This is a genomic window from Hafnia sp. CBA7124, assembly GCF_002355555.1.
Classification (GTDB): Bacteria; Pseudomonadota; Gammaproteobacteria; order Enterobacterales; family Enterobacteriaceae; genus Hafnia; species Hafnia alvei.
In genome coordinates, this window is sequence record NZ_AP017469.1 from 862111 (window position 1) to 1092796 (window position 230686).

The window sequence follows — 230686 nt, forward strand, 5'->3', positions numbered from 1 at the left end:
TGCAACTTTTGCTGAGCGGTAGCATAAATTTCTGAAGGCGGATTATCAGGTACCGCATCTTTGGAACTGGAGCAACCTGCCAGCGCCAGGCTCAACGTGGCGGCAGCCACCAGATATTTCATACGCGTCATGACGTTTTGATTACCCTTTTTGTGTTGTTCCGGGAGACTCTCCGTTAAGCTCCCGACAAAGACCAGCTACAATAGCACATTATTTTAAACGGCAACGCCGAGAAAACCCAACGTTAACGAAAGAAACCCATATGGCACAACAAGTAGAACTAACCGCAACGGTGACGGAATCACAGCTTGGTCATCGTTTAGATCAGGCTTTGGCCGAATTGTTCCCTGATTATTCACGATCTCGTATAAAAGAGTGGATCCTTGACGATCGCGTCAAGGTTAACGGGAAAATTATCAACAAGCCAAAAGAAAAAGTGCTCGGTGGCGAAGAAATTGCCATTGATGCGCTAATTGAGGAAGAAGCTCGCTGGGAACCGCAGAATATTCCATTAGATATCGTTTATGAAGATAGCGATATTTTGGTGATCAATAAACCGCGTGACTTAGTTGTTCATCCAGGAGCCGGTAATCCTGATGGCACAATCCTAAACGCTTTACTGTATTACTACCCTGAAATTGTAGACGTACCGCGTGCGGGTATTGTTCATCGTTTGGATAAAGATACTACGGGTCTGATGGTGGTGGCTAAAACCGTTCCTGCTCAGACGCGTTTGGTTGAGGCACTACAGGCACGTGAAATTACGCGTGAATATGAAGCGGTGGCGATTGGTACGATGACGGCGGGCGGAACGGTGGAAGAGCCGATTTCACGTCATCCAACCAAACGTACTCACATGGCCGTTCACCCGATGGGGAAACCTGCGGTGACGCATTACCGCATTATGGAGCATTTCCGTGCTCATACACGTCTGCGTTTACGCTTGGAAACCGGCCGTACTCACCAGATCCGCGTGCATATGTCGCATATTAGCCATCCGCTGGTAGGCGATCCGTTATATGGTGGCCGTCCACGTCCACCAAAAGGTGCTTCGGAAGAGTTTATTACCATTTTGCGTGGCTTTGATCGTCAGGCACTGCACGCAACGATGCTGCGTTTATACCATCCTATCAGCGGTATTCAGATGGAATGGCACGCGCCATTGCCTCAGGATATGGTTGATTTGATTTCAGCATTGCAGGCCGATACTGAAGAGTTCAAAGACGAAATGGATTGGCTATGAGTGTGTTGATCACACCTTTGTGGCCAGCACCAAACAACGTTGTTGCATTTAACACCACCCGAAAGGGTGGGGTTAGCGTTCATCCCTATGATGCTTTAAATCTGGGGACGCACGTGGGTGATGATGTCACTGTTGTGGCAGAGAACCGCCGCCGGTTGAAGGAGATTATCGTTGCGCCAACGGAACCATTTTGGTTAGAGCAAGTACATGGCACTCGCGTTTTGCGTTTAGATAAGAATAGCGATCGCGCTGATAATCAGGCCGATGCCTCTTATACTAATATCGCTGGGCAGGTTTGTGCGGTAATGACCGCTGACTGCCTGCCTGTTCTCTTTTGTAATCGTCAGGGAACAGAAGTTGCCGCTGCGCATGCTGGCTGGCGCGGTTTATGCGACGGCGTATTGGAGCAAACGCTGGCATGCTTTGATTCGTCTCCAGAAGATATTCTTGCTTGGTTTGGTCCTGCGATTGGCCCGACTGCTTTTGAAGTTGGGGGCGAGGTTCGCGAAAAGTTCATTGAGCAAGACGCCGATGCGGAACAGGCTTTTACTCAGCATGGCGAAAAATATTTAGCTGATATTTATCAGTTGGCTCATTTACGCTTGCGTCGTGCTGGTGTTCAGACGATCACAGGTGGCGATCTCTGCACCGTCAGCGATAAATCGCGTTTCTTTTCTTATCGTCGCGAGCCCGTTACCGGGCGAATGGCTGCGTTGATTTGGTTTCGATAGCCTTATTTTTTAAGGCTTTTGTTATTCATTTAGTTTCCTTTCCAAAAACTGTACCTAATGTTTGCCACTTGACTCATAACAAAAAGTAGTCATTTTCGTGCTAATTGACCTTGAAAAGTGTTGAGTAGACCTTACTTATTCTTCAGTAGAAACTTTGATACGTCTTGGAGGAATTATGCGTCTGGATCGCTTAACAAGTAAGTTCCAGCTTGCCCTCGCTGACGCCCAGTCACTCGCACTTGGGCGTGATAACCAATTTATAGAGCCGGTACATCTGATGAGCGCGTTGCTCAATCAGGATGGGGGCACGGTTCGACCATTATTAACCTCTGCTGGTGTTAATACCGCGAGTTTACGTCAGGAGCTTGAACAAGCTATCTCTCGTTTACCGCAGGTTGAAGGCGCCGGTGGGGATGTTCAGCCATCGAACGAACTGATTCGTGTTCTGAACCTGTGCGATAAGCTGGCACAAAAACGTAATGACACTTTTATTTCGTCTGAGCTGTTTGTTCTTGCCGTGTTGGAAGATCGCGGCAATTTAGGCGATATCTTGAAAGCCGCAGGTGCCAACGTTCAGAAAGTCAGTACCGCCATTGAGCAAATGCGTGGAGGTGAGAAAGTGGATGATGCAAATGCCGAAGACCAACGTCAGGCATTGAAAAAATACACCGTCGATCTGACCGAGCGTGCCGAACAAGGCAAACTCGACCCAGTGATCGGCCGTGATGAAGAAATTCGCCGTACTATTCAGGTATTGCAGCGCCGTACCAAAAATAACCCTGTTCTCATCGGTGAGCCTGGGGTCGGTAAGACAGCTATCGTTGAAGGTTTAGCGCAGCGGATTATTAACGGTGAAGTCCCTGAAGGGCTGAAGAACAAACGCGTTCTCTCCTTAGATATGGGCTCATTGATCGCGGGTGCTAAATTCCGTGGTGAATTTGAAGAGCGACTGAAAGCCGTATTAAGCGATCTATCGAAACAGGAAGGCAACGTCATTCTGTTTATTGATGAATTGCACACCATGGTTGGCGCGGGCAAAGGCGACGGCGCAATGGATGCGGGCAACATGCTTAAACCTGCATTAGCCCGTGGTGAGTTGCATTGCGTTGGTGCGACTACGCTGGATGAATACCGCCAATATATAGAGAAAGATGCTGCGCTTGAGCGTCGTTTCCAAAAAGTATTCGTAGCAGAGCCAACGGTAGAAGACACCATTGCTATTTTGCGTGGACTGAAAGAGCGCTACGAGCTGCATCACCACGTGCAGATTACTGACCCTGCGATTGTTGCAGCCGCGAATTTGTCGCATCGCTATATTGCGGATCGTCAGCTGCCCGATAAAGCGATTGACCTTATCGATGAGGCCGCATCAAGCATTCGTATGCAGATGGACTCTAAGCCAGAATCGTTGGATCGCTTAGAACGCCGTATTATTCAGCTCAAGCTTGAACAGCAGGCGCTGAATAAAGAATCTGATGAAGCAAGTAAAAAGCGCTTGGAAATGCTCAACGAAGAGTTAGAGCATAAAGAGCGTGAATATTCTGAGCTGGAAGAAGAGTGGAAAGCTGAGAAGGCTTCGCTCAGCGGTACGCAGAATATCAAAGCTGAAATCGAGCAGGCTAAGATTGCGCTTGAGCAGGCTCGCCGTGTCGGTGATTTAGCCAAGATGTCTGAAATCCAATACGGCAAGTTGCCTGGTTTGGAAAAACAATTAGAAGCGGCGACGCAGTCTGAAGGTAAGACGATGAAGCTGCTGCGCAATAAAGTCACCGATGTTGAGATTGCAGAAGTGCTGGCGCGTTGGACCGGTATTCCAGTATCACGCATGTTAGAAAGCGAGCGTGCGAAATTGCTGCGTATGGAAGACGATCTGCATGAACGTGTTATCGGCCAGAATGAAGCGGTAGAAGCAGTGTCGAATGCGATTCGTCGTAGCCGTGCTGGGTTGTCTGATCCAAACCGCCCAATTGGTTCTTTCCTATTCTTAGGGCCAACCGGGGTAGGTAAAACAGAGCTGTGCAAAGCGTTAGCAAACTTCTTGTTCGACAGCGATGACGCAATGGTGCGTATCGACATGTCTGAGTTTATGGAAAAACACTCCGTGTCACGTTTAGTGGGTGCGCCTCCAGGATATGTCGGTTATGAAGAAGGTGGTTACCTAACTGAAGCCGTACGCCGCCGTCCTTATTCTGTCATCTTGCTAGATGAAGTGGAAAAAGCACATCCGGATGTATTCAACATCTTGCTGCAGGTATTAGATGATGGACGATTGACGGATGGACAGGGCAGAACGGTTGATTTCCGTAACACCGTGGTCATTATGACCTCAAACCTTGGCTCTGATTTGATTCAGGATCGTTTCGGTCAACTCGATTATGGTGAAATGAAAGAGTTGGTGATGAGCGTGGTATCACATCACTTCCGCCCTGAGTTTATTAACCGTATAGATGAAACCGTTGTGTTCCATCCATTAGATCAGAAAAACATCAAGGCGATTGCGCGGATTCAGTTGGAGCGTCTGTACCAACGTCTCGAAGAGAAAGGCTACAGCGTAACCATCACCGATGCGGCATTGGAACAGCTTTCAAAAGCGGGCTTCGACCCGGTCTATGGGGCTCGTCCATTGAAACGCGCTATCCAGCAGGAAATCGAAAACCCGCTGGCCCAGCAAATTTTGTCTGGAAAACTGATTCCGGGCAAAGACATCACGCTAGATGTTGCTGATGAACAAATCGTTGCCAAGCAATAATAGGTAATAGAAGCGTTCTAAAGGCTCTGATAGCGATATAGAAAGAAAGATAAAAAGGCAGCCAATTGGCTGCCTTTTTTATGCTTGATGAATATAAAAGCAGGTAATGAATGAAATTCATCCATTAATTGAATTTTTGATTAAAACTTGCGCGGTTGAAAAGTTTTTTTAAATTAGGGGTTGTCAGCCGTTCAGAAGTCCCTATAATGTGCCACCACTGACTGGGAACAACGACGCAAACGTCGCTCGGTGAGGAAGAGAAAAGCCTCGCAGTAATGCGAATTTCTGAAAAGAAAAAAGCTTGACTCTTCAGGAGGAAAGCGTAATATGCACCTCCCGAGTTGCTGGAACGAATGTTCGCAATTCGCTGCTCTTTAACAATTTATCAGACAATCTGTGTGGGCACTCACAAGACAATATCTAACGTCCTCGGACGATAAAATATTAAAGTCTTGAAGAGTGACCAAGCAGTAATTCATTTAGTGAATTATTACGAAAGTTAATTTTCGAGCATCGCTTCACTTGTTGAAGCAAATCAAGCTTTTAATTGAAGAGTTTGATCATGGCTCAGATTGAACGCTGGCGGCAGGCCTAACACATGCAAGTCGAGCGGTAGCACAAGAGAGCTTGCTCTCTGGGTGACGAGCGGCGGACGGGTGAGTAATGTCTGGGAAACTGCCTGATGGAGGGGGATAACTACTGGAAACGGTAGCTAATACCGCATGACGTCTTCGGACCAAAGTGGGGGACCTTCGGGCCTCACGCCATCAGATGTGCCCAGATGGGATTAGCTAGTAGGTGGGGTAATGGCTCACCTAGGCGACGATCTCTAGCTGGTCTGAGAGGATGACCAGCCACACTGGAACTGAGACACGGTCCAGACTCCTACGGGAGGCAGCAGTGGGGAATATTGCACAATGGGCGCAAGCCTGATGCAGCCATGCCGCGTGTATGAAGAAGGCCTTCGGGTTGTAAAGTACTTTCAGCGAGGAGGAAGGCATTGTGGTTAATAACCGCAGTGATTGACGTTACTCGCAGAAGAAGCACCGGCTAACTCCGTGCCAGCAGCCGCGGTAATACGGAGGGTGCAAGCGTTAATCGGAATTACTGGGCGTAAAGCGCACGCAGGCGGTTGATTAAGTCAGATGTGAAATCCCCGAGCTTAACTTGGGAACTGCATTTGAAACTGGTCAGCTAGAGTCTTGTAGAGGGGGGTAGAATTCCAGGTGTAGCGGTGAAATGCGTAGAGATCTGGAGGAATACCGGTGGCGAAGGCGGCCCCCTGGACAAAGACTGACGCTCAGGTGCGAAAGCGTGGGGAGCAAACAGGATTAGATACCCTGGTAGTCCACGCTGTAAACGATGTCGACTTGGAGGTTGTGCCCTTGAGGCGTGGCTTCCGGAGCTAACGCGTTAAGTCGACCGCCTGGGGAGTACGGCCGCAAGGTTAAAACTCAAATGAATTGACGGGGGCCCGCACAAGCGGTGGAGCATGTGGTTTAATTCGATGCAACGCGAAGAACCTTACCTACTCTTGACATCCAGAGAATTTGCTAGAGATAGCTTAGTGCCTTCGGGAACTCTGAGACAGGTGCTGCATGGCTGTCGTCAGCTCGTGTTGTGAAATGTTGGGTTAAGTCCCGCAACGAGCGCAACCCTTATCCTTTGTTGCCAGCACGTAATGGTGGGAACTCAAAGGAGACTGCCGGTGATAAACCGGAGGAAGGTGGGGATGACGTCAAGTCATCATGGCCCTTACGAGTAGGGCTACACACGTGCTACAATGGCATATACAAAGAGAAGCGAACTCGCGAGAGCAAGCGGACCTCATAAAGTATGTCGTAGTCCGGATTGGAGTCTGCAACTCGACTCCATGAAGTCGGAATCGCTAGTAATCGTAGATCAGAATGCTACGGTGAATACGTTCCCGGGCCTTGTACACACCGCCCGTCACACCATGGGAGTGGGTTGCAAAAGAAGTAGGTAGCTTAACCTTCGGGAGGGCGCTTACCACTTTGTGATTCATGACTGGGGTGAAGTCGTAACAAGGTAACCGTAGGGGAACCTGCGGTTGGATCACCTCCTTACCTAAAGATAGCGTTAAGTGCAGTGTCCACACAGATTGTCTGATGAAATTAATGAGCAAGAGCACCTGTTGATGTTGTGAGTTTTAAGACTCATGCTGATACGAAACGAGAAGGCGAAAGCTTTGTCGGTATTTTCGTGTCCCCATCGTCTAGAGGCCTAGGACACTGCCCTTTCACGGCTGTAACAGGGGTTCGAATCCCCTTGGGGACGCCATTCCGATAATGAGTGAAAGACATTATCACCCGTTCTAATGAACGAAAAATCTTAAAGATGATTCTAACGAGTCGTGTTTAAGATATTGCTCTTTAACAATCTGGAACAAGCTGAAATTTGAAAGCTTAAGCAACTGTGAGACACACTGACACAGTTTGTATTAAGCAGTCTCTCAATTTTTTGCAATCTTGAATGCTGTCTTGAACCGGTTCGTAACCGCGTTCACTAAAGAGACACCTTCGGGTTGTGAGGTTAAGTGACTAAGCGTACACGGTGGATGCCTAGGCAGTCAGAGGCGATGAAGGACGTGCTAATCTGCGATAAGCGTCGGTAAGCTGATATGAAGCGTTATAGCCGACGATTTCCGAATGGGGAAACCCAGTGCAATTCGTTGCACTATCGTTAAGTGAATACATAGCTTAACGAAGCGAACCAGGGGAACTGAAACATCTAAGTACCCTGAGGAAAAGAAATCAACCGAGATTCCCCTAGTAGCGGCGAGCGAACGGGGAGCAGCCCAGAACCTTAATCAGCGTATGTGTCAGAGGAACGGTCTGGAAAGTCCGGCGATACAGGGTGATAGCCCCGTACTTGAAAATGCATACGTTGTGAGTTCGATGAGTAGGGCGGGACACGTGACATCCTGTCTGAATATGGGGGGACCATCCTCCAAGGCTAAATACTCCTGACTGACCGATAGTGAACCAGTACCGTGAGGGAAAGGCGAAAAGAACCCCGGCGAGGGGAGTGAAATAGAACCTGAAACCGTGTACGTACAAGCAGTGGGAGCCTCTTTATGGGGTGACTGCGTACCTTTTGTATAATGGGTCAGCGACTTATATTTTGTAGCAAGGTTAACCGAATAGGGGAGCCGTAGGGAAACCGAGTCTTAACTGGGCGTCAAGTTGCAAGGTATAGACCCGAAACCCGGTGATCTAGCCATGGGCAGGTTGAAGGTTGGGTAACACTAACTGGAGGACCGAACCGACTAATGTTGAAAAATTAGCGGATGACTTGTGGCTGGGGGTGAAAGGCCAATCAAACCGGGAGATAGCTGGTTCTCCCCGAAAGCTATTTAGGTAGCGCCTCGTGAACTCATCTTCGGGGGTAGAGCACTGTTTCGACTAGGGGGTCATCCCGACTTACCAACTCGATGCAAACTACGAATACCGAAGAATGTTATCACGGGAGACACACGGCGGGTGCTAACGTCCGTCGTGAAGAGGGAAACAACCCAGACCGCCAGCTAAGGTCCCAAAGTCATAGTTAAGTGGGAAACGATGTGGGAAGGCATAGACAGCCAGGATGTTGGCTTAGAAGCAGCCATCATTTAAAGAAAGCGTAATAGCTCACTGGTCGAGTCGGCCTGCGCGGAAGATGTAACGGGGCTAAACTATGCACCGAAGCTGCGGCAGCGACACTTAGGTGTTGTTGGGTAGGGGAGCGTTCTGTAAGCCGTTGAAGGTGGCTCGTGAGGGTTGCTGGAGGTATCAGAAGTGCGAATGCTGACATAAGTAACGATAAAGCGGGTGAAAAACCCGCTCGCCGGAAGACCAAGGGTTCCTGTCCAACGTTAATCGGGGCAGGGTGAGTCGACCCCTAAGGCGAGGCCGAAAGGCGTAGTCGATGGGAAACAGGTTAATATTCCTGTACTCGGTGTTACTGCGAAGGGGGGACGGAGAAGGCTAGGCTATCCGGGCGACGGTTGTCCCGGTTTAAGCGTGTAGGGGGAAAGCGTTGGTAAATCCGCGCTTTTATTAACCCTGAGGCGTGATGACGAGTCACTACGGTGATGAAGTAGTTGATGCCAAGCTTCCAGGAAAAGCCTCTAAGCTCTAGGTAACATTGAATCGTACCCCAAACCGACACAGGTGGTCAGGTAGAGAATACCAAGGCGCTTGAGAGAACTCGGGTGAAGGAACTAGGCAAAATGGTGCCGTAACTTCGGGAGAAGGCACGCTGGCGCGTAGGTGAAGTCCCTTGCGGATGGAGCTGAAGCCAGTCGAAGATACCAGCTGGCTGCAACTGTTTAATAAAAACACAGCACTGTGCAAACACGAAAGTGGACGTATACGGTGTGACGCCTGCCCGGTGCTGGAAGGTTAATTGATGGGGTCAGCCGCAAGGCGAAGCTCTTGATCGAAGCCCCAGTAAACGGCGGCCGTAACTATAACGGTCCTAAGGTAGCGAAATTCCTTGTCGGGTAAGTTCCGACCTGCACGAATGGCGTAATGATGGCCAGGCTGTCTCCACCCGAGACTCAGTGAAATTGAACTCGCTGTGAAGATGCAGTGTACCCGCGGCAAGACGGAAAGACCCCGTGAACCTTTACTATAGCTTGACACTGAACATTGAGCCTTGATGTGTAGGATAGGTGGGAGGCTTTGAAGCGTGGACGCCAGTCTGCGTGGAGCCAACCTTGAAATACCACCCTTTAATGTTTGATGTTCTAACTCCGGTCCCTAATCGGGATTGAGGACAGTGTCTGGTGGGTAGTTTGACTGGGGCGGTCTCCTCCTAAAGAGTAACGGAGGAGCACGAAGGTTAGCTAATCACGGTCGGACATCGTGAGGTTAGTGCAATGGCATAAGCTAGCTTGACTGCGAGAGTGACGGCTCGAGCAGGTACGAAAGTAGGTCATAGTGATCCGGTGGTTCTGAATGGAAGGGCCATCGCTCAACGGATAAAAGGTACTCCGGGGATAACAGGCTGATACCGCCCAAGAGTTCATATCGACGGCGGTGTTTGGCACCTCGATGTCGGCTCATCACATCCTGGGGCTGAAGTAGGTCCCAAGGGTATGGCTGTTCGCCATTTAAAGTGGTACGCGAGCTGGGTTTAGAACGTCGTGAGACAGTTCGGTCCCTATCTGCCGTGGGCGTTGGAAGATTGAGAGGGGCTGCTCCTAGTACGAGAGGACCGGAGTGGACGCATCACTGGTGTTCGGGTTGTCATGCCAATGGCATTGCCCGGTAGCTAAATGCGGAAAAGATAAGCGCTGAAAGCATCTAAGCGCGAAACTTGCCTCGAGATGAGTCTTCCCTGAGACCTTGAGTCTCCTAAAGGAACGTTTAAGACTAAGACGTTGATAGGCTGGGTGTGTAAGCGTAGCGATACGTTGAGCTAACCAGTACTAATGATCCGTGAGGCTTAACCTTACAACACCGAAGGTGTTTTAAGACGCAGAGACGCGAAAACACAAAGAGTAGGCTTGTTGAACAGATTGGTTTGTATGGCTAGCTGTAGAAATACAGAAAGCGGTGCAAATAACAGAATATGCCTGGCGGCGATAGCGCGGTGGTCCCACCTGACCCCATGCCGAACTCAGAAGTGAAACGCCGTAGCGCCGATGGTAGTGTGGGGTCTCCCCATGCGAGAGTAGGGAACTGCCAGGCTTTAAATTCGTTCCTTTTCCCTGACACGGAAAATAGCAGGAACAAACTGACATCAGACGAATGCTGATGTGAGAGAAAGAATCGGTGGAGCGGTAGTTCAGTTGGTTAGAATACCTGCCTGTCACGCAGGGGGTCGCGGGTTCGAGCCCCGTCCGTTCCGCCACTTATTTGCAAAAAGCCTGCTAGCAATAGCAGGCTTTTTTGTATTTCCGTTTTGAAAACTTCAGATTAGCGCTAAAACTGCTGCTAATTCATGCCTAACTTACCTAGCTTTACTCGCCATTACCCCCACCACAGTTGTTTTTCCCAGCATTAGTCCCTATAACAAGTTAAGTGCTTTAGATTGTTTTTGATGTCGTTGTGGAAGGCGTATAATTCTCGAACGATTGTTGAAATGATTGAATGTGTTTTCACTAACAGGCGGCGAAAGTGCGGAAAAAAAATTATGCCATGAGGTATGTGGCGGGTCTTCCTGCTGAGCGAGTATTCCCCGGCGCAATGAATGAGCTGGGGCAAACGTTGCCCGTTACTCAATCTCTTCCAACAGATAATGTTCTACGCATTATGGTGTGGAATATCTTTAAGCAGCAGCGTTCAGACTGGCTGTCAGTGTTAAAAGAATATGGAAAAAGCTCGCAGCTTGTTCTCTTGCAAGAGGCGCAAACTACGCCTGAATTAGTCAAATTTGCGACAAGCAATTATCTTACCGCCGATCAGGTTCCTGCTTTTTCGTTTCCGCAGCACCCTTCTGGCGTGATGACTTTGGCCGCTGCACACCCGGTTTATTGCTGTCCACTGCGAGAAAAAGAACCGTTAATTCGATTGTCAAAATCTGCGCTAGTCACCGTTTATCCGTTGTTTGACGGACGGTTATTAATGGTTGTGAATATCCATGCGGTGAATTTTAGCTTGGGTGTGGACGTATATAGCAAGCAGCTCGATCCGATTGGCGAACAGATAGCGCTACATAAAGGCCCTGTGATCATGGCCGGAGATTTTAACGCTTGGAGCAAACAGCGCATCAACGCGCTGCAGAGGTTTGCGAGTGGGATGGAGCTACAGGAGGTCAACTTTACCAACGATCGTCGCCGGACAGCCTTTGGACGACCTCTAGATTTTGTTTTCTATCGTGGCCTGGGTGTTGTTGAGGCATCGGTGTTAGTTACACAGGCATCTGACCATAACCCGCTATTGGTCGATTTTAAACCTGACTAAATCGTAACTTAAAATCCAGCTATAAAAAAAGCGCCTTGCGGCGCTTTTTGCGTTTAACTGATTCTGCTTACGAGCATTAGCTATTGGAGTTAGCTGAGTCTCTTACATACAGCGTTAGCATATCGCCCGGCTGGATTTGACTCGCTTTCGTAATGACGCTGTTCCAACGCATTACATCATTGATGTTTACACCATGACGTTTTGCAATGCTGGCCAGTGAGTCGCCTTTACGTACCTTGTAAGTAATGCTGCTGTTATCAGCGATCGACGTGCTGGCGTTATTCGCCACCTGCAATGTCTGACCGGCTTTCAGTTTGCTGTTGCTGCGCAGATTATTCATGCTCAACAACTCTTTCTGACTGATATTTAAACGCTTAGCAATTGCAGATATCGTATCGCCCGAACGAACTTTATAGCCTGAAACTTTCGCTTTAGACGAGGTGTTCGTTGAGGCTAACTGCGCATTGGGCTGGATTGCTGCAATCTCGCCTTCGGCCAGTGAATCTTTAAACTGCTCAACATGTGCTTTTGGCACCATGATGTAGTGCGGGCCATTTGGTGCGGTTACATTCTTTTTGTAACCAGGATTAAATGCCTTAATCTTCGTCAGAGACATGCCCGCCATTTCTGCGGCCTGTGTCAACTGAATCTGTTGCCCTACATCAACTTTTGCCAGCGCACGTTGGTCGTTAGACTGCGGCAGTTTAATGCCATAACGTTTATTATTTTTGATCAGATCGCTCAGTGCTAGCATCTTGGGAACATAGATAGATGTTTCGCGTGGCAATGACAATGACCAAAAATCAGTCGGCAAACCTTTACGCTTATTCGCTTTGACTGCCTGCATCACACGGCCTTCACCGCTATTGAATGCAGCCACCGTCAATAACCAGTCACCGCCAAACATGCGGTTCATTCGCTGCATCATATCCAATGCGGCGGTGGTAGAGGCGGCAACATCACGTCGACCGTCATACCACTGGTTCTGTTTCAACCCGTAATTGCGCCCCGTCTGAGGAACTATCTGCCAAAGCCCTGCGGCGTTAGCGGATGACGTTGCGTGTGGGTTAAAAGCGCTCTCCACTATGGGTAGTAGTACCAGTTCCATCGGCATTTTACGTTGCTTAATCTGCTCGACTATCCAGTACATATACGGCTCTGCCCGTAATGTTACATCGTGGAGATAGCTCTTATTTCTTAAAAATTTATTTTTTTGTTCGCGGATCCGGCTATTGTCCGGAACCTTCATCTTCAGATCGTCACTAATGAAGCCCCACAAATCTTTCTGCGCAATGTCACTACTACTATCGTTGAGCCATCGCGCGGAGGTCGCTCGAGCGTCCCTTGAGGGCTGTCCTGCTTCACTTCGACTGACTGAAGACAAACTCTGTGCATACTGTTCGGGCTCATTAGCGTGATGGTTTACGCCTTGGCACCCGGCCAGCAACATAGAGGCAAAGATAATTGCTTTAGCCTTCATGTGTGTGTCTACTGGTGATTAAAAGACGAGCAATAATACTTTGCCTAGCCTCAAAACACAACAAAAAGCTTTAGAAGCTGTCTTTCATGTCGCGTAGGCGGGCAAAAACTTGCCAAGTCTTAATTGGTTGATTTTCGAATCCTAAATTTCGTTGTAAATCATTATCATAACAACGTAAAAAAGGATTAATTTCCTTCTCAATTTTGAGTAAAGAAGGCACGCTAGGTTGGTGTTTTAACCGTAACTCGTGAACTTGTTTCTGATATGTTTCAATCTCTTTGTTTTCTGGTAAAACGTATCTTGCAAACCTAAGATTTGACTCAGTATATTCATGAGCGCAACAAATTAAGGTGTTATCAGGAAGTTGCGCAATGAGCTGTAAAGAGGCATACATTTGCTCAGGCGTACCTTCAAAAATACGTCCGCAACCCGCTGAAAATAAGGTGTCTCCACAAAATAGATAGGGAGTGGCATAGTAAGCAATATGTCCGAGAGTATGCCCAGGAACATCCAACACGCTGAAAGTCATACCTAATACGGTAATTTCATCGTGTCCACGAACTTGCTGCGTGCAGCCTTTATTGGCCGTTTCGTGTGGCCCATATACGGGAATATCCGGATAGTGCAGCAAGATCTCGCCCACGCCGCCTACGTGGTCATTATGATGATGCGTGAGTAGGATGGCTTTAGGAGTAAGCTTATTTTCCGTCAGGTAGTGTAAAGCCGGTGCCGCAACGCCGGGATCGACGATCAAACATTCTTGTTGATCGTTGGCGAGCAGCCAAATGTAGTTATCTTGCATTGCAGGGATACTGATAAGATTCATAATCGATAGCTCTCCATTGGGGGATTCCCCCTATATAGGTGAACGGATGAAACCAGCACAGATAACACGAATGATTTCTCCTCCGTTGTCGTGGAGTGAGATCCCTTGGGGAGAGTATTACCGTGCCGCATTAGAGCAGCAGCTTGCGCCTTGGTGGCCGAAGCTATTTGGTTATCATCTTCTTAAAATCGGCACGCTGAGCTCTCAGCTCGCTACCGAAAAATGCGGTATATCTCATCAGGTCAGCGTAGGGATGAAAGGCGATAACCTACAGGTAATCGCCGACCCATGCTGTTTACCTTTTGCCGCTAAATCCGTTGATGCATGTCTGCTTGCGCATAGCTTAAGCTTTGCCAGCGATCCTCATCGAATTTTACGCGAAGTTGATCGTGTGCTCGTGGATGACGGCTGGCTTATTCTAACTGGGTTTAACCCCACCAGCCTGGTTGGCCTAGGTAAACTGGTTCCTAAACTGCGTAACCGACTGCCTTATAGCAGCCGAATGTTTAGCATGATGCGAATGAAAGACTGGCTGCAACTCCTAAACTATGAAGTTTTGTATGAGAATCGCAGCCAAATTTTACCGTGGAACCGTCGCGGTGGCTTATTCCTTGGCAAACATTTACCCGTATTGGGTTGCCTAAGCATTATCGTGGCGCGTAAAAGAACCGTTCCTCTCACGCCGACCGCCCTTCGAGAGAGAAGCCTACGTGCGAGCTGGCGTGGAACCGTTGGCGCGACGAAGAGCTTCAGCAAACGATCTGACTAACGGTTGCCCTACATCTGGCTTTATTTGTTGTCAGGCTGATAGCCGGTGTCATCTCTGTCGGGCGAGCCTGCGGCTGTACGCGCTAGTTCATCGCAGCGCTCATTCTCCACATGACCGGCATGGCCCTTGATCCACACCCATTCAATTTTATGCGATTGAATCGCGAGGTCGAGGCGTTGCCATAAATCGACATTTTTAACCGGCTTTTTATCCGCTGTTTTCCAGCCGCGCTTTTTCCAGTTATGGATCCACTGCGTGATGCCTTGGCGAACGTATTGACTATCGCTGCACAACACCACTTCGCAGGGATCCTTCAGCGTTTCCAGGGCCACAATGGCCGCCATCAACTCCATGCGGTTGTTGGTGGTTAGGTAATACCCTGCGCTTAGGGTCTTTTCGTGTTGCTTGTAACGCAATATGGCACCGTAGCCACCGGGGCCGGGGTTGCCTAGGCACGAACCATCGGTGAAAATCTCAACCTGTTTTAGCATCTCTGGTAGACTACTCCGCAGTCAAAACCGTAAGTCTGACATAAAGTGACATTATGAGCACAGGAATAACTCGACAGATCGTCCTCGATACAGAAACCACCGGTATGAATAAGCTGGGGGTTCACTACGAAGGACATAGAATCATTGAAATTGGTGCGGTTGAGGTCATCAACCGTCGTTTAACGGGGCGTAACTTCCATGTTTACATCAAGCCCGATCGCTTAGTCGATCCAGAGGCTTATGGTGTTCACGGTATCAGCGACGATTTCCTGTTGGATAAACCGACTTTCGCTGATATCGCCGATGAGTTTCTGGAGTTCATCCGCGGTGCTGAGCTGGTTATTCATAATGCACCGTTTGATATCGGGTTTATGGACTACGAGTTCCGTAAGCTCAATCGCGATATTCCGAAGACGGAAACCTTCTGTAAGATCACCGATAGCTTGGTGATGGCGCGCCGCTTGTTCCCCGGCAAGCGCAACAGTTTGGATGCCTTATGCAATCGCTACGAAATAGATAACACCAAGCGAACCCTGCACGGCGCACTGCTTGACTCCCAAATACTGGCCGACGTCTATTTAACGATGACGGGCGGGCAAACGTCGCTCACATTTTCCATGGAAAGCGAAGGCGAGAAGGCGAGGCCGACAGGCGAAGTTCAAAAGATAATCCGTAAAGCGCATGCGCTAAAAGTGGTGAGAGCCAATGCGGATGAATTAGCTGAGCATGAGCATCGGCTTGATTTGGTGCAAAAGAAGGGTGGCAGCTGTTTATGGCGTGCTGAAGCTGAGTAGTTTTTTACGCGGAATTTGTTGAAAAATAGCCAAAAAGATGAAAAAGCGCTCAGTTGAAATTCTTTGTTAGAAAAACAGTTGACGACTCAGAGCGGTATCCGTATTATCCGCATCGTTCCCACAAGGAACAACGCGGAGCGGTAGTTCAGTTGGTTAGAATACCTGCCTGTCACGCAGGGGGTCGCGGGTTCGAGCCCCGTCCGTTCCGCCACATTCAGAAGCCCTGAGTCAGCAATGACTCAGGGCTTTCGTCTATTTAGCGCTCCGCAATTTTAATATTTCCCGCTCACCGTATTTTCCCCGCCCAAGTAGAAATATGAATTCGGAAAATCCGAACGTCGTCATACTTTTGACATAAAACCGAACGAGATGTTTTTCCTGTCTACACTTTGATCATCAGCACAAACGGATGATCTCCCCATGATGACCTTACGCCAGCTTCGCCATTTTATTGCCGTTGCCGAAACCGGCTCGATTTCTGCGGCGGCGCAGACGGTTTTTGTTTCTCAGTCCTCGCTAACTCAGGCAATTCAGTTGCTGGAACAGGAGATTGGCGCCGTATTATTTAAGCGCCACGCGAAGGGAATGGAGCTCACCCACCAAGGACATCAATTTCTACGTCAGTCATATTTAATTCTCGCCACGGTTGAAAATGCCAAGCGCAGCCTGGAGCTGGGGTGTGAGAATCTCAGCGGGACGTTAAAAATTGGCGTGACCAGCCTTGTCGCCGGCTACTTTCTGGTGGATATGCTTACGCGCTTTCGTGCGGCTTATCCTAATGTCACCACCCAACTGGTTGAAGATGAACGCCCCTATATCGAACACTTATTGGTCAACGGCGAGATTGATATCGGGGTGCTTATTTTATCGAACCTCGAAGACCGAGATGCGCTGCAAACCGAAGTGCTGATGCACTCGCCGTATCGCTTATGGCTCCCGCCGCTGCATCCGTTGCTGGAAAACGACAGCATTCGTCTGGCCGACGTGGTGAAAGAACCGCTCATTCAGCTCAACACCGATGAGATGGGCAGCCATCTACGCCGTATCTGGGAGAAAGCCAAACTGACGCCAACTATTGCTATGCGCACCGCATCCACCGAAGCCGTTCGTAGCTTGGTTGCGGCAGGAATTGGTGTCGCTTTGCTTCCTGATATGGCCTATCGCCCGTGGTCGCTTGAGGGAAATATGATTGAAGCCCGCACGCTGGTCGATACGCCAGAACCGTTGGATGTGGGATTAGCGTGGCGGCGCGGCAGCGCAAGACCAGAACTCGTCACCCCGTTTCTGCAAATTGCTCGCGAGAATGGTGGGGCTCGCAAGCTATAACATCTCTATATCCCTATAAAGATTCAGGTATCTAAATAATCGAATGCAGCGTTCATAATTTCGTATTTGCCGCTGGCTAGCGGCTGCTCTAGGCTAAAATTAATTAATTTACATTTTAATTACAAATAAATGACATTTTAGTAATGTCGATTTTGCCCTAGAGGAACGCAGCATGAGCAGCGCGACGCAAGGACTTAACACACAGCAATTCATTGATGGTCTGCTGGTCGCAGGAGAAGGCCCAGAAGAGCAATTGCTCAATCCGGCCAGCGGTGAGGTTTTGTTGTTGCTCGCCGAAGCGTCTGCCCAGCAGGTTTCCGATGCCGTTGAGTCTGCACAACGCGCTTTTCCATCATGGTCTCGTACCATTCCGGCTCGACGCGCTGCCGTATTATTGGCGATTGCCGATGTGATTGAACGCCACGCCACTATGTTTGCCGAGCTTGAATCACTCAACTGTGGCAAACCCTACCATCAGGCTCTTTCAGACGATATTCCCGCCGCTATTGATACCTTTCGCTATTTCGCTGGAGCCATACGCTGCCAGCATGGGCAGCTAGGAGGGGAATATCTGGAAGGTCATACTTCGATGATCCGCCGTGATGCGATCGGCGTGGTGGCGTCCATTGCACCATGGAATTACCCCTTGATGATGGCAGCATGGAAAATGGCTCCTGCGTTAGCCGCGGGCAATACCGTAGTTTTCAAACCCTCCGAACACACACCACTTTCCACACTGGCGCTGATCCCTTTATTGCGCACCATCATTCCTACTGGCGTGATTAACGTCGTTTATGGGCGCGGCGAAACCGTGGGTAATTATCTGGTGAATCATCCGCTGGTACGCATGGTTTCCCTTACCGGCGACATTGTGACCGGGCAGAAAATCATGCAAGCGGCGGTTAAGAACGTAAAACGCACGCATTTGGAACTGGGCGGAAAAGCGCCGGTGATCGTATGCGATGACGCCGATTTAGATGAGGTGGTCGCGGGAGTACGCCGTTACGGCTTCTATAACGCCGGGCAGGATTGTACAGCGGCTTGCCGTGTTTACGCCGACCGCAAAATTTATGACGCGCTGGTGGAGTCTCTTGGCCATGCAGCCCGCTCTTTACGCTATGCGCGCAGCAACGATAGCGAAAATGAAATGGGGCCTCTTATTAGCGCCAGACAGCGCGACCGCGTGGCGAGTTTTGTTGAGCGGGCGCTGGGCCATCCGCACATCGAACGCATCACCGGTGCGCAGATGCATTCCGGCCCCGGTTTTTTCTACCCACCCACGATCCTCGCAGGCTGTCAGCAGCAGGATGAAATTGTGCAGCGTGAGGTTTTTGGCCCCGTCGTCAGTATTACGCCGGTTGACTCATTGGAACAGGCGTTGCAGTGGGCGAATGAATCTGAATACGGCCTCGCGTCTTCGGTTTGGACCAAAAATATCGATCGAGCCTGGCAGCTTGCGGCGCAGCTTCAGTACGGAACCACGTGGATCAATACCCACTTCACATTGGTGAGTGAAATGCCGCACGGAGGCCTCAAGCGCTCTGGCTATGGCAAGGATTTATCCGGTGATGCTTTGCAGGATTACAGCGTTGTGCGTCACATCATGGCGAAAGTAAAAACGCAGTTTTAAGCACGAATCAAATGATGACATAACAATGCAGGCAGTCCATCTGCCGCACTAAATAGCAACACGACACAGACAGGGGATAGCAATGAAAAATACAGTTATCACGGCGCTTTCGGCGCTCTGTATCAGCGGACTGGGTGGGATTGCAACCGCTCAGGCCGATGGACTACCGCAAAAGCTCGGCTCGGCTGAAGGGCAGCTCGATATCATTACATGGCCAGGTTATATCGAACGTGGTCAAAGCGATAAAAACTATGACTGGGTGACCCAGTTTGAAAAAGACACCGGCTGCAAAGTTAATATCAAAACGGCAGCCACCTCCGATGAAATGGTTAGCCTGATGGCCAAAGGCGGCTATGACTTGGTCACCGCGTCCGGCGATGCCTCATTGCGCCTGATTTATGGCAAACGCGTTCAGCCGATCAATCCTGCTTTAATTCCGAACTGGAAAAACCTCGATCCTCGAATGGTTAACGGCCCGTGGTACACCGTTAAAGGCGAAGTGTACGGCACCCCGTATCAGTGGGGGCCAAACCTGCTGATGTACAACACCAAAGTCTTCCCAAAAGCGCCTGACACGTGGGGCGTGATCTTCGAACCACAAAATCTGCCTGATGGTAAAAGCAACAAAGGGCGTGTACAGGCCTATGACGGCCCAATCTATATCGCCGATGCCGCGCTCTACTTAAAAACCGCCAAGCCTGAGCTAGGGATCAAAGATCCGTATGAGCTGAACGAAACCCAGTATCAGGCGGTGCTCGGTTTACTTCGCACTCAACATCCGTTGATTCACCGTTATTGGCACGATGCTTCCGTACAGATGAGCGACTTCAAAAACGAAGGTGTCGCTGCCGGTAGTTCATGGCCATTCCAAGCTAACGGCCTGAAAAACGAAGGCCAGCCAATCAATGCGGTATTCCCGAAAGAGGGCGCGACAGGCTGGGCGGACACCACCATGGTTCATGCACAGGCTAAGCATCTGACCTGCGCCTACAAGTGGATGAACTGGCAGCTCACACCAAAAGTTCAAGGTGACGTCGCCGCATGGTTTGGATCTCTGCCAGCCGTACCGGAAGGCTGTAAAGCCAGCACTTTATTAGGTGGCAACGGTTGCGAAGCGAACGGATATAAATTCTTCGACAAAATTGCCTTCTGGAAAACACCGCAGGCCAAGTGTGAAAGTCAAGGCCAGTGTGTGCCGTATAGCCGTTGGACGCAGGACTATATCGCCATCATGGGTGGCAGGTAATTCATTGTTATCTCTTCTGAAACCTTCTTAACGAAGGTCACCGAATCGCGCGGTATTTATATGCGCGTTCGATGTGCTCCTCCCCCTGTTAAGGGGGAGGCTGGGAGGGGGACGCTGTTAAAGTTTTGTCGGAGATCATAAAAATGAGCGGCTCTGTTGAATTAATTGATGTATCCAAACTCTACGGCGACGTTCATGCGGTCGATCGCGTTTCGTTGACGATTAAAGAGGGGGAGTTTTTCTCTCTGCTCGGGCCTTCAGGTTCGGGAAAAACCACCTGTTTGCGTTTGATTGCGGGCTTTGAGCAGCCAACCAGCGGTTCTATTCGTATCCAAGGTCAAGAGGCTGCTGGGCTGCCGCCTTACCAGCGTGATGTGAACACCGTATTTCAGGATTACGCGCTATTTCCCCATATGAGCGTGCTGGAGAATATTGCCTACGGGCTGATGGTGAAAGGCGTCGCTAAAAATGATCGCCTGAGCCGTGCTCGTGAAGCGCTTAATAGTGTTGCGCTGGCCGATTATGGTGAGCGTAAACCTTCCCAACTCTCCGGTGGTCAGCGTCAGCGTGTGGCTTTGGCGCGTGCGCTGGTGAACCGTCCACGCGTTTTGCTGCTGGATGAACCGCTTGGCGCGCTCGATCTCAAACTGCGTGAGCAGATGCAAACCGAGCTGAAAAAGCTCCAACGTCAACTGGGGATCACCTTCATTTTTGTCACCCACGATCAAAGCGAAGCGCTGTCGATGTCCGATCGCGTGGCGGTATTTAGTAAAGGACGGATTGAACAGGTCGATACGCCGCAGAAGCTTTATATGCAGCCGGAAACGGCCTTCGTTGCCGAATTCGTCGGCACTTCAAACGTTATTCGTGGCCCATCGGCAGAAACTCTGCTCGGGCAGCCGGGGATCTTCTCGATCCGCCCAGAACACATTCGTTTTGCGCGTGATGTGGCGAAGCCAGAAGAGATCCACGTTCAGGGCGTTTTACGCGACGTCCATTACCAAGGGGCTGCAACGCGCTACGAAGTGATGATCGACAACGGTGTGCGTTTGTTCGTGAGTCAGGGCAATACGCAAGAGCAGCTTTTACAGCCGGTGCGGAATACCGGTGAACCGGTTCGCCTGTGCTGGGAAAGGAATGCGATGGTGGCGCTGGCGGGAGATCGCTGAGATGGAGATGGGCATGGACTACACCGAAGTTCGTAACCGTCCGGCGCGCCGGTTCTCAACGTTTTTATACCGCCGCCCGACGCTCTATTTACTGCTGTTACTCACGCCGCCGCTGCTGTGGTTTGGAGTGATTTATCTAGGGTCATTGTTCACCTTGCTGTGGCAGGGGGCATATACCTTTGATGATTTCACCATGACGGTAACGCCGGATTTCACGCTCGACAACCTCAAGGCGCTGTTCAACCCATCGAATTACGACATCATTGTGCGCACGCTAACGATGGCGATTCTGGTTTCTCTGGCCTGTGGATTGCTGGCGTTTCCCATCGCGTACTACATGGCACGTTACACCAGCGGCCGTAGCAAAGCCTTCTTCTACATCGCCATTATGATGCCGATGTGGGCCAGCTATATCGTCAAAGTGTATGCGTGGACGCTGCTGTTAGCGAAAGACGGTGTTGCGCAATGGTTCCTGCACTACATGGGATTAGAGCCGGTGCTGGCGTGGGTGCTGGGGATCCCAGATATTGGCGGCAGTACGCTGTCAACGTCAGGCCTTGGGCGCTTCATGGTGTTTGTTTACATCTGGCTGCCGTTCATGATTTTGCCGATTCAGGCTGCGCTGGAGCGCTTGCCGCCAACGCTGTTACAAGCCTCAGCGGATCTCGGTGCGCGTCCGGTTCAAACCTTCCGTCATATCGTGCTGCCCTTGGCGATTCCTGGCATTGCCGCAGGATCGATTTTTACCTTCTCCCTCACGCTAGGTGATTTCATTGTGCCACAGCTGGTGGGGCCTCCCGGTTACTTCATCGGTAGCATGGTCTATGCCCAGCAAGGGGCGATTGGCAATATGCCGATGGCCGCGGCCTTTACGCTGGTGCCTATCGTGCTGATTGCTATCTATCTAACCATCGTGAAACGTTTGGGGGCTTTCGATGCGCTCTGATCTCAACGCTGCACCGTGGGGACTCAAAATCGCCGCGTGGGGTGGGTTAGTGTTTTTACACTTCCCGATTTTAATTATTGCCGCCTATGCCTTTAACACCGAGGACTCGGCGTTCAGCTTCCCGCCAAAAGGCTTCACTCTGCACTGGTTTGAGGTTGCAGCGGGGCGGCAGGATGTTTGGGATGCCCTATGGCTCTCGGTGCAAATCGCCGCAATGGCAACCACCATCGCGCTCATTCTTGGCACGTTGGCGGCGGCTGCGCTGTATCGCCGCGAGTTTTTTGGTAAGCAGACCATCAGCTTTCTGATCCTGTTACCGATTGCGTTACCCGGCATCGTCACAGGTATTGCGCTGCTCTCGGCGTTTAAAACGCTCAACATGGAACCGGGGGTGATGACGATTGTGATTGGTCACGCCACTTTCTGCGTGGTGATTGTATTCAATAACGTCATTGCCCGTTTCCGCCGCACGTCACACAGCTTGATTGAAGCCTCAATGGATCTGGGCGCGGATGGCTGGCAAACCTTCCGTCACGTGATGCTACCGAGTCTGGCATCCGCCATGCTGGCGGGCGGAATGCTGGCGTTCGCTCTGTCATTTGATGAAATTATCGTCACCACCTTCACCGCAGGCCATGAGCGCACCTTGCCGCTGTGGCTGCTAAATCAGCTTAACCGCCCGCGTGATGTACCTGTGACGAACGTGGTTGCGCTGTGCGTGATGTGCCTGACGGCGATCCCAATCTTAGGCGCGTATTACCTGACGAAAAGCTCAGAAGATGTCGAAGGGGCGGGTAAATAAAAGATGCATGCCCCCCCAACCCTCCCCTTGGCAGGGGAGTGAGCCGAGCTTTTCACGGTGATTATTACGAGCTAGGTCTGCTCCTCCCCCTGAGAAGGGGGAGGTTGGGTGGGGGAAAAGGGTGCTCAGATTGCTAAGTGATTCACTAACAACCGGCAGCACTGCGCTGCCACCTCTCTTAATGAAGGATAAAACAATGCATACACAACTGCTGATTAACGGGCGTTTGGTCGAAGGTCAAGGTTCTGCACTGCCTGTGTACAATCCCGCCACGGGGGAGGTTATTGCACATATTGCACAGGCAAGTGCCGCGCAGGTTGAGGAGGCGGTGAATGCGGCAGACAAAGCGTTCACCGAATGGGGACAAACGACGCCGAAGGAGCGTGCCGCGCTGCTGTTGCAGGTCGCGGATGTGATTGAGCAGCAGGGCGAAGTGCTGGCGAAGCTGGAATCACAAAACTGCGGTAAGCCCTATCAGCGCGTATTGGAAGATGAGATCCCTGCGATTGCCGACGTATTCCGCTTCTTTGCCGGTGCGACCCGCTGCTTAAGCGGCCCCGTTGCCGGTGAGTATCTGCCGGATCACACCTCGATGATCCGCCGCGATCCGGTTGGCGTGATCGCGTCGATCGCACCGTGGAACTACCCGTTGATGATGGCGGCGTGGAAATTAGCACCCGCGCTGGCGGCAGGCAATACCGTGGTGCTGAAACCATCGGAACAAACGCCGCTGACCGCTTTCCACCTGTGCCAAACGCTGGCCGATTTGTTCCCAGCGGGCGTCGTTAACGTTCTGTTCGGTTTGGGTAAAGACGTAGGTGACGTGCTAACAGGCCACCCAAAAGTGCGCATGGTTTCCCTCACCGGCTCTATCGGCACGGGCGCGCATATTATTGAGCACACGGCGTCTACCATTAAACGCACACACATGGAGTTGGGCGGCAAAGCGCCGGTTATCGTGTTTGATGATGCCGATGTGGAAAAAGTGGTCGAAGGCATTCGCATTTTTGGTTTCTATAACGCCGGTCAAGACTGTACAGCGGCTTGTCGCTTGTATGTGCAGAAATCAATCTATCAAAAAGTGGTGGATGCGCTAGCGCAGACGGTTTCTACGCTTGATATGGGGAACCCCGGCGATGAAAGCACCGAGCTGGGGCCATTAATCACCGAGCAGCACCTGCAACGCGTAGAAGGTTTTGTTGAACGCGCCAAAGCGCTGCCGCATATCACGGTGGCTACCGGTGGTTCGCGCGTCAATGGCCCTGGTTTCTATTTTCAGCCAACCATTTTAGCGGGCGCCAAACAAGACGACGAAATCGTGCAAAAAGAAGTATTTGGGCCGGTCATCACTATCACACCGTTTGACGATGAAGCGCAGGTCTTGGGTTGGGCGAATGACTCCAACTATGGCTTAGCCTCCTCCGTATGGACGCGTGATGTGGGCCGTGCTCACCGCATGAGCGCACGCTTGCAATACGGCTGCACATGGGTGAATACCCACTTTATGCTGGTGAGTGAAATGCCACACGGTGGGCAAAAACTCTCAGGCTACGGCAAGGATATGTCGATGTTTGGCCTAGAGGATTACACCGTGGTACGCCATGTGATGATTAATCACGGGTAATCAGTTTCCCCCTTCATGTCTTCCGCTTTTGGGGAGATATTGTTTAAGCGCTGAATTCATCCTAAACGTTACTCTGCGCCCTCTCCTACGAAGGGGAGGGCCGGGTGAGGTCATATCAATATTTAACCTGAGAATATTTGGTGGCTGACCTATACGTTGTCATCATGTAAAATAATTGTGATTTTCCTTCGATTTCAAATCTTAAAATAAAACTGGGAAGCATTATGAGCATCACAAGACGTGACTTTCTCAATGGGATGGCAATTACCATTGCAGCGGGATTAACACCGTGGCAGGCACTTCGAGCATCTCCTCAGGCTTTAACCCAAAGCCTTTACTATCCGCCGACCTTGACTGGTTTACGCGGCAACCATCCGGGATCGTTTGAAGCGGCTCATTTACTGGGGCGTGAAGGCAAACATTTCGATCCTAAAAGCGCGCCGATTGAAGATCGGTTTGATCTGGTGGTAGTCGGTGCGGGGATCAGCGGCTTAGCGGCGGCCTGTTTTTGGCAACAGCTGCATGGCAAAAAGCAGCGCATTCTGTTGCTCGATAACCATGATGATTTTGGCGGGCACGCCAAGCGCAACGAATTCAACGTTGAAGGCAAAACGATACTCGGCTACGGCGGCAGTGAATCTTTCCAATCGCCGCGCACTAACTTTAGCCCCGTCGCAATGGGGTTGCTGAAAACTCTCAACGTTGATATTGAACAGATGGCGAAAGATTTCGATCAGAATTTCTATCCTGATATGAAACTGAGCCGTGGCGTCTATTTCGATCGCAAAAACTTTGGCGTTGATAAAATTGTTAACGGCGATCCCGGACGAGCGGTTGCCGATGATATTGCCCCTGACCGCTTAAACGGCCGAGACATCACCGCGTTCATCAGTGATTTCCCGCTAGCCGAATCCGATCGTCAGGCGCTGATCGCGCTACACACGGAACAAAAAGATTATCTGCCTGAACTCAATACCGATGAAAAAGTGGCTTGGTTAGACAGCCATAGCTACAGCCAATTTTTACGAGAAAAAGTGGGCCTCAGCGAAATGGCGATCCGCTATTTCCAGCAGCGCACCAACGATTTCCAAGCGGTTGGCATTGACGCCACATCATGCAGCGATGCCCGTATTTGCGCATTGCCTGGGCTAGATGGCATGAATTTGCCTCCGCTAGACGCCGAGTCATTGGCCGATCTCGACGAGCCCTATATTTTCCACTTCCCAGATGGCAATGCGGGTTTAGCTCGCCTGATGGTACGTCATTTAATTCCAGCCGTTGCACCCGGAGACACGATGGAAAGTATCGTGTTAGCGAAGTTTGATTACAGCCAGTTAGATAAACCAGATTCTCCCGTTCGGCTGCGTTTAAACAGCACCGGTGTCCATGTCGCGAACGTGAATGAGCAGGGCAAACCTGCCGTGGACGTGACGTATCTGACGGGGGACAAACTGCATCGTGTTCGTGCCGGGCAGGTGGTGATGGCGGGATACAACATGATGATCCCATATCTCGTACCGGAAATGCCTGAAACGCAGGCCGCTGCGCTGAAAGAAAACGTGAAATCGCCGCTGGTGTATTCGAAAGTGGTGATCCGCAACTGGCAGCCATTCGTAAAACTTGGGGTGCATGAAATCTATTCTCCCGCCGCGCCTTATAGCCGCGTGAAGCTAGATTATCCGGTCAACATGGGCGGCTACCAGCATCCACGCGATCCTAACCAACCGATCGGGCTGCATATGGTGTATGTCCCCACGCTGCCGGGCAGCGGTCTAAGCCCGCGTGAACAGTCGCGTAAAGGACGTGCGTTGCTCTTAGGCACGCCGTTTGAAGTGCATGAAAAAATGATCCGCGAGCAGCTACAGGGCATGTTCGGCGAGGCAGGCTTCGACCATCAGCGTGATATTCAAGCCATTACGGTTAACCGCTGGTCGCACGGCTACTCTTATTTCTTGAACGGGTTGTTCGATGATGAAAAAGAAGCCGAGCAAATTATTCATACCGCACGCCAGCCGATAGGGCGCATCACCATCGCCAACTCGGATTCAGATTGGAGCCCATACGCCAACTCTGCGGTTGATCAGGCGTGGAGAGCGGTGAATGAGCTAACCGCGATGAACAAGGAGAGCGCATGAAACCGTTACTGATTTTAACGTTGTTAGCCACCAGCGCGGGCGCAAGTGCAATGTCGGCCGGTGAATACGTGGCCAAAGCGGGCGACTGCTCGGCCTGCCATACCTCTCCCGAAGGACAAGCGCTGGCGGGGGGGATGCGCTTCGCAACGCCGTTGGGCGATATTTATGCCACCAATATTACGCCAGACAAAAAATACGGCATTGGTAGCTACAGCTTTGATGATTTTGACAAAGCGATGCGTAAGGGCGTGGCAAAAGATGGTCATCATCTTTACCCCGCCATGCCGTACACCTCTTATGCCAAAATGACGCCTGAAGATATGCGGGCGCTGTATGACTACCTGATGACCGAAGTGAAGCCGCAGGCGGTTGAAAATAAAAAGAGCGATATTCCATGGCCGCTCTCTATGCGTTGGCCTTTAGGCATCTGGAATTCATTGTTCTTACAAGAGGGTATCTACCAGCCGCAGACGGAAAAAGGCGATGAATGGAATCGCGGTGCTTATTTGGTTCAAGGCGCTGGGCATTGTGGCGCCTGCCATACGCCGCGCGGTTGGGCGATGCAGGAACAGGGTATGGATCAGGCCGAGCTGCGTTTCTTGAACGGTGCAGAGCTGGATGGTTGGTATGCGCCTTCTTTGCGCGGTCTAAACGTCAGCAAAGATGATTTAGTGGCACTGCTCAAGACCGGCCGCAGCCGTCATGCCGCGCTCAGTGGCCCAATGGGTGAAGTGGTTACGCACAGCTCGCAATATCTGACAGACAGCGATTTAAACGGCATTGCCACTTATCTGCTCAGCTTGGAAGCGTTGCCGAGTGATACGAAACCAACTAAACCAGCGGCGGGTGCGATGCTATCTGGCGCTCAAACTTATGCCCGCTATTGTTCCACCTGCCATACCCCGAAAGGCGAGGGCGTTGATTTCACCATCCCGCGTCTGGCAGGGAATCTCACGGTGAATGCGGATAATCCGCAAACGCTTATCCGCGTGGTGTTGGACGGCGCACAAACGCCGGTCACACAACAGCATATGTCTTATGGAATGCCGGGCTATGGTTGGGCGCTGAATGACCAAGAGGCCGCTGATTTAATGAGTTACCTGCGTGGCAGTTGGGGAAATAAAGCGGCACCTGTGACGGCTGAACAGGTAGGTAAAGTGCGGGCTGAAATTAAGAAGTAGTATTGGCCTAATGCGCGATAACCCTCCCCTTTGAAGGGGAGGGAACCGATTTGGTAAAAAAAATTAAACTAGCGCAGACGCTCAAACTCCCTCCAGCGCCTTCTCCGCATACAAATAGCCAATTCCCATAATTTGCTGTGGCCGAGTCAGTTGACCAAAGCCAATACGCGTGGCGTTTGTCATATTCGGATCGGCGGGATCAAAAGGATTAAACCCCGTTTGGCGCATAATGGCACTGAGCCAACGATCGCCAAACCCACAGCTGCGACCGTAGAAATAGATCCGGTTGATATTCAAAATATTTAGGAAGTTATACAGGCTTAGGCCAATGGCGCTTGCCGCGCTATCCACCCATGATTGCACTTGAATATCGCCTTGATGGTAACGCTCGATAAGCTGTTTACTGCTGAGTGAATCCCAATCGGTTTGAATACTGCTGTGTGGCTGAGATTTTAGCCAAATGCGCGCACGTTTTTTTAGCGCAGAAAGTGAGGCGACGGTTTCTAAGCAGCCGTAGCGGCCACAGTCGCAGGCCACGCCGTCGGGATTCACGATGGTATGCCCAATTTGTCCGCTGCCGTATAGGCTGCCGCGATAAATCTGCTGGTTAATCACAAATGACGAACCGATCCCATAATCCACGTTGATGACGCAAAAATCCTGCTGATTGTCCGTATTTTGCCATTTCTCCGCCAACGCCAGCATTACGCAGTCATTGTCGAGTAAAACGCGCGTTTTCAGCTTTTCTTCCAACAGATACTTCATCTCAATATGCTCTTTCCACGGTGCCTGCGGCATATTTTGTGAAACGCCGGTGACAGGATCGACCTGACCGTGAATGGCCAGTGCTAACTGGATCGTGCGCTGTGGGTAAAGCTTTCTCTGCTGATAATAGACCTGCTCGATGGCTGTCAGCAGGTCTTGAGGATGAGGAGCTGAAACGACCGTAAATTGATATTCACCTAAGGGCAAAATTTGGCTGTTAACCAGCTGGCTCTCAATACAGTTTGGCGTTACGTTCATGCATAGAATAAGAGCATTACCGGCCGGGATTTGATAGCTCCCACCGCTTAATCCACGGTTGCTGAGCATGCGATCTGAATGCTCTATTTTTCCTTCATCAAGCAGTTCTTCCAGTATTTTGCCAATCGCCGGAATCGATAGCCCCGTGTGCTGTGCCAGCATTGATTTGCTGGCGTGCTTATAGCGATAGATCAACGCCAGCAGTATCCGCTTGTTGAGATGGCGCACCCGCTGATTATTCAATCCCAGATCAAACATTTCACTTAACTCCGTTAACTGTATTGCGTGAGCGTTGCTCACAACGGAAAAGAATCGCTCACATACACTGCAAACATACATCAGTTCACTGTCATTTTTTTACTGGAGATGCGGAAATGTACGGCGATGTCAAAGTTTGGCAAGAAAGAGTGACCTTACCGACCTATCGCACCGGAGCGGAAGATCCCAACCCGATGTTTTTAGAAAAGCGGGTTTACCAAGGATCGTCTGGCGCGGTTTATCCCTATGGCGTCATCGATACGTTAACCGGTGAGTGTGAAGATCGCGAATATCAGGCCGTATGGCTAGAAAACGATTTTATTCGCGTCATGTTGCTGCCCGAGCTGGGAGGGCGAATTCATCGTGCCTACGACAAAGTGATGCAACGTGATTTTGTCTACTACAACGAAGTGATTAAGCCCGCGCTGGTGGGATTGGTTGGGCCGTGGATCTCCGGCGGAATTGAATTTAACTGGCCGCAGCACCACCGCCCAACGACGTTTATGCCGGTGGATGTGACGATTAGCCAGCAGGATGACGGCAGCAAAACGGTTTGGCTGGGGGAAGTTGAGCCGATGCGCGGTTTGCAGGTCATGACCGGTTTTACGCTGTATCCACAAAAAGCGTTGATCGAAATTAAGGGCAAAGTTTTCAACGGCAACGCTACGCCGCGTCATTTCCTGTGGTGGGCCAATCCCGCGGTGAAAGGCGGCGACGATCATCAAAGCGTGTTCCCGCCCGATGTCACGGCGGTATATGATCACGGCAAGCGTGATGTTTCGGCTTTCCCTATTGCCACCGGCACCTACTACAAAGTGGATTACTCCGCTGGCGTTGATATTTCCCGCTACAAGAATATTCCCGTGCCAACGTCATATATGGCGGATAAGTCAGATTATGATTTTGTTGGCGCATACCATCATGGCGAGCAAGGCGGCCTGCTGCATATTGCCGATCACCACGTTTCTCCAGGCAAAAAACAGTGGACGTGGGGCAACTGTGATTTTGGGCTTGCGTGGGATCGCAACTTAACCGATCACAACGGCCCTTACATTGAGCTGATGACGGGCGTATTCACCGATAACCAGCCGGACTTCACCTGGCTTGCGCCTTACGAAGAGAAGGTGTTTGTGCAGAACTTTTTGCCATACAGCCAGCTCGGAACCCTACAGAATGCCAACACGCAGGCCGCGATTAAGCTAGAACGTACTAACGGAGCATTACAGCTTGGGCTATACGCCATTGCTCCGCTGAATGAGGTGTCGCTGGTGGTGAAAGGCGAAGGCGAAGAAATTTTCCGCCAGCCGATTTCTCTTCAACCGGCGCAAGCATGGCTGCACGCGTTGCCCGATCGTTCGCCACAGCGTTTAACGCTTTCGCTGGTGGATCGCGATGGCCGCGAAATTATCAGCTATCTCGAGCACATTCCTGCAGAAACCCCGCTGCCTCAAGCGGCGACCGCACCGCAAAAACCAGAGCAAATCACCAATACCGACGAGCTCTATTTTATCGGCCAACACCTTGAGCAATATCTCCACGCCAGCCGTTCTGCCTTTGATTATTACCGCCGTGCATTGGATATCGATCCTCTCGATTATCGCTGCAACGTTGCGCTGGCAACGCTGGAGTTTAACCGTGCTGATTTTGAGCAAGCGGCAAGCTATGCCAATACCGCTCTGCAACGCGCGCAGCGCTGGAATAAAAATCCGCAGTGCGGTCAAGCAAGCATGCTGCTGGGTTCTGCTCGTGAAAAACTAGGACAAGAAACCGAAGCCTATGATGACTATTTCAAAGCCACGTGGAGTGGAAATTGCCGTGATGCGGCGTTTTATGCTCTGGCACGCTTAGCGTTACGCAAAGGCGACGCGGAACAAGCCCTGACGTTTATCAATCAGAGCCTGAACTTCAACGCTGCAAACAATTTAGCCATGGGGCTGAAAGCGCTGGTTTTACAGCAGTTGGGAGAGCGCCAACAGGCGCTGGAATATGTCGCTTCCCAGCTGGCTCACTATCCGCTGAGCTATGTCCTGCTTTATGCGCAGTCTGTTTTAAACGGTGACGCGAGTGCATTGACTCAGGTTGCGGGAGCGCGAGGAGTGAACGCCTGCGTATTAGCAGGATGGTTGATGGGATTAGGCCGAGAAAAAGAGGCCTTAGTGCTCCTAAAGCTTCTGAACAATCAAGAATCGCTCCCGCTGCTGTATCGTGCGGCATTAACTCAGGACGCAAGCGAGCGAAGCCACTGTTTGCAGCTAGCGCGTGAAAACTTTGCGCTTAAAGTCCGCTTCCCTAACACCTTAGATGATATTGCGGTTCTGCAACGCCTCCCTCAATACGGGTTTGCTCAATATCTACTGGGCTGTTTCTTCTACAGCAAGCGTAGCTATGCCCGCGCCGAATCTTGTTGGCTGTTTGCGTTACGGCAGCTACCAGATTTTGCTGCGCTACACCGCGTGCTGGGGATTTATGCGTTTAACAAGCAGGGCAATTTGGATCAAGCCGCAGAGTATTTCCAGCGCGCGCTGGACCTTGAGCCTGAAAATCCACGTTTGCTGTTTGAATTCAGCTATCTGCAAAAACTAACGGCGGTTCCAACCGCACAGCGCCTGAAATTGTTGGACGATCGCCGTGATGTGGCGCTTAAACGCGACGATCTCACCGCCGAACTGCTCAGCCTCTATCACATTCATCACAAAGTAGATGCGGCCGCTGAAATTCTGTGGCGTCGACAATTCCACCCATGGGAAGGCGGTGAAGGCAAAGTCACGGGGCAATTTTTGATTAACCATCAGCGCCGTGCGCTGGCTTTGATGCAGGAGCGTCATTACGCCGAAGCCTATGACGTGCTACGTCAGTCGCTCAGCTATCCCTCCAATCTCGGTGAGGGGCGTTTGGTCGGACAAAGTGACAATGATATTTGGTTCTTAATGGCTATCTGCGCCGAGAAAATGGGCGAAAAAGAGCAGTCTCAATCTGCGTTACAACACGCACTTCAGGGCGGTTCTGCGCTGAGTGCCGGGCGCTACTACAACGATCAGCCGGTTGATTATCTGTTTTACCAAGCGATGGCAGCCGCGCGTTTAGGTGAAAGAGAGCAGGCTCAGCAGCAGTTCCAATCCATGATCGATTGGGCCAAGCAGCATAGGCATGATTTATCTGAACCTGATTTCTTTGCTGTTTCTCTGCCCGATCTGATTGTGCTGGATGCATCGGCGCAGGAGCAGCATAGCCAACACTGCTTGTGGGTTGAAGCATTGGGGCATTTAGGGCTGGGCGATGAAGTGAGCTTTATACACCTCACCGATGAGTTGTTAAAACGTAATCCTGCTCATGATAAAGCGCATTTGTTACGTCTAGCAGTACAACACGGCATTTTTAATCACTAAGCCACAACGGGCCACGGTTGTGGCCCACATTTTCATGACTGCGTAAGCCTCTATCCTACAAGGTTAAAATAAGGTGAAAAAATGAAAAACACGCAGAACCATCTCAATATGTCTTACGTCTGGATGATATGTCTGGTCGCTGCCTGTGGCGGATTACTTTTTGGCTATGACTGGGTAGTGATTGGCGGTGCCAAACCCTTCTATGAAGCCTATTTTGGGATCACCGATCCGGCTCAGTCAGGATGGGCGATGAGCTCCGCATTGGCGGGCTGTGTTTTTGGTGCCCTGATTTCTGGCTGGTGCGCCGATCGTTTTGGTCGCAAGCTGCCGCTGATCATATCAGCCATTCTATTCTCTGCCTCTGCGTGGGGAACGGCGGTAGCAACGCACTTTGACTGGTTCGTGTTTTACCGCATCGTTGGCGGCGTTGGCATTGGTCTTGCTTCAGCGCTGAGCCCAATGTATATCGCTGAGGTAAGTCCGGCTGAAAAACGGGGAAAATTTGTAGCCATTAACCAGCTGACCATCGTTATTGGCGTTTTGGCCGCTCAGTTGGTTAACCTGATGATCGCTGAACCCGTTGCCAGCTCGGCAACCATGCAGGACATCGTGCAAAGCTGGAATGGACAAGTTGGCTGGCGCTGGATGTTTGGCGCTGAGTTGCTTCCGGCGGTGCTGTTTTTACTCCTGATGTTCTTAGTACCCGATTCCCCGCGCTGGTTGGCGAAAGCAGGTAAACAAGACAAAGCGGAGCGCATGCTGCGACGTATTGGTAGTGCAGAATATGCGCGAGAAACGATGGCGGATATTCGTGCAACGCTCGGTGAAAATACGCAAAAAGTGGCGGCAAGTGAACTCCTGAATCCACGCGTCAGGCCCATTATCGTGATTGGGATCGTACTGGCGGTTTTCCAGCAATGGTGTGGGATCAACGTGATCTTTAACTATGCGCAGGAGATCTTTGCGTCGGCCGGTTTTGATATCAACAGCACGCTTAAATCGATAGTGGCGACGGGGCTGATTAACCTGATCTTCACCATCATCGCTTTACCGCTGGTGGATAAGCTGGGGCGTCGCAAATTAATGCTGCTGGGAGCGGCTGGCCTAACCATTATTTACGTGCTGATTGCCGGTGCCTATGCGCTGGGCATTATGGGGTTACCGGTTTTGTTGCTGGTGCTTGCCGCGATTGCGATTTACGCCCTGACCCTTGCACCGGTCACGTGGGTATTGCTGTCTGAAATCTTCCCTAACCGCGTGCGTGGTATGGCGATGTCAGTCGGGACTCTAGCGCTGTGGATTGCCTGTTTCTTACTGACTTACACTTTCCCGCTGTTAAATGCGAATTTAGGGGCATCGGGAAGCTTCCTACTTTACGGCATTATCTGTGCGCTCGGGTTTGTGTTTGTATTACGCAGCGTGCCTGAAACCAAAGGCGTTACCCTTGAAGCGCTAGAACATCAACTGGCGGGCAGCACCAAACCCGTTGAACCCAGCGTGAAACAAGCATGATGGATATTTATACCCTCTCAAACCCGCGGTTTCGGCTGCGGGTGACTCCACAGTCAGCGGCAATCTTAAGTTTTGACGACGTGGGGAGTGGTGCGGCCATTCTACGCCCTTATCAGCAGGATGCGGGATGGCATCCGGGCGAAAGCGCGTTGTTTCCCATGTTACCTTTGGCAAACCGAGTGCGGGATAATCGCTTTTGCTTAGCCGGACGTGAAATTTGGCTGCCAGACAGCGCCTTGGATAACCAATTCTTTTTACACGGAGATGGCTGGCTACAGCGCTGGCAGCTGCAAGATTTGAGCTGCACACATATATCCCTCGGGCTGCGTGTGCAGCATAGCTGTGGTTTTGATTATTCGGCGAGTTTGGTTTATCGGCTCACGGACGAGGGACTTAGCGCGCATCTCACGTTACGTCACTGTGGCGCAGAACCCATGCTGTATGGGGTAGGTTTTCATCCTTTTTTTGTGAAAACCCCGCGGACACAAATTCAGTTTTTCTCTTCCGGCTATTGGCCGGAGGGCGAACTGCATTTGCCTTTAGCATGGCAGGGCAATGTGCCAGCGGCGCTGGATTTCACCCGCACTAAAGTGCCGGATAATGCGTGGATGAATCACGGCTATTCGGGATGGAACGGTGTGGCACATTTAGCGACGCCGAATCAGCCGACGATATCGTTACGCAGCTCTGCGTCCTACCTGATGCTGTTTCAAATGCCTGATGAACCGTTTATCTGCCTTGAACCGCAAAGCCATCCTGTCGATGCCCACAATATGGATGGACAACCGGGGCTGGTGTTGTTGGGAAAAGGGGAGATGACGGAGATGGGGATGAGGGTGGAGGTGAAAGACTGATCGGTTACTGCTTTCTTTTTTATGTCAGAGCAGTGAAGGTTTTCGTCCGCCCGTTAGCAAATAGCTCTCTATGAAACCACTGGCGTAGGCGTCCGACGAGAGGTTGCCAGCGCGCAACCTCTCGACTCTCGCGCTTTTTACCGAGCCGTTTGGCCGACCGGTTTCGGAGCGTACATCCTGTACGCCCTCAACCTGCCACCAGCATCCCTGCTGGCGGCTCTAAAATGCATTCTTTCAACTTGAAAAGACAAAAGACAAAAGACAAAAGACTAAAGACAAAAGACATTTTTATTTTTTTAATTGTTTAAGTCTTGGCAGTTAGAGCAGTGGAAACAGGAAGTTTCCACTAGGGGAGGAGGCGCCATGGATGGCGCATGCCGACCCGGCGCGGAGATGGCATTGCGGATAAAAGAGCGCGGGTTAAGGGTGGGCGCTCTGGCCCACCCTTATCGGACGCCTTCGACTTAGTTTGTATGTGAATACCGGTGCTGATAGGCGGTCGAAACCTTACACCGTGATCACATAATCACATCATTACTCGATGATGCAAAAAACTCACACCACCTTATGTGGCCCAAAACACTCATAGTGCATACGGTCGGCATCGACGCCTAATGCTTGTAGCTGCTTGGCGACATGCTGCATAAATCCAACTGGGCCACAGAAGTAGTAGTGCATTTCTGGGTTATTCAATTTATCAGCGAGCGGGGTGATATCCATCAATCCCTGATAGTTGAAATCGATATCAATGCGATCGTCAGCGCTGGTTTCTTGCAGCCAAACGTGGCTTTGAGCCTGAGGCATTGCGGAGATAATAGTATTCACTTCATCAGCAAAGGCACGAACCTTGCTGTTTTCTGCTGCGTGTAGCCACTGAATCTCGCCCTGATGGCCGCGAGCCTGTAAGGTGCGCAGCATGCCGAGCATTGGCGTTTGGCCGACGCCGCCAGAAATCAATGCAACAGGCGTGTTTTCTTTTACTTCTAAGAAGAAATCACCGTGCGGAGGCGCGATTTGGATCACGTCGCCTTCTTGCGCGATATCATGCATAAAATTCGAGACTTGCCCCTGACCTTCACGTTTCACGGCAATACGATAGTATTCGCCGTTTGGCTCATTGGTCAGAGAATATTGACGAATTTCCTGATGCGGCAGGCTTGGGTGGCGAATATAAACAGCCAAATATTGACCCGGCTGGAAATCGGCTACGCGGCTGCCATCTTCAGGCACCAAAATGAAGCTGGTGATTAAGTCGCTTTGCTTCTCTTTCTTGAGGATTTTGAAAGGTCGAAGTTCACGCCAGCCGCCCTCAGTGGTTTCACTTTGCTGGTAAATCTGGGATTCACGCTGGATAAAGACATCGGCCAAAACCCCATAGGCTTTGCCCCACGCCTCTATAACTTCGTCACCCGGATTAAACATTTCTTCTAGAGTTTTCAGCAGGTGATGACCGACGATCTGATATTGTTCTGGCTTAATATTAAAGCTGGCGTGCTTCTGGGCAATGCGTTCAACGGCGGGCAGCAGCGCGGCTAGATTTTCAATATTAGTGGCGTAAGCACAAATCGCGTTAAACAGCGCTTCACGCTGATCGCCATTGCGCTGGTTACTCATATTAAAAATCTCTTTTAGCTCGGGATTGTGCTCAAACATCCGATCGTAAAAGTGCGCAGTGAGCTTTGGCCCCGTAGCCGCTAATAGTGGAATAGTGGATTTAACGGTGGCGATGGTTTGGCTATCCAACATAAAAATGTCCTCGTTGTTGCAGGTGTTTTAATTGATGTATTTTAAATGCAACTTACAGATTTTTCTTTGAGCTGTAAATCCCTATTTTTGTTGTGCTGATGTTATTTACATAGCGCTTTTATCGCTTTTGTTTCACCAAGGTGAAATTGTTGCATATCACATTTGAAGAAAACTCCTGCTGGCATACGTCTCCATGTGCAGTATTAAAGCCTTATGCAGCGCCAAGCCAAACGTTTGCGTAAAAACATGGTCTAGGGTCTATCGTAACAAGGTGAAAACATATTACACTGTGGGCAGTCGCCTTACGGGGTGTGTTTTTATTGAACAATAGCGAATAGACAATTCAGGTTAGCTGAGTCAGGAGAAGCGGATGTTAAAGCGTGAAATGAACATTGCCGATTACGATGCCGAGCTGTGGCAGGCAATGGAGCAGGAAGTCGTGCGTCAGGAAGAGCACATTGAGCTTATCGCATCAGAAAACTATACCAGCCCGCGTGTTATGCAGGCTCAGGGCTCTCAGCTGACCAACAAATATGCTGAAGGTTACCCAGGCAAGCGTTACTACGGCGGTTGCGAATACGTTGATGTTGTTGAACAGCTGGCCATCGATCGTGCAAAAGAGCTATTTGGCGCTGATTATGCCAACGTACAGCCGCACTCCGGTTCTCAGGCAAACTTTGCCGTATACACTGCGCTGTTACAGCCAGGTGATACCGTGCTGGGTATGAACTTAGCGCACGGCGGCCATTTAACTCACGGTTCTCCGGTTAACTTCTCCGGCAAACTGTACAACATCGTTCCTTACGGTATCGATGAAAGCGGTCATATCGACTATAACGACTTGGCCGCCCAAGCTGAAAAGCACCAGCCGAAAATGATCATCGGTGGTTTCTCTGCTTACTCTGGCGTGGTTGACTGGGCGAAAATGCGCGAAATTGCTGACCGCATCGGCGCTTATCTGTTTGTTGATATGGCTCACGTGGCTGGTTTAGTGGCTGCGGGTGTTTATCCAAACCCTGTTCCTCATGCGCATGTTGTGACGACCACGACGCACAAAACCTTGGCTGGCCCGCGTGGCGGCCTGATTTTGGCCAACGGTGGCAGCGAAGAGATGTATAAAAAGCTGAACTCAGCGGTATTCCCTGGCGCACAGGGTGGCCCTCTGATGCACGTGATTGCGGGTAAAGCCGTTGCTCTGAAAGAAGCGATGGAACCCGAGTTTAAGGCTTACCAACAGCTGGTTGCTAAAAACGCCAAAGCGATGGTCGAAGTATTCTTGAACCGTGGCTACAAAGTGGTTTCCGGCGGTACTGAAAACCACCTGTTCCTGCTGGATCTGGTTGATAAAAATATCACCGGTAAAGATGCTGACGCCGCGTTGGGCCGTGCAAATATCACCGTGAACAAAAACAGCGTGCCTAACGATCCGAAGAGCCCGTTTGTGACTTCAGGTGTTCGTGTGGGTACTCCGGCTATTACCCGCCGTGGCTTTAAAGAAGCTGACGCGCGTGAACTGGCTGGCTGGATGTGTGACGTGTTGGATAACATCAACGACGAAGCCACCATCGAACGTACTAAACAAAAAGTATTGGATATTTGCGCACGCCTGCCGGTTTACGCATAATCTTTTTGCTTGATGTAAAAAGCCCGCTTTGAAAGCGGGCTTTTTTGTCTCTGATAACCGTCTATTTGTCTGCCAGTACGCCTTCCTGTATCAACCATGCACCAAAACTCACGGCGATTAGGCACAGCTCTTCAGGTGGAAAATGAATATGGTACTCGAGTTCAATATGATGAACGGCCTGTTGAGTCATATTCATCAAACCGGGATAAAGCAGTTCGATTTCATCCAATAGCAGATTACTGATTTTTAGGCCAAATAAGCATCGTTCAATCGCGGGCCCCATATGGGCAAACAGCTGAGTACAAAGCTGTTCTCGATGGCTAAATGTCACGTGGGTGGCATTTTCTATTTGCTGAATAGCAAACTCGATCTCATCCATCAAACGCCGATCTTCTGGGTAAATCTGGGGTAAATAGCGGTAGGTTTTAAGCTGCGTTAATAACAGCGTGGTAAATTCTGATTCAAGCTCCAGCGCCGGATCAGGCAATTGCCCATAGGCGGCATGGCATAGATTTTTCGCCACACCGTATTCTTCTTTGGCTTGCAGCCAGCGTTTTAGATGTGCTGGAAAGACAGGGAGCGGTGTCGTTTGTCTTTGGTAATGACTGTAGTGTAAAAAAGACTGAATAAGATCGCGATGTTGGTCGCTAAAAATACGCTGCAAAGTGGCTTCGGCCTGCGTAAGCACATCGATGATTTGCTGCGAAAAATGCGCTGTAGTAATACCCGCCGGGCTTTCATTGATGCGGGGCACAAAAATAGTTTCAATACTGTTGGGAACAAGCCGCTGAGAGCGCCTTAACCAATGCAGCAAACAAAGTCGCTGATCGTAAGCCGAGCCTTGTAGCCGATAGCCTTGTTTAGGATGGAAGATCACACGCAGTGCATGAAAACGCATGATTTCCTGCGCCACGCTGTGAATATCTAATTCGGCTTGTGCGGGCAAAACGCGATTAATCCGGCCAATGGTGGCCAGATGCAGCGGGGTTGTCGGTGTGAAAAGCAATAGCACAAGATTACAGTGCCTTTGCTGTGCTGAGAGCTCAGGCACCAGAGGTGTGTCTAAACTCATATTCATATCTCTTTAGTTTCGGTCAGTGAATGAACATGTTTTGTTGGCTAAGAATAGCAAAGTTGTGCAAAGGCGCCGTGCTGGTGTGCCATGTTTTTGTATTTTTGTGATACAGAAATGAATGAATTTGATTACCCGCCGCGTTTTGCGGCTGTTGCTAAGGATTAAACAGGACGTTTATGTTGCATTTTGAGATTAAAAAACAGCGATTTCTACGCTGGTCTGGTTGGTTAATCACGATCATCGGGCTCATTTTTTCTCGCTCGGGGTTTGCACACCCGCACAGTTTTATTGAAATGAAAAATGCGTTTGTGGTGAACAATAACCAACTGATCGGAATGAACATGACGTGGACGATGGATCCGCTTACATCGGCTGACTTGCTTTACGATGCGGGCAATGCGGCGAACGGGTCGGAAATCTGGAAACAGCTAGCTGCAGAAGTGATGGCAAACGTAATTGGTCAGCACTACTTTACTGAATTCTACCATGATGGCAAAAAGGTCAAATTCCTCGATCGTCCTCGTGAATATCATCTCAGCCGCGATGGTAATAACGCTATTTTGTCATTTGAAATGTTGCTGGCAAAACCACAGCCTTTGAACGCCGATTTTTCCGTGCTGACTTACGATCCCACTTATTACGTTGATATGACCTATGCCGATGCGGCTTCCATCACTCTGCCTGTCGATGTTCAGGCAAGGTGTAAATTAGCATTGATAACGCCTAAACCAGATACGTCGTTGCAAGCCTATGCGCAGAATCTTGATAAAGCAGATGCTCCTGACGAAGACATGGAGCTAGGGAAGCAGTTTGCGCAGCGCGTGGAGATCACATGTCATTGATCATGCCGACAACCCGCAAAAAACCGACACGATGGCGCTACGTGCCTTTGGCTATAGCAGCACTGCTGCTGATTTCAGGGGTAACGTATGGTGCTGTTCACTGGAACGAATGGCTTTTTGTCGCGATCGAATGGCAAAAATCATTGCATCAATCGATGTCCCAGCTTCTGCAGGAGGTTGGGAATAATTCCAAACAGGCTGGTTTAACCCTAGTTGCGCTAAGTTTTGCCTATGGCGTCCTGCATGCTCTGGGGCCGGGGCATGGCAAAGTCGTGATAACGACTTATTTAGCCACTAACCCATCTCGATTACGCAGCAGCGTACGCCTGACATTAGCCGCTTCGTTGCTACAAGGTCTGGTCGCGATAGCTCTTGTTTCGGGAGTGTTAGGTGTTTTACAACTTTCGACGCGCTATCTGCATCAAAGTAGTTTCTGGCTAGAGAAAGCCAGCTATCTGCTGGTTGTGGTCTTAGGTGCGGTTCTCTGTTGGCGTGCTTTGAGGAAGGTCTTGGCGCTTAGGCGCCGGACGTCTTCGACTCCCTTGCAGATTTCAGCGATTAAACCGTTGAATCAGAAAACTCATCAAGAGCACCGGCACTCGGCTAACTGTGGTTGTGGGCATAAACATGTGGCGAGTGATGGCGAGATTGCGGCGGCGACGACCTGGAAAACGCAGTTTGCAGTTGTTGCCGCGATGGGAATGCGACCATGCTCAGGGGCTATCTTGGTGCTGTTATTTTCCAAAGTGATCGGCGTTTACAGTTGGGGCATTTTAGCGGCGATGGCGATGGCGGCGGGGACGGCATTAACGATCAGCGGAATTGCGCTTTTGGTTCATATAGCGCGACAGATTGTTGTTCGCTGGTCGGTTGAACGAGGTCGTAGCTTTAGCCCATATTGGGGATTAGTGCTGATGTTTATCGGCGGTGCGTTGCTTATTGTTATTGGTTTGCTGATGTATCAAAGCGCAATTCCAGTAGGGATGGGCAGTGGTAGAATTTTTGGTCGTTAAAGCATCATGATAAAAACAAAAAAACCGTCTTTAAGACGGTTTTTTTGTGCCAGTTAGGTTAGCGGCCTTTCTGGCGAAGTCTCATTATCGAGGTAATGTACGGTAGTAAAATTACCGAGATAAACAAGCGCATCACAGTGGTTTATTTTTAACCTATCCTGCGCTGGAAGTCAAAGAGACTATGGAGCCTAGTGGGCGTTTTTAATGTAAATGTTTTTTGTTGTTTTGATAAAAACGTCATGTTTAATAAACGATTAATTACGGAGTATGATTCCTAACGGCCCTTTTCGCTGCCTTGCAAGCAGGCGCCGGATCGAAGGAAAGGAAATCCGCTGATCGTTAATACAAGCGCATCACAGTGCTTGTTTTCACGGCAGGATCTCCGGTGGTGTTGCTGTGACGCGGTCTTTGCATGGATCGCACAATGAAACGGTACGTTTGTATCCTGCTTATTGTTTCTGGCTCGTTACTATCGCAGGGAAAGGGGAGTTGGAGTATTTCCAATAATTCCGTCTCGGTGATGGTTAACCTGTCTGGCAAGTCGCTAAAATGAAAAAACCGCCCGAAAGGGCGGTTTTTTTACTCAACGAGCGGAAGTCTTAACGCTTCAACGCTTCGCTCAGTTCGTCACGGACATTGGCCAGAATGGCTTTCACTACGCGAGGGTTACCCGCGATGATGTTGCCAGAGCTCAGGTAGTTGTGGCCGCCAACAAAGTCGGTTACCAGACCGCCCGCTTCACGAACCAGCAATTCGCCACCGGCAAAATCCCAAGGCTTCAGGCCGATCTCAAAGAAACCGTCAACGCGACCAGCGGCAACATAGGCCAGATCAAGCGCTGCAGAGCCGGTGCGACGGAAGTCTGCACACTGGGTAAACAGCTTGCCAAGGATCGCAATATAAGCAGGTGCGTGTTGTTTAACTTTGAACGGGAAGCCGGTCGCCAGAATGGTGCCGTCTAAATCTTTAGCGGTTGTGCCGCGCAGACGATAGCCGTTCAGCTGTGCACCCTGACCGCGGGTTGCAGTGAACAGTTCGTTACGCATTGGGTCATAGACCACAGCAACTTCTGTACGGCCTTTGATGCGTACAGCGATAGATACCGCGAAGTGTGGAAGACGTTTGATGAAGTTTGCAGTGCCATCCAGTGGATCAACTACCCATTGAATGTCGTGATCTTCACCGACCAATTCACCGCGTTCTTCGCTGATAATCGTGTGCTTAGGGTAAGACTTACGGATAGTCTCAATGATCAGGTGTTCAGCGTCACGGTCAACGTTGGTCACGAAATCGTTGCTGCCTTTCTGTGTAGTTTCAACAGCGTCAGGAGTTTCGTAATTTTTGGCAATCAGGTTACCAGCCTTACGCGCAGCGCGTATGGCGATATTCAGCATCGGATGCATGGGTATCTTCCACGGGATGTTAAAGAACAGGAAACGGCGCGCAGTATAGCAGGCTGCGAATTAAACAGCCACGCCTGATTTCAATTCGTTTCTTCTTTATATTTGGCAGAACTATCGCGATGGGGCGTTTTGCTAGGCCAACGAAAAGCCAATAATGAGAATTCTATCAGAAACGGATTAAATCAATAGAAACGATCAATAGACGCTTTATGTTAAGATATCGCGATTATCCAAACCAAATCAGAGTTAGCATGCTGGACAACATTCGTATTGTGCTGGTGGAGACTTCCCATACCGGAAACATGGGTTCGACTGCACGAGCTATGAAAACCATGGGGTTAACCAACCTCTATCTCGTTAATCCACTGGTCAAGCCAGATTCTCAGGCTATTGCCTTATCTGCGGGTGCCAGCGATGTGATTGGTAATGCCACTATCGTAGATACTTTCGATGAAGCAATTGCCGGTTGTAGCTTGGTGGTTGGAACGAGCGCCCGTTCGCGTTCACTGCCGTGGCCAATGCTAGAGCCACGTGAATGTGGCCAGCGCAGCGCGATGGAATCTGAACATGCGCCAGTCGCGATTGTGTTTGGTCGTGAGCGCGTGGGCTTGACCAATGATGAGCTGCAAAAGTGTCATTATCATGTCGCCATCCCAGCTAACCCAGAATATAGCTCTCTGAATTTAGCCATGGCGGTGCAGATCATCGCGTATGAAATTCGCGTAGCACATCTGGATCGTATTGCCGCTCACCAGCCGGTAGCCGAAGAAGAGCCATATCCGTTGGTGGACGATCTCGAACGTTTCTACGCTCATCTAGAAGAAACGTTGCATGCGACAGGCTTCATTCGCCCAACGCATCCTGGAAATATCATGAGCCGTTTGCGTCGATTGTTTACGCGTGCGCGTCCTGAAGCGCAAGAATTGAACATTTTGCGCGGTATTTTGGCTTCAATTGAGAAGCAAGAGCACGGAAAGCACTAATTCATGACTGCTTTCGTCGGAATATCATAGTAAAATACACAGGTATTTCGATGAGTAAGATGCTGATAGTAAACAGGGATTGTTGTTCCAGTGGTAACGTTTTTTTAACAAGATGTAATAGTTGAGTGAATTACTAGGTTAAATAGTTGACTGTTTTACTCAGGAATGAGAAAATTAACACGTTCGATAAGTAAGCGTGTTTCATCTTTTTTCTTAAAGGTTACTATTTGCCATGAGACTGACATCCAAAGGCCGTTACGCTGTTACAGCTATGCTTGATGTAGCATTGCACTCCCAGGAAGGGCCAGTTCCACTGGCAGATATTTCCGAACGTCAGGGCATCTCGCTCTCTTATTTGGAACAATTATTTTCACGTCTGCGCAAAAATGGATTAGTTTCCAGCGTGCGTGGGCCAGGCGGTGGTTATTTGCTGGGTAAAGATGCAGCCGAAATCGCCGTAGGTACCGTGATCACTGCCGTTGATGAATCTGTTGATGCAACGCGCTGTCAGGGTAAAGAAGGTTGTCAGGGTGGAACCCGTTGTTTGACGCACACGCTATGGCGTGACCTGAGTGAGCGTATCAGCGGTTTTCTGAATAACATCACTCTGGCTGAATTGGTGAATAACCAAGAAGTGCTGGATGTTGCCGATCGCCAGAATTCCGATACGCGTCGTGGTGCTAATACTAACGGTCGTCAGGACACGATTAACGTGAATCTGCGCGCATAAGCAGCTGCGACGACGAGTCATAACACTTTCTTTAAATGTACTAATTTGGAAGTGATGTACGGAGCAAGAGAATGAAATTACCGATTTATCTAGACTATTCAGCCACTACGCCAGCCGATCCGCGCGTAGCTGAGAAGATGATGCAGTTTTTAACCTTGGACGGTACTTTCGGTAACCCGGCTTCGCGTTCCCACCGTTTCGGGTGGCAGGCGGAAGAAGCGGTAGATATCGCACGTAACAACATTGCTGAACTGGTCGGTGCCGATCCGCGTGAGATCGTCTTTACCTCCGGTGCAACCGAATCTGACAACCTGGCGATTAAGGGCGCTGCCAATTTCTATCAGAAAAAAGGCAAGCACATTATCACCAGCAAAACCGAACACAAAGCTGTGCTGGACACCTGCCGTCAGTTAGAACGTGAAGGCTTTGAAGTGACCTATCTGGCACCGCAGCGTAACGGTATTATCGATCTTAAAGAGCTGGAAGCCGCCATGCGTGAAGATACCATCGTGGTTTCTATCATGCATGTGAACAATGAAATCGGCGTGATTCAGGACATCGAAGCTATCGGTGAACTGTGCCGTAGCCGTGGCATCATCTTCCACGTTGATGCGACGCAAAGCGTTGGCAAACTTCCGATCGATTTGAGCAAATTGAAAGTCGATTTGATGTCCTTCTCCGCCCACAAAATTTATGGTCCGAAAGGGATTGGTGCGCTATACGTTCGCCGCAAACCGCGCATTCGTATCGAAGCACAGATGCACGGCGGTGGTCATGAACGTGGTATGCGTTCAGGCACGTTGCCTGTTCATCAGATCGTCGGTATGGGTGAAGCTTACCGTATCGCTAAAGAAGAAATGGCTACCGAAGTTCCACGTCTGCGCGCGCTGCGTGACCGTCTGTGGGATGGCCTGAAAGATCTTGAAGAAGTGTACCTGAACGGCTCTTTAGAGCACGGTGCACCGAATATCCTGAACGTAAGCTTTAATTACGTCGAAGGCGAATCGCTGATTATGGCTCTGAAAGATCTGGCCGTGTCTTCTGGTTCTGCCTGTACTTCTGCGAGTTTGGAGCCGTCATACGTGCTGCGTGCTTTGGGAATGAACGATGAGTTAGCACACAGCTCAATTCGTTTCTCATTGGGTCGCTTTACCACGGAAGAAGAGATCGACTACGCCATTGCTCTGGTTCGTAAGTCTATTGGCCGTCTGCGTGACCTGTCTCCGCTGTGGGATATGTTCAAGCAGGGCGTAGACATCAGCACCATTGAGTGGGCTGCTCATTAATCTCAGGATTCAAATTTAAGGAGTAACGTTATGGCTTACAGCGACAAAGTTATTGATCATTATGAAAACCCGCGCAACGTCGGTTCCTTCGACAACGAAGACCCGAGCATTGGTAGCGGTATGGTCGGCGCACCAGCGTGTGGCGACGTGATGAAGTTGCAGATTAAAGTCAACAATGAGGGTATCATTGAAGACGCCCGCTTTAAGACTTATGGCTGTGGTTCAGCGATCGCATCAAGTTCACTGGTTACCGAATGGGTAAAAGGCAAATCTTTGGATCAGGCTCAGGCTATCAAGAATACTGATATCGCTGAAGAACTGGCGCTGCCTCCGGTGAAGATTCACTGTTCGATTCTGGCTGAAGATGCCATTAAAGCGGCGATTGCTGATTATAAAACCAAGCATTCCGCTAAGTAATCTGTAGACGTTTTTCAGTGGGTTTCAGGACTGGCGATTTAAGATTGAATCGCCAGTAGCCGTTATCAGAGAAACGCTTAATAAGAATTGAGGTTGTTGTATGTCTATTAGCATGAGCGACGCTGCCGCACAGCGCGTACAGACATTTTTGGCTAACCGCGGTAAAGGGTATGGCTTACGTCTGGGAGTGAGAACTTCTGGCTGTTCGGGAATGGCGTATGTACTGGAATTTGTTGATGCACCTAACGAAGATGATGTGGTGTTTGAAGACAAAGGCGTAAGAGTGATCGTTGATGGTAAAAGCTTGGCGTATCTTGACGGTACTCAGCTGGACTTCGTGAAAGAAGGCTTGAACGAAGGCTTCAAATTCAACAACCCAAACATGACTAGCGAGTGCGGCTGCGGCGAAAGCTTTAACGTCTGATTGGCTGGGCTGCTGACGTATCGCAACGTTTTGTATATCCGCCATAATACGAGCCGCATGTGTGTTGGCTACGTTTGTTTATCCTAGCCAATTTCTAGGGTTCCACAAACTTGCCGTCTTCCTGCAACTCGAATTATTTAGGGTATATGAGGTATTTTGGGATACCTCATCCACAGACTAACATCAGAGCACGGCATGGATTACTTCACATTATTCGGGCTGCCGGTTCGCTACCCAGTGGACGGCAGCCTTCTTGCTTCACGCTATCAGGAATTGCAGCGCCAATTCCATCCCGATCGCTATGCGTCTAAACCTGAACGCGAGCGCATGCAGGCTATTCAACAAGCTGCCACCATCAATGATGCCTACCAAACGTTAAAACATCCCCTTAAGCGCGCAGAGTATATGCTGTTGTTACAAGGGTTTGACTTAGGCAATGAACAGCACACTATGCGCGATACGTCGTTCCTGATGGAGCAACTTGAACTGCGTGAAGAGCTGGATGGTATTGCGCGGCATGCCGATCCCGAAGAGGCGCTGATGGCCTTTTCTGCGCGGATCGCTAAAATGACCAAAACGCGCAGTGCGCAAATGCTTTCCGAGCTGGATCAACAGCAGTGGGAATCAGCCGCAGACACCGTGCGTAAGCTACGTTTTCTCGACAAGCTACAGCAGCAAGTGGAACAACTCGAAGAAAAACTGCTGGGCCTATAACCGATTTTTGATTGCGTTGATTCAATGGCTGTTTTCACACAGAAATTGTTCTAACAAATCTTGTTTAACGGAAGCTCAAGATGGCTTTATTGCAAATTAGTGAGCCGGGGCTGAGTGCTGCTCCGCATCAACGCCGTTTAGCGGCGGGTATCGATTTAGGTACTACCAATTCATTGGTGGCGACCGTGCGCAGCGGCCAAGCAGAAACTCTGGCCGATGCGCAGGGCCGTCATTTGCTGCCTTCTGTCGTTCATTATCTGAAAGATGACATTGTGGTTGGCTACGATGCTCGCCAGCAGGCAGCGCAAGATCCGGTTAATACCATCAGTTCCGCTAAACGTCTTATGGGACGCTCTTTGACAGATGTTCAGGCACGCTATCCGCATATGCCGTATCAGTTTGAAGCGAGCGACAATGGTTTGCCGATGATGATCACTGCAGGGGGCTCGGTTAACCCTATCCAAGTCTCTGCCGAGATCTTAAAAGCGTTGGCCGAGCGCGCCAAAGTGACCTTGGAAGGCGAGCTTGATGGCGTGGTCATCACCGTTCCAGCCTATTTTGATGATGCTCAGCGTCAGGGAACCAAAGATGCTGCGCGTTTAGCCGGTCTACACGTGTTGCGTTTGCTCAATGAACCCACGGCGGCAGCGATTGCCTATGGCCTAGACTCCGGCCAAGAAGGCGTTATTGCAGTCTACGATTTGGGCGGCGGCACCTTCGATATTTCTATCTTGCGCCTAAGCCGTGGCGTATTTGAAGTGCTGGCAACCGGCGGCGATTCCGCGCTGGGCGGCGATGATTTCGATCACCTGTTAGCCGATTTCCTACGCGAACAATCTGGCTATGCCGATCGCAGCGATGCGCGTATTCAGCGCCAGTTCCTTGATGTGGCGGTGGAAGCCAAGATCGCACTCAGCGATGCTGAAAAAGTCGACGTTGAAGTTGCGGGTTGGAAAGGCTGTGTTACCCGTGAACAGTTTGATGAACTGATTGGCACGTTGGTAAAACGTACTTTGCTGTCATGCCGTCGCGCGCTGAAAGATGCAGGCGTTACCGCGGATGAAGTGATTGAAGTGGTTATGGTTGGCGGTTCAACGCGCGTTCCGTTGGTTCGTGAGCTGGTCGGGGAGTTCTTTGGCCGTACGCCGTTGACCTCTATCGACCCCGATCGCGTAGTAGCGATTGGCGCAGCTATTCAGGCCGATATTCTGGTGGGTAATAAGCCCGACTCAGAAATGTTGCTGTTAGATGTGATCCCACTGTCGCTTGGTTTAGAAACCATGGGCGGTTTGGTTGAGAAGGTAATCCCGCGTAATACCACCATTCCAGTGGCGCGTGCGCAAGAATTCACCACTTTCAAAGATGGCCAAAATGCCATGATGATCCACGTTGTACAGGGCGAGCGTGAGTTGGTGCAAGACAACCGCTCTCTCGCGCGTTTCACACTGCGTGGCATTCCGGCAATGCCTGCGGGTGGCGCACATATCCGTGTGACATTCCAAGTTGATGCCGATGGTCTGCTGAGCGTTACCGCGATGGAGAAATCCACCGGCGTTCAGTCGTCGATTCAGGTCAAGCCTTCTTATGGTTTGAGCGATGACGAAATCATCACCATGATTAAAGACTCCATGGCTAATGCCAGTGGGGATATCAGCGCGCGCATGCTGGCAGAACAAAAAGTTGAAGCGGCACGCGTGCTTGAGAGCCTGACCGGTGCCTTGGCAGAAGATTCTGCGCTGCTAAGTGAGTCAGAGCTGAGCAACATTAAACAGGCCGTAACTGCACTAGAGCAGGCCGCTGCGGGTGATGTTGCCGGAGATATTGAAGCTGCGATTAAAGTGCTTGATGCACAAACGCAAGAATTTGCTGCGCGCCGGATGGATGCATCTGTTCGCCGAGCGCTGGCTGGTCATTCTGTGGATGAGGTTTAAAAATGCCAAAAATCGTATTTCTTCCTAATCAGGAGCACTGCCCTGAAGGCGCAGTTCTTGAAGCTCAGGAAGGCGAAACGATTCTCGACGTTGCTCTACGTAACGGAATCGAAATTGAACATGCCTGCGAAAAATCTTGCGCATGCACAACCTGCCACTGCATCGTTCGCGAAGGTTTTGACTCGCTGGATGAAAGCAGTGAGCTGGAAGACGACATGCTGGATAAGGCGTGGGGCTTAGAGCCGGAAAGCCGTCTGAGCTGTCAGGCAAAAGTGGCGGATCAGGATCTGGTTGTCGAGATCCCGCGTTATACCGTTAACCACGCTCGCGAGCATTAAAAATAGGCGATAACGCTTGTTTGGGAGAATATTATGGGTCTGAAGTGGCAAGACAGCCGCGAGATTGGCGAAGCGCTGTATGATGCGTTTCCGGATATCGATCCTAAAACCGTGCGCTTCACCGATATGCACCAATGGATTTGCGATTTAGAAGATTTCGACGATGACCCTACAAAATCGAACGAAAAAATTCTGGAAGCTATCCTGCTAGTCTGGTTAGATGAAGCAGAGTAAAAATTAAAGGGCTGCCTGTAAAGGCGGCCCTTTTACTACAGTCTAGATATTGATAGAACACGCTAATCGCAAATCAATTTCACTGAAAAACTAACGATTAATAAAGATACCCGCGTTTACTTGACCAGCGACTTAGCGATGTGTTGCTGCAAATACGCTGGGTATATCAGGAGAAGATTTATGTCGACCGAATTTATGCCCGTAAGCCTATCCCATCAGCCAGCCGATGCACGCTGGGGCGAAAAAGCGCTGCTGAGTTCCGGCAGCGAAGGGATGGTTATTCATCTGAACGGTAATGGTGAACTTGTTGCCGTTCAGCGCGCTGCGCGCAAGCTTGATGGACAAGGTATCAAACAGGTTCATCTCGCGGGTGAAGGTTGGGACTTGGAAAAATGCTGGGCTTTTTGGCAGGGTTATCGTGGGCCAAAAGGATCGCGTCAAGTACAGTGGCCCGATCTGAGCGAATCCGATCGCGCTGAATTAGATCGTCGCTTGAAGATCGTCGACTGGGTGCGTGATACGATCAATGCGCCAGCCGAAGAAGTGGGGCCATCTCAGTTGGCACAGCGCGCGGTTGATCTGATGTGCAGCGTTGCCTGTGACAATGTGAGCTACCGTATCACTAAAGGTGAAGATCTGCGCGAGCAAGGCTACATGGGGTTGCACACGGTGGGTCGCGGCTCGGAGCGTTCTCCTGTGCTGCTGGCTCTGGATTATAACCCAACAGGAAATCCTGACGCCCCTGTTCTAGCCTGCTTGGTGGGCAAAGGCATCACCTTTGACTCCGGCGGTTACAGCATGAAGCAAAGTGCCTTCATGGACTCCATGAAATCAGACATGGGTGGTGCGGCTACGGTCACCGGAGCGTTGGCGCTGGCGGTTTCTCGTGGTTTGAATCAGCGCGTAAAACTTTATCTTTGCTGCGCGGATAATTTAGTTAGCGGCAATGCGTTCAAATTGGGTGATATCATTACCTATCGCAACGGTAAAACCGTTGAGATTATGAATACCGACGCGGAAGGGCGTTTAGTTTTGGCTGACGGCCTGATTGATGCTTCCGAGCAAAATGCGGCGATGATCATTGACTGTGCAACGTTGACCGGCGCGGCTAAAACGGCGCTAGGCAACGATTACCATGCCCTGTTTAGCTTTGATGACGCGTTGGCTGCCGACATGCTGCAAAGCGCTGAGCAAGAGAATGAAGCTTTCTGGCGCTTGCCGCTGGCTGAATTCCACCGCAGCCAACTGCCATCCAACTTTGCGGAGCTCAATAACGTTGCTGGTGCGGCATATGGCGCAGGCGCAAGCACCGCTGCGGCGTTCTTGTCTTATTTCGTTAAAGAATACCGTCAAGGCTGGCTGCATATTGACTGCTCGGCTACCTATCGCAAAAGCGCCGTCGATCAGTGGGCTGCGGGCGCAACCGGTTTAGGCGTGCGTGCGCTGGCTAATTTACTGCTGGAAAAAGCGAAAGCGTAATTATGAACGACTGACCCCCACCCAGCCTCCCCCTTCTCAGGGGGAGGGGCCGTCCGAGCACAAATTTATATTGTGCATCAATTCTGTTCCCTCCCCTGCGAAGGGGAGGGCTAGGGTGGGGTCATTACATATCGATTTTGGAGCACCCGATGAGTTCTCATCACCACGATCACCACCATGACACCCCAGAAGAGCAGCTCGAAAAAAGCTTGGAAAAGGCGGTAAAAGATCCCGCTTACCGCACTCTGTTTTACCGCACGCTGCTGGATTCTACCGTTTATATTTTGGCTGAAAGCGGCGTTCAGGATAAAGGCGAGCTTATCATTGCGCCTAACGGTGAGCTGAATGTACAGCATTGGGAAATGCAAGACGGACTCTCGACGATCCCGTTTTTCTCATCGTTGAAGATGTTGCAGCAGGCAGTAGAAGACGAAGAACAGCCGTTTATGGCGTTACCGGTTCGCGATCTGTTTGCGATGACCAAAGGCGCTCAGCTGTTTTTGAATCCAAAATGTGAATATGGCAAAGCTTTCTACGCGCAGGAAGTGGCGATGCTGCTGCAAACGGGCGGTATGGCACAGCCGATGGAGCAAGTGGTTGATGGCGGAAGTAAAATTTTGCTTGGCCAGCCTGAAGAATATCCGTCTGCTATGGTAGATGCGTTAACCACGCTATTTACCCAACGTAAGATTGTACGTAATGCCTATTTAGCGATATTTCAGGATCAGGCGATTGATGAAAAACCTAATTTATTGATTGGGTTAGAAATTGATGGCACTGATGAAGAGATCGACTTGCTCATTCAGGAAACCGGCAGCTTGGCGAGTGAAACCGCACCAGAAGATGAGCCGGTAGATCTTTGCCTCGTCACCGATGAAAAAGGGGATGCGGTAAGTCATTATTTGAAAACGCATACCCAGCCGTTTTATCAGCGACGCTGGGGCAGTTGGCTACGCAACAGCATTCCTTCCAGCGGAACAGCCTAATCATCCAATAATGTTGAGAGCCGCAAGGCTCTCTTTGTCATTTTAGGCCTAGCATAATCCGAATTAAGGTTTCGCCATTTCACTTTCATTGTTTGTCACGGATAATAGTGTTATTCGGATTAAAAATGGAAAATGTTATGCGCCAAGGATCATCTCAGTCACAAAGCTGCCGCTCTGTCCGCATGTTGCGCCGTAGTGTACTCGTGGCAGCGCTTATTACTGCACTTTCTGCCTGTGATAATAGCGATGTGAAAACCACTACCACAGCGGATCCCGCCGCTGTCGCCACGCAAAAGAAAGCGTTGAGTGACACCGACTTGGCGCAAATGGCGAAACAATCGCAGGGTAAAACGCTCACTTTACTCGATGCCTCTGAGCTACAGCTTGATGGCGCAGCCGCCCTTGTACTCACCTTTTCCATTCCCTTAGATCCTAAGCAAAAATTTGCCGATAGCGTTCACTTAGTGGATACCGAAAAAGGTAAAATCGACGGAGCATGGGAGCTTTCAGATAATCTGCGCGAACTGCGGTTGCGTCATCTGGAGCCTAAACGCAAATTACTCCTCACGATTGATCCCTCCTTAGTGGCGCTTAATGGCGCAACGTTAGGTATAGAAACACAGAAAAAAATTGCCACCAAAGATATTCAGCCAAGCGTTGGATTTGCTAGCCGCGGTTCGTTATTGCCCGGTAAAGTGGCTGCGGGTTTGCCGGTGATGGCGCTTAACGTAAACAGCGTAGACGTCAATTTTTATCGCATTAAGCCTGCGTCGTTACCTGCGTTTTTATCCGAGTGGGGCTACGGCCAATCGGTAGAGTCATGGCGGTCTGATGAACTGCTAAAAATGGCGGATTTGGTCTACAGCGGTCGCTTTGATCTCAATCCTCAGCGCAATACGCGTGAAAAGCTTCAGCTTCCGCTTAGCGATATCAAACCTCTGCAAGAGAGCGGAGTTTATCTGGCCGTTATGCAGCAAGCGGGGCGTTACAGTTACAGTAATCCGGCTACGCTGCTAACCCTGAGCGATATCGGTGTTTCACTGCACAGCTATCACGAACGAATGGATGTCTTCACTCAGGCCTTAGCGGGCGGTGGTGCGATGTCTGATGTGGCATTGCAGGTGTTAGATGAAAAAGGGCGTGTGCTAACGGAAGGTAAAACCGATGCGCAGGGGCATGCACAGCTAAGCAAATCGCCAAAAGCGAAGCTGTTACTGGCGAACCAAAACGGGCAGACCAGTATTATCGATCTGACGCAGCCAGCGCTCGACCTCAGTGAGTTTGATATTGGTGGCCCAGAAGGCTTCAGCAAGCAGCTATTTGCTTTTGGCCCACGCGATCTTTATCGCCCTGGTGAAACGGTGATCGTGAATGCTCTGTTGCGCGATGCCGATGGGCAGCCTTTGCCTGAGCAGCCGATAAAAGTCGATGTGTTGCGTCCAGACGATAGCGTGGCATCAAGCTTCGTTTGGAAGCCGGCAAATGGGTTATATCAATATCGTTATGCGCTGCCTGAAAATGCGGCGACGGGCAAATGGTCGCTACGTTTCAATCTTGGCGACAACCAGCCGCGCTACTACGCGATTAATGTTGAAGACTTCATGCCTGAGCGCATGGCATTGGAAATCAAACCGGAAAGCGCATCTCCAATTGAGATGCAGCAGAGCGCCAGTTTCAATGTGTCAGGACGCTATTTATATGGAGCTCCGGCGGCCATGAACCGTCTTCAAGGGCAGCTTTATTTACGTCCGTTGCGTGAAGCGGTGACCGAATTACCGGGTTACAGCTTTGGTTCGGCCACGGAAGAAAATCTAAAGCGCTCCTTAGATGAAGTCGATACCACGCTCGATGAGCAGGGAACGGCAAACATTGAAACGGAAAGTCAGTGGGCCGATGTTAAATCTCCTGTGCGTCTGATTTTCCAAGCGAGTCTTTTAGAGTCTGGTGGCCGTCCGGTGACTCGACGTAGCGAGCAGGATATTTGGCCAGCCAAGCAGCTGTCAGCGATCCGCCCGCTATTCGGGCAACAAGATATTTATGATTATCAAACCAATAGCTACCGTAAGCAGCCGATGGTTGATGAAAATAGCGATGCTGCTTTTGATGTGATCTATACCGATCCGCTGGGGAAACGCCTCGCTAAACAGGGGCTGAAAGCCACGCTGATCCAGGAGCGTCGCGATTATTACTGGCAGTGGTCTGAGGGCGCTGGCTGGCAGTCTCAATACGATCAAAAAGATCTGCCCGTCGGCGAGCAAACGCTAAATATTGCGGCTGACGGCAGTGCGAAAGTGAGTTTCCCCGTCGAATGGGGTTCTTACCGTCTTGAAGTTAAAGATCCAACCAACGGCCTGATCAACAGCGTTCGATTCTGGGCTGGATATCGTTGGCAGGATAATACTGACGGCACGGGAGCCGTGCGCCCCGATCAAGTGAAGCTGAAGCTGGATAAACCTAATTATCAGCCCGGCGAAAAAGTGAAAGTGACCATCAACGCGCCAACCGCTGGCAAGGGATACCTGATGCTGGAGTCTGGCGAAGGGCCTTTATGGTGGCAGGAAATTGATGTACCAGAAGCTGGTACCACGGTAGAGGTTCCGCTCAATCAAGAATGGCGTCGTCACGATCTCTATTTCAACGCGCTGGTGGTTCGTCCCGGTGAGAAAGACAAGCAGGTAACGCCAAAACGCGCGGTAGGCTTATTACATATTCCTCTCAATGAAGAAGCGCGTAAGCTGAAAGTGACGCTGACAGCACAAGAGAAAATCAGACCAAACCAGACAGTGCCGGTTCAGGTCAACGTTGCTGGGGCGGGGGGCGAGAAACAAAAAGAAGTGACTGTGTTACTTTCTGCCGTGGACACCGGCGTTTTGAGTATTACTGATTTCAAAACGCCCGATCCTTACGACGCCTTCTTAGGTCGTAAACGCTACGGCGCGGATCAGTATGATGTTTATGGGCAGCTTATCGAAGGCTCTGGGCGTTTAGCAACGCTGCGCTTTGGTGGCGATGGCGAAGATGAAGATGCGCTGTCACGCGGGGGCAAGAAACCCCCAACGGAAGTGAATATCGTCGCGCAGCAGCTGCAACGCATCACGCTGGATGAAAATGGCAACGGGACGCTTCAGCTTCCAGTGCCAGATTTTAACGGTGAGCTAAGACTCATGGCTCAAGCGTGGAATGGGCAAAATTTTGGTAGCACCGAACGTAAAATGACGGTCGCAGCACCGGTTATCGCAGAGCTACAAACACCACGCTTCTTAGCGGGTGGCGATAGCAGCCAGCTGGCGCTGGACGTCACGAATCTGTCTGGGCATCCGCAAACGTTGGGTGTGGCACTCACCACGTCGGGCCTTATCAGCCTGAGTGGCGACAATAGCCAAACGGTTGAACTCGAAAATGGACAGCGTAAAACGATCACTATTCCTGTTAGCGCAAAAGATGGATTTGGGGACGGTAACGTTGCGATCCGTATCGTCGGAATGCAGCTACCGGGCGAACAAGTCAGTGATTATGAACATAGCTGGAAAATCGGTGTACGTCCGGCATACCCTGCTCAAACTCGCCATTTGGCGAGCATTATTAAACCTGGTGAAAACTGGCATGTAGATCCTGAGCAACTTTCAGGCCTCGTTGCGCCAGAAGCATCACTACTACTGACTAGCCGACCACCGCTGAATATTGCGCGTTACGTACGTGCACTGTATGCCTATCCGTACGGCTGTCTGGAGCAAACTACCAGCGGCCTGTTCCCATCGCTGTATACCAATCAACAGCAGTTGGCGCAGCTAGGTATCAAAACCTCTCCGGATGACATTCGCCGACAGAATATTGAAACAGGAATTACCCGTCTGCTGGGTATGCAGCGCTATAACGGCAGCTTTGCGCTGTGGAGCAGCGATGGACCAGAAGAGTATTGGTTAACTGCTTATGTTACCGATTTCTTGCATCGTGCGCGTGAACGCGGTTTTGCCGTACAGGATGACGGGTTGAAACAGGCGGATGCCGCGCTATTGCGTTATCTCCAGGATCGCAATCAAATCGATGTTAACAGCAGCGCACGTCCAGATGCGACGCGTTTTGCGGTGCAGGCTTATGCAGGGCTCGTTTTAGCACAGCAAAAACAGGCACCATTAGGTGCTTTGCGCCAGCTGTATGAGCGTCGTACTCAGGCTGAGTCCGGTTTACCTCTCGTTCAGCTAGGCATTGCGCTTAAGCTGATGGGAGATACACCGCGCAGCGAAGAAGTGCTCAAGCAAGGTTTGGCATTGCAGCGCTCGGCAACGAACTATTGGCTGGAAGACTACGGTAGCCCAGTGCGCGATGACGCGATGATTCTAGCGCTGATGGAAGAGTTTAACCTCGATCCAAAAACGCAGGAACAGCGCTTACTTTCATTGTCGGATCGATTAACGACCACCGAATACCTTTCGACCCAAGAACAGAATGCGGTATTTATGGCAGGCAAAGGTTTTATCGGCCAGCCGGAAAGCGCATGGAAAGCGGTGATTTCATCGGCTAAAGGTGTCGATTTAGCCTATGGCGAGCAAGCTCAGGTCAAAAGCTATGATGAATCTTGGCTCTCTAATGGTTTGGTGATTAATAACCAAGGCGAGTCCACGTTATATCCGCGTTTTGACGTGGTGGGTTATCCAAATAGCGCGCCACAGCCAATGAGCAATATTCTCAATATTAAACGTGATTTCTTAGGATTAGATGGCAAGCCGGTTGATTTGGCGCAGCTGAAAAGTGGGCAGCTAATTTTGGTTCATCTGGATGTGTGGGCGTCAGAGCATGTGCCGGATGCGCTGGTGGTTGATCTGTTGCCCGCAGGCGTTGAGCTGGAAAACCAAAATCTGAATGATGCGAGCGCAAGCTTGGATGATGCAGCAACTGAGGTGACTTCGTTGCTCGATGCATCACGTCAGACCACGCTCAAACATCAAGAGTTCCGAGACGATCGTTATGTGGCCGCGGTGGATATTCAGTCTGGTCAGCATACGACTCTGCTGTATCTGGCAAGAGCGGTAACGCCGGGTAAATATCAACTGCCTGCGCCGCAGGTTGAATCAATGTATATCCCGCAGTGGCGCGCCGTTGGGGAAACGCCTGCAACTGTGAGTATCGCTCAGTGATAGCTGATTGAGGATGTCACTAAAACGCTTACGCAAGTGGTGCGTGATAATCGCACTGCTTGCGCTGTTGATTTGTAGTGGGTTGTGGCTGGCTGATAAGGTCTGGCCGCTACCACTGAGTGACGTACAAGTGGCGAGGGTTGTTGTTGCTGAGGACGGCTCGCCGCTGTGGCGTTTTGCTGATGGGCAGGGGGTATGGCGCTACCCTATTACGATCAAGCAAGTGTCGCCGTATTATCTTCAGGCATTGTTAACTTACGAAGATCGCTGGTTCTATAAACACCCTGGCATTAACCCTTTTGCTATTGCGCGAGCGGCTTGGCAAGACCTTAGTCACGGTGAGATTATTTCCGGTGGAAGCACCCTGTCGATGCAGGTTGCGCGTTTACTCGATCCCCATCCTCGCACCTTTGGTGGAAAAGTGCGTCAAATCTGGCGCACCGCACAGTTAGAATGGCATCTCTCCAAGACTCAAATCCTTGAACTCTATCTTAATCGTGCGCCCTTTGGTGGCACGCTACAAGGCATCGGTGCGGCAAGTTGGGCCTATTTAGGTAAGCCGCCTGATGAGCTTACTCGTGGAGAAGCCGCCTTGCTGGCTGTGTTACCTCAGGCGCCAAGCCGTTTACGTCCAGATCGTTACCCAGAGCGCGCGCAGGCGGCGCGCAACAAGGTGCTAGACCGTTTGGTGCAGTATCAAGTATGGACAAAACAGCAGGCGGATGATGTTAAGCAAGAGCCAGTTTGGTTAGCTTCACGACAAATGCCGCAGACAGCGCCACTGTTAGCACGGCGCATGGTGCAAACCTATCCACATCAGGATGTCATTGAAACAACTATCGATGCAGCTCTACAGCGGCAGCTTGAAACGTTAGCGCAGGGATGGCTTTCACGTCTGCCGGCGAAAACATCAGTAGGCGTGCTGATTGTTGATCACACGGATATGCAGGTGAAAGCCTACTTAGGATCGCTGAATTTTGCCGACCGCTCGCGCTTTGGCTATGTGGATATGGTGAGCGCGTGGCGTTCTCCCGGTTCCACTCTCAAGCCTTTTTTGTATGGGCTTGCGCTGGATGATGGGATTATCCACAACGAATCTTTGTTGCAGGACGTGCCGCGCCGTTTTGGCGATTATCGGCCGGGAAATTTTGATACGGGATTTCATGGCGCCGTGGCGGCAAGTGAAGCACTCACGCGTTCGTTGAATCTCCCCGCGGTACAGCTGATGGAAGCCTATGGCCCAAAGCGATTTACCGCCGAGCTGCGCAATGCAGGGCTAACGTTACGTTTTCCCGCTTATGCTGAGCCTAACTTATCACTCATTTTAGGCGGCGCGGGCATTAGGTTAGATCAGCTGGTTTCTGCCTACAGTGCGCTAGCGCGGCATGGACAAAGTGCAGATTTGCGTTTTGTACCCACGCAAAAAATTCATAATCGGCCGCTGATGTCTCCGGGGGCTGCGTGGATTATCCGCCGTACGCTGGCAGGGCAGGCAAGGCCTGAACCGGATGATTCCCTGTCTGCGGTGGTTCCGCTGGCATGGAAGACGGGAACCAGTTTTGGCTATCGTGATGCATGGGCCGTCGGCGTGAACGCGCGTTACACCATTGGTGTGTGGGTTGGACGTCCAGACGGTACTCCAGTTGCTGGGCAATTTGGCTATGCGACGGCGATACCGCTGCTGTTTCAGCTCAATAATTTGCTGCTGAATAATCCACGCCTGCGTGGCAATGGATGGCCGATAGACCCTCGGCCGCGCTCGGTTTCCAGTGCGGTGATCTGCTGGCCCGGCGGTCAGTCGCTAAGCGCGCAGGATACCAACTGTCGCCAACGCCGCTCCGCATGGATACTGGATGGCACTATTCCGCCTACGCTCGTTGCCCCAGGGCAGGAAAGCAGTCAGGGAATTTGGCTGCGTCAATGGTTAAACGATAAAGGCGAGCGTGTTGCCCCTGAATGTGTGGGAGCGGTTGAGAAAAAGCTCGCGCTATGGCCGTTGCCGCTAGAGCCTTGGCTCCCAGAGGCCGAAAAAAGATCCCACCGTTTGCCTATGGCAAGCCAAACTTGTCCGCCACCGGTCGAGACAGTTTCTGCACCACTCATTTTAATTGGGCTCAATAATGGTTCGATTCTGCGCCGTCCGCCGGGGAAAACTCGCATCGATTTGCGCTTAACGACGCAAGGGGGAATAGGGGAACGCTGGTGGTTCTTAAACGGAGAACTGGTTTCTCAGGCACCACAGTTTGCCTATAGCTTTACGCGTGCAGGACGATATCAGCTAACGGTTATGGACGACGGCGGCCAGCTGACTAGCGCTGATTTTCAGGTGGAGTAAATTCGCACTGTGCTTCAAATCAAAAAAGTAATATTTCCTTAACATTTTTATCTCATTTCAATAGGCAAATATTAGCCGCCCATCTATAATCGGCGGCGATTCACGGCCGGGGTTCGGCTTTCGAGGTGTGAAATAAGAGAATAATCCTTTCATTCAAATGGTTAGTGCTCTAAAAATATTCCATCTGCCTCTTACTGCTCGTAAACTCATAAAAAGTATCCCTATAATCATTGGTGTTATACCAAGGTCTAGTGGAAATAACGGCTCTCATTGGAAGTTAGACAGAGGTTTAAATGACAGTAGAACGTACCTTCTCCATCGTAAAACCGAATGCGGTGGCTAAAAATGTTATCGGCGCTATTTATTCTCGTTTTGAAGCAGCAGGCCTGAAAATTGTTGCGGCAAAAATGGTTCATCTGACTCGTGAACAGGCGGAAGGTTTCTACGCCGAACACAAAGGTCGTCCGTTCTTTGACGGTCTAGTGGATTTCATGACTTCTGGCCCAATCATGGTTCAGGTTCTGGAAGGCAAAGATGCGGTTCGCCGTAATCGCGAAATCATGGGCGCGACTAATCCTGAAAATGCTTTAGCTGGCACGTTGCGTGCTGACTATGCGGATAGTCTGACTGAAAACGCTGCTCATGGTTCTGATTCATTAGAGTCTGCTGAGCGCGAAATCGCCTATTTCTTTGCAAACAATGAAGTTTGTCCGCGCACTCGTTAATCGATCACGCAAATCGGGAATTCATTCATAAAGCTAGGTCTAATGGCATAGCATACCGATGAGAGACCGAGTACAATACCGCGCCCTGAGTGATTATCCTCAGGGACATTTTTTTAGACACATTGCTAACCGCTTTATTTAATAAGTGTTTTTAATGTGTTGTACAGAGCAAGACTGAATGAGATGCAAACTGGGTTTGTATCTGTCGCCAACAGGCACTACGCTTGTCGGGTCAGTCACTTTAATACCGTGCCGCAAAGTGTAACAACGAGGCCAGAGTTTAGTATGTCTATACGCATGTCTGAAGATCCAACAACTACCCCCCATTCATCCAATTCAGATGCTATATCTGAATCTATTGTCGTCGAGTCAAACTTGTCTGAAATTAGCGCACCTGTAAATGCTGCGCAGGTTGATATTGTGCAACCTGCCCCGGCCAATCCGTCGGAAAAAATTAACCTTCTCGATCTTGATCGCCAACAACTGCGCGAGTTCTTCGCCAAGCTAGGTGAGAAACCGTTCCGCGCCGATCAGGTGATGAAATGGATGTATCACTATTGCTGCGATAATTTTGATGAGATGACCGACATCAATAAGGTGTTGCGTAACAAGCTCAAAGAAATCGCTGAAATTCGTGCGCCAGAAGTGGCAGAAGAGCAACGTTCAACTGATGGCACTATTAAATGGGCGATTCAGGTGGGCGACCAACGGGTAGAAACGGTTTATATCCCAGAAGACGATCGCGCTACGCTGTGCGTCTCTTCGCAGGTGGGTTGTGCGCTAGAATGTAAATTCTGCTCTACCGCCCAGCAGGGTTTTAACCGTAACCTGCGTGTATCTGAAATTATCGGTCAGGTATGGCGTGCAGCTAAGATTATCGGCGCTCATAAAGTTACCGGCCAGCGCCCGATCACCAACGTGGTGATGATGGGAATGGGCGAGCCTTTACTGAACCTGAATAACGTTGTTCCAGCCATGAATATCATGCTGGACGACTTTGGGTTTGGCCTGTCTAAGCGCCGTGTCACCCTGTCAACATCAGGGGTTGTTCCTGCGCTGGAAAAACTGGGTGATATGATCGACGTAGCGCTTGCCATCTCTCTGCATGCGCCGACGGATGAAATTCGTAACGAAATTGTGCCTATCAACCGTAAATACAATATCGAAACTTTCCTTGGGGCTGTACGCCGCTACTTAGAGAAATCTAATGCCAACCAAGGACGTGTCACGGTTGAGTACGTGATGTTGGATCATATTAATGATGGCATGGATCACGCACATCAGTTGGCAGAGTGTCTGAAAGATACGCCATGTAAGATTAACTTGATCCCATGGAACCCGTTCCCAGGTGCACCTTACGGACGTAGCTCAAACAGCCGCGTGGATCGTTTTTCTAAGGTTCTGATGGAATACGGCTTTACCGTAATTGTGCGTAAAACGCGTGGCGATGATATTGATGCGGCCTGTGGGCAGTTGGCTGGTGATGTTATTGACCGCACCAAACGTACGATTAAGAAAAAAATGGCCGGTGAACCTATCACGGTTCGCGAGGTCTGACGCAGAGTGCATGCATATTAGTGATTTCCCTAGCATTGTTGGTCAGATTTTTTGATGATTCAGCGGAAAGGATAACGGGGTAAAAGCAATGAAGCTAAAAATGGGATGGGTAATAGGGCTACTAACGACGAGTTTGTTGGTGGGCTGTTCAAGTTCTAAACCTGAAGGAGAGCAGATGGCTGCGGCGTCGCAGAGTAGGCTCGAACTTGGGTTGGAATACTTGAATCAGGGCGACTTAAAAGCCGCCCAACAAAATCTGGAAAAGGCGCGAGATGCGGCTCCAGACGATTACCGAACCCAGCTTGGCATGGCGCTTTACCAGCAGCGCGCAGGCGATAACAATGCTGCGCAGAAAAGTTATCAAACAGCGATGAATTTAGCGCCACAGAATGGCACTGTGATGAATAATTACGGTGCGTTTCTGTGTAGTTTAGGGCAGTATGTAGCGGCACAACAACAGTTTAGTTCAGCTGCAAATCTTCCTGATTACGGTCAGGTTGCAGATAGCTTCGAAAATGCAGGTTATTGTTTTCTAAAAGCAGGACAGACTGACGAAGCGCGAAAATTATTTAGTCGCGCTTTAAAGAGCGATCCGGATAAGGGAGTTTCGCTAATTGCGGAAGCTATCCGAGAATTTGACCAAGGGAAGCGCGGAGATGCGCGAGTAATGTTGGATGTTTACAATCATATTCTACCGGCGAGTGCCAATAGCTTATGGTTACAAATCCGCTTCGCTGCGTTAGATGGGCGCCAAACGAACTTAGAGCGTTATGGCAAACAACTGGCGCGAAATTTTCCACAATCTCAACAGTACCAGCAGTTCCTAGCGAATGAATACTGAAGCCCCCCAAGATCAAACAGCTCCATTGACTACAGGCGAACGCCTGCGCCAAGGGCGCGAAAAGTTAGAACTTACACAGCAGGCTGTTGCAGAACGTCTGTGTCTGAAAGTTTCAACGGTTCGCGATATTGAAGAAGACAAGGCTCCGGCTGATTTGGCCTCAACGTTTTTGCGTGGATATATTCGTTCCTATGCAAAACTGGTCCACATCCCGGAAGACGAATTAACGCCGCTGTTAGAAAAGCAGGCGCCGTTGAAGGCGGCAAAAGTTGCGCCGATGCAAAGCTTCTCACTGGGTAAAAAACGCAAAAAGCGCGATGGTTGGCTGATGATGTTTACCTGGTTGGTGGTATTTGTGGTTATTGGCATCACCGGTTCTTGGTGGTGGGAAAATCACAAAGCTCAACAAGAAGATATTGCGACAATGGCGGATGAGTCTTCTGCTCAGCTGGCAAAAAATGGTCAGTTACAACCGTCAGAATCGGCTAATGGTTCTGATGAAGCTGCGCAATCTGCGGATACTCAAGAGTCTGTCGGTACACCGCCAGATTCTTCAGTGACCACGGCAGACAATGGTCAAGCGGCCGCGGCACCTACTGATGCCGCTACCGTGCCAGCCGCAACGGCTCAAACCCAGCCAAACCAAAGCAATAATACCGTTGTTGCTCCGAGTCAGGCTCCGGTTGATGCCACCTCCACTGTGAATGGTGCAACTTTACCAACCGCAGGGGCGACCGTTGATTCTGCTGCGTCAGCATCCAACAACTTAGTGATGAAATTTAAAGCTGATTGCTGGTTAGAAGTTAAAGACGCAACGGGTAAAACGCTATTCAGCGGAATGCAAAAATCTGGTGCTTCATTGGATTTAGCCGGTACGGCACCGTATAAGCTGAAAATTGGTGCACCAGCCGCCGTGGATATTACGTATCAAGGTAAGCCCGTTGATTTGAGCCGTTTTATTAAATCAAGTCAGGTTGCTCGTTTGACGTTGAATGCTGAGTGATTCGATAGAGTCGCTTATGGTGAGCGCAGCGCGCTGTAGAAACAAAATGAACCGCTCTGACATTCTGCATTAAGCAGGGACAAGGCGGTTTGTTTTGTGCAGCGTTAGCAGTATAAGTACTTTGTTTACCTGATTGCCGGTTAAATGTTGGAAGCAGAATATGCGTGCTTCAATTGATAGTACGGCATTCATGGAGAATTAATATGCATAATGAGTCACCCATTAAGCGGAGAAAATCGACCCGCATTTATGTCGGTAATGTGCCTATCGGTGATGGTGCACCGATTGCCGTACAGTCGATGACCAACACCAAGACAACGGATGTTGATGCCACGGTAAAACAAATACGCGCACTCGAACGTGTTGGCGTAGATATTGTACGTGTGTCAGTTCCGACTATGGATGCTGCTGAAGCATTCAAACTCATTAAGCAGCAGGTTTCAGTGCCGCTGGTGGCCGATATTCATTTCGACTACCGCATTGCGCTGCAAGTTGCTGAGTATGGCGTTGATTGTCTGCGTATTAATCCAGGCAACATCGGCAATGAATCACGTATTCGCTCAGTTGTTGACTGTGCTCGTGATAAAAATATCCCCATCCGTATAGGAATTAACGGCGGATCGCTGGAAAAAGATATCCAAGAGAAGTACGGCGAACCCACGCCTGAAGCATTGCTGGAGTCAGCGATGCGTCATGTCGATATTCTTGATCGTCTTAATTTCGATCAGTTTAAAGTCAGCGTAAAAGCGTCAGACGTATTCCTCGCGGTGCAGTCTTATCGCCTGTTGGCGTCACGTATCGATCAGCCTCTGCATCTCGGGATCACCGAAGCAGGCGGCGCGCGTAGCGGCTCGGTTAAATCTGCGGTGGGCTTAGGCATGCTGCTGGCCGAAGGGATTGGCGATACGCTGCGTATTTCGTTGGCGGCAGATCCTGTTGAAGAAGTGAAGGTGGGCTTTGATATTCTTAAATCGCTGCGTATTCGTTCGCGTGGGATTAACTTTATCGCTTGCCCGACCTGTTCACGGCAAGAATTTGACGTTATTGGTACGGTAAATGCCCTAGAGCAGCGTTTAGAAGACATTATCACACCAATGGATGTATCCATTATTGGCTGTGTGGTGAATGGTCCAGGCGAAGCCTTGGTTTCAACGATTGGCGTGACAGGCGGACATAATAAGAGCGGCTTCTATGAAGACGGTGTGCGTCAAAAAGAGCGTTTTGATAACGAACAGATGATCGATCAGCTAGAGGCTAAGATCCGCGCCAAAGCATCGATGCTGGATGTTAACAAGCGCATCGAAGTCAGCCAGATCGACGAGAAGTAACTGAATAGCAGGTCGCTTTAGGCGGCCTGTAATCTCATTTGCTTTGAATAAACAATGCTCCCGATTGATGAGATTGCTTCAATCCTCCATAATCGGGGTCATTTTTTGAATTACATAGTATAGAGAATTGACGTGGCGAAGAATATCCAAGCTATTCGTGGCATGAACGACTACCTGCCGGAAGATACGGCGCTTTGGCAGCCGATTGAAGCTGCGCTCAAACAAGTCCTGACCAGCTACGGTTACAGCGAAATCCGTTTGCCGATTGTAGAGCAGACCCCGTTATTCAAACGTGCGATCGGTGAAGTGACCGACGTCGTTGAAAAAGAGATGTACACCTTCGATGACCGTAATGGTGACAGCCTGACGCTGCGTCCTGAAGGGACGGCTGGCTGTGTGCGCGCCGGTATCGAACATGGTCTGCTGTACAATCAAGAACAACGTTTATGGTACATCGGTCCGATGTTCCGTCATGAACGTCCGCAAAAAGGTCGCTATCGTCAGTTCCATCAACTGGGCGCCGAAGTCTTTGGCCTAAATGGCCCTGACGTAGACGCAGAACTTATTCTGCTGACGGCTCGTTGGTGGCGTGCGCTGGGGATCTCTGAGCACGTTGCTCTGGAGTTGAACTCAATCGGTTCTCTGGAAGCTCGCGCTAACTATCGTGATGCGCTGGTGGCCTATCTGGAACAGTTCAAAGATAAGCTGGACGAAGACTGTAAGCGTCGTATGTATAGCAACCCGCTGCGCGTTCTGGACTCTAAAAATCCAGACGTACAGGCATTGCTCAACGATGCTCCGCGTCTGTCAGAGTATCTGGACGAAGAGTCTCGCGAGCATTTTGCTGGCCTGTGCAAATTGCTGGATGAAGCGGGCATTGCGTATACCGTCAATGAGCGTTTGGTTCGCGGTCTGGATTATTACAACCGTACCGTATTTGAATGGGTGACGAATAGCTTAGGCGCGCAAGGTACGGTTTGTGCCGGTGGCCGCTATGATGGCTTGGTTGCTCAGCTTGGTGGTCATGCAACGCCAGCGGTTGGTTTTGCCATGGGCTTAGAGCGTCTGGTTCTGTTGGTTCAGGCGGTAAATCCTGATTTCCAGCCTCAGCGCGCCGTTGATGTTTATCTGATTTCCTCTGGTGAAGGTACGCAAAGCGCTGCCATGCGTTTGGCAGAAAAGATTCGCGATGCGTATCCACAGGTCAAACTGATGACTAACTATGGCGGCGGCAACTTTAAGAAGCAGTTCGCTCGTGCTGATAAGTGGGGCGCTCGCGTTGCACTGGTATTAGGCGAAAATGAAATGAATGCGGGTCAGGTGAATGTTAAGAATCTGCAAAGTGGCGATCAGCAAACTCTTGCTCAGGACGACGTTGCGGCGTTCCTGGCATCAATGTTGGCGTAAGGAGTAGAGAACAGTGGAAGTCTATAGCACAGAGAACGAACAAGTTGATGCCCTGCGCCGCTTCTTTATCGAAAACGGTAAGGCGTTGGCTATTGGTGTTGTCATTGGGATTGGTGCACTGCTCGGTTGGCGTTACTGGCAGAATCATCAGCAGGCAGAAATGACCGGCGCATCCCAGTCATATCAGCAAGCAAGTGAAGCGCTGACCGGCGGTAAAGCTGATGGCGTGGCGCTGGCTGAAAAGTTTATTGAAAAAAATGCTAACAACTATGGTGTTTTGGCTGCCTTGCAGTTAGCGCAACATGAAGTTGACCAGAAGAACTTTGCCAAAGCTGAACAGCAGCTGGCTTGGGCCCAAGGTCAAACGAAAGACGAAAATCTGAAATCCCTGATTGATTTGCGTTTAGCTCGTGTACAGCTACAGGAAAATAAGCTGGACGACGCACTCAAAACATTGGATTTAATTAAAGCGACCGGCTGGGTTGCTATGGCGCAGGATATTCGCGGCGATGTACTGGTTAAGAAAGGCGACGTAAAAGGCGCCCGTGAAGCATACAGCAAAGGCTTAGCCTCTGATGCTTCCCAGTCATTGCAGGGTTTACTGCGCATGAAACTGAACAATTTATCCAACTAAGGGGATAATCAATGCAATTGCGTAAAACGCTCTTGGTCGGATTGCTGTCTGTGACGTTTTTGAGCGGATGCTCGTGGTTCAGCAGTGAAACTGATGTGGTCACCATGTCACCGTTGCCAAAAGTTGAAAACCAATTCACACCGAACAAGGTGTGGAGCACGTCAGTAGGCGATGGTGTGGGCGAATTCTATTCCCACCTGCGTCCAACTTGGCAAGATAACCGCATTTACGCGGCTGACCGCATGGGCGTTGTAAAAGCCATGGACGCGGATAGCGGCGACGTTGTTTGGTCTGTGAACTTGGCTGAGAAAGATGGCTGGTTCTCGCATAAAACGGCTCTGTTGTCTGGTGGTTTAGCGGTATCTGGCGGAAAAGTCTTTGTTGGTTCAGAACGTGCTGTTGTTTATGCGCTGAGCACTGAAGACGGTGCCGAAGCGTGGAAAACGACGGTGGCTGGTGAAGCTATTTCTCGCCCAGTGATTAGCGATGGTCTGGTATTAATCCATACCGCTAACGGTATGCTGCAGGCGTTAGATGAAGCTGATGGTTCCATTAAGTGGACCGTTAACCTTGATATGCCTTCTCTGACCTTACGCGGTGAGTCAGCACCTGCTACGGCATTTGGTGCAGCCATCGTTGGCGGTGATAATGGTCGCGTTAGCGCAATCATGATGCAGCAAGGCCAAATGATTTGGCAGCAGCGTGTTGCTCAGCCTATGGGGTCAACCGAAATCGACCGCTTAAATGACGTGGATACTACCCCTGTCGTAGTCGATGGTGTTGTATACTCTCTGGGTTATAACGGTAACTTGGCGGCGCTGGATCTGCGTTCTGGACAAATCCAATGGAAACGCGAGATGGGTTCAGTGAACGATTTCATCGTTGATGCTGGCCGTATCTATGTGGTTGACCAAGACGATCGCGTTGCGGCATTAAGCACCGATGGCGGTGTTTCTCTGTGGAAACAAAGCGATTTATTGCACCGTAATCTGACCGCGCCTGCGCTGTATAACGGCTATTTGGTTGTGGGTGATAGCGAAGGCTATCTGCACTGGCTGAATACCGATGATGGACGTTTTGTCGCTCAGCAAGAAGTAGACAGTTCTGGTCTGCTAAGCGCGCCTCTGGTAGCCAGCGATAAGCTGATTATTCAGGCTCGTGGCGGTAAAGTTTACGCATTTACTCGCTAATAAAACAATTATTTAGGGCGGCGAATTAGCCGTCTGGGAACGGCTCCTGATCACCTCAGGGGCCGTTTCGTCTTCTGAAAAGTCCTTGCTCGGGAGTGAATGTTCCCCGCGTATTTGGAATTAAATTAAGTAATAGAGGCTTCAACAATGATACCTGTCGTCGCGCTGGTCGGGCGCCCGAATGTGGGTAAATCCACCTTATTTAACCGCTTAACGCACACTCGTGATGCGTTGGTTGCGGATTTCCCAGGGTTGACCCGTGACCGTAAATACGGCCGTGCTGAAGTTAATGGGAATGAATTCATTATCATCGACACCGGTGGTATTGATGGCACTGAAAATGGCGTTGAAACGCATATGGCCGAACAATCGTTAATGGCGATTGAAGAAGCGGATATCGTGCTGTTTATGGTTGATGCTCGTGCGGGTTTAATGCCTGCTGATGAAGGCATTGCCCAGCATCTGCGTAGCCGTGAAAAAGCCACTTTCTTAGTTGCTAACAAAACTGATGGTATCGATCCTGACGTTGCCATCGGCGATTTTTACTCATTAGGCTTTGGCGAAGTTTATCCAATTGCCGCCTCCCATGGCCGTGGCGTCGCTCAGCTGATTGAAGAAGCGCTGATCCCGTTCGTTGAAGCTCCAGAGCCTGAGCGTGAGCTGACGGAAGAAGAAGCTAATGCGGCCTACTGGGCAGAGCTTGAAGCGGATGAAGCCGATGAGATGGCTGAAGAGGAAGAAGATGACTTCAATCCTCAAGATCTGCCTATCAAGATTGCTATCGTTGGGCGTCCGAACGTCGGTAAGTCCACACTAACCAACCGCATTCTGGGCGAAGATCGTGTTGTGGTTTACGACATGCCGGGAACAACGCGTGACAGCATTTATATCCCAATGGTACGTGATGAGCGCGAATACGTGCTGATTGATACCGCTGGGGTGCGTAAGCGTGGGAAAGTGACCGATACGGTTGAGAAATTCTCCGTCATCAAAACGTTGCAGGCGATTGAAGACTCTAACGTTGCGTTGCTGGTGATTGACGCTCGTGAAGGTATTTCAGACCAAGACTTGTCGCTATTAGGCTTTATCCTGAATAGTGGGCGCTCACTGGTAATTGTGGTCAACAAGTGGGATGGCCTGTCTGAAGACGTCAAAACTCAGGTTAAAGAGATGCTGGATCTGCGTTTAGGCTTTGTAGACTTTGCGCGAATTCACTTTATCTCTGCATTACACGGCAGCGGTGTGGGCAATCTGTTTGAATCCATCCAAGAAGCCTATGACTGTGCAACTCGCCGTGTAAGTACATCCTTACTAACGCGTATCATGAACATGGCGCAGGAAGACCATCAGCCGCCGTTAGTTCGTGGTCGTCGTGTAAAACTGAAATATGCCCATGCCGGAGGTTATAACCCGCCGATTGTGGTGATCCACGGTAATCAGGTGAAAGACCTTGCGGATTCTTACAAGCGTTACCTGATGAACTACTTCCGTCGTTCACTTAAAGTGATGGGAACACCTATTCGCATTCAGTTTAAAGAAGGCGACAACCCGTATGCGGGTAAACGTAACATGCTGAATCCAACTCAGCTGCGTAAACGTAAACGTCTGCTTGCTCATATTAAAAAGAGCAAATAACGTATAGCAAATACGCAATGTTATGGTGGGGCGCAGAATATGCGCCCCATTTTTTTATGGTAGCGCCGTGAAGTTTCAGTGTATTCTCTTCGTCTGCAAACTATTTTTTCAGCGCCAACAAGGATTTGAGTATGTCGTGGGAGACGTGGAGTTTTGCCTTTGGTGTTACGGTGCCCAATTTATTGATGCTGCTACTGGGCGTTGTGCTGCGTAGGTTTCGTCTATTGGATGATGCTTTCTGCGATGGTGCTACCCGTCTGGTTTTCAATCTCTCACTTCCTTGTTTACTCTTTTTCAGCATAGCTACCAATCATTCGACGCTCGGCAATAATTTAGCTTTTGTTGTTTATGGGGGCGTGGCAACGGTGGTGAGCTTCTTGCTGCTGGAATTAGTTGCGCTTAAATTGGTAAACGAGCCGCGTGAGCGAGGTATTTTCGTTCAGGGGGGCTTTCGTGCAAACACCGCCATCGTGGGTCTGGCCTATTGCGCTAGCGCCTATGGCAGCGAAGGCGTTGCCGTTGGGTCGATGTATATGGCTGTAACGGTGATCTTGTTTAACGTGCTTTCCGTGGTGACGTTGACCCGAACATTGAGTTCGGACGGCCAGCAGAAAATCAGCTGGGGTAAGATTTTACGCGGGGTGCTCACTAACCCGCTGATCATCGGCATTGTTCTTGGCCTATGCTATTCGCTGACCAAACTACCGGTTCCAGAAGTCTTATCCTCGACTGGGAAATATATTTCAGCGATGGCGCTACCGTTGGCGCTGCTGTGCACCGGAGCCAGTATCGATTGGCATGCTATGTTTAGCTCTTCTAACGTGGCGGGCTATTCTAGTGCGGCTAAGTTAATTGCCGTTCCGGTGCTTATGACGTTGGGCGGCTGGTTGTTCGGATTTCGCGGTGTGACATTGGGGGTTATTTTCTTGTTCACCTCTACGCCAACCGCCGCAGCTAGTTACGTGATGACGCGAGCGATGGGTGGAAACGCGACCCTAGCGGCGAATATTATTGCGATTACTACCGTAGGATCTTTTTTCACCACGGCGCTGGGACTTTATTTTCTACGCGGCTGGGGGGTTATTTAGGAGGTTAAAATGGATGTGTTTTGTCCGAAGTGTCAGCATGAAATGGTGTGGCAGCAGGGTGATTATTATTGCCCGCATTGTCAGCAAACTTACCAGCAACATGCCGATTGCCCAGATTGCGGCAAGTCCCTTCAGGAATTAAAAGCCTGTGGTGCCGTTGATTATTTTTGTCCGAACGGCCATGGAATGATTTCTAAAAAGCGCGTGGTGTTTAGCTACGTGGTTAAAGAGTAAATATCAAACATAGGCGCATCCGTGCGCCTAGTTTTACGTATTCTTAATACGGTTACCTACGCGCTGTGCCTTTGGACAAAGTCTTCCAGACGAGCCATCGCTTGTTCAATAAGCGCTTTCGGCGTGCCAAAATTAATGCGGATATAGTGTTCACCGTTTTGTACATAGTGGGTGCCATCTTCGACAACTACGCCGGTTTCATGAGCCAGTTGATGAGTGAAGTCATAGGCATTCATCCCTGTTGCGCTAACGTCAATCCAGGCGAGATACGATGATTCGGTGCGCATCATCTTTAATGTTGGTAGGCGCTCACTTATAAACTCATAGAGATAGCGTTCGTTTTCAGCTAAGTAGGTATTCAACGCTTTCAGCCAATCTAATCCTTGCGTATAGGCATAAATTAATCCCCATACCCCGAACATATTCGGCGAGGTAATCGAGTTTTTCTCTAACTGCTGACGAAAACGTGCACGCAATTGTTCGTTGGGAATAATGCTATAGGAAGTCTTAAGCCCGCCGAGATTAAAGGCCTTATTGGGCGAGGTAAGCAGAATAAGGTTGTCTGCATGCGCACAACCTTCATTTAATGCATTGATAAACGTACCATGCAGAATATGTTCAGCGTGAACTTCATCAATAACTAAAATCACCTGATACTTTTGGCAAAGCTCAGAGACTCGACGGATCTCCGCCGCCGTCCAAATTCTTCCCGATGGGTTGTGCGGTGAGCAAAATAGGTAAAGTTTTGGCTGATGCTCTTTTATCTGCTGCTCTAATTTTTCAAAATCGAGTTGATAGCGCTGATTGACGGCGACCAAAGGATTAGCTATGACGCGTACTTTTTGGCGCTCTGCCGCCAATGCGAAAGGATCGTACACCGGCGTGTTCATGAGAATGGCATCGCCTGCGTTGCAGAATGCCTGAATGGTGTAATGCAGAGTTGAGACCGTACCATAGGTCAGCGTGATCCATTCCCGTGCAATATCAGCATTATGCTGCTTAGCTTGAAAATTGATGACGGCCTGATAGAACTCATCAAAGCAATAGGTATAGCCGAAAGTACCATGCTCCACGATTTGGCGCAGTCCTGTGATGACCTCCGGAGGGGATTTAAAATCCATGTCAGCAATCCACATGGGAATAAAATCTTTTGGCACAGCCCCAAAGCGTGAGCAGACGTAGTCATAATCCCACTTGCGGCATTTATCAACGCTACGATCGATAATCTCATCAAAATTATACATACGGTTCCCTTGGGCTAGATTAATGCTTCAATGCCGGTTTTTACGCTTTGTACCTGAGGCCCGATAATAACCTGTAGGCTGTGGTTATCTAGGACCACGACAGCAAGTGCACCCGCTTTCTTTAGTATATCTTTGTTGATAAGCGCCATATCTTTTACTACTAAGCGCAAGCGAGTGATGCAGTTATCTAAAGAATCGATATTGTCCTTGCCACCTAACGCAGAGAGAATTAATTCAGGATCGTATTTCGAACCTTTATTGTTTTTGGCTTTCTGCTCTACTTTCTCAGCTACGCTGATATCATCATCTTCTCTGCCTGGTGTTTTAATATCGTGCTTGAGGATGTACCAACGGAATACAAAGAAATAAACGGCAAACCAAATAATACCGACTGGGAATATGAGATACCATTTTGTTGCTGTGCCTTGCATGATACCAAATATTAATAAGTCTAATATTCCACCGTCAGTATTCCCTATAGTTACACCTAACAGTGCCATAACCATCAGCGCTAAACCCGACATGATAACGTGGAAAACATATAAGAAAGGTGCAATAAATAAGAATAAGAACTCAATTGGCTCTGATATTCCTGTGACGACAGAAACCAAAACACCAGAAAGCAAAAGCCCTTTTATAATTGGTCGGTTTTCTGGCTTTGCGGTACGATAAATAGCATAAGCAACGGCAGGTAAGCCAAAGATAAAGGTTGGCATAAAGCCTTGAGAAAGAAACGCTGTCACATGTGGACTAAAGGGCAAGCCGGCCTTTAGTTCAGCATAGAAAATATTAAGGGCACCTGATATTTCTTGTCCGCCAACAAATTCAGTACCACCTGCCGGTGTGAATCTTACCATTGCTAATAATATATGGTGTAAACCAAAAGGCTTTAATAATAGAACGCCGACGCCATATAAGAATGGGCCAAAGACGTTAGTGCTCTGAATTAATCGCCCAATGGCAGTGATGCCGATGGCAACATATTCCCACAAAAATGGAATAATTAGCCCAACGATAGAGAGCGTTAGTGCCGTAATAATAGGGACAAAGCGGATGCCGCTAAAAAATGCAAAGGCATCATGGAGCTGCGTATCTTGAAAACGTTCATGTAGGAAATAGGTAATAACCCCAACGACAATTCCTCCGAGAACCCCCATTTCAAGCGACTGAATGCCTAATACCATGGCTTGTCCAGCCTGTTTCATATGTGCTGCGTCGGCAAGTTGATGGCTACTCATAAGATAATAATTAATTGAAAGGTTCATTATCATATAGCCAACAAAACCAGAGAATGCGCCAATAGCTTTATTACGTTTAGCAAGACCTAATGGAATGGCCATTGCAAACATAATCGGTAAGTAAGTGAAAGCGAACCCGCCGACGGTAGCAACGAATCCAAACGTTAGCTGTACTAATTCATTGCCTAGGAATGGAAAGCTTTTGATGGTGGAGGGGCTCGTAATTGAACTTCCAACGCCTAATAACAAACCCATAAAAGCTAATAAAGAAACGGGAAACATAAAAGTCTTTCCTAGACTTTGAAAAAATTCCCATAACCTTGACTTAAAAGACTTTGTGTCCGACATGTGGGCACTCCCAATAAACAGGTAATGATAATAAACCGCCATTGTTAGAAACGAATGGTGATAATGTTTTATCTGTGAACTAGGAGATGTTTAATAAATATGATGATCCCCTAATAGCCTTAATGGGCTGTGAGGAATTAAAACAAAGCGGGTGTTTATAGAATGCACTGAGGATCACAGTTTTATTTTGCGTCGATTTCACGCCATTTTGCTTTCGATTCATAACCAATCAAAAGCAAAGTGAAATTTAAATGCGTTGTTTTTATCTATAAAGCAAGGAAGGGATGACAGAATAACGAAAGTGGGTATAAACAGGATTCAGGCCACCGCTTTTATTATGCGAAGTGACCTATATCACAGAACTCACTATTAGGCTTATGAGTTATATTTTGCACTACGTTTTTTAGGCAGCGCTGCGGTTGAAGTCACCGTGCTTTCTACCCACCCGTCTTGTACTCGGGTTTTTAACAGATCGCCATGAGCTACCTGCTTAATGCTTTTCAGCACACCGCCGCTGGGTGGCTGCGTCACGCTAAACCCACGTGCCAGCGTGGCGAGTGGGCTAACGCCTTCTAACTGCGAACACAATGCGCCAAAGTGTTCACGATTGCCGCTAAGCTGGCGTTGGACGAGTAATTCCAGCCGGTTGTGGAGCTGCTCGATGCGCTGTTGATGGCGCTGAATACGCGCAGAGGGCTGCTGTTGATTAAGGCGTTGGCTGGTGCGCTCTTGCTGGCGTTCCGCCAAGCGCAGGCGTGTTTGCACGGCTTCGTCCAAACGGCGACGTAGCTTAATCAGCAATGTGTGCTGACGAGCCAGACGCAGCTGCGGGTGCTGCTGCTGTAAACGATGATTCAGACGAGTAAAACGCTGCTGATGACGGGCGAGATAATAATCCATCGCCATTTCCATGCGCTGCTGCTGTGAAAGCATTTGGCGCATGAGCTCGGTTTGATTTCGGCTGACTAACTCTGCTGCCGCGGACGGCGTTGGTGCGCGCAGATCGCCGACGAAATCAGCGATAGTGACATCGGTTTCATGACCAACGGCGCTGACGATAGGGATAAGGCTGGCAAAAATAGCCTGCGCCACGCGCTCATCGTTAAAGCTCCATAAATCCTCAAGCGAGCCACCGCCACGGCCGACAATCAGTACATCACACTCTTTACGCTGGTTGGCTAATTCAATGGCGCGCACAATTTGCATCGGTGCATCGGCGCCTTGTACCGCGGTTGGATAAATGACCACTGGCAGAGACGGATCCCGTCGTTTTAATACGTTAAGGATATCGTGCAGCGCGGCACCGCTTGATGAAGTCACAACGCCAACGCAGTGGGCTGGCGACGGTAATGGTTTTTTGTGGGCAGGATCAAACAGCCCCTCTTCCTGCAAGCGTTGCTTCAACTGCTCAAACTGCTGTTGCAGCAAACCATCACCGGCTGGCTGCATACTTTCAGCAATCAGTTGGTAATCACCGCGAGGTTCGTACAGCGTAATGGTGGCACGCATCAAAATCTGCTGACCGTTTTGCGGGCGGAAAGTGACACGGCGGTTGCTATTACGGAACATCGCGCAGCGAACCTGAGCACGATCGTCTTTAAGCGTGAAGTACCAATGGCCCGATGAAGGCTGAGATAAGTTGGAGATTTCGCCTGATAACCAGATCTGCCCCATTTCCATTTCTAACAGCTGACGGACGGTCTGATTTAACCGGCTAACGGTAAAAATTGGTGGGGAAGATGGCAGTGACATGTGACGTAGATCAAACTCTAAATCAAGGTGTTAATCAGTCGATACTACATGCTTGAATGACCTTCGCAAGACTTTTTTGTAAAAAGTACTGGAGGCAACCGTTTTCGGCCTGTATAATGCCGCGGCAATATTAAATCTATTTGATTTACCACCCTGGTGAGATATTGCCCATGCTACGTATCGTAAAAGAAGCCCTAACGTTTGATGACGTTCTCCTAGTTCCTGCCCATTCTACCGTTCTGCCAAACACTGCCGATCTTAGCACTCAGCTGACTTCATCCATTCGTATGAATATCCCAATGCTGTCTGCGGCAATGGATACCGTTACCGAAGCGCGCCTCGCGATCGCGTTGGCACAGGAAGGCGGTATTGGTTTCATCCACAAAAACATGTCTATTGAGCGTCAGGCTGAAGAAGTTCGTCGCGTCAAAAAACATGAAAGCGGCGTGGTAAAAGATCCTCAAACTGTGACGCCAACCACTACTCTGCGCGAAGTGAAAGAGCTGACCGAGCGTAATGGCTTTGCGGGTTATCCGGTTGTCACTGACGATCTGGAGCTGGTGGGTATCATCACCGGTCGTGACGTGCGTTTTGTTACCGATTTGGAGCAGCCAGTGACTGCGGTAATGACGCCGAAAGAGCGTTTGGTTACCGTGAAAGAAGGTGAGGCTCGCGAAGTTGTTCTGCAGCGCATGCACGAAAAACGTGTGGAAAAAGCGCTGGTTGTTGATGAAAACTTCCACCTGTGCGGCATGATCACCGTTAAAGACTTCCAGAAAGCAGAGCGCAAGCCTAACGCGTGTAAAGACGAGCATGGCCGTCTGCGCGTAGGTGCTGCGGTAGGCGCGGGTGCAGGCAACGAAGAGCGCATTGCCGCGCTGGTTGAAGCCGGCGTTGACGTACTGCTGATCGACTCTTCCCATGGCCATTCTGAAGGCGTGTTACAGCGCATTCGCGAAACTCGCGCTAAATTCCCTGACCTGCAAATTATCGGCGGCAACGTGGCTACGGCTGCGGGCGCAAGAGCATTGGCTGAAGCCGGTGTGAACGCGGTTAAAGTAGGTATCGGTCCTGGTTCTATTTGTACTACACGTATTGTTACCGGCGTTGGTGTTCCACAGATCACCGCCGTTTCTGACGCCGTTGAAGCGCTGGAAGGTACCGGTATTCCTGTTATCGCCGATGGCGGTATCCGCTTCTCCGGTGATATCGCCAAAGCACTGGCCGCTGGCGCAAGCTGCGTCATGGTGGGTGGTATGCTGGCTGGTACTGAAGAATCTCCGGGTGAGATCGAACTGTATCAAGGCCGTTCATTCAAATCATATCGCGGTATGGGATCACTGGGCGCGATGTCTAAAGGTTCTTCTGACCGTTACTTCCAGAGCGATAACGCTGCCGACAAACTGGTTCCTGAAGGTATCGAAGGCCGCGTAGCTTACAAAGGTCACCTGAAAGCAATTATCCATCAGCAAATGGGCGGTCTGCGCTCATGCATGGGTTTGACCGGCTGTGCAACCATTGATGAACTGCGTACCAAAGCTGAGTTTGTTCGCATCAGCGGCGCAGGGATTCAAGAAAGCCACGTTCACGATGTGACCATCACCAAAGAGTCACCGAACTACCGCATGGGTTCGTAATATCTTTACAGGTGGCGAGGACGCAAAGCCGATTCTCGCCGCTGAATATTCAGTGACCTATTTTCGTTTTTTTTGGCTATTTATTTTTCTAAACAAGGCCTTACATGACTCATAATATTCATAAGCATCGCATTCTGATTCTGGATTTCGGCTCCCAATACACTCAGCTTCTGGCACGCCGCGTACGTGAGATCGGCGTATATTGCGAGCTGTGGGCATGGGATGTCACCGAAGAGCAGATCCGTGAGTTCAACCCAAGCGGTATTATTCTGTCCGGTGGCCCTGAAAGCACGACTGAGAACAACAGCCCACGTGCTCCAGAATATGTCTTCACTGCCGGTGTGCCTGTTTTTGGCGTGTGCTACGGCATGCAGACCATGGCGATGCAACTGGGTGGCCATGTAGAAAGCTCAAACGAACGTGAATTTGGCTATGCGCAGGTTGAAGTGACCGCGCACAGTAAAATGTTTGACGATATCAAAGACTCTCTGACAAAAGACGGCACCCCAGTGCTGGACGTTTGGATGAGCCATGGCGATAAAGTTACCGCGATCCCTTCTGATTTCGTTACCGTTGCCAGCACTGAAACCTGCCCGTACGCTATTATGGCGAACGACGAAAAGCGTTTCTATGGCGTTCAGTTCCATCCTGAAGTGACTCATACCCATCAGGGCCAGCGCATGCTGGAGCGTTTCATTCTGGACATCTGCGGCTGTGAAGCTCTGTGGACACCAGCCACGATCATCGAAGATGCGGTAGTGCGTCTGCGTGAGCAAGTGGGCGAAGATGAAGTTATTCTGGGCCTGTCTGGCGGCGTTGACTCTTCTGTGACCGCGCTGCTGCTGCATCGTGCTATCGGTAAGCGTTTGACCTGCGTATTCGTTGATAATGGTCTACTGCGCTTGAACGAAGGCGAGCAGGTGATGGAGATGTTCGGCGATAAATTCGGCCTGAATATCATCCACGTTAAGGCAGAAGAACGCTTCCTAAGCGCGCTTTCTGGCATTAACGATCCAGAGGCTAAACGTAAAACTATCGGCCGCGTATTCGTTGAAGTCTTTGATGAAGAAGCGTGTAAACAGCCGGGCGTTAAGTGGTTGGCACAGGGTACTATCTACCCAGACGTGATCGAGTCTGCGGCATCAGCAACTGGCAAAGCGCACGTGATTAAGTCTCACCATAACGTGGGCGGCCTGCCAAAAGAGATGAAGCTGGGTCTGGTTGAACCGCTGAAAGAACTCTTTAAAGATGAAGTGCGTAAGATCGGTCTGGAACTGGGTCTGCCATACGATATGCTGTATCGTCATCCGTTCCCTGGCCCTGGTTTAGGCGTTCGTGTGCTGGGTGAAGTGAAGAAAGAGTACTGCGATCTGCTGCGTCGTGCTGATGCTATCTTCATCGAAGAACTGCACAAAGCGGACCTGTATAACAAAGTGAGTCAGGCATTCACCGTGTTCCTGCCGGTTCGTTCCGTTGGCGTGATGGGCGATGGTCGTAAATACGATTGGGTTGTCTCTCTGCGTGCGGTAGAAACTATCGACTTCATGACCGCGCATTGGGCACATCTGCCATACGATTTCCTGGGGCGCGTTTCTAATCGCATCATCAATGAAGTTAACGGTATTTCCCGCGTGGTGTATGACATCTCCGGCAAACCACCGGCGACTATTGAGTGGGAATAATTTAACGTCTGGCGAATGCCAGTAAGTCTACGTTATTTCTAAAAGCTCAAGTTATTCCCGTAACCCTGTTTTATTTGAAGGGTTACGGGACAATGATTAAATCTTGCGTGTAAACTGCTGTTCTACGATGCTGCTTCCCCATTGATCTCCTTCCCACTCTTTCGTTAGTTTAAAACCAAATGATTCGTATAAACTTCTCGCTGCGGTCAGTTTATTAAACGTCCATAGTTGAACCGCAGAAAATCCTCTCTTATCGCAAAACTTCATCGCTTCTGCGATTAACTTTCTGCCAGCTCCGTTGCCTCGGCAGCCATCGTCAAGGATGAACCACCGCAGATGAGCCTCGCCGTTGCCAAGATCTTCACCGTCGATTGCGACCGAGCCGACAATACGCCCGTTCAACATAGCCAGCCAAATTTGATTACACTCATTGTCTAAACGTCCGGAGAATTCAGCTAATTCTGTTGCAACTCTTGCCTCAAAAAAACTACCGAAATTGTGCTCCCTAGCATAATAACTGCCGTGCATTTCAGCGATGCGGCCAATCATTCCGGGATGATAGCCAGAAACAATGTGTAGATTGTTTTGAGTGCTCATTTCGTTATTTTCGCGGCAGGCTTGTAGCGCATTGGCATAGATCATAAGCCCCTGTGAGGCTGCATTTTGCTGATGTGGATTCATTTTTTTTAATGCAGCGATGACGAGCTCGTTAGCGTAATGATTAATTCTTTCCACCGTTTCCCGGCCTTGTGCACTGAGGCTCAGTTGCTTAATTCTGGCATCTTTGGCAGATGGACATTCTTCTAGCTCACCGGCGCTGACAAGTTTCGCTAACATACGGCTGACGCTAGACTTCTCAAGCCCTAAGATCTGTACTAACTCCGCTGCAGTCATCGACCCACGATGTTCTACTTCAAGTAACGTATGAACTACTGATGGGGAGTATTCCGTTGCGGCGAGTGTGCTACGCATAAAGCCGAGCTCTCGTACCATTTGCCGTGAAGCTACGCGTATTTCTTCAATGATGGGTGTTGCATTGCTCATTTATACTGGCCTCTAAATTAAGTTGTACGATACAACCATTTTCTTAAGGTGCTGTCAATGGCGATTGTGTATCAGGTCTGTACATTGCCAGATGGTGTGTTATTCCCGTGAGAAAGCCTTCCTGCCGATGAAAAAACGCCTGCATACGGTGGGATTTATGGCTAATTATCTGAGTTTTTACCAAGTTGCGGATGACGGTCTATGCTTAATGTTGTGTCTCATCAAGATGATGGGGATTCATTAACACAATTTAAGGAGAGTGAGATGGGATTTTGGCGAATTGTTTTCACCATTATATTGCCACCGCTAGGGGTGTTGTTAGACAAAGGGATTGGCGGTGCTTTTCTGCTAAATATTATCTTAACGCTGCTGGGTTATATTCCGGGGCTTATCCATGCGTTCTGGATCCAAACTCGTAATTAATTAAGCGATATTTAGTGAAAACCGTACGCCGCACCGCGGCGTACGTGAGATAAAAACTATTTTTTCATCTTCACAAAACAACGACGTGCTGCGTCGATGGTTTTTTGAATATCTTCCTGAGAGTGTGCTAGCGACATAAAGCCTGCTTCAAAAGCAGATGGAGCGAAGTACACGCCTTCTTCCAGCATCAAATGGAAGAACTGCTTGAATCTTTCAACGTCGCAACGCGTCACATCCTGATAGCAGGTGACGGTTTCCTGATCGGTGAAGAAGATCCCAAACATGCCGCCCACGTGATTCACAACAAGTGGAATGCCTTCTTTCTGCGCTGCATCTAACAGGCCGGAAGCTAAATTGTCGGTGAGTTCGGTCAGTTGTGGGTAGATACCCGGCTGAGAGATCTCGTTGAGGCAGGCGAAGCCCGCAGCCATCGCGACAGGGTTACCTGAGAGCGTACCGGCTTGATAAACAGGACCGGTGGGTGCTAGCGCTTCCATCACGTCACGGCGACCGCCGAATGCGCCAACGGGCATACCGCCGCCGATGATTTTGCCTAAGCAGGTTAAGTCCGGCGTCACGCCGTAATAATCCTGAGCGCCAGCCAGCGCAACTCGGAAGCCTGTCATCACTTCATCAATGATCAGTAACGCACCGTATTGATCGCACAGCTCACGTAAGCCTGGCAGGAATTCAGGTTGTGGAGGAATACAGTTCATGTTTCCTGCCACCGGTTCAACGATGATGCAGGCGATATCGTCAGGGTATTGCTTAAATGCCTGTAAAACGGACTCGATATCGTTATAGGTGCAGGTCAGCGTATGTTTAGCAAAGTCAGCCGGAACGCCCGGAGAGTTTGGCTGGCCTAAGGTGAGGGCGCCCGAGCCCGCTTTCACCAGCAGATGATCGGCGTGGCCGTGGTAGCAACCTTCAAACTTGATGATCTTATCGCGACCGGTAAAGCCACGAGCAAGACGGATAGCGCTCATGGTGGCTTCTGTCCCTGAGTTCACCATACGCACCATGTCCATGCTTGGCACCAGCGTGGTGACCAGTTCGGCCATTTTGACTTCCATTTCGGTTGGTGCGCCAAAGCTCAAGCCACGGCCAACGGCCTCTAGCACGGCTTCGCGAATCGCAGGGTGGTTATGGCCGAGAACCATTGGGCCCCATGAGCCAACGTAATCAATGTAGGCTTTGCCATCGGCATCGTACAGGTAAGCGCCATCTGCGCGCTCAATAAATAAAGGCACACCACCAACGCCGGTGAAGGCGCGAACCGGGGAGTTAACGCCACCCGGAATTAGCTCTTTTGCCTGAGCGTACAGACTTTCAGACTTACTCATAAATCGGCTCCTGACCTGTGCTGAATGTAAAAAGTCGCTTCTATTCTAAAGAAGTCGCCACTGAGATGAAATGAAGAAAAACGTTAGGTTAGGCGTTGAACATAATTCAATCGTATCAACGTGGATATAAACGCTATCCTTATGGAGTAGCAATCTCTCACTCGCAAAGGGGACTTAGCGGCATTTGCCATGTAGAATAACGCCTCTTTCATTTGTATTACTTATCAACCACACCTTTAGTTGACTGATTATGACACAGCAAGAACAACAAACTTCTCTGCCGTCTGCCACGCGTTTGCGTCGTAGTGACGTGATGCTGCAAATTTTACGCCGCGATAAAACCCCAGTGGCCATCTTATTGATGGCCGCGGTGGTCGGGACTCTTGCGGGTCTCATCGGCGTAGCGTTTGAAAAAAGCGTTGATTGGGTGCAACAGCAGCGATTGGGTGGATTGGCCCATGTCGCTGATTACTGGATTATTGTTTGGCCGATGGCGTTTATTGGCTCCGCGCTGTTAGCGATGTTTGGCTATTATTTGGTGCGTCGTTTTGCTCCAGAGGCTGGCGGCTCAGGCATTCCCGAAATTGAAGGGGCGTTAGAAAATTTACGTCCTGTACGCTGGTGGCGAGTGATCCCCGTGAAGTTTTTTGGTGGTTTGGGAACGCTTGGTGCTGGCATGGTGCTAGGGCGTGAAGGTCCCACCGTGCAGATGGGGGGAAACCTTGGTCAAATGGTGTTTGACCTGTTTCGTGCTCGCAGCACGGAGGCACGGCATAGTCTTCTGGCAACCGGTGCGGCTGCGGGGTTAACCGCCGCGTTTAATGCACCGCTAGCGGGTATCTTATTTGTGATTGAGGAGATGCGTCCGCAGTTCCGCTATAGTCTGATTTCAATCAAAGCGGTCTTTATTGGCGTTATTATGTCCTGCGTGGTATTCCGTTTTTTCAACGGTGAACGCACGGTGATTGAAGTGGGCAAGCTGGGCAACGTTGGCATCAATACACTGTGGCTGTATCTGCTGCTCGGTATGGTTTTTGGCGTTGTTGGGGTGATGTTTAACCGTGGCGTGTTCCGTGTTCAGGATATGTTCCAGCGTTTACACGGCGGCGATTGGCGCAAACTGGTTCTGATCGGCGGCGTTTTAGGCGGGCTGTGCGGTGTACTTGGATTGATTCAGCAAGAAGCTGCGGGCGGCGGTTTTAATCTCATCCCAATTGCTGCTGCTGGAAATTACACGATGGGCATGTTGCTATTTATCTTTATTGCCCGCGTAGTCACTACACTGCTGTGCTTTGGTTCCGGTGCGCCTGGTGGTATTTTTGCGCCGATGTTAGCTTTGGGAACGTTGCTGGGAACGGCATTTGGGATGGCAAGTGCACATCTGTTTCCGCAATACGGCATTGAGGCCGGCACGTTCGCTATTGCCGGAATGGGCGCGTTATTTGCCGCCACCGTCAGGGCTCCGCTTACAGGTATTGTGCTGGTTCTAGAAATGACTGATAACTATCAGCTCATTTTACCGATGATCATTACCTGTCTTGGCGCTACACTATTGGCCCAGTTTTTAGGTGGAAAACCGCTGTACTCTTGCATCTTAGAAAGAACGCTCAAGCGTCAGGAGCTGGCTCAAAAGCAGGCCCAGGAGCAGGCAGCTCAGCAAGAAGCGGAAAAGGCATCGTTACCGACGAGCAATACTTGAACGAATTAGTCAGGTATTAGATAATGACCGCATAAATCAACATGGCTTTCTGACGATACCTGCATGTACGTGTCTCCATGTTGTGTAGAAACATTCTGTGAAAAGCAGAGTTTGGGAGTGAGAAATGAGTGAAGATATGGCTCTGCCGTTGCAGTTTACCGAAGCTGCAGCTAATAAAGTTAAAGTACTGATCGCAGACGAAGAAAACCCGGATCTGAAGCTGCGTGTCTATATCACTGGCGGGGGCTGTAGTGGCTTCCAGTACGGCTTTACCTTTGACGATAAGGTGAACGACGGTGACATGACCATTGAGAAGCAAGGCGTTATGCTGGTAGTCGATCCGATGAGCCTGCAATATCTGGTTGGCGGTTCAGTCGATTATACCGAAGGTTTGGAAGGCTCTCGTTTCATCGTAACCAACCCAAATGCGAAATCGACCTGCGGCTGCGGCTCCTCTTTCAGTGTTTAAGCGTTAACCTAACCAGTAAAAAAGCCCGTGTTGATCGCGGGCTTTTTTGTTTTTCAGAACCCTCTATCCCATCGCTTTTTCTACGTTCACCATCCAGGGAATACCGAATTTATCGGTTAGCATCCCAAACCCTAAAGCCCAAAAGGTTTCCTGAAAAGGCATTGTCACCGCTGCCCCTTCCGATAATCGTTCAAACCAAATTTTCCCCTGTGTTAAATCATTTGAGTGCAGACTAACGGCATAGCCGCCGTGCTTTTTCTCTTCCTCGCACATGTTGCCATCGCTCAGCATAAGCAAACCGTCTCCGATTTTAAGCGAAGCGTGCATAATTTTATCGGCAGGGAACGGTGGCGTGGTTGCGCATTGGGAATCATCGACCGGCGCTTCACCAAAACGCATTTTGAATAATACCTCTGCGCCTAGTGCTTGAGTATAGAACACAATCGCTTCTTCAGCGTTTCCGTCGAAAAAAAGATAAGTACTTAATTGCATAGATGTATTCCTCAAGTAATCCGCAACAGAAAGTTTAGTCGAAGATAGGGCGTACTGCCGCCGCGCTATGCTGCAAATGGCCATTATCAAAAATCTTTTTAAATTGGTTTTATTATTTTTGAAACGCAGGTTTAGTTATCGGCGTCACAAAATCATTGTTCCTTTTTGATAAAATACCTCTCTACTTGAAACGCCTGTTCATTTTTATAGATATTAATGGGAAGTAGCATGAGTCGATAAACCTATTTGTTCAGTTTCCTTTTTACATTTGGTATTAGATAGATTAGCCAAATTTATAAATTTTATGCCATGTGAAAATGGTTAGGGGCTATTTAACTAAATAACCGTAGAAAGTATTAAAAGTTCTTTTTACGAATTAAATTAATATATTTAATAACCTGTTTTTTATACAAAAGAATGTTTCTCATTAAATTAACTATTTCATGAGGGGATGAGTGTTGCTGTTTTTTACTGAATGTGATTTTCAAACTTAATATAAAAATAAGGTTTCTCATGGACTATTTATTAAAAGTTTTTGGAACACCATCGATCATTATAGCTTTTATCGCTTTCTGTGGGCTTTGCCTGCAAAAGGCAAAGTTGACCACCATTATAAAAGGAACTGTTTTAGCCTTTTTAGGCTTTGTTCTGATTAAAACAGGGGGCGGAATACTGGGTGGCGTATTGACCATGTTCAGCGATCTGTTTACCCATGCATTTGGCTTGAGAGGCGTAGTTCCCAGCAACGAAGCGATCATGGCGCTGACTATTGATCGGCTAGGCCGGCCTGCGGCAATTATCTTGTTTTTTGCCATGATAATTAATATTTTGCTGGCGCGATATACACGGTTTAAATCTATCTATCTGTCATTGCATCTTATTGTCTTTATGGCTTTTTCGGTGACGGCTGCGTTGGTGGGGTTAGGCTACAGTGAATTATTTTCCATAGTGTTTGGCTCTGTTGTGATTGGCGTCTACATGGCCGTATTCCCAACGATTCTGTCTAGGTTTAGCCGAAAAATTATCGGCCATAATGATTATTGTATCGCCCACGCGGCATCCAGTTCTTACCTTATTGCTTCTTTCTTAGGTAAATGGTTTGGTAACACTTCGGTTAACGTTGAGCACGTTAATGTCAGCGACAAATTTAGCTTTTTGAAAAACGCAGACGTAGCAACGTTTCTTACCATGTTTTGCCTCCTTGGTGTTTCCTCCTTATTCTCCAGCAATGAATATTTAGCCAGCATTATGGAAAAGAAGCCTTACCTCGTTTGGTTACTGGAAAAATCAGCGGTCTTTGCTGGTGGGCTATTTATCGCTAAAAAGGGCGTGGTGTTATTTGCCGAAGAAATTGTTCCTGCGTTTAAGGGGATTTCCCAAACTATTGCCCCCGGTTCAATTCCAGCCGTTGATCCCATGGTTCTTTTTGATAAGTCGCCTAATGCGGTATTGATTGGGTTTTTAGTGAGCTTCTTTGCTGAACTTTGCTGCATCGCAATTTTCCCATCGCTTGGATTACCGATTATTGTGCCGGGAATTCTTGCCAGTTTTACCTGCGGAGGCACTGCAGCCATATTTGGTAATGCCACCGGTGGTTTAAGAGGCGCAATCATTGCCAGCTTCGTTAACGGCTTATTGCTGTGTTTCCTTCCCGCACTGGTTTTACCGTTATTCAGCTATTTGGGTGCTACAGGGGTGACTTTCGCTGACCCTGATTTCACGATTTTATCTGCTTTCATTAAATATACGTTTGGTCTTGTGCACTAAGAAAACGTTGCTTGAACGATGGCGAATATATTTATCAAAAGCCTATATCGAAAGGAATAAACCATGTTCTTCTTTTACCAAAATATTGCCGTTGAGCCAGCAGGTGAAGGTGTTACTCGAAAGGTTCTCGCTCACGGTGGCACGATGATGATGGTGGAGGTTTGCTTTCAAGCAGGCGCGATTGGTCCTTTGCATAATCATCCACATGAGCAGAGTACCTACGTAAAATCAGGTATTTTCAATTTTACGATTGGGGATGAAACCCATCGGGTAAGCGCGGGAGATACACTCTATAAAAAGCCGGATGTTATGCATGGCTGTGTATGCGTAGAGGCGGGAACGCTGATCGATGTGTTTACACCACAGAGAGAGGACTTTATTTCCTAGCGCTTGAAGAGAAATAGATTCAATAAAGTGAATGGATAGGAGCGGCAGGATGCTGCTCCTAGAAAATTATTTAGCTGTCTAGAGTAAACGTAGGGAGTTTCAAATGCCAACGAATGGCAGCAAGGCGAATAGCTAACGTCACGAACATGCCTAGCATCATGGCATTTTGCAGATCCATTCCGAAGGTTGCATAAGCGGTAACGTGAACAATACCGCCAATAATACAGGCCGTTGCATAAATTTCAGTGCGTAGAATCATCGGGATTTCACGGGCGAGAACATCGCGGATCATGCCACCGCCCACGCCGGTAATAACTCCCATACAAACTGCGATCAGCGGGCCAGCGCCACCGGCAAATGCTTTGTTGACACCGATACCCACAAATACGGCTAAACCAACAGCATCTAACACCGGCAGGATCCAGCTTGGTAAACGACGGGGTTGCCGCACCAATACGATAGTTGCGAGGCAGGTCACCATCGCCACAACGAGATCGGTAGGATCTTTGACCCAAAAAACAGGCCCGTGGTCGAGTGCCATATCACGAATAGTTCCGCCGCCAACGGCGGTAACAACGCCTAAAACCAGCACGCCGAACGGGTCCATTCTCAGCTTGCCTGCCAATAAAACGCCTGAGATAGCAAATACCGCGGTGCCTAGAATATCCAGCCAATATACCAGCATGGTTGGTTCCCCTGTTTGTTTCTCTGCAATGTATGACAACTGTCAAATCAGTGAGTGAGTGATTATATAATTAACTTATTGTTTTAATTGGTTATTTTATTTGTTGTGATGCAATAAGATACATTGAATTTTGAACACTTTCTATGGGGGGATACAGAATTAAACACTTTTCTTCAATGGCTAAAGAAAAGTGTTTTTAGCTACAGTGCGGTTTTAGGCGTGAGATTAACTAATTGTTCGCACAGGGACTGAGCCGCCAGAATAATGCGCGGGCCACTGCGGTTTAGCCAATCTTCGTTGATGGCGATAACGGGAACGTTTAGCTGTGGCTGCCAAAACTGCTTCACCGTTTCTATTTGCTCTTGCGAACCACTGACCACAATGACCTGTGGTTTACGGACGATCACTTGCTCGCGGCTCACCTGAGGCCAAGGTACTGGACTGTCGGCAAAAATATTGGTGGCACCGCACAGCGATAACAAATCGCTCTGGATAGTGGCTTTAGACGTCGTGAAAAGCGGCTGAGTGCCAAACTGCATCAGTACGCGAGTTGCAGTTGGGCGTTGATACTTCTCACGTAGCATTTTCACCTCGTCACGAAAATGGTTTGCCGCATCATGAGCAACCTGAGGTGTTGGGCTATAAGAGGCTAAGCGATCGAGATCGTCGGCAATCCCATCAATGCTTTTAGGATCGGAATAAAAGATGGGGATATTGAATCCGGCTAACTGATCGAGCACGCGCTGAGGGTTTCCTCCGCGCCATGCCAGAATTAAATCAGGCTTCAGCGCGAGAATACGTTCGAGGTTTATCCCTTGCCATGAGGCCACTTTTTCGAGCTTTTTTGCAGCAGGAGGGTAATCAGAATAAAGGCTGGCCGCGACCATCTTATCGCCCAGTCCTGCGGCATAGGCCATTTCAGTAGTGTGTGGCGATAGGCTAATGACGCGGTCTGCCGCAGAGAGCGGCAGACACAGCAGCAGCCAAAGAGCGCCAAGCAGGCGTGAGACAGGCTGTTTCAGTTTCATTTATGGGGTCTCATCTTTTCTCAGGCGTGTTTAGCAAATTCCTGCAACATCGCTTCGACCATCAGTGAAGATTGCTGAGCCGCAACCACTAAGAACTCATCAAAGCTCAGGTGAGATTCTTTATCCGCTACGTCAGAAATAGCGCGCACAACCACAAACGGTGTATTGAATGCATGACAAACATGAGCAACCGCAGCCGCTTCCATCTCAACGGCAGCAACGTTTGGGAAGGTTGCACGAATGCGAGCCAGAGGTTCAGCGCCGTTAATGAAAGCATCGCCACTACAAATTAAGCCGCGAACCGCATTCAGATTCAGCGCGGTGATGCAGCGCTCTGCCAGCGCAATCAGGTTGGCGTCTGCGACAAATGCCGCAGGGCAGCCAGCCATCTGGCCTGGTTCATAGCCAAAAGCAGTCACATCGGCATCGTGATAGCGAACTTCGTCAGAAACGACGATATCACCCACTTTCAGCGTGCTTGCCAAACCACCGGCAGAACCCGTGTTTATCACCACGTCTGGACGGCAATGCTCCAGCAGCAAGGTCGTACCCATCGCGGCTGAGACTTTACCAATCCCAGATTTGAGTAAAGCGATTTCAACACCACCAAGGGTGCCCGTGTAGATTTCACAGCCTGCGCGCTGCAGGGTTTGACGATTCTCAATGCGATCGCGCAGCACAGCAACTTCTTGCTCCATTGCACCAATGATGCCTACTTTCATGATAATACCTGCAAAATTGTGAGTTAATGCTCGTTAATTATTCAAGCTTAAGCCATTCAAAGACCTGCCCTAGTCTATCATGAGGAGGTAAAAAGTGCTTTTGGCTGTGAATCGGCTGCTAATGCAAGGGTTGTGGCGCACAAAGGATGAATTTTCAGTACATTACTGTTAGCGTATTCTTTTATTGGTTATTTTTTGTCTGTTGTTTGAGGACTTGGAAAAGGATGCAAAATGGATATTAATCTAGGTGCTAAATTTTGCTATCAGCGGTTTTATAGCGCGGATAGCCAAGAGCTTGACGACGGATATGAAATAGCACGACGTTTTGAAAGCGATCGTGGGCGCATTATCAACTCAGCCGCGATTCGCAGGCTACAGCAGAAAACACAGGTATTTCCTCTGGAACGAAACGCCGCCGTGCGGAGCCGCCTGACACATTCGATGGAAGTGCAGCAGGTTGGGAGGCATATTGCCAAAGAAGTGATTCATCATCTGAAAAAAACAGACCGCATAAACGAACTCGGTTTAGCGCTGTATCTTGATTCTTTTGAGAGCATCGTTGAAATGGCGTGCCTGATGCATGATATCGGTAATCCACCGTTTGGCCATTTTGGAGAATCAGCTATTAACGATTGGTTTAGCCGGCGTTTAGGTGTTATCGCGGAAGGCCAAGGTTTTTCAGATGATGAATTACAGTGCCAAGTTGCCGTGTTGCGTCGTAACGCGGTTGATACTGACCTGAATATTTTACGTGGCAAAGTTAGAATTGATTTATGCAATTTTGAAGGTAATGCACAGGCAATACGACTTATTCATACCTTATTGAGACTAAATTTAACCTACGCGCAAATTGCCTGTGTTTTTAAATATACTCGCCCAGCCTATTGGACTGGTGAGAAACCAAAGCAATATAGTTACTTGATGAAAAAGCCTGGTTATTATTGGGCAGAAGAAAGCTTCATCCATACCTTACAACGAAAAGTAAATATTCAGGAATATCACCGTTTTCCGCTGACTTATATAATGGAAGCGGCGGATGATATTTCCTATTGCGTTGCGGATTTAGAAGATGCGGTAGAAAAGAACATTTTTACCGTAGACCAACTGTATGACTATCTCAAGACCGAATGGAATAAAAATGGAGAAGGCGAACTCTTCGCCACGATTGTGGACGACGCATATTGCCGGATGCAAAAAGTGGGGCGCTCAGAAGCGTTCTTTATGTATTTGAGAGTGAATGTCATTAAAGTACTGGTGCCGCATGCCGCTGACCGGTTCTGTCATCATCTCGAGTCAATCGTTGAAGGCGCTTTTAATGAGCCGCTGATTGACGATGAAGGGCAAGAAAACCGCCTGCTTGACGTGTTTAAAAATGTTGCGCGTAGCTATGTGTTTAATCATCACGAAGTTGAACAGCTTGAGCTGCAGGGATATCGCGTTATCACTGGGCTATTAGATATTTACAGTGACCTGCTTGATATGCCAATGGACGACTTTGCGAAACTCGTTGAAGATAATAAACATAAAAAATTTCCTATCGAAACTCGCCTATTTCATAAGCTTTCAGGGAAGCACCTTGCCGCTTATCGTGAGGCCGTTAAACAGATTAAACATCTGTCTAACGAGCAACGCGAAGTTCGCGAGTATTATTATCGGGCCCGTTTAATCCAAGATTATATCAGCGGCATGACCGATCTTTATGCCTATGATGAGTACCGCCGCTTAATGGCCGCGGAATAATAAAGATGATGAATAAAGTCGAGTTTTGTAAAGACGCGCCATAATTTTTTACGCTTCCTTGACTCATGCAAAGGGAACTTCATTGTTTTATCCGACTCTTAATATGCACAAATATCACGGCTTATTTGCCAGTGATCAGATTAAGTAAACAGATTAGTTGGGACACGTTGAAAATGCTCAAATCAGACCTACGTTATAGATAAGAGCATCATGAATGACGTTATGTGTTCCTCACATTATTTATCGTTGATAATACAAGAGAAAAAAGTTCTATGAAAAAATCCACTTTAGTATTGAGTGCAGTAGCATTGAGTTTGGGAATGGCGTTAAGCCCGATGTCAGCCAGCGCGGCTGAAACGGCATCGGCTGCGACTAGCCAGCAGCTACCTAGTCTGGCACCCATGCTGGAGAAGGTGATGCCATCCGTGGTGAGCATCAATGTGGAAGGTAGCGCGACGGTGAATAACAACGCGCGTATGCCACAGCAGTTCCAGCAATTCTTTGGCGATAATTCTCCTTTCTGTCAGGAAGGATCGCCATTTAGCGGTTCACCGATGTGTCAGGGCGGCGGCGCCAACGGCCCATCGAAAGAAAAATTCAAAGCCTTGGGTTCTGGCGTCATTATTGATGCAGCCAAAGGTTACGTTGCGACGAATAACCACGTTGTAGAAAACGCAGACTCCATCCAAGTTCAATTGAGCGATGGACGCAAATATGATGCGAAAGTGATCGGCACCGATCCACGTACAGATATTGCGTTGATCCAGTTGAAAGACGCGAAAAACCTGACGGCGATTAAAATGGCCGACTCTGATGCACTGCGCGTGGGTGATTACACCGTGGCCATTGGTAACCCCTATGGTTTAGGTGAAACCGTCACTTCAGGTATCGTTTCTGCGTTAGGACGCAGTGGCCTGAATGTCGAAAACTACGAGAACTTTATCCAGACGGATGCGGCGATTAACCGTGGTAACTCCGGCGGCGCGCTGGTAAATCTAAACGGTGAACTGATCGGGATTAACACCGCGATTCTGGCACCGGACGGCGGCAACATCGGTATTGGTTTCGCCATTCCAAGCAACATGGTGAAAAATCTCACCGGTCAGATGGTCGAGTTTGGTCAAGTGAAACGTGGCGAACTGGGGATTATGGGCACCGAGCTGAACTCTGAATTGGCTAAGGCCATGAAAGTAGATGCACAGCGTGGCGCATTCATTAGCCAAGTGTTGCCGAAGTCTTCTGCGGCGAAAGCAGGTATTAAAGCCGGTGACGTGGTGGTTTCTCTGAACGGTAAAGCGATTTCCAGCTTCGCTTCGTTCCGTGCTGAAATCGGGACTATGCCAGTAGGCAGCAAGCTGAAACTGGGCTTGATCCGTGACGGTAAACCAATCACGGTTGACGTAACCTTAGAGCAGAGCCAACAAAGCCAAGTGGCATCAAGCAATGTTTTTGCCGGTATTGAAGGTGCTGAGTTGAGTAACGTGACCACCGGTAACGTCAAAGGCGTTAAGGTTGATAACGTGCAGAAGGGTTCAACGGCGGCACGTGTTGGTTTGCAGAAAGGTGACATCATTCTGGGCGTGAACCAGCAGCCAGTCGCTAACTTGGGTGAACTGCGTAAAATTATGGATTCCAAGCCACCGGTTCTGGCATTGAACATCCAACGTGGTGATAACTCACTGTATTTGCTGATGCAGTAATCGCTAAAAAGTATGCAAGAAAAAGCCGCCTAAGGGCGGCTTTTTTATATCTGAAATCGAGCGTTGGTGTTTTAGTGCGCGCCACCACCGCCACCGGCGGTTGAGAATGGTGGGCGAGCAAACCAAATTAGCACTAGCAGGGCGAGGAATACGCCCGCAGAAATCCAGAATATCTCGTTGGCCGAAATAATCAGACCTTGCGCGGTAATTTCATTTGCCAAGTAGGCTGACGCTTGCTTGCTGCTCATGCCCAGCTTTTCCAATTCACTGTATGTCTGCTGCGCTATTGGATTATAGGGGTTCACCGATTCCGTCAGCTGTGAATGGTGCAGCGCTTCGCGGCGCGTCCATAGCGTCGTGGTTATCGATGTTCCGATAGAACCTGCCAGCGTACGACAGAAGTTACTCAGGCTCGAGGCCGCCGCCAAACGTTCTGGTGGAAGACCAGAAAGGCTGATGGTGGTCAGTGGCATAAAGAAGCACGCCACGGCGAAGCCCTGAATAAACTGCGGCCACGCGGATGCGCCAAAGTCCATGCCGGGTTCGAAGGTATAAGCACGCCAGTAGAAGCACACTGCATACATAATGAAGCTGAACGTCACTAGGCGACGCATATCTAGTTTCGGCGCAAACTTACCAATGATTGGCGAAAGCAGTACCGGAATCAAACCGACGGGTGCAGATGCCAAACCGGCCCACGTTGCGGTATACCCATAGACCTCTTGCAGTAGCTGAGGCAGCAAAACGATGGCGCCAAAGTAGAGCATATAGGCCAAGCTGATACACAGCACGCCGATGGTAAAGTTTCGCATCTTAAAGAGCGACAGATCGACGACCGGATGGTCATCGGTAAGCTCCCAGACCAGCAAGAAGCACAGCGCTACCACGGCGACAACCGTCAGCACGATGATCTCGGTGGAGTTGAACCAATCGAGCTCTTTACCTTTATCCAGCATGACCTGCAAACAGCCCACGCCAAGCGCCAGAAGTACTAGACCCACCGTATCGATAGGTTTGATCTCGGTTTTGGTTTCACGTCCTTTCAACGTAGACATTGCGACCAGCGCAACGGCAATCCCTAGAGGGACGTTGATAAAGAAGATCCAGCCCCAGTGATAGTTATCACTGATATAACCACCCAAAATCGGTCCACATATCGGCGCGACGATCACGGTCATGGACCACATCGCCAACGCCATACTTCGCTTCGCTGGCGGGTAGTTACTGAGCAAGAGACTTTGTGACAGCGGGATCAGCGGGCCTGCGACAATCCCCTGCAAAACGCGGAAGAAGATCAGCATTTCCAGACTAGAGGAGATCCCACATAGCCAAGACGCGGCGGCAAACAGGATCGTCGACCACAGGAATAGGCGAACTTCCCCGAAGCGTTTTGCTAGCCAGCCAGTGATCGGAATCGAGATGGCGTTTGCCACCCCGAATGATGTGATCACCCAGGTTCCCTGCGAGTTAGATGCACCTAGGTTCCCGGAGATCGTCGGGATCGCCACGTTGGCAATCGTCGAGTCCAGAACCTGCATAAAGGTGGCCATTGCTAGCGCCACCGTCATCCATGCAAGCCGTGCGCCCTCAAGCGGTTTTTGTTGCACGTTAACCTCTGCCGTTTTTAGCTTGCGTTAGCCTGAATGATCTCGGCAATCACTTGATTCACCGGATCCAGATTCAACGTCAGGACATTACTTTCGTATGCAGGCGTTTTACGTACGGTATTTGCCAACACTAAACCGTCGGCATTTGCGGTATCAACCGTCACCAGCGTAGACAAACCGATACGTAGCGGATGCTCTGCAATCTGTTTCGCATCAAGCTCAATACGTACAGGCAAGCGCTGAACCACTTTGATCCAGTTGCCGGTGGCATTCTGGGCAGGTAACAGAGAGAACGCGCTGCCAGTCCCCATATCCAAGCCGACGACTTTACCTTTATAAACTACGTCGTCACCGTACATGTCACTCACGACGGTTGCTGGTTGGCCAATACGCATACCGGCTAACTGGGTTTCTTTAAAGTTGGCATCAATCCACAGTTGGTTATCCGGCACCACTGCCATCAGTGGGGTGCTCGGCGTGATTTGAGCGCCCACTTGAACACTGCGGCGTGATACATAGCCGGTAATCGGGCTGCGAATCTGAGTACGTTCCAGTGCCAGCCATGCATCACGAACCTGTGCTGCTGCCTGTTGAATGGCCGGCTGTTTTTCTAGCGGCGTATTCAGAATCAACGCCTGATTAGCGTTGTATTGCTGAACGGCAACGTCTAATGCGGCTTTCGCACTTTCAACGGCGTCTTGCGCGTGTTGCAGTTCTTCACGGCCAATGGCGTTAACGCTGCCTAAAACCTGACGGCGTTTATAGTCATCGGTCGCTTTATTCAGCTCGGTTTTACGCAGCTGAATGTTAGCTTGATACTGCTTGCTATTAATAATCAGCTGGTGGGTTTGACGAACGCTGTTTGCCAGCGCGGTTTTGGCTTTTTCATACGCCTGTTCAGCATCGGTACGATCGAGCGTAACCAGAATATCACCGGCTTTCACCAGATCGGTTCCGTCGAAATAAACCTTGGTTACGCTGCCGGAAACCTGTGCACTGATCTGCACCTGATTACCGGTGACATACGCATCGTCAGTTTCCTGATGATGACGCAGAACGAGAAACCAATAAGCCAAATAGGCAATGCCAATAACAACAAAAATGACGGTCAAAATCGTGAGCCACGTTTTACGCTGTCTTTTTTTGTTTGAAGGTTGCTGCTGAGTGGTTTGAGCTGCCACGCTTTCGCTCATGTGTATCTCCGCCTTACTAAAATATTATGCTTTTGAATTCACGGCTGGGGCTTGGTAGCCGCCGCCAAGTGAACGAATAAGTCCAATTTTTGCCTGCAACAGATTATTTTTGGCATTCAATTCTGCCTGTTGCTGTTGTAACAGTTGAGTTTCGCTGTTGAGCATAGGAAGACGTCCTGTCAGCCCGCTTTGGTACTGAGCCTGCGCAACACGGTAAACCTGTCCCGTAGACTGCGAAGCGTCCTGTGCCTGCTGATACATTTGGTTTGCGCTTTGTTGCTGTGTAATCGCATCAGCCGCATCTTGAACTGCACTAAGGATAGTCTGGTTATAAGATTCTACCGCCTGATCGTATAGCGCTGATTCTTCACCCAATTTGCTCTGCAGTGCACCTGCGTGGAATATTGGCAGCGAAATCGCTGGCGCTAAATTCCATGCTTTACTCGCGGCCTCAAGCAATGTGGGATTGGTGCCTTTGAAGTTGGCGGTGGTAAAACCGGCAAAACCACTGATGGATACGCTCGGATAGAAGTCTTTACGCGCCGCCTGAACGCTTTGCTCATACGATTCGACTAACTCACGCTGAGCCGTGATATCAGGACGTTGACCTAGCAGATCGATGGTTAACTCAGTCGGTGGAGTGAGCAGATTGCTATCTGGCAAAGCAACGCGCTGGAGGTTAGATTTTCCGGCGGCGCTTTTTCCTGTCAACGCAGCAATTTGATGAGACAGCAAATCAATCTGCGTTTGGATTTGTGTCACGAGCTGGCGATTGATATCTACCTGTGCCTGCGACTGTTGCCACACTTCAATGCCGATGACGCCCGCGTTGTATTGTTGCTCATTGATTTCAGCCAATGCTTGATAGGATTGGATCTGCTTATTGAGCAAATCCTGCATCGCATAGTCACTTTGCAACTGATAATACGCAGACGCAATGGCAGATGTCAGGGATAACGCCGTTTGCTGTTGCTCTGCGTGAGCAGCATTCACCTGAGCTTTTGCGGCATTCACCTGATTGCGATATTTTCCCCACCAGTCAAACTCATAGCTAAAGCTTAAGCCCAAATTATTGGTGGTTTCATACAGCGGCTGTGGATTCGGTACGTTAGGCGCCAGAGGCTGGATCGTGTTCTTGGAGAACCGATCGCGGCGGCTATTGGCGGTTAAATCCAAATTAGGGCCGTTGGCCGAGTTCGCCATGCCTACTGCGTTCTCGGCTTCACGCGCGCGCGCCGCCGCCTGTTTCAACGTCGGCGCATTTTTCAGGGCGTCGTTCATCAACGCATTAAGCTGTGTGTCGTTGGCTGCCGTCCACCAGTTAATACTCACCGCTTTGACGGTGTTCGTCGGCGTGGATAACTGCAATTGCTGTGAGTTCAGCAGTGAAGACTGCGGTTCAATATTATTAGTTGATGCGCAGCCAGCAAGCAGAAGCATCGTAGCGAGCACAGTCATTTGCCTACGAATAGGGAATTGCATGGTTAATACCTGACGATTGAGATGGCGCGCGCGATTACTGCGTTAGGCCAGATTGTTCCATTTCTTCGATGCGACCCAGCAGCTTGCGCGTTAGGGTTTCGAGCTGTTGTTGCTCGTCCGCACTCAGAGTAGACCATAAGAAATGCAGGCATTTGTGCTGCGGAGGAATAATTTCCCCGAGGAACGCCTCACCGGCTTCGGTTAGGTGTAAATGCAGGCAACGGCGATCGCTGTCACTTTCTTTACGTTCGATCCAGCCGCGTTTTTCTAACTCATCGGCAATGCGAGTCGCATTGGTACGTGATGAGCCTAACGCCGCGCTCAGTTCAGATGGCTGAATACTTTTGCTCTCTTGCGCATCCAGCGTGATCAGAGCCATGAACAGTGTTTCGTTAATCCCTTGTTCTTTTAGCATTTTGTTGCGATTTTCCAACAATTTGCTTTGCATGTGCATACACAGGCGCGTCAATAAAATTTCTTGATAAGGGAAGTCTTTTTGACGGAGCGCGCGTTGCTTCAGCATTTCCTCAATATGAGTCATAGAACTTGACATGGGCATAACCTCATTAGTTTCGGGCGGTATAGTAACTACAGGGATTAATAATGTAAATAATCTAACACATAAATAATTAGCAGTAATTGTTATTAATTGCTGTTAGAAACATTATCCATAAAAATAGTTTGACTGGTTAATATCACTTAGTCGGAATCAGGTAAACATCATCATCATCTTAAAAACCAGCCCAAAGGTGACTGCGCCGGACAACGTTGACATGATGATGCTTTGTGAGCGGTAGAAGCACAGCCCAAGGGCAAGAAAACCGCACAGGGTAGGAATCAGCCGCTCATGTTGGGCTAAGATCTCGGGTGTGCTAGAAACCACCAGCAACGCACAAATTGAGGCGATGCCAATATTATCTAAAAGAAGGGCGACAATACCTTGTTTAGCAGCATCGCTTTTGCGTGCACGTCCCAGTCGGAGTGGTAAGTAACGAAAGAGAAAGTTCGCACCACCCACCACTAAGCTAATGGTGATCACCGTTGAGTCCATCGCGAGGCTGCTGAAGGAGAAATTATTTATCATCGCAAACCTCTGGGAGTGACTGTGGTTTAGGGCTAAACAATGAGGCGATGCAACCAGCCGCGATACCGGCCAAAATGGAGGCAGGTATTGAAAAAATAAGCAGCGCGGCCAAAGACGCTGCGATGGATGCAACTACCGTAAAACTCTGCTGACGCTTAAAAGAAGCCAACAAGAAGCTCAAAAAGAGCGCGGGCAACATAAAGGTAAGTGACGCTTCTATAGCTGGATAGGCTTTCAGCGGACCATTGCCGAAAACTGCGCCCACAGCGGTGCCAACTACCCATGAGAGCCATGAGCAAAGCGCAATGCCGATCATCCAGTTTTCGCTCCACTGGCGGTTATCACGCATGAGTTTGCTGGTTGCGGCGGCAAACACTTCATCAGTTAGGCCAAATGCCCAGAGCGCGGTTTTCCCTGGACTCATTTGGGTGATGATTCGATGGCGTAGCGACGGGCCATATAGAATATGGCGAATATCCATCGCCATCACAGTGAGTGCTGAAACCCATAACGACATTCCCGCGCTGAGCAATGCGGTGATCACAAATTGGCTGGCACCGGCATAGATAACGCTGGAAAAGAAAATGCTCTCGAGCGGAGAGAACCCGAGTTTTACCGCGGTTAAACCGAAAGCAAAGGCGACGGGAAAGTAACCAATCACAATAGGCAGGCTATCTACGATGCCTTCTTTAAATGTCGACGGCGTGGCAACAGGCTCTGCGGCTTGTTCAACAGAAGTATGAGTTTGCATTTTTGAGTCGTTATTTGATTGGATTAGAGACACTACAAACGTATGAATCGTTAAGGCGATCACATTATCAGACTGTATACATGCATGATAGTCCCGCGGATAATTAAAATGAAAAATAACTATTCGCAGGCTAATTTATGTGCATTGTATATATACAGCTGAGGATACATAGCAGAAATAACTATGCACCCTCGCAGTGATGAGCTTAGGGCGAAGTATTCAGAGGTTGGCATCGAACTAGTCGTGATCCGACGAACCATCCATATAGTAGACATTGCTATTGGCTGCACCGCCGTCTGTAGATAATGCCGTAAATCTCGCGTTGTAACGCAGACGATAGGCCGCCATCTCATTAGGGTCTGGTTCAAGTTCGCGCAAAAATGTTAGGGCCAAGCGTACGTGTTTATGGGTAATTTCAGTGGGCAGATGGGCTTTGCGCAAAACCGAACGCCAAAACGTTAAGCTCTCGTCAGATTCATCAACGATAAATGTCTGGTAGATAAGCAACACGCCAGCGGCATTGCCCATATGCGACTCATTATCCTGCAACAGATAGCTGATAAATTCACCACCCGCCGTTTTACCCATTTGACTCAGCATCGACTCAACATACACCGGCTCAATGTTTAATCGCTTCGTCAGAGCCTGAGATGCGCGCCGCGCATCCGAGTTCAACACCCGAAAGCCGACAATAAATACCACCACCAGCGTTGCCAGCATTAACCAAATCATGGAAAGCCCTATCAAGAAAAGTGAGTGACATCATAATGGCAAAAAACGCTGCCGCAAAATAATCACGTCATAGATGTCGTTCTTAAAAACGTTGAGTAACGTTTGTGGGGCATTTTCTTAAAAATAATGTAATTGAAGATATCAAACTGCTAGGGTGGATAAGCTCGCAGCTCGTACCATAGATGAAGATGGCCTGCAGAACTCAAGATTTTTGCCTGTGAGTACATTTAGCTTGGCCGTCCCTGCTGAGTAACTAGGTGATATTTGTATTCGAACAATATCGGTATTTTAATAAGCGTGCTCAACAACCACATTTATTGCCTTAATTCCTGTGGTTTTCGGATGATTAGACCAAGCATTATATTCATGTTCTATATCTCCAGTTAATATCCATTGGTATCCTATCTCTTGGCAAATTTGTATTGCATTAAAAATAATATATTGCCATTGGGTATCAGTTTTTTTATAACAAAGCTATACTGGTTATCATCATGGGTAATTTTTTCATAATTTTCTGTGATGATTTTTTTAATTTTATTTAGAATGATAAGTTTCTTCTTCTCATCATGTGACGAGAAGAAACACTCAATTTTAATGGACGTCATTTATGAGTTACCTTTCCAATCAAAGATATATTGGCATGGTTATCTTCTCTGATAAGTTACTCTATTGATATTGAAAATATTTTTACTTTTTATGAGACAAGTAAAACTGTAGGTATTTATTATCAAAGCCTTGAAATGCCCTTATCTTTCCCTTTTGATAGGCTTTTTTAAATTGCTCCATTGCCTCATTCTCTAGGCCAAGTTCAACATATACTTTCCCTAAATTAATTCTGATGTTGCTTTGTAAGGAATTTTACAGTTAAATACTTCCTTAGCCCATTTTTCTGCAGAAATATAATCCTTCAAAGAAAAATAAACATTATAAATGCATCTTATTAACCATCGAGTTTCATCAATATCATAAATATTCTCATAAGAGTTACGAAGATCATCTAAGACGGAAAAATAGATATCGAGAGACTCTTTATTTTTACCCTGCTCATGAAGACTGTTTCCTTTTTCAATCCGCTTTACAATCATTTCGTAAGGTATTGTCATTTGTTTTTTATTCCTAATTTAACAATTACAGATAAGTAAACTTGTCTCAATTTAGCGCCAGCTGAGCGGTTTATTGAGTTGTGATCAAGCACATAGTTATTTGAGTCAAGCATCCATTTCCTTACTTCTTCAGATCGCTCTCCTTAATGTCTGCCTGTTTGATTCCACCATGTGACAGCGTCGGTAGTATGAGGCATATCTGCTTCAGTTAATGGATACCATTTATTATCTGAAGTTTGGGATTTTATGTCTTCATCAGTGCCTCAAAATTTTCCTTCAGCTTGTCGGTTTGTGTCCTTTCAATAACTTTTAGTTAAGTCTATAATTATTTATGGATTATTATTATGTATTATATGGTTATTATTTATGTATATGCTAATAAATACTTTATTTTCTTGGGCTTGAAACGTGAATGGAAGAAAATCTTCAATTCTTCGATTTAATCAGTTAATTCATTTTCAATAAAATGAATAACTTCTTTTTTACTTAGCTCAAACTGTGGTCCTGCATCAATGCCCCTAAGATAATTAATTACATACTCTAGCTTACTATCTACAACATCATGATCGAGATAAAACTCTAACGCATATCTTGCAACAATAGATGGGGTATAGCTGTGACGGATTCTTTCGCTTAATCCAGCAATAAAATCTTTCCTAAGTTGGTTCATTTTTTCATCACCAATTTTATTGCTCTTCCTAACAAAGTTACTTTGCCTGCATCTATATCTGCTTTAGTGGGCGGGTAATGAGGTAAGTCTAAAATTTCGCCGTTTTTCATTTTTGGATGGACTCTATTTACTCGGCCTGAATGGTCGTATGTCTCCTCCCAAACGGTTACATTTCCTGTTGATGGATCCCATTCTGTAACGTGAGACCGGCCTCTCGTCGGTCCTTCGGTTCTAGCAGGAACCTCTGCATCATAGTATCGAATTCGTCCATCAGGCAAAGTCTTAGTTCTAACTGATGTTTTTTGAGCTTTTTCCAGAGCTCTTTGTTTTCTTCTTAATTTTATACCGGATTCGTCAGTCTCCGGACACCCACTCAACCCCAACGGATCCACCCAGCTCAGCGGGCTTGGCACATAGGCGTAGGCATTAACGCCGCCGGCTAAACCTATGGGGTCTGGCGATAAATACCGCAGGGCAGAGACATCATAATAGCGATAGCGGTTGTAAGACAACCCGCTTTCTTCGTCGTGATATTGCCCCTGAAAACGCAGTGGCTGCGGGATGTGGTTGACGAGGGTGAAGGACTGTTGTCCGTAGGCGTGGTACACCGCGCTCCACACTATTTCGCCGCTGGGGGAAACGAGCTCCTGCGGCGTGCCGAGGTGGTCGTTAATGTAGTAAAACACTTTGGTGTTTTTGCCGCGTCCGCCGAGCATCGCTAGCGGGCGAAAGCTGTTGCCGTTGGGTTCATAGACGTAGCTGCGGCAATTCGTGGCATCGGTGTGCGGCTCGGGGCCGAATGCGCTGGGATGCCCGCCGGGACAGGCGAGTTTTTCATCACACTCAGAAATGAGGCGGTCGTCCTGCCAGAAGAACAGCCGGCTTTCGCCCGTGAGCACATTGTGTTTGCGGACGCGTCTGCCAAAGCAATCATAGTCGTAGGTAAACGACGTTATTTCATTGCCGTGGCGGGTTTCACGAAAACCAACCAGCCGATGCTCACCGTCCCAACGATAATGGCGCACGGCGTATTGGTCAGAACCATAACTGTCTTGAATACAATTGCCGTATTCATCGTAGCGATAGTGATGGCTACCGAGCAGCGTTAGCCGGTTACCGGTAGTGCGTTTCAGCGCCTGAAGCTCCGGTGAAGCCGAAGCACCCAACACGTTATGGGTCGCATCCGGGGCAAATATTTCGTTGTGACCCGCGTAGCCCGCTTGAAGTAGCGCCGGTGTCGGGCGATAGGTTTCCTGCGTGAAGCGCCCGCGCACGTCGTGGTTGAAGGTTTTGCTGCCTTTGTGTTGGTCGGTGATGCTGGCGAGATTGCCGACGGCGTCGTAAGTGTAATCGCGCTGCACTAGCAGGTTAGGCTCGCCCTGACGTTGTACCTGCTGACGTTGCAGGCGTTGCAATGGGTCATGAATAAACTGACTCACCAGCTCACCGTGGCGGCGGGTGATTTCCTGTCCGTTGCGCCAGCCGTGTTCGGTGAGTAATTGCCCGTCGAGGTCGATACGGATAGTGCGCCCGTTATGGTGCAGAAAATCGAGCTGTTGGCCGTCTGGCAGACGCATCTGGGTGAGATTGCCAGCGGCGCCATACGCATAATGCTGGCTGGCAAAACACTGGTGCTCCTGCGTGAGTCGCCCGCATTTATCATATTGCCAAGCCAGCGGCCACGCCGTATCGTCGGCCAGATTGAGGCGCCCAAAACCATCGTAGCCGTAGGTCACGGTGACGCCATCTGGCGTAGTTTTGCTGCTGAGCCGACCGGCGACATCCCGTTGATAGGTGGTGACTAATGCGGTGTCGTCACGCAGGCTATCGCCATATTCAGTGCGCTTGGTGACGCTGCCGCTGGCGTCGTATTCCCAGCATAAACGCCGCCCGTCAAAGGTTTGCTCCTGACTGACGAGTCCGCCTGGCGTGTAGTCAATGTGATAGCGCTCGTGACGGGCGTTAATAATGTCGCTGACCTGTCCATGAATATTGTCATAGCGATATTCTTCGCTGGTGCCATTTGCGTAGATGATATGTTTGAGCAGAGTGGAGTGGGGCAGATACTCAAACCGAGTTTGATTGCCCAGCTCGTCTTGTTCGAGTGTGATTTGATTGTAGGCGTTGTATTGCCAGCGTTTAATCTGCCCGTTGGGCCAGCGAATAGCCACCAGCCTGTCAGCGTTATCCCAAGCAAACTGCGTGGCGTTAGGCGACAAGTTCGAGTCTGACGCCTGCGGCGGGCGTTCGCCCTGAAAAACTAACCGACCTTGCTCATCGTAACGATAATGAGTGACGACCCCATCGCGCGCGGTATGCTCAAATACCTGACCTAGCGCGTTAACGCTAAAAGCTTCATAGCTATCATCAGGAAAATGAATTCGGGTTAAGGCGCCTTCCTGTGACCATAGGTACTGGGTGGTATGCCCTTCAGCATCAATGTAATGACTCACATTGCCGTGCTGGTCATAGCGCCAGTGCTCACGGTGTTTGGCCAAACCATCGGCGCTTACATGGATTTTTTCAATTCGACGTCCGCGAGAATAACGGTAGCGGAGCCACTGTCCATCCGGCAGATGCTCGGCGATGACTTGATTGTCGCGGTTATAGCTGTATTGCGTTTGCTGCCCGAGTGGGTCAGTGGTGCTCAGTAACTCGCCCTGAGGCCCGTAGTGATTCTCCGTGGTGCCGCCATCAGCGCTGATGCTTTTGAGCAAACGCGCAGTACGGATATCGTGCTGCCAAACTTCTTGGCTGCCGTCTTCATAACAGACCGTGACGCAGCCGTTTTGAACATCCCATTGATAGCGGCGGTCGAGATTGGGCAGATTACTCCAATGGCGTATTGCTCGCGCCGATTTCCCTCGCCCGTCCCATTCCCAATAAAACTCTGCGCCGCCAGCTAACTGTCGTAGGGTAAATAGGTAATCGTCGCGGTAGGCGTAGCGTTCAGTTTCACCCGCTGCATTAATCGCGGCACAAAGCTGCCCATTGGTATCGTACTCATAGCGCATATGGACGAAATATTTATGTCCCGTGTCGGGCATCAGCGCATGGCAGTTGTGTACGCGTACCACGCTGGTCAGTCGCATACCGTGCGGCGTTTTGCTATAGCGAAGCTGCAACGCTGTACCTGCCGGATTATCTAATCGCGTTGGCAGCCCATTTTCGTAGTGCAGATTCAGGTGCTGTTGCTGGTTAGAAAAACCCGTTATTAGTCCATTTTCACCGTTGGCTGCACGCTTAACGTGCATCACCCAGCCCTCTAACGCAGCGCAGGACAATAAATATTCATCGTCGCTGCTGCCCAGCCAAACGGCCGCTTTGCCTAGGGGGTTAACGCCGCTAGGGATGTGTTGGTCGGGAAGCGGCAGGGTGGTTGTTAGGTTTTCGTGGTTTAGCCAAATAATGTGCTCATCGGTAAATCGAACGCTATGTTGTAGGCTGTGGCTCCAGCCATAGCCGAATACTGAATCACACTCAACAGAACTGCTACGGTACTGGCGAACAAAGCTGAAAGGGTGGATGCCGAGCAACGAAGCATCTTCTAGCCTGAGAAGTTCCTCACCGTTAACCATGGAAACGGGGCAGCCGTTGCTCTCTGTGCAGGTGGTGTTATCCGATGGGGTGTCGTTGTTATCTTCCGAAGGAGCATTATGCGTTTTTTGCTCGGTTTGAAGTTCAGTGCTGTCATTAGGGCCAAGATGAGTTTCTTTATCTGCGCCCAGTTTGGCGTTGGTTTGGCGAATATGGTTTTTTTTGCGTGAGGGTGAGAAAAACTTGCCCACCAGCTCGAAAATAGAGGAAAGGATTTTATTCAGCGCGTTCCATACCTCTTGAACGAGTTTTATGCCCTTAGAAACCAGCTTCCCAAGTTTGGAGGCTAAAAATAGGGCACCTACCGGAGCGGCGACCATAGACAGCAAGGCACCAAAAATAATTCCGGAAAGAATATCGCCAATCATGCCCGCAATAGAGGAGAGCAAATCGCCGAAAGGAAACATTCGAAGGCGTAGCATCGCGGCACGGGCAAACAGATAAAGTGCCGCTTCATCGTTAAAGAAGGCCATAAGATCGCGAGCGAGATCTTTGCTGCCGTTCAAGATACCGTTGATATCCGGCATGCCGATGTTTCCGATACAGGCCATGACGCCGCTGGCTTTTTGGCCGAGAGCTTCGGCGCTGGCGACAGGATCGGAAATGATGTTGTAGGCCACTTTGGTGTCGTCCCACAAATCGGTCACGCTGCTGCATAAACCCGTCGCAAAAGCTTCAGCTATCGATGTCGCGATGGCGCTTAGCGTCCATTGCGGTTTTTCGCTGGCCCACGAGGCGGATAGCTGAGCAAAGATATCCTGTGACAGCACGTCATAGGCGGCCAGCAGTTCTTTATTATGTGCTTCAAGGCTATCGTCGAGGGCTCGGGCGTAATACCTTTCTCCTGGTGTGAGATTGTCAAATTCGGCCTTGCCGTTGGCATCTGTTTTCTTGGCACCAACTTTGCTATCGGGGCTGAATGTTGCGTTGTGAAACAGCTCAACGTTGACATCGGGGATCGGTAAATCCAGCGTAGATTCATGTTTGATCACCACGGTGATTTTGCGATTTTTTGGACAAACGATGGCGGCGCTGAGAGATTCAGAATCATTTTGTGAAGCGGTCGTGCTGGTGCCGTTAATGCTAATAACGCGCTCCATTTCGAGCGTTGGGCCGCCGAACGCGCCTGAAATCGCGCTCTCTTTTGCCCACTTAGTGACGCATTCACGATAATCCTGCGTGATGAGCGTATTATTTTTAAACATCGCCAGTTCTTCATCGATACTGGCAACGTATTCAGCAAGTAAGTCCATGTGTATCGTCCGTGAAATCAATCAAAGCATGTAGTTAAGAGGTCAATGAAGCTAATAGCGCGGCCATTAACTGGTCGATTTGTCCTGAATGCAGATCGCTGTAACGGCATAGCTGTTCGGCTTTGCGGCGCAGCAGTGACTCCGGCATTGCGCTGTGTATTTCAGGATGGTTTTCACGCAGCAACTGCATAAGGTTGTGCACCAATGGCGCTGGATTTTCAGCGAGTATCTGGTTGAGCAAAGGCTGGGGTACGTGCCACCATGGAGAGGAACGCAGTGGGTAATCTGAGGGCAGCGTGAAGGTAAAGGCTTTTCCCGCCACCCAGTAGTTGGAAAAAACCGGTAACACGTAGCGCCAGTCGTCGCCTAAAAATTCAAGATGCAGGCGAAAATAACGTTCGTCCCAGTAGCGAAAAAATACCGCTTGGCCATTCGGCATGAACACCTGCGTCAGGCTGGCCATGTGCTGCACGATGGTTTCTTCAGGCAAAGGAGAAAGCGCTAACCAGCCCCAACCCGGTTCAGCCTGATTTTTAACCCATGATAAAAAAGCGCTGTAGGGTGAAAGCTCAACCAGCATGGGCATCACGGGATACCAGTTGGCATAAGGCGTACCTGCATACAACCCATCGGGGGTACGCCGCCCGTCGAGCTTGTAATAGGCTTTTAATCCTGCTGCACCGTTGGTGCTAGCCAGAACGGCATAAAGACGCGAGCTACTGGTTGAGGCGTTGGCTATCCATTCAGCGATGTCGATGTGAGGATCCTGCTGCTTTCCATGCATATCACAGACCTGTATTTCTTCAATTCAATCCATGCCCATCCAGCGCTGAAAATCATTAAGTTATCCCTGCTTATTCGATAACTTAATTTTTAAGAGTGGGGGCGTTTTTCCGAAGAATTAATATAACTGTTGGAATTGATGGTGGGTGAGAATTCTTGATGAGGGTTTTTCTTTTAACTGTTTGTATTTTAATGTTTAATTTATTTTTAAAGTTAAAAGTAAGTCAGGCTAATGTTTAGAGGCGGTAATGGGTTTTAGGTGGATTTTACATTCTGCTCGACATTTTATGAGAAATAATTACCGCCGGTGTTATCAACTTTAACTAAATCATGGAAGCTCTGTTCAGAAAGATGCAGATATCATATAGAGTATAGAATAGAGGGAATAGCTTTTGAGTAATACTGCTTCAGACTATATCAAAAATAGCTTATATACGAAAAAGTTGACGTAACAATAATGCGCCATGGGTAGGATATTAATTGTCATTAATGGTAGTGGCTCAATAAAAATGTATTAAATAGAATGAAAATAGCTATTGGTCTTTATGCTAGAAGATTCTTTATGTAAACATTAATTTATAGAGCGGATAATAATATGCGAAACCCCAAAAAAATATTGAATAACCCTGAAGATTTACGCCATGAAATTATGCAGGGAATAGTTTATGCTTACCAAGGGGAAATGATTTCTATCGATGAGTTTTCGGCTGTTTATCGTCAAGGTATTAATCCAGAACAGGTGGTTATCATCAGCGGCGGAGGAAGTGGTCATGAACCTACCTTCGCTGGATTCATCGGCGCTGGGGGCATTGATGGCTGTGCATTAGGGGAAGTTTTTACTTCTCCTTCACCCGATCAAATTATCGCGGTAGCTAAAGCAACACATAAGAATAATGGTGTGCTCTTCCTTTATGGGAATTATTCTGGTGACAGTATGAATTTTGATATTGCAGCAGAAATATTAGCGGATGAGGGTATTGAAACGCGCACTGTGAAAGCAACCGATGATATTGCCTCTGCACCTTTAGATCGAATATCGGATCGGCGTGGCGTCGGTGGCATTATGTTTTTATATAAAATTGCTGGCGCGGCGGCACAATATAAAAAATATGATCTCTCCCAATTGCAAGACGTAGTGGTAAAGGCGAACTTTAATACCTGCACTATTGGCGTCGCTTTAAATGGTTGCGCGTTGCCGCAATCTGATTCATTTAATTTTATTCTGGGTGACGACGAAATCGAAGTCGGTATTGGCATCCATGGTGAGCCGGGACTCTACCGCCAAAAATTGACGACGGCAGATGAGATTGTAGACGTCATGATTGAACGCTTATGCAAGGACAGAGCTTTTCAAGTAGGTGATCGCCTGTGTGTAGCCGTGAATAATTTGGGGGCGCTCAGTAATACAGAATTATTGGTGATCGGCCGCAGAGTAGGGATGGCGCTGGACGCTCGTGGTTTAGAAACCCACGACGTAGTCATTGGCCATTTTTGTACATCGCTGGAAATGTCTGGTTTTTCTATCAGTCTAATGTTGCTTGATGATGAACTACAGTCGCTCTACGACATGCCGCATTCTACGTTAGGTTGGAGTAAATAAAATGAATACCTCGCAGTTAAAGCAAATGATGTTATCAACCGCACACCAGATGATTGCGTGTGAACCCATGCTGACTGAATTAGATCAAGCGATTGGCGACGGCGATCATGGTATAGGCATGAAACGAGGTTTTTCGGCGCTGGTTAAACTCATTAATGACCAAACTTTTCAGCCACTAAACGTTGGGGAATGTTGGATTCAGATGGGGACTACGCTAATGACGTCTATGGGAGGAGCCTCTGGTGCAGTGTTTGGCACACTATTTCGCGCAGGAGGTAAAAGCTTAGCTGGCGAAACCGAATTTAGCTCTGTGTCGTTAGCACGTTGGTTGAATCAAGGATGGCTTGCGGTGCATGCGCGTGGAGGTGCGAAGCCTGGAGATAAAACGATGGTCGATGCGTTAGCTGCAGCCGCAGGAGTTGCAAACTCAGCGCAGTCTTTATCGTTGAGCGAAGCGCTAACCCGTTGTGCCGAGGCCGCAGACCAAGGAGCTGAAAGAACTAAAATGATGGTGGCATCCTTTGGAAGGGCAAAAAATTTGGGAGATAGAGCAATAGGGCATTGCGATCCGGGGGCTGTCTCTATGGCACTTATCCTACGATTTATGGCGCAATATGCCGAGAATGAGGTGGGCTAATTATATTATCAGCTAGCGGCCACACGGTGTAGCCGCTAGCTGTTTGATTAATCAAACCCAAAACCACGTGCAAAAAGCTGCTTTAACTCCCGCATAGCACACTCTTCATCTTGTCCTTCACAGATAATTTCGACCTGAGCGCGACCCTTAATCCCTGCGCCTAGAATCCCCATGATGCTTTTTGCTTTGATCGTTTTTCCGTTATAAACCAGCTCAATACGTGATTGGAAATTCCCTACAGCTTTAGCAAGAACCCCAGCGGGACGGGCATGAATACCGGTTTGATTACCCACGGTGACAGTTTCTTTTAGCATGAAAAAACCCTCTTTATCGTCAGTCTTGGGCTAAAAAATTATTCGCAAACATGCAATACCCGCTGACTAACAGTTGGGCAACATAGGCACCAGGATCAAGCAGCGACCGCGACCGTTCCCCGTGCGTTGCGGCGCGCCCATGTTTTGCTACCAGCGTGGTAGTGTTTTGTACGCCTAGTTTTGCTTCTTCATAAGCGAATTGAGCAATAGCCCCCCAACTCTGTGCCTTTGCATCTTGTTTGTTAAGTACGCTTATTGCGGGAAACAGACCATCAAGAAACGTCTTCTCGCCAAGTTGAGCTTTACCGCGATTTTGCACACCGTCGTAAAAGGCTTGAAATAAGCGGCCAAAATCCTCGCTTTTGAGTAGAGTTTTTCCTTTAAATTTTTTGCCTACCTCAATAAGACCTGAAGCCATTAAGGTTCCCATAGTGGAGGGGACTGCGGAGGACATAGTTTTTCCCGCGAGATAGAAAAACTTCCCAATATCAGTTTCGTCGCTGCGAGATACAGCATGATAGGCGGCGCCGAAGCCATCGCTCATGGTGAGGCCGAGATCTCCATCACCGACTATGCTATCCATTTCAATCAACTTTTCTTTTTGGGCCGACATAATATCCGCCCATTGAGCAAATAGTAATTTAAGCTGGCTGGCTGTCAGGTTCATATTATCTATTCCCCCTGAAATTGCTTAAACATAGGCGTATTGGCTTCATGTACCAACAGCTGTTTCAGTTCATCATCTAAGCGCATTAAACTGATCGATAACCCGGCCATTTCCATTGCAGTGGCATATTCGCCAACATAGGTTTTGAATACTTTTATTCCAGCATCTTTCAGTGTTTGATTGGCTCTTCCATAGACTAAATAAAGCTCTTCTAGAGGTGTTGCGCCGAGTCCATTGATCAGGATGGCTACTTCATCACCGGCATGTAGCGGGTAGTCTGCAAGCAGGTTACCCATTAGTTCATCAACAATGTTGTTAGCTGGTAGTTTCTCTCCACGACGAATACCGCTTTCGCCGTGAATACCAATGCCAATTTCCATTTCATCATTGCCAATATGAAAACTTGGCTTGCCTATGCGAGGAACAATACAGGGAGAAAGTCCAACGCCGATGGTTCTAATGTTATTGCAGGCTTTTTGCGCAATACGCTGGACGTTGGCTAAATCTAACATTTGTGCGGCAGCGGCACCGGCACATTTATACGCAAAAAAGATGCCCGCAACGCCACGGCGACGGCTTGGTTCACCAGTTGATGCCGGTGGGCAAGCAATATCATCGCCAGCGATAACGGTGGCCGTGACGATATTACTTTCGAACTCAGCCATTTCTGCAGCCATATCAAAATTGAAAATATCACCGTTATAGTTGCCATACAGATAGAGTACGCCTGCGCCTGAATCGACGGCCTGCGTGATTGATAAAATTTGCTCAGGACTAGGAGATTGGAAAACATCGCCAACACCACAACCGTCAAGCATACCTTTTCCTACATAGCCAAGAAAAAGGGGTAAATGTCCAGAGCCTCCACCGGTAACGATGGCGACTTTGCCTAGATGTTTATCGGTAGAGACTAAGCAATGCAGATCGTTATTAACAAAATTAAACTTTCCGGCGTGAGCGAGATAAATTCCATTTAATACTTCGGGAATAAAGTCTTCTGGTGAATTAATAAATTTTTTCATATTGTTTCTCAATGGAGTTAAAACAATAACTGCTATTGTGATATTAAGTAGCCTGCGCAATAGAATAGAGCGCAGGCTAATGCCGACCTGGTGTTGGCTGGGAGTAATTTATTGAAATAAAGTAATTAATTAGAATTTGATTTCTTTAGGATAAGCCCAACTCTGTAACTCATGAGGAGGGAAACTTTCTGGCTCTTTACCACCGTTGATCTGTAATGCATGGTAATATATTTCAGCCATTTCCTCGATGTAAGCCGACTTTAATACGGCCTCATACGGTTCTTTGTCTACCCCAATAACACCGTGTTTTTCCATTAAGATCGCATCTGCACGTAAAATGGGCTCGATAACGCTGGTGGAAAGTGCAGGCGTTCCGGGTCTGCCATAAGGTGCAACAGGAATAATGCCATCTTTTAAATTTAAAATTGCACATTCGTATACGATTGCTGGGATCGGTTTATTCAGTACTGCAAATGAAGTCGCAAAAATTGAATGAGTATGTGATATGGCAAATACATCTTGACGAGCTTTATAGATCTCAATATGCATTAGGCATTCGCTAGTAGGGCGAAGGCCTGATTCACTTTCAATAACGTTGGCATTAATATCCATAACAACAATGTCTCGTGGCGTGAGTACAGATTTATCAATCGTTGTCGGGGTGACGAGAATATATCCTTTTTCTTTATCTCGTACGCTAGAGTTTCCTGCTTTATGTTTACATAAACCCCATTGTTGGGCCATTTTGGCCATTTCTACCACTTGTTTTTTCTGAACTTCTAACATGATATATATCCTATAGTCAGAATGACGGAGATAGTGGCAATAAGTAAATGCCACGCAGTGTGATGTATATTAACAATACACAGAAAGATGCTGCAGTAACGCTTCTTTGTTTCCCGAATTGCGGATCTTTTCTCCGCCATCATTAAATTCAAGAAATTCGTTAAGTTGTGCTAGTGCTTTTAGGTGTTTTTGTGGGTTATTGGTAGCAAGAACAATAATAATGTCGGCTTGCATATAACCGGCAATATTAATTTTTTCTGGTAAGCGTAGCAGGGACATACAGATTTTATTTACGCCATCATCCACGCCTGCATGAGCAATAATGAGCCCCTCGGCCAACATGATATATGGTTGTTCAATAGAGATTTTATCAATCATAGTGGTGATGTAACGGGTTTCAAGCAGTTGTTCAGCTAGCAACGGAGCTGCTGCCTTGGCAATGGATTGCTCCCAAGACAAAGTATTTATATCTTGAAAATAAAGGTGTTCATTGCACAATAGTTCACTCAGTGACGGAGTTTCAGTGGTTAAAGAATGCGGCTGACATTCTGAACTGCTTTCGTCGTAAATATAGCTGGTTAGCTCTTTTTGTAAGCCACTTCTATCATGGATGTTGCCATATTTTTCAAGTATCAATAGTAATTCCTCTACTTGGATAATATGTGGATCTACACCTTGTAGTGAACTAATGACTTGATGACGAAATGTATTTTTATGAAAGCTGTTAATCGCAGGATTCACGACGAATAATATTTTATCCGTCTTAACGAAAGTCGTGGAGAAAACGATATCATAATGGCGGGAGTATTTTTCAAACTCTCTGCGTGACATCATTTCGATAAAATGCAGCTCTGGCAATAAAACCTGCAATGTTAAATAAAGATAAGTTGAGACAGTTGCACTATTTTCGCTAACGACAATTGCTGTTTTTTGCGTTTTGATTTGATTAATAAGCCCTTCTCGTGTGAGCCAGCCGCCAAATAAAACGGTTAAGAAAGCAACTTCCTCATTGGGTACTTCGCAGTGTAATATTTTTTCAAATGGCAACACTGCGCGACGTACCATCTCATGAAGATGATTAAACTCTTTCGCAACTAAATCATACACGCTATTGGCATTGATGTTAGTCAGATGATAGCGGATGCGATAATAAGCAGGTTTCCAGTGTTGATAGATCTTCTCGATTAACTCACTCTTTTCTTTGATAGTAATACAGCTAATTTTTTCAAAGTTATCAACTACCACAACTACACTTTCAAGTAGTAGCGTATCCAAATGAAAATATTTATCCGAAATTGTTTGAATATTTGAGCTTTGAATAATTGCAGTCAGAAATATATGTTCGTTATATTGAATTATTCCCATTTTGTGAATAATGTTTTGCATAATCTTGAAATCACGACCATGGGTGATTTCACTGTAGGTATCAGGAAGGAATTCTACTGTTTTTCCATGATTTATACGATGTTGGATAAAACAAATAAAATAGATTAGCTCTTGTAGTTGTTGATCGGTAAATTGAATTTTTAAGCATTTTTCAATCTCGCTGAAAAAATTACCAACCTGTTCAATGTGTTCAGAGATAACGTTGTTATATTGCGAAATAATGCTTTTAGCTATAGGGAGCATGAGAATGCTACGCAATGTACTGAGAAGAAGATAGCGTTTTTTAATTTCCTCACCCGCAACGTGATACCCTTGTTCACGGTTATAGCGAATTTTCAAGCTATACTGGCTAACACTTGATTTTATTTTCTTGATATCGTTAATAATGGTGTTTTGGCTAACGTTAAGTGCTGAAGTAAGATGTAATAAAGATAAACGTTCTTCTCTAGTTAGCAAAAAGAAAATAATTAATTTCCCGCGCTCTTCTTCTGCGAAAAGATAGCGATTATTAAATATGATGTCTTCTTGATGACGAAAGTTTTCTATAACGTGTTTGGGAACATGAAGTTTTCCTGTTTTTAATCGAGTGATAGTTTCAAAATGGTTTGATTCAAGGTAATCATTAATTTTTTTAATAGTGTAGCTTAATTGCTTGCGCGTTAAATTAAATTCAGACTCAAGCGCTACACCCGTGATACTAGGATCGCTCACAATCGCATCAAGTACGGTGAAGACTCGTTTATCTACAGCCATATGCAAGATCCTCGTATGTTAAAGGTGACACCAGCGCTCTGTCTTTTTAGCCGTTACGCCTCTGGTACCTGATTTACTTCAATGCTTGTTGTTTCTTGAGCTGTTTCTTTTCTTAATTCTTGCGCATAGAAAAAGTAACTACATGCCCAGAACACCGCTAACAGCAGTGGAATAAAACTTCCTTGCAAGAATTTGAATAAAAACGAGAATGCATAAGTAAAAACAGGGCCATCAATGGAACTATTGGAGATTAACTGTCCTGCAGGAATGTTAATAGCTTTAGTCGCAAGTCCTAGTTCTGTAATCATTGGCGCAAACTGAGTGCCAACAAATAGGAAGAATGGAATGCCAATAATACTGAGGATAACCATACGTAAAGTATTGCCTTTGGTAACCAGATAAGCGGGTACAATCAAGGCAATATTAATAATCCCGGCAAAAGGCAGTATCTTATTTCCGGGTAGAATAACGGCCCAGACAAGGGTTAATGGGATAGCTACAATGACTGCAAACCAAATTTCGCTTGCCCCCCCCATAAACGGCCAATCAATACCGATAAACAGTTTTCTACCTGAAAATTTGTTATTCATGTAGGTACTAATCGCTTCGGAGATTGGAGAAAGAGCTTGCATGAATAGCTTCGAAATCATAGGGAATAACATTAAAGCAGTAGCTGCTTGTACCCCGAGCATTAATGTTGCTGCAAGACTGTATCCGGCGATAATTCCAAACATGATACCTAGGAGAAAACCAATAGTATGGTTTTCAGCAAATACGCCCACCTTCTGGCGTAAAGCAGCCGCATCCATCGGCTTATTTAATACTGGGATTTTGCGTAGCAGTAGGTCGAAGGGATAATAGATGGCACCAAAAAAAACCATCCGATGGGTACAGGTTACACTGGGGATACCGGTCAGCTTTTCTATTCGATGCTGATGAATATCACCAGCATTCAGTTCCATGACAATTTGGAATGCGGCAATAATAAATGCCAGTGCCAAGCTCCAACCACGACCAAATATTGGTGTGGTCACGCTAATCACAATGAACGCAGTGAATATTTTTCCCCAAACGTTCCAGAGGTCAGCATTAAACGTGTTGGTTTTGTTGCCCATAAGCATCAGGATATTGACCCCTACCTGTAACGGGAACATGGCAAAAGCATAGGGCCATGCCCATGAGATATTTGCCATGGTCGTCCAACCGCCATCAATGATGCTTAACTCAAGCCCTGTACGTTTCATCATCGTTTGAGCCGCAACACCAATAGCTCCAACCATAAAGCTAATAAGCATACTCATGCCGACGAAAGCTACGCCGAGGGTGATAGCCGCTGATGCTGCATCTTTAAACTTCATGCGAACGATTAAGCCCGCAATTAGCATAATGAGAGGAACGAAAACTGGTGCACCTAAAGCTAGAATATAATTTATAATTGTACTGAGAAAGTTCATCGCTTTACTCCGTTACTTTATTTTTTAATCAATCCTATCATTTATTTCTTTCGCTGATTTTTGTTAGCAAGAAATTTCATTTATCAATATGATTATTTACATGCGTTAATTATTTTTTGTAACTCGACCTCCATTCCAATGCCGGTAAGAAATGCAATGCCGTTAATAACGGGGATGGGATACTCCTTATCTACTTTTGTAATGGCAACATACGCAAGACTATCCTTGATATGTGTATCTAGAGATTTAAGGTCAATGACTTCGACGTTAATATCACTAAGATTTTTCTCTTTTAGTAGCCGTGAAACTTTGCTTGCCACCGTTTGTGATGTTGCTACGCCACTTCCGCAAGCGACAATGATTTTTTTCATTTTATATTTTCCTCGTTATTAATTGTAATGGCTGATTTAAGCAGTTTTACTAAAGAGGCTGGTGTTGGTGCTTGATTCATTTTTTGAATAAAGTCTTCATCACTGAGGCACTCCATGAGCGTTTGTAATAGTGTGATGTGATGATTTTTATCTATAAATCCTAGTAGAAAGATGAACTTGGCTTCAAGCTCGTTATCGTCATTTGCCATTTCATGCCACGCAATTTCATGATGTAAGCGTGTTACGCAAATAAATGGTCTTATCACATGCTCAGTATCAGTATGTGGTAAAGCAACGACATAGGGGTGGGTAGGAAGTGCTGTGGGATATAGTTTCTCCCGCTGTTTAATAGCAGATAAAAAAGAATCGCGCACATAGCCACGATTTTTCAATGATAGAAATATAGAGTCAAAGTAATCATTTTGATGTTGAAAGGAACTTTCTATAAAAGTGAGTTCCTCGAAGAAATAGGCATCGGGATCTGAATGCGTATCCATATTATCTATAGCGACTATGGTCATAAAATTAGCCTTACTTAAAAGCTAGGAGTTGTAATGATATTAATCATCCGAGAAAGCTATGACGAATACTATCGATAACAAAAAATGCCCTATACATTGAGCATCATATTAACTTGTGGGAATTTGATCTGGTTCACTAATTTATAATTAGTAAGTGCGAAATAAAGATAGAATATGTAACTGATGTCACATTATAGAATTTAAAGGAGGGAGGCTTAGGGGAATAAACTTCCCCTAAATTTATCCGGACTAGATTATTTCAAAAATTTTAGTGAGAGCATCATTTAAATACCTTTATTAAATGATTTACTGACTATTATCTGACGTTTGCAACGGAACGATCACCACCGGCGTGGGTTTTACTTTCATGGCGCTCATCACGCCGATGACCAAGCACACCACACCGGCCAGCGTCAGCAGCGGTGGCCATTCGTGTCGCCAGATAAAGGCATAGCTCAGACCTGCGAGGGTTTCAAAAACGATCAACGGCCCGACTTTAGCGGTTGGCAGGCGTTGGCTAGCTTGATTCCAACACAGCGTTCCCAGCCATGAGCACAGCAAACCGATGGTGAGCATCAGGCCAATAAATACCGCCGGACGTGGGCCAAATGGCATAGGGAAATCATCGGCGGTTATGGCGGAGTGCCCCCAAACCAGCAAATATCCCACTACCGCCAGCGGCAGCGTTACTAATCCCTGTGCGGTGGCCCATGTAGTCGGGCTTTTATCGGGATGCGTGCGTAGCCAGCTTGCGTTACGCATTGGATACCAGGTCCAGCACACCACGCCGATGAAGGCCAAGATCAAACCGGTGACGTAACGGAACATATCAGTGGGTGCGTGCGCGCTCTGTAGTTCCGCCACGTTGACGCATCCCAATCCTAAAGCAATCAATAGCAGCGAGGGGGCTAGGAGACGCCACGATAATTTTCCGTCCCGATGGCTATATTTCAGGTTTGCGCTTACGGAAATCACCACCGGTAAGGTGCCAATAATCATGGTGCTGACCGGTGCGCCCGTGCGTTGGATCGCGCTGGCTAAGCACAGGTAATAGATGAAATTCCCCACGATGGTGAGCTTAAGGGCTTCAATCCAATCGTTGCGTACCAACTGACGTAGACGATGGCGATCGTGCCACGCCAGCGGCAGCGCAATCAGGCCAAAAGCCAGATAGCGACCGACGGATTGCAAACTGGCAGGGTATTCCGGCACGATGAGCGGCCCCACGAAAATCAGTCCCCACATCAGCCCTGCGGTCAGCGCGTATAGCACGCCTATTAACATCTTTCTTAACTCTTCAAAGGGATTATGCAGCAAGTCTAGAAGGCGAAGAGGAAAGCGTCTTGTAGCAGATTGCTGTTTAGGTAAAAACAGTTGAAAAATTAACGTACCTGTTTTTGATAACGAGCGGGCGTGACGCCGTAAAAGCGGTTAAAAGCGCGGGTAAGATGAGCTTGATCGGTGAGGCCAACGGCGGCGGCGACCTGTGCGGGCGGTAAGCCTCGGGTTAACAAATTTTTAGCCTCATAGAGCCGATACGCCATCAGCATTTGCTGCGGCGTGACATGGTACTGCGCCTTAAACTGACGCAAAAAATGATAGGGGCTAAGATCGACCAACTGCGCCAATTCGGGCAACGTCATACGCCGATCTAAATGGGCGCGAAGATACTCTTTTACCGAGGTAAAGCGCTGCGGAGCATCAAGTTTCAGCGTTTGTGGTGCCTTGGCCCAATGGCGCGTTAATGTCAGCAGTTCACTCAGCAAACTGGATTGCGCGAGGGGTTCATCGTTTTGCCACAGGGCATTTATCAGCGAAGTGGTAGTTCGGGCCAACTGAGGATGATGATTTACCGCGTCGTTAAACCACCAGCCAGATTCGCCGCTCACCTCAGACAAAATTTCGGGTGTGAGATAAATCATGCGGTAGCGCCAGCCACCTTCGGTACCTGATTGGCCGGTATGTAGTTCGTCTGGGTTCATCAATACCAACGAGTCCGCTGGCGCAACGTGGTTCACACCGCGATAGCGAAAACGCTCGGCACCATACTCAATCGCGCCAATACCATAGGCTTCATGCGTATGCGGCTCAAATTCATGATGTTCAATATGCGCGCGATACACCTCAACGCCGGGCAAATGGGCGAAGTGTTTAAACTGGGCGCGATCTCGGTCATCGATAAATTGGGCTGGAACGCCGTGCATAACAAGTCTCTGGTCTACAGACAGTGGTAATGAGTAGGAGGTAAACCGTAACTATAGCGGAATTAGAGGTGCTGAAAATAAAAAAGCAGACCCAAAGGTCTGCTTTCGCGTTTATCAAAAGGAAAAACTAGTGACCAGAAGTTTGTGATTGGCGGCAAGCTTCAAACAGGAACCACACGCGGCGTTCGGTTTGATCGACCCAGTTTTCAATCAGGCTGGTGGTTGAAACATCATTATGCTCACTACATACCACATGCGCCGCACGCAGTTCAGCGGCCAGCAGCTTGTTGTCTTCACACAGTTCAGCCAGCATATCCAGCGGCTCAACATACTCGGCGTTGTTATCTTTAATGCGCTGCATTTTAGAAATCTGACCGATAGAGTGCAGGGTCATGCCACCGACTTTACGCACACGTTCAGCAATTTCATCGGTCATTGCGAATAGCTCTGCGCCTTGTTCGTCCAACAGCAGATGATAGTCACGGAAGTGCGGACCGCTCATGTGCCAGTGGAAGTTTTTAGTTTTTAAATAAAGCGCATAGATATCAGCAAGGATGGCGTTCATTGCACCGCTAATGTCTTTGGTGGCCTCAGCGCCCAAATCACTTGGGGTGGCTAGAGGAGTGAACTGACGTTTTTTTGCGTCACCGACTTTGCTTTTTTCCAGTTTTGGTGTGCTCATCTTTATCATCTCCTAAAGGTCTTGATAGATTCACAAATTGCCGTCTAGTAACTGTTTAGTACCGAGTCAGTATAGATCATCCTCACAAAATTAGAGTTTTATATGTATGACAATTATTGCCTATCATGTACGTGAATGTGTACGCTTTTGGCATTTATGCCGCTCAGCGTACGCCCCCTAAGGTGGTATGCAGCAGCCTAACATGCGGATAAAAAACAAGAATATTTTTCACGCGCATCGCGTGAATTATTTTTTCTGGGTCATGAAGGTGCGTATCGAGCAACAAACCTACCACGCTGCCGCTGTGTGCGACGTTCAAGCCGAATAAACCGTGCTGCTCAACAATTTCTACAATGTCATTAAATGCCGGTTTGGGCAGCAAGGCCTGACTGGCTTGGGCGCTTAGCGTGGTGGCTGCGCCAATTTTATGGCGGTTGTTTTCTCGCATTCCTTCGGTGAGCAACCGATGCGCCCGTTTCAACTGCGGTGCATATTCCTGCAACAGCGCTTGGCGTGGGCGACGATGATAGTCTTCGGTGCGCAAACAATCAGGGCTTTCCAACAACAGCATGTCCCATTCTGGGCATCGCTCGTGTAGCGGCGTTTGCGTCAGTGCCTGTTGATGATCGAACAGCGTCGGCGCTTGAAAAATCGTGCTGTCGGTCGGTTCAATGCCAACGCACAGCGACGCTAATTCTTTTTCAGTCAGTTGCATACCGAAGTGACGTGCGGTCGCGATTGCACAGGCGGCGATGTCTGCCGTGCTGCTGGCCATCCCTTTTGCAACCGGAATAGAGGATTCAAACTCAATGCGCAACCCGGCTTCAAGCGAAGAGGGCAACGATAAATGCCGTAAAACCGCGCGCAATACCAAGCGCATGCGCGCGCGCTCGGTGGGCAACGGCGTTCCATCGCTCACTGCCACCGTGCTAAACCAATTGACCGGGCAAGAGACCAGCTTTTCGCCGCCTTGGATCCAGCCTTGAATTAACTCACCGCACGAGGCGGGACAGCGTGCTTCAGCCATGATGCAGAATCTGTGTTAGGGCGGCAAGCAGGCGATCGTTGTCCTGCGGGCTTTTAATCGCCACACGATAATAGTCGGCGTTTAGCCCCGGATAGTTGGCGCAGTGTCGGATCAAAATATGGTGTTTCAATAGCGCCTGCTGCAATGCGAGCTGGCTGTCGGTACAGCGTATAAAGATATAGTTAGCGACGGGACGCCATACTTTCAGCCGTGGCAATGCCGCTAGCGCGGAGAACACCCGAGGTTGTTCCTGTGCCAGCCAGCGATGGGTTGCTTCAATGTAATCGGTGTCCTGCAAGATAATTTCGCCCGCCAGCGCGGCAAAAGCATTGATCGTCCAAGGCTCTCGTTGCTGCTTCATTTGCGTCACTAACTCCGCATTGGCGCTAACTAAATAGCCTAATCGTAATCCCGGAATAGCGAAAAACTTGGTCAATGAGCGCAGCACATACAGCTGAGGATACTGCGCTAATAAAGGAATAAAGCCGGTTTCCGTAGGGACGAAATCCAGAAAGGCTTCATCAAGTATTAGAGCAATATTCAGCGTGCGGCAGCGATCGGCGATAGCTAAAAGCAGGTTTTTATCCGGCAGCAATCCGGTGGGATTATTGGGAGTGCATAAAAATAGGCAATCGAGATCGGGCGTCAGTGCATCAAGAATACGGGTATCAGGCTGAAATCCGTCGTCCTCATGCAACGCATAATCAACGATGTCGCAGTTTATCCGCGTTAGCGCACGGCGATACTCGGCAAAACCGGGCGTTAATAGCAGCGCTTTGGCGGGTTGCAGTTGGTTAATTAAAGCAAAGATCAACTCGGTTTCGCCATTGCCTGCCATCACCCAAGACTCTGGGCAACCATGGTGCTGAGCTAGCGCCGCGTGTAGCTTTCGATACTCCACATCGGGATATTTTTCAGCCACCGACATTTGCTCGATGATGGCGTGCTTGAGCGACTCGGGCATGCCGAGCGGATTGATGTTGGCGCTGAAATCAATGATGTCGTGCGGAGAAACGCCCAGAGTAAGCGCGGTTTCTAGCACGTTGCCGCCGTGCTGACTGCTGATGGCCATAGGTATTCTCACTGGTCCCTAAAAAGTTGAGATATGTTAACTCATTCACACTCCATTCTAGGCTTTTGTTGATCTCACAATGGGTATATCTGTGATGAATGCTTTAACTTATGTACCCAGATCATTTATAGAAAAGTATAAATACAGGTTTTTGACGCGCCGTAAGGGCGTCAGGAAGGAGGTGCGTATTGTGCAAATACAATTCCTCCGCAGCCCCCGCTGCTGTGATGCCGACGAACCCACAAGACGCCACTGATGAACATCGGGAAGGTGTGGGTAAGGATGACGCTAAGCCAGAAGACCAGCCTGTAAAACCCAATATTGGGATATCAACATCTATTTCAGCTCCTTCGGTGGGAAGCGAGTTGTCATTCTTTCCCTGCATGCTGCGCTTTTGCTGCCGTGCATCGATCTGCTATGACAACGCAAAGCCCGCCCGCAAGGACGGGCTTTTTTGTTTGGCAGGCGGATGAATGAAGGCATTTCTTATTGGTGGAACCGGTAGCGGATGCGGTAAAACAACGCTAACACTTGGGCTGCTCCGAGCGCTAACGCGACGCGGTTTACAAGTGCAACCCTACAAAGTGGGCCCCGACTATATCGATACCGGCTGGCACAGCGCCGTTTCTGGCGTTGCGTCGCGTAACCTCGATGCCTTCATGCTGCCTCAGCCCACTTTAAATTGGCTCTATAACCAACATGCTCAAGCCGCCGATGTGGCCGTGATTGAAGGCGTGATGGGGCTATACGATGGCTATGGCACCGACCCCAACTATTGCAGCAGCGCCGGTATGGCCAAGCAGATTGGCTGTCCGGTTATTTTGGTGATCGACGGTAAAGCCGTTTCAACGTCAGCGGCAGCCACCGTGATGGGATTTTGTCATTTTGATCCGGCGGTGCGTATTGCGGGTGTCATTGTGAATCGCGTCAATAGCGAAACGCACTACCAACTGCTGAAACAAGCTATTGAAACTTACACTAAAATTCCCGTACTCGGGCGAATGCCTACTCTACCCAGCGTGAGTTTGCCTGAACGCCATCTCGGCTTGATTACCGCTCATGAACAGCAGGACATGGATGCGATATGGGACACCTTGGCGGATAGCCTTGAACAACATATCGACCTCGATCGTTTGTTGTCGTTGAGCGACGTACAACCCGCGCCGAATGCCTGTGCGCCTACGTTACCTGCGCCAGAATCTGGGAGAGGCCTAACCCTTGCGCTCGCCGACGACGAAGCTTTCCACTTTTACTATCCCGATAATTTACAGCTGCTTGAACAGCTCGGCATCCACATTGTGCGCTTCAGCCCCCTGCGCGATGAGGCGCTGCCTGCGTGCCAGATGGTCTATATCGGCGGCGGTTATCCCGAGTTATACGGAGAAACGCTGGCGAAAAACAGCAGCATGCGTCAGTCGCTGCGTGATGCGCATCAGCGTGGCGTAGCTATTTATGCCGAGTGCGGCGGCCTGATGTATTTGGGCACGACGTTAAAAGATCAGTCTGGAAACACGTACGCGATGACCGGGATTTTCCCCGGAGAAAGCCGCATGGAAGGGCGTTTAAAGCGTTTTGGTTACTGCCAAGCCACCGCGGTGCATGACACGTTACTGGCGGCAGAAGGAGAAACCCTTCGCGGTCATGAGTTCCATTATTCAGATTTTCATACCGATTTCCCGCCTGTTTTCCAGTTTGAAAAACAACGCGACGGCGTAACGCAACAGCGTTGGCAGGGGGGATATCAAATGGGAAATACCCTCGCCAGTTACCTCCATCTTCATTTTTACCAGCACCCAGAAATGCTAAGCCATTGGCTAAAGAGAGGGCGAGCGTTGTGATCAGTTTCTCTGCTTGTCTGGTGGCCTATCTCTTGGATCTGCGCTTGGGCGATCCGCCAACGTGGCCGCATCCGGTGCGTTGGATCGGTAATTTTATCACTTGGGTTCAGAAAGGTATCCGCTCGCTTTGCCGCACCGAAGGTGCGCTGTACGTCGGCGGGGCGTTTTTATGGCTGATTGTGGTCGGCGTGTGCTGGGGGACGACCTACGCACTGCTTGAGCTTTTGTCACAGCTAAATCCATGGCTCAACTGGCTGGCGCAGGTGTGGATTATTTACACGCTATTAGCGGGGCGCTGCCTAAGTGATGCAGCTATGGGGGTATACGTCGCTCTGCAAAATGGATCGCTTGAAGAGTGCCGCCGTCAGCTTTCATACATAGTTGGGCGCGACACGTCTGAGCTCGATCGCCCGCAGATTACCCGAGCGGTGGTTGAAACGGTGGCGGAGAACAGCGTGGATGGCGTGATTGCGCCGCTTTTCTTTCTTTTCATCGGCGGCGTGCCGCTGATGGTGGCCTACAAAGCGGTGAATACCCTTGATTCAATGGTTGGCTATCGGACGGAAAAATATCGTGCTATCGGCTGTGTTTCGGCGCGAATGGACGATCTTGCCAATCTGATTCCAGCGCGTTTGAGCTGGCTGCTGCTGAGCGTTGCCGCTCGCATGCTGTGCCTTAACAGCAAACAGGCACTCAAAATCGGCTGGCGCGATCGTTATCTGCATAAAAGCCCCAACTGCGCGTGGTCTGAAGCCACCGTGGCTGGTGCGCTCGGTGTTCGCCTCGGTGGGCCGAATAAATACTTCGGTGAATGGGTTGAGAAACCGTGGATTGGCGACGAAGAGCGCGAGATTAGCATTCAAGATATTCGCCTCAGTATTCGACTCATGATGACGGCGTCCGCGCTGGCGTTGGCGCTTTTTGCATTCGCCAGATGGGCAGTGGTGTTTTGACCTGACCAATTTGACCCCCTCCCAACCCTCCCCTTGGCAGGGGAGGGAATCGCTCGGCGTTGCGTTTGCCAAGAGATAAAGGCAAGCCGGCTTTTTAAAGGAGATACAGGGAAGCCGATGGAGGCGCCGTTATGCCCCTCCCCCTGAGAAGGGGGAGGTTGGGAGGGGGTAATGCAAAAGATAGAGGTATGAAAGTCACGCTGGATCAACCACACAGGATGAACAATGAACTACAACAAGAATCCCCAGAACATTGAGCAGCACAGCTTTGAGATCATTTCTCAGATTATCGCCGACGAGCGCCCTGATTACCGTTTTGCCGATGAGCTGCAAGAAAAAATCATTAAACGCGCAATTCATACCAGCGCTGACTTTGAATGGCTGGATATCCTGCATTTCTCGCCAGATGTTTTATCCCGTATTACACAGGCTCTGCGTCGTGGCTGCACGATCTACACCGACACCACCATGGCGCTTTCCGGCATCAATAAAACCCAGCTTGAGCAGTTAGGATGCCAATGGCAGTGCTATATCTCGGATCCGCGCGCGGTCGCAATCGCTAAGTCTCAGGGGATTACCCGCTCGATGGCGGCGGTGGATCTCGCGGCGCAGGAGCAGGGGGAAAAGCTGTTTGTGTTTGGCAATGCCCCCACCGCGTTATTCCGCTTATTAGAACTGCATCAACAAGGCGTGATGACGCCTACTGCGGTCATTGGTGTTCCGGTCGGTTTTGTTGGCGCAGCCGAATCCAAACAAGCGCTGGCAGAAAGCGATTTGCCGGGCATTGCAGCCTTAGGGCGCAAGGGCGGCAGCAATATTGCCGCGGCTATTGTTAACGCCATTTTATACCACATGCGAGATGCGCAATGAGCGACACCGGACTGGATACGTTATGGCATAACGGCAAAAGCTATCGTAAGGGCTACACCACCGGTTCTTGTGCCACCGCGGCGGCGAAAGTCGCTGCGCTGATGGTGCTGCGCCAGCAGGTGATCAATCAGATTTCTATCGTTACACCTTCGGGCGTTACGCTGCGGTTAAACGTTGAGCAACCTTTGATTTGCGGTCAGCAGGCCAGCGCAGCGATTCGTAAAGACGGCGGTGACGACGTGGATGCCACGCATGGAATGCTGATTTTTGCTCAGGTAGCGCTCAACGACAGCGGCAGCATTAGCATTGTCGGCGGTGAAGGCGTCGGCACCGTAACGCGTAAAGGCATTGGTTTGCCGGTGGGAAGTTCAGCCATTAACCGCACGCCGCTGCATACCATTGAAGAAGCGGTGCGTGAAGTGATCGGGCCTGAACGCGGCGCTGAGATTGTTATTTTTGCTCCAGAAGGTGAAGAGCGGGCGCAAAAAACCTACAACGGGCGGCTCGGTATTTTAGGTGGGATCTCGATTATCGGCACCACCGGCATTGTGACCCCGATGTCTGAAGAGAGCTGGAAACGTTCGCTGGCTTTAGAGCTTGAAATGAAGCGCGCTCAGGGGATGACCAGCGTGATCCTCGTTCCGGGTAATCATGGTGAACGCTTTGTACAAGAACAGATGCAGTTAAACGGTGACCGCGTAGTCACCATGAGTAATTTTGTCGGCTACATGCTGCAAGAAACTCAGCGTCTCGGTTTTCGCCGCGTGGTGTTGGTGGGGCACTTAGGGAAACTTATCAAAGTGGCTGCCGGCATTTTTCATACCCATAGCCATATTGCCGATGGTCGCATGGAAACGCTGGTCACGCGGCTTGCGCTGATGGGCGCTCCGCGTGAATTACTGCAAGCGGTGTTTGAATGCAGCACTACGGAAGCCGCGATGGAGCTGATAGAACAGCACGGTTTGCAGGCTGTGTATAACGATATCGCGCAGGCAATCTGCGCGCGTATCAATCAAATGCTGCGCTTTGCGGTACAGCCGCTGCAATGCGATGCGGTGCTGTTTTCATTCGACAATATTGTGCTCGGCAGTAATCGCCCAGTTAACGACATTGTTGCCGATTTACGTACCGAAATTTCCCAAGAAATTCTCTGCGAAAAGGAGTCTTCATGATTCACGTTGTTGGCATGGGGCCGGGGCATCAGGATTACATCACGCCGCTGGCAAAAAGATTAATTTCACAGGCTGACGTTCTGGTGGGCTGGTCACGTCATTTAAGTGCCTACCACGAATTTCATGGTGAGAAACTGGCCATCGGCAGCGATCTGACTCAGATGGCGCTGTGGCTACAGAATAACGCTGATCGCAATATCGTGGTTCTCGCTTCGGGTGAACCGATGCTGTACGGCATTGGCAAACGCTTGATACAAGATCTTCCGCGGGAAAAACTCAATATCGTGTCGGGCATTAGCTCAATACAGTATCTGTTCTCGCGCATCGCCGTGGATATGAACGATATCTACATCACCAGCTGTCACGGCAAGCAGCCTGATTTTGATTTTGTTTTGCAGCACGAAAAAGTAGCGATGGTGACTGACCACCACATGGGGCCGTATCAAATCGCCCAGCAAATTCTGCGTCGTGGGGCAAAACGGACGCTGGTGATTGGCGAAAACCTCTCTTATCCCGATGAATGCATTCACATTTTGCCTCCTCAGCAGGTACAGCAGGCTTACGCAATGAACGTGGTGGCGATCCTCAATGAAAGATGATCTGTTTCTACGCGGCCATAAAGTGCCGATGACTAAAGAAGAAGTGCGCCTTTCGGCATTAGAGCGGCTTAATCTGCGAACGGCTAAACGTCTGATTGACGTTGGGGCAGGAACAGGAAGCGTCTCTTTGGAGGCCGCTCTCCGCTATCCCGATCTGCATATCACCGCCATCGAGCGCAATCCTGCGGCACTGGCGCTGATTGAGGAAAACTGCCGCCATTTTGGCTGCCAGAATATTGATATTGTAGCTGCGGATGCGCCACTGGCGTTAGACGTGCGCGCCGATGCGGTATTTATCGGCGGCAGCGGTGGCAATCTCCCCGACATCATTGATTGGGCGCTGGCATTACTTAACGACGGCGGCAGCCTAGTGATGAATTTTATTCTGCTGGAAAACTATCAGCAGGCGTTCAATCAACTGCAAAACCGAGCGGTAGTTGAACTGGAAAGTAGCCTGATTCAGATCTCTCGCCTTACCGCGCTGGGCAGCGGTCACTATTTCAAACCTAACAATCCTACTTATCTGATTTCCTGCCGTAAGGAGCAAACGCATGGCTGAGTCTATCGATCGCGCACAGGTCTATTTCATCGGTGCAGGGCCGGGCGATCCTGAGCTTATTACGCTGAAAGGCCATCGAATTTTATCGCAGGCTGATGTGGTGATTTTTGCGGGATCGCTGATTAATCACGATCTGCTGAATTACTGCAAACCGCAGGCAGAATGCCACGATAGCGCAGGGCTAAACCTCCAGCAGATTATCGAACTGATGGAACAGGGCATTCGTGCCGGAAAACTGGTGGTGCGGTTACAAACCGGCGATCTGTCGTTGTACGGATCTATCCGTGAGCAAGGCGAAGAGCTGGGCAAGCTGGGTATTGGTTTTAGCTCGGTGCCGGGTGTGAGCTCGTTCTTAGGAGCCGCTTCACAGCTGGGTGTGGAATATACGGTGCCTGAGGTTTCTCAAAGTCTGGTGATCACCCGCATGTCCGGACGCACGCCAACGCCTGAGCGTGAGTCATTAGAATCCTTCGCCGCGCACCAAACGTCGATGGCGATTTTCCTTTCGGTACAAGATATTGGTGATGTTGTTGAGCGCCTGCTGAGCGGCGGCTATCCGGCAACCACGCCGGTGGCGGTGGTCTACAAAGCAACTTGGCCAGATCACCAAACGGTACGCGGCACCTTGGAAACCATTGCGCCCTTAGTGCGCAACGCAGGTATTCGAAAAACGGCGCTAATTCTGGTGGGCGCGTTCCTTGGTGATGAATATCACTACTCCAAGCTGTATGACGCAGGCTTTAGCCATGAATACCGTCAGGCCTGAGCCGATGAAGGTGGAATCGCTGGCGTTGTTTTGCCTGACGCCGGGCGGCGTTCGCCTGGCACAGCGCCTGCGTCCTTTGCTGCCACAGCTATCCACCATCAGCGAATGCTTTACCAGCGAAAAATTGCTCCAGCCCGGTTTCACCGCGTTTAGCGGATCCTTTGCCGAAACGATGGCGCAGGCGTTCAAACGCTTTGATGCACTGGTGGTGATCGGCGCAACGGGGATCGTGGTGCGGGTGATCGCGCCGCTGTTACAGGACAAGCTAACCGATCCTGCGGTGGTGGTGCTTGATGAGCGCGGCGAGCATGCGATCAGTTTGCTTTCAGGGCATATGGGCGGCGCGAATCGGCTCACTCAGCAGATCGCCGAGTTAATTAACGCCGATCCGGTGATCACCACCTCAACCGACGTAAACGGTGTTGCGGCGCTGGATCTTTTAGCGCAGAAGCTCGATGCGGAGATCGCGGATTTTCGACATGCGGTGAAGAGCGTGAACCAAATGCTGGTGAGCGGCGATCGCGTCGGGCTATGGCTTGATCCGCGCGTTAATGTGCAACTCACCGAGTACGATCAACGTGGATTTATTCCCGTAGCCGATCTTCATTCATTGCCCGATCTTTCTGTGCTGGTATGCATTAGCTATCACTCGGATCTGCCACCAACGGCGATCCCGGTTTACCAACTGGTGCCTAAACGTGTGGTATTGGGCGTGGGCTGTCGAAGAGATACGCCGTTTGCCACGTTGCATCCGCTGCTATTGCAGAAATTTGCCGAGCTGCATATCGATCCACTCGCGCTACGCGCCATCGGTAGCATTACGTTGAAACAGGATGAAGCCGCGCTACAACAGCTGGCGCATTGCTATCGCGTTCCTTTCTATGTGTTTACGCCCGAAGCGCTGCGTGTGCATGAACATCGCTTCCCGTGTTCGAATTTTGTGCGTCAAACCGTCGGCGTGGGCTGCGTATCTCAACCTGCTGCATGTCTGCTGCTCGAAGAGTACGGCGGCGGAAAAATCATTGGGGAGACGCTGCGAGAGCAGGGAGTCACCCTTACTTTGGCTCTAACCCTTCAGGAAACTCTCTGATGTTATATGTAATCGGCATTGGTCCAGGTAGTCAGTCCATGATGACGCTGGAAGCCATCGAAGCTATTCGTGACGCAGATATTATCGTGGGCTACAAAACTTACACCCACTTGGTAAAAGCCCTGACCACCGATAAAGAGGTGATCAAAACGGGTATGTGTAAAGAGATTGAGCGCTGTCAGGAAGCGTTGAATCTTGCCGTACAAGGCAAAAAAGTTGCCTTGATCAGCAGTGGTGATGCGGGCATTTATGGCATGGCGGGACTGATCCTTGAGCTGGTGACCAAGCAAAAGCTGGACGTTGAAGTCAAGCTGATCGCTGGCGTAACCGCCAGTACCGCGGCGGCATCGTTGCTGGGTGCGCCGCTGATGCACGATTTTTGTCATATCAGCCTGAGCGATCTGCTTACCCCGTGGCCGGTGATTGAACAACGCGTGATTGCCGCTGCGCAGGCCGATTTTGTTATCTGTTTCTACAATCCGCGCAGCCGTGGCCGCGCTGACCACCTTGCTCGCGCCTTCGACCTGATGCGTCCTTACACCGCCGCCAGCACGCCGGTGGGCGTGGTCAAAGCGGCGGGGCGCAAAAAGCAGGAGAAATGGCTAACCACCTTCGGTGAGATGGACTTTGAAAATGTCGATATGACCAGTCTGGTGATTGTCGGCAATAAAACCACCTACTGTCAGGACGGCTTGATGATTACGCCGCGCGGCTATGTTTTATAACGATATTTCTAGCAGCAATGCGCCCGAAGCCAATATGGCCACAACGGCAAGCAAACCCACTCTGCACATTTTTGGCGGTACGTCAGATGCGCGCCATATTTGTCAGCGTCTTGATGAGGTGGGGCTGAGTTACAGCCTCTCGGTTGCAACCGATGCGGGGCGCGAACTGGCGGGAAATATCAACGGTGAAATTATCGTTGGGCGTATGGATGCCGCGCAGATGAGCGAATGGCTGCGAGCGCGCCGGGTTACGCAGGTTATTGATGCCTCACATCCTTACGCAGGCGTGTTAAGCGCCAATATCGCACACGCCTGCGCCACTCAGAACATTGCGCTGTTGCGCTATTTACGCCCTAGCGAAATTGATGCTTTAGAACATCCTTTGCTGCACAAAGTGGCGAGCGTGGAAGAGGCCTGCGTGGTTGCACATCGTTTAGGTGAGCGGGTGCTATTGACCACTGGGAGTAAACAGCTGGCTGACTTTGTGCGTTTGCTGGCGGGCAAAACCCTTTTTGCGCGCGTATTACCGACGCCGGACGTCCTGTTGCAGTGTCAGGATTTAGGGCTGGGCGTAGATAACGTGCTGGCGCTGAAGGGGCCGTTTAGCGCCGAGATGAATCAGGCAACTTATCAGCATTGTCAGGCTGACGTGGTGATCACCAAAGAGTCTGGTGCAGAAGGGGGATATCAGCAAAAAGTCGTCCCTTGTTTGGCGCTGAATATTCCCTGCATCGTGATTTGTCGTCCTTCAGAACCTATGGCTGAAGGGCAGATTCGAGTGAGTTCTCTGGCTGAACTTGAACCCTATCTAGCCGACTGGTTACAAAATAAAAAGAGCCAATACCTATGAAAAAAGCCATTTTAATTATCAGTTTTGGTACCAGCTATCACGAGACGCGAGCGAAAACCATTGATGCCTGCGAGCGTCGTTTAGCGGAATCCTGTCCCGATCGTGATGCGTTTCGCGCCTTCACGTCCGAGATGATTATTCGCAAGTTAGCGAAGCGAGATGGAATGCAAATCGATAACCCAAATCAGGCGCTGCAGCGTTTGGCTGAACAGGGTTATCAGGACGTTGTCATCCAGTCATTGCACATCATCAACGGCGATGAATATGAAAAGGTTGTGACTCAGGTTCGCGCTCATGCAGGGATGTTTAAACGGCTGCGTATCGGCGTGCCGTTACTGAGTAGCCATGACGATTTTGAGCAACTGATCGCGGCCATGAAGTCACAGATGCCAGCTTTAGCCGACGATGAGCGCGTGGTGTTTATGGGCCATGGCGCGACGCATCATGCCTTTGCCGCTTACGCCTGCCTCGATCATATGCTGATGATCCACCAGATCCCCGCGATGGTAGGAGCCGTAGAGAGCTATCCCGAGATTCACCATGTGGTGACGCGTTTACAGCAACAAAATGTGCGCCGTGTGCATTTGATGCCGCTAATGCTGGTGGCAGGCGATCACGCCATTAACGATATGGCCTCTGACGATGAAGATTCGTGGAAAACCCAGCTCGCTCAGGCCGGCATTGAAGCCACGCCGTGGCTGCAAGGGCTGGGCGAAAATCCACTTATCCAACAAATGTTTGTTGAGCACTTACACGATGTTTTACACCAAGCAGAGGAGGCGGCCTGATGAGCGATGTGAAAAAGGGAAAAGTGTGGGCGATTGCCACCGGCCCGGGCAGCAGCGATTTGATTACCGTTCGTGCCGCGCGGCAACTCGGTGAACTGGATGTGCTGTATGCCCCCGCGGGGCGCAAGGGAGGCGATAGTCTTGCGCTGTCTATCGTGCGTGAATTTTTATCTCCTACGCTCGATATCAAAGAGCGCCATTTCCCGATGAGCGCCGATCAAGGAGAAAAAAGCACCGCATGGGACGCCGTTGCGCAGGAGATGCAAACGGACGCAGAGCAAGGGCTTCAGGTCGGTTTTATTACGCTGGGTGACGCCATGCTGTTCAGCACATGGGTGTTTTTGCTGGAACGCCTACGCGGATACGTGGATATCGAAATTATACCCGGCGTGACCTCGTTTGCCTGCATTGCCGCCCGCGCCCAGTTTCCTTTGGCGATGGAGCAGCAGTCTATGGCGGTGGTGGCCTGTACTGCACCTGAAGAGGAGCTTGAACAAGCGCTGCTTAACCATGAATGCGTGGTGATGATGAAAGTGTATGGCCGAGTTATTCAGATACGCGAAATGCTGCGTCGTCTGGGATTGCTCGACCATGCAATTTTGATGGCTGAAGCATCGCTGCCGAATGAGCAATGTTTCCATCATCTCGATGAGATCCACGAAGACACCAAGCTGCCGTACTTTTCGACGATTTTGGTGAATCGGGCAAGCTGAATTTTAATTTACCCCACCCCAGCCCTCCCCTTCGCAGGGGAGGGAGCCGTTCGGTGATCTGCTCCTCCCCCTGCGAAGGGGGAGGTTGGGAGGGGGTTATAAACGTAAATAAGGGGCATAAATGAAAAACCTCCAACAACTCCCGCTCTACGGCATGGCGCTGGCGGTTCTGCTGACGCTCGCGCCACAAGAAGCATTTGCTATGCATATCATGGAAGGCTTTTTACCGCCTTTCTGGGCCTTGGCATGGTGGCTGATGTTTTTGCCTTGTTTAGTGATTGGGGCAACGCGTCTTAAAGCCATCGTACGCGATGACAGCGATAAAAAAGTTCTGCTGGCGTTATGTGCGGCCTTCATTTTTGTGCTGTCGGCGCTAAAAATTCCTTCGGTAACAGGCAGCTGTTCGCATCCAACCGGCGTGGGTTTAGCCGTGATTTTGTTTGGCCCGTGGGTGGTTTCGGTGCTCGGCGCTATTGTTTTGCTATTCCAAGCCCTGTTCTTGGCGCACGGCGGTTTGACCACGCTAGGTGCGAATGGAATGTCGATGGCGGTTATTGGGCCGATGGCGGGCTACGTGGTATGGAAATTAGCGACTCGAGCAGGAATGCGACGTGATGTAGCGGTGTTCCTGTGCGCGGCACTAGCCGATTTAGTGACCTATTTTGTGACGTCGGTACAGTTGGGATTGGCTTTCCCCGATCCTCAACTAGGCGTTATGGCATCGGTAACCAAATTTATGGCCATTTTCTGCCTGACGCAGGTGCCTATCGCTATTGCTGAAGGGCTGTTAACCGTGCTGATTTATGACCAACTATGCAAGCGCCAACTGATTGCTGCAAGGAGCCTTTAAAATGAAAAAAACGCTGATTTTGATCTTTCTGGTGATTGCTTTGGCCGTTTTGCCTTTCTTCATTAATCACGGCGGCGAATATGGCGGTTCAGACGATCAGGCCGAAGGCGTGATTGCTCAAATGGCACCTAGCTATAAACCGTGGTTTGAGCCGCTGTATGAACCTGCAAGCGGTGAAATAGAAAGCCTGTTGTTCACGCTGCAAGGCTCCTTCGGTGCTGCGGTGATTTTCTATATCTTGGGCTATTACCGAGGGCGTCGCACCGTTCATGCTGGAGATTGATAAGCTTTCTTACGGCAGCCGCTGGAGCCAAAAAAAACCAGAGCATAAGTTTGCCTTGTATCTGGTTTTATTGCTGACCGCACTGTTGGGTTCCCCGTGGATCCAACTGTGCGTGCTGCTGTTTTGCGCCGGGCTCACCTGTTATTTATTGCGTGTGGGGGTACGGCGTTATCTCCGCTGGCTGGCGGTGCCGTTGGCATTTTTGTTCACTGGGCTAATGGGCGTGGTGCTGTCGTTCTCGTGGCAGGCGGATACGCTGTTGTATAGCGTTCACATCGGCCATTTGGCCTTGGGCGTTGAGCGCAGTGGATTAATCACGGGGATGAATACGCTGTGTCGCAGCTTGGCGGCGTTATCGGCGACGTACCTCTTCGTACTAACCACGCCTTTCAGCCAGTGGGTGCGCCTGCTCAAGCGCAGCCATCTTCCGCTGGTATTGATTGAACAAGTGCTGCTGACCTACCGCTTTATCTTCATTTTTATTGAGGAAGCCGCTGCTATTCATCGCGCTCAGTCACTGCGGTTTGGCTATGTTTCGTTGCGCACGGGCTACCGTTCGTTGTCGATGTTAGTCGGCATGCTGCTGGCGCGCGTGATGGAGCGTCATAAGCAGATGAGCATCGCGTTAGAAGTTAAATTGTACAACGGAGATTTTCATCTGTGAGCACTTCTGGACTCGCCACTCAGCATCTCAGTTTTCAGTATCAGGACGGGGAGAGCGTGCTGCACGATCTCTCGCTGGATTTTAATCGCGGTCAGGTAACCGGTTTATTAGGTGCCAACGGCTGTGGGAAATCTACGTTGTTTATGAATCTGCTGGGAATATTGCAGCCACATCAGGGCTGCGTGATGTGGCAGGGAGAAAAACTGAGCTACGACAAACGTAGCCTTCGCGCACTGCGCCAGCAGGTGGCGATGGTTTTCCAAGAGCCCGACCAGCAAATTTTTTATACCGATATTGACAGCGATATTGCCTTCAGCCTGCGTAATCTTGGCGTTGATGAAGACACCATTCGTCATCGCACCGAGCAGGCTCTAACGCTGGTGGACGCGCTCAGTTTTCGCCATAAACCGGTGCAGTATTTAAGTCACGGGCAGAAAAAACGCGTGGCGATTGCAGGCGCTTTGGTGATGAATGCGGATTATCTGCTGTTGGATGAACCGACCGCCGGACTTGACCCTTCAGGCCGTCAGCAGATGATTCATATTATTCAGAAGATTGTGGATCAGGGTAAACGCGTGGTGATCTCCAGTCACGATATTGATTTGATTTATGAAGTTTGCGATTACCTGTATGTTCTCGCGCAGGGAAAACTGCTGAGTGAGGGGCGCGAGAACGAGGTTTTCCTACAGCGCGAGATGCTACAACGCGCGGGATTAGTTCAACCATGGCTGGTGAAAATGCATCAGCAGCTGGGATTGCCGTTGTTTAAAACCGAGCATGAGCTGTTTGCTTTCAAGCCGGAATTCATGCCAGAACAGGTTAAATAGGAAGATATCATGGGTTTATCCATCATGGTGCAAGGCACCGCATCGGACGTAGGTAAAAGTGTTCTGGTTGCTGGACTGTGTCGTATTTTCCATCAAGACGGTTATCGTATAGCACCGTTCAAATCTCAAAATATGGCGCTGAATTCAGGGATTACCGCTGATGGCGGCGAGATGGGCCGAGCACAGATTTTTCAGGCCGAAGCGGCGGGCATCGAACCCGATGTGCGTATGAATCCGGTTTTGCTCAAGCCAACCAGCGACTGCCGTGCGCAGGTGGTGCTGATGGGGAAAGTAGCCGATCAGATGGACGCGGTGACCTATCACGAATTCAAACCACAACTGCTGGAGCAGATTGCCCAGGTCTATCAAAGTCTTGCGGATGAAGTGGATATCATGGTGCTGGAAGGCGCGGGCAGCCCAGCGGAAATCAATCTGCGCGATCGCGATATTGTGAATATGGGGATGGCCGAGAAAGTGGATGTTCCCGTTATTCTAGTGGCCGATATCGACCGTGGCGGGGTGTTCGCCTCCATCTATGGCACCTTGGCCTTGCTGGAACCTGATGAACGGGCGCGGGTAAAAGGCGTCATTATTAATAAATTCCGCGGTGATGTGAGCTTATTAACCTCAGGTTTGCGCCAGATAGAAGAGCTGACTCACGTGCCTGTGATCGGTGTGATGCCGTGGATCGATGTGCAGTTGGAAGATGAAGACGGCGTTGCGCTGCAAAAAGGCAAATATCGTCAGCAAAATGAGAATGTATTGGATATCGCGGTGATCCAAACGCCGTATATATCTAACTTCACCGATTTTAATGCGCTCAATGCACAGTCAGATGTGCGGCTGCGCTATGTCACGCATCGTGATGAACTGGGCGCACCCGATTTGTTGATTTTACCCGGTAGTAAAAACACCTTGAGCGATCTCAGCTATTTACACGATAGCGGCCTGACACATCAAATCTTGCTCGCGCATCAGCAAGGCACGCCGGTGCTGGGCATCTGTGGTGGTTTTCAGATGTTAGGACGGCATATTGTTGATGGCGTGGAATCCGGCGTTGACCAGATGGCAGGGCTTGGGCTGTTGGATTGTGAAACTAAATTTTCGCACCAAAAAATGACTACCCGTGTCATTGGAAAGGTTCAGCCTGTGTTAAGCGGTATTTTTGCTGCCTGCCAAGACCATGCGTTAGCGGGCTATGAAATCCATATGGGGCACACCGAGCTCGGTGAGCAGGCGTCACCATTGACGTTATTGCAGCAACGTAACGGCGAAGAAATCAATCAATGTGAGGGGGCGATTAGCCCCGATGGTTCAGTAGCTGGTACTTACATTCACGGCATTTTTGATTCAGACGACTTCACGCGTAGTTTGTTGAACGCGCTGCGAGAACGCAAAGGTTTAGCGCCGCTCGTGGGAGAAGCGTTCCAGTATCAGGCTTTTAGGAATCAACAGTTTGATCTGCTGGCCGCGGCAATGCGCCAGAATATTGATATCGACGCTGTGTATCGCCTTATGCGTGAACACGTTGCTGAACAGGTGGGCCAATGATGATTTTGATTACCGGCGGGGCGCGCAGTGGGAAAAGCACGCTGGCGGAAAAACTGGCCGCTCAACGCGGCGAAAGGGTGCTATATATCGCGACTTCGGTGATAACCGATGACGAGATGGCTCAGCGGGTTGAGATCCATAGGCAAACGCGTCCGGTACAGTGGATAACACACGAAGGCTATCGCGATCTTGACGCCGTTGTGAGCGAGAAAGGCGAAGGCTGTAACGCCATTATGCTTGAGTGCATCACGACGATGATCACCAATTTGCTGTTTGAACAGGCGGGTAACGTGGCCGCTGAAGAGATGGATTTCACCGCACTTGAGCAAGGCATACACCAGCAAATCGATGCGCTGATATTGGCATGTAGCCAAAGTGATATTCCCGTTTATATCGTTACCAACGAACTTGGGATGGGCATTGTGCCAGATAACCTGCTTGCGCGACGTTTTAGGGATATTGCTGGGCGCGTCAATCAACGGCTGGCTGCCCAGGCGCAGCAGGTTTACCTCGTCATATCAGGGATTGAAGTAAAAATAAAAGGCTGATAACTCCGGTCGTTTACATTTCAACAGAGACAACCATGCAAACATTAGAACAAATCATTGCTCAGATTAAACCACTGAACCAAGACGCGATGCGTAAAGCCCAGATAAAACTCGATGGTCTGTTAAAGCCAACAGGCAGCTTGGGGCGTCTGGAACAGCTAGCCGTGCAGCTAGCCGGTATTTTCGGTGAAGATGCGGTGAATGTAGAGCAGAAGAAAATTATTGTGATGGCGGCAGATCATGGCGTTTTTGAAGAAGGCGTGGCGGTTTCTCCACGCGCGGTAACGGCGATTCAAGCCCAGAATATGGTACATGGCGTGACGGGCGTTTGCGTATTGGCAAAACATGCCGGTGCTGAGGTGGTGATTGTTGACGCGGGCATTGACTGCGATCCGATTCCTGGCGCGGTTGATATGCGTATGGGGCGAGGGTGCGGAAACATTGCTCAAACTGCCGCGATGAACCGTGAGCAGGCAGAAACTCTATTAGTTAAATCGGCAATGCTGGCGATGCAACAGGCAGAGAGTGGCGTGCGCTTGCTCGGTGTCGGCGAATTGGGAATAGCGAATACCACCCCTGCCGCTGCGATTGTTAGCGTGATGACGAATAATGACCCGGAACGCGTCGTCGGCATTGGAGCCAATTTCCCGAGCGACCAACTTCAGCACAAAGTTAGCGTAGTGCGCCGCGCTATTGCCTGCAATCAGCCAAACGCAGACGATGGAATTGATGTGTTAGCTAAAGTTGGAGGCTTCGATTTGGTGGGTATGACAGGGCTGATGTTAGGTGCTGCGGCAGCGGGGCTTCCGGTGGTACTCGATGGCTTCCTCTCCTACGCTTCGGCGCTGGTTGCTTGCCAGATTGCACCGCAGGTTCACGATTATCTGATCCCTTCTCACTTTTCTGCAGAAAAAGGCGCTCGTATTGCGTTAGAGCAGCTGAAACTTGAACCTTATCTTCAGCTAGAAATGCGTTTGGGCGAAGGCAGCGGCGCCGCTGTTGCCATGCATATCGTAGACGCCGCATGTGCGGCCTATAACGAGATTGGCAGCTTGGCGGATAGCAACATAGTTCTTCCTGCTTAACGCTCCTTTCAGCATTCACTTTCCCCTGTATCCCTCTGGTACAGGGGCTCTGCCGCACTTTCCCTTCGTAAATTTCTTACCGCTCCATCATCATTTCACAACATTGTTTTTGTTATAACATCTCAAATCCTGAGAGATATATTTCAATAAAATAATAATCATGCTACTAGCGCGAATAGGCCTAATTGGCAGGAAAATCAATGTATTTTTCGGGAAGTGAAAAAACTATTTGCAGAATTAGGCGCGTTTATTAAAAACAATAAAATTTATTATTTGGTATTAATCCTATTGCCACATATGTATTTCATCTCTCATTGTTGCATTTATGTTTAATTATTGTTTTTGATTTGATCAAAAACGGTGGTTTTTAGCTTTAAACACCGGATTTTTACACTTTATAAAATTTAACTTTTTATAATATCTTTCTTTAAAAGATTATATATCGCAACTTTTGAATGTGCGACAAAGTAGCTCGCATAAGTCATAGGAATTATCCTATTTAGGTGAAACTGTCGTATTAACCTATTAGTGTAAATTTTTGTTTTTTTATGACAATGTCGGAATTATTATTTCCGGAGCCAGATATGAGTACGGATTACACAATTTTTATCTGGGAAGTGAAATTTTTAACTGGTGTTATGGCTTAATCTCCTGTTTGCATAAGATAAATTAATAAATATATTTATCTGAAAACCACAAATTAAAATTTCACAGGGAATAAATACATTATGGATATTTTCGCCTTTACTGGCGAAGGATCTCTTATTATCTAAATTATGGAAACAAAAATGAAAATGAATAAATTAGCTGTGGCATTGGTTATGACTATGGGTATTGCGTCTGCGGCGGCTAATGCAGCAGGCACAGTAGGCGGTAACGGTGTTATTAAATTCAACGGTTCTATTGTTGATGCTGCATGTTCAATTGCGCCTAATAACAGCGATCAGACTATCGATCTGGGTTCTATTGCAATTAAGGCCTTGAAAGACGGTGCTAAATCAACTCCATCTGATTTCCACATCAAGCTGACTGGTTGTGACGTAAGCGGCGGTGCTGCACCTAAAGCTTCTATTACTTTCAACGGTACTAGCGCTAAGGGTTCAAGCAACCTGTTAGGTATTGTCAGCAGCACAGCATCAGGCGTGGGTGTTGGTATTACCGATGCTAACGGTAAAGACTTCGAACTGGGTAAAGAAACTGAAGTTAAAACCTTGATTCAAGGCGATAACTCACTTGACTTTGCTGCTTATGTGCAGGCAACAGGTGCTTCAGGTTCTGCAATCACCGCAGGTGATTTCACCAGCCAGACTGACTTCGTGATTACTTACAACTAATTGTTCTTGAATGATTGGAACTGTAACCGTACTGAGAATGCTGAGTGCTTGATTACAGGAAAGATTATTTAAAAATTATGTTGTGGTCATGGATGAGGGCGTTGATGACAACGCCCTTATTTCCAGAGAGTGGTTTAGCAGGAGAGATAGCATGGTGGTCCGTACGCTCTGTGCCTTTATGGCTTTAGTTGTAACAACGGCGGGAGCTATGGATGTTCAGCAAGGGCGCGTCAGAATGGGTGGCACCTTAGTGGCAACCGCATGCAGCATATCTTCTGGATCATTAGAGCAGGTTATTGATTTGGGTACTCTGCCCGTTAGCGAGCTTGCACGTACTGGGCAAGGTCCTGAAAAAGCATTTGTCATCAAATTGGAAAACTGTGAACTGACTTCTCAGGATAATTTGCGTCCTGACTTTAAAAGTGTGCATCTCACGTTTGATGGGGTGAGAGATGATACTGCCAATTTACTCAGTATTCATGGAGAGGCCAGCGGGATTGGTCTGATACTAAAAGATGAGGCTGGCAATACTATTGTGCCGGGGAAAGCCTTACCGGATATTCCGCTAAATGTGGGGTCGATGGATTTGAATTATAAGCTGGCGATTCAGCGAAATAAGCACGAATTACGCGCTGGGAGTTACAGCGTTATTGTGAAATTCAAAGTGGAATATTTATAAAAAAAGATTTTATAGAAAAATAATTACTCTCCTCATCGTTACCTCATATTGGGTAAGGGGAGTTTGCGCATAAAAACGAATTTCAGGCAGATTTTTATCTTCATGTTATGCGCACATTTGGTGAATGGTTTTCTGTAAGAACTGTTTTTGTTTGGTACATCTGGGCTAGAAAATAATAGAGACGGTAATGTCTACATTCCATATCAATAAAATCAGTTTGGCCATGGCGTTTGCATTGGCTAGCACCAGTATGTCCAGCAAGGCCGTGGAATTTAATACGGATATGCTAGATACCGCAGATAAGGCAAATATCGACTTTTCTCGTTTCTCAAAAGCCAACTATATCTTGCCTGGTCTGTATCAGTTAGCGCTGAGAGTAAATGATCAAAACGTGGGTGAGTATCCCTTTAATTACTACCCGCGTGATAACGAGGCAGACAGCAGCGAAGCCTGCGTTTCACCGCAAATAGTCAGTGAATTGGGATTGAAACCTGCCGCCTTAAATAAAGTGACCTACTGGCATCAAGGGGAGTGTGCGGATTTCAGTCAGTTGGATGGCACAACGGTTCGTGGCGATTTATCGAACTCAAGTTTGCAGCTTTCTGTTCCACAGGCATGGATCGAGTACAGCGATCCGAACTGGGTTCCATCGTCACGTTGGGATGAAGGCATCCCCGGTTTGCTGCTGGACTACAACCTGAATGCCTCGATGAGTCGCCCTAATGAAGGTAGCAATAGCCAAAATGCCAGCATAAGCGGAACCGTGGGAGCTAACGCAGGTGCTTGGCGTTTGCGTGGTGACTATCAGGGCAGCTATAGCCGTGCTTCAGGCTCATCACAGAGCAGCCAGCACAATATGGATTGGAGCCGCGTTTATATGTATCGCGCGCTGCCAGCGCTACGTTCAACGCTATCGGTGGGGGAGAACTATCTCTCATCCAGTATTTTCGACTCTTGGCGCTATACCGGGATGTCTTTAAGCAGCGATGACCGAATGCTGCCTCCTGCGTTGCGTGGCTATGCACCGGAGGTTTCAGGGATTGCTAAAACGAACGCCAAGGTTGTGGTGACTCAGCAAGGACGTGTGCTGTACGAAACCACGGTGCCATCGGGTCCATTTCGTATTCAAGATTTGAGTAGCGCAGTGACCGGCAAGCTTGACGTAAAGGTTGAGGAGCAGGATGGGACGGTTCAAACATTTCAGGTTGATACCGCGACGATCCCTTATCTGACCCGCCCCGGAATGGTGCGCTATAAGTTTGCGATGGGGCGTCCGTCAACCTACGAACATCATATACAAGGCCCAACTTTTGCAACCGGTGAGTTTTCATGGGGGATTGCCAATAGTTGGTCTTTGTATGGCGGTAGCATTCTTGCAGGTGATTACAACTCGGCGTCGATGGGTATTGGGCGCGACTTGTTCTTGCTCGGTGCTGTTTCTGCTGACGTAACGCAGTCTTTTGCTCGCTTACCCGGAGAAGAGAAACGTCAAGGGAAGTCATGGCGTCTGAGCTATTCCAAACGTTTTGATGAGTACGATAGTGAAGTGACCTTTGCGGGCTATCGCTTCTCCGAGCGTGACTATATGTCGATGGGCGAATTCTTGGATGCGCGCTATCACGAGGAAAACTCAGGCCACGATAAAGAGCTTTATACCATCACGGCGAACAAAAACTTCTCCGAAGTGGGACTGAGTTTTTACTTCAGCTATAGCCATCAGACTTATTGGGATCAGCCAACGGATGACCGGTATAGCCTGTCTGGAAGCACGTATGTGAGCCTATTTTCACTGAAAAATGTGTCTCTCAACGTTTCAGCCACGCGCAGCAAGATTAACGAACGCAACGATGATGCGGTGTTTGTGAGCCTATCTATTCCGATGGGGAACTCCGCATCAATAGGCTATGACGGCCAGTACAGCAACAATCGATATAGCCAGAACGTGAGCTATTACGACCGTGTTGATAACAACAATAACTACCGAGTATCAACAGGGATAAGCAGCGGCGGCGATGAGAGCACCCGTACACAATTTAATGGCTACTACAGCCATCGCGGCGATTTCGCTGATATGAGCGCCAACGCCGCCTATTCGCAGGGCAACTATAGCTCGGCGGGGATGACGATGCAGGGTGGCGCCACGATTACGGCGAAAGGTGCGGCGTTACATTCGGGCGGGATCAGCGGAGGTACGCGTTTGATGGTGGATACCGAAGGCGTTGGTGGCGTTCCGATTAACGGTGGCCGCGTGCATACCAACGGTTACGGCATTGGGGTGATTACGGATATGAACAGCTATTACCGTAATTCAACCAGCATTGATTTAACCAAAATGGCCGACGACGTGGATTCTAGCCGCTCAGTAGTGGACTCAGCGCTGACTGACGGGGCAATTGGTTACCGTAAATTTGGCGTAATCAAAGGTGCGAAAGCGCTGGCGGTACTGGCACTGGCAGATGGGAGCCACCCACCGTTTGGCGCCAGCATAAGAAATAGTGAAGGCAAGGAATTGGCGATCGTAGGTGATGGCGGCATAGCCTGGTTAACCGGCCTACAGGGCGGGGAGTCACTCGACGTGTTATGGGATGGCGCAGCACAGTGCGCGATATCCATTCCTAAAACCTTGCGAGATCAGGAGCAACTGCTTTTGCCGTGCCATGCGGTAGCGCAAAGCCAAACATCCACGGTAGCGAAAGATAGCGCTGCTTTAGAATCGACAGATAACATCCATGAAGAGCAATAACATTATGAAATTAAAACAAACTTTATCATTAGGCTTCGTCTTGTTACTGGCTGCTCAGGCAGCTGATGCAGCCATTGCTCTCGATCGTACTCGCGCTATTTTTGACGGTAGCCAAAAATCGATCAGTCTGAATATTCGCAACGATAATACTCAGTTGCCTTATTTGGCACAGTCATGGTTGGAAGATAGCAATGGCCAGAAGATCACCGACCCGCTGGTGGTTGTGCCGCCTGTTCAACGCGTTGAACCTGGTGCTAAGAGCCAGATCCGAATCAATGCTATGGCTGGGGTTGCCAAACTTCCACAGGATCGCGAGTCCGTATTCTATTTCAACGTACGCGAAATCCCGCCGCGTAGTACTAAACAAAACGTGATGCAGATTGCGTTGCAAACCAAGATCAAACTGTTTTATCGACCAGCGCCGATCGCGATCGATTCAGATGTGATTTGGCAGGAAAAAGTGGTGCTGACGAAAGTCGGTGATGGATATCAGATTCACAACCCAACGCCTTATTACCTCACCGTGATTGGTATATCTGGACAGGCGAAGTCGGATTCGGCAAATGATTTTCGTCCTGTGATGGTACCGCCAAAATCGACTCTTAAGGCGGTTTCCCCAGTTTATGCCACGCCATATGTCACCTATATCAACGATTTTGGCGGTCGCCCTGAACTGAAATTTACCTGTAATGGTAGCGAGTGCCGTGCCGTTGCCAACCAAGGCTAGTGGTGAATGCTATGCGTACTTCATGTCTAAAGTTTGCTCGCACAACGCTGTGGCTCTTCCTGTTTTCAGGGAGTATCACCGCGGTGGATCTGCGGTTGGCTAATGCAGAAGACATTGATGGCTGGGATGTTTTTGGTATGCATGGCGAGCTCCTAGTACAGGGCGCATTAACGGAACCGACCTGCGTACTGGAAATGGAATCGAAAGAACAATCGGTGAATTTAGGAACGATTTCTCGTGTGAGTTTGAATCGGGTGGGAAATCGAACCGATCCCGTAGCAGTGCATATCCGACTGAAGGACTGCGGCGTAGTGGGGAACTCACCGCGAGACAATATGCACGGCGGCAATATCACCTATCTTCCCGGACAGTTGGTTTCCTATATCACCGTGAATGGTGTGGAGAGTGACAATAATAAATATCTGATGAAGATATTTGGCTCAGCACGAGGGGTTGGTTTGCGATTGGAAGATGACAAACATCGTCAGTTGATCCCCGGCGAACATAGCGAACCGTTGATCATGTCTCAAGGAAATATGGATTTAGTGATGCATGCCATGCTGGAGCGAATTCCTGAAGAACTGATCGAAGGTGAATTTCATACCACGGTTAATTTAAATATTTCGTACCAGTAAAGCATTTTAATCAGAAATATGCGCTCGTAGTTATGCTGAGGAAAATAAATATGAAGTTTTTAGCCTTGCTATGTTTAGCGCTATTTTCAAGCACTTCATGGGCAACGATAGATATTAACTTTCATGGTGAAGTCGTCAGTGAACCTTGTGAGGTTGACATAAACTCTGATGGGCAGAGTGTTGATTTTGGTGTTACTGCGATTAAGACATTTTATTTAGCAGGTCGCTCTGACTCTAAACCTTTCAGCATTGGTCTTAAAAATTGTGACGTTTCAATTTCGAAAACGGTGCTGGTGTCTTTTATTGGCGCAGAAGATGGCGATCAAAAAGGATATCTTTCTTTAAAAAGTGCTCAGGTTAAAGGTTTGGCAATCGGCATAGAGTCGATATCTGGTGATGTTCAAAACCCATCCACGCTTATCCCTCTGAATACGGGGTCGGCTAAGTACAGCCTGACTCAAGGCGCTAATTCCTTTAAGTTTGCTGCATTTTTACAGGCCTCACCAAAAAGTATTGCCGACCACAGCATTACAGAAGGGGACTTTAATACTACGGTAGAATTTCATCTTGAATATCCCTAGTCGATATATTTATCGAAAGGTGTTTCCAATCGATATAGCGTAAAGCGTTATTAAGAGTAAAGAATGCAAGTAATTAACCGAAAAGCCATTTCAGTCATGCTGCTAATTTACTTAGCATTGGCGATGCACGTCTTTATTCCAAGTATGGGCGGAAGCGGATTGCGAGTGCCGGGAAATATTGTTGCTTGGGTGTTTATTGCGCTATCTGTTCTTGCCTATTGGCTGCTTAATCGCCATCAATCCATTATTACGACAACCACATCTAATTTAATTGTTATCGGCATTTTATTGCTGTTACTTCCTCTATTTTATACATCAGAAAAATGGCTGAAAGAGGCTCTTCTGCAAATGGCTGGTGTAGTGGCAGGGCTAATTTTTTATTTCACCTTATTGCAATGCCGCTTTAGCTCTCGCTGGCGCATCTTGCTGCTTAATTTCTTGCTGTTTGCGACGTTGGTGCAGAGCGTCATCGGGTTTATTCAGCTCACTCTGCTGCCTCCACTCTCAGGTTTGATGGCGCTCGGTGATGAGGGCGTTAGGCCAACTGGCGTGTTTCGTCAGGTCAATGTGATGGCTTCGTTTATGGCCACGGGGCTGGCCTGCTCGTTGCATCTGCTTTATTTGCCCCAACCGCTGAACATCAGAAGCAAAGTAAGTTCAGTTGTTCATCGTCTAATACATCTACAGCAGTTGGCTGCGTTGGTTTTGTTGCCCGCGATGCTCGTTTTGCTTCAGTCGCGTGCCGGCTATATCGGTGCGATAGCCGTTGTGCTGATTAACTTTTTATTACGCGTAAGGAATCAGCCACGTCGGACGACTGCATTTGTCGGCTTAATCATCAGCGGTATTTTGCTTGGTTATACGCTGTTAGTCGGCGCTGAGCTGGTTATCCCCGTCTCTCATGATGGCTCAAATCTGGAACGTTGGAAAATCTTACAGATTACTCTGGCGATGATTATGAACCATCCGATTCTTGGGTGGGGGTATGGCAGTTTCGAGTACAGCTTTGCCCATTTCGCCCTTGGCATGACGCCACCGATAACCGGAATGGGCGTTATTACCCACCCACATAACGAGCTGTTGTTTGGCTGGGTTGAGGGCGGTGTTGCTGCACTGGCTGGATATATTTTTCTGTCTACCGCCTATTTTCGCTTAATGGTATTGGCTTGGCGGCGAACGGATAAAAGCCTATTTACGCTATGGCTTCTGATGTTGCCTTTCGCGGTGCATACCCAGTTGGAATATCCGTTTTATATGTCCACAGGGCACTGGCTGATTTTCTTACTGTTGCTGAGCCTAACGGATTCGGCGCTTTCTAAGCCGCGTGTGGTAACGAAACCCAAGATTGCGGGGACCATTCGAGCCGTATCCCTAGCCGGGGCGTGTGGCGGTCTTGGAATCATGCTTTCAACATTACAAACCCAAGTACTGTTGACTAAAGCGGAACAGCTACAGCTAAGACAGGTAAATATTGATTTCCCTCGATTAGAGCAACAGTTTTGGCAGCCTTGGATATTTCAAGAACGCATTGAATATGATCGTCAGGTGAACCAGCTTTTGCAATATAACGTCAGCCGTGACCCTAAAATATTACAGAGCTATATCACGTGGTCGCAGCAATATCTTTCACACCATGTTGATAAAAATGTATATGCCTATCGTATTGCCATATTGAGTTTTAGCAATAAAGCAGATGAGGCAGAAAAACAGCGCCATGAGGCTAGCCTAATATTTTCTCATGATCCCCGTTTTCAAAACTCGATAGCCATTACGTCAAGGGAGGTGGAATGACTATGTTTGACCATCAGTCGCCAGCAGGAATTAAACTTCAGCCTATCGTTGAATTGAAAACAGACTCGATTATTGGGTATGAAGTGCTTAGCTATTTTACCGAGGATGTTGATTCTGAATATTACTTTCAGCATGCGCCAGAAAGTATATTAATTTCGATTTTCAACCAACAGGTTAAACAGGTGGCGAGTAATCCTGCGGGATACCATTATTTTATAAATTTATCTGTTCGCGATCTGTTGGGCTCGGAGTTAGAAAATAAAATTCAGATATCTCCAGAACAAAAATTAGTAATTGAACTACAGGACCCAGAGAATTTAGTTGGGCTGAATGATGTAGACAAAGCACAGTTAGTCAATAATCTTGAGCGATTGCGTGAACGCCATATAGCCGTTTGGCTAGACGATCTTGATGAACCATTATTATCTACGGTGTGTGAGCTTAATTTTTGCTTTGATGGTATCAAAATTGATAAGTACGCCTTTTGGCGTACTCAGTTTTCACCACTCGAGCTCAAGCAACTAGTTAAAAGGTGTTATCAAATAACATCTAACGTATTAATTGAAGGTATTGAAACTTTACAGCATAGGGATATTGCTGCTCGCTCAGGTGCTAGCCATTTACAAGGCTATCTTTGGCCAGAAACAATAATCCAATAATAAGCTTCCGGGTGACAAGATGATTAGAGTTTTGATTGATGATGATAATGCCTTTTACCGTGAAGGACTGTGGCATTTTATAAAGAAAAACTTTGCTTCAAGTGATTATGGAACGCTTGAATTACTCGAAACCAGTCAAGAGAACTTGGTTGCTTCCGATATTGTAGTAAAGATATTCCAAAATGGTGGTGCTCAAGTTTGTCACCATGAGTTATTACATCGAAAAGCAAATTCGTTGTTGGTTGGTGTATGCAGTGAAGCAGCGCAGCCACCGTTGTCACGGCTACCTGATTGTTTGAAAAATGTGCTGTTTATCAGCCGCAAAGAGACTTTGAATTCGTTGAGTCTCAAGCTGTTACAGGCGTGGAAGCATGCACAACTTGGGGAAGAAAGAGTACGCAACTGCCAAGAATGCCAAGCGCTTTATTTTTCTCCTCAGGAAGAGAAGGTGGTGCGCTATATATGCCTAGGTTTTAGCGTTGAACGCATTGCATGGATACTTTCATTAAATATTAAAACCATCAGCAGTCACAAACGCTCTGTTATGCATAAATTTAATTTGAATAGCGATGCCGAGCTTTTGGCTTTGATGAAACTTTACGAAGAGAGACTCACTTATGTCTCTGGCCGTCGCCGCCTTTTTTATTTAAACACACCGGCGATTGAGTTGAATAATAAACGTCGTTTGCAAGAGGAATTAATTCATACTGTCGCGCTTTAATGGAATTGAGTTTGGACCCTCATCCTCGATGAGAGAAGTATCCGCCAGGGACGGTAGAATTGCCGCACATGCGGTAGCAACAACAAAGACACATAACGTTCAACGATAACGAGTCAATGGAGTTGGAAATGGATAAATTAACGAAGAAAGAAAGAATCTACATGAATTTGGGTAAAATATGTTCAATTAGAATGGGGGAAACTCGCAGTACAGACCCTTATCTACCTGAATCATGTTGGCCAAAAACCAGAGAGGTTGCAGAAGAAAGTGGTGAAAGCATTTATGTTACACGTCACTGGCTATTGCAGCTTGTCGGTGAAGGCAAGGTAAATTGCTATCAAGGAGGAGCTGGTCGTAGCAATTCTCTACGCTGGTGTATTCCAACCCGCTAATTTAGAGCTAGACCCCATCGTTGATTATTAACTTTTGCACTTATTCCTTTAGCGGGTAGACTGTCGCATTTCCATTTCTCCGAACATATTTATGTACGGAGTATTTTTGCGGCATTTTGCAATGGAAAAATCCTAATAATCAGCAGATGAATTTAATATATGTTTTAATAATAGCGCAGATGAGGGGAACCTCGTCTGCGTTTCTACTTATTAATCTAAAAATATCATTTAGTAAAATAGGATATTAGGATTTTTCTAAATGAAGTTAATAGTAATTGACTTTAACGATCGTCGTTGCCACGAAAGGCCCTGCTTTGATCGTTTGTCCTGGTATCACTGAAATACTGGCTTTGTAGTTTTTACTCAACTCAGTAATACCTTTCATACTGCCGAAGTTAGTATATTTATTGAACTCGACGGCTTTGCTATCTTGATCCGTGAAACTGAGTTTTACGCCGTTATTTAAATTAATATGTGTGCTATCTAGCAGGGTTTCAGTTGTTGAGAACTCAGAGGTTAAGGAGAAGTCTTCTAGACATCCGCCTTCCTTCACTGCTTTTACGCTGAATTCTTTTGAGAGTATGCCACCGCTGCTGAGCGTTGTTCGGTCAATATCACCAAAATCGAGATTCTGATTTTCTGGATAGAGTTTTATTTGCGCGCCGCAGCTTAAAAAACGTGTTCCGGTTAAACCTGAGAGTGAATACTTAAGGTTTTTTGCATCTGGGCGAAAATTGATCCCACTTGAGCCATCGAGCTGAAAGACAACAAACTCATCGGCTCCTTGATAGTGACCTGACGCTGGCGGTTTTCCATCAACACGAATATAGAGGCGAAAGGTAACGGTAACGACTTTAAACGTTGGTGTACCTGACCCTTTTTTATAGACTGGGCCGCCGCCAGGCACCTGCAATCCTTGGCCATTTTGTTCAAGATCTTTTCCTTCGTAGGTTACGCCTAGCTTTAATCCTTGACCTAAAGATTTTGATTTAGGATTAAAATAGAAGGTCACGAAGTCTTGAAAGTTACTTTTCGTGTTGTTATCGCAATAAGCCGTCACAGTGATGGGATTAGACTCCCATACTTTGGTTTTATCGGGAACGTTAGCGGGGATAGCTAATTCGCCAATATCGATAGCCGGCTTGTCAACAACGCCGGTGCCGTTTTCAACGCAGTCAAAAGCAGAAGCATGAAACGATGCGAACAATAATCCCGCGAGTGGTAGCAGGCGTTTTGCATCAAGTTTTGAAAATAAAGCGTGTTTCATTTATCACCTGTTAGAGATAGCGTGTAATCAGCGTGGATGTGGCTTTGAATTCGCCTTCTTTTAATTCCACCGCATCAGATATTTTTATTGGCACCGCGCGTAATTGAATAGTCTGCGTTTTCTGAATGGTAAAGAACGTATTCAGATCGATATTTTTGCCTGTCGCATCGTCTGAGAGGGCAATGGCAAGATTATCGAGGGTTGTGGTCAGGTAGTTGCTTTTACCTGATGATGTGCCCTGAAATTCTAGCTGCACGGTTGCTCCCGTGGTAATGCTGCATACAATATCGACAGGAGTTACGCTGGCGAAAGCAACGCCGTCAATTTTTTTCAGTGCGATGCGTTTGAAGTCCACATCGAGATTATTGTTTTGGTTAATTTTACAGGCGGCGGGTTCAAATATATTACCGCGAATGTATAGCGTGCTTTTGGAGTCATCTTTTGCCTGACCGCCACTCACCGGGGCTAAAGCTGCAAATGCAGAGCCATTAATCGAGAGCAAAACTCCCAGAAGAAATAATTTTACGTCGCAAAGGCGTATTTTCATTTTATTAACTCGTTACCACATAAAACGGGATTTATCTCCTGCGCTTAGCTCTGCTCAAATGACGTTGGGAGATATATTGAGCGCAGTAAGGGTAACGTATTCATATGCCGGTAAAAACTAACTTTATGGCGTGAAATAAAATGCGAGGTAATTTATCGTATGGATGATCTGATATTTATTTTGCGACCAAATAGCCTGATTTGTTCTTACAAAATAGCATAAAAACCTATTAAAGCACTCCGATGCCCAAGTTTCTCTCTTTTGGAAATATTTTCATTTAAAAACAGTTTGTTATGATCATTTGTGCTGATCTGTCGTGATTTAAATATGACAAGCCAAGCTAGTTAGGAGTGAGACCATAAGCGGCTGAAGCTTAGCCAGCTTGCTAATGTAGGCGAGATAAACTTACTTTTGTGGTAGCAGAGTGTGAACTTCCGCATAAACCGCTGCTCGGTATGTAATTGCACAAAATGCCCCGTATAAAATGAACTGTGTAGCATGCGCTTTGAAATAAAAGTGATGCCTAAGTGATGAGCAACGCAAGAAAGAATGGCGTCAAAAGCGTTCAGTGAAAGAGCGATTTGTGGATTGCTTAAATGTAGTGCCAATTGATTATCAAAAAAGGCACGGCTGCTGGAGCCTTGCTCGCGTAGCAGCCAGCGCTCTTGACTCAGTACCTGATATGAAACCGTTTCTTGCTTGGCGAGCGGATGATTTTTACCGGCGATAATGACCATTTCATCTTCTAACCACGGCTCGCAAATAAGGTTGGGTTCGCTAGCGGGTCCTTCCAGTAACGCCACATCAATTTCAAAATGGCTGACCATAGTGCTGATTTTTTGCGTGTTGGCGATAGTGCATTGTGGCAACCACCCTTGATGTTCTTTAAACCCCTTCAGCATGTCAGGCAGAAGATAGCTGCCGATAGTCTTAGTACATCCCACCTTGAGCTGGGTATCTTGGCTATTCTCTCCGAATAATTGTTCAACCCCCTGCATTCGAGACAAAAGTTCGTCGGCGACAGGCAGTAACTTTTGCCCTTCATGATTGATATATAAGCGTGCATGTTGACGATCAAAGAGCCGTACTCCTAGCTGACTCTCTAATTCAGCCAATGTCTGTGAAATGGCTCCTTTTGTCATAAACAGAGTTTCTGCGGCGAGCGTCATGCTGCCGCTGCGGACGATGGCGACAAAGACGGAAAGTTGTTTGAAGGTAATATTCATCGTTTAGTTTCTCTAAACCTAATGTAAAAAATAACTCGATTTTTTAAATGATAGCGGATGGCTATAGTTTTTACCGCAGAAGAATGAAAAAAATCGAGGTGATGACATGTTGAGATACCTACATCATAAGGTTCGCGGATTACCAACTCCCGTAGCGGGTTTAGCGCTGGGGATCGCTAGTTTGGGATGGTGTTTAGAGAATGCTTTGCCGCTTCACGGTGTGGGACAAAACGTGGGCGCATTGATTGCTGGGCTACTGCTTGCCATTCTCGCTATTCGTTTTATTTTTCATCCCGATACGCTGACTCAAGATCTTAAACATCCGGTGGTGGGAAGCATTGTTCCTACCTTTGCAATGGCTGCAATGGTGGTTTCTAAGGCGCTGGGTAACTTTATGCCGACGGCGGGCCAGATGCTTTGGCTGGGGGCTGTTATTGTTCATCTGGTCTCGCTGTCGCTTTTTATTTATCACCGTGCGAAAGAACCTAAGCTGCATCATCTAGTTCCTAGCTGGTTTGTGCCGCCAGTGGGCATTATTGTGGCAGATGTGACTTGCCCAAGTGAGGCCTACACTGAGTTTGCACTGATTTTATTGGCAATTGGGATGGTGAGTTATGTGCTGATGCTGCCAATGATGATCTACCGCTTCATGTTTCGCGATGAAGTGCCTGATGCAGCAAAACCAACGATTGCCATTATGGCGGCACCGGCCAGTTTGTCATTAGCGGGCTATCTGAGCGTTGTCAAAGAGCCTTCAATGCTGATTTGTGCGGTGTTGCTTGGTATCGCACTGTTGATGACCATGGTTATTTATTGTGCTTTCTTCCGCCTAATGCGCTTGCCGTTTAGCCCAGGCTACGCCGCTTTTACGTTCCCTATGGCGATTGGCGCTACCGCACTTTATAAAATGGCAAACCTCGTGGGCAGCTACCCGCAAGCGGTGGAGTATGCGCGACAACTGCATATGATGGCGACGGTAGAAGCAGTGATTGCGACGTTAGTTATTGGCTATGTCTCTGTAAGATTTATTCATAACTATCTGCTACCGCAGAGATTGAATGTTCATCAAGGCATGGTGAAATAAATGAGTTTAAGGAAAAACGTAATGAAAACTTACGATCAGGCTTTTTGGGTTCCTGCTGCTGCTTTACTGCTCTTTATTGTTTGTTTTATTTGGGCGCTGTTTTTATAAATCCCACGAATAAAAATATAGAGGCAGATTCACCAAAAGGCTCCAGCCACTGAGTGACTGGAGCCTTGCTTATGATGGGCACGGAGTGCCGGATATTGACCGCGCAAGATAATGCGTATGTAGATATATATCGGCTAATTTATCCACGCTAGATTGTTCCATCTGAGCGCTGGCATATTCGAGCACCATCCACAATAGGGCACTACACTGCTGAATCACTAAACCCACTGAATGGCATGAAAGCGCATCTTGTTGCTGTTTTAGCTGGATTAATTCATTGTTGCTCATATTTAACAGATTAAAACTTAGTGCCAGTACATCGAGTAAATTACCGTGGAGCCCGTTTTGGGTATTAGTACTAATTACCTGATGCAGGCATGACATGTTGTTTTGTAGGATCTGTATGGTCGAGTCTTTCATGACTCACTCCTGAGTATGCCAGAGGGCTTAGTTTCGTTATTTGAGTCTGAGTAGAATCGAGTTGCCAACGCGAGATATAGGCTTGATGTTGAGCATATAGCGTTAAAGGAACACAACAAACGAAGAAAATGAGAAATGAGAAGGTGGTTCCAAACAGATTGGATCTGACGTGTAATGTAATAAATATAATGGAATTAAGTTCTCACCCGCCAGAAATTGATGGGTGAGATGTCGGTATACTAGGCGTCAGATTTTGGCGGTTCGCCAACGGCAGGTGCTAACCAAATTGCAAAAGCGACTAACGCCAACACCACGATCATGGCGGAGCGCAATCCCCAATGCTCACCTAAAAAACCTAGCATTGGAGGCCCAACCAAAAATGCAATATAACCGGTGGTTGCCACGGCACTAACGCGAGCAGCTGGATTTGGCCCAGTGTCACTGGCGGCCGACAACGTAAGAGGGAAGCCGAGTGAAGCTCCTACGCCCCAAAATAAAACTGAAGCGCTGACTAGAAATGTATTTTCAGCAAAAATAATTAACCCTAAGCCGATAACGCCGAAGATGGCGCTGCCCCGAACGACATTAACGCGGCCAAATCGACGCAGGAAATATCCCCCGCAGAAGCGCCCAATGGTCATTCCTAAGGCAAAGCCTGTATAGATTAACGAGCCTGATGTAGGGCTGAATCCATGACCGTCTACCATTAATAACGGTAACCAGTCGTTGGCTGAGCCTTCGGCAAGAGCCATTGCAAGGACAATTAAGCCAATAAGCAACAGACGCTTATCTCGCCAAACAGTTGTTTTAGCCTGTGTAGGCTGGTTGCCATTCTGCGCATGTTCTACTGGACGTAGGCCATTCCCCTTAGGTACGGATTTTAGTGCCCACAATGTTGCCGGAACGCAAATAACACCAATTAATAAAAGATGCCACTGTATGGGGAAATTTACCGAGGTAAGCCCATTACCAACCCCTGCGCCAACCAGTGTCCCTAAGCTAAAACAGCCATGCAGCATAGGAAGGAGGGGGCGATGTGATATGCGTTCTACATCGGCGCCCTCAACGTTAATGGCTATTTCAGCAGAGCCCATACCTGCTCCAAATAAACATAACCCAGATGAAACGGTGATCGCAGATGAGAAAAATGCCCCGAGGGCAACCAGTAAAATACCGGCGATCACTAAACCCGTGCCTGCAGCAATAACGGGTTTAGTGCTAAAGCGCTGCACTAAATAACCAGAACAGAGAATTCCAGCCATTGACCCAATCGACAGACCAAAAAGAACAAGCCCCATCTCTGCGGTCGATGCGCCAAGTTTGTCGCGTATTGCGGGAGTTCGGGTCACCCATGACGCCATTGATACGCCAGGTAAGAAAAAGAAAACAAAGAGGGCGAGGCTGCGCTGTTTTAACGTGGGGCTGGGCAAAGGAACCTTCCTAGAAGTGCAAAGACAGAAAATATCTATCGTTCGAAGCGTAAGTTAACATATCTACACTAACCTTTTTCATTCGTATTTCAAGAGGAAATAGTAAGAATTACAATGAATAGCATCGTGAAGATAAATGGTGAACCTAATTTTAGTTGTGTTCTTTATTCAAAATGTGAGCGTTAACCTCAGCATATTTAATTATATTTAAAGGGTTTGAAAATAATCAGGGCAATAAACCCCAATGAAAAAAGAATAATAATTTGCATGCTATAAGTATAGTCTCGTTACGATTGTGATTATTTAGCCATCACAGACAAAAGAAAACGCTATGCTAATATAACAATTTCACTATTAGAGAGATTAAATTTCTTATCATTGCTAATATATTGTACATGACTATTAGTCTGTGCAAAATTGCATTGTTTGTAGAATAATCTTAAGGGGTTTTAATATGTTGCTGACAAAAAGTTATAAAAAGGGAGTTTTTATTACTATGTCATTAACAACGATGGTTCTGGCATTCTTTTTGTGGAATGACTACCAAGGCTTAAGAAATTATCTAGGTTACACGGTAGATAAAGGCCGTTCTGCTATCTTTGCTGAAGAATATATAAATCAAAGAATAGCACTTAATTTAATAAAATCATTTTCAATTTCTGAATATAAAAATAAAAAATCAGATTCAAGTGTGCTGAGTATCTGTAACCGTATGGAGAGCGTAAATGATATTTATGGTTTGAATTTGACTGGGCATAAATATCCTAAACTAGCTGGAACGCTACAAACTAAAAATTCATCCTGCGAAGATTGGGCTAGAGATATAAAATATCTTGCGAAGTTTAATAGTCAAGAAGAAGCAATCTCTCAAGAGTACAGTTTTTCTAATTACCATTGGAAAGTGCAAGATAGCATTAGATACTATATTGATTTTGAAAACCAATATATATACATTAATAAGTTAGTCGATAGCTCTCGATACGCATTCAATAATTGGTTGCGATATAATGGAAAGTTTATTGATGTAGATAGCAATGCCAGAAGCATTAAAATCGATGATGAAGCATTGAGGAGTTTGCATGATGGGCAAAGTGTTACTTCACATATATATGATGACGGTTATACCGGTGAAAAAATAATTAGCATGATCACGCCGTTGTTTTTTGGTGGGAATCTTAAAGGTATAATTTTGACTGATGTGAGTATCAATGAGCTAGCAAAGGCATTTTATACATTTGATCGTCCTTTCCTATGGAAATATCTCACGCTTTCAGTTATAGATAGAAATTCAGCCGAAGAAATTAATTTCAATCAACCAGATAAGCAATTATTTAGTATTTTAAACTACGACAAGGATATTACTCGATATTATACTGTCCATCTTAAATTAGATGTTCAATATTTTATTTTAAACAACTTATTTCTTTTTATTTTATATGTGCTTATAACGTATTCCATCTGTAAGTATTTAAAATACCAGATATCAAAAAATGAAGTTTTGTCTTTGGAAAACATAACTGATTCTATGACGGGATTATATAATAGAAAGATACTGACACAGACTCTGGATGCTCGTTTAAAGTCGTTGACTGAAAAAAATACTCCAGTCACTATTATTGCTCTTGATTGCGATAAATTAAAAACCATCAATGATACTTTAGGTCATCACATGGGGGATAAGGCAATCACTTTATTAGGAGACGCGATACAAACCTCTATAAGAAAGAGTGATTATGGTATTAGGCTCGGCGGTGATGAGTTCTGTATTATTCTTATCGATTGCGATGTAGAGCGTGCTTTTATTACTATTGACTTAATTAAACAGAAATTAAAAGTGATTGATACAGATGCTATTGTTAATTTTTCATATGGCTGCTACCAGATGAAATCCGGTGATACGTTGAGCGATGCGCAAATTAAAGCTGATGAATTGCTGTATAAGCATAAGAAAACGAAGGGCTAGATATTTGCGGTGTTGATGCTGATGTATGGCTTCAACACCTTATCTTTAGTTGTAAAGCTGCCACTTTTGAGTTGGATTGCATAGAGCCAGATTATGCGGGTAATACATTAGCTATCGAGGTATTGCAGGAGCAATCGAACTAAGAGAGTCACTTTCTTCCATTGATTATGTAAGATTATTAATTTGAGTAAAAGTGTGGGCTGTAGCGCACAAACAGCATCGTACAAATTGAAGGAACAAAAAAGCCCGCAGGGCTTGCGCCATGCGGGCTTCTAGGACTTCATCGGATGACTCTGGTAATCACCGATGGAGAATTTGGTGGAGCTGGGGGGATTTGAACCCCCGTCCGAAATTACTACACCGTCGGCACTACATGCTTAGTCTAGTCTTTACATTCGCCTACCAGCTGCGGACAGACACGCTACTAATAAACTAGCTTGATTAGATTTAATGCTTCAACCCCAAGCAAGGTATCCACACGATCTCTTTTGGTTTTGACCTCTCTTGATCCCCGTCCTAAGAGCGGAGGCTAGGGAGAGAGGGCTCTGAGCAGGTTATTAAGCTGCTAGTGCGTAGTTTTCGTCGTTTGCGACTATTTTTTTGCGGCTTTTTACGAGGCAAACCGCCCCTCGGCATGCTCCTTGGGCTTCGCAAATCCCGTCGAATCCAGAATCAGCCCCAAGTACTATCGTGCATTATATCAGAAAATATATCCGTAAAGCCAGTAGCTTAGCGGTTGGAGTTCTTCATAATACGTGCTTTGTCTAATTTCCACTCACGATCTTTAATGTCATCGCGTTTGTCGTGCTCTTTTTTACCTTTTGCGAGCCCAATTTTGACTTTGGACCAAGCATTCTTCCAGTAAAGAGACAGCGCGACAACGGTAAAACCATCTCGGCTAACTTTTCCGAACAGCGTTTCTAATTCACGCTTTTTCAGTAGCAGTTTGCGAGTACGTGTTGGGTCGCATACCACGTGCGTAGATGCCACATTAAGTGGCTGAATAGTTGCGCCAAAGAGGTATGCTTCGCCGTCGCGGAAAGTTACGTAGCTATCGGCGATATTAGCTTTACCTGCGCGTAGCGACTTAACTTCCCAGCCTTGCAGCGCCAACCCCGCCTCGATCTCTTCTTCGATGAAGTATTCGTGGCGAGCGCGTTTGTTCATAGCAATCGTTGCTGAACCGGGTTTGTGTGCTTTTTTCTTTGTCATAGTGCTGCCATTATACTGAACCAGTCATGGGATGAACATCCTTTCACCCTAAGCTGTCGTTGTTTTTTAATACATTAGCTCAGTGTGCTTAACGCGTTTCTCTCTGTCCACAGATAAATGGTATTATTTGTGCGTTTTATGTTACTCAGGAATTGATATGCCACAGATTAGCCGTTCTGCTTTGGTGCCTTTTAGCGCCAAGCAAATGTACCAATTGGTCAACGATGTTTCTGCCTATCCGGCGTTTTTACCCGGTTGTGTCGGAAGTCGTGTTTTAGAATCAGGGCCAAACTCGATGACAGCTGCTGTTGATGTCTCAAAAGCAGGGATAAGCAAAACGTTTACGACTCATAATACGTTGGCTGATAGCAGTAGCATTAAAATGCAGCTTGTCGATGGACCATTCCGTAAGTTACTGGGTGGCTGGCATTTTATCCCGTTAAGTGATGATGCGTGTAAAGTTGAGCTGCATCTCGACTTTGAGTTTACGAATAAGCTGGTTGAGCTGGCGTTTGGTAAGGTGTTTAAAGAGCTAGCGGGGAATATGGTTCAGGCTTTTACTTCACGAGCAAAAGAGGTCTACAGTGCCTGATATCAATGTGGAGGTGGTGTATGCCTTGCCTGAGCGCCAATATCTTCGTCGCATTAAGTTATCTGAAGGTGCCAACGTCGAGCAGGCGATTCAACAATCTGGCTTGTTAGCATTGCGTACTGAAATTGACCTAACGAAAAACAAGGTTGGGATTTACAGCCGCGCGGTCAAATTATCAGATAAGGTGCATGAAGGTGATAGGGTAGAGATCTATCGTCCATTGCTTGCAGACCCTAAAGAGCTACGCCGTTTACGGGCTGAAAGAGCAAAAAAATAAGGCGCGTATGCGCCTTATTTTTTAAGGGTATCTTACACCAGCCGTATTCACGGCGCTGATCAGTCTTCTTTACTTTCAGGAAGCTTCTTGGTGTTTTCAATTCCGGTCAGAAGACCACTGCCATCAAAGGTTAGGGTCAGCGTCTCTTGAGACACGGCCTCATGCCCTGGCTGTTGGCGGAACACGTAGAACCATGTGCTGGTTCCAAACGGATCTTGCAGCATTGGTGTACCTAGCGTGTAGGCGACTTGTTGCTGCGTCATCCCTCTGTGAATTTTGGCTACGTCAGCAGCAGTCAGGTAGTTTCCCTGATTGATGTCAGGACGGTATACCACTTTTTCAAAGGTTGAACAGCCTGCGGTTAGCGTAACCATAACCACAGCAGCGGCAGTCAGCATTTTACAACGCATAGTAATCTCATTCCTTTTGGACATAGGTTGCCGATGATAATCGACCTTGCAACAGTTGGAAACCTCAACAGACCCCAATATGACCTCAGGAATCAAAAAAAGTTGATGTTTTTTATGCGGCAAGTAGCTCTTTTGCATTTGCCAGCGTGTTGCGCGTCACTTCACTTCCCCCTAACAGCCGCGCCAGCTCTTGCAAACGGGCTTTTTTATCCAATGATTGCATCGTTGTTTCAGTTTCAGAACCATCGGTGTGCTTGCTGACATAAAAATGCTGGTGCCCACATCCGGCGACCTGAGGTAAGTGGGTGACACACATGACCTGCGTTGATTCGCCAAGCTGGCGCAGCATTTTTCCAACGATAGCGGCAGTTGGCCCACTGATCCCCACATCCACTTCGTCAAAGATAAGCGCAGGCGTATCCATTTTCTGGGCGGTGATGACCTGAATCGCTAACGCAATACGTGAGAGTTCACCACCAGAAGCCACTTTAGCTAATGCTTGGAGTGGTTGGCCAGGGTTGGTGGTTACGCTAAATTCAATGCGGTCTGCGCCATCTGCGGTGAGTGCTTCTGGCATGAAATTAACATCAATTGCAAACTGTCCATGAGGCATAGAGAGTTCATGCATGCTGTGTGTAATGAGCTGAGAAAGCTCTTGAGCGAAATTCACCCGCTGTTGGTGCAACTGCTGGGCGAGCGAAAGCGCGTACTCATGATGTTTGTGTACGTTCTCAGCCAACTGTTCTTGATCGCTCTCCTGTTGGCTAAGTGACTGCTGCTCGTCCAAAAGCTGTTGATAAAACTGAGGCAGTTCTTCTGGCGTAACATGGTGTTTACGCGCCAGCGCAATTTGGCGGGATATCCGCTGTTCTAACTCATAAAGCCGAGCAGGATCCATATCAATCGTATCGCCGTAATGGCGCAGTTCATTGCTGGCTTCAGATATTTGAATTGAAGCTTCTTCCAGCATATCTAGCAGAGGCGAAAACTGGCTGTCGTAGCTAATCAGCTCAGACACGTTTTGTTTTGCGCTGTGCAGCAGGCTGAGAATATTGCCATCGTCGGCATCAGACAGCATGTTTAATGCGCGCTGGCTGATGGTCTGAAGCTGACCGCTATTGGCTTGGCGCTTATACTCCTCATCGATCTGCTCATACTCTCCGGGCTGGGGAGCAAACTCATTGAGTTCCTTGAGCTGATATTGCAGTAGCTGTTTGCGCGACTCACGTTCGGCAACCTGCTTTTGATGGTGAGCCAGCAGACGGCAGCTGTGATGCCATTGGCGATAGGCGGCTTGCATTTCTGCTAATAGCTCAGATTGGTTGCTATAGGCATCGAGCAGGTGTTTTTGGTGCTCGGACTTGAGCAGCAACTGATGCGCATGCTGGCCATGAATCTGAATCAGATGTTGGCCAAGTTCGCGTAGCTGTGAAAGAGGAACCGCGGTGCCATTGATAAATCCGCGGGAACGCCCGTCGGCGCTGATAACGCGTCGTAGCAGGCATTCATTGCTGTCATCTAGCTGATTTTGTTCAAGCCACTGTCGTGCTGACGGCGTATCTGCCAGAGAGAAGCGTGCGCAAATATCGGCTCTAGGCGTGTTTAAACGCACCATAGCGGCCTCTGAGCGCCCTCCAAGGCATAAACCTAGCGCATCAATAGCAATCGACTTACCCGCGCCTGTTTCGCCGGTGATGGCAGTCATTCCACGCTGGAAGTCAATTTCAAGTTCACGAACAATAGCAAAGTTAGAAATGGTCAGCTGCGTCAGCATTCGAAATTCCCCTGTACGGAATCACATAACTGTATTTAACTACAGTATAAACTGGTTTTTTATACAGTAAAGTAGCTAACGCAAAAAATTATTCTGTTCAGAAAAGTTTTTTCGACCATCCTAGTTTCGTGCTTAATGTATTGAAATAGTTGTAGTCTTTTGGATGAATAAGGTTCAGGTGGAATTGACTTCGCTGAATCATGACCTCTTCACCTTGCTGGATCGGTAGCGCAATCTGGCTGTCGCAGCTGATTTCTAGGTCGTTGCTGAAATGGCTAAACCGTAAGTGAATTTTGCTGTTGCTATCAATAACCAGCGGGCGAGCTGAGAGGGTATGTGGGAACATGGGAACCAACGCAATGGCATCCAGTGTTGGCGTCAGAATAGGCCCTCCAGCAGACAATGAATATGCGGTAGAGCCCGTCGGCGTAGAGATAATCAGTCCATCAGAACGCTGAGAGAATGCAAAGTTTTCATTGATATAAACTTCAAATTCAATCATATGCGCGACTTTGCCTGGATGCAAAACCACTTCATTGATGGCGGTGCTCATGCGTCTTTGTTGTTGCTCGCGGCAAACTTGCACTTCAAGTAAAAAACGTTGTTCGCTAAAATATTCGCCGTCGAGAACGTCTGAGAGCTGTTGTTTGGCATTGTCGGGATCTAAGTCGGTAAGAAAACCAAGATTTCCACGGTTTACGCCAATCACTTTGATATCATAACGCGCCAGAATGCGGGCTGCACCGAGCATATTTCCATCGCCGCCAACCACAACGGCGAGATCGGCTTTTTGGCCTATATCCGCCAAGCTGCCTGTTTCGGCGTTTTCAAGTTTTAGATCGTGCGCAATTTGATGCTCAACGATCACCGGATAGCCTTTGCTGACAAGCCAGTGAAATAGCATTTCGTGCGTGGCCAGCGCGGCAGGATGACGCGGGTGACCGACCAGACCGATACATTCAAATTTTTTATTCATACGGTGGTTTTCCTACCGAGCGCAATTTAATGGCTCTCATTATGCGCGGTTCTCTTGAATCGCCAGCTTTCATCCCCATAATAAGCCAAGTAGCGAGATTAATGCCAAACCGCGGAGAATTTCATGAGTAGTAAAGAACAGAACATGTCGAATGAGCAAGCCTCACAAGAAATGGAAAACGGACAAGAGCAGCACGAACAGGCTCAGGTCGATGCGGCGGACGTCGTTGATACGCGCGATGAGCGTATTGCCGAATTAGAAGCTCAGTTGCAGGAAGCCGCTCAGCGTGAGCGTGATTCTGTCATGCGTGCCCGCGCAGAAGCGGATAATATTCGCCGTCGTGCTGAGCAAGACGTTGAAAAAGCGCATAAGTTCGCTTTAGAAAAGTTCTCTAACGAACTGCTGCCAGTGATTGATAATCTGGAGCGTGCGCTGGATCTGGCTGATAAATCTAACCCAGAACTGACCTCTATGATTGAAGGTATCGAATTAACGCTGAAATCCATGCTGGATGTGGTGCGTAAATTTGGCGTAGAGCAGGTGGGTGAAGTGAACGTTCCGTTTAATCCAGAAGTGCATCAGGCGATGACGCTAATGGAGTCTGAACAACACGAGCCTAACCACGTCATGATGGTTATGCAGAAAGGTTATACCTTGAACGGTCGTTTGATTCGTCCAGCGATGGTTGCGGTATCTAAAGCGAAAGCGTGATCCTGACGTCTTTTCCGAAAATAAAAAACCAGTCGATTGACTGGTTTTTTTTCGCCTGAAACTTACTCTTCGCTGCCGCTCTCTGGCAAACGTGGCTGCCAATCAATAGGCGCGAAACCTTGTTCAATCAACAATTGATTGGTTTGTGAGAAGTGATGGCAGCCTAAAAAGCCGCGATGGGCCGACAGTGGCGAAGGGTGCGGGGCTTTTAAGACGCGATGGCGCTGGGTATCAATAATGCTGCCTTTCTTTTGCGCGTGTGCGCCCCATAGCAGGAAGACAATCCCTGAGCGATGTTCATTTAGCGCGGCGACCACTTTGTCGGTGAACGTTTCCCAGCCGAGCTTCGCGTGTGAATGCGCTTGGCCGCGTTCAACGGTTAATACCGTATTAAGCAGTAAAACCCCTTGTTCAGCCCAGCTTTTTAGATAGCCGTGTTGAGGAATCTCGAAACCTTCGATATCGGTTTTGAGCTCTTTATACATATTCATTAGCGAAGGCGGCGCAGGGATGCCAGGACGCACCGAGAAGGAGAGACCGTGAGCCTGATTGGGGCCGTGATAGGGGTCTTGGCCTAAGATCACGACTTTTACATCGTTAAATTCCGTAAAACGGAAGGCATTAAACACGTCTTTCTGCGGTGGATAAATGGTCTTACCGGCTAGGCGCTCTGCGGCGACAAAAGCGAGCGTGTCGTGAAAGTAGGGTTTTTCTTTCTCGGCACCGATGACGTCGTGCCAGTTTTGTGGAGAAGTCATCTGCACTTCCTCTTTGTTTATACGGAAATTATTTTGTCGTAGCTTACCGTTTCAGGTGATGAATTTAAACCATGATGAAAATTTAGCCATTTCAGAAAACAGTCAAAAGTGATGTTTTTTTGTGCGTAAATTAAATTTTTTTTGAAAATTTACAAAAATAGAAAAAGCCTCTCTAGAGGGGTAAATTTGATGTAAAACATAAATTTGCCCAAATTGGTAAAATTGACACCTTTAAAAAATTGATTTAAATCAAAGAAAACCCCACTCTATACTGGTATATAAAACATCAAGACAACATTGGTTTTACCAAATGGCCGAAGTTAAGGCCGTAAACTAAGAAATTAATCCCAGATTTTTTTGCTCTATTGACGGAGGCAACAAATGATTCAAGGTATTCAGATCACTAAAGCTGATAATGCAGACCTGATGAACTCTTTCTGGCTGCTCGATACAGATAAAAACGAAGCACGTTGTGTATGTGCAAAAGCAGGCTACGCAGAAGACCAGATCGTTGCAGTAAGCGAACTGGGAAAAATTGAATATCGCGAAGTACCTTTGGACATCAAACCAACTGTACGTGTGGAAGGCGGTCAGCATCTGAACGTTAACGTTCTGCGCCGTGAAACTCTGGAAGATGCTGTTAAGCACCCAGAAAAATATCCACAGCTGACTATTCGTGTGTCTGGCTATGCAGTGCGTTTCAACTCACTGACTCCAGAACAGCAGCGTGACGTTATTGCTCGTACCTTTACCGAAAGCCTGTAAGTTTAGGCTAAAGGCATAAAGAAATAGCAAAAAGGAGCCTATCGGCTCCTTTTTTACGTCTGATAGCGAAGCGATTTTTGCTTAGCCGTGCAAAATATCATCATGAGTAGCAATCTCATAATTGGTATTATTATCATTCTATTTCATGGTGTTAGTATTATATAGCGACAAATAAGTTAAGCGCCTGAAATGAAAAATGGAAATATCATAATGCTGCGTGCTTTTTTATATGAGCAGGATATTCTCTAAGCTTAAGACGAAAAAAAACCGCCGATAAAGGCGGTTTTTTTGTCGGTGTGCTGATTTATTCTTCGGTCTTGGTCGACTGTTCAGCTTCTTTAGACTTACGGCGTTTCCCGACATTTTTGCTGTCGCGATGGCGCACTTTTACCTTTTTATCTTTCTTCTCTTCAGCCTTTTTCTCTTGGCGCTTGAGCAGCGTCTTTTTAGAAGGCTTACCTTTGTTCTTTTCGCTAGGCGTTTTGGTTGTCGGGCGAAGATCGTCAACGACGCGTGACTTAATCTGCTCTTCAACGTAGCGACTGATTTTGCCTAACAGCAAATGGTCGTGCGCTTCAACTAAAGAAATCGCAATGCCTTTGCGACCCGCACGGCCAGTACGGCCAATACGGTGCAGATAGGTATCTGCGGTGCGCGGCATGTCGAAGTTGAACACGTGGCTGATATCAGGGATATCCAAGCCTCGCGCGGCAACGTCGGTGGCAACCAGAACGTTTACGCGACCATCGAGCATACGCTTCATGGCTTCGTTACGTTTGGCCTGTACCATTTCACCTTCTAGGTAGCAGGAGTTGATGCCGGCTTCGCGTAGCCAGCTTACCAGCTCATGAACACGTTCACGCTTACGTACGAAGATCACGGATTTGGTGACTTCGGGCTCTTTTAGCAGATGACACAGCAGCTTGGTCTTATGCTCAAGGGTATCGGCACGGTAGTACCATTGCTGGATCTTTTTACGTTCGCGGCGCGATGGGTCGGCTTCAATTTCAACCGGCTCCTGCAACAGACGCTCAGAGAACTCTTTAATCGCATCGCCTTCCAGCGTTGCCGAGAACAGCATGGTTTGTTTGCGCCAGCGAGTTTCTGCTGCGATAGTTTCGATATCTTGTGCAAAGCCCATGTCTAGCATGCGGTCTGCTTCATCAAGGATCAGGGTTTCAACCGCGCGGCAATCGAAGTTTTCTTCTTTGATGTATTGCAGCAGACGACCGGTGGTTGCTACCACGATGTCCTGATTTTCGCTGAATACTTCAGCGTGGTTCATATAGGCAACGCCACCGGTGATGGTCGCAATGTCTAAATTTGTGTGTTTTGCCAATTCAATGGCTTGCTCGGCAACCTGCATTGCCAGTTCACGCGTTGGGGTCAACACCAAAATGCGCGGTGGGCCGGATTTCTTGCGCGGGAAGTCGAGCAGGTGCTGCAACACTGGCAGCAAATAGGCGACGGTTTTCCCGGTTCCGGTAGGCGCGGAGCCCAGAACGTCGCGACCGTCCATTGCCGGAGGAATGGCGGCAGCTTGGATAGCTGTCGGGCGGTCATAGCCTTTATCGCGCAATGCGTCGAGTAGGCGTTCATCGAGTTCGAGTTCGGAAAAATTGCTTGCTGTCATGGTCTACCTCTACTTGGGGCGCCGATTATAGACGGGTTGGAGCAGATGTTCACCCATTAAAGCGGGGGAATTAGCATGTTTACTCCGATCCAACCTTGGCGAATTTATGCGGATATTTTATGCTATGCGGCCAAAAATAAGGAGTTACCGTGGTTCAATGCCCATCAGAATCAGCGCCATTACGTCGTAACGGATTCACATTTAAGCAATTTTTTGTTGCTCACGATCGCTGTGAGATGAAGGTTGGTACAGACAGTATTTTGTTGGGCGCATGGGCAGATGTCAGCGATATCACTGGAAAGATACTGGATATCGGCAGCGGTAGCGGCCTTTTAGCGTTAATGTTGGCGCAGCGTACCACAGATTCAGTGCAAATTGATGCGGTTGAACTCGATGATAATGCCGCGTTGCAGGCGACGGAAAATTTCGCGCTGTCGCCATGGGCGGGCAGAGTGGCGCTGCATCATTGCGCATTGCAGTCGTTTGCAGCACAAACCTCTTCACGTTATGACCTGATTATCACCAACCCACCTTATTATCAGCCCGGCGTAGAATGTCGAAACCCGAGCCGAGGCACTGCCCGTTATACTTCTGAGCTTAGTCATCAAACGTTGCTCAAACATGCGCGCGCGCTAGCTTCCAATAAAGGAAAAATGGCGGTGGTTTTGCCTTGCGATATCAGTGCTGATTTTATGCAACTAGCGGCAGGCGAGGGATGGTTTTTATTGCGGCATACGGAAGTTGCGGAGTTTGCTAATAGAGCACCTCACCGTGCTCTGATGTTGTTTGGCGTGGAGCCCGCGTCACTGCAGTCAGACCGATTGGTTATTCGTGATGAGAGCAATGCTTACTCGGACGATTTCCGCGAATTAACCAACGCGTTTTATCTTTTTTTCTGAGTGTGATGATATGAAAAAGGCCCAATAGGGGTAATGCAGATCGTTTATGAGATCGAGATACACGGGGCTAGCACACCGCGGGGCGCTCCGGCAGCTAAAGCTGCTACGACCCCATCGGTGTACTTCCCCTAAAATCATGCTTAAGTTGCCAGCATTTCCCAATAAGGCCTTTTTAGTTTCTACTGTATTGCAGCTAACGTTGATGATTTGCTAAGGCTGCAAAATCGTTGGCTGCGGATTCTCTAAAAGGTCTGGATAATCCAGCGTGTAATGCAGGCCGCGGCTTTCTTTGCGTTCCATGGCGCAGCGTACAATGAGCTCAGCAACTTGCACCAAGTTTCTCAGCTCTAACAAGTTGTTAGAAATGCGGAAGTTGGCGTAGTACTCGTCGATTTCTTGCTGAAGCATTTGGATGCGGCGCAGCGCACGTTCCAAACGTTTGGTGGTACGCACAATGCCCACGTAATCCCACATAAATAAACGCAGTTCGTGCCAGTTATGCTGGATCACTACGCGCTCATCTGAGTTGTAAACTCGGCTGTCATCCCATTCTGGTAGACGTGGTGCGAGGCTGGTTTGTGGTAGGCGTTGCAGAATATCTTGCGATGCCGACCATGCATATACCACGCATTCTAACAGTGAGTTAGACGCCATTCGGTTGGCTCCGTGCAGGCCGGTGTAGCTGACTTCACCGATGGCATACAACCCTTCTAAATCAGTCCTTCCTTGATGATCGACCATCACGCCGCCGCAGGTGTAGTGTGCGGCAGGAACGATAGGGATCGGCTCTTTGGTGAGATCTAAACCCAAATCCATCAGTTTTTCATAGATCATCGGGAAGTGCTGCATGATGAAATCTGCCGGTTTATGGCTAATATCCAAATACATACAGTCTGCGCCAAGGCGCTTCATTTCGTGGTCAATGGCGCGAGCGACGATATCACGCGGCGCAAGTTCGCCGCGTTCGTCAAAGTCCGGCATAAACCGCGAGCCGTCAGGGCGTTTGAGGAATGCACCTTCGCCACGCAAGGCTTCGGTTAAGAGAAAGTTTCTTGCCTGCGGATGGTACAAGCAGGTGGGGTGGAATTGGTTAAACTCTAGATTGGCAATACGACATCCAGCGCGCCACGCCATAGCAATGCCGTCGCCGGAAGAGATATCAGGGTTTGTGGTGTACTGATAAACTTTTGCCGCCCCGCCGGTAGCTAATACCACGGTGCGAGCGCGCAGAGTTTCAACGCGTTCGAGTTCACGGTTCCATACATAGGCACCTACCACGCGTTGGGTGCCCGGCAAGCCAATTTTTTTGGACGTAATCAGGTCGACGGCGTTGTACCGCTCGCAAACGCGGATGTTAGGGTGTGCATTTGCTTTCTGTACTAAAGTTGTCTCGACTTCTTTACCCGTTGCATCTGCGCTATGTAGGATCCGCCGATGGCTATGACCACCTTCGCGGGTTAGATGGTAGCGAGATTCGCCTGCGGGGCTCATTTCGGTATCAAATAGAACGCCTTGATCGATGAGCCACTGCACGCAATCTTTTGCGTTACGAGCAATAAATTCAACCGCTGAAGGATCACACAGCCCAGCACCGGCAATCAGTGTATCCTGCACGTGAGATTCGATGCTGTCGGTTTCATCAAAAACCGCGGCGATACCGCCTTGGGCATAAAACGTAGCACCCTCATTAAAGGGACCTTTACTTAAAACGGTCACTTTGCAGTGATCGGCAAGACGTAAGGCGAGTGAAAGTCCGGCAGCTCCGCTACCGATAATCAATACATCGTTGAAATGCTCAGAATTTGATTGCATAGGTTGTGGTGTGTGCAGCTGAAAAGTGAAAATCATGTTAGCCTATGCCAACGTGTAAATGCACGGTTAATGAACAACGAATATAAAAACAGCATCGTACGGAACTTTTTAGTACGTATGAACTCTAAGCTAGTGCTTGCTCAGGATCGATTGAGACAACTGGCAGTACTATTTTTTCATGCGTGGAGAGAGATTTGAGGAGAGATTACCTCGGATGAGCGAGCAGTTAACGGATCAGGTGCTGGTCGAGCGAGTCCAGAAAGGAGATAAGAAGGCTTTTAACTTACTGGTAGTTCGCTATCAGCATAAAGTTGCGAGTCTCGTATCCCGCTACGTGCCATCAGGCGATGTTCCTGATGTTGTGCAGGAATCGTTTATCAAAGCCTATCGTGCGTTGGAATCTTTCCGCGGCGAGAGTGCTTTTTACACCTGGCTTTATCGTATTGCTGTAAACACAGCAAAAAATTACCTGGTTGCTCAGGGGCGGCGTCCGCCATCAAGCGATGTTGATGCTAGTGAGGCAGAAAACTTCGAAAGTGCGGGTGCATTGAAAGAAATTTCGAACCCTGAGAACTTAATGTTGTCAGATGAACTGAAGCAGATTGTTTTCCGAACCATAGAGTCTCTTCCTGAGGATTTGCGTATGGCAATCACCCTCAGAGAATTGGATGGTTTAAGCTACGAAGAGATAGCGGCCATTATGGATTGTCCGGTTGGAACGGTACGTTCTCGTATTTTCCGGGCGAGGGAAGCGATCGATAATAAAGTTCAACCGCTGATACAGCGTTAATTATGCGGGCACAGGAAGGGTATTTAGGCATGCAGAAAGAACAACTTTCGGCTCTGATGGATGGTGAAGTGCTGGACAGTGAACTGCTTGGTTCACTGGGTAAAGACGATGCGCTTCAACAAACGTGGAAGAGCTATCACCTGATACGTGACACCCTGCGCGGTGACGTGAGCGACGCGATTGATTTTGATATCTCCGATCGCATTGCCGCGGCGCTTGATGATGAACCAGTTCGCTTGGTTCCCAATGCAATTCCCGAATCCCAGCCTCAGCCACATAGCTGGAAAGATATGCCTTTCTGGAGCAAGGTTCGTCCTTGGGCCAGCCAAATCACACAAATCGGTATTGCGGCCTGTGTTTCTCTCGCCGTGCTGGTTGGTGTGCAGCAGTATAATCAGCCAGTCGGTGGTGCAAGTGATTCAGATGCTCCGGCATTCAACACGCTACCGATGGGCGGCCAAGCTTCTCCGGTGAGTTTTGGTGTTCCGAATGAGAGCAGCAACGCCAATGGACAGCAGCAGGTTCAGCAGCAGCGTAAACGCATTAATGCGATTTTGCAGGATTATGAACTGCAACGCCGTCTGCACACTGAACAGTTGCAAATGGACAATGGTAATACTCAGGCGTCAGTTCAGGTGCCAGGAACTCTGTCATTAGGAACTCAGCAGCAGTAATGAAGCAACTTTGGTTCGCCATCAGCGTATTCGCTGGTAGCCTATTTGTTTCTAACATCGCCTCAGCGCAAGATTCGTCTGAGGCGATGTTGCAACAAATGAACGGTGCCAGTCAGTCACTCAGTTATGAGTTAGCGTATATCAATATCACCAAGCAGGGGATTGAGTCGTTACGCTATCGTCATGCCATTTATAATAATCAGTTGTTATCCCAGCTCTTGCAGATGGATGGTCCGCGCCGTGAAGTTTTACTGCGTGGCAATGAAATCAGCTATTTTGAGCCTGGACTTGAGCCATTTACGCTCAACGGCGATCACATTGTTGATGCATTGCCATCGATAATTTTCTCCGACATCAAACAGCTGAGTCAGTATTACAATTTCATCTCCGTTGGTAGAACCCGCGTTGCCGATCGCCCGTGCGAGGTGATTCGTATTGTGTCGCGTGACGGTTTGCGCTTTAGCTATATCGTATGGATTGATGAAAGTTCGAAATTGCCTTTGCGGGTCGACTTGTTAGATCGCGATGGCGAAACGTTAGAGCAGTTCCGCGTAATTTCCTTCACGGTTGGCGATCAGGTCAGTACAGCGATGGCGAGCTTAGCTCAGCTCACGCTGCCACCTTTGCTGAAATTACCGGCAACGGATAAGGTTAACTTCAGTTGGCAAGCATCTTGGCTGCCGCAGGGTTTCAAAGAGGTTTCACGCAGTCGCCGTACCCTGCCATCACTCACCGAACCGGTGGAATCACGCTTGTATAGCGATGGGTTGTTCAGTTTCTCTGTCAATATCAGCAGTGCCGCTGCGGGTGCTGCGGTGAGCGAGCAATTCTTGCGCCAAGGGCGTCGCACCATTCACACCGAAACGCGTAACAATACTGATATTACCGTCGTCGGTGAATTACCTCCGTCAACGGCTAAACGTGTTGCAAACAGCATTACGCTCAATGGTCGTAAATCATGATGCGCGAATGGGCAACGGTGGCATCCTGGCAACAGGGCATCGCTACGCTAAACTGTGAACAGCGCTCAGGTTGTGGTTCTTGCGGGGCGAAAAATACCTGCGGTACGGCGGTGTTGAATAAAATCAATCCTCAGTCGCAGCATCAGCTTCAAGTTGAAATTGCTCAACCGTTAGAGCCTGGCCAAAGGGTCGAGATTGGCATTACTGAAGCCAATCTTCTGCGTTCTGCGGTGCTAGTCTACCTCACGCCGCTGCTTGGACTCATCGTCGGCGGTGGTGTGGGGCAGTCATTGATGCATTCTGATGCATGGGCTGCGTTAGGCGCATTGGTTGGCGCTGCTGCTGGTTTCATGTTTGCGCGATTTAAGGCGAAAAAGCTAAGTGACCGGCAAGATTACCAGCCGATCGTTTTGCAGGTCGGTTTGCCTCCATCCATGATCCGCACCCCCACGAATATCTAGGTTTTACTGGGTTCGATGTGTAGAATGCATCGAATCTGGCAAATTACCGCCAAACGTTAAACCATCGCTTTGAACCCATCAGTGTGTCCTTAGGCGAGTAATCTAGAAATCATCAGGCAAAATATCTTAATAATGAAGCGTATACGAAATTTCTCCATTATCGCACATATTGACCACGGTAAGTCGACACTGTCTGACCGTATTATTCAGATTTGTGGCGGTTTGACTGACCGTGAAATGGCAGCGCAAGTTCTGGATTCTATGGATCTAGAACGTGAGCGCGGCATCACTATTAAAGCGCAGAGCGTAACGCTCGACTATAAAGCACAGGATGGGGAAACTTATCAGCTGAACTTCATCGATACTCCAGGACACGTTGACTTCTCTTATGAGGTTTCTCGTTCTCTGGCGGCGTGTGAAGGTGCATTGCTGGTGGTTGACGCAGGTCAGGGCGTTGAAGCCCAGACGCTAGCTAACTGCTATACAGCCATGGAAATGGATCTGGAAGTGGTTCCTGTTCTGAACAAAATTGACCTGCCAGCGGCCGATCCCGATCGTGCTGCTCAGGAAATTGAAGATATCGTCGGCATTGACGCGATGGATGCTGTGCGTTGCTCAGCAAAAACCGGCGTTGGCGTTCCTGAAGTGCTTGAACGTCTGGTTCGCGATATCCCTGCACCGGAAGGTGATCCAGATGGCCCATTACAGGCGCTGATTATCGACTCATGGTTCGATAACTATCTGGGCGTAGTTTCTTTGATCCGTATTAAAAACGGTTCACTGCGCAAAGGCGAGAAAGTTAAGGTAATGAGCACCGGTCAGACCTATAACGCTGACCGTCTTGGTATCTTCACACCGAAGCAGATCGACCGTGACGTACTTAACTGCGGCGAAGTAGGCTGGTTGGTATGTGCGATTAAAGATATCCACGGCGCACCCGTAGGCGATACCTTGACGCTGGCACGTAACCCAGCCGAAAAATCTTTGCCGGGCTTCAAAAAAGTAAAACCTCAGGTTTACGCAGGCCTGTTCCCTGTAAGCTCTGATGACTATGAAGCTTTCCGCGATGCGTTGGGCAAATTAAGCCTGAATGATGCGTCCCTGTTCTATGAGCCAGAAACATCTACCGCGCTGGGCTTCGGCTTCCGCTGTGGTTTCTTGGGCTTATTGCACATGGAGATCATTCAGGAGCGTCTGGAGCGTGAATACGATCTAGACTTGATCACAACGGCACCAACGGTTGTGTACCAGATCCAAACCACCGGTGGTGAAGAGATTTTTGTTGATAGTCCATCTAAATTGCCGCCAATCAACAATATCGAAGAGTTGCGTGAGCCGATTGCTGAATGTCATATGCTGTTACCACAAGAGTATCTTGGTAACGTTATAACGCTTTGTATCGAGAAGCGTGGTGTTCAGACTAATATGGTTTATCACGGCAATCAGGTTGCATTAACCTATGAAATACCGATGGCAGAAGTGGTGCTCGATTTCTTCGACCGCCTCAAATCTACATCGCGTGGTTATGCGTCGCTGGATTACAGCTTCAAACGTTTCCAGCAGTCTGACATGGTTCGCGTTGACGTCTTGATCAACAACGAACGTGTGGATGCGCTGGCGCTAATCACCCATCGCGACAACGCGCAGTATCGTGGTCGTGAGCTGGTTGAGAAGATGAAAGAACTGATCCCGCGCCAGCAGTTTGATATTGCGATTCAAGCGGCTATTGGCAACCAGATTATTGCGCGTTCAACGGTTAAGCAGCTGCGTAAAAACGTTCTTGCTAAGTGTTACGGCGGCGACGTGAGCCGTAAGAAAAAACTGCTGCAGAAGCAGAAAGACGGTAAGAAACGTATGAAGCAGGTCGGCAACGTCGAACTGCCGCAGGAAGCCTTCTTGGCCATTCTGCACGTAGGTAAAGACTAAAGTTCTATGATGAGCGGCACCGATTGAGGTGCCGTTATCATTGAGAGGCTTATGCCCAAATAGATTTCAACCTCGTTCTCGTTAAAGTTGAAATCACGGGGTTATTTAAGGAGTTATTGGCATGGCCAATATGTTTGCTCTAATTCTGGTTATCGCAACGTTGGTTACTGGGGTTATTTGGTGTATCGACCGCTTTAAGTTAGCACCGGCGCGTCGAGCAAAGATCGAGGCGATTAATGCCCAAACGGTTGACGGTTTAGATAAGCAGACCGCCAAAGACGCGGTGAAAACGTCAGGTTGGATTGAAACCTGCGTATCCGTTTTCCCTGTTTTGGCACTGGTTCTGATTATCCGCTCATTTATTTATGAGCCTTTCCAGATCCCATCAGGTTCAATGATGCCGACGCTGTTGATCGGCGATTTCATTCTGGTAGAAAAGTTTGCCTATGGAATTAAAGAGCCTGTAGCACAGCACACGATTATTCCAACCGGGCATCCTAAACGCGGCGATATCGTGGTATTTAAATATCCGCTGGATCCACGTTTGGACTATATCAAACGCGCCATTGGTTTACCGGGTGATAAAGTCACTTACGACCCATACAGTAAAGAAGTTACGGTTTACCCAGCCTGCCAAACAGGGCAGAACTGCGATAAGTTATTGCCAATTACCTACAGCGCGGCTGAGCCAAGCGAGTGGGTGCAGACCTTTGGCCAAATGGGTAATGGCGAAGCGAGCAGCGGCTTTTTCCAGATTCCATTAGATCAAAACGTGGATGATGGATACCGCATGAGCGAGCGCAAAGAAACGCTGGGTACCGTTACCCATCGGATTCTGACCGTGCCTCAAGCGCAGGACATGATGTCGCGTTACTATCGCCAGCCGGGTCAACCACAGGGCGTATGGGTGGTGCCTGAAGGCCATTACTTCATGATGGGCGACAACCGTGATAACAGCGCCGATAGCCGTTATTGGGGCTTTGTTCCTGAGCAAAATCTCGTAGGTAAAGCAACGGCAATCTGGATGAGCTTTGAAAAACAAGAAGGGCAATGGCCGACCGGCGTTCGCCTGAATCGTATTGGTGGCATCCACTGATTTTCTGCTCGTTATTCACGCTGTGGGGATCTTCCTACAGCGTGAAATCTGTGTGACGTTTTCACCAGCATTAAAATATGTGCCTAAACTTATTTCCGTTGCATTAATAGCTAGGCAACTTCAGCGAATAAGGCATATTACCGCAGCATTATATTTTCAGTCGTTGTAGAATACCCCTTCGAGCGATAAAAAGTTGGCTTCCGATCTGGAAGCCACTGCAAACGAAACAGCTTTGGATTGGCTAATGGCAAGCAGGCCTGTTCCGTATGCTGCGGTTTTTGACGCATTCTAGATCTATTTGGTATCTCATGAATCCCATCGTAACTAACCGGCTTCAAAAGAAGCTGGGCTATACTTTTCAACAGCAGGAGCTGTTATTGCAGGCATTGACTCATCGCAGTGCCAGCAGCAAACACAATGAACGTCTTGAGTTTCTGGGCGACTCAATTCTTAGTTTCGTTATTGCCAATGCGCTGTATCACCGCTTCCCGCGGGTTGATGAGGGCGACATGAGCCGCATGCGTGCTACTTTAGTACGTGGAAATACGCTGGCAGAAATGGCACGAGAATTTGATTTGGGGGAGTGCCTACGTCTTGGGCCGGGTGAGCTAAAAAGTGGTGGTTTCCGCCGTGAATCTATTTTAGCTGACACCGTAGAAGCGTTAATTGGCGGCATTTTCCTGGATAGTGATATCCAAACGATTGAACGACTGATCCTTGATTGGTACCGCTCACGCTTGGACGAGATAAGTCCAGGTGATAAGCAAAAAGACCCGAAAACGCGTCTGCAAGAGTTCTTGCAGGGACGCCATCTGCCACTGCCATCTTATTTGGTGGTGCAGGTTCGCGGTGAAGCACACGATCAAGAATTTACTATTCACTGTCAGGTCAGCGGCCTGAGCGAACCGGTTATCGGTATTGGCTCAAGTCGTCGCAAGGCCGAGCAGGCAGCGGCTGAACAAGCGCTGAAACAGCTGGAGCTTGAATGAGCGAAGAAACAACTTATTGCGGATTTATTGCCATCGTTGGACGTCCTAACGTTGGCAAATCGACATTGCTGAACCAATTACTGGGGCAGAAGATTTCGATCACCTCGCGTAAGCCACAAACGACCCGCCACCGCATCATGGGTATTCACACGGAAGGGCCATATCAGGCCATCTACGTGGACACCCCCGGGTTGCATATTGAAGAAAAACGCGCTATCAACCGTTTGATGAACCGCGCAGCCAGCAGCTCAATCGGTGACGTTGAGCTGGTAATTTTCGTTGTTGAAGGGACACACTGGACCGCCGATGACGAAATGGTCGTGAATAAACTGCGTGATTTGAAAGCGCCGGTTATCTTAGCGATCAACAAAGTCGATAACGTTCAGGATAAAGCGGCTTTGCTGCCACATATCCAGTTCCTCAGCGAACAAATGAACTTTATGGACGTGGTTCCAATCTCTGCGGAGAAGGGAACGAACGTAGATACCATCGCCAGTATTGTGCGTAAAAAACTGCCGGAAGCGATCCATCACTTCCCAGAAGAATACATTACTGACCGCTCACAGCGCTTTATGGCGTCTGAAATCATCCGTGAAAAACTGATGCGTTTCTTGGGCGAAGAGCTGCCGTATTCCGTTACCGTTGAAATTGAACGCTTCGTTTCTAACGAACGCGGTGGTTACGATATTAACGGTCTGATTCTGGTTGAGCGTGAAGGCCAGAAGAAAATGGTTATAGGTAATAAAGGCAGCAAAATCAAGACAATTGGTATCGAAGCTCGCCAAGACATGGAAGCCATGTTTGAAGCTAAAGTCCATCTTGAGCTGTGGGTTAAGGTTAAATCCGGTTGGGCAGACGACGAACGTGCGCTGCGCAGCTTGGGTTATGGTGAAGATCTCTAAGAGATCGCGCCTATGGAAGGTTGGCAACGCGCATTTGTGTTACATGGGCGTCCCTACAGTGAAACCAGTCTTCTGTTAGACCTGTTCACTGAAGGGCACGGGCGTGTACGTCTGTTGGCAAAAGGCGCACGCAGCAAACGCTCAAGTCTCAAAGGTGCGTTACAACCTTTCACGCCGCTGCTGGTTCGCTGGGGCGGTAAAGGGGAAGTTAAAACCCTACGTAATGCTGAGCCTGTTTCATTAGGGCTACCGCTGACGGGCATTTCGCTCTATAGCGGTCTGTATGTCAATGAGCTGGTTTCCCGCGTGCTTGAGCAGGAAACCAACTACTCTTCGTTATTCTTCGATTACCTCAACTGTTTACAAAATCTGGCGGCGACCGTCGGCTCTCCTGAACATACGCTGCGTGAATTCGAACTCGCTTTGCTGGGCAATCTTGGCTATGGCATCGATTTTCTGCACTGCGCGGGCAGCGGCGAACCGGTCTCTGATGAGATGACCTATCGCTACCGTGAAGAGAAAGGCTTTATCGCCAGTCTGCTGGTCGATCAGCTCAGCTTTACCGGCCGCGATTTAAAAGCGTTAGCTGAACGTAGATTCCCTGATCCCCTCACGCTGCGTGCGGCTAAACGTTTTACGCGTATGGCGCTGAAACCCTATTTAGGTGGAAAACCGCTAAAAAGCCGTGAGCTGTTCCGTCAGTTTGTCGGAAAACGCCCAGTCAAACCTGCATCTGCTTGAAATCTCACTGTCCCCTACATCGCAATAATTCTGTCTGACCCTATCCCGCTAAGTTCGGTGTACACTGATGCGAACTAAGCCTTATTCTGTCTGTAATCTCTGACTTAAACGTTTTCTTAAGAGGATTTGTCATGGCTGATTTACTGTTGGGCGTCAACATTGATCATATCGCAACCCTGCGCAATGCGCGTGGCACCCAGTACCCAGACCCTGTTCAAGCGGCATTTATTGCAGAGCAGGCTGGCGCCGATGGGATCACCGTGCATCTGCGCGAAGATCGTCGTCACATTACCGATCGCGATGTGCGTTTGCTGCGCCAAACTATTCAGACGCGTATGAATCTGGAAATGGCGGTTACCGATGAGATGATCGATATCGCCTGTGAATTGAAGCCGCATTTTTGTTGTTTAGTGCCTGAAAAGCGCCAAGAAGTGACTACCGAAGGCGGGTTAGACGTTGCGGGCCAGTCGGACAAAATGACGGTTGCCGTGGAGCGCTTAACTCAGGCGGGTATTTTGGTATCGCTGTTTATCGATCCCGACCAGCGTCAGATTGAAGCCGCTGTTAGCGTTGGCGCGCCCTATATTGAAATTCACACCGGTGCTTATGCCGATGCAGAATGTGAACTAAAACGACAGGCGGAATTTGAAAGAATTGCCCAAGCCGCGCGTTTTGCCAACGAGCGCGGTTTGAAAGTCAATGCGGGCCACGGTTTGACCTATCATAACGTCCTGCCGATTGCGGCATTGCCTGAAATGCATGAGCTGAATATTGGCCACAGCATCATTGGTCGTGCGGTGATGAGCGGTTTACCTGAGGCCGTGAGTGCTATGAAACAGCTGATGTTGGAAGCGCGTCGCTAATGGCTGTTCTAGGATTGGGCACTGATATCGTCGAAATTTCTCGCATTGAGGCCGTAGTCGAGCGCAGTGGCGATCAAATGGCGAAACGCGTATTGGCGCCCGCTGAATGGGAGCAATACTGCGCTCACCAGCAGAAAATTCGTTATTTAGCCAAGCGTTTTGCGGTGAAAGAGGCTGCGGCTAAGGCATTTGGCACCGGTATTCGTAACGGGCTGGCCTTTGCTCAGTTTGAAGTTTACAACGATTCGCTGGGCAAGCCGGTACTGCGTTTACACGGGCGAGCCGCCGAGCTGGCGCAGGAAATGGGGATTACGTCGATTCACGTTTCTCTGGCTGATGAACGCCGCTATGCCTGTGCGACCGTAATTGTTGAAGGGTAAAAAATAGCGAGATAACTAACGCTCAATCACCGTTCTGCGCGTGATTGAGCGCCCAACAATGCTAGCCGTTCAGTTTCTCCTGTGCGGCTTTCTCCACGTTTTCAATTTCGTCGAGTAACTCCATCCACTCCGGCTCTAAATCGCCCACCGCAATCTCATGGCGCAGTTGTTGCTCGATATAACGGCACAGACGTTTCAACCGTGGAAGACCACTGTAACTGCAGCTACCGTGAAGCTTGTGAATAATATCTACGATAGCCGGATCCTGATTGCCTTCGAGAGCCGCTTCCACCTGTGTTTTGACCTGTGGAAGGAATTCCAGCAGCATCTGTAGTAAATCCCGCGCCAGATCTTCTTTATTGGCCGCTTGTCGCAGCGCCATGTCCCAATCGAGCGTCAGATCGCTATCGGTTTCAAGTGATGCGGCTGCGGCTGGTGAATTAGTCTCATTAGGGGCACGATAGTAACGCGCTAGAAGCTGGCGCAGCATATTTTCGTCGATGGGTTTAGCGAGATAGTCATCCATCCCCGCGCGGAGTAGGCGCTCACGTTCACCGTTAATGGCATGTGCCGTTACGGCGATGATTGGCGTATCAACATAGCGTGGAATTTTGCGGATTAATTCACTGGTACGAATGCCGTCCATTTCTGGCATTTGAATATCCATGAGGATGATGTCTAAACGATGCTCCTTAGCTTGAGCAATCGCTTCTTCACCGCTATGACACAGAATAATTTGTTCGACCAGCTCACCTAACAGCGCGCCAATCAGCTTCAGGTTGGCCGGATTATCATCAACCGCCATGACGTTCAGCGGTAGGCGTTCAACCTTATGCTCAATCACCACCGGCGCACGCTTCGGCAGGCTATTATCCAGCAAAATAGGCAGCAGACGATTGCTAGTCAGCGGTTTGGCTAAACAACTGCGTACTCCTTGTTCTTTCAGTTCATCGCTATAGAGCAGCTTGTGGCTCGGCATAGCAAGGATCACGCGGTTGGCTAAGGACAACGCGGTTTTCAGCTTATCGCGGCCCTGTGCATCGTCATAGGTAAAGTTAACCGGTAGCCCCACCAACAGGATATCGTAGTGAGAGTCAGGAATAACCTGAGCCAGAAGTGGGCTGTAGCTCACTTCCAACGGCGTTGCCTGAAGCAAGTCCAGCGTGCATTGTGCCGCAACGGGGTTTGACTCGACATAAAGCAGTTTTTGCCCGGCTAAACGCTGCATCGGGAAGTGGCTTGCCGGTGCGTTATGGTTGAGCTCAAGTTGAATATGGAACCAGAATGTCGAACCTTTGTTCGGCTGGCTATGGAAACTAATATCTCCACCCATTTCATTCACCAGTTTCTGGGTGATGACCAAGCCCAATCCAGTGCCGCCATGACGGCGAGAGATACTGGCATCTGCCTGTCGGAATGCTTGGAACAGCTGCGATTGCTGGCGTTCTGAGATACCAATACCGGTGTCGTGCACCAACACTTCAAGCTCCACCTGATGTGGGGTGGTGCTACGCAGCTCAATGCGAATATCAATATTCCCTTTCTCGGTGAATTTAATCGCATTACCTAACAGGTTAGTGAGGACTTGCTGTATCCGCATCGGGTCGCCGATCACATGTTCGGGAACGTCGTTACGAATATTCAGAGTAAGCTCAATGCCTTTTTCGTGTGCGCTAGGAGCAAGCAGAACGGTGACTTCATCGATGGTTTCACGCAGCAGGAAAGGAATATGTTCCAGTACCAGTTTGCCTGCTTCAAGCTTCGAGAAATCAAGCACATCGTTGATGATGGTCAGAAGATTATTTGCCGAACGTTCAATGGTCTGCAAGTAGTCACTTTGGGTAGCGTTAAGCGGTGTTTTCAGCACTTGTCGAGTAAAGCCGATGACGCCATTGAGCGGCGTACGCAGCTCATGCGACATATTGGCCAAAAACTCGGATTTAATTCGCGCAGCTTCCTGAGCACGTTTTTTAGCTAAATCTAACTCGACGTTTTGGATCTCCATCTGCTCGAGCGTTTCACGCAGGTCTGAAGTGGCCTGATCGATATTTTGCTGCATCTCTTCGTGATAGGCCGTCAGAGACATTGCCATCGAATTAATACCGTTTTTGAGCATATCCAGCTCACCCAGCATATGGCCTTCTACGCGGCTGTCGAGCTGCCCGCGACGGATACGGTCGACGGTGTTAACCATGTTGCGGATAGGCCCTGTGACATCGCGCATCAGCCGGTAGGCAAACAGCAACGCAATACACATGCAGATAATCAACAGCAACGTCGCAACGAACACTTCCTTGTATTGCTGTAATCGCACCGAACGCAGATCCAATTCAACCGCGATATAGCCAAGGTGTGGATTTTCGTCGTTGGTTGCATCGATAAATCGGTCTTCTGAGATGATCGGTGTGCGCAGGATTAACGAATCCCCATGCTTGGAAAGCATCAGGTCGTTAGGCATCGGCACCCCTTTAGGGAGCTGTAGCAGCGAATAGTTGTGGTGATAATTCGAGGTGACGAACAGATCGTTATTATCGTCGAAAACGGCGATGGAACGCACGATATCAGAATGACGGCGATGCAGCAGGCCAATCAACTGTCGCACGGCTTCACGGCTACGGAAGGTCATACCGTATTCGCTCGCCACGGCAAGCGGCTCAATGATACTGGCTCCGGAATCCACCAATTGGGCTTGTAACTCATTGTATCTATGAACAACGAAGAAGGTACTGAGCAGCAAACCAATCAATAAAGTGGGGGCTAAAATCAGTACCATCATGCGCGCACGCAGGCTGTATTTGGTCATGTGGGTCCAATGTGGGAGAATTGGTGGCAGATATCATTATTAGCGAAAGCTAAAACCAACAACAAATCGATAAAACATGGCTCAATTTTACTCTCCGGGACGCCGTGTGGCGACCCGACAAACCATAACTGTGACGGCAACCGACCTTGATCCTTTTGGTCAGGGTGTTGCGCGCCACAATGGTAAAGCTATCTTTACTTCTGGCCTATTGCCAGATGAGCAAGCCGAAGTCACGTTAACCGAAGATAAAAAGCAGTTCGCTCGCGCCAAAGTGAAGCGTTTACTCACTCGCAGTCCAGAGCGTGTCGCGCCACGCTGCCCACATTTTGGCACCTGTGGCGGCTGCCAACAGCAACATGCCAGTGAGCCTCTGCAACAGCGCAGTAAATCGGCTTCTCTCCAGCGCCTGATCAATCGTGAAACAGGTTTGGATATCATACCAGAATCCGTTATTAGCGGGCCAGAATACGGCTACCGTCGGCGTGCGCGTTTAGGATTGCAGTTCCAGCCGAAACAACAGCAGCTGGTGATGGGGTTTCGCAAGTCAGGTTCTAATGATTTAGTGCCTATTAAAGCGTGCCCTGTATTAGCGCCCGCGCTGGCATCGCTTTTGCAACCGCTGCATGAATGTCTGGCCGAAATGAAGGCCGCTCGCCGTTTAGGCCATGCCGAGCTGGTGTTAGCCGATAATGGCCCCGTGTTGGTATTGCGCCATCTTGATCCGTTGAAAGAACAAGATTTGGCCCGATTGCACAATTTTAGTGCGCAGCATCGCGTTATGCTCTACCTGCAAGGTAATGACGACGAACTGGTTAAGCTGTGCGATGACGCACCGTTTTATCAGGTCGATGGGCTGCGATTATTTTTTAGCCCAAGAGATTTTATTCAGGTCAACGACGCCGTGAATCAACAGATGGTTGCGCAGGCGTTGGAGTGGCTAGAAGTAGAATCGACCGATCGCGTGTTAGATCTGTTTTGCGGTATGGGCAACTTCACATTACCGTTAGCAAAACGCGCAAAACAGGTGGTCGGCGTTGAAGGTGTTGCTACGCTGGTGGCAAATGGTCTGTATAATGCCCAGATTAATGCATTGAATAACGTCGAGTTCTTCCAGCACAACTTGGAGGAGGATGTGACTCTGCAGCCATGGGCTAAACTTGGGTTTGATAAAGTGTTGTTAGATCCAGCGCGAGCCGGCGCCGCAGGCGTCATGGACCACATTGTTAAACTGGCACCGCAGAAGGTGGTTTATGTTTCCTGTAATCCCACCACGCTGGCGCGTGACAGTCAGATTTTAATCGCCGCGGGTTACCAAATGGCGCGTGTGCGAATGCTAGATATGTTTCCCCACACGGGGCATTTAGAGTCGATGGCGTTGTTTGTTGCGTCGTAGTACGGCTCAAAGTTGATGAGTAAAAGGGAGAGGATATGGTTGCGGTAAGAAGTGCCCATCTAAATACGGCTGGTGAATTTGCCCTCGATGAGTGGGTGAAGAGCCTGAATCTGTCGAACCAGCAGTCGTGTGAGCGTCTCTCTGCAACTTGGCGTTATTGTCAGCAAAAAACACTTAACCATCCTGACGCGGCTTTGTTACTGTGGCGCGGCGTTGAAATGGTGGAAATTCTCTCCACGCTCAGCATGGACAACGACAGTATGCGCACTGCGCTGCTGTTTCCGCTGGTGGAAGCCAAGGTCATCGACCGTGAAACCGTCGAAGAAGATTTTGGTAAAGAGATCACCAATCTGGTGCATGGCGTGCTGGAAATGGATGCTATCCGCGCGTTAAAAGCCACCCAAAATGACTCCGGCGCCTCCGAGCAGGTGGATAATATCCGCCGCATGCTGCTGGCGATGGTTGAAGATTTCCGCTGCGTGGTAATAAAGTTGGCTGAGCGTATTGCTCATCTACGCGAGGTCAAAGATGCGCCGGAAGAAGAACGCGTATTGGCGGCCAAAGAGTGTTTCAACATCTATGCGCCGTTGGCAAATCGTCTGGGTATTGGACAGCTAAAATGGGAGCTAGAAGATTTCTGCTTCCGTTACCTGCATCCAGATGAATATAAAAAGATTGCCAAACTGTTGCATGAACGCCGTATCGATCGTGAGCAGTTTATCGATGATTTTGTTGAAGCGCTGCGCAAGGAAATGGCCAAAGAAGGTGTCAAAGCCGAAATTTATGGTCGACCAAAACACATCTACAGCATCTGGCGCAAAATGCAGAAAAAGGCATTGGCGTTTGATGAGCTATTTGATGTCCGTGCAGTACGCATCGTGGTGGAGCGCTTGCAGGATTGCTACGCGGCGCTGGGGATAGTGCACACTCACTATCGTCATTTGCCTAATGAATTTGACGACTATGTGGCTAACCCGAAACCTAATGGTTATCAGTCGATTCATACCGTCGTTTTAGGCCCGCGCGGTAAAACGCTTGAGATTCAGATCCGTACACGCCAGATGCATGAAGATGCTGAGCTGGGCGTTGCGGCGCACTGGAAATATAAAGAAGGGCCGCAGGCGGCGGGCCGCTCTGGCTATGAAGGCCGAATTGCATGGCTGCGTAAACTGATTGCATGGCAAGAAGAGATGGCTGATTCCGGGGAGATGCTGGATGAGGTACGCAGTCAGGTATTTGACGATCGCGTTTATGTGTTTACGCCAAAAGGCGACGTCGTGGATCTGCCTGCGGGCTCAACGCCGCTCGACTTTGCTTACCATATTCACAGCGACGTAGGTCATCGCTGCATCGGTGCCAAAATTGGTGGCCGCATCGTGCCGTTCACTTATCAGCTACAGATGGGCGATCAGGTTGAAATTATCACCCAGAAGCAGCCGAACCCAAGCCGCGATTGGCTGAACCCGAACCTTGGTTATGTGACAACCAGCCGTGGACGCGCCAAAATCCATAACTGGTTCCGCAAGCAAGATAAGGACAAAAATATCCTTGCTGGTCGCCAAATTCTCGATGATGAACTTGAGCGCTTGGATATCAGCCTGAAAGAAGCGGAGAAGCTTCTGATCCCGCGTTATAACGTCAATTCAATGGATGAGGTTCTGGCGGCGATAGGCGGTGGCGATATTCGCGTTAACCAAATGGTTAACTTCCTACAGGGCAAAACGAATAAGCCAAGTGCGGAAGAAGCCGATCGGGAAGCGCTAAAACAGCTCACGCAAAAAGGCCAATCTCAGTCACGTAGTGATAAGAGCAGCGGTCGTGTTGTAGTGGAAGGCGTTGGTAATTTAATGCACCACATTGCGCGCTGCTGCCAGCCGATCCCTGGCGATGAAATTATCGGTTTTATCACTCAGGGGCGCGGTATTTCAATTCACCGCTCTGACTGCGATCAGCTAAATGAATTACGCTCTCATGCGCCTGAACGTATCATTGACGCGGTATGGGGCGAAAGCTACTCCAGTGGCTATTCGCTGGTGGTTCGCGTGATGGCTAACGATCGTAGTGGTCTGCTACGTGATATCACCACCATTCTCGCCAATGAGAAGGTTAACGTGCTGGGCGTGGCCAGCCGTAGCGATACCAAAAAACAGTTGGCAACGATTGATATGGATATCGAGATTTATAATCTGCAGGTGCTTGGACGTGTGCTGGCAAAATTAAATCAGTTACCCGATGTTATCGATGCGCGCCGATTGCACGGTGGAAAAGCAGAAAAATAACTAGCTAAAAATAGAGGTGGCGCTATTCGTCACCTCTATTTATATTAAGATAATTCTATTTCTAATAAAAATCCTATTAAATTAGATTTAACTATTAATATGTAATCTGATTTCTAATTATATTTTTAATTTTTATTTATCAGCGTGTTACCGTTTTCTTTCTCGTTATCAATCATGATTTTCTTTTCATGGTGGCGCTCATTTTATGAGTCTCGCGATGCATCTCTGGATAATTATTTACATCTGACTTATTATCAACGAAATATTCACTGAGTATACGCCTCAGTTGTGCCTTTCAGACAATAATCCTAAAGAGAATAATCTACTCATGAGAAAATTCTGGTTTGGCTTATGAGCTCAAATAATCTTTTTTTCCGGTTGCTAAGCCAGCGTCAGGACGTAATAACGGTAATATTGTTCGTTATCAGTGCTGCCTGTTTTACACTTTTTTATTACAAAACTGAAACAACCGTTAAGCAGATGGAATTTTTGCTTAAACTTTCCAGCGCCCGCAGCGACTTTCTCTCTCTCTCCGCGTCTACGTTTTATAATATAGATAATCGAAAAACGAATGAGCGGCTCAAAGATAGCCAATTACAAGCTTTACAGTGGAGTTATTCAAACTATATTAATTTGCTACACAACTTTTCAATCCCTAAAGGGTTAAAAGAAAGTGAAGAAACGGCGTCAAACGAATTATTTAACCGGGTTATCAATGCTAGGCATGGTGATTCGGGGACCATGGTATTACCGTCGAATACCCAAAACTTCAGAGCGATTATTGAAGAGTCGTTAGAGGAAATAAAATATACGTTTCATTGGCAGTTAATACTGCTGATCTTAATCCCCTTTCTTATTGCCGTTATCCGCACGCTACATGGACTCTACTATATAGATATCTTTGATAAGATGAATAAAGACTACTATATGGATTTTTTGACCAAAGCCTATAATCGCCGATATATTCCTAAGATTAAAAAACGTGCTGGTTTAGACTATGTTCTTGCTATCGATATCGACCACTTTAAACAAATCAATGATAGCTATGGTCATGATATTGGTGATGAAGCTTTGTACAAATGCACGAAGATTATGCAGGGAAATATCAAGGCGAGTGACATTGTTGTTCGCATGGGAGGCGATGAGTTTGTGGTCTTTTTGTTTAATGCCACCTTACAGGATGCCAAGCATGTTACTGAGCAAATTTTGCATGATATTAATGATGAGAAACTCTATATTTCTGAGAGCGTGACGGCAAAAATGACCGTTTCAATTGGCGTCGCGAAGTTCGATAATGATATTTCCACGACAATGAAACTGGCAGATGTTAACTTATACGAGTCGAAGAGTCGCGGTAAGAAACAGTTCACCTTCTGAGCACTAGTTCGTATGAAAAAAAATAAATTGGCATTTATAGAGAGCTACTCTCTCAAGACGATTGTTCTGTCGGTATTCGTGTTTTTTACCACGTTTATTGTCATCTTTATTCTTTATCTCCAGTTTCAGCAAGAGAACCATGCGCTGAATCGGATGAGCGAAAAGGTCATTACGTCTAAAGGGGAAACGGTAAAAAGTATGCTGGAGCACTATATCAATGTGCCCAAGCAGTCGAATGCCGCCGTAGCCACATCACTGAAAGCCATGGATTTTAGTGAAACCAGCGATCAAATGCCGTATATAAAAGAAATTTTGCTGCAAACCATGGGACGAATTTTTTCGGGTGACAAGTATTTAAGCATGGTGGCGCTTGGTACGAGGGATGGCCACTATATCGGCGTCGGTCGGAATAACATTACGGATAAAGAATATCTCATCCTGAAGTCGCGTGCCACACAGGGTCGGCTGAATTACTACAATGGACTTTCTCAGGATGAAAAACCACGAGAAAGCATTGAAAACTACGACGTTAGCCAACGTCCCTGGTTCCGTTATGTTGATGAAAGCAAAAAATCTTCATGGACCAAAGCCTACCGAGACTTTAACTCAGATAGCGGCATCAGCATCTCTTTTAGCTCTCCCGTTTATGACAAAAAAAATCGCTACATTGGCGTGATCTCAAGCGATCTGCGTTTAAGCCGATTTAGTCGCTACCTGATGGAACTGACAAAAAATGAAAACAACGTCATTTTTATTGTGAACGGTTCTAATCAGATCATTGCGTCTTCTAAAGATGATTATCTCATTTCCGATCTCTCATTTGGCATTGCCGATCAGGACGGTGGCGGGCTGGGTTCAGTCATGGACAGCACCGATCCTTTAATAAAATCGACGGTTAAAATCCTGCAAAATAACCCTAGCGAAGTTGAGCGCATTCAATCTGGCAGCTCTATGTACTTTGGTAAGGTCATGCCGGTAGGAAACGATCTTAATTTACCCGGCTGGCGCATTGTTGTGCTGTCAGCTCAGGACGATTTAACCGGTGATTTGCTGAGTAATCGTATTATTACGATTATCCTTTCGGTCATTATATTTGCACTGGGTTCGTTGATCGCGGTGAAATTACTCTCGATGGTAACGAACCCGATATTAGATATTGCGCGACAAGCGCCGATGATTGCCCGCCGAAAATGGAAACCAAGTCTTAATCATCAGGCTCAATTTTCTGAAATTAGGGTGCTGAATACCGCCTTTGCACAAATGTCGGATGAGCTGGAAGGCATGTTCCTAAAGCTAGAAAATCAGCTCAATATTGATGAAGACACTCAACTCCTGACGCGCAGAGGATTGCTGGGTAAGTTCCGAGAATGTCATGAAGAGCAGGGTGGTTATACGATTGGATTGCTCGCGATTGTCGCTTTAAGTAATTTTAATGCCATCACCAGCAGTTTAGGGCGCAGCTACGGCAGAGATTTTGTTTCACGTTTTATTCAAGACTTACAGGCAATTTTGCCCGCTGGGACATGGCTTGCGCGGGATGCCGAAGAGCGGTTTATTATTTGCTATCCGGGCGTAAAAACGCAGGAATTCTGCTTAGCAGAGCAACATAAATTTGAGCGTTTCTTCAGAGGATTAGATGTAGAGCATGATGCGGATGGGCAGGTATATGCGGGAAATACCGGCTTTGTGCATGACGTTATCAATCCGAGCACGCTCAATGACAGTATTATGGATGCTTATATTGCGCTCAAATTTGCCTGCAGCAAAGGCAACGGTTACAGCATGCTGTATCACTCAGATATTCGCGCCGAGGAAATCCTCAATATTAATATGCTACGCCATCTAAAGAGTGCGCTAGCGCTGAACGAGTTCTTCTTGGTATTCCAACCGATTGTGAATTTGGCTACGCGTAATATTACCGGCGCTGAATGCTTAATTCGTTGGCGCAATGCAGAACTCGGCATGGTGGGGCCCGATCACTTTATTCCTCTCGCGGAAGATACCGGCTTTATTGTTCCTCTCGGTGCGTGGGTTTTAGATAACGCCTGTATGCAACTGAGTGAAAAACTCTCCAGCGGTGAATGGCCAAGCAACTTTAAACTGCATGTGAATATTTCACTAGTACAGCTCATGCAGCAAGATTTTGCGCACAGTCTTTTTGCTACGCTGGCTCGGCATAATATTGCGCCGCACAACATCTCGATTGAAATTACTGAAACGAGCATGATGAAAGAAACTGAGATCCTAATGGAAACTATTAGCACTATCCGCCGCGGGGGTGTTTCTGTTGCTATTGATGATTTTGGTTCAGGTTTCTCAAGTCTCTCTTATCTGCATAAGCTTGAGTTTGATACCTTAAAAATCGATAAAGACTTCGTTAGCGATGTCCTTACCGATAGCCGCAACGAATCGATTGTGTCGGCGGTGATCCGACTATCCCACGGTTTTAATGTTCCATTGGTGGCCGAAGGGGTTGAAACTGCGGAAGTGGCCGACAAACTACAGGCAATGGGCAGCCAAAAAGCACAGGGGTATTACTTTGCTCGGCCAATGCCGCTCAGCGAGTGGCCGGATATCGGGAAGGTCTTACCCTAATCCTCGCCATAAGATGTGCCAAAGCCGTGAGATGAAATGTTTCGTTGGCTTAGGTGACGGGTTTCGGACGCTAAGAACTCCAACAGGAATAGGCGAACGAAACCTTGCACCGTCATTATGCTGTTACTGAGTCAATCTCAAATCTGCCCTTTCGGCACAATATCCTCATTGAAACTCAGCCTCTTGCGGCCCGTTTCCTCTTCACGCAGTGGCTCAACTTCACGCAGCGTTTCTTTGCAGCGGATAACCAACTCTTGATATTCGCGGGTGCCTGCGCGTTTCCAACTCAATTCTTGTTCACTGAGCTCGCGTACCACGCGGGCGGGGCTGCCAACCACCAGCTTATTTGCGTCAAATTTTGCGGCGGCTTTCACAAAAGCTGCTGCGCCAATAATGGTGTTTTCACCGATGTCTGCGCCATCCATCACCACGGCATTCATGCCAACGAGCGCATTACGACGAATGCGGCAGCCGTGCAAAATGGCACCGTGGCCGATATGCCCATCGATTTCTACCACGGTATCCTGCTGTGGGAACCCATGCATGACGCAGTTATCTTGAATGTTTGCGCCGTCTTGCACCACGATGCGGCCAAAGTCGCCGCGCAAGCTGGCGTTGGGCCCGATATATACGCGTTTGCCGATAATCACATCGCCAATTAAAACCGCGGTAGGATGAACGAAACTACTGCTGTCGACTACGGGGGTTAAGCCATCAATCTGATACACGGGCATCGTTAAGTCTCCTTAAGGTGTAGGGCTTTCTCGGGGTAATCCGCCAAAGCGCCGATAGTAGGCGACCGCTGGCTGGGGGAGTTCACCGATGGTGGTTTCTGTTTTCTCACTCACATAGCGCGTGGCGGCATGATCGATGCGTTGGTAAATATTGATACACAGATTACGGGCGATCTGTCCTTCCCACTGGTTCGGCAAAAGCGCATCGGGCAACAGCGGATCTTTCAAAACCACGCGGCGATAGTAGTGGATCAACAGTAAACGCAGTTGAAAGCAGCGCTCAGGGGTGAGTTCTCCTTCTGGTGTATCACGCAGCAGCGTCATGAGCGGGCGAAACGAGGCGATAAACTCATGATAATACTCTGCAACTTCATTCAGGGACCAACTGGTAGAAACTAGCTCTTTCAAGCTCTGCTCCGAGCGGTTGTAAGGATAGTCCGCACGGAAATAGATCACTGATTCGCTGGCGTTCAACTCGCTTAGCATGGCGGGAACGTCGTTCTGTTCGCGTGCGGGAGCCGCCATCAGCGAACTGTTCATTTGACCAAAACCAAGCCAGCTAAGTGCTTTCTTCAATCGGACTCGCTCTGCTTTACTCGCCATTTCGAGCAACAACAAATCCCACTGCCCATCCCATTCAGGCTGTTCGCTGAGATAGATTTTGCTTTCTGCATGACGAAACTGATTCATGCCGCGCTCGGTGACGCGATAGTAGCTGCGACGACCTAATTTTATGACGTCCAGCCATCCCTCTTTTTGCAGCCGAAAAATGGAGGTACGGACAAAACGATCGCCAAACCCAAGCGGCTCAAGCAGCGCACTCAGGCTACCTAACCAAACTTCACCGCCACGATGGCTGAGTGCATCGCCATACAACGAGATAATCAGTGACGTACCGCTGATCGGCTGGGCATCCAGCGCATGACGAATAAAGTCGTCAATTTTGTGTTCCATTATTCTTCACCGGTCAGTTTTTAGTGTGTCATCACAGTAGCATAACCGGATGAAAAGTTGTGGGATCTTCCAAACAGCGCAGAACGGTTCCCTCCCCTGATAAGGGGAGGGCTAGGTGGGGCAGGGTTTACCGCTCCCGACAATCCACCACGCGAACGGCTTTGCCCTCTGAGCGCGGAATATCACCGCAGTTGACGATGCTGACCTGAGTGCTCACGCCGACCATCGATTTAATATGGTGGCGCAACTGATGGCAGATATCACAGCGCTGGTCGTGGTTCAGAACGTTAGGCTCTTTCAGTTCAACTTTGACCGACAGGTTATCCAAATTGCCTTTGCGCGTGACTTCCAGCTGGTAGTGCGGCGACAGCTCGCGGAACTTCATAATTTGTTCTTCAAGCTGAGAAGGGAACACGTTTACGCCGCGAATAATTAACATATCGTCAGATCGGCCGGTGATCTTATCCATGCGACGCATATTGCGTGCCGATCCCGGCAGCAAGCGGGTAAGATCGCGGGTGCGATAGCGGATCACCGGCATCGCCTCTTTGGTTAGGGTGGTGAAAACCAACTCTCCCGCTTCATCGTCTGGCAGCACATGGCAGCTATCGGGATGAATGATCTCAGGATAGAAATGATCTTCCCAGATTGTTGGGCCGTCGGCATATTCGGCGCACTCCATCGCTACACCAGGGCCCATCACTTCAGACAGTCCATAAATATCTAGCGCTTTAATCCCCATACGGGTTTCGATTTCGCTACGCAGAGAATCGGTCCAAGGCTCCGCGCCGAATACGCCCAAGCGCAGTGAACAACCGCGGGCATCACCGCCCATTTTGCGCTCGAGCTCGTCAATCAGCGTCAGGCAATAAGAAGGCGTCACCATGATGACATCGGGTTTGAAGTCGAGAATGAGCTGCGCCTGTTTTTCCGTTTGTCCGCCGGACATCGGGATGACGGTTGCGCCGAGTCGCTCAGCGCCGTAATGCGCGCCTAAACCTCCGGTGAATAGCCCATAACCGTAGGCCACATGAATTTTATCTTTGGCCGTTGCTCCTGCGGAACGCAAACAGCGTGCCACAATATCCGCCCAGTTATCGATATCCTGCTGGGTATAACCGACTACCGTTGGGCGACCGGTCGTTCCCGATGACGCATGCACGCGAACCACCTGTTCCATCGGCACTGCGAAGGTGTCGAAAGGGTAGTTGTCGCGCAGATCCTGCTTGGTGGTATAGGGGAATTTCGCAATATCGCTCAGTTGCTTAAAGTCATCAGGATGAACGCCAGCCGCATCGAATTTGCGTTTGTACATCGGCACGTTGTTATAGGCGTGATGCAGCGTCCACTTCATACGCTCTAGCTGCAATGCCTGAATTTCATCACATGAGGCGAATTCAATCGGGTCAATGTGCGGTAATGTTTTAGTCATGTTTGCCATTCCTGATAATATTTTTCTTAGTATTTGAATCGCGCTCACAGGCTCTGATTTGTAGGGGCAGAGGCGGAGGGATCAGACACGCTCGATAATCATGGCGATGCCTTGCCCTACGCCGATGCACATGGTGCAAAGTGCGTAGCGCCCGCCGCGCCGTTCCAGTTCAAAAGTGGCTGCCAAGGCCAAACGTGCACCGCTCATGCCAAGCGGATGACCGAGTGCAATGGCACCGCCGTTTGGGTTCACGTGTTCGGCATCGTCAGGAAGGCCAAGCTGACGCATCACGGCCAGAGACTGCGCCGCAAAGGCTTCGTTAAGTTCAATAACGTCCATTTGGTTCAGGCTTAAACCGGCCAGTTCCAGCACTTTGCGCGTTGCCGGAAGCGGGCCGATCCCCATAATGCGTGGTTCAACGCCGCAGGTGGCGGTGGCGACAATGCGTGCTCTTGGTGTCAGTCCCTGCGTGATAGCCAGTGCTTCGGATGCCACAATCAGTGCGGCGGCGCCGTCGTTAACGCCCGAGGCATTTCCGGCTGTCACGCTGCCCGGCATACGGAACGGCGTTTTCAGGTTTTGCAATTGCTCCAGCGTGGTTTCTGGACGAGGATGCTCATCCTGCGTCACGCGGATTTCCGCTCCTTTTTTACCTTTCAACACTACCGGAACAATTTCTTGCCCTAACACGCCTGAAGCCTGCGCTTTCGCGGTACGCTGTTGGCTGCGCAGTGCAAAGGCATCTTGATCGGCGCGGCTGATATTGAACTGAGCGGCTACGTTTTCGGCGGTTTCCGGCATGGAATCGGTGCCAAAAGCCCCTTGCATGAGCGGATTAACAAAGCGCCAGCCGATGGTGGTATCGAATATTTGTGCCTGACGGCTGAAGGCGCTGTCGGCTTTACCCATCACCAGCGGAGCGCGCGTCATGGATTCCGCGCCGCCGGCCAACATCAGCTGAGCGTCACCGGCTTTAATGCTGCGAGCAGCAAAGGCCAGAGCGTCTAAACCAGACCCGCACAGGCGATTGATGGTGGTGCCAGAAACGGTTTGTGGTAATCCCGCCAATAACGCCGCCATACGGGCTACGTTACGGTTGTCTTCTCCCGCCTGATTGGCGCAGCCGAGGATCACGTCATCGACGCGTTCCCAGTCCAACGCGGGGTAGCGAGCGATCAAGGCTTGCAATGGAATAGCCGCCAAATCATCGGCACGCAGGCTGGCTAATGCACCGGCATAGCGGCCAATAGGGGTGCGAACGCCGTCGCAGATAAAAGCGTGATTCATGGCTGCTCTCCTTGCTGTTCTAAAAGGGGATGACCAAGACGATGCGCACGGCCACGGAACCACGCGACGGTTTTGCCATCTTGGTTAGTGATCTCAACGTCGTATAGGCCGGTTTTCTTGCCTTGATGGCGCACTTCGGCACAGGCGGTTAGACGATCGCCGCTAAATCCGGGGCGGATAAAATCAATAGAGCAGCCAGAAGCCACGGCGGCTAATCCTTGGCTGTTGCAGGCATAGGCAAACGCCGTATCGGCGAGGCTGAAAAGTTGCCCGCCGTGACAGGTTTGGTGCCCGTTAAGCATGTTGGGGGCGATAGTCATGCTGACCTGAGCGAAGCCGCTATCAACGCGGTCGATGGTCATCCCCATGGATTGCGCGCAGGTATCTTGAGCAAACATCTGTTCGGCGCAGCGTTGTGCTAGATGAGTCGGCGATGAGGCGTTCATCAATGGTGCTCCTGAGTGGCAAGCGACACATAGCCAGCCGCCAGTTGGCGCAATAGCGGCGCTGGGCGATAGCGGGTATCGGCATAGAAGTGATTAAGGTTTTCGAGCGTGGTGAGAATATGCTGCCAGCCAAGCTGGTTGCCCCAGGCTAAGGGGCCTACGGGATAATTCACTCCCAGACGCATCGCCAAATCGATATCTTCGACGCTGGCGATCCCTTTATTCACCACGTCGAGCGCTTCGTTGCACAACATGGCAACCGTACGCAGGGTTAACAACGCGGGATAATCAGGAAGAACAATGACGTTTTTGCCTAAGGATTGCAGGAAGCGAATCACTAACGCCGTTTGCGCCGTGCTATTACCGCTGGCCGCGCTAATAGCGATGGCTGAAGCCTGTTGATGATTCACTGAAAGATCGAACTGAACCACGGGCGTTCTCGTCTCTACGGCAATTTGCGAAGATAATTCACCATTGCTTAACATAAATGTAACTTCATCGAGGCGCAAAAAAGGGGACGATTCGGTACTCTCTTTGCGTTCTTCAATCGCGATCCCATTTTGTTGCAACAGCGCAGCAAATTCAGGCAGCGCTGACCAGCGCCCATGCGCGCTAATTCGTTGCGGCATTGCGCCAGTTTCAATCGGTGCAAACTCAGCGATAACAGGCTGAACGTCGCTCGGGTAGCGGTAAAAACCACGGTCGCTTTTACGCCCTAAATGCCCAGCTTCCACCAGCTCTTTCTGCACCAATGAGGGCTGAAAGCGCGGATCGGAGCCGAAGGCATGAAACACCGATTCCGTTACCGCATAGTTCACGTCGTGGCCAATTAAATCGGTTAGCTGCAAGGGCCCCATCGCAAAGCCGCCCGCATCACGCAGCACGGCATCCAGCGTGGCCGGTGTCGCTATCTGTTCTTCTAACGCCCGCAGGGTTTCCGCATAGAAAGGACGCGCAACGCGGTTAACGATAAAGCCAGGCGTCGAACGACAAACCACAGGCTGTTTTTTCCATGCCACGGCCAATTCTCGTAGCGCATTGAGGGTATCCGCATCGGTTTCCAAACCACGTACAATTTCGACCAGCTTCATCACCGGCGCGGGATTGAAAAAATGTAATCCAGCCATACGCTGCGGATGTTTCAGCGCGCTGGCAATGGCGGTAATTGATAGCGAAGAGGTGTTGCTGGCAAACAGCGTTTGTGGCGAACAAATCGCTTCCAGATCGCGAAACAGGCTCTGTTTGATCTCTAAACGCTCGGCGATCGCTTCGATCACTAAAGCACAAGAAGCCAGCTCGGTGAGCGCGGTGACAATTTGAATACGCGCTAAAAGCTGTTGCGTGGTATCAGCATCTGCTTTACCTGCGTCCACGCGCTGTTGCAGGTGTTGATGTAAAGCGCTTAACGCACGCGACGAAGCTTCGGCGTTAACGTCAAACAGCATCACATGATGGCCTGCGCTGGCGGCAACCTGAGCAATGCCAATACCCATTGTTCCTGCGCCAATCACGCCAACCGAGCCTTGTAGCAAAGGAGAGGACATGGTTATTTCCCCTTAAATTCAGGCTGACGTTTCTGGAAGAACGCACTCACGCCTTCGCGGTAGTCTTCGCTACGGCCGCCGAGGCGTTGTAGATCGCGTTCAAGATCCAACTGTTGATCGAGCGTGTTGGTGGCAGCGCTGTACATCGCTTTTTTAATTAATCCCAAGCCATAGGTTGGCTGGGTTGCGAGGTGCTGAGCGAGTTCTTGTGTGCGTGCAGCGAGCATTTCGGGTTCAACAACTTGCCAAATCATGCCCCATTCCAACGCTTGCTGAGCGCTGATCTTATCGCCCAACAACGCCATTCCCATGGCGCGCGCATGGCCGGCTAAGCGGGGTAAGAACCAGCTGCCGCCGGAGTCTGGCACCAGACCTAAACGGCAAAATGACTGAATAAAACTGGCGTTAGCGCTGGCGATCACAATGTCACAGGCTAAAGCAATGGCGGCACCGGCACCGGCGGCAACGCCGTTCACTGCGCAAACGATCGGCTTTGGCAGGGCGGTCATACGGCGGATCAGCGGATTATAGAAACGCTCCACGGACAGCCCCAGATCGGGAGCCGCTTGCTCAACGCTGACGTTACGATCGTTCAGATCTTGTCCGGCACAGAAACCCCGTCCGGCACCGGTGAACAGAATGCAGCGTACGGCCTCATCGCGTTCGGCAATTTTTAATGCTTCGCTAAGCTGACGGTGCATTTCGTCATTGAAGCTGTTTAAGCGGTCGGGGCGATTGAGCGTGATAGTCAGAACGCCAGCCTCAATGTGGGTAAGTACCATGTTTTCATCAGAGGAAGTCATAGGATTAGCGTCCTTTAAATTCAGGTGAACGTTTTTCAAAAAAGGCGGCGATGCCTTCTGCGCGATCGTCAGTCCCCGCCAATGAGACAAAATGCTGGCGCTCCAGATTTAATCCCTGTGAAAGCGTGGTTTCCTGCGCAGCCTTAAGTGCCGATTTGGCCGCACGCAGTGCGAGCGGTGATTGCTGGCTAATGCGTGTGGCAATTTGCTGGGCGCGTTCCAGCGTCAGTTCGGTAACGCAGATTTCGCTGATGAGTTGTGCATCGCGCGCCTGTTGCGCGTTAATTGGCTTACCGGTCAGCACCATCTGCGAGGCAAGAGATTTCCCGACGCTGCGCAGCAAACGTTGGGTACCTCCGGCGCCGGGTATCAACCCTAGGGTGATCTCAGGCAGCCCGAAGCGCGCATTTTCACCGCTCACCACGATGTCGCAGGCCAGCGCTAGCTCACAGCCAGCGCCAAGCGCGTAGCCATTGACGGCGGCGATAATCGGTTTGCTGATGGCATTGAAGCGCTGCCATACCTGTGGGCGACGGTCGATAATGGCGTCTGCTACTTTTTGTTGCTGGAGTTCGCGTAAATCGGCACCGGCGGCAAAGCAGCGCGAGGAGCCGGTGATCACCACGGCACCAATGCTGTCATCGCTATCGGCATTTTCTAAATGACTGACTAACAGCTCTAAACAGGCGGTGCTCAGGGCGTTACGTACATCAGGACGATTAAGCGTTAGGGTTAAAACCCGCTGTTGCTGGTGGCGTAAAATCCAGTCGTTGCTCATGGGATTTCCTTAGACGTCGAAGTCGAGCACTACGCCGTCGCCTTTCGGCCACGACTGGCAACTGAGGATATAACCGGCTGCGAGCTGGTCGGGTTCAAGGCTGTAATTCACCCCCATTTCCACTTCGCCAGATTTGAGTTTGCATTTGCAGGTAGCGCATACGCCGCCTTTGCAGGCATAGGGTAAATCGGCACCTTGGCGCAGCGCCGCGTCCAGAATGCTGTCATCCTGTGCGCTCATGGCGATATTCACGCGGCGGCCATCCAACTGGATTTCCACCATGGTTTGCTCTCGTTCGGTCATATTCGCAGGGCGAACGCTGATACCGGCGGTGTTAAAGCGTTCACTGTGAATATTTTCCGCCGCCATTCCAGCAGCTTCGAGCGTGGTGTGGGCATCGTCCATCATGCTTTCAGGGCCGCAGATAAACGCTTGATCGAACGTGGTGAAATCCAGCAGTGATTTGCCCATCAGGTTTAAACGTTCGCTGTCGATACGACCATTAAGCAGCGGACTGTCCAAGCTTTCTTGGCTAAACAAATAGAGAATTTGTAAACGCTGTGGGAAGCGGTTTTTGAGATCGCACAGCGCTTCTTTAAACATGATGGAGCGGCTGGTACGGTTACCGTAGATCAGGGTGAATTCGCTTTTTGGCTCCAAAAGCAGCGTGGTTTTAATGATCGAGAGCATCGGGGTGATGCCCGAACCTGCCGCGATAGCCAGATAGTTGCCTTGGCGTTCGCCAGTAGGCTGATAGCCAAAGCGCCCCTGTGGCAACATTACTTCTAGCGCATCGCCCACGTTGAGCTGCTGATTGACGAAAGAAGAAAAACGCCCTTGATGGATAGCTTTCACGCCAATCTGGAGCACGCCATCCTGTGGTGAGCTGCAAATAGAGTAACAGCGACGCAGTTCTTCGCCGTTAACGTTGGCCTTGAGCGTGAGATGCTGCCCCGGCTTATAACGGTAATGCGTTTTTAACTCGTCGGGCACTCGCAGCGTGATCGCCACGGCCTCTGGGGTTTCCCGCTCAATGGCGGCAATACTTAAACGGTGAAATACGGTCATTTTTCTCGCGACCTCTTAAATGCATTTGAAGTAATCGAAAGGCTCAAGACACTGCTTGCAGCGGTACAACGCTTTACAGGCGGTGGAGCCAAATTCGCTGATCTTCTGAGTTTCATGGCTGCCGCATTGCGGGCACTGTACCGCGCCGGAGGAGAGCGGCTTTTCACAGGCCAGCCCTTGCGGAGGCGCAACGCCGTATTCACGCAGGCGCTTTTTGGCCTCGGCATTTATCCAGTCGGTTGTCCATGCCGGACTGAGCCGAATTTCAACCTTGATCGGGGAAAAGCCAGCGGTGGTTAGCGTGGTTTGAATCGCATCGATGAGAAACTCCGTTGCGGGGCAGCCGGAATAGGTGGGGGTAAACGTGACCAGCCAGCCGTTTTTCAGAGGGGCAACGCCGCGCACCATGCCAAGATCGGTGATCGAGAGTACCGGCAATTCAGGATCGCTAATCTCGTGCAGGCACTGCCAGATCTGATGGATCTCTGGCGTTAACAGGCTATTGAGTGGTTGACGTTGTTCCATGATCTTCTCCTGTTCCCCGTTGCCGCGTTACCAGCGACAGCCCGGATAAGCGCGCTGTAAAAACTGCATTTCGGCCAGCATGAATCCAAGATGTTCCGTGTGTTTGCCTTGTTTTCCGCCGTGGCGGTAGGCCTCTCCTTCAGGAAGCTGTAACGTGGCTTCTTGCAGAACTTGCTGTACGATTTGCAGCCACGGTGCCTGAAGGCTTTCAGGATTGACGGCGATGCCTTGCTCAGCGAGACGACGTTCCACGTCGTCGCTGTGGAACAGTTCGCCGGTGAAACGCCACAGATCGTTGATCGCCTGCTGCATTTTTTTCTGGCTCAGTTCGGTGCCGTCACCGAGGCGGATCATCCAGCCACGGCTGAAACGTAGGTGGTATTCAGCCTCTTTCAGTGATTTGGCACCGATAGCGGCAAGCTGTGGATCGCTGCTTTGGCTTAAGCCTTGATGCAGCAGAAAATGATAGGTATCGAGGAAAAATTGGCGCACCAAAGTGTCGTTGAAGCCGCCGTTTGGCTGTTCAGCTAAAAGCAGGTTGCAGAACGCCAGATCGTCGCGCCCAAATGCCAAACTATCTTCGTCGACGTTCTCACCGGATAGCTCACCGGATAATTCGGCGGCATAGCTGTAGAAATTGCGTGCCTGGCCGAGCAGATCCAACCCGATATTTGAGAGCGCGAGGTCGATTTCTAGCTCTGGCGCATGGCCGCACCATGCACATAGGCGCTGGGCTAAAATGAGCGGCGTATCGGCTTGGCGTAGTACGTATTGGATGAGGTCTTGATTTAACGTTGTCATCAGCTGCCTCACATGTTCTTGATGCCGTCAGGAATGGTGTAAAACGTCGGATGGCGGTAGACCTTATCGTCAGACGGATCAAAGAATGCGGCGCGATCTTCCGGCTGCGATGCCACTAAATGCTCCGATTTCACCACCCAGATTGAACAGCCTTCGTTGCGGCGGGTGTATGCATCGCGCGCGTTTTCCAACGCCATTTGGTCGTCTGCGGCATGCAGGCTGCCAACGTGGCGGTGGGCTAATCCTTGTTTGCTACGAATAAAAACTTCGTAAAGTGGCCAGTGTGCTTGAGTCATATGGATTTCCTTGTTTATGCCGCGGTGGCGTTGGTGGCAGATTTTTCTGCGTGGGCCATTGCGGCATCGCGTACCCAACTGCCTTCTTCCCAAGCGCGGCGTTTAGCACTCAGACGCTCGTGGTTACAGAGGCCTTGGCCTTTGAGAACTTGATAAAACTCACTCCAGTCGATTTCACCAAAGCGGTAATGTCCGATGGCTTCGTCCCATGCCAAATCTTTGTCAGGCGCAGTCATGCCAAGCGCTTCTAACTGCGGCACCGTGTTATCAACAAATTTCTGGCGCAGCTCATCGTTGCTATGGCGTTTGATTTTCCAAGCCATGCTTTGCGCGCTGTGTGGGGAATCGCTGTCGTTAGGGCCGAACATCATCAGCACCGGCCACCAGAAACGGTTGATAGAGTCTTGCAGCATGGCGCGTTGCTCGGCGGTGCCGTTGGCCAGTACCGTAACGGCCTCATAGCCTTGACGCTGATGGAAGCTTTCTTCCTTACAGACTTTGATCATGGCGCGAGCGTAGGGGCCATAGGAGGCACGGCACAAAGCCACTTGGTTAACGATAGCGGCACCGTCAACCAGCCAGCCGATGACGCCCACGTCAGCCCAGCTCGGGGTTGGGTAATTGAAGATCGAGGAGTATTTCATTTTGCCGTCGAGCATCTTTTGGTAGATGTCTTGGCGTGAACAGCCCAGCGTTTCCGCAGCGCTATACAGATACAAACCATGTCCTGCTTCATCCTGCACTTTCGCCAGCAGCACGGCTTTACGGCGTAGGCTGGGGGCTCGAGTGATCCAGTTGGCTTCTGGCAGCATCCCGATGACTTCTGAATGCGCATGCTGACCAATTTGACGGATGAGGTTTTGCCGATAGGCATCTGGCATCCAGTCTTTGGCTTCTATCGACGTATCTGCGGCAATTTTTGCCTCGAAGAGCGCCTGATGTTGAGCGTTTTGGGTCATTGCTTCCTCACTTAATGATTCGGATATTTTAAGTTTTAATTTAAATTGTGAGTCACTTTCAATAACTCAAAAGCTACATTCTGATAACAAAAAGATCAAACACCTATTGTGCGCATTTGTCGTACAGGTCACAGGGTTTTATTTTTAATTGTTTAAAAACAATGAATTGATTTCTTGTAAAGGTTTGTCTATATCAACGAGTGCTTTTTTAAAATGCGATGTGTTTCTATTTTGTTAAATTAATGAGTGGCGGGTAACTAAAATAATGTGATACACCTTGAGTAAATATTTAGTCACAAAGTGAAGCTTGGAGGATAGGATGCAGCAGTTAACCAGTTATATTTCAGGTGTCTGGGCATATGGGCAGGGCAAAGAGCGAGCGATCCACCATGCTGTGAGCGGTGAAGCGCTGTATCAGGTGTGTTCTGATGGCTTACCGTTGGCTGAAAGCTTGGACTATGCGCGCCAGCACGGCGGCAAAGCGTTGGCTGCGATGACCTTCCAACAGCGAGCGCAAATGATGAAAGCGGTAGCCAAGCACCTGCTGGCTCACAAAGAATCGCTGTATCAGATTTCGGCTGAAACCGGAGCTACGCGGGGTGATGGTTGGGTGGATATTGAAGGCGGTATTGCGACGCTGTTTGCCTATGCGGGCTTGGCTGGGCGCGAGCTTCCCGACGATACCCTTTGGCCCGAAGACGAATTAATTCCTCTCTCCAAGCAATCACAGTTTGCCGCCCGTCATGTCATAACGTCTCGTCCCGGCGTGGCGCTGCACATCAACGCGTTTAACTTTCCTTGCTGGGGAATGTTGGAAAAACTAGCACCAACGTGGCTGGCGGGAATGCCTGCAATTATCAAACCGGCTACGGCGTCGGCACAGCTCACTCAGGCGATGGTTAAACTGATTATTGAGAGTGGACTGGTGCCTGAAGGGGCGTTGCAGCTCATCTGCGGCGGCGTCGGCGATATCTTTGAGCACTTGGACTATCAGGATGCGGTAACTTGCACCGGTTCTGCCCAAACCGGCCAGAAGCTGCGTTCACATCCCCGCTTATTACAAAAATCCATCGCCTTCACCATGGAAGCCGACTCGCTCAACTGTTGCATTTTAGGCGAAGATGTCACGCCAGAGATGCCTGAATTCGCGATTTTCATTAAAGAAGTGGTGCGAGAAATGACCACAAAAGCGGGGCAAAAGTGTACCGCTATTCGTCGTGTCATTGTGCCCGCAGCGCAGATGGACGCCGTTCAGCAAGCGTTGCTTAAACGTTTGGGCGGTGTCACGGTGGGCGATCCTGCGCACCCCGATGTACGTATGGGCGCATTGGTCAATCTTGAACAGCGTGATGACGTGCAGCAAAAAGTCGATTATCTGCTGCGCAACGGCTGTGAACCTTTGTGCGGTGGCTCGCTTTCGGCGCTGCAATTAATCGGAAGCGGTGCTGAAAACGGTGCATTTTACCCTCCGACGCTGCTTTACTGTGCCGACCCTTTCACGCATCAGGCCGTGCATGGCACCGAAGCCTTCGGCCCCGTGGCTACGCTGATGCCGTATCAAAACGCTGAGCAAGCGGTTGAGTTAGCGTTGCTGGGGCAGGGAAGTTTAGCCGGATCGTTGGTGACTGCGGATGAGCAGACGGCGGCGAAAATTATCCGCGCAACGGCATGTGCTCATGGGCGTATGCTGATTTTGGATCGCCATGCGGCCGCAGAATCCACCGGCCATGGTTCACCGTTGCCCATGCTGGTACATGGAGGCCCAGGGCGAGCCGGTGGAGGGGAAGAGCTGGGTGGCTTACGTGCGGTCAAACACTACATGCAGCGCACCGCGATTCAGGGAAGCCCAACCATGTTGGCGGCGATTGGCCGTGAATGGGTGCGTGGCGCAGACGTGGTGGAAGAGCAGGTCCATCCATTCCGAAAATATTTCGAACAGCTGGCGATTGGTGAAAGCCTGCTGACCGCTCGACGCACGATCACCGAAGCGGATATTGTGAATTTTGGCTGCCTGAGCGGTGACCATTTCTATGCCCACATGGATAAAATTGGCGCGGCGGAATCCTTGTTTGGTGAGCGCGTGGCGCATGGTTATTTTGTGGTGTCAGCGGCGGCAGGCCTGTTTGTCGATCCGGGCGTAGGGCCGGTGATTGCTAACTACGGCATGGAAAACCTGCGCTTTATTGAGCCGGTGAAAATCGGCGATACCATTCAGGTGCGCTTAACCTGCAAGAAAAAAATCAAAAAAGCCCAGAAAACCGCTGAAGATAAACCGCATGGTGTGGTGGTATGGGATGTGCAGGTGCTCAATCAGCATCAGCAACCGGTGGCGCTATACAGCATTCTGACGCTGGTGGCGCGCCAAAACGGTGACTTTATCCCTGCCGCTTAAATCCGTAAGATAGTCAGCACAGAAACCGCCGCATTCTGCGGCGGTTATTTTTTATACCTGAGAGCTGCACTATGACTTCCTCCCCGATGCAACGCCTGCTGACCATCATGCAAACCCTGCGCGACCCAGAACGCGGCTGCCCGTGGGATCAGAAGCAGACTTTTGCCACGATTGCGCCCTATACGCTGGAAGAAACTTATGAGGTGCTTGACGCGATTCAGCGTGAAGATTTTAGTGACTTACGCGAAGAGCTGGGCGACCTGTTATTTCAGGTAGTGTTTTATGCACAGATGGGGCAGGAACAAGGGCTGTTTAACTTTGACGATGTGTGTAATGCCATCAGCGATAAGTTAGAACGCCGCCATCCGCATGTCTTTGCTGCCGAACATACCGAAAGCGCCGAAGCATCGCTAGCTCGCTGGGAACAGCGTAAGGCGCAGGAACGTGCTGAAAAAGATCTCAGTTCATCGATGGACGATATTCCAAATGCGCTACCTGCGCTGATGAAGGCCTATAAAATCCAAAAACGTTGCGCGGCAGTGGGATTTGATTGGGATACGCTTGGCCCCGTATTAGGCAAGGTGTATGAGGAGATCGACGAAGTGATGGATGAAGCGCAGCAGGCGGTGGTGGATGAGGAAAAGCTAGGCGAAGAAATTGGCGATCTGCTGTTTGCAACGGTGAATTTATCGCGTCACTTAGGCCATAAAGCTGAAAACGCCCTACAGGCAGCCAACCGCAAATTTGAACGTCGTTTCCGTGCAGTAGAAGATGCAGTGCGCGCCTCGGGCAAAACCATGGAAGAAGCCACGCTTGACGAAATGGAAGCGCATTGGCAGCAGGTGAAAAAGGCTGAAGGTAAATAGTCAAAATCGCGTTGGTTAAAGTGAAAAGGGCTGACGTGCTGCGTTAGCCTTTTTTTTCTGCCTACTAGTAACTGATTGATTTTAAACAGGCTGAGAATAACGCGCAGAAAAAGGGTATTTTGAATTTATTGCGCGAAATCGCTTTATTTTCACTCAGCTAGTCATAAAATCCAGCAGTTCACTGCCGTACAGGCAGCTTAGAAATTTGGTCGGTGCGCCAATCTTCCAGAAGTTAAGTTCACTGCCGTACAGGCAGCTTAGAAATGATTCAGGTAGGAATCTTATTGTTAAAGAGCGTTCACTGCCGTACAGGCAGCTTAGAAACATGCTAGGCCAAGGATTTCGCCTTGTCTCATGTTCACTGCCGTACAGGCAGCTTAGAAATTTAAACAACGGCTCTATCCCGGATGGACGAAGCTCACTGCTGTACAGGTAGATAATTCCTCGCCACTCTATTTTTTACCATCTGGTTGCAAAATTCCTCGTGTGCCTAGTAGAAACAGCAACGTCATTAGTGCCATAGCCAGTAGACCTGCTTGGCTAACACGGGCTCGAGATTGTTGGTAAAGCTTGGTGATAGTGGGTAAGTCTTGTTTGGTTGCTCCAGACTGCACTAACAGGTTGCTGAATCCTTGATCGCTGAGATAGGGAAACACGGTCATATTTTGTATGGTAATGCGGGTCTGAGGTGTGACGGTGATGTCCGCGATGCGGTGTTTCATGCTAAACGTAAGCGTAGTAAGCATGACCGTACTCACCAACGCTACACCAAGCGCTTGACCAATATCACGGGCGGCAGACTGAATTCCGCCTGACTGGCGAGCCTCTTTTTCCGGTAATGCACTGGTGACCAAATATGGCGCGTTGGCTGCAATCACTCCCATGCTGGAACCGATAAAACAAAGCCCGACAATAATCAATGATCTGTTAAAACTATGCACTCCAATACCGGCGGCGGTAACCGCTGCGCCTATAATGCCGAGAATTAGCCCAACTCTGCACTGCCTACGTGCATTACGCTGGTGGATGAAAAGTGGCAATCCTAAAGAAAATCCAGCAAGGCAAATAGCAAACGGCACTATGAGTAGGCCGGTTTGAATCGCCGTTAACCCGCTAACCACCTGAGCAAAACTCACTACCACAAAAATTCCTGAGCTGTAGGCAAAAAAGATATAAGCGGTGAGATAGAGACCGGCACGCACCTGTGGGGTATGTAAAAAAGCATGTGGAATGAGTGCGCTACCGGTGCGGGCTTCGTGCGTTTTTTCCCAACGTAGCATTATGATTAAGACCAGAACACCTGCCAAAACTAAAAATAGGGCAGGGCTTAAACCAAACAGTGTGAAAGGCGGATTAAAAGGTGCAAATAGCCCCCAGTTAGAGATTTGCAAAATGCCAAAGATGACTAAAAATAAGCCGATGGTTGAGAGAATAAAAGCAGGAAAATCAAAATGTAATGGCTGGTTGCTTTTGGCTGGTTCATCAATAAGTGCAGAAAGCAGCAGAATAATGACGAGCAGCCCTCCCATCACGGAAAATGCCCAGCGCCAGCCGAGTGTATCCAGTAGCATACCGCAAATAATCGGCCCTAAAGCAAAGGAAACGCCACTGGCTGCACCGAGCGCCCCAAAGGCCATCGCGCGATCGCGCCCTTGATAGAGTCCAGTGATTAGGCCGAAGACGGAAGGGATCATAAAACTCCCCCCAATTCCTGCCAGAATGCGCGCTGCCCAGATAAAGAACGAAATAGAGGGGGCAAGTGTGGCGCACAGTTCGCCTAATAAATAAATTGCGCATCCAATACGGAATGTTCTGCGCCAGCCGAGAACACCGCCCAGCATACCACCTGCAATCATAAAGGTGCCTGCAATTAGCGGATACATGGTGTTAGCCGCACTAACTTGCGCCATTGATGCGCCAAGATCGTGCATTAAGGCGTGTGTGGCAATACTGAGCGTGACGTTATCGGCAGAGGCCAGAAATTGTGCCATACAGAGCACGATAAGTGGCAGCCAAATACCGCGTGTGTTGATCGGGGCTGTTTTTAACATGAAAATTCTCCGGTGCGGAAAATACCAAAACGCACACCTCCTTGCAGAGGTGTGCGTTAACGAGGCAAACAACGGCTAAAGATTATTAGCGTGCTGCCTGTTTCTTTTTCTTATCATCAGTTTGCCCATCCGGCTGGTTGCCCTTTGTCCGAGTAGGGAGGTTGCGTGTGCCGAATAAAAACAGCAACGTCATTATGGCTGTCGCGACCATGCCTGCTCGAGTCGCGTTCAGACGCGCAGTTTTGTAAACCTCGCTGAGCGCCGGAACATCCCCCTGTGTAATTCCGTGATCTAACATTAGCTTGGTAAAAGCATTATCGCTTAGGTAGGGAATTACGGTGATTTCAGAGACTTTGGTGCGAGTATCGATGGATAAATGATCGTCGCTACGCGCGGCCCCTTGAACGGCCATGGTGACGGTGGTGAGCATCACCATGCCACAAACGGCAACGCCGATAGCTTGCCCAACGTTACGTGACGTTGCTTGTACGCCACCCGATTGTTGGGCATCACGTGGAGGAAGACCACTGGTTACGATATAGCTTGAATAGGCGGAAATGGTGCCCATGCTGATACCAATCAAGCACATACCGACAGGTACGATTGTTGAATAATCAGAGGGCTGGAACCCAAAAATACATAAAATAGAACCTAGCGTGCCGATTAATAATGCGGCCTGACAGAGACGTTTAGGATTGGCATTTTTGTAGATGACCGGTAGGCCAAGAGAGAAAAAGACGACGCCGAGAGCGAAAGGTAAAATCATTAATCCGGTTTGAATACCGTTGAGTCCTGCAACCACCTGCACAAAACTGACGGTGACAAAGATGCCAGAGCCATAGGCCAAAAAGATAAACGCGGTGAGGTATAAACCGTTACGTACCTGTGGGGTAGCTAAAAATGACATCGGTATCAGTGCGCTTCCCACTTTTGCTTCGCGATAGCGTTCCCATTTCAGCATAACGGCTAACACAACCAGCCCGAATAATACTAAGAACGGCGCAGGGCTCAGGCCTGCAACGGTGAACGGCGCATTGAATGGTGTAAACAGTCCCCAACTTGACACTTTTAGGAAGCCGAGGATCACGCTAAACAACCCAACAACGGTAAGTAGCACGCCTAACGCATCGAATTTTACCTTACGCTCTGGTTTGGCTGGTGTAGGAACTAAAAATGAGCCAGCAAAGATAACAATGCATAAGCCAGCAATGGCGGCGAATGCGGTACGCCAGCCCATGTGATCGACTAATAAACCACAGATAATGGGGCCGGCTGCAAAAGAGACTCCGCTGGCAGCACCGATTGCACCAAAGGCAACGGCCTGCTGTGAACCTTTATAATTGCTCGCGATAAGTCCTAAAACTGAGGGGATCATGAAACTGCCACCAACGCCGGAGAGTAGGCGAGCTCCGTAGGTGAAGACTTCCATATTAGGAGAGAAAAAGGCGGTGAGTTCAGCTAAAAAGAGCAATGAACAACCGATACGGAAGGTCTTTTTCCACCCAATGATAAGACCAATCATCCCTGCGGCCACCATGAGTGAACCGGCGGCTAATGAATACATGGCGTTGGCTATGTTGATGAGATCCATTGATGCGTGAAGATCTTTAACCAATGCACCCGTGGCGATGCTCAGTGTGGCGTTGTCGCCAGATGTTGAGAGCTGAGCTAGGCATAAAACCAGCAGTGGTAGCCATTTGATGGTCGTTGATGAATCAGCAGCGTTGGCAACCGCGGGTGTTGCGATTGAGGACATAGTTATAACCTTTAAAGGTAAATTTAGGGCGCAAGCCGTTAGCCAGCCTGCTGTGCAGGCCGGTATGAGGTGAAAAAGGTAAGAAAGACCGCGTATTGCTTAGTTTTGAATTGGCTGTAAGCGCCCGCCCAGTACGGTTCCCCAAATCCCAATGTCTTTAAGCTTCATCGGTTCAATAGCGAGTGGGTCTTGTTCAAGGATCGTGAAGTCGGCGTATTTCCCGCATTCGATGCTGCCGATGAGATGGTCGACTTTCATCGTATAGGCCGCACCGACTGTCATGGCATGTAGAGCCTCAGCGACGCTGATTTTCTCTTTTTCGCCCAGCACTCTACCGCTGGCAGTAACGCGGTTGACGGCACACCAGCCGGTAAATAGTGGGTTAATTGGTGTGATACCACAGTCGCTGTGGAAGGCAAATGGAATGCCGTGACGTACGGCGCTACCACAGGCGTCCATGCGGTTGGCGCGTTCTGGTCCCATGGTTTTTGCGTAATGCTGGTCGCCCCAATAGTAGATATGGTTACTGAAAAAATTCACGCACATGCCCAGACTTTTGATGCGTTTAAACTGATCCTCTCGCAGCATCTGAGCGTGCTGCATGGTGGCTCGGTGATTGGCTGCAGGGATCCGGTTAAGCGTTTTTTCGACTGCCTGAATGAAGGCTTCAGACGCTTCGTCACCGTTACAATGGCAATGAACCTGATAACCACGAGACATAATCTCATAGACCTGTTGTTCAACAACTTGTGGCGTGGCGTTCCAAGCGCCGTTATGTCCCGTTTTGTAATAGCCGGGTGATAACATACGGCCAGAGCCACCTTGAATAGAGCCATCTAAAAAGATTTTCATTGGACCGAAGAGCATTTTTTCATGGCCGTGTTTCATTACATCTGAAGCGAACTCAATGGCCTCAACAAACGGCTTTTTCACAAACGGAGGGCCATAAGCGACTAGCAAGCGAACAGGGAAACTGTTTTCCCGCGTCATACGAATGTAGTTCGCGGTGAGTTCTGGATTGCTGAAATCGGTTAGTCCCATGTCTGCTGCGCTGGTGCAACCAGCACGGAAAGCTTCTTGACCAAAATTACGGATCGCTTGTTCAGTGGTAAGTGCATCCCAGAAGCCATATTTGTCGAGAATCGGCCCCATCGCCGCGAACTCTACGAGCTCACCATGCAATGTGCCATCTTCATTTTTGACTACGCCTTCAATGGCGCTGTCATCAAAAATTCCACAGTCATGCAGAGCACAGGTGTTGGCCCCCATCAAATGGATGCTCATGTGGATCACTGCAACTGGACGGGTGGTGGAGACTTTATCCAGATGCTGACGGCCAAGTTTCTCGCTGCCAAAATAAATGGGATCTACGCCCCAAGCGATCAGCGGCGCATGGGGATCGGTCATGGTGCGTTCGATGGCCTGTAACGCGGTGACCACTTCGTCGAACGACCGGCATCCTTGCCAGATTTTTCCCGTATAGTCAGGGCGATCGTAATATCCAACATAAGGGAATTGCCACATACCGCCGCCGGTGGCGTGGGAGTGGGCCTCAATAAGCCCTGGCATCACAATTTTATTCGCAAAGGTGTTATCGAGCGTGTATTCGCCCCAGCCTTCCAGCTCTTCCAATGTGCCGACGGCTAAAATTTTTCCATCACGAACGGCAACGTGTGAGGCTTCGGGTTGAGAAGGGCACATCGTGATAATTTTTTTTGCTGCGTATATTACGGTTTGGTTTGTCATCAGATATTGGCCTTTAAATATTGAGCTAATCGGATCTGCCCTTTGTTTTAACCAAAGCATAGGCAAATTTAATTTGGCTATGCTAGGAGGCTTATTGGTTGTATAAAAGAGCCAAAATGGTGTGATTTTAAGGTGCCAATTTGTTGTCAAACTCATCCGCGTATTTGCAGCTTCAGCTCACAGGAATAAAACTTGAGGCAGGACGAAAACGCAGCCAGCAGTTGTATCTGTTGTTACGAGAGCTTATTGCCAGTGAGCCGCTATGTGGCGGTAGTAAGCTACCGGCAACGAGGGAGTTAGCGAAGATGCTAGGCGTTTCGCGCAATACCGTGATGAATGCCTATGAACGACTGTTTGCTGATGGATTTCTTGAAACCCGAGTGGGCGATGGTACCTATATCACTTTAGCAGGCAGTGGCACTCGGGGGCAGGCCCAACCATCACCGCCCTTAAACCCGCCACTTCATGCAGGGCTCCGTCTGCCGATTGCACAGCAATTTAACCGTCATATCGTGCATGACGGTTTGCCTTCAGCCTTTCGTATTGGGTTACCGGCGCTGGATTTGTTTCCCTTTGAAATTTGGTCACGTTTACAGAACCGTTTTTGGCGTAGAGAACCGATTCAGCATATGGGGTATGGCGATCCTGCCGGTGATATACAGCTTCGAGAATTGATTGCCCACTATTTGCGTAGTGCACGCGGATTGGCGTGCGATCCTGCACAAATTCTAGTCACACTTGGGGCACAGCAAGCCATCATGGTGTCTGCGGCGATGTTGTTGAGGGCTGAAGATGAAGTTGTGATGGAAAACCCCTGCTATTGGGCTGCTGCCGGGGCATTCTCATGTTTAGGGGTGCACATTAACGCCGTAGGCGTTGATGACGATGGGCTACTAACGCATCAGCTCGCGCAGATCCCTAAAGCTAAAATGGCCTATGTATGCCCCTCTTGCCAATATCCAACGGGGGTCACCATGTCATTGCCCCGTCGATTAGAACTGCTGAATTGGGCAATAGAGCGAGAAGCATGGATTTTAGAGGATGATTATGACGGTGAGTATCGTTATAGCGGCACCCCGTTGATGCCATTGGCTGCACTTGATCAAAGTAACCGCGTGATTTATATCGGTTCATTTTCTAAAGTCATGTACCCCGGATTACGTTTGGGCTACATGGTGGCACCGCCACAGTTGGTATCACAGCTCACACTATTGCGCACGATGGCAAGCCGTCAGCCGCCGATCAACGATCAGCGGGTGATGGCTGATTTTATTGCCGAGGGTCACTTTCAGCCGCATATTCGCCGGATGCGCAGGGCTGGTCAGCTACGGCGCGATGCGTTGCTAAAGTCATGGTGTCAGCACCTTAGCCATATAGGTTCAATGCCGGAGGTGGCATCGGGTTTACACGTAACCATCCGGTTACCCAATTTTGAACGCGAACAAACGCTGGTGGCGCAGGCCATGAGTGCGGGCATTGAGATAACCCCCTTAAGTTCGTTATGGCTGCCGGAGTCGGAGGAGAACGCTAACCACTACGGTCTTATTCTGGGGTTTGCGGGAGTGAGTGAGAGCGCCATCGAACGTGCTGTTTTGAAATTAAAAGATATTTGGCGCTAGAGCTTAATGCATGTCACTCATGATTCATCGATGGAAGCGATAACGAGAGTTGTCGTATGTTTTAACAAATTTCACCGCCTATCGTTGGTTTACAGGTTTTTTTTACCAATGAAATTTTTATCCAGTTGTAATTTAAAGCTTAAATGAATTTAGTCATACCTTTTATCCTAAACAAATGTGACTTAGGCGTTGAGATCGTTTGTGGCAAATGAAAGGTTCGGGTATACTACTGTCCCGTCTTGGTTCTTCCATCGTCTTTAAACCTAACTCTCAGGTTCAGCATGACAACTAATTATATTTTTGTGACCGGCGGGGTTGTATCCTCTCTGGGTAAAGGCATTGCCGCAGCCTCCCTGGCGGCTATTCTTGAAGCCCGTGGCCTCAACGTAAGCATGATGAAACTGGATCCGTACATCAACGTCGATCCGGGCACGATGAGCCCTATCCAGCACGGGGAAGTTTTCGTCACCGAAGACGGCGCAGAAACCGATCTGGATTTAGGTCATTACGAGCGTTTCATCCGTACCAAAATGTCCCGTCGCAATAACTTTACCACCGGCCGTATCTATTCCGACGTGCTGCGTAAAGAGCGTCGTGGCGATTATCTGGGCGCGACCGTTCAGGTTATTCCTCATATCACTAATGCAATCAAAGAACGCATCCTTGAAGGTGGCGAAGGTCACGATGTGGTTCTGGTTGAGATCGGCGGTACCGTCGGTGATATCGAATCCTTGCCATTCCTCGAAGCTATTCGCCAAATGGCGGTAGAAGTGGGTCGCGAGCACACCATGTATATGCACCTGACTTTGGTGCCGTATCTGGCGGCGGCTGGCGAAGTGAAAACTAAGCCTACTCAGCACTCTGTAAAAGAGCTTCTGTCTATCGGTATTCAGCCTGATGTGCTGATTTGTCGTTCAGATCGTGCTGTTCCTGCGAATGAGCGCGCAAAAATTGCGCTATTCTGTAATGTTCCTGAGAAAGCAGTTATTTCTCTGAAAGACGTTGATTCTATTTATAAAATCCCAGGCCTCTTGAAATCTCAGGGACTTGATGATTACATTTGTAAACGATTCAGCTTAAACTGTCCTGAAGCAAATCTGGCAGAATGGGAACAGGTGATTTACGAAGAAGCCAATCCTGGTGGTGAAGTGACCATCGGTATGGTCGGTAAATACATCGAATTACCGGATGCCTATAAGTCTGTTATTGAAGCATTGAAGCACGGCGGCCTGAAAAATCGCGTTACCGTGAACATCAAGCTTATCGATTCGCAAGACGTAGAGACCAAAGGCGTTGAACTGCTGAAAGGTTTGGATGCGATCTTGGTACCGGGCGGCTTTGGCTACCGTGGTATCGAAGGCAAAATCGCTACCGCACGCTATGCGCGTGAAAATAATATTCCATATCTGGGCATTTGCTTGGGTATGCAGGTTGCTCTGATGGAGTTTGCCCGTAACGTGGCAGGCATGGCTGATGCGAACTCAACCGAGTTTGTACCAGACTGCAAATATCCAGTGGTTGCGCTGATTTCAGAATGGCGTGACGAAGAAGGCAACGTAGAAGTACGTACAGAAGAAAGCGACCTAGGTGGCACGATGCGTTTAGGTGGACAACAATGTAATCTGGCCGACGGAAGTTTGGTTCGTCAGATGTACGGTTCACCCACTATCGTTGAACGTCATCGCCATCGCTATGAAGTAAACAACATGCTGTTGAAACAGATTGAAGCTGCGGGTCTGCGTGTGACCGGCCGTTCTGCGGATAACAAGCTGGTGGAAATCATTGAGCTGCCAAACCACCCATGGTTTGTCGCCTCTCAGTTCCACCCAGAGTTTACTTCTACGCCGCGTGATGGACATCCGTTGTTCGCTGGTTTTGTGAAAGCGGCCGGTGAGTACCAGAAGCGTCAGGCAAAATAAGTGAATATACTGGTAGGCGCGAAGCATCGGTTTCGCGCCTGTCGTCTGGAGTTTTTAGTTTAACTTGTATCGAGGAAAACCTAATGTCCAAAATCGTTAAAGTCATTGGTCGCGAAATCATCGACTCACGCGGAAACCCAACTGTAGAAGCTGAAGTTCATCTGGAAGGCGGCTTTGTCGGTATGGCTGCTGCACCATCAGGTGCTTCAACGGGTTCCCGTGAAGCGCTGGAACTGCGTGACGGTGACAAATCCCGTTTCATGGGTAAAGGCGTACTGAAAGCCGTTGCCGCTGTAAACGGCCCAATCGCTCAGGCGGTTATGGGTAAAGATGCGAAAGACCAGGCTAACATCGATAAGATCATGATCGATCTTGATGGTACAGAAAACAAATCCAAGTTTGGCGCTAACGCTATTCTGGCTGTTTCTCTGGCTGCTGCTAAAGCTGCTGCTGCCTCTAAAGGCCTGCCGCTGTATGCGCACATCGCTGAACTGAACGGCACTCCAGGCAAATATTCTATGCCTCTGCCTATGATGAACATCATCAACGGCGGCGAACATGCCGACAACAACGTTGATATCCAAGAGTTCATGATCCAGCCTGTTGGCGCTAAAACTCTGAAAGAAGCGGTTCGCATCGGTTCTGAAGTGTTCCACAACCTGGCTAAAGTTCTGAAGTCTAAAGGTATGAACACTGCTGTTGGTGACGAAGGTGGCTACGCGCCAAACCTGGGTTCTAACGCAGAAGCGCTGGCTGTTATTGCTGAAGCGGTTAAAGCAGCAGGCTACGAGCTGGGTAAAGACGTTACTCTGGCTATGGACTGTGCTGCATCTGAATTCTACAAAGACGGTAAATACGTTCTGGCTGGCGAAGGCAACAAAGCGTTCACCTCTGAAGAATTCACCCACTTCCTGGAAAACCTGACCAAAGATTACCCAATCGTTTCTATCGAAGACGGTCTGGACGAATCTGACTGGGATGGCTTCGCATACCAGACTAAAGTACTGGGCGACAAAATCCAGCTGGTCGGTGACGATCTGTTCGTAACCAATACCAAGATCCTGAAAGAAGGTATCGAAAAAGGTATCGTTAACTCCATCCTGATTAAATTCAACCAGATCGGTTCTCTGACCGAAACTCTGGCTGCAATCAAAATGGCTAAAGACGCTGGTTACACTGCAGTTATCTCTCACCGTTCAGGTGAAACTGAAGATGCTACCATCGCTGACCTGGCTGTTGGTACTGCTGCAGGCCAAATCAAAACTGGTTCTATGAGCCGTTCTGACCGTGTTGCTAAATACAACCAGCTGATTCGTATCGAAGAAGCTCTGGCTGCACAAGGCACCCCAGCACCATTCAACGGTCTGAAAGAAGTTAAAGGTCAGTAATTCGTTACTGAGCACGTTTTTTTAATTAAAAACGACTTCATTAAAAAACCCGCTCATGAGCGGGTTTTTTTTATTCGGTATTTTGTATGCAGAAGAAAACAACACGACTAACTATCAGGTTGTTGCTTCATCTTCATACGATCGCAGGATTTTATAAAGCTCGTCTTTCAATCTAAGCTTCTCTCGTTTCAATCCTGCAATTTGTTCATCAAACGGGGCTCCTGGCCGGTTTTCAGCCCTTCGGATCGTGTGATCCAACTGGTTGTGCTCATGAAAGAGCGTGGCAAAACGGACGTCTTCTGTTTTCAGTCTTGAGATAAGATCTCGATACTCTGGGAACATATGCACTCCTTTTTGTCAAAACCTAGAAGTACTATGCCACAAAAACTCTGCTTATTTTGTAATCGATATCTCAACGTGTTCGATAAAGCGTAAAGTTATGTCTTTATCACCGCCGTTTCTCCTCTCTTTTATGCCATCTAATTCCGTATAAAAAATAGTCTTTGCGTATCTTTATAAGATCTCTCACTAGAATTATGAGTCCCTGCAACAACTGATGCTTAATTGTGACGTTAGATTGAATTTTTATGCTGGGAGTAAAATTTTATTCGCAATGGTATTGAGTTGGTATGCTTTGTTGTGTATTTTTATGCATTAAAACTGCATAAATAAAATATCTTACGTCAGGGGAAAAGACATGTTGAAGAAAATGGTTTTGGCTGGCTGTTTTATGGCTGCAATGATGGGGAGCTCTTTTGCTGCACAACAAACCTACGTTGTGGGCTCTGGTGGTACCTACCGTCCATTTGAGTTTGAAAATAGCCAGAAGCAATTGGAAGGTTTTGATATCGATATCATCAAAGCGGTTGCAAAGGCTGAAGGGTTTGATATCAAACTAGTCAATACGCCGTGGGAAGGCATTTTCGCCACGCTAAACTCAGGCGATCGCGACATTATTATTTCAGGCATTACCATTACCGATAAGCGCCAGCAGATGGTCGACTTCTCCGCGCCTTATTTCCCTGCCGAACAATCTATCGTGGTACCGAATGGCTCAAAAGTAGATTCGGTTAATGCGCTGAAAGGGCAGAAGGTTGGCGTGGTGAACTCTAGCACCGGCGATATTGTGGTGTCTGAAGTGCTAGGCAAAAACAGCACTGATATTAAGCGTTTCGACAATACGCCGCTGATGCTGCAAGAGCTGTATGAGGATGGTCTAGGCGCGGCGGTTGGCGATGTGGGCGTGGTGAAGTACTACATCAAAAACCATCCAGAGAAAGAATTCAAACTGGTACCGGATAGCAAATTTGAACGCCAGTACTTTGGTATCGCCGTGGCAAAAGGCAACCAAGAATTACTCGGAAAAATTAATGCCGGCCTGAAGAAAATTGTGGCCGACGGGACCTATGCCAAGATTTATACCCAATGGTTTGACGCGAACGTTCCAACGCTGCCTGAAAAGTAAACGCTGTGGGTTGCGCTTATGGACTGGGCGCAACCGGTATAGCTGTTATAACTTGCTGTCATAAATAGAAAAAAATGTAATAAACAGGAAAGTTGTATGACCGGATTCCGTTGGGAAATCATTCAGGAATATGCCCCGCTGTTTGCTGAAGGCGCGTGGATGACCATTAAATGCACCATTATCTGTGTGATTTTAGGCACGCTTTGGGGATTAACCTTAGGCTTAGGAAGAATGGCTAAGGCTGAAAATGGCCCGTGGCGCTTCGTGTTGCGTTATTTTGTACAATGGCCTGTCCGTGTCTACGTGAGCGCTTTCCGCGGCACACCGTTGTTTGTACAGATTATGGTGGTGCATTTTGCCCTTGTTCCTCTGTTGATAAACCCGCGCGACGGTGTTTTGGTGACGAGCGGGCTGATGTCCGTAGATTTTGCCCGTATGCTGCGCTCAGACTATGGCGCATTCCTCTCGTGTATTGTGGCGATTACGCTTAATGCTGGCGCTTATGTGTCCGAAATTTTCCGTGCGGGTATTCAATCTATCGATCACGGCCAAATGGAGGCTTCGCGCGCACTCGGCATGAGCTGGGGTAAAACCATGCGCAAAGTGATTTTGCCGCAGGCGTTTCGCCGGATACTCCCGCCGTTAGGAAATAACGCGATTGCTATCGTTAAAGACTCTTCACTGGCTTCCGCTATTGGCTTGGCCGATCTTGCGTACGCTGCACGTACCGTGTCTGGCGCATATGCGACTTACTGGGAACCCTACCTAACGATTTCAGTGATTTACTGGATGCTAACGTTCATCCTGTCGCTGCTGGTGCAACATATGGAAAAGAGGTTGAGCAAAAGTGATTCACGTTGATAATTTGCAGAAGCAATTTGGTGAAACGCACGTACTGCGTGGGATCTCTTGCGATATCAAGCCGCAGGAAGTGGTTTGCATTATTGGCCCGTCGGGATCGGGGAAAAGTACATTTTTACGCTGCCTCAATGCTCTAGAAAAACCAGACGGCGGCGAAGTGTCGGTTAATGGTTTTGACGTTCATAACCCTAAAACAAATTTAAATAAAATGCGCGAAAGCGTTGGCATGGTGTTTCAGCGTTTTAATCTGTTCCCCCATATGACGGTGTTAGACAATCTGATTATGGCACCGATGTCGGTGAAAGGTATGTCGCGTGCCGATGCGCTCAAGCGCGCTGAGGTTTTGCTAGATAAGGTGGGCTTGCTCGACAAAATTGATGCATGGCCTGCTAGTTTATCTGGCGGGCAGCAGCAGCGCGTGGCAATAGCACGTTCTATGGCGATGGATCCCTCGATTATTCTTTTTGATGAGCCGACGTCTGCGCTTGATCCTGAGCTGGTTGGGGAAGTGTTGGAAGTGATGAAGAAGCTGGCGCTGGAAGGAATGACGATGGTGATCGTGACTCATGAAATGGGCTTTGCCCGTGAGGTTGCCGACCGTGTGGTATTTATCGATCAAGGTATTATTCAGGAAGAGGGGACGCCGGAGCAGATTTTCACCGCGCCAAAGAATCCACGCACGGCAGCATTTTTGAGTAAAGTTCTTTAGACAGACCCCACCCTAACCCTCCCCTTGGCAGGGGAGGGAACCGATTAGTGATGCCTGCATTAACTCGCTCTGCTCCTCCCCTGCGAAGGGGGAGGCTGGGAGGGGGTCAGCTATGTTGAACAGAATCTCGAGCTGCTCCTCCCCCTGCGAAGGGGGAGGCTAGGTGGAGGTATTAGCTGATGAGCTACACATCCGCCTCAGTTTCAGCATTAAAACCATTCACAGATTGACCTTTCGGTTTTCTCACCCAAATCCACCATGCCAACGTCAGCAGCGCCATCCACACCACACCTACGGCGAGAGCAACTCGGCTGTCTTCAAAATATCCGAGCAGCGCAATAACGAAGGCCATGAAGATGATGGTTAACGCTGGCGCTAACGGCCAGAACGGTACGGGAAATTTCAGCGTGGCGACTTCTTCTTTGCTCATCTGGCGGCGCATAGCAACCTGAGAAAGCAGGATCATCAGCCATACCCACACGGTGGCAAAGGTAGCGATAGAGGCAATAATCAAGAAGACTTTTTCTGGAATCAGATAGTTCAACACCACGCCCGTGAGCAGTGCAATCGCCATCACCAGAACCGTCATCCATGGCACGCCGCCCGCGGTTAATTTGGTAAAGCACTGAGGCGCTTGCCCATCTTTTGCCATGCCATACATCATGCGACCAGCGCCAAAAATGTCGCTGTTGATGGCCGATATTGCCGCGGTGATGACCACTACGTTGAGGACGTGAGCGGCAGAACTGATACCCAGACTTTTAAAGATTTCAACGAACGGGCTGCCATGCTGACCAATGCTGTTCCACGGATAAATCGCCATTAATACCATCAGCGTAAGGACATAAAACAGCAAAATACGCACTGGAACCGTGTTGATGGCTTTAGGGATTACCTTGGCCGGATCGCGGGCTTCGCTCGCCGTTACGCCGATAATTTCTATCCCACCAAAGGCAAACATCACCACAGCCAGCGAAGCGATGACGCCGGTAATGCCGTTTGGCATAAATCCGCCATGCTGCCACAGATTACTAAAACCCGTTGCCTGTTCATGCTGACCGAAACCAAACATCATAATGGCGCCGCCGCCGACGATCATGGCGATAATCGCGACCACTTTAATCAGCGAGAGCCAAAACTCCATTTCGCCAAATACTTTAACGCTGCACAGGTTTAACGCGCCGATAAAGCACACGATGCTGAGCACCCAAATCCATTGGGAAACATCGGGGAACCAGAGCCCCATATAGATGCCGAAGGCCGTGACATCAGCCATGCCGACAATCACCATTTCAAAAGTATATGTCCAACCGGTGATGAAACCGGCTAAGGGGCCAAGATAGCGGCTGGCATAGTGACCGAAAGAGCCGGATACCGGCTGATGTACCGCCATTTCCCCCAGCGCGCGCATCACCATGAAAACAGCGAGCCCGCCCACTAAGTAGGCTAATAAAACCGCGGGGCCGGCGAGTTGTATCGCGCCCGCAGAGCCGTAAAACAGACCGGTGCCGATGGCAGATCCTAAGGCCAGAAAACGAATGTGGCGTGCGTTCAGACCGCGTTTGAGGTGCGAGGTGTTGTGTGGTTGCAGGGGCGATGTTTCATTATTATTTTGCATGTTTTATCCCGTCATATTGGTCGGCAGGTACAGATTACCGACGCAGGGTATAGAATATATACCCCGCGTGCTCTTACTTTTTGCAGATAATGAGAGAGGACTTAGGCTTGGCTAGGCAGCAGCGCGCTAGGAATGAGCGCTTTGAGCTGACCGGAACCTAATAGCTGGCTGGCGGCTTCAATGTCGGGGGCGAAGAAACGATCCTTGTCGTAATAAGCCACGCTTTCGCGTAACAGCTGACGTGCTTGTTCTAACCGTGGACTGGTTTTTAAACCGTTGCGGAAATCTAACCCTTGGCAGGCAGAAAGCCATTCAATAGCCAGAATCCCACGCACGTTTTCTGCCATTTCCCAGAGTCGACGCCCCGCTGCCGGTGCCATCGAAACATGGTCTTCCTGATTAGCGGAAGTCGGTAAACTATCAACGCTGGAAGGATGCGCGAGGGCTTTGTTTTCGCTGGCTAGCGCGGCCGCAGTGACCTGAGCAATCATAAAGCCAGAGTTAACGCCGCCGTTGTTCACCAAGAATGGCGGCAGCTGTGACATATGCTTATCCATCATCAGCGAGGTTCGGCGTTCAGACAGCGCACCAATTTCAGCCAACGCCAGCGCCAGATTATCCGCCGCCATGGCTACTGGCTCGGCGTGGAAGTTGCCGCCAGAGACCACGTCATTTTGTTCAGCGAAGACCAGCGGGTTATCGGAAACCGCGTTAGCTTCAATTTCTAGCACCGCAGCGGCCTGACGGATTTGCGTTAAGCAAGCTCCCATCACCTGTGGCTGGCAGCGCAAGGAGTAGGGGTCTTGCACTTTTCCGCAGTTGTGATGGGAATCCGACACTTCGCTGCGTTCACCGAGCAGATGGCGGTAGGCTGCGGCGCTGTCGATTTGGCCAATTTGCCCACGCACGTCGTGAATACGGGCGTCAAACGGGCTGCGTGAACCCAGCACGGCTTCAACGGTTAAACCGCCGCACACCAACGCAGAGGCATACATATCTTCTGCGTCGAAAAGGCCACGTAGCGCATAGGCAGTCGAAACCTGTGTGCCATTAAGTAGCGCCAACCCTTCTTTGGCTGCCAGTTGAATAGGTTTTAAACCGGCTTTCTCCAGCGCCTGTGTGGCGGGTAGCCATTCCCCTTGATAGCGTGCCTGGCCTTCACCCAGCAGCACCAGACTCATATGTGCCAGCGGGGCTAAATCTCCAGAGGCGCCGACTGAGCCTTTTACCGGAATATGTGGATACACTTCGGCATTCACCAAGGCAATCAAAGCATCCAGCACTTCTTCACGAATCCCCGAGAAGCCACGCGCTAGGCTATTGATTTTCATCACCATGATTAAGCGTACGATCGCGTCATCGTTAGCGCTGCCTACACCCGCCGCATGTGAAAGTACGATGGAGCGCTGAAGGTTTTCTAGATCGCAGGTTTCAATACGTGTTGAAGCTAGCAGGCCAAAACCGGTGTTGATGCCGTAGGCGGTACGGCCTTCGGCCACGATACGCTCAACGCAGGCTACGCTTTGACGAATTGGCTCACGCGCGCTGCTGTGCAGTTGAATATGCACCGGATGATGATAGATTTCACGCAACTGGCTAAGGGTAATTTTTCCTGGCTGAAGCATTAATTCGTACATTATTTTTTCCCCTGAGCGGAGGTAATCATTGGCAGGTTTAATCCCTGCTCGTGTGCGCATTCAATGGCGATCTCATAGCCAGCATCCGCATGACGCATCACGCCGGTGGCGGGATCGTTGTGCAGTACGCGGGCGATGCGTTCAGCGGCTTCATCGGTGCCATCACACACGATAACCATGCCAGAGTGCTGAGAGAAGCCCATTCCCACGCCGCCGCCGTGATGCAGTGAAACCCATGTTGCTCCGCTGGCGGTGTTTAATAATGCGTTCAGCAGTGGCCAGTCGGATACGGCGTCCGATCCATCTTGCATGGATTCTGTTTCGCGGTTTGGGCTGGCAACCGAGCCTGAGTCTAAGTGGTCGCGACCTATCACAATAGGGGCAGACAGGGCGCCGCTGCGTACCATTTCATTGAAAGCTAAACCTAACTTAGCGCGCTGGCCTAAACCAACCCAGCAAATACGCGCTGGCAGCCCTTGGAAATGAATGCGCTCACGCGCCATATCCAGCCAGTGATGCAGGTGTTCATCGTCAGGAATAAGTTCTTTAACCATGGCATCGGTTTTGAAGATATCTTCAGGATCGCCTGACAATGCCGCCCAGCGGAACGGACCTACGCCACGGCAGAACAGTGGGCGAATATAAGCAGGGACAAAACCAGGGAAATCGAAAGCGTGAGTCACGCCCATCTCTTTGGCCATCTGGCGGATGTTGTTGCCGTAGTCAAAGGTAGGAATGCCCATCTTTTGGAACGCTAGCATGGCTTCAACGTGCTCAGCCATTGACTCTTTAGCGGCATTCACCACGAATGCAGGCTCGGCCAGCGCTCGCTCGCGATACGTTTCCCACGTCCAGCCTTTCGGTAAATAGCCATTGAGTGGGTCGTGCGCGCTGGTTTGGTCAGTTACCATGTCTGGGCGTACGCCGCGACGAACTAATTCAGGCAGAATTTCTGCCGCATTGCCGCACAGAGCAATAGAGATAGCTTTGCCTGCGTCGGTATAACGTTTGATACGTGCCAGCGCGTCATCCAGATCGGTTGCCTGTTCGTCGACGTAGCCCGTTTTCAGACGAAAATCGATACGGCTTTGCTGGCATTCGATGTTTAATGAGGTCAGCCCAGCCATGGTTGCGGCTAACGGCTGAGCGCCACCCATGCCGCCTAAGCCTGCGGTCAGAACCCAACGACCGGTCAGATCGCCGTTGTAATGTTGGCGGCCTGCTTCCACAAACGTTTCATAGGTACCCTGAACGATGCCTTGGCTACCGATGTAAATCCAGCTGCCCGCGGTCATTTGGCCGTACATAGCCAAGCCTTTGGCATCGAGCTCATTGAAGTGTTCCCACGTTGCCCAGTGTGGTACCAGATTGGAGTTAGCAATCAATACGCGCGGTGCATTGCTGTGGGTTTTGAATACGCCAACGGGTTTGCCAGATTGCACCAGCAGAGTTTCGTCGTCGTTTAAATTTTTCAGTGTTTCAACGATTTTGTCGTAGCACTCCCAGTTGCGTGCTGCGCGCCCGATGCCGCCATAAACCACTAATTCATGAGGGTTTTCTGCCACTTCAGGATCGAGATTATTCATCAGCATGCGCAACGGCGCTTCGGTCTGCCAGCTTTTGGCATTGAGTTGAGTACCACGCGGGGCGCGGATGTCGATTTCACGCAGTCGGTTTGGAAGAGTCACTTTTATTTTCCTTTCGCGTTATCAGTTCAGATATCAGGATTTACTAGTTAACTAGTGTTTAACAAAAGCTGTTATTGATTAACATATACTTGTATAGACAAGTATATGCAAATAGATTTTATACGCGTGATTTAAAGGAATAAGGACGTGGAGAAGAAAAGTATTTGTAGATAAAACAACGAATTAATTTCTTAATTGTGAAGGATTTTAGGCGATAGCGACAGGGCTGGTTGTATAAGAATTGGGAAGGGGATCACAGGTGGGGGAGTGAATCAATGAAAAGACAATAGAGAAAGGCGACGAAAAACACACTGAATTTCGCCACCTCTATATCAGATGGAACTAAGGGCGTTGCGTTTGGAGTTTATGCAAAATCGCGTCAATAGCTGAATTGACGCTAATATCATCCTCGTCGACGCTCGCCGCCGTTTTGAGTTTCAAATGCTGTAGCTCAGGGGCGATGGCTTTGGCCAGTTGTAGGTCGGTTGTATCGACTAATTCACTGACGACCCAATATTTCCAAATTGAGTCTTGAGTTTTTAGCACATCAAGTACTGGCTGTTTTAGCGGGGCACCAATTTTGGCTAAAAACGGCGTTAACTCCTGCGCTACCGGCCAGTTAAGATCCTGTAGCCAGTAGATGAGCACCGGCAGAATAGGGGCAACACCGGGATAGCCGTAGTCCACCGCTTTTTTGGCTGTTTCTACGTCCGTTTTATCCTGTGGAATAAGTGCATAGAGTTCAGAAGAAATCGTTGTGAAATCAAATGAACCGCACATTTTTTTGATGAGATCCATAAATCTTCCCCTAGTTAACTTGGCCTGTACGTGCCGTGTTGACGTCCGTAGTGTAGGGCCCGATAAGAGGATTCGTCCATGTATTATCGGCGAGCAGAGCCTCTCGGGTTGCGGCCCAATCTAGCAAATCCTGCCCTACATTGGGATTTGGCAAAATTGAATAATGCTGTGGGTTTCCTGGAGTAGGTGTATTAATAATTTGGGTCACCTGAGTTAAGGCTGAGTCAATAACCTGCGCCCTTACTGCTGGAGCCGTATTTGCCATGGAGAGCCCCGCGCCGGGCCCTACGGTATCGGCAATACGTGGCGTAAAATTAGCTGGGGTTCTATTCCCAAGCCGATAATAATTAGGCATAAGGATTTTCCTATAATATTTAATTGCTGTGGGTATGAATTTGAACAGGAATAAATATTTTTTTAATTATATCTTTAACAACCCCGCCTCTCTGCGTTTTATTGCTTCGAGTAGATGTTTGTTGCTGGAGTAAAATATTCTGTATAGACCATTTTGAGAAATGAATTCTTTGGCCAATTGTGTTCCTCTTTCTTTTTTTGGATCGAGTTCTCGTATTTTCTTTAATACATCTTCCATAACCTTTTCAAATTTAGCAGACATGACTGACCACTGTTCATAGGTGATTTTATCCTCAAAGAACTGTTGGTCATTTTTATCTGAGGCAAATTTTGTCACGTTTAACGTGTTTTGGTACTGATCTATAAGCGCAATTTTCGCCTGCAGTTCAAACTCTTCAACGGAGAATCTCACAATATAAGCAAACTGGTAGGTTGCGATTTTCTCGTTATTGAAGAAAGAGGAACGCTGGAAGGTTTGGGTTCCGACGGAGCCGAAAATTCGTAGCCCACCACCAATAGGATCTGACTTAGTACCGTGTTTCACGGTAATCGAGGTGGCATTGCCGAACGATCCAACGATACCGGCCAGCAGGTTAAAGCAGTTAGTCGCAATTAATAATCGCTTATCCTTGTTCATGTCGTACTTTTTATTAATATCCTGTGCTTTATCTCCTGCATCAGTTCCTGCTGGCAGATTTTCTACTTTTCCATCAACGGTGCCAATAACCGCAGCGGATATTTTATTAATAATGGCAGATACAGATGCGAGCGACCATTCTTGCACAGATTGGTAATCAAATTGTTTACCCGTAATATAAAGATCGCTAGACCAAGGTTTTTCATGTTCTTTTTGATAGAAATTTTCAGCTTCTTTTTCTAATGTTGCGTAGGTATTACCGAGTTTATTAGTTAATTCGTTGGCTATTTCATCTAAATATTCACGGCTTTTTTTATCTTTTTTTTCCATTTCTTCAATACTTGGACTTTTACCCATGATTTATCCTCTCTTGTTAATATCAGAGACAAACTGTTTTTAATGAAAATAGAGTTGGTGATAGCCGGGGAAAACGATGTTTATCATCGGCCTTAAACTATCACTAAAAATGATAGATTAAGGTTGTCTATTATCAAGCGAGGGTAATCATATTTTTTCTTAGATGAGGCTAATATATTGATTTCGATCAATCTTTATTTTTTGAGATGCTTTTTAGGAATGAGTCGTAGTTATTTAAAAAATTGTATATATCAGATTTTATTATGAAATGCCGCTAATTTAATATCAGCGGCATTAGTATCGAGAATGAATAGCTATTGATTAATACAACAACGAATACAGTTGTTTCCGATACTTAGACGCCAATGCATCACCATTCCCCAATGCGGCAAGAATGTCCATCAGGGTTTTACGCGCAGCGCCGTCGGCGGCGGTCAGATCTTTGCGTAGATGAACCATCAGCAGTTCAAGGGCCTCTTCGTTGCGTCCAACCTGATGCAGCTGTAAAGCCAGCTGAGCGGCAATGACCGCATTTTCAGGCTCAGCGTCTACCTGTTTTTGCAGCAGCTGAATTTCAGGGGTATCGGCGGCTTGTTTCAGTAATTCGATTTGCGCCACGAGTCCTTGATAGCGAGAGTCCTGATCCTGCATTGGGATGGTTGCCAACACGGTTTCTGCTTCATCGCTGCGGTTGAGCGCGATCTGTACTTCGGCTAGCATCAACGCGATGTCGCTGCGTTTAGAATCCAACGCGCGCGCTTCTTTCAGCAACGGCAAGGCTTCGGCCATTTTGCCTTCGGCAATGAATTCAGCTGCCTGTGCGGCTTTCAGCTCTTCTTCTTTTGGCAAGAAGCGGCCTAACAGTTCGCGGATAAATTCTTCAGACTGTGGCCCTTGGAAGCCATCCACAGGCTGGCCATCTTTAAAGAGATAAACCGTTGGGATGGCACGCAGACCAAACTGTGAGGCCACCATTTGCTCTGCGTCGCAGTCTACTTTAGCCAGCACGAACTGGCCTGCGTATTCTGACGCGAGTTTGTCGAGAATCGGGTTGAGCTGGAGGCAATGCTGGCTGCGTTCAGACCAGAAGTAGAACAGCACTGGAATAGACGCAGACTGCTCTAGCGTCTGATGTAGGTTGGCTTCGGTAACGTTGATCACGGAATTATTTAGCATTCTTTTGTTCTCTCAGACGCTTAAACATATAAAAACGATATGGGGCTTATCTGGCCGTTTGCAATGCCAAGCTGTTAATTTCCACGCAGAACTTTGTCGAGTAACCGTCCTGGCAAAATACGGCGCAGCACGGTTAGCGCGTGCGCGACCAGCGTGACCGGATAACGAAGCTTGGGTCTTTTGCTTTCTAAGGCATGATGTAGCTTAGGCAGAATGGCATCAGGCGTGAGCGTAAAGCGCTCTGCAATACCTGGATTGGTCACTGGCTTATCTTTTTCCATTTGATGCACATTGCTGGTGAAGCGGGTATTTATCGGGCCTGGTTCAATCAGTGAAACATGGATGCCGCTGCCGTGTAGTTCCATCCGCAGTGCATCAGACCAACCTTCAAGCGCAAATTTACTCGCGGCATAAGCACCACGTCCCGGCGTGGCGACGAGTCCCATTACCGAGCTGGTTTGAATAATTCGGCCTTCGCCGTGTGGCAGCATAATGGGTAATAAAAGTTGGGTGAGCTGGTGGGTGCCAAAAAGGTTAGTGGCAAACTGCCGTTCTAATTCGGCTCGGCTGATGGTGTTAAGCGGGCCGTAGAGGCCAAAGCCGCCGTTGTTAAACAGCGCATACAGGCGTCCTTCAGTGATACGAATCACTTCGGCCGCGGCGCGTTCCACGCTCTCGCTGTCGTCCAAATCCAGCTCAATACCTTCCATGCCCAGATCGCGCATCACCTCAACGTCCTGCGGCTTGCGACAAGCGGCTAACACGCGATATCCCCGATTGCGGAGATCCTGCGCTGCGGTAAGTCCAATTCCGCTGGAGCAGCCGGTGATAAGGATGGCTTTTTGCATAACTTTACCTATATAAACCTGTTGGCACGGCGTTAAAGATGTTTAATTAAAACATTACTGATGGGGATTCGTCAGCAACGGGTGGAGCTGTTCGCTCATCCATTGTGCAATAAACGGCTGTGCTTCGCCGTTTGGGTGTAATCCGTCCTGCTGCATCCACTCAGGTTTTAGCGCCACCTGTTCCATATAGAATGGAATAAGCGGTATTTGATGTTGTTTTGCGAGTTTAGGATAAATAGCCGCAAAGGCTTCGGTGTAGCGGCGGCCATAGTTAGGTGGTAGCTGAATTTGCATCAGCAGTGGCTGTGCTTTCGCCTGCTGTACCTGAGTAATTATTTTTCCTAAGGCCGTTTCAATATCGGCTGGAGCAAAGCCTCTTAGCCCATCGTTAGCGCCGAGTTCGATCAATACCCAGCGCGGCTGATGTTGTTTCAACAACGCGGGGAGCCGAGCAAGACCTTGATCGGCAGTATCACCGCTGATGCTACCATTCACCACGGAAACCGTCGGCGTTGTTTTTTGCCATTGCTGCGCAAGACGGGTGGCCCATGAATCGGCAATCGGTAACCGATAGCCTGCGCTAAGGCTGTCGCCTAATATTAATAATGTATCAGCGGCCATTGCCCGCCCACATAACAGGCTGAAAAGAAGAAGGAAAGGGATATGCCAACGGAAAATGTTCTTGAAGTTCATCATTTAGCCAAAGAGGTCGGTCAAGGTGATAGTCAGCTTTCCATCCTTACCGGAGTTGAGCTGGTTGTCAAACCTGCGCAAACATTAGCGTTGATTGGCGAGTCGGGGTCAGGTAAATCAACGCTGCTGGGGATTTTAGCCGGTTTAGATGATGGAACTAGCGGAGAGGTTTCCCTTTTAGGCCAGCGTTTAGATCAAATGGACGAGGAACAACGGGCGGCGCTGCGTGCACGTGACGTTGGCTTTGTGTTTCAGTCTTTCATGTTGGTGCCCACGCTGACGGCGTTGGAGAACGTTCAACTCCCGGCGCTGCTGCGCGGTGATAGCGATCGTCAAAGCCGTCAACAGGCGGTGCAGCTGCTAGAGCAGCTTGGGCTGGGCAAGCGTTTGAATCATCTACCGGCGCAGCTTTCAGGGGGAGAACAGCAGCGCGTGGCGTTGGCGCGTGCGTTCAGCGGGCGTCCCAAAGTTCTCTTTGCCGATGAGCCAACCGGTAATCTCGATCGTCACACCGGCGATCGCATCGCCGATCTTCTGTTTTCCCTGAATACTGATTTTGATACCACTTTGATTTTGGTGACTCACGATCCTCAGTTGGCAGCAAGATGCCAGCGTCGTATGCGCTTGGTTGAAGGCGTATTGCAGGAGGAAGCATGATTCTGCGTTGGTTTTGGCGCGAGTGGAAATCGCCTTCGTTATTGATTGTTTGGATGGCTTTAACGTTGGCAGTGGCCTGCGTGTTGGCACTGGGAAGTATCAGTGACCGAATGGAGCGCGGGCTGAGTCAGCAAAGCCGCGATTTTCTGGCCGGTGATAAAGTTCTGCGCAGCGCGCATCCTGCCGATGAGCAATGGCTAACGCAGGCTCAGCACGATGGGTTGAGTGTAAGCCGCCAGCTTTCGTTTACCACTATGACGTTTGCTGGAGATAGACCGCAGTTGGCGGATGTAAAGGCAACCGACACGCTTTATCCGCTATACGGTGAGCTAATTACGCAACCTGCCGGATTACGTCCTGAGCCGGGTGAAGTACTGGTCGCCTCTCGTTTGCTCTCGCTGTTAAACCTTAAAGTGGGGGATAGCTTAGATGTGGGAGACGCAACGCTAAAAGTGGCGGGCGTGGTGGTGCAGGAACCTGATAACGGGTTTAACCCGTTTCAAACCGCACCAAGAATTCTTATCAACCTCGCTGATGTTGATAAAACGGGCGCGGTGCAACCGGGCAGTCGCCTGAGCTATCGCTACATGTTTGCAGGCCCCGCTGATGCTATCGAACGGTTTACGCAGTATCTCACGCCACAGCTGAAGCCTGACCAAAAGCTGTTTGGGCTGGAGGAGTCGGGCGGGACGCTGGGTAAATCATTGCAGCGCTCGCAGCAATTTTTGCTGTTATCCGCGTTACTCACACTTTTACTTGCGGTGGCGGCGGTCACCGTTGCGATGAACCATTATTGCCGAAGCCGCTATGAACTGGTGGCGATCCTAAAAACGCTCGGTGCCGGGCGTAAAACGCTGCTGCGCTTAATTGCGGGACAATGGTTGGCCTTGCTGCTGGTATCTGGCGTTGCGGGAAGCGCGCTAGGGCTCTTGTTTGAAGCGTTATTGATCCGCTTGTTGGCCCCTGTATTACCGGCTGCCCTTCCCGCTGCGGGAGGCTGGCCTTGGGTTTGGGCGCTAGGGGGCATGGTTCTGATTTCGCTGGTGGTTGGGTTAAGGCCTTACCGCCAACTAATCGCCACACAACCGTTACGCGTGCTGCGTAGCGATGCGTTTCGCGTGGTGTGGCCGCTGCGTTACTACCTGCCCATCACGGCGCTGATTTTAGTTGCGGGGTTGATATCGTTAGTTGGGCTTAGCACGCTGCTGTGGTCACTGCTGCTGGGCATGGTGGCACTGGCGTTTCTGCTCAGCGTGGTGGGCTGGGGGGGATTAGTTGTGCTGCGTAGGCTCACGCTTAAGAATTTGGCGTTACGTTTAGCGGTTAACCGCTTATTGCGCCAACCTGCGGCGACAATCAGTCAGTTGGCGGCGTTCTCACTGTCGTTCATGCTATTGGCTCTGCTGCTTGTGTTGCGCGGGGATTTGCTCGATCGTTGGCAGCAGCAATTACCGCCGGACAGCCCGAACTATTTTCTGATGAACATGACGGAGCAGCAGGTTCCATTGGTAAAACACTTCCTTGAGCAACATCAGGTTGAGGCGCGTACATTTTATCCCGTGGTGCGCGTGCGTTTAACGGAAATTAACGGGCATGAAGCGACAAAGTTAATCGCTGAAGATGCGCCGGGGGGCGAAGCGGTTAACCGTGAGCTGAATCTGACGTGGCAAGATAAGTTACCTGAGCATAATCCGTTAACGGCGGGATATTGGCCACCGAAGACCGGCGAGGTTTCCATCGAGCAGGGAATTGCCGAACGTCTTGGTTTGGGGATCGGTGATGAGGTGACGTTTAGTGGCGATACGCAAAACTTTAGCGCCAAAATCACGAGTCTACGTAAAGTTGATTGGGAAAGCCTGCGGCCAAACTTTTACTTCATTTTCCCTCCACATGCCTTGGATGGCCAGCCGCAAACGTGGCTAACCAGCTTCCGTTATGTGGGCAGTGAACAGTTACTGACTCAGCTTAATCGGCAATTTCCAACGCTGAGCCTGCTTGATATTGGCGCAATATTGCAACAGGCGAGTCAGGTATTACAGCAGGTAAGCCGCGCATTAGAAGTGATGGTCATTCTGGTGATTATCTGCGGCGTATTGCTACTCATGGCGCAGGTGCAGGTGGGCATGCAGCAACGCCGGCAGGAGCTCAGGGTTTATCGCACACTGGGTGCGGGCATGCGTTTACTGCGTCGTACACTGTGGAGCGAATTTGCCTTATTAGGATTGGTGTCTGGTATTGCGGCAGCGGCGGGTGCTGAAGTGGCATTGTGGTTGCTACAGCGGCAGGTGTTTGATTTTGCGTGGCAGCCGAATTACTTAATGTGGGCTTTAGTTCCTATTAGTGGAGCGCTGTTGCTTTCATTGTGCGGTGGTTTCTTAGGTGCTCGTTTGCTTAAGCGATAACGAATATGAGCACGCCGTTATCGGCGTGCTCATTGATATATTATTCAATTAATTGCTTTATTAATCCCCGCTTCGTGGGCTAATAGCTATATAAATCCCGATGTGTTAGCTCGTTTATTCGGTAAAAGTATATGTTTTTGGTGCGAATAATTGCATGTGATGCAGTTCATAAGTAATATCAGCTTATGAGATTTTTATAGGATATATGGACGAGTGGTTAATATTTAAAAGGAATTTAAATATGAAAAGATCTGAGGTTAATACTGGATCTATCAAGATAAATAAGTTTGTAATTTTTTCAATTATATTATTGGTTGTGCTTTTTGTTCTATTCAGAATGTTTGGCTATATCCGACTTCCCGCATTAGAAGCATTATTCCCTGTTTCCACGTCAGTAACGCTTATTCTGAATTTTTTGTTAGCATTGTTTATGCTGATGAAATTTAGTGTTGATAGAAAACACCTTTATTTGGTTGTGCTTGCATTCGCTTATGGTATCTCTTCTCTTTACCTTATGAGTAAACTGCTTAGTTATCCGGGAGTTATTTTTACTGAAGGTGGGATTGGTACTAACGCTAATGATTTGGCCATCTATTTTATCTTTCGTAGTGCCAGCATGGCGATATTTTTTCTTCTGTCTTTAGTCGTTTATCGTTTATGGAATAACCGATTTATTAATATGGTTTCAGTTACGGCTCTGTGCGCGTGCCTGACGATTATTCTGCTGTCTACCGCCTATTTTGTTTCTAGCCATAGCTCA

Annotated in this window: 197 protein-coding genes, 3 tRNA genes, 3 rRNA genes, 1 other RNA gene, 1 pseudogene, 1 CRISPR repeat array and 1 riboswitch (2 of these 207 running past the window's edge); of the genes and pseudogenes, 124 read left to right on the plus strand and 81 right to left on the minus strand. The window is 49.0% G+C overall.

Annotation, left to right across the window (positions count from 1 at the left end):
- A protein-coding gene (bamD, locus tag CPY98_RS04040) for an outer membrane protein assembly factor BamD (RefSeq protein ID WP_043491093.1) crosses the window boundary here: on the minus strand, window positions 1-131 show its start. It extends 607 nt beyond the left edge of the window; only the first 131 of its 738 coding nucleotides appear in the window; its start codon is at window positions 129-131; its stop codon lies off the left edge, out of view.
- Window positions 132-262: 131 nt separating this feature from the next.
- Between bamD and rluD the strand changes: the two genes are divergently transcribed.
- From rluD to CPY98_RS04090, 9 genes are all read left to right on the plus strand, one after another.
- Window positions 263-1243, plus strand: a complete 981-nt coding sequence (gene rluD, locus CPY98_RS04050; RefSeq protein ID WP_025801528.1) for a 23S rRNA pseudouridine(1911/1915/1917) synthase RluD — start codon at window positions 263-265, stop codon at window positions 1241-1243.
- Complete coding sequence (yfiH, locus tag CPY98_RS04055; protein WP_096386442.1) at window positions 1240-1974, plus strand: purine nucleoside phosphorylase YfiH; 735 nt, start codon at window positions 1240-1242, stop codon at window positions 1972-1974. The genes rluD and yfiH overlap by 4 nt, the downstream gene beginning before the upstream one ends.
- A 175-nt stretch (window positions 1975-2149) precedes the next feature.
- Window positions 2150-4723 (plus strand): ATP-dependent chaperone ClpB, encoded by a 2574-nt coding sequence (clpB, locus tag CPY98_RS04060; RefSeq protein ID WP_025801526.1) that lies wholly within the window; start codon window positions 2150-2152, stop codon window positions 4721-4723.
- A 544-nt stretch (window positions 4724-5267) separates the two neighbouring features.
- Window positions 5268-6810: ribosomal RNA gene (locus tag CPY98_RS04065) — 16S ribosomal RNA — on the plus strand.
- A gap of 138 nt (window positions 6811-6948) precedes the next feature.
- Window positions 6949-7024: transfer RNA gene (locus CPY98_RS04070), tRNA-Glu, on the plus strand.
- A gap of 250 nt (window positions 7025-7274) precedes the next feature.
- Window positions 7275-10182: ribosomal RNA gene (locus CPY98_RS04075) — 23S ribosomal RNA — on the plus strand.
- A gap of 121 nt (window positions 10183-10303) precedes the next feature.
- Window positions 10304-10419: ribosomal RNA gene (gene rrf / locus CPY98_RS04080) — 5S ribosomal RNA — on the plus strand.
- The 16S, 23S and 5S rRNA genes sit together here with 2 tRNA genes alongside, the layout of an rRNA operon.
- An 86-nt stretch (window positions 10420-10505) precedes the next feature.
- Window positions 10506-10582 (plus strand) — tRNA-Asp (locus CPY98_RS04085).
- 266 nt (window positions 10583-10848) lie between these two features.
- Window positions 10849-11634 carry an endonuclease/exonuclease/phosphatase family protein gene (locus tag CPY98_RS04090; protein WP_025800390.1) on the plus strand — a complete coding sequence of 262 codons (786 nt, stop codon included), beginning with the start codon at window positions 10849-10851 and terminating at the stop codon, window positions 11632-11634.
- 76 nt (window positions 11635-11710) lie between these two features.
- On the opposite strand, the gene mltD is transcribed toward CPY98_RS04090, so the two are convergent.
- Entirely contained in the window at window positions 11711-13114 is a 1404-nt protein-coding gene (mltD, locus tag CPY98_RS04095) for a murein transglycosylase D (RefSeq protein WP_043491177.1), read from the minus strand.
- Between the two features lie 70 nt (window positions 13115-13184).
- A complete protein-coding gene (gene gloB, locus CPY98_RS04100; RefSeq protein WP_043491178.1) occupies window positions 13185-13940 on the minus strand; it encodes a hydroxyacylglutathione hydrolase in 756 nt (251 codons plus the stop codon).
- A gap of 46 nt (window positions 13941-13986) precedes the next feature.
- Here gloB and CPY98_RS04105 point away from each other — a divergent pair, with 46 nt between their 5' ends.
- Window positions 13987-14709 carry a class I SAM-dependent methyltransferase gene (locus CPY98_RS04105; RefSeq protein WP_096386445.1) on the plus strand — a complete coding sequence of 241 codons (723 nt, stop codon included), beginning with the start codon at window positions 13987-13989 and terminating at the stop codon, window positions 14707-14709.
- Between the two features lie 20 nt (window positions 14710-14729).
- On the opposite strand, the pseudogene rnhA reads toward CPY98_RS04105, so the two are convergent.
- Window positions 14730-15300: pseudogene (gene rnhA / locus CPY98_RS04110) on the minus strand (ribonuclease HI).
- Here rnhA and dnaQ point away from each other — a divergent pair.
- The 11 genes from dnaQ to CPY98_RS04165 all read left to right on the plus strand — a co-directional run bounded on the left by dnaQ (window position 15254) and on the right by CPY98_RS04165 (window position 28053).
- The gene (dnaQ, locus tag CPY98_RS04115; protein WP_025800395.1) at window positions 15254-15994 is read left to right on the plus strand and encodes a DNA polymerase III subunit epsilon; all 741 of its coding nucleotides are present in this window, start codon (window positions 15254-15256) and stop codon (window positions 15992-15994) included. The pseudogene rnhA and the gene dnaQ overlap by 47 nt on opposite strands.
- Window positions 15995-16128: 134 nt before the next feature.
- A tRNA-Asp gene (locus tag CPY98_RS04120) sits at window positions 16129-16205 on the plus strand.
- Window positions 16206-16414: 209 nt separating this feature from the next.
- The gene (locus tag CPY98_RS04125) at window positions 16415-17320 is read left to right on the plus strand and encodes a LysR substrate-binding domain-containing protein (RefSeq protein ID WP_025800396.1); all 906 of its coding nucleotides are present in this window, start codon (window positions 16415-16417) and stop codon (window positions 17318-17320) included.
- A gap of 172 nt (window positions 17321-17492) precedes the next feature.
- Entirely contained in the window at window positions 17493-18950 is a 1458-nt protein-coding gene (locus CPY98_RS04130) for a gamma-aminobutyraldehyde dehydrogenase (RefSeq protein ID WP_096386447.1), read from the plus strand.
- 82 nt (window positions 18951-19032) lie between these two features.
- On the plus strand, window positions 19033-20196 hold the full coding sequence (gene ydcS / locus CPY98_RS04135) for a putative ABC transporter substrate-binding protein YdcS (protein ID WP_096386450.1): 1164 nt from the start codon (window positions 19033-19035) through the stop codon (window positions 20194-20196).
- Between the two features lie 143 nt (window positions 20197-20339).
- Window positions 20340-21365, plus strand: coding sequence for an ABC transporter ATP-binding protein (locus CPY98_RS04140; protein WP_043491190.1), 1026 nt, complete (start codon window positions 20340-20342; stop codon window positions 21363-21365).
- A gap of 13 nt (window positions 21366-21378) precedes the next feature.
- Window positions 21379-22311, plus strand: a complete 933-nt coding sequence (locus CPY98_RS04145; RefSeq protein ID WP_369828313.1) for an ABC transporter permease — start codon at window positions 21379-21381, stop codon at window positions 22309-22311.
- Window positions 22301-23113 (plus strand): ABC transporter permease, encoded by an 813-nt coding sequence (locus CPY98_RS04150; protein WP_025800401.1) that lies wholly within the window; start codon window positions 22301-22303, stop codon window positions 23111-23113. The genes CPY98_RS04145 and CPY98_RS04150 overlap by 11 nt, the downstream gene beginning before the upstream one ends.
- Before the next feature lie 196 nt (window positions 23114-23309).
- A complete protein-coding gene (gene patD / locus CPY98_RS04155; protein WP_025800402.1) occupies window positions 23310-24737 on the plus strand; it encodes an aminobutyraldehyde dehydrogenase in 1428 nt (475 codons plus the stop codon).
- A gap of 224 nt (window positions 24738-24961) precedes the next feature.
- Window positions 24962-26872: an FAD/NAD(P)-binding protein gene (locus tag CPY98_RS04160; RefSeq protein ID WP_043491194.1), complete on the plus strand. Its 1911-nt coding sequence runs from the start codon at window positions 24962-24964 to the stop codon at window positions 26870-26872.
- Complete coding sequence (locus CPY98_RS04165; RefSeq protein WP_096386453.1) at window positions 26869-28053, plus strand: cytochrome c; 1185 nt, start codon at window positions 26869-26871, stop codon at window positions 28051-28053. Before CPY98_RS04160 ends, CPY98_RS04165 begins: the two co-directional genes overlap by 4 nt.
- A gap of 81 nt (window positions 28054-28134) precedes the next feature.
- Here CPY98_RS04165 and CPY98_RS04170 read toward each other — a convergent pair whose 3' ends face one another.
- Entirely contained in the window at window positions 28135-29334 is a 1200-nt protein-coding gene (locus tag CPY98_RS04170) for an ROK family protein (RefSeq protein WP_096386455.1), read from the minus strand.
- Between the two features lie 116 nt (window positions 29335-29450).
- Between CPY98_RS04170 and CPY98_RS04175 the strand changes: the two genes are divergently transcribed.
- The 3 genes from CPY98_RS04175 (at window position 29451) to CPY98_RS04185 (ending at window position 35086) form a co-directional block, all read left to right on the plus strand.
- Entirely contained in the window at window positions 29451-32720 is a 3270-nt protein-coding gene (locus CPY98_RS04175) for a DUF5107 domain-containing protein (protein ID WP_096386458.1), read from the plus strand.
- Window positions 32721-32801: 81 nt separating this feature from the next.
- Window positions 32802-34232 carry a sugar porter family MFS transporter gene (locus CPY98_RS04180; RefSeq protein WP_043491204.1) on the plus strand — a complete coding sequence of 477 codons (1431 nt, stop codon included), beginning with the start codon at window positions 32802-32804 and terminating at the stop codon, window positions 34230-34232.
- Window positions 34229-35086 (plus strand): aldose 1-epimerase, encoded by an 858-nt coding sequence (locus tag CPY98_RS04185; RefSeq protein WP_231899432.1) that lies wholly within the window; start codon window positions 34229-34231, stop codon window positions 35084-35086. The genes CPY98_RS04180 and CPY98_RS04185 overlap by 4 nt, the downstream gene beginning before the upstream one ends.
- A gap of 555 nt (window positions 35087-35641) precedes the next feature.
- Here CPY98_RS04185 and hmpA read toward each other — a convergent pair.
- Window positions 35642-36832 (minus strand): NO-inducible flavohemoprotein, encoded by a 1191-nt coding sequence (gene hmpA / locus CPY98_RS04190; RefSeq protein ID WP_025800409.1) that lies wholly within the window; start codon window positions 36830-36832, stop codon window positions 35642-35644.
- 370 nt (window positions 36833-37202) lie between these two features.
- Between hmpA and glyA the strand changes: the two genes are divergently transcribed.
- The gene (glyA, locus tag CPY98_RS04195; protein ID WP_043491206.1) at window positions 37203-38456 is read left to right on the plus strand and encodes a serine hydroxymethyltransferase; all 1254 of its coding nucleotides are present in this window, start codon (window positions 37203-37205) and stop codon (window positions 38454-38456) included.
- A gap of 61 nt (window positions 38457-38517) precedes the next feature.
- Here glyA and CPY98_RS04200 read toward each other — a convergent pair whose 3' ends face one another.
- Window positions 38518-39528, minus strand: a complete 1011-nt coding sequence (locus tag CPY98_RS04200; protein WP_043491209.1) for a PRD domain-containing protein — start codon at window positions 39526-39528, stop codon at window positions 38518-38520.
- Between the two features lie 179 nt (window positions 39529-39707).
- On the opposite strand from CPY98_RS04200, the gene CPY98_RS04205 reads away from it, so the two are divergent.
- Both CPY98_RS04205 and CPY98_RS04210 read left to right on the plus strand, forming a co-directional pair.
- Complete coding sequence (locus CPY98_RS04205; RefSeq protein ID WP_043491214.1) at window positions 39708-40373, plus strand: DUF1007 family protein; 666 nt, start codon at window positions 39708-39710, stop codon at window positions 40371-40373.
- Window positions 40364-41386 carry a nickel/cobalt transporter gene (locus CPY98_RS04210; protein ID WP_096386460.1) on the plus strand — a complete coding sequence of 341 codons (1023 nt, stop codon included), beginning with the start codon at window positions 40364-40366 and terminating at the stop codon, window positions 41384-41386. Before CPY98_RS04205 ends, CPY98_RS04210 begins: the two co-directional genes overlap by 10 nt.
- Before the next feature lie 599 nt (window positions 41387-41985).
- Here CPY98_RS04210 and suhB read toward each other — a convergent pair.
- Window positions 41986-42789 carry an inositol-1-monophosphatase gene (gene suhB, locus CPY98_RS04215; RefSeq protein WP_025800414.1) on the minus strand — a complete coding sequence of 268 codons (804 nt, stop codon included), beginning with the start codon at window positions 42787-42789 and terminating at the stop codon, window positions 41986-41988.
- 251 nt (window positions 42790-43040) lie between these two features.
- Between suhB and trmJ the strand changes: the two genes are divergently transcribed.
- From trmJ to CPY98_RS04335, 24 genes are all read left to right on the plus strand, one after another.
- Window positions 43041-43772 carry a tRNA (cytosine(32)/uridine(32)-2'-O)-methyltransferase TrmJ gene (gene trmJ / locus CPY98_RS04220; RefSeq protein WP_025800415.1) on the plus strand — a complete coding sequence of 244 codons (732 nt, stop codon included), beginning with the start codon at window positions 43041-43043 and terminating at the stop codon, window positions 43770-43772.
- 232 nt (window positions 43773-44004) lie between these two features.
- Window positions 44005-44502 carry a Fe-S cluster assembly transcriptional regulator IscR gene (gene iscR / locus CPY98_RS04225; RefSeq protein ID WP_004847474.1) on the plus strand — a complete coding sequence of 166 codons (498 nt, stop codon included), beginning with the start codon at window positions 44005-44007 and terminating at the stop codon, window positions 44500-44502.
- Between the two features lie 71 nt (window positions 44503-44573).
- Window positions 44574-45788, plus strand: a complete 1215-nt coding sequence (locus tag CPY98_RS04230) for an IscS subfamily cysteine desulfurase (protein ID WP_025800416.1) — start codon at window positions 44574-44576, stop codon at window positions 45786-45788.
- A 30-nt stretch (window positions 45789-45818) separates the two neighbouring features.
- Window positions 45819-46205 (plus strand): Fe-S cluster assembly scaffold IscU, encoded by a 387-nt coding sequence (gene iscU, locus CPY98_RS04235; protein ID WP_025800417.1) that lies wholly within the window; start codon window positions 45819-45821, stop codon window positions 46203-46205.
- Window positions 46206-46305: 100 nt separating this feature from the next.
- Window positions 46306-46629, plus strand: coding sequence for an iron-sulfur cluster assembly protein IscA (gene iscA / locus CPY98_RS04240; protein ID WP_025800418.1), 324 nt, complete (start codon window positions 46306-46308; stop codon window positions 46627-46629).
- Between the two features lie 195 nt (window positions 46630-46824).
- Entirely contained in the window at window positions 46825-47343 is a 519-nt protein-coding gene (gene hscB / locus CPY98_RS04245) for a co-chaperone HscB (RefSeq protein WP_040047046.1), read from the plus strand.
- 80 nt (window positions 47344-47423) lie between these two features.
- Complete coding sequence (gene hscA / locus CPY98_RS04250; RefSeq protein ID WP_096386463.1) at window positions 47424-49274, plus strand: Fe-S protein assembly chaperone HscA; 1851 nt, start codon at window positions 47424-47426, stop codon at window positions 49272-49274.
- Between the two features lie 2 nt (window positions 49275-49276).
- On the plus strand, window positions 49277-49612 hold the full coding sequence (gene fdx, locus CPY98_RS04255) for an ISC system 2Fe-2S type ferredoxin (RefSeq protein ID WP_025800421.1): 336 nt from the start codon (window positions 49277-49279) through the stop codon (window positions 49610-49612).
- 33 nt (window positions 49613-49645) lie between these two features.
- Window positions 49646-49846 (plus strand): Fe-S cluster assembly protein IscX, encoded by a 201-nt coding sequence (gene iscX / locus CPY98_RS04260; protein WP_025800422.1) that lies wholly within the window; start codon window positions 49646-49648, stop codon window positions 49844-49846.
- A gap of 180 nt (window positions 49847-50026) precedes the next feature.
- Window positions 50027-51325, plus strand: coding sequence for an aminopeptidase PepB (gene pepB, locus CPY98_RS04265; RefSeq protein WP_025800423.1), 1299 nt, complete (start codon window positions 50027-50029; stop codon window positions 51323-51325).
- 149 nt (window positions 51326-51474) lie between these two features.
- Window positions 51475-52311: an enhanced serine sensitivity protein SseB gene (gene sseB / locus CPY98_RS04270; protein ID WP_025800424.1), complete on the plus strand. Its 837-nt coding sequence runs from the start codon at window positions 51475-51477 to the stop codon at window positions 52309-52311.
- A 137-nt stretch (window positions 52312-52448) separates the two neighbouring features.
- Complete coding sequence (locus tag CPY98_RS04275) at window positions 52449-57446, plus strand: alpha-2-macroglobulin (RefSeq protein WP_172863858.1); 4998 nt, start codon at window positions 52449-52451, stop codon at window positions 57444-57446.
- 13 nt (window positions 57447-57459) lie between these two features.
- A complete protein-coding gene (gene pbpC, locus CPY98_RS04280; protein ID WP_096386468.1) occupies window positions 57460-59781 on the plus strand; it encodes a peptidoglycan glycosyltransferase PbpC in 2322 nt (773 codons plus the stop codon).
- Window positions 59782-60074: 293 nt separating this feature from the next.
- Window positions 60075-60506, plus strand: a complete 432-nt coding sequence (gene ndk, locus CPY98_RS04285; protein WP_025800427.1) for a nucleoside-diphosphate kinase — start codon at window positions 60075-60077, stop codon at window positions 60504-60506.
- Window positions 60507-60803: 297 nt separating this feature from the next.
- Complete coding sequence (locus CPY98_RS04290; RefSeq protein ID WP_046359275.1) at window positions 60804-62063, plus strand: bifunctional tRNA (adenosine(37)-C2)-methyltransferase TrmG/ribosomal RNA large subunit methyltransferase RlmN; 1260 nt, start codon at window positions 60804-60806, stop codon at window positions 62061-62063.
- A gap of 88 nt (window positions 62064-62151) precedes the next feature.
- A complete protein-coding gene (gene pilW / locus CPY98_RS04295; protein WP_025800429.1) occupies window positions 62152-62904 on the plus strand; it encodes a type IV pilus biogenesis/stability protein PilW in 753 nt (250 codons plus the stop codon).
- Complete coding sequence (rodZ, locus tag CPY98_RS04300; protein WP_096386470.1) at window positions 62894-63907, plus strand: cytoskeleton protein RodZ; 1014 nt, start codon at window positions 62894-62896, stop codon at window positions 63905-63907. The genes pilW and rodZ overlap by 11 nt, the downstream gene beginning before the upstream one ends.
- 203 nt (window positions 63908-64110) lie before the next feature.
- Entirely contained in the window at window positions 64111-65235 is a 1125-nt protein-coding gene (gene ispG, locus CPY98_RS04305; protein WP_025800431.1) for a flavodoxin-dependent (E)-4-hydroxy-3-methylbut-2-enyl-diphosphate synthase, read from the plus strand.
- Window positions 65236-65367: 132 nt separating this feature from the next.
- Window positions 65368-66642, plus strand: a complete 1275-nt coding sequence (gene hisS, locus CPY98_RS04310) for a histidine--tRNA ligase (protein WP_025800432.1) — start codon at window positions 65368-65370, stop codon at window positions 66640-66642.
- 13 nt (window positions 66643-66655) lie between these two features.
- Window positions 66656-67276, plus strand: a complete 621-nt coding sequence (locus CPY98_RS04315; protein WP_043491273.1) for a YfgM family protein — start codon at window positions 66656-66658, stop codon at window positions 67274-67276.
- Between the two features lie 11 nt (window positions 67277-67287).
- On the plus strand, window positions 67288-68466 hold the full coding sequence (gene bamB / locus CPY98_RS04320) for an outer membrane protein assembly factor BamB (protein ID WP_046449580.1): 1179 nt from the start codon (window positions 67288-67290) through the stop codon (window positions 68464-68466).
- A gap of 147 nt (window positions 68467-68613) precedes the next feature.
- Window positions 68614-70101, plus strand: coding sequence for a ribosome biogenesis GTPase Der (gene der, locus CPY98_RS04325; RefSeq protein ID WP_025800435.1), 1488 nt, complete (start codon window positions 68614-68616; stop codon window positions 70099-70101).
- 131 nt (window positions 70102-70232) lie between these two features.
- Window positions 70233-71189: an AEC family transporter gene (locus CPY98_RS04330; protein ID WP_096386473.1), complete on the plus strand. Its 957-nt coding sequence runs from the start codon at window positions 70233-70235 to the stop codon at window positions 71187-71189.
- A gap of 9 nt (window positions 71190-71198) precedes the next feature.
- Entirely contained in the window at window positions 71199-71423 is a 225-nt protein-coding gene (locus tag CPY98_RS04335; RefSeq protein WP_025800437.1) for a zinc ribbon domain-containing protein, read from the plus strand.
- Window positions 71424-71479: 56 nt separating this feature from the next.
- On the opposite strand, the gene CPY98_RS04340 is transcribed toward CPY98_RS04335, so the two are convergent.
- The 3 genes from CPY98_RS04340 to xseA form a co-directional block, all read right to left on the minus strand.
- Window positions 71480-72667: a MalY/PatB family protein gene (locus tag CPY98_RS04340; protein WP_096386475.1), complete on the minus strand. Its 1188-nt coding sequence runs from the start codon at window positions 72665-72667 to the stop codon at window positions 71480-71482.
- A 14-nt stretch (window positions 72668-72681) separates the two neighbouring features.
- On the minus strand, window positions 72682-74253 hold the full coding sequence (malX, locus tag CPY98_RS04345; protein ID WP_043491287.1) for a maltose/glucose-specific PTS transporter subunit IIBC: 1572 nt from the start codon (window positions 74251-74253) through the stop codon (window positions 72682-72684).
- A gap of 375 nt (window positions 74254-74628) precedes the next feature.
- Window positions 74629-76005: an exodeoxyribonuclease VII large subunit gene (xseA, locus tag CPY98_RS04350; protein ID WP_096386478.1), complete on the minus strand. Its 1377-nt coding sequence runs from the start codon at window positions 76003-76005 to the stop codon at window positions 74629-74631.
- A 170-nt stretch (window positions 76006-76175) separates the two neighbouring features.
- Here xseA and guaB point away from each other — a divergent pair, with 170 nt between their 5' ends.
- On the plus strand, window positions 76176-77642 hold the full coding sequence (gene guaB, locus CPY98_RS04355) for an IMP dehydrogenase (protein ID WP_040046758.1): 1467 nt from the start codon (window positions 76176-76178) through the stop codon (window positions 77640-77642).
- A 104-nt stretch (window positions 77643-77746) separates the two neighbouring features.
- Entirely contained in the window at window positions 77747-79324 is a 1578-nt protein-coding gene (guaA, locus tag CPY98_RS04360; RefSeq protein ID WP_025800442.1) for a glutamine-hydrolyzing GMP synthase, read from the plus strand.
- 96 nt (window positions 79325-79420) lie between these two features.
- Here guaA and CPY98_RS04365 read toward each other — a convergent pair whose 3' ends face one another.
- On the minus strand, window positions 79421-80368 hold the full coding sequence (locus CPY98_RS04365; protein WP_096386481.1) for a helix-turn-helix domain-containing GNAT family N-acetyltransferase: 948 nt from the start codon (window positions 80366-80368) through the stop codon (window positions 79421-79423).
- Window positions 80369-80632: 264 nt separating this feature from the next.
- Between CPY98_RS04365 and CPY98_RS04370 the strand changes: the two genes are divergently transcribed.
- Window positions 80633-80791 (plus strand): YqaE/Pmp3 family membrane protein, encoded by a 159-nt coding sequence (locus tag CPY98_RS04370; protein WP_038502005.1) that lies wholly within the window; start codon window positions 80633-80635, stop codon window positions 80789-80791.
- A 56-nt stretch (window positions 80792-80847) separates the two neighbouring features.
- Here CPY98_RS04370 and hemL read toward each other — a convergent pair whose 3' ends face one another.
- The gene (hemL, locus tag CPY98_RS04375; RefSeq protein ID WP_025800444.1) at window positions 80848-82134 is read right to left on the minus strand and encodes a glutamate-1-semialdehyde 2,1-aminomutase; all 1287 of its coding nucleotides are present in this window, start codon (window positions 82132-82134) and stop codon (window positions 80848-80850) included.
- A gap of 250 nt (window positions 82135-82384) precedes the next feature.
- Here hemL and clcA point away from each other — a divergent pair, with 250 nt between their 5' ends.
- Both clcA and erpA read left to right on the plus strand, forming a co-directional pair.
- Window positions 82385-83833 (plus strand): H(+)/Cl(-) exchange transporter ClcA, encoded by a 1449-nt coding sequence (gene clcA / locus CPY98_RS04380; RefSeq protein WP_040046766.1) that lies wholly within the window; start codon window positions 82385-82387, stop codon window positions 83831-83833.
- 124 nt (window positions 83834-83957) lie between these two features.
- Complete coding sequence (gene erpA / locus CPY98_RS04385) at window positions 83958-84302, plus strand: iron-sulfur cluster insertion protein ErpA (protein WP_025800446.1); 345 nt, start codon at window positions 83958-83960, stop codon at window positions 84300-84302.
- A 63-nt stretch (window positions 84303-84365) separates the two neighbouring features.
- Here the strand turns inward: erpA and yjdN are convergent, their stop codons facing one another.
- Window positions 84366-84794 (minus strand): VOC family metalloprotein YjdN, encoded by a 429-nt coding sequence (yjdN, locus tag CPY98_RS04390; RefSeq protein ID WP_043491298.1) that lies wholly within the window; start codon window positions 84792-84794, stop codon window positions 84366-84368.
- A 477-nt stretch (window positions 84795-85271) separates the two neighbouring features.
- On the opposite strand from yjdN, the gene CPY98_RS04395 reads away from it, so the two are divergent.
- Window positions 85272-86561: a PTS ascorbate transporter subunit IIC gene (locus tag CPY98_RS04395; RefSeq protein ID WP_227743677.1), complete on the plus strand. Its 1290-nt coding sequence runs from the start codon at window positions 85272-85274 to the stop codon at window positions 86559-86561.
- A 63-nt stretch (window positions 86562-86624) separates the two neighbouring features.
- Window positions 86625-86948: a cupin domain-containing protein gene (locus CPY98_RS04400; protein WP_096386483.1), complete on the plus strand. Its 324-nt coding sequence runs from the start codon at window positions 86625-86627 to the stop codon at window positions 86946-86948.
- A gap of 70 nt (window positions 86949-87018) precedes the next feature.
- Here the strand turns inward: CPY98_RS04400 and CPY98_RS04405 are convergent, their stop codons facing one another.
- From CPY98_RS04405 to mtnN, 3 genes are all read right to left on the minus strand, one after another.
- A complete protein-coding gene (locus tag CPY98_RS04405; protein ID WP_025800450.1) occupies window positions 87019-87633 on the minus strand; it encodes a TRIC cation channel family protein in 615 nt (204 codons plus the stop codon).
- A gap of 200 nt (window positions 87634-87833) precedes the next feature.
- A complete protein-coding gene (gene btuF / locus CPY98_RS04410; protein ID WP_046449573.1) occupies window positions 87834-88661 on the minus strand; it encodes a vitamin B12 ABC transporter substrate-binding protein BtuF in 828 nt (275 codons plus the stop codon).
- Between the two features lie 20 nt (window positions 88662-88681).
- Window positions 88682-89383: a 5'-methylthioadenosine/S-adenosylhomocysteine nucleosidase gene (gene mtnN / locus CPY98_RS04415; protein WP_043491306.1), complete on the minus strand. Its 702-nt coding sequence runs from the start codon at window positions 89381-89383 to the stop codon at window positions 88682-88684.
- A gap of 231 nt (window positions 89384-89614) precedes the next feature.
- Here mtnN and dgt point away from each other — a divergent pair, with 231 nt between their 5' ends.
- Both dgt and degP read left to right on the plus strand, forming a co-directional pair.
- Window positions 89615-91123: a dGTPase gene (gene dgt, locus CPY98_RS04420; protein WP_046449571.1), complete on the plus strand. Its 1509-nt coding sequence runs from the start codon at window positions 89615-89617 to the stop codon at window positions 91121-91123.
- A gap of 272 nt (window positions 91124-91395) precedes the next feature.
- A complete protein-coding gene (gene degP, locus CPY98_RS04425; RefSeq protein WP_025800454.1) occupies window positions 91396-92823 on the plus strand; it encodes a serine endoprotease DegP in 1428 nt (475 codons plus the stop codon).
- Between the two features lie 71 nt (window positions 92824-92894).
- Here the strand turns inward: degP and emrB are convergent, their stop codons facing one another.
- From emrB to CPY98_RS04490, 11 genes are all read right to left on the minus strand, one after another.
- Window positions 92895-94430, minus strand: a complete 1536-nt coding sequence (emrB, locus tag CPY98_RS04430; protein ID WP_025800455.1) for a multidrug efflux MFS transporter permease subunit EmrB — start codon at window positions 94428-94430, stop codon at window positions 92895-92897.
- A gap of 17 nt (window positions 94431-94447) precedes the next feature.
- Window positions 94448-95623, minus strand: coding sequence for a multidrug efflux MFS transporter periplasmic adaptor subunit EmrA (emrA, locus tag CPY98_RS04435; protein WP_025800456.1), 1176 nt, complete (start codon window positions 95621-95623; stop codon window positions 94448-94450).
- A gap of 24 nt (window positions 95624-95647) precedes the next feature.
- Window positions 95648-97105, minus strand: a complete 1458-nt coding sequence (locus CPY98_RS04440) for an efflux transporter outer membrane subunit (protein WP_096386486.1) — start codon at window positions 97103-97105, stop codon at window positions 95648-95650.
- Between the two features lie 34 nt (window positions 97106-97139).
- Window positions 97140-97658: a transcriptional repressor MprA gene (mprA, locus tag CPY98_RS04445; RefSeq protein ID WP_025800458.1), complete on the minus strand. Its 519-nt coding sequence runs from the start codon at window positions 97656-97658 to the stop codon at window positions 97140-97142.
- 156 nt (window positions 97659-97814) lie between these two features.
- A complete protein-coding gene (ygaH, locus tag CPY98_RS04450) occupies window positions 97815-98156 on the minus strand; it encodes an L-valine transporter subunit YgaH (RefSeq protein ID WP_025800459.1) in 342 nt (113 codons plus the stop codon).
- Between the two features lie 22 nt (window positions 98157-98178).
- Window positions 98179-98940, minus strand: coding sequence for an AzlC family ABC transporter permease (locus CPY98_RS04455; RefSeq protein ID WP_096386488.1), 762 nt, complete (start codon window positions 98938-98940; stop codon window positions 98179-98181).
- 237 nt (window positions 98941-99177) lie between these two features.
- Complete coding sequence (locus CPY98_RS04460; RefSeq protein ID WP_043491320.1) at window positions 99178-99672, minus strand: DUF1198 family protein; 495 nt, start codon at window positions 99670-99672, stop codon at window positions 99178-99180.
- A gap of 824 nt (window positions 99673-100496) precedes the next feature.
- A complete protein-coding gene (locus tag CPY98_RS04470) occupies window positions 100497-100775 on the minus strand; it encodes a hypothetical protein (RefSeq protein ID WP_096386493.1) in 279 nt (92 codons plus the stop codon).
- 439 nt (window positions 100776-101214) lie between these two features.
- A complete protein-coding gene (locus tag CPY98_RS04480) occupies window positions 101215-101445 on the minus strand; it encodes a hypothetical protein (RefSeq protein ID WP_096386495.1) in 231 nt (76 codons plus the stop codon).
- Window positions 101442-106295 (minus strand): RHS repeat-associated core domain-containing protein, encoded by a 4854-nt coding sequence (locus CPY98_RS04485; RefSeq protein WP_096386498.1) that lies wholly within the window; start codon window positions 106293-106295, stop codon window positions 101442-101444. Before CPY98_RS04485 ends, CPY98_RS04480 begins: the two co-directional genes overlap by 4 nt.
- 34 nt (window positions 106296-106329) lie before the next feature.
- A complete protein-coding gene (locus CPY98_RS04490; RefSeq protein WP_096386501.1) occupies window positions 106330-107079 on the minus strand; it encodes a DUF4123 domain-containing protein in 750 nt (249 codons plus the stop codon).
- Between the two features lie 594 nt (window positions 107080-107673).
- Between CPY98_RS04490 and CPY98_RS04495 the strand changes: the two genes are divergently transcribed.
- The gene (locus CPY98_RS04495; protein WP_096386503.1) at window positions 107674-108678 is read left to right on the plus strand and encodes a dihydroxyacetone kinase subunit DhaK; all 1005 of its coding nucleotides are present in this window, start codon (window positions 107674-107676) and stop codon (window positions 108676-108678) included.
- A 1-nt stretch (window position 108679) separates the two neighbouring features.
- Entirely contained in the window at window positions 108680-109315 is a 636-nt protein-coding gene (gene dhaL / locus CPY98_RS04500) for a dihydroxyacetone kinase subunit DhaL (RefSeq protein WP_096386505.1), read from the plus strand.
- Between the two features lie 47 nt (window positions 109316-109362).
- Here the strand turns inward: dhaL and CPY98_RS04505 are convergent, their stop codons facing one another.
- The 13 genes from CPY98_RS04505 to cobD all read right to left on the minus strand — a co-directional run bounded on the left by CPY98_RS04505 (window position 109363) and on the right by cobD (window position 121574).
- Window positions 109363-109629: an HPr family phosphocarrier protein gene (locus tag CPY98_RS04505; protein WP_096386507.1), complete on the minus strand. Its 267-nt coding sequence runs from the start codon at window positions 109627-109629 to the stop codon at window positions 109363-109365.
- 19 nt (window positions 109630-109648) lie between these two features.
- The gene (locus CPY98_RS04510; protein ID WP_096386510.1) at window positions 109649-110296 is read right to left on the minus strand and encodes a dihydroxyacetone kinase family protein; all 648 of its coding nucleotides are present in this window, start codon (window positions 110294-110296) and stop codon (window positions 109649-109651) included.
- 5 nt (window positions 110297-110301) lie between these two features.
- Entirely contained in the window at window positions 110302-111318 is a 1017-nt protein-coding gene (locus tag CPY98_RS04515; RefSeq protein WP_043491327.1) for a dihydroxyacetone kinase subunit DhaK, read from the minus strand.
- A gap of 129 nt (window positions 111319-111447) precedes the next feature.
- Entirely contained in the window at window positions 111448-112104 is a 657-nt protein-coding gene (locus tag CPY98_RS04520; protein ID WP_096386512.1) for a class II aldolase/adducin family protein, read from the minus strand.
- Between the two features lie 69 nt (window positions 112105-112173).
- On the minus strand, window positions 112174-114243 hold the full coding sequence (locus CPY98_RS04525) for a BglG family transcription antiterminator (RefSeq protein ID WP_096386515.1): 2070 nt from the start codon (window positions 114241-114243) through the stop codon (window positions 112174-112176).
- 53 nt (window positions 114244-114296) lie between these two features.
- Window positions 114297-115697, minus strand: coding sequence for a PTS galactitol transporter subunit IIC (locus CPY98_RS04530; protein ID WP_043491335.1), 1401 nt, complete (start codon window positions 115695-115697; stop codon window positions 114297-114299).
- A gap of 92 nt (window positions 115698-115789) precedes the next feature.
- Entirely contained in the window at window positions 115790-116068 is a 279-nt protein-coding gene (locus CPY98_RS04535; RefSeq protein WP_043491338.1) for a PTS sugar transporter subunit IIB, read from the minus strand.
- Window positions 116065-116589, minus strand: a complete 525-nt coding sequence (locus CPY98_RS04540) for a PTS sugar transporter subunit IIA (protein ID WP_025800471.1) — start codon at window positions 116587-116589, stop codon at window positions 116065-116067. Before CPY98_RS04540 ends, CPY98_RS04535 begins: the two co-directional genes overlap by 4 nt.
- Before the next feature lie 306 nt (window positions 116590-116895).
- A complete protein-coding gene (locus CPY98_RS04545; RefSeq protein ID WP_043491341.1) occupies window positions 116896-117873 on the minus strand; it encodes a DMT family transporter in 978 nt (325 codons plus the stop codon).
- 98 nt (window positions 117874-117971) lie between these two features.
- Window positions 117972-118793: an AraC family transcriptional regulator gene (locus CPY98_RS04550; RefSeq protein ID WP_096386517.1), complete on the minus strand. Its 822-nt coding sequence runs from the start codon at window positions 118791-118793 to the stop codon at window positions 117972-117974.
- Window positions 118794-118920: 127 nt separating this feature from the next.
- Window positions 118921-119475, minus strand: coding sequence for a Dps family protein (locus CPY98_RS04555; RefSeq protein ID WP_025800474.1), 555 nt, complete (start codon window positions 119473-119475; stop codon window positions 118921-118923).
- 163 nt (window positions 119476-119638) lie between these two features.
- Window positions 119639-120502 carry a GHMP kinase gene (locus CPY98_RS04560; protein ID WP_043491346.1) on the minus strand — a complete coding sequence of 288 codons (864 nt, stop codon included), beginning with the start codon at window positions 120500-120502 and terminating at the stop codon, window positions 119639-119641.
- Window positions 120495-121574, minus strand: a complete 1080-nt coding sequence (gene cobD, locus CPY98_RS04565) for a threonine-phosphate decarboxylase CobD (protein ID WP_043491348.1) — start codon at window positions 121572-121574, stop codon at window positions 120495-120497. The genes CPY98_RS04560 and cobD overlap by 8 nt, the downstream gene beginning before the upstream one ends.
- A gap of 128 nt (window positions 121575-121702) precedes the next feature.
- Window positions 121703-121899, plus strand: a riboswitch (cobalamin riboswitch).
- 148 nt (window positions 121900-122047) lie between these two features.
- On the opposite strand from cobD, the gene CPY98_RS04570 reads away from it, so the two are divergent.
- From CPY98_RS04570 to CPY98_RS04710, 29 genes are all read left to right on the plus strand, one after another.
- On the plus strand, window positions 122048-123412 hold the full coding sequence (locus CPY98_RS04570; RefSeq protein WP_096386519.1) for a cobyrinate a,c-diamide synthase: 1365 nt from the start codon (window positions 122048-122050) through the stop codon (window positions 123410-123412).
- The gene (cbiB, locus tag CPY98_RS04575; protein ID WP_162622618.1) at window positions 123412-124365 is read left to right on the plus strand and encodes an adenosylcobinamide-phosphate synthase CbiB; all 954 of its coding nucleotides are present in this window, start codon (window positions 123412-123414) and stop codon (window positions 124363-124365) included. Before CPY98_RS04570 ends, cbiB begins: the two co-directional genes overlap by 1 nt.
- Before the next feature lie 225 nt (window positions 124366-124590).
- Window positions 124591-125235 carry a cobalt-precorrin-8 methylmutase gene (locus tag CPY98_RS04580; RefSeq protein WP_046449563.1) on the plus strand — a complete coding sequence of 215 codons (645 nt, stop codon included), beginning with the start codon at window positions 124591-124593 and terminating at the stop codon, window positions 125233-125235.
- Window positions 125232-126407, plus strand: a complete 1176-nt coding sequence (gene cbiD / locus CPY98_RS04585) for a cobalt-precorrin-5B (C(1))-methyltransferase CbiD (RefSeq protein ID WP_043491357.1) — start codon at window positions 125232-125234, stop codon at window positions 126405-126407. The genes CPY98_RS04580 and cbiD overlap by 4 nt, the downstream gene beginning before the upstream one ends.
- Window positions 126404-127006 (plus strand): cobalt-precorrin-7 (C(5))-methyltransferase, encoded by a 603-nt coding sequence (locus tag CPY98_RS04590; protein WP_096386524.1) that lies wholly within the window; start codon window positions 126404-126406, stop codon window positions 127004-127006. The genes cbiD and CPY98_RS04590 overlap by 4 nt, the downstream gene beginning before the upstream one ends.
- A complete protein-coding gene (locus CPY98_RS04595; protein WP_043491359.1) occupies window positions 126996-127565 on the plus strand; it encodes a decarboxylating cobalt-precorrin-6B (C(15))-methyltransferase in 570 nt (189 codons plus the stop codon). The genes CPY98_RS04590 and CPY98_RS04595 overlap by 11 nt, the downstream gene beginning before the upstream one ends.
- The gene (locus CPY98_RS04600) at window positions 127558-128331 is read left to right on the plus strand and encodes a cobalt-precorrin-4 methyltransferase (RefSeq protein ID WP_096386527.1); all 774 of its coding nucleotides are present in this window, start codon (window positions 127558-127560) and stop codon (window positions 128329-128331) included. Before CPY98_RS04595 ends, CPY98_RS04600 begins: the two co-directional genes overlap by 8 nt.
- A complete protein-coding gene (locus CPY98_RS04605) occupies window positions 128312-129421 on the plus strand; it encodes a cobalt-precorrin 5A hydrolase (RefSeq protein WP_046449560.1) in 1110 nt (369 codons plus the stop codon). The genes CPY98_RS04600 and CPY98_RS04605 overlap by 20 nt, the downstream gene beginning before the upstream one ends.
- Window positions 129421-130146, plus strand: coding sequence for a precorrin-3B C(17)-methyltransferase (locus tag CPY98_RS04610; RefSeq protein ID WP_025800485.1), 726 nt, complete (start codon window positions 129421-129423; stop codon window positions 130144-130146). Before CPY98_RS04605 ends, CPY98_RS04610 begins: the two co-directional genes overlap by 1 nt.
- Window positions 130136-130996, plus strand: a complete 861-nt coding sequence (locus CPY98_RS04615) for a cobalt-precorrin-6A reductase (RefSeq protein WP_096386529.1) — start codon at window positions 130136-130138, stop codon at window positions 130994-130996. The genes CPY98_RS04610 and CPY98_RS04615 overlap by 11 nt, the downstream gene beginning before the upstream one ends.
- Complete coding sequence (locus CPY98_RS04620) at window positions 130993-131784, plus strand: sirohydrochlorin cobaltochelatase (RefSeq protein WP_025800487.1); 792 nt, start codon at window positions 130993-130995, stop codon at window positions 131782-131784. Before CPY98_RS04615 ends, CPY98_RS04620 begins: the two co-directional genes overlap by 4 nt.
- Window positions 131784-132497, plus strand: a complete 714-nt coding sequence (locus tag CPY98_RS04625) for a cobalt-factor II C(20)-methyltransferase (RefSeq protein WP_043491373.1) — start codon at window positions 131784-131786, stop codon at window positions 132495-132497. Before CPY98_RS04620 ends, CPY98_RS04625 begins: the two co-directional genes overlap by 1 nt.
- 121 nt (window positions 132498-132618) lie before the next feature.
- Window positions 132619-133347 (plus strand): energy-coupling factor ABC transporter permease, encoded by a 729-nt coding sequence (locus CPY98_RS04630; RefSeq protein ID WP_025800489.1) that lies wholly within the window; start codon window positions 132619-132621, stop codon window positions 133345-133347.
- 1 nt (window position 133348) lies between these two features.
- Window positions 133349-133630 (plus strand): energy-coupling factor ABC transporter substrate-binding protein, encoded by a 282-nt coding sequence (locus CPY98_RS04635; RefSeq protein WP_040046791.1) that lies wholly within the window; start codon window positions 133349-133351, stop codon window positions 133628-133630.
- Window positions 133617-134294 carry an energy-coupling factor ABC transporter transmembrane protein gene (locus CPY98_RS04640; RefSeq protein WP_025800491.1) on the plus strand — a complete coding sequence of 226 codons (678 nt, stop codon included), beginning with the start codon at window positions 133617-133619 and terminating at the stop codon, window positions 134292-134294. Before CPY98_RS04635 ends, CPY98_RS04640 begins: the two co-directional genes overlap by 14 nt.
- Window positions 134291-135121 carry an ATP-binding cassette domain-containing protein gene (locus CPY98_RS04645; RefSeq protein WP_043491378.1) on the plus strand — a complete coding sequence of 277 codons (831 nt, stop codon included), beginning with the start codon at window positions 134291-134293 and terminating at the stop codon, window positions 135119-135121. Before CPY98_RS04640 ends, CPY98_RS04645 begins: the two co-directional genes overlap by 4 nt.
- Window positions 135122-135130: 9 nt before the next feature.
- Window positions 135131-136672 (plus strand): cobyric acid synthase, encoded by a 1542-nt coding sequence (locus tag CPY98_RS04650; RefSeq protein ID WP_096386532.1) that lies wholly within the window; start codon window positions 135131-135133, stop codon window positions 136670-136672.
- Entirely contained in the window at window positions 136672-137220 is a 549-nt protein-coding gene (gene cobU / locus CPY98_RS04655) for a bifunctional adenosylcobinamide kinase/adenosylcobinamide-phosphate guanylyltransferase (RefSeq protein ID WP_046449613.1), read from the plus strand. The genes CPY98_RS04650 and cobU overlap by 1 nt, the downstream gene beginning before the upstream one ends.
- A 35-nt stretch (window positions 137221-137255) precedes the next feature.
- Window positions 137256-138305 (plus strand): nicotinate-nucleotide--dimethylbenzimidazole phosphoribosyltransferase, encoded by a 1050-nt coding sequence (gene cobT / locus CPY98_RS04660; RefSeq protein WP_096386534.1) that lies wholly within the window; start codon window positions 137256-137258, stop codon window positions 138303-138305.
- Window positions 138306-139093: 788 nt separating this feature from the next.
- Window positions 139094-139639 carry a fimbrial protein gene (locus CPY98_RS04665; protein ID WP_025800496.1) on the plus strand — a complete coding sequence of 182 codons (546 nt, stop codon included), beginning with the start codon at window positions 139094-139096 and terminating at the stop codon, window positions 139637-139639.
- A gap of 151 nt (window positions 139640-139790) precedes the next feature.
- Window positions 139791-140318: a fimbrial protein gene (locus CPY98_RS04670; protein WP_025800497.1), complete on the plus strand. Its 528-nt coding sequence runs from the start codon at window positions 139791-139793 to the stop codon at window positions 140316-140318.
- 187 nt (window positions 140319-140505) lie between these two features.
- Window positions 140506-143061: a fimbria/pilus outer membrane usher protein gene (locus CPY98_RS04675; protein ID WP_227743378.1), complete on the plus strand. Its 2556-nt coding sequence runs from the start codon at window positions 140506-140508 to the stop codon at window positions 143059-143061.
- Between the two features lie 4 nt (window positions 143062-143065).
- Window positions 143066-143788, plus strand: coding sequence for a fimbria/pilus periplasmic chaperone (locus CPY98_RS04680; protein ID WP_025800498.1), 723 nt, complete (start codon window positions 143066-143068; stop codon window positions 143786-143788).
- An 11-nt stretch (window positions 143789-143799) separates the two neighbouring features.
- Window positions 143800-144423, plus strand: coding sequence for a fimbrial protein (locus CPY98_RS04685; RefSeq protein WP_025800499.1), 624 nt, complete (start codon window positions 143800-143802; stop codon window positions 144421-144423).
- Window positions 144424-144473: 50 nt separating this feature from the next.
- Entirely contained in the window at window positions 144474-145004 is a 531-nt protein-coding gene (locus CPY98_RS04690; RefSeq protein WP_025800500.1) for a fimbrial protein, read from the plus strand.
- A 63-nt stretch (window positions 145005-145067) separates the two neighbouring features.
- Window positions 145068-146795, plus strand: a complete 1728-nt coding sequence (locus tag CPY98_RS04695; protein WP_096386537.1) for a PglL family O-oligosaccharyltransferase — start codon at window positions 145068-145070, stop codon at window positions 146793-146795.
- Window positions 146792-147454, plus strand: a complete 663-nt coding sequence (locus CPY98_RS04700) for an EAL domain-containing protein (protein WP_231899433.1) — start codon at window positions 146792-146794, stop codon at window positions 147452-147454. Before CPY98_RS04695 ends, CPY98_RS04700 begins: the two co-directional genes overlap by 4 nt.
- 19 nt (window positions 147455-147473) lie before the next feature.
- Window positions 147474-148175, plus strand: a complete 702-nt coding sequence (locus tag CPY98_RS04705; protein WP_025800503.1) for a LuxR C-terminal-related transcriptional regulator — start codon at window positions 147474-147476, stop codon at window positions 148173-148175.
- Window positions 148176-148303: 128 nt separating this feature from the next.
- Window positions 148304-148567, plus strand: a complete 264-nt coding sequence (locus CPY98_RS04710) for a FaeA/PapI family transcriptional regulator (RefSeq protein WP_071889956.1) — start codon at window positions 148304-148306, stop codon at window positions 148565-148567.
- A 265-nt stretch (window positions 148568-148832) separates the two neighbouring features.
- Here CPY98_RS04710 and CPY98_RS04715 read toward each other — a convergent pair whose 3' ends face one another.
- From CPY98_RS04715 to CPY98_RS04725, 3 genes are all read right to left on the minus strand, one after another.
- A complete protein-coding gene (locus CPY98_RS04715; RefSeq protein ID WP_025800504.1) occupies window positions 148833-149834 on the minus strand; it encodes a fimbrial protein in 1002 nt (333 codons plus the stop codon).
- A gap of 10 nt (window positions 149835-149844) precedes the next feature.
- Complete coding sequence (locus CPY98_RS04720; RefSeq protein WP_025800505.1) at window positions 149845-150381, minus strand: fimbrial protein; 537 nt, start codon at window positions 150379-150381, stop codon at window positions 149845-149847.
- A gap of 344 nt (window positions 150382-150725) precedes the next feature.
- Window positions 150726-151607 (minus strand): LysR substrate-binding domain-containing protein, encoded by an 882-nt coding sequence (locus tag CPY98_RS04725; protein WP_096386539.1) that lies wholly within the window; start codon window positions 151605-151607, stop codon window positions 150726-150728.
- A gap of 106 nt (window positions 151608-151713) precedes the next feature.
- On the opposite strand from CPY98_RS04725, the gene CPY98_RS04730 reads away from it, so the two are divergent.
- A complete protein-coding gene (locus tag CPY98_RS04730) occupies window positions 151714-152691 on the plus strand; it encodes a TDT family transporter (RefSeq protein ID WP_043491393.1) in 978 nt (325 codons plus the stop codon).
- Window positions 152692-152868: 177 nt separating this feature from the next.
- Here CPY98_RS04730 and CPY98_RS04735 read toward each other — a convergent pair whose 3' ends face one another.
- Window positions 152869-153219, minus strand: coding sequence for a hypothetical protein (locus tag CPY98_RS04735; protein ID WP_072307993.1), 351 nt, complete (start codon window positions 153217-153219; stop codon window positions 152869-152871).
- A 239-nt stretch (window positions 153220-153458) separates the two neighbouring features.
- Window positions 153459-154649 (minus strand): MFS transporter, encoded by a 1191-nt coding sequence (locus tag CPY98_RS04740; RefSeq protein WP_096386542.1) that lies wholly within the window; start codon window positions 154647-154649, stop codon window positions 153459-153461.
- Window positions 154650-155103: 454 nt separating this feature from the next.
- Between CPY98_RS04740 and dgcJ the strand changes: the two genes are divergently transcribed.
- The gene (dgcJ, locus tag CPY98_RS04745) at window positions 155104-156612 is read left to right on the plus strand and encodes a diguanylate cyclase DgcJ (protein WP_046359214.1); all 1509 of its coding nucleotides are present in this window, start codon (window positions 155104-155106) and stop codon (window positions 156610-156612) included.
- A 316-nt stretch (window positions 156613-156928) separates the two neighbouring features.
- On the opposite strand, the gene ssrA is transcribed toward dgcJ, so the two are convergent.
- Together ssrA and smpB are read right to left on the minus strand one after the other, a co-directional pair.
- Window positions 156929-157292, minus strand: a transfer-messenger RNA (tmRNA) gene (ssrA, locus tag CPY98_RS04750).
- 49 nt (window positions 157293-157341) lie between these two features.
- Window positions 157342-157824: an SsrA-binding protein SmpB gene (gene smpB / locus CPY98_RS04755; protein ID WP_025800516.1), complete on the minus strand. Its 483-nt coding sequence runs from the start codon at window positions 157822-157824 to the stop codon at window positions 157342-157344.
- A gap of 157 nt (window positions 157825-157981) precedes the next feature.
- Here smpB and CPY98_RS04760 point away from each other — a divergent pair, with 157 nt between their 5' ends.
- A complete protein-coding gene (locus tag CPY98_RS04760) occupies window positions 157982-158416 on the plus strand; it encodes a type II toxin-antitoxin system RatA family toxin (RefSeq protein ID WP_025800517.1) in 435 nt (144 codons plus the stop codon).
- A complete protein-coding gene (locus CPY98_RS04765) occupies window positions 158409-158693 on the plus strand; it encodes an RnfH family protein (RefSeq protein WP_046449552.1) in 285 nt (94 codons plus the stop codon). Before CPY98_RS04760 ends, CPY98_RS04765 begins: the two co-directional genes overlap by 8 nt.
- A gap of 59 nt (window positions 158694-158752) precedes the next feature.
- Here the strand turns inward: CPY98_RS04765 and bamE are convergent, their stop codons facing one another.
- From bamE to nadK, 3 genes are all read right to left on the minus strand, one after another.
- Window positions 158753-159103: an outer membrane protein assembly factor BamE gene (bamE, locus tag CPY98_RS04770; RefSeq protein ID WP_040046809.1), complete on the minus strand. Its 351-nt coding sequence runs from the start codon at window positions 159101-159103 to the stop codon at window positions 158753-158755.
- Between the two features lie 112 nt (window positions 159104-159215).
- Window positions 159216-160877, minus strand: coding sequence for a DNA repair protein RecN (recN, locus tag CPY98_RS04775; protein WP_043491425.1), 1662 nt, complete (start codon window positions 160875-160877; stop codon window positions 159216-159218).
- Between the two features lie 97 nt (window positions 160878-160974).
- Window positions 160975-161853, minus strand: coding sequence for an NAD(+) kinase (nadK, locus tag CPY98_RS04780; RefSeq protein ID WP_025800521.1), 879 nt, complete (start codon window positions 161851-161853; stop codon window positions 160975-160977).
- A gap of 123 nt (window positions 161854-161976) precedes the next feature.
- Between nadK and grpE the strand changes: the two genes are divergently transcribed.
- The gene (grpE, locus tag CPY98_RS04785) at window positions 161977-162564 is read left to right on the plus strand and encodes a nucleotide exchange factor GrpE (protein WP_025800522.1); all 588 of its coding nucleotides are present in this window, start codon (window positions 161977-161979) and stop codon (window positions 162562-162564) included.
- A 62-nt stretch (window positions 162565-162626) separates the two neighbouring features.
- On the opposite strand, the gene ung is transcribed toward grpE, so the two are convergent.
- Window positions 162627-163322 (minus strand): uracil-DNA glycosylase, encoded by a 696-nt coding sequence (gene ung / locus CPY98_RS04790; RefSeq protein WP_025800523.1) that lies wholly within the window; start codon window positions 163320-163322, stop codon window positions 162627-162629.
- 381 nt (window positions 163323-163703) lie between these two features.
- Between ung and grcA the strand changes: the two genes are divergently transcribed.
- Window positions 163704-164087 (plus strand): autonomous glycyl radical cofactor GrcA, encoded by a 384-nt coding sequence (gene grcA / locus CPY98_RS04795; protein WP_025800524.1) that lies wholly within the window; start codon window positions 163704-163706, stop codon window positions 164085-164087.
- A 304-nt stretch (window positions 164088-164391) separates the two neighbouring features.
- On the opposite strand, the gene srmB is transcribed toward grcA, so the two are convergent.
- Window positions 164392-165720 carry an ATP-dependent RNA helicase SrmB gene (gene srmB, locus CPY98_RS04800; RefSeq protein ID WP_096386545.1) on the minus strand — a complete coding sequence of 443 codons (1329 nt, stop codon included), beginning with the start codon at window positions 165718-165720 and terminating at the stop codon, window positions 164392-164394.
- 149 nt (window positions 165721-165869) lie between these two features.
- Here srmB and CPY98_RS04805 point away from each other — a divergent pair, with 149 nt between their 5' ends.
- The gene (locus tag CPY98_RS04805) at window positions 165870-166619 is read left to right on the plus strand and encodes a tRNA1(Val) (adenine(37)-N6)-methyltransferase (RefSeq protein WP_025800526.1); all 750 of its coding nucleotides are present in this window, start codon (window positions 165870-165872) and stop codon (window positions 166617-166619) included.
- 210 nt (window positions 166620-166829) lie between these two features.
- Here the strand turns inward: CPY98_RS04805 and nadB are convergent, their stop codons facing one another.
- Window positions 166830-168431 (minus strand): L-aspartate oxidase, encoded by a 1602-nt coding sequence (gene nadB, locus CPY98_RS04810; RefSeq protein ID WP_172625140.1) that lies wholly within the window; start codon window positions 168429-168431, stop codon window positions 166830-166832.
- Window positions 168432-168645: 214 nt separating this feature from the next.
- On the opposite strand from nadB, the gene rpoE reads away from it, so the two are divergent.
- The 11 genes from rpoE (at window position 168646) to acpS (ending at window position 178215) form a co-directional block, all read left to right on the plus strand.
- Entirely contained in the window at window positions 168646-169221 is a 576-nt protein-coding gene (rpoE, locus tag CPY98_RS04815) for an RNA polymerase sigma factor RpoE (protein WP_008812634.1), read from the plus strand.
- 29 nt (window positions 169222-169250) lie between these two features.
- Entirely contained in the window at window positions 169251-169895 is a 645-nt protein-coding gene (gene rseA, locus CPY98_RS04820) for an anti-sigma-E factor RseA (protein ID WP_025800528.1), read from the plus strand.
- A complete protein-coding gene (gene rseB / locus CPY98_RS04825) occupies window positions 169895-170857 on the plus strand; it encodes a sigma-E factor regulatory protein RseB (RefSeq protein ID WP_025800529.1) in 963 nt (320 codons plus the stop codon). The genes rseA and rseB overlap by 1 nt, the downstream gene beginning before the upstream one ends.
- The gene (gene rseC / locus CPY98_RS04830) at window positions 170854-171318 is read left to right on the plus strand and encodes a SoxR-reducing system protein RseC (protein ID WP_043491437.1); all 465 of its coding nucleotides are present in this window, start codon (window positions 170854-170856) and stop codon (window positions 171316-171318) included. The genes rseB and rseC overlap by 4 nt, the downstream gene beginning before the upstream one ends.
- 132 nt (window positions 171319-171450) lie before the next feature.
- A complete protein-coding gene (lepA, locus tag CPY98_RS04835) occupies window positions 171451-173244 on the plus strand; it encodes a translation elongation factor 4 (RefSeq protein WP_046359219.1) in 1794 nt (597 codons plus the stop codon).
- A 121-nt stretch (window positions 173245-173365) separates the two neighbouring features.
- Window positions 173366-174340, plus strand: coding sequence for a signal peptidase I (gene lepB, locus CPY98_RS04840; protein ID WP_025800532.1), 975 nt, complete (start codon window positions 173366-173368; stop codon window positions 174338-174340).
- Between the two features lie 308 nt (window positions 174341-174648).
- Window positions 174649-175329, plus strand: coding sequence for a ribonuclease III (gene rnc / locus CPY98_RS04845; protein WP_025800533.1), 681 nt, complete (start codon window positions 174649-174651; stop codon window positions 175327-175329).
- Entirely contained in the window at window positions 175326-176231 is a 906-nt protein-coding gene (gene era, locus CPY98_RS04850; protein WP_025800534.1) for a GTPase Era, read from the plus strand. The genes rnc and era overlap by 4 nt, the downstream gene beginning before the upstream one ends.
- Window positions 176232-176243: 12 nt before the next feature.
- A complete protein-coding gene (gene recO, locus CPY98_RS04855; RefSeq protein WP_025800535.1) occupies window positions 176244-176972 on the plus strand; it encodes a DNA repair protein RecO in 729 nt (242 codons plus the stop codon).
- Window positions 176973-177103: 131 nt separating this feature from the next.
- Window positions 177104-177835, plus strand: coding sequence for a pyridoxine 5'-phosphate synthase (pdxJ, locus tag CPY98_RS04860; protein ID WP_096386551.1), 732 nt, complete (start codon window positions 177104-177106; stop codon window positions 177833-177835).
- Window positions 177835-178215, plus strand: coding sequence for a holo-ACP synthase (acpS, locus tag CPY98_RS04865; RefSeq protein WP_025800537.1), 381 nt, complete (start codon window positions 177835-177837; stop codon window positions 178213-178215). The genes pdxJ and acpS overlap by 1 nt, the downstream gene beginning before the upstream one ends.
- A 61-nt stretch (window positions 178216-178276) precedes the next feature.
- On the opposite strand, the gene barA is transcribed toward acpS, so the two are convergent.
- Entirely contained in the window at window positions 178277-181018 is a 2742-nt protein-coding gene (barA, locus tag CPY98_RS04870) for a two-component sensor histidine kinase BarA (protein ID WP_025800538.1), read from the minus strand.
- 76 nt (window positions 181019-181094) lie between these two features.
- Between barA and rlmD the strand changes: the two genes are divergently transcribed.
- The 4 genes from rlmD (at window position 181095) to CPY98_RS04890 (ending at window position 188662) form a co-directional block, all read left to right on the plus strand.
- Window positions 181095-182411: a 23S rRNA (uracil(1939)-C(5))-methyltransferase RlmD gene (gene rlmD / locus CPY98_RS04875; RefSeq protein ID WP_096386554.1), complete on the plus strand. Its 1317-nt coding sequence runs from the start codon at window positions 181095-181097 to the stop codon at window positions 182409-182411.
- A 35-nt stretch (window positions 182412-182446) separates the two neighbouring features.
- Window positions 182447-184690, plus strand: a complete 2244-nt coding sequence (gene relA, locus CPY98_RS04880; protein WP_025800540.1) for a GTP diphosphokinase — start codon at window positions 182447-182449, stop codon at window positions 184688-184690.
- Between the two features lie 351 nt (window positions 184691-185041).
- On the plus strand, window positions 185042-186067 hold the full coding sequence (locus CPY98_RS04885; RefSeq protein WP_096386557.1) for a GGDEF domain-containing protein: 1026 nt from the start codon (window positions 185042-185044) through the stop codon (window positions 186065-186067).
- A gap of 12 nt (window positions 186068-186079) precedes the next feature.
- Window positions 186080-188662 (plus strand): EAL domain-containing protein, encoded by a 2583-nt coding sequence (locus CPY98_RS04890; RefSeq protein ID WP_096386560.1) that lies wholly within the window; start codon window positions 186080-186082, stop codon window positions 188660-188662.
- 137 nt (window positions 188663-188799) lie between these two features.
- Here the strand turns inward: CPY98_RS04890 and paaY are convergent, their stop codons facing one another.
- The 13 genes from paaY to paaA form a co-directional block, all read right to left on the minus strand.
- Entirely contained in the window at window positions 188800-189396 is a 597-nt protein-coding gene (gene paaY / locus CPY98_RS04895) for a phenylacetic acid degradation protein PaaY (protein WP_096386562.1), read from the minus strand.
- A gap of 12 nt (window positions 189397-189408) precedes the next feature.
- Window positions 189409-190350 carry a phenylacetic acid degradation operon negative regulatory protein PaaX gene (paaX, locus tag CPY98_RS04900; protein ID WP_096386565.1) on the minus strand — a complete coding sequence of 314 codons (942 nt, stop codon included), beginning with the start codon at window positions 190348-190350 and terminating at the stop codon, window positions 189409-189411.
- A gap of 127 nt (window positions 190351-190477) precedes the next feature.
- Window positions 190478-191782: a phenylacetate--CoA ligase PaaK gene (gene paaK, locus CPY98_RS04905; protein WP_096386567.1), complete on the minus strand. Its 1305-nt coding sequence runs from the start codon at window positions 191780-191782 to the stop codon at window positions 190478-190480.
- Window positions 191783-191863: 81 nt separating this feature from the next.
- Entirely contained in the window at window positions 191864-193069 is a 1206-nt protein-coding gene (gene pcaF / locus CPY98_RS04910) for a 3-oxoadipyl-CoA thiolase (RefSeq protein WP_043491489.1), read from the minus strand.
- Window positions 193066-193515 (minus strand): hydroxyphenylacetyl-CoA thioesterase PaaI, encoded by a 450-nt coding sequence (gene paaI, locus CPY98_RS04915; RefSeq protein ID WP_043491491.1) that lies wholly within the window; start codon window positions 193513-193515, stop codon window positions 193066-193068. Before paaI ends, pcaF begins: the two co-directional genes overlap by 4 nt.
- Window positions 193515-195059, minus strand: coding sequence for a 3-hydroxyacyl-CoA dehydrogenase (locus CPY98_RS04920; protein ID WP_096386570.1), 1545 nt, complete (start codon window positions 195057-195059; stop codon window positions 193515-193517). Before CPY98_RS04920 ends, paaI begins: the two co-directional genes overlap by 1 nt.
- Before the next feature lie 2 nt (window positions 195060-195061).
- Entirely contained in the window at window positions 195062-195862 is an 801-nt protein-coding gene (gene paaG / locus CPY98_RS04925) for a 2-(1,2-epoxy-1,2-dihydrophenyl)acetyl-CoA isomerase PaaG (RefSeq protein ID WP_025800549.1), read from the minus strand.
- Window positions 195863-195866: 4 nt separating this feature from the next.
- Window positions 195867-196640 (minus strand): 2,3-dehydroadipyl-CoA hydratase PaaF, encoded by a 774-nt coding sequence (paaF, locus tag CPY98_RS04930; protein ID WP_096386572.1) that lies wholly within the window; start codon window positions 196638-196640, stop codon window positions 195867-195869.
- 9 nt (window positions 196641-196649) lie between these two features.
- Window positions 196650-197708: a 1,2-phenylacetyl-CoA epoxidase subunit PaaE gene (gene paaE / locus CPY98_RS04935; protein WP_096386575.1), complete on the minus strand. Its 1059-nt coding sequence runs from the start codon at window positions 197706-197708 to the stop codon at window positions 196650-196652.
- 15 nt (window positions 197709-197723) lie between these two features.
- Complete coding sequence (paaD, locus tag CPY98_RS04940) at window positions 197724-198233, minus strand: 1,2-phenylacetyl-CoA epoxidase subunit PaaD (RefSeq protein WP_096386577.1); 510 nt, start codon at window positions 198231-198233, stop codon at window positions 197724-197726.
- A gap of 27 nt (window positions 198234-198260) precedes the next feature.
- A complete protein-coding gene (paaC, locus tag CPY98_RS04945; RefSeq protein WP_025800553.1) occupies window positions 198261-199034 on the minus strand; it encodes a 1,2-phenylacetyl-CoA epoxidase subunit PaaC in 774 nt (257 codons plus the stop codon).
- A gap of 8 nt (window positions 199035-199042) precedes the next feature.
- On the minus strand, window positions 199043-199330 hold the full coding sequence (gene paaB / locus CPY98_RS04950) for a 1,2-phenylacetyl-CoA epoxidase subunit PaaB (RefSeq protein ID WP_043491508.1): 288 nt from the start codon (window positions 199328-199330) through the stop codon (window positions 199043-199045).
- Window positions 199331-199344: 14 nt separating this feature from the next.
- Window positions 199345-200289 (minus strand): 1,2-phenylacetyl-CoA epoxidase subunit PaaA, encoded by a 945-nt coding sequence (gene paaA / locus CPY98_RS04955; protein ID WP_193764510.1) that lies wholly within the window; start codon window positions 200287-200289, stop codon window positions 199345-199347.
- Window positions 200290-200608: 319 nt separating this feature from the next.
- Between paaA and paaZ the strand changes: the two genes are divergently transcribed.
- Both paaZ and mazG read left to right on the plus strand, forming a co-directional pair.
- The gene (gene paaZ / locus CPY98_RS04960) at window positions 200609-202681 is read left to right on the plus strand and encodes a phenylacetic acid degradation bifunctional protein PaaZ (protein ID WP_096386583.1); all 2073 of its coding nucleotides are present in this window, start codon (window positions 200609-200611) and stop codon (window positions 202679-202681) included.
- A 71-nt stretch (window positions 202682-202752) separates the two neighbouring features.
- Window positions 202753-203547, plus strand: a complete 795-nt coding sequence (gene mazG / locus CPY98_RS04965) for a nucleoside triphosphate pyrophosphohydrolase (RefSeq protein ID WP_096386586.1) — start codon at window positions 202753-202755, stop codon at window positions 203545-203547.
- Between the two features lie 176 nt (window positions 203548-203723).
- Window positions 203724-203932: a CRISPR direct-repeat array (repeat unit 28 nt; unit sequence GTTCACTGCCGTACAGGCAGCTTAGAAA).
- Between the two features lie 67 nt (window positions 203933-203999).
- On the opposite strand, the gene CPY98_RS04970 is transcribed toward mazG, so the two are convergent.
- The 3 genes from CPY98_RS04970 to CPY98_RS04980 all read right to left on the minus strand — a co-directional run bounded on the left by CPY98_RS04970 (window position 204000) and on the right by CPY98_RS04980 (window position 209100).
- Complete coding sequence (locus CPY98_RS04970; RefSeq protein ID WP_096386589.1) at window positions 204000-205598, minus strand: MFS transporter; 1599 nt, start codon at window positions 205596-205598, stop codon at window positions 204000-204002.
- 85 nt (window positions 205599-205683) lie between these two features.
- Entirely contained in the window at window positions 205684-207354 is a 1671-nt protein-coding gene (locus CPY98_RS04975; protein ID WP_096386592.1) for an MFS transporter, read from the minus strand.
- 99 nt (window positions 207355-207453) lie between these two features.
- The gene (locus CPY98_RS04980) at window positions 207454-209100 is read right to left on the minus strand and encodes an amidohydrolase (protein ID WP_231899434.1); all 1647 of its coding nucleotides are present in this window, start codon (window positions 209098-209100) and stop codon (window positions 207454-207456) included.
- A gap of 143 nt (window positions 209101-209243) precedes the next feature.
- On the opposite strand from CPY98_RS04980, the gene CPY98_RS04985 reads away from it, so the two are divergent.
- From CPY98_RS04985 to eno, 3 genes are all read left to right on the plus strand, one after another.
- Window positions 209244-210719 (plus strand): PLP-dependent aminotransferase family protein, encoded by a 1476-nt coding sequence (locus tag CPY98_RS04985; RefSeq protein WP_231899435.1) that lies wholly within the window; start codon window positions 209244-209246, stop codon window positions 210717-210719.
- Between the two features lie 281 nt (window positions 210720-211000).
- Window positions 211001-212638 (plus strand): glutamine hydrolyzing CTP synthase, encoded by a 1638-nt coding sequence (pyrG, locus tag CPY98_RS04990; protein WP_025800558.1) that lies wholly within the window; start codon window positions 211001-211003, stop codon window positions 212636-212638.
- 83 nt (window positions 212639-212721) lie between these two features.
- A complete protein-coding gene (gene eno, locus CPY98_RS04995) occupies window positions 212722-214026 on the plus strand; it encodes a phosphopyruvate hydratase (RefSeq protein ID WP_025800559.1) in 1305 nt (434 codons plus the stop codon).
- A 114-nt stretch (window positions 214027-214140) separates the two neighbouring features.
- Here the strand turns inward: eno and CPY98_RS05000 are convergent, their stop codons facing one another.
- Window positions 214141-214368 carry a YdcH family protein gene (locus CPY98_RS05000; protein WP_025800560.1) on the minus strand — a complete coding sequence of 76 codons (228 nt, stop codon included), beginning with the start codon at window positions 214366-214368 and terminating at the stop codon, window positions 214141-214143.
- Between the two features lie 355 nt (window positions 214369-214723).
- Between CPY98_RS05000 and CPY98_RS05005 the strand changes: the two genes are divergently transcribed.
- The 3 genes from CPY98_RS05005 (at window position 214724) to CPY98_RS05015 (ending at window position 217061) form a co-directional block, all read left to right on the plus strand.
- Window positions 214724-215491: a basic amino acid ABC transporter substrate-binding protein gene (locus CPY98_RS05005; RefSeq protein WP_040044484.1), complete on the plus strand. Its 768-nt coding sequence runs from the start codon at window positions 214724-214726 to the stop codon at window positions 215489-215491.
- Between the two features lie 96 nt (window positions 215492-215587).
- Window positions 215588-216352, plus strand: coding sequence for an amino acid ABC transporter permease (locus CPY98_RS05010; RefSeq protein WP_025800562.1), 765 nt, complete (start codon window positions 215588-215590; stop codon window positions 216350-216352).
- Window positions 216339-217061: an amino acid ABC transporter ATP-binding protein gene (locus CPY98_RS05015; RefSeq protein ID WP_046449534.1), complete on the plus strand. Its 723-nt coding sequence runs from the start codon at window positions 216339-216341 to the stop codon at window positions 217059-217061. Before CPY98_RS05010 ends, CPY98_RS05015 begins: the two co-directional genes overlap by 14 nt.
- 184 nt (window positions 217062-217245) lie before the next feature.
- On the opposite strand, the gene CPY98_RS05020 is transcribed toward CPY98_RS05015, so the two are convergent.
- The 9 genes from CPY98_RS05020 to tesA form a co-directional block, all read right to left on the minus strand.
- Window positions 217246-218679, minus strand: coding sequence for an amino acid permease (locus CPY98_RS05020; protein WP_040044486.1), 1434 nt, complete (start codon window positions 218677-218679; stop codon window positions 217246-217248).
- A gap of 101 nt (window positions 218680-218780) precedes the next feature.
- The gene (gene hutH, locus CPY98_RS05025) at window positions 218781-220316 is read right to left on the minus strand and encodes a histidine ammonia-lyase (RefSeq protein ID WP_043491525.1); all 1536 of its coding nucleotides are present in this window, start codon (window positions 220314-220316) and stop codon (window positions 218781-218783) included.
- Window positions 220316-222004: a urocanate hydratase gene (gene hutU / locus CPY98_RS05030; protein ID WP_096386595.1), complete on the minus strand. Its 1689-nt coding sequence runs from the start codon at window positions 222002-222004 to the stop codon at window positions 220316-220318. Before hutU ends, hutH begins: the two co-directional genes overlap by 1 nt.
- Before the next feature lie 342 nt (window positions 222005-222346).
- Window positions 222347-222802 carry a DUF5071 domain-containing protein gene (locus CPY98_RS05035; RefSeq protein WP_043491528.1) on the minus strand — a complete coding sequence of 152 codons (456 nt, stop codon included), beginning with the start codon at window positions 222800-222802 and terminating at the stop codon, window positions 222347-222349.
- Window positions 222803-222812: 10 nt separating this feature from the next.
- Window positions 222813-223157 carry a hypothetical protein gene (locus CPY98_RS05040; protein ID WP_046449531.1) on the minus strand — a complete coding sequence of 115 codons (345 nt, stop codon included), beginning with the start codon at window positions 223155-223157 and terminating at the stop codon, window positions 222813-222815.
- Between the two features lie 66 nt (window positions 223158-223223).
- Complete coding sequence (locus CPY98_RS05045) at window positions 223224-224150, minus strand: hypothetical protein (RefSeq protein WP_096386597.1); 927 nt, start codon at window positions 224148-224150, stop codon at window positions 223224-223226.
- A 321-nt stretch (window positions 224151-224471) separates the two neighbouring features.
- Entirely contained in the window at window positions 224472-225326 is an 855-nt protein-coding gene (locus tag CPY98_RS05050) for a co-chaperone YbbN (RefSeq protein ID WP_025800567.1), read from the minus strand.
- Between the two features lie 74 nt (window positions 225327-225400).
- A complete protein-coding gene (locus CPY98_RS05055; RefSeq protein WP_025800568.1) occupies window positions 225401-226174 on the minus strand; it encodes an SDR family oxidoreductase in 774 nt (257 codons plus the stop codon).
- A gap of 54 nt (window positions 226175-226228) precedes the next feature.
- Window positions 226229-226867, minus strand: coding sequence for a multifunctional acyl-CoA thioesterase I/protease I/lysophospholipase L1 (gene tesA, locus CPY98_RS05060; RefSeq protein WP_172863833.1), 639 nt, complete (start codon window positions 226865-226867; stop codon window positions 226229-226231).
- Here tesA and ybbA point away from each other — a divergent pair.
- The 3 genes from ybbA to CPY98_RS05075 all read left to right on the plus strand — a co-directional run.
- Window positions 226838-227524 (plus strand): putative ABC transporter ATP-binding protein YbbA, encoded by a 687-nt coding sequence (gene ybbA / locus CPY98_RS05065; protein WP_043491538.1) that lies wholly within the window; start codon window positions 226838-226840, stop codon window positions 227522-227524. The two genes, tesA and ybbA, sit on opposite strands and share 30 nt — an antisense overlap.
- Window positions 227521-229926: a putative ABC transporter permease subunit YbbP gene (ybbP, locus tag CPY98_RS05070; protein ID WP_096386603.1), complete on the plus strand. Its 2406-nt coding sequence runs from the start codon at window positions 227521-227523 to the stop codon at window positions 229924-229926. The genes ybbA and ybbP overlap by 4 nt, the downstream gene beginning before the upstream one ends.
- 241 nt (window positions 229927-230167) lie before the next feature.
- Window positions 230168-230686 carry the 5' portion of a GGDEF domain-containing protein gene (locus CPY98_RS05075; RefSeq protein WP_096386605.1) on the plus strand. 900 nt of this gene lie beyond the right edge of the window, so 519 of the gene's 1419 nt are visible here — the first part of the coding sequence; it begins with the start codon at window positions 230168-230170; its stop codon lies beyond the right edge, outside the window.

Coding starts and splice junctions, on each gene's coding strand:
- CPY98_RS04890 (WP_096386560.1), top strand. CDS start 186,080: ATGAAAAAAAATAAATTGGCATTTATAGAGAGCTACTCTCTCAAGACG.
- CPY98_RS04595 (WP_043491359.1), top strand. CDS start 126,996: ATGAAAGATGATCTGTTTCTACGCGGCCATAAAGTGCCGATGACTAAA.
- CPY98_RS04290 (WP_046359275.1), top strand. CDS start 60,804: ATGTCTGAAGATCCAACAACTACCCCCCATTCATCCAATTCAGATGCT.
- CPY98_RS04885 (WP_096386557.1), top strand. CDS start 185,042: ATGAGCTCAAATAATCTTTTTTTCCGGTTGCTAAGCCAGCGTCAGGAC.
- rseA (WP_025800528.1), top strand. CDS start 169,251: ATGCAGAAAGAACAACTTTCGGCTCTGATGGATGGTGAAGTGCTGGAC.
- CPY98_RS05045 (WP_096386597.1), bottom strand. CDS start 224,150: ATGGGTAAAAGTCCAAGTATTGAAGAAATGGAAAAAAAAGATAAAAAA.
- sseB (WP_025800424.1), top strand. CDS start 51,475: ATGAGTTCTCATCACCACGATCACCACCATGACACCCCAGAAGAGCAG.
- CPY98_RS04370 (WP_038502005.1), top strand. CDS start 80,633: ATGGGATTTTGGCGAATTGTTTTCACCATTATATTGCCACCGCTAGGG.
- CPY98_RS04970 (WP_096386589.1), bottom strand. CDS start 205,598: ATGTTAAAAACAGCCCCGATCAACACACGCGGTATTTGGCTGCCACTT.
- CPY98_RS04680 (WP_025800498.1), top strand. CDS start 143,066: ATGAAATTAAAACAAACTTTATCATTAGGCTTCGTCTTGTTACTGGCT.
- dgcJ (WP_046359214.1), top strand. CDS start 155,104: ATGTTGCTGACAAAAAGTTATAAAAAGGGAGTTTTTATTACTATGTCA.
- CPY98_RS04405 (WP_025800450.1), bottom strand. CDS start 87,633: ATGCTGGTATATTGGCTGGATATTCTAGGCACCGCGGTATTTGCTATC.
- lepA (WP_046359219.1), top strand. CDS start 171,451: ATGAAGCGTATACGAAATTTCTCCATTATCGCACATATTGACCACGGT.
- rnc (WP_025800533.1), top strand. CDS start 174,649: ATGAATCCCATCGTAACTAACCGGCTTCAAAAGAAGCTGGGCTATACT.
- paaI (WP_043491491.1), bottom strand. CDS start 193,515: ATGAACGCCTCATCGCCGACTCATCTAGCACAACGCTGCGCCGAACAG.
- CPY98_RS04275 (WP_172863858.1), top strand. CDS start 52,449: ATGCGCCAAGGATCATCTCAGTCACAAAGCTGCCGCTCTGTCCGCATG.
- fdx (WP_025800421.1), top strand. CDS start 49,277: ATGCCAAAAATCGTATTTCTTCCTAATCAGGAGCACTGCCCTGAAGGC.
- CPY98_RS04480 (WP_096386495.1), bottom strand. CDS start 101,445: ATGAACCAACTTAGGAAAGATTTTATTGCTGGATTAAGCGAAAGAATC.
- CPY98_RS04725 (WP_096386539.1), bottom strand. CDS start 151,607: ATGAATATTACCTTCAAACAACTTTCCGTCTTTGTCGCCATCGTCCGC.
- CPY98_RS04550 (WP_096386517.1), bottom strand. CDS start 118,793: ATGCACGGCGTTCCAGCCCAATTTATCGATGACCGAGATCGCGCCCAG.
- pyrG (WP_025800558.1), top strand. CDS start 211,001: ATGACAACTAATTATATTTTTGTGACCGGCGGGGTTGTATCCTCTCTG.
- dnaQ (WP_025800395.1), top strand. CDS start 15,254: ATGAGCACAGGAATAACTCGACAGATCGTCCTCGATACAGAAACCACC.
- CPY98_RS04180 (WP_043491204.1), top strand. CDS start 32,802: ATGAAAAACACGCAGAACCATCTCAATATGTCTTACGTCTGGATGATA.
- rodZ (WP_096386470.1), top strand. CDS start 62,894: ATGAATACTGAAGCCCCCCAAGATCAAACAGCTCCATTGACTACAGGC.
- CPY98_RS04720 (WP_025800505.1), bottom strand. CDS start 150,381: ATGAAAATACGCCTTTGCGACGTAAAATTATTTCTTCTGGGAGTTTTG.
- ybbP (WP_096386603.1), top strand. CDS start 227,521: ATGATTCTGCGTTGGTTTTGGCGCGAGTGGAAATCGCCTTCGTTATTG.
- pcaF (WP_043491489.1), bottom strand. CDS start 193,069: ATGAATCACGCTTTTATCTGCGACGGCGTTCGCACCCCTATTGGCCGC.
- mazG (WP_096386586.1), top strand. CDS start 202,753: ATGACTTCCTCCCCGATGCAACGCCTGCTGACCATCATGCAAACCCTG.
- dgt (WP_046449571.1), top strand. CDS start 89,615: ATGGATATTAATCTAGGTGCTAAATTTTGCTATCAGCGGTTTTATAGC.
- pilW (WP_025800429.1), top strand. CDS start 62,152: ATGAAGCTAAAAATGGGATGGGTAATAGGGCTACTAACGACGAGTTTG.
- paaD (WP_096386577.1), bottom strand. CDS start 198,233: ATGGAACAACGTCAACCACTCAATAGCCTGTTAACGCCAGAGATCCAT.
- ispG (WP_025800431.1), top strand. CDS start 64,111: ATGCATAATGAGTCACCCATTAAGCGGAGAAAATCGACCCGCATTTAT.
- btuF (WP_046449573.1), bottom strand. CDS start 88,661: ATGAAACTGAAACAGCCTGTCTCACGCCTGCTTGGCGCTCTTTGGCTG.
- recO (WP_025800535.1), top strand. CDS start 176,244: ATGGAAGGTTGGCAACGCGCATTTGTGTTACATGGGCGTCCCTACAGT.
- CPY98_RS05055 (WP_025800568.1), bottom strand. CDS start 226,174: ATGCAAAAAGCCATCCTTATCACCGGCTGCTCCAGCGGAATTGGACTT.
- yjdN (WP_043491298.1), bottom strand. CDS start 84,794: ATGCAATTAAGTACTTATCTTTTTTTCGACGGAAACGCTGAAGAAGCG.
- dhaL (WP_096386505.1), top strand. CDS start 108,680: ATGAATACCTCGCAGTTAAAGCAAATGATGTTATCAACCGCACACCAG.
- CPY98_RS04210 (WP_096386460.1), top strand. CDS start 40,364: ATGTCATTGATCATGCCGACAACCCGCAAAAAACCGACACGATGGCGC.
- rseB (WP_025800529.1), top strand. CDS start 169,895: ATGAAGCAACTTTGGTTCGCCATCAGCGTATTCGCTGGTAGCCTATTT.
- rlmD (WP_096386554.1), top strand. CDS start 181,095: ATGGCTCAATTTTACTCTCCGGGACGCCGTGTGGCGACCCGACAAACC.
- CPY98_RS04600 (WP_096386527.1), top strand. CDS start 127,558: ATGGCTGAGTCTATCGATCGCGCACAGGTCTATTTCATCGGTGCAGGG.
- CPY98_RS04670 (WP_025800497.1), top strand. CDS start 139,791: ATGGTGGTCCGTACGCTCTGTGCCTTTATGGCTTTAGTTGTAACAACG.
- paaE (WP_096386575.1), bottom strand. CDS start 197,708: ATGACCGTATTTCACCGTTTAAGTATTGCCGCCATTGAGCGGGAAACC.
- suhB (WP_025800414.1), bottom strand. CDS start 42,789: ATGCATCCGATGCTGAATATCGCCATACGCGCTGCGCGTAAGGCTGGT.
- mltD (WP_043491177.1), bottom strand. CDS start 13,114: ATGAAGGCTAAAGCAATTATCTTTGCCTCTATGTTGCTGGCCGGGTGC.
- CPY98_RS04980 (WP_231899434.1), bottom strand. CDS start 209,100: ATGACAAACCAAACCGTAATATACGCAGCAAAAAAAATTATCACGATG.
- guaB (WP_040046758.1), top strand. CDS start 76,176: ATGCTACGTATCGTAAAAGAAGCCCTAACGTTTGATGACGTTCTCCTA.
- CPY98_RS04635 (WP_040046791.1), top strand. CDS start 133,349: ATGAAAAAAACGCTGATTTTGATCTTTCTGGTGATTGCTTTGGCCGTT.
- cobT (WP_096386534.1), top strand. CDS start 137,256: ATGCAAACATTAGAACAAATCATTGCTCAGATTAAACCACTGAACCAA.
- rluD (WP_025801528.1), top strand. CDS start 263: ATGGCACAACAAGTAGAACTAACCGCAACGGTGACGGAATCACAGCTT.
- srmB (WP_096386545.1), bottom strand. CDS start 165,720: ATGACAGCAAGCAATTTTTCCGAACTCGAACTCGATGAACGCCTACTC.
- CPY98_RS04695 (WP_096386537.1), top strand. CDS start 145,068: ATGCAAGTAATTAACCGAAAAGCCATTTCAGTCATGCTGCTAATTTAC.
- CPY98_RS04530 (WP_043491335.1), bottom strand. CDS start 115,697: ATGAACTTTCTCAGTACAATTATAAATTATATTCTAGCTTTAGGTGCA.
- CPY98_RS05040 (WP_046449531.1), bottom strand. CDS start 223,157: ATGCCTAATTATTATCGGCTTGGGAATAGAACCCCAGCTAATTTTACG.
- CPY98_RS04630 (WP_025800489.1), top strand. CDS start 132,619: ATGAAAAACCTCCAACAACTCCCGCTCTACGGCATGGCGCTGGCGGTT.
- eno (WP_025800559.1), top strand. CDS start 212,722: ATGTCCAAAATCGTTAAAGTCATTGGTCGCGAAATCATCGACTCACGC.
- grcA (WP_025800524.1), top strand. CDS start 163,704: ATGATTCAAGGTATTCAGATCACTAAAGCTGATAATGCAGACCTGATG.
- CPY98_RS04605 (WP_046449560.1), top strand. CDS start 128,312: ATGAATACCGTCAGGCCTGAGCCGATGAAGGTGGAATCGCTGGCGTTG.
- hscA (WP_096386463.1), top strand. CDS start 47,424: ATGGCTTTATTGCAAATTAGTGAGCCGGGGCTGAGTGCTGCTCCGCAT.
- hmpA (WP_025800409.1), bottom strand. CDS start 36,832: ATGTTGGATAGCCAAACCATCGCCACCGTTAAATCCACTATTCCACTA.
- relA (WP_025800540.1), top strand. CDS start 182,447: ATGGTTGCGGTAAGAAGTGCCCATCTAAATACGGCTGGTGAATTTGCC.
- CPY98_RS04520 (WP_096386512.1), bottom strand. CDS start 112,104: ATGTTAGAAGTTCAGAAAAAACAAGTGGTAGAAATGGCCAAAATGGCC.
- CPY98_RS04185 (WP_231899432.1), top strand. CDS start 34,229: ATGATGGATATTTATACCCTCTCAAACCCGCGGTTTCGGCTGCGGGTG.
- iscU (WP_025800417.1), top strand. CDS start 45,819: ATGGCTTACAGCGACAAAGTTATTGATCATTATGAAAACCCGCGCAAC.
- CPY98_RS04620 (WP_025800487.1), top strand. CDS start 130,993: ATGAAAAAAGCCATTTTAATTATCAGTTTTGGTACCAGCTATCACGAG.
- glyA (WP_043491206.1), top strand. CDS start 37,203: ATGTTAAAGCGTGAAATGAACATTGCCGATTACGATGCCGAGCTGTGG.
- clpB (WP_025801526.1), top strand. CDS start 2,150: ATGCGTCTGGATCGCTTAACAAGTAAGTTCCAGCTTGCCCTCGCTGAC.
- CPY98_RS04975 (WP_096386592.1), bottom strand. CDS start 207,354: ATGTCCTCAATCGCAACACCCGCGGTTGCCAACGCTGCTGATTCATCA.
- paaY (WP_096386562.1), bottom strand. CDS start 189,396: ATGCCCGTGTATCAGATTGATGGCTTAACCCCCGTAGTCGACAGCAGT.
- rseC (WP_043491437.1), top strand. CDS start 170,854: ATGATGCGCGAATGGGCAACGGTGGCATCCTGGCAACAGGGCATCGCT.
- cobU (WP_046449613.1), top strand. CDS start 136,672: ATGATTTTGATTACCGGCGGGGCGCGCAGTGGGAAAAGCACGCTGGCG.
- CPY98_RS04610 (WP_025800485.1), top strand. CDS start 129,421: ATGTTATATGTAATCGGCATTGGTCCAGGTAGTCAGTCCATGATGACG.
- CPY98_RS04665 (WP_025800496.1), top strand. CDS start 139,094: ATGAAAATGAATAAATTAGCTGTGGCATTGGTTATGACTATGGGTATT.
- CPY98_RS04330 (WP_096386473.1), top strand. CDS start 70,233: ATGTCGTGGGAGACGTGGAGTTTTGCCTTTGGTGTTACGGTGCCCAAT.
- CPY98_RS04170 (WP_096386455.1), bottom strand. CDS start 29,334: ATGTTTGATCTGGGATTGAATAATCAGCGGGTGCGCCATCTCAACAAG.
- iscR (WP_004847474.1), top strand. CDS start 44,005: ATGAGACTGACATCCAAAGGCCGTTACGCTGTTACAGCTATGCTTGAT.
- CPY98_RS04140 (WP_043491190.1), top strand. CDS start 20,340: ATGAGCGGCTCTGTTGAATTAATTGATGTATCCAAACTCTACGGCGAC.
- CPY98_RS05005 (WP_040044484.1), top strand. CDS start 214,724: ATGTTGAAGAAAATGGTTTTGGCTGGCTGTTTTATGGCTGCAATGATG.
- CPY98_RS04485 (WP_096386498.1), bottom strand. CDS start 106,295: ATGGACTTACTTGCTGAATACGTTGCCAGTATCGATGAAGAACTGGCG.
- iscX (WP_025800422.1), top strand. CDS start 49,646: ATGGGTCTGAAGTGGCAAGACAGCCGCGAGATTGGCGAAGCGCTGTAT.
- CPY98_RS04105 (WP_096386445.1), top strand. CDS start 13,987: ATGAAACCAGCACAGATAACACGAATGATTTCTCCTCCGTTGTCGTGG.
- CPY98_RS04515 (WP_043491327.1), bottom strand. CDS start 111,318: ATGAAAAAATTTATTAATTCACCAGAAGACTTTATTCCCGAAGTATTA.
- ndk (WP_025800427.1), top strand. CDS start 60,075: ATGACAGTAGAACGTACCTTCTCCATCGTAAAACCGAATGCGGTGGCT.
- CPY98_RS04130 (WP_096386447.1), top strand. CDS start 17,493: ATGAGCAGCGCGACGCAAGGACTTAACACACAGCAATTCATTGATGGT.
- smpB (WP_025800516.1), bottom strand. CDS start 157,824: ATGACAAAGAAAAAAGCACACAAACCCGGTTCAGCAACGATTGCTATG.
- CPY98_RS04675 (WP_227743378.1), top strand. CDS start 140,506: ATGTCTACATTCCATATCAATAAAATCAGTTTGGCCATGGCGTTTGCA.
- CPY98_RS05020 (WP_040044486.1), bottom strand. CDS start 218,679: ATGCAAAATAATAATGAAACATCGCCCCTGCAACCACACAACACCTCG.
- CPY98_RS04525 (WP_096386515.1), bottom strand. CDS start 114,243: ATGGCTGTAGATAAACGAGTCTTCACCGTACTTGATGCGATTGTGAGC.
- CPY98_RS04540 (WP_025800471.1), bottom strand. CDS start 116,589: ATGACCATAGTCGCTATAGATAATATGGATACGCATTCAGATCCCGAT.
- CPY98_RS04150 (WP_025800401.1), top strand. CDS start 22,301: ATGCGCTCTGATCTCAACGCTGCACCGTGGGGACTCAAAATCGCCGCG.
- pdxJ (WP_096386551.1), top strand. CDS start 177,104: ATGGCTGATTTACTGTTGGGCGTCAACATTGATCATATCGCAACCCTG.
- CPY98_RS04685 (WP_025800499.1), top strand. CDS start 143,800: ATGCGTACTTCATGTCTAAAGTTTGCTCGCACAACGCTGTGGCTCTTC.
- CPY98_RS04560 (WP_043491346.1), bottom strand. CDS start 120,502: ATGGCTGAAGCACGCTGTCCCGCCTCGTGCGGTGAGTTAATTCAAGGC.
- CPY98_RS04490 (WP_096386501.1), bottom strand. CDS start 107,079: ATGCATGGAAAGCAGCAGGATCCTCACATCGACATCGCTGAATGGATA.
- paaA (WP_193764510.1), bottom strand. CDS start 200,289: ATGACCCAAAACGCTCAACATCAGGCGCTCTTCGAGGCAAAAATTGCC.
- CPY98_RS05010 (WP_025800562.1), top strand. CDS start 215,588: ATGACCGGATTCCGTTGGGAAATCATTCAGGAATATGCCCCGCTGTTT.
- paaF (WP_096386572.1), bottom strand. CDS start 196,640: ATGAGCAACGACTGGATTTTACGCCACCAGCAACAGCGGGTTTTAACC.
- CPY98_RS04920 (WP_096386570.1), bottom strand. CDS start 195,059: ATGTCCTCTCCTTTGCTACAAGGCTCGGTTGGCGTGATTGGCGCAGGA.
- nadB (WP_172625140.1), bottom strand. CDS start 168,431: ATGCAATCAAATTCTGAGCATTTCAACGATGTATTGATTATCGGTAGC.
- CPY98_RS04710 (WP_071889956.1), top strand. CDS start 148,304: ATGGATAAATTAACGAAGAAAGAAAGAATCTACATGAATTTGGGTAAA.
- CPY98_RS04715 (WP_025800504.1), bottom strand. CDS start 149,834: ATGAAACACGCTTTATTTTCAAAACTTGATGCAAAACGCCTGCTACCA.
- paaB (WP_043491508.1), bottom strand. CDS start 199,330: ATGACTCAAGCACACTGGCCACTTTACGAAGTTTTTATTCGTAGCAAA.
- degP (WP_025800454.1), top strand. CDS start 91,396: ATGAAAAAATCCACTTTAGTATTGAGTGCAGTAGCATTGAGTTTGGGA.
- bamB (WP_046449580.1), top strand. CDS start 67,288: ATGCAATTGCGTAAAACGCTCTTGGTCGGATTGCTGTCTGTGACGTTT.
- CPY98_RS04200 (WP_043491209.1), bottom strand. CDS start 39,528: ATGAGTTTAGACACACCTCTGGTGCCTGAGCTCTCAGCACAGCAAAGG.
- malX (WP_043491287.1), bottom strand. CDS start 74,253: ATGTCGGACACAAAGTCTTTTAAGTCAAGGTTATGGGAATTTTTTCAA.
- CPY98_RS04230 (WP_025800416.1), top strand. CDS start 44,574: ATGAAATTACCGATTTATCTAGACTATTCAGCCACTACGCCAGCCGAT.
- xseA (WP_096386478.1), bottom strand. CDS start 76,005: ATGTCACTGCCATCTTCCCCACCAATTTTTACCGTTAGCCGGTTAAAT.
- erpA (WP_025800446.1), top strand. CDS start 83,958: ATGAGTGAAGATATGGCTCTGCCGTTGCAGTTTACCGAAGCTGCAGCT.
- CPY98_RS04440 (WP_096386486.1), bottom strand. CDS start 97,105: ATGCAATTCCCTATTCGTAGGCAAATGACTGTGCTCGCTACGATGCTT.
- hutH (WP_043491525.1), bottom strand. CDS start 220,316: ATGTACGAATTAATGCTTCAGCCAGGAAAAATTACCCTTAGCCAGTTG.
- CPY98_RS04165 (WP_096386453.1), top strand. CDS start 26,869: ATGAAACCGTTACTGATTTTAACGTTGTTAGCCACCAGCGCGGGCGCA.
- grpE (WP_025800522.1), top strand. CDS start 161,977: ATGAGTAGTAAAGAACAGAACATGTCGAATGAGCAAGCCTCACAAGAA.
- gloB (WP_043491178.1), bottom strand. CDS start 13,940: ATGAATCTTATCAGTATCCCTGCAATGCAAGATAACTACATTTGGCTG.
- CPY98_RS04700 (WP_231899433.1), top strand. CDS start 146,792: ATGACTATGTTTGACCATCAGTCGCCAGCAGGAATTAAACTTCAGCCT.
- paaX (WP_096386565.1), bottom strand. CDS start 190,350: ATGGAACACAAAATTGACGACTTTATTCGTCATGCGCTGGATGCCCAG.
- hemL (WP_025800444.1), bottom strand. CDS start 82,134: ATGAGTAAGTCTGAAAGTCTGTACGCTCAGGCAAAAGAGCTAATTCCG.
- CPY98_RS04730 (WP_043491393.1), top strand. CDS start 151,714: ATGTTGAGATACCTACATCATAAGGTTCGCGGATTACCAACTCCCGTA.
- CPY98_RS05050 (WP_025800567.1), bottom strand. CDS start 225,326: ATGCTAAATAATTCCGTGATCAACGTTACCGAAGCCAACCTACATCAG.
- CPY98_RS04735 (WP_072307993.1), bottom strand. CDS start 153,219: ATGAAAGACTCGACCATACAGATCCTACAAAACAACATGTCATGCCTG.
- pbpC (WP_096386468.1), top strand. CDS start 57,460: ATGTCACTAAAACGCTTACGCAAGTGGTGCGTGATAATCGCACTGCTT.
- CPY98_RS04650 (WP_096386532.1), top strand. CDS start 135,131: ATGGGTTTATCCATCATGGTGCAAGGCACCGCATCGGACGTAGGTAAA.
- lepB (WP_025800532.1), top strand. CDS start 173,366: ATGGCCAATATGTTTGCTCTAATTCTGGTTATCGCAACGTTGGTTACT.
- acpS (WP_025800537.1), top strand. CDS start 177,835: ATGGCTGTTCTAGGATTGGGCACTGATATCGTCGAAATTTCTCGCATT.
- CPY98_RS04125 (WP_025800396.1), top strand. CDS start 16,415: ATGATGACCTTACGCCAGCTTCGCCATTTTATTGCCGTTGCCGAAACC.
- ybbA (WP_043491538.1), top strand. CDS start 226,838: ATGCCAACGGAAAATGTTCTTGAAGTTCATCATTTAGCCAAAGAGGTC.
- CPY98_RS05000 (WP_025800560.1), bottom strand. CDS start 214,368: ATGTTCCCAGAGTATCGAGATCTTATCTCAAGACTGAAAACAGAAGAC.
- paaK (WP_096386567.1), bottom strand. CDS start 191,782: ATGACTAAAACATTACCGCACATTGACCCGATTGAATTCGCCTCATGT.
- nadK (WP_025800521.1), bottom strand. CDS start 161,853: ATGAATAAAAAATTTGAATGTATCGGTCTGGTCGGTCACCCGCGTCAT.
- CPY98_RS04570 (WP_096386519.1), top strand. CDS start 122,048: ATGAAGGCATTTCTTATTGGTGGAACCGGTAGCGGATGCGGTAAAACA.
- CPY98_RS04365 (WP_096386481.1), bottom strand. CDS start 80,368: ATGAGCAATGCAACACCCATCATTGAAGAAATACGCGTAGCTTCACGG.
- CPY98_RS04625 (WP_043491373.1), top strand. CDS start 131,784: ATGAGCGATGTGAAAAAGGGAAAAGTGTGGGCGATTGCCACCGGCCCG.
- CPY98_RS04470 (WP_096386493.1), bottom strand. CDS start 100,775: ATGACAATACCTTACGAAATGATTGTAAAGCGGATTGAAAAAGGAAAC.
- CPY98_RS04335 (WP_025800437.1), top strand. CDS start 71,199: ATGGATGTGTTTTGTCCGAAGTGTCAGCATGAAATGGTGTGGCAGCAG.
- CPY98_RS04460 (WP_043491320.1), bottom strand. CDS start 99,672: ATGATTTGGTTAATGCTGGCAACGCTGGTGGTGGTATTTATTGTCGGC.
- ydcS (WP_096386450.1), top strand. CDS start 19,033: ATGAAAAATACAGTTATCACGGCGCTTTCGGCGCTCTGTATCAGCGGA.
- hscB (WP_040047046.1), top strand. CDS start 46,825: ATGGATTACTTCACATTATTCGGGCTGCCGGTTCGCTACCCAGTGGAC.
- CPY98_RS04580 (WP_046449563.1), top strand. CDS start 124,591: ATGAACTACAACAAGAATCCCCAGAACATTGAGCAGCACAGCTTTGAG.
- CPY98_RS04545 (WP_043491341.1), bottom strand. CDS start 117,873: ATGTTAATAGGCGTGCTATACGCGCTGACCGCAGGGCTGATGTGGGGA.
- barA (WP_025800538.1), bottom strand. CDS start 181,018: ATGACCAAATACAGCCTGCGTGCGCGCATGATGGTACTGATTTTAGCC.
- tesA (WP_172863833.1), bottom strand. CDS start 226,867: ATGAACTTCAAGAACATTTTCCGTTGGCATATCCCTTTCCTTCTTCTT.
- CPY98_RS04555 (WP_025800474.1), bottom strand. CDS start 119,475: ATGAGCACACCAAAACTGGAAAAAAGCAAAGTCGGTGACGCAAAAAAA.
- CPY98_RS04145 (WP_369828313.1), top strand. CDS start 21,379: ATGGACTACACCGAAGTTCGTAACCGTCCGGCGCGCCGGTTCTCAACG.
- cobD (WP_043491348.1), bottom strand. CDS start 121,574: ATGGCCATCAGCAGTCAGCACGGCGGCAACGTGCTAGAAACCGCGCTT.
- CPY98_RS04705 (WP_025800503.1), top strand. CDS start 147,474: ATGATTAGAGTTTTGATTGATGATGATAATGCCTTTTACCGTGAAGGA.
- CPY98_RS04160 (WP_043491194.1), top strand. CDS start 24,962: ATGAGCATCACAAGACGTGACTTTCTCAATGGGATGGCAATTACCATT.
- paaZ (WP_096386583.1), top strand. CDS start 200,609: ATGCAGCAGTTAACCAGTTATATTTCAGGTGTCTGGGCATATGGGCAG.
- bamE (WP_040046809.1), bottom strand. CDS start 159,103: ATGCGTTGTAAAATGCTGACTGCCGCTGCTGTGGTTATGGTTACGCTA.
- der (WP_025800435.1), top strand. CDS start 68,614: ATGATACCTGTCGTCGCGCTGGTCGGGCGCCCGAATGTGGGTAAATCC.
- CPY98_RS04615 (WP_096386529.1), top strand. CDS start 130,136: ATGTTTTATAACGATATTTCTAGCAGCAATGCGCCCGAAGCCAATATG.
- CPY98_RS04690 (WP_025800500.1), top strand. CDS start 144,474: ATGAAGTTTTTAGCCTTGCTATGTTTAGCGCTATTTTCAAGCACTTCA.
- CPY98_RS04590 (WP_096386524.1), top strand. CDS start 126,404: ATGATTCACGTTGTTGGCATGGGGCCGGGGCATCAGGATTACATCACG.
- CPY98_RS04205 (WP_043491214.1), top strand. CDS start 39,708: ATGTTGCATTTTGAGATTAAAAAACAGCGATTTCTACGCTGGTCTGGT.
- patD (WP_025800402.1), top strand. CDS start 23,310: ATGCATACACAACTGCTGATTAACGGGCGTTTGGTCGAAGGTCAAGGT.
- iscA (WP_025800418.1), top strand. CDS start 46,306: ATGTCTATTAGCATGAGCGACGCTGCCGCACAGCGCGTACAGACATTT.
- yfiH (WP_096386442.1), top strand. CDS start 1,240: ATGAGTGTGTTGATCACACCTTTGTGGCCAGCACCAAACAACGTTGTT.
- CPY98_RS04535 (WP_043491338.1), bottom strand. CDS start 116,068: ATGAAAAAAATCATTGTCGCTTGCGGAAGTGGCGTAGCAACATCACAA.
- rpoE (WP_008812634.1), top strand. CDS start 168,646: ATGAGCGAGCAGTTAACGGATCAGGTGCTGGTCGAGCGAGTCCAGAAA.
- emrA (WP_025800456.1), bottom strand. CDS start 95,623: ATGAGCGAAAGCGTGGCAGCTCAAACCACTCAGCAGCAACCTTCAAAC.
- ygaH (WP_025800459.1), bottom strand. CDS start 98,156: ATGGACTCAACGGTGATCACCATTAGCTTAGTGGTGGGTGGTGCGAAC.
- CPY98_RS04640 (WP_025800491.1), top strand. CDS start 133,617: ATGCTGGAGATTGATAAGCTTTCTTACGGCAGCCGCTGGAGCCAAAAA.
- CPY98_RS04455 (WP_096386488.1), bottom strand. CDS start 98,940: ATGCAAACTCATACTTCTGTTGAACAAGCCGCAGAGCCTGTTGCCACG.
- paaG (WP_025800549.1), bottom strand. CDS start 195,862: ATGACTTCCTCTGATGAAAACATGGTACTTACCCACATTGAGGCTGGC.
- cbiD (WP_043491357.1), top strand. CDS start 125,232: ATGAGCGACACCGGACTGGATACGTTATGGCATAACGGCAAAAGCTAT.
- CPY98_RS04760 (WP_025800517.1), top strand. CDS start 157,982: ATGCCACAGATTAGCCGTTCTGCTTTGGTGCCTTTTAGCGCCAAGCAA.
- CPY98_RS04400 (WP_096386483.1), top strand. CDS start 86,625: ATGTTCTTCTTTTACCAAAATATTGCCGTTGAGCCAGCAGGTGAAGGT.
- mprA (WP_025800458.1), bottom strand. CDS start 97,658: ATGTCAAGTTCTATGACTCATATTGAGGAAATGCTGAAGCAACGCGCG.
- mtnN (WP_043491306.1), bottom strand. CDS start 89,383: ATGAAAGTAGGCATCATTGGTGCAATGGAGCAAGAAGTTGCTGTGCTG.
- paaC (WP_025800553.1), bottom strand. CDS start 199,034: ATGACAACGTTAAATCAAGACCTCATCCAATACGTACTACGCCAAGCC.
- CPY98_RS04510 (WP_096386510.1), bottom strand. CDS start 110,296: ATGAACCTGACAGCCAGCCAGCTTAAATTACTATTTGCTCAATGGGCG.
- CPY98_RS05035 (WP_043491528.1), bottom strand. CDS start 222,802: ATGGATCTCATCAAAAAAATGTGCGGTTCATTTGATTTCACAACGATT.
- ung (WP_025800523.1), bottom strand. CDS start 163,322: ATGACTTCTCCACAAAACTGGCACGACGTCATCGGTGCCGAGAAAGAA.
- era (WP_025800534.1), top strand. CDS start 175,326: ATGAGCGAAGAAACAACTTATTGCGGATTTATTGCCATCGTTGGACGT.
- CPY98_RS04495 (WP_096386503.1), top strand. CDS start 107,674: ATGCGAAACCCCAAAAAAATATTGAATAACCCTGAAGATTTACGCCAT.
- CPY98_RS04340 (WP_096386475.1), bottom strand. CDS start 72,667: ATGTATAATTTTGATGAGATTATCGATCGTAGCGTTGATAAATGCCGC.
- trmJ (WP_025800415.1), top strand. CDS start 43,041: ATGCTGGACAACATTCGTATTGTGCTGGTGGAGACTTCCCATACCGGA.
- recN (WP_043491425.1), bottom strand. CDS start 160,877: ATGCTGACGCAGCTGACCATTTCTAACTTTGCTATTGTTCGTGAACTT.
- CPY98_RS04175 (WP_096386458.1), top strand. CDS start 29,451: ATGTACGGCGATGTCAAAGTTTGGCAAGAAAGAGTGACCTTACCGACC.
- CPY98_RS04505 (WP_096386507.1), bottom strand. CDS start 109,629: ATGCTAAAAGAAACTGTCACCGTGGGTAATCAAACCGGTATTCATGCC.
- pepB (WP_025800423.1), top strand. CDS start 50,027: ATGTCGACCGAATTTATGCCCGTAAGCCTATCCCATCAGCCAGCCGAT.
- guaA (WP_025800442.1), top strand. CDS start 77,747: ATGACTCATAATATTCATAAGCATCGCATTCTGATTCTGGATTTCGGC.
- clcA (WP_040046766.1), top strand. CDS start 82,385: ATGACACAGCAAGAACAACAAACTTCTCTGCCGTCTGCCACGCGTTTG.